Source organism: Flagellimonas sp. 2504JD1-5 (assembly GCF_053618295.1).
The window spans coordinates 115,343-346,028 of record NZ_JBSIOU010000002.1 but is presented as its reverse complement, the minus strand read 5'-3'; the positions used below and the strand labels follow the sequence as shown (position 1 = coordinate 346,028).

Sequence of the window (230,686 nt, the reverse complement as noted above, 5' to 3'; positions counted from 1 at the left end):
AAGTGGAAAAAGTACACTGGTTCGTAAAATTTTATATCCCACCATATTAAAGGAAGTGGGTGGTTATGGAGAAAAAGCCGGACAGTTTACAAAGGTTGAAGGCAAATATGCCCATGTAAAACATGTGGAATTCGTCGACCAGAACCCGATTGGTCGCTCTTCCCGTTCCAATCCGGTTACCTATATCAAGGCCTATGACGATATCCGTGCTTTGTTTGCTTCCCAAAAATTAAGCAAGCTTCGGGGTTATCAGGCCAAACATTTTTCCTTTAACGTGGATGGTGGACGTTGTGAAAAATGTAAAGGCGAAGGTGAAATTACGGTGGAAATGCAGTTTATGGCCGATGTACATTTGGAATGTGATGTCTGTGGCGGAAAACGCTTTAAAAAAGAAATCCTCGAGGTCCAGTTCGAAGGAAAAAGCATTGATGATATTCTCAATTTGACCATTGATGAAGCTATTGTCCATTTCAAAACCCATGAACAAACCAAAATTGTAACCAAACTACAACCTTTGCAAGATGTTGGTCTGGGTTACGTAACCTTGGGGCAGTCCTCCTCTACCCTTTCCGGAGGTGAGGCACAACGGATTAAACTGGCCTCCTTTTTAGTAAAGGGAAATACCAAAGAAAAAGCCTTGTTCATCTTTGATGAACCTACGACCGGACTCCATTTCCATGACATCAAAAAACTGTTGAAATCCTTTGATGAACTGATTGCCAAAGGACACTCTGTAATCGTGATAGAGCACAACATTGAACTCATCAAATGTGCCGATTACATCATCGACCTAGGCCCGGAAGGCGGTGAAAATGGCGGATATTTGGTTGCCGAAGGCACTCCGGAAGAGTTGGTTCAAAATAAAGAATCACATACTGCGGTCTATTTACGGCCAAAAATATAATCTCTCACAAAACTCAACCAGCAAAAACCCATCTGCTGCGTTCAGTATGATTAGGACGGAGTAAATAATTAGTCTGCCCTAACCCTTTACCCTTCCCATTGTCCGAAACTTTAGTGCAGGACAACCCCTTTCACCCGTAACCTTTAACCATCAACCCTTCCCATTGTCCGAAACTTTAGTGCAGGACAACCCATCAACCCAAAACCCCTATCCGTCAAATCCAAGGGGGTACCGGTAAATTTCTTGGTCGCCGAACAAGGGCATCTTCTTATTTTTCTTGATTAGATCAGTTAATGCTTTGCAAAAGCATATGGTGTTCATCAAAACAACGAGTTAATGATATAAAACTATGCTCCTCCCATTTCTTACCACCGCACAACGAAAAAGGAACGTTATAGGGCTTTTGTTCGTGATTCTTTTTTTGGTCTCAACAAGTTTTAGTTCCCTTTCCGCTTTTGATTCCATAACAGCCATCTTCCATGAGAAAACTTCCTTGGATACCGATGACTCCAAAAACAATACATCCGATGTGGCAGCCTATGCTCCTGTAATTGGTTTGGTGAAACAAGGGGTTCGCAATGCGTGCAAAAACATTACCTACAGCTATTTTGTATACAATTTAAGCACCAACAAAGAGGTACTAAATAACATTACCCTTACCGATGACGACATGAGCCTTGTAATCACTTACTTTGATGGTGATGAAAACAATGATGGTTTATTAGACCCTCTAGAAGAATGGGAGTTCAGAGCTACATATGATATTACGCTAACCGATAAGGATAATGGTTTTGTTTCATCAGGAGCAACCGTTAGGGCTGGTTTTCTTGGTTTAATAGAAGATAGGTCCGATGATGACACGCCCGGCCCCGCCGAAGACGATGTCACGGTTGTAGATCTTTCTTTTTGTCAACCTCGTATAGGTTTGGTTAAAACAGGGGTCGTTAGCAACGATTGCACAAGCATTAATTACACTTATCAAATCACCAACCAAACCCAAAGCGGTACACGTTTGGAAGATATTATTTTAAATGACTTACCACACGGTATATTTGATTTAAACTTAAATCTTCCAAATTTGGGAGATACTATGGAACCCCCAAATAATGGTTTCATAGAAGTCGGTGAAACATGGATCTATACCGTAAGTTATGCTATCACTGCAAACGATCGTATTTCTGGTTCCGTAAACGCAAGTCAAGCAACGGTAAGTGCCAGTCCGGAAGGTGGAGGTCCAAAAGTAAATGACCGTTCCGATGACAATAGCCCTTTTGAAGACGATTTGACCACCACTCCTTTAACAGATTGTCTGCTGGGCATTGGTCTTGTTCAAACGGCAAGCCAACTGGACGCATGTGAAACCATTGAATATACTTTTACCGTTACCAATTTAAACGCGAATCTAGAACCGCTGCAAAATATCGAGATAACCACCTCCAACTTAGGCACCTTTAGCGGACCACCTGATGATGGAGATACTGGCTCATTGAATGTCTTAGAACATAATGAATCTTGGGAATTTGTTAGAACATACAACATCGCTCCCACCGAAAGAGTTAGCGGTATTGTCAATGCCCAGTCCTCTGTAACAGGTAATGTACAGGGATTATTTGTAGAGGTAAACGATGATTCCCATGATCAATTTGATACCCAAGATGGGCCTACAATAACCAATCTAAATCCCACCTGTCAACCTAGCATAACTATCCTACAACAGGGGGTTTTAAGAGGAGGAGACCCTTCATGCACCGTTATAGATTATACCTACACGGTGGCCAACACGAGTTATGATTCTTTTACAGAAGTTGAAGTGGTTGACAATACATTGGGGCCAATAACCGGTCTTGATTCTGGCGATGCCAACAGTTCCGGCACTCTAGATCCCGGTGAGACCTGGGTATATTCTGAATCCTATGACATTAGTATCGCCGATAAAATGGCAGGGGTATTTGTAACCCAGTCAACGGTAACTGCAAGGGTATTGGGAACCGGAGATACGGAGGTTACTGATCTCTCCCACCCCACCGACCCAGATTTAGATGACCAAACCGTAGTGGACCTAACCACTTGCGAACCTAAAATAGCCTTGATCAAGCAAGGTGTAGTAGACAACACCTGCAGCCAAATTACCTATACCTATTATGTAACCAACGAAAGCGGAGGTGCGGAAACTTTACAAAATATTCAAATCATTGATGACGTGTTGGGCCCAATTGCCGGGCCGCCCTCCGGTGATGGAAGTCTAATGGGTGAATTGGAAGAAGGAGAGATCTGGGTATATACCGCTACCTATAATATTGTACAGGATGATATCGATGCCGGATTTGTTGAAAACAGCGCAATGGTAAGCGCAGAAATCGTGGGCGGGGGCGGAACTACCATAAATGATGATTCTGATGATAACAGTGTGTCTGAAGATGAACCTACCCGAGTAGATTTAATAGCATGTCAGGCCGATATTGCGATTACAAGAACCGCATTACTTGTCGATACCGATATGGACAACTGTCCCGATGCCATTGACATCACCATAGCGATTACCAATACCGGGTTGGTGGAATTGGATCAGGTTGATGTAATCGACGAGCAATTGGGTAATCCAGTGGCAGGACCCTTTATTGAAAGTGCCACTACCGACAATGTAATGCAACTCAATGAGGTTTGGACTTTCTCTGCCACTTATGATCTTTCACAGAACGACATCGACAATTCCCCACTCAACCCAATAGCAAGCGTAACCGCACAAGCAGTCGGAAGCAGTTTTCAAGTAACCGACAGCGACCAGAACAACATTGATACCTCTGGGGCATGTGCTGAGAGTTCCGCTATAGGCTTGGTCAAAGAGTTTACCAATTTTCTTGATAACGACGGAGACGGCTGCAACGATGCCATAGAATATACCCTACGGGTATTAAACACAGGTGGTATGCCCTTGAACAATCTAACGGTCAACGACCCCCAGTTGGGCAACGATGTCGCTGGCCCCAATTCAAAGAGTATTGACGGTGATGAAATTCTCGATTCCGGTGAAGAGTGGATCTATATTGGTATCTACGATATTGACCAAACGGACGTGACCAACGGTACTGTGGATGGCCAGGCCGATGTTTTGGCATTTATTGTGGGACCCAATATCCCCATTGCCGACCTTTCACACCCCAGTGATGCGGATGCCGATGGAATTACATCGGTCAACGTCACTGGAACTTGTTTTGATACCGTTGCTATTGGTATCACCAAAATCGACTCCGGTTTTATAGATAGCGACTCGAACCTTTGTGACGACCAAATACGATATACCATAACCGTGGAAAACCTAGGTCAAATGAATCTTAACGTCACTGCACTTAATGATGCCCAACTGGGCAATATCATTGCAGGGCCTTTTACTGAAAGTATGAATGCGGATGGCGTTTTGGAGGTCGGTGAAACATGGACACATATTGGAATCTATAACATTACCGGCCCCGACATAACCAACGGCACTGTTTCCGGACAGGTCAATGTCACTGCCCAACCCGTAGGAACCAATGTGGATATTATGGCCAGTGATGGGATCGATGTTGACATTTCCGGAGTAGCCTGCGCCGATAGCCCCACCATTGCGGTGACCAGGGATGTCCAACTGATGGATACCGATATGGATGGCTGTATGGACCGAATTGATTTTACTTTGGTAGTTTCCAATCCTGGAGGGCTAGATCTGAACACTGTTGTTCTTACCGATGACCAATTATTGGGAAATGTGGGTGCACCAGCAAATGATACTGGCGATGACGGGATTCTTACCCAAGGTACTGGTGAAGAATGGACGTATACCGCTTCCTATGACATTACCCAGGCAGACATAAACGGAGGGGATATTTTTAGCAGAGCTACCGTAACAGCAGAAACTGTAGGGAGTAATATTCCTGTACAAGATTTCTCCCATCCCACAGACCCTACTTTAGATCAGGATAATCAAATTTTATTTTCAGGTACTTGTGATGATACCGTAGGTATTTCCATCATTAGGAATGCTGTACTGGAAGATAGCGATGCCGACAATTGTGATGACCGTATCACAATCACCATTGACGTAACCAATGAGGGAATCGCTCCCTTGGAAAATGTCATGGTCAATGATGATCTATTGGTCAATCCGCCCGCACTTTTTTCAGATGGAAATGGGGACAGCGTTTTGGACAGCGGTGAAACATGGACATTTACCGCGACCTACGACCTTACACAAGCCGATATTGATGGGAGTAACCTCATTAGTGGTGCCGATGTAACCGCGCAACATTTGGGCGGCACCTTTCAGGTTTCCGATGATTCGCACCCTACCTCTACCGTTTTGGATGGAGATAACAATACTGACGTTTCAGGAGCATGTGCCGATACCCCGGCCATCACCTTGACCAGGACTGCTCCCCTATTAGATACCGATGCCGATGGTTGTGACGATGCCATCGACATCACCGTGACCATCACCAATACCGGACAGGTAGATTTGGAAAACATCATAGTGAACGATGAACAGCTAGGCAATGCCCTTGCACCGACAAACAACGGAAATGGGGACATCATCCTCGATATCGGCGAATCGTGGACCTATAGTGCTACGCACGACATTGTGCAGAGCGATATCGACAATTCGCCATTGAATCCGATAGCAGATGTGACCGCTGATGTGTTGGGAAGCACCTTTCAGGTCTCTGACAGTGACCAGAACAACATCGATACCTCTGGGGCTTGTGCCGATGCACCCGCAATAACTTTGACAAGGACAGCTCCCCTATCCGACACCGATGCCGATGGTTGTGACGATGCCATCGACATCGCCGTGACCATTACCAATACCGGGCAGGTGGATTTGGAAAACATCGTGGTGAACGATGAGCAATTGGGCAATGCCCTTGCACCGACAAACAAAGGAAATGTGGGCGATATTCTTGAGGTGGGCGAATCGTGGACCTATAGTGCTACGCACGATATTGTACAGAGCGATATCGACAATTCGCCATTGAATCCGATAGCGGATGTGACCGCTGATGTGTTGGGAAGCACCTTTCAGGTCTCTGACAGTGACCAGAACAACATCGATACCTCTGGGGCTTGTGCCGATGCACCCGCAATAACTTTGACAAGGACAGCTCCCCTATCCGACACCAATGCCGATGGTTGTGACGATGCCATCGACATCACCGTGACCATCACCAACACCGGGCAGGTGGATTTGGAAAACATCGTGGTGAACGATGAGCAACTGGGCAATGCCCTTGCACCGACAAACAAAGGAAATGTGGGCGATATTCTTGACGTGGGCGAATCGTGGATCTACAGTGCTACGCACGACATTGTACAGAGCGATATCGACAACTCGCCATTGAATCCGATAGCGGATGTGACCGCGGATGTGCTGGGAAGCAATTTTCAGGTGTCCGACAGCGATCAGAACAATATTGATACCTCCGGGACTTGTGCAGAAATGGTCGATATTTCAATAACCAGAGATGCCCTTGAGGTAGATACCGACAATGATAATTGTATCAACCGCATCGACTTTACTATTACCATTGTCAATCAAGGTAGTACAGATTTGGACACCGTGACCTTGGATGATACGCAACTCGGTAATGGATTAGCTCCTACCGACAATGGAAATGGTGATGCTATATTGGCTTCTGGTGAGCAGTGGGTGTATGCTTACTCATATGATATTACACAAAACGATATAGACAATTCCCCACTGGCAGGGCAGGCCAATGTAACGGCAAGGCATATTGGAAGCACCTTCGAAGTTTCCGACAGCGCATCGAACAGCATCGATGTTTCCAATGCCTGTGCCAGTTTTCAAGGAAGTATCACCTTATTACAAATGGCATCCCTTTCTGATACAGATAATGATCTGTGCGATGATACCCTCACCTACACTTACACCATCAACAATCCAGTGGGAAATGTTGATTATGAAAATGTACTACTTACCGACGACCGCTTTGGCGTTATCGGCGGGCCTGCTTCTGGAGATTTGAACAACAATGGAATTTTAGAAGCCGGGGAAACATGGGTGTATACCTCTCTGCCCTACGCAATTTTACAAAGTGATGTTGACAACTCTCCTTTGAATAATTTTTCCACCGTTACCGCAGTAGAGTTCGGAACTGCTGTTGCCGTTTCTGATTTATCCCATCCCGATGATCCAAATGCGGACGGTCCTACTTCCACAGATCTATCACAAGCATGTGCAACCACGGCCACTCCAGCCATCGGATTGCTAAAACAGTTTTCAGCCTTCTTGGATACTACTGGTGATGGTTGCTTCGATACCATAGAATACAATTACAGCCTCCAAAACTTCGGAGATGAAGACGTAACCAATATTAGCATCACGGATGGTATGTTTGGTGCGACCCAACTTGTTCTTGCCTCCGGGGATGAAGGAACTCCAAACGTACTGGAGATTGGGGAAACTTGGGTTTTTGAATCTTTTCGGTACACTTTGACACCAGAAGACATCAATCAAGGAGAAGTTACTACGCAAGCCTCTGTTTCCGGGCTATCGGTTCCTTCCAATATAGCGGTTTCCGATATTTCGGACGACAACTCCTATATGGAAAATGACATTACAAGAAATTCAGTCGCAAATTTGTGCCCTGAAGTTTCGGCTAGTATTGGTTTGAAAAAAACAGCCAGCACGTTTGATTCGGACAATGACCAATGTGACGATTCTATCTTGTATTTCTTTACGGTTGAAAACCTAGGCAATGTTCCTCTGGAAAACATTCTATTGGAAGACCTCTTTTTGGGCCTTAGCCTGTCCGAACCTAACAACCGCTCCATCAACAATGACAACATTCTTGATATCGGTGAACAATGGAACTACAATTTGACCTACCCCATAACACAAGAAGATGTCGACCGAACATTTGTAGAAAATCAGGCCATGGTTACGGCTTATCAAATAAACCAGCCAGATGCCTTTGTCACAGATCTTTCGCACGAAACACAGTACGACGCTGATGCCCCCACCAATATCTCGGTAAGTGAAGCATGCATGAACACCTCGGCCGGTATTGGTCTGATAAAACGAGGCATTTTAGTAGATACCAATAATGATAGTTGCGCGGAAAGCATTCAATATACGTTTATCGTTGCCAATCTTGGAAATCTACCCTTGGAAGGCATTGTATTGAGGGATGATCTTTTGGAAGATTCCATAGAGGGTCCCCTCTCTGGTGATGAAAATGAAAATGGTCTACTGGATGCAAATGAAGCATGGGAGTTCTCGGCACTTTATTCCATTACAACAGATGACATCAGCGCGGAGCAGGTTGAAAACTTGGCGACCGTTTCGGCCAATGTGGCGGGACAAACCAATACCATTGTCAACGATATTTCGGATAATGATAGCTATCTTGAAGACAATCCAACAATAGTTTCGGTTTCCGAGGCCTGTAACGGTGGTACAACCATAGATCCCGATTTTAAAATTTTCACGGGAATCACCCCAGATGGTGATGGCATCAACGACTTTTTCCGAATTCAAGGTATAGAAAACTACCCAAGTAACACACTAAAAATTTATAACAGATGGGGAGTGTTGGTCTATGATGTAGAACAATACGGCGCTGGTGAAAATCTTTTTGGTGGGACTTCCTTCGGAAGAACCACCATTGCCAAGAACAAGGAATTACCGAGTGGAACATACTTCTACATTCTCTCATTCCTAGAGGAAAATCCAGGCGAAGAGAACTATACCGGCTATTTATACATCAACAGGGATTAAATGTTCCAACTCAATGATCTACCATTTATACATCTCAGTTTAGAGAAAAATATATGCGACTAAAGAAAATTTCAACTTCCATATTGTTTGTCATTATAAGTCTCTGTGCCATTGGACAACAGGATTCCCAATACACGCAATACATGTACAACACCCAAGTTGTCAATCCAGCCTACGTTGGCTCTCGGGAAACATTGAGTTTTGGTCTGCTGGGACGAACCCAGTGGGTGGGTTTTGAAGGATCTCCCCAAACTTTTACGTTTACGGCAAATGCTCCTGTGGGATTATACAACAGCATGGGATTGGGGCTCTCCATAGTCCATGATCAAATCGGTCCTGCTGTGGAATCCAATGTGACCATAGATTATTCGTATACCATAGATGTCTCTCGCTCTGGTAGACTTGCCTTCGGATTAAAAGGTGGAATTGACCTCTTGGATATCGATTTTAACAAGTTGAGTTTCTCCGACCCCAATGACCCAAACTTTCAAAATAATGTAGATCAAAAATTACAACCCCAGGTGGGTGCTGGTCTATATTTTAATACCGACAGATTTTATGCTGGAATGTCCGTGCCCAACTTTTTGAACACCAAACATTTTGATGAAAACACACTTGAAAATTCCAATGTTACCAGTGTTGCCGTGGAACGATTGCATTATTTTTTGATTCTGGGCCATGTTTTTGACTTGAAGAGAAACGTTAAGCTTAAACCCGCCGCATTGGTCAAAACCGTAAGTGGCTCACCGCTGCAATTGGATGTGTCCGCCAATTTTATGTTCAATGACAAATTTGTTTTGGGCACCTCCTACAGATGGGATGCATCTATCAGCGCTATGACGGGGTTTCAAATTTCAAGGTCACTCTTTGCCGGTATTGCTTATGATTATCAATCCACCAATATTGAAGCGTATAGTGATGGGTCGTATGAAGTTTTTCTACGGTTCGATGTGTTTCACAAAGCGGACAAAATTCTAATCCCAAGATTTTTTTAAATGCAACACTCAAGCATAAATATTGGAAAATCAGCTACCATGGTTTTCGTTTTCGTCATTCTAATGGGTTTTTCGTTATGCGGGCAAAAAGCAAAATTGAAAAGGGCAAACGAAGAATTTGACCAGTATGCTTTTATCGACGCAAGAAAAATTTATTTGAAGGTTGCTGAATCAGGATATGAATCTTTACAGCTTTACCAAAAACTTGGAGATACATATTATTATAATAGCGAATACCAAGAGGCAATTAAATGGTATTCACAGCTGATTGAAAAATATTCCAATGACCTAGATCCCGATTACTATTACCGGACCGCTCAATCGTATAAAAGTATTGGCGAATACCACTTGTCAAAAAAAATGATGGGCGAATTCGCCTCACGGTCCGCAACTTCAGGTTTAGCAAAAAACTTTATGCGGGATTATCCCAGTTTGGACAGCTTGGTGGATTTTTCAATCCAAGAAATTTGAAGTGAAAAATGTCACCAACAGTATGCCAAATTCTGATTTTGGACCATCTTTTTATGGAAACAAAATTGTGTATGCATCTTCATCCAGAAACCCCAAAGGCGGAAAAATCCATGATTGGAATGGCCTCCCCTATCTGGATTTGTATGAGGCTGAAATAAACGAAGCATGGGAACTTTCCAAGGCCATTCCCTTAAAAGGAGATATCAATTCGCCTTATCATGAATCATCGGCTATGTTCACCAAAGATGGGAAAACCATGTATTTTACCCGGAACAACTACATTGATGGAAAGAAAAAACGAAACAAAGAAAAATTGGTGACCCTCAAAATCTACAAAGCCCAAAAAAATGAAGATGGGTCTTGGGGAAATGTCGTGGAGCTTCCTTTTAACAATGACTCCTATTCCGTGGCACATCCTGCATTGAGTCCCGATGGAACCCGACTCTATTTCTCATCGGATATGAAAGGTACTTATGGGGAATCGGATATTTGGTATGTTTCGGTTGATAGCTTGCATACCACCTACGGCTCTCCAGTAAATTTGGGACCAGAAATTAATACAGAGGCCAGGGAAACATTCCCCTTTATTAGCCAAAACAACACACTTTACTTTTCAAGTGACGGTCATTTGGGGTTGGGAGGATTGGACATTTTTGCTATCTCATTGACAGAAGAAGGCGAGTTCGCAAGTGTTACCAACCTCAAACAACCAATAAATACCAATAAGGATGATTTCGGATTCATATTAAATGAAGAAAGACAGATGGGGTACCTCTCCTCAAATAGGGATGGGAATGAAGGCAGTTCTTCAGATGACATATACCGAATTTGGGAAAAATGCGGAGTTATCAATATTGAAGGTGTGGTTTTGGATGCGAAAACTGGGAAGCCTGTCAATGAATCCATAGTAACCTTGCTTGATGAAAACAATGTCGAAGTTTCCCAAACAACTTCGGGTGATGATGGTACTTACGTGTTTAAAAATCAGGTGGATTGCGGTAAACAATATGCAATAAGAGGGGAGAATAATCTAAGAGAGTATACCCCTACTGAGCAAAATCTTGTCACCCCTCGAGGCTCACACACACTAGAAATAAATTTAGAATTGACGCCCCCTGATTGCGCCGTAGATGATTTGGGATGTAGATTAAACCTAGAGCCCATTTATTTCGACTATGGAAAATACAGCATAAGAAAGGATGCCGAGGTAGAGTTGGCCAAGATTTTACAAGCCCTGAAAGAATATCCACAACTAAAAATCCATATTGAATCCCATACTGATTCTAGGTCAAGCAGTCGCTTCAATTGGCGTCTCTCATCAAGAAGGGCCCAATCTACCTTGGAATGGTTGGTCAAACAAGGAATAAATCGTAATAGACTTTCCGCAAGAGGTTATGGTGAATCAAAATTACTTAACCATTGTAGCAATGAGGTGAAATGCTCTGAAGAAGAACATCAACGCAATCGCAGGTCAGTCTTTATTATTCAAAAGTAGGTTTTAATAGATTCATTTACAGCAACTTAAGGTTTTTATTGTTTTTTTGGCACGCTGTTTGGTATTTACTTTTCGGAATGTAAATAGTTGCATTCAGAATTTAAAATCGGATAGTATGAAAAAGTTAGTACTCATTATAGCAGCGGTCTTGCTGGGAGTTCCAAGCACTACAGCCGCAACCATGGAAGATAAGACGTTTATATCAAGTGCTTATCGATACGGAAACTCCTTCATTTTTGTAGAAGGTGGGGTAACTTTTTCAGTTTACCCTGATGGAGAGTTCGATTTTTACATCGATAATCAGGTAAATGTTGGAGTTGGTGCCCGAATAGGTAATGTCGGTATTACCTTCAATTCAGGATATAACTATAACCCTTTTGTGCAGTACGATGATTATGGTGCTGTGATCCAGGTAGAGAACATTCCCATTTATTACGACTATTACGGACGCGTATCCCAAGTTGGAGGTGTAGATGTATGGTACAGAAATGGCAGAGTACGTAGAGTTGGTGGGTTAAATGTTTATTATAACGGAGGTGTGTTTAGCCACTGTACAGGATTTATCAATATTTATAACAGGCATTATGTGTACAGACCGTTCCATAGATATTTTGCAAGGCCTGCGGTCAACTTTTGTAACGTGTACTACAGACCTTATAGAAGGTACTACTCACCTGTACGCTATACCTACCACAGACCCTATAGATATAACCATAGACGAGCTTATGCCTCTATTGGAAATACCTATAGAAATGACAGAAGCTATAGAAGGGATAAAATCTATAGAAACGATAAAAGAGTTACAAGACGTGGCAATGGTGTAAGAAGAGATGGTGGAGATTATGGTAGAAGTAACCGAAGAATTGGATCTAATGACTATGATTACAGAAAAGGAAATGCGGTAAGTCGTTCCAATAATCGAGTAAAAAGAAGTTCGGATGCTGGTAGAACTGTAAAACAAAGTGATTATAGAAGAGGAAACACAGTTTCTAGAAGTAGCAATAATAGCAGAACAACAGCTCAAAGACAAGGTGCGGACCGTACGGTTAAACAAGGTACTTATAGAAGAGGAAATACTGTTTCAAAAAATAATAAGAGTAGAACTGTAACTCAAAGACAAGTAACTAGAAAGCCACAAAGCAGAACAGTTACCAAAAGAGAAGTTACAACTACTCCTAGAAGCAGAACTGTTACTAGAAGTACTACGAATACATACCGAAAGCCACAGGGCAGAAAAAGTACAAGCAGGTCGGTAACAAGCAAAAGTAGTGTTCCAAGAAAAACGGTTTCCAGAAGTAGCGGAACCACGGTAAAAAGAAGTTCTGGAAACACAAATTATAGAAGAAGTAGCACCAATGGTACGCGATCAAAAAGTACCCGAAGAGTGCAATAAAGATAGTTTTTAGGTTGGTTAGTTGTTTACCCCGTAGTTGGATTTATCCGCTGCGGGGTTCTTTTTTTCGTTATACCTACTCCTTTTAAAGTATGAATTGAAAACTATTCCTCCCTCCTCTTCAACCATTTAGACAACACCCCGGTTACATCCTCAGAAATGTCAAAGCGAAATAGAATACCCAAATACATCGCTGTTATCATGGCCGATTTCAAAACAATATTGATCAATGGATGAAACGGAAATTGAAGCATATAAAAAAGAGCCAACAACAACAGTAAAGTTGCCAGTACTTTAAATGTTGCACGGGAGAACGGAAAGAAACCAAACTTCAATTTCACAAATACCAATTTGGAAAGGTTAAACAACAAAATGGAAATAAAACTGGCCAAGGCAGCACCCTCAATTCCATACACGGGAATCAACCAAAGGTTGAGCAAAATGGTGATTGTTGCAAAACATGCGCCCAGAACCAATATCCATTTATAAAATTGCGAGTAGTACAATATTGCATTTACGTTGCCCAAAAGTGAATCCAAGACTTTGGCCATTCCTATCAACGCAATAATAACTAGACCACCACGATATTCCTCGGGCAGCATTAAATAGAGGTCTCCAATATTTAAGATGATGAGGACGAAAAGAATTCCAGACGCAATAAAAGCAGTGAGCGATGTTTTTTTATAAAGATTTTCCAACTCAAACAAGTTGCCTTCATTCAGATAATTGGCCGTCATAGGGTAGGTAATCTGGTTCATGGCCCTAGCAGGAACTATGATACTCGTAGCTATATAACCAGCCACCCCATAGTAAGCAACATTTTCCAAGGTCTTAAATTGGTTGATCATGAATTTGTCTATCTCCAACAAAATAAGCGCTACAGATCCCCCTACTACCATTAACAATCCATATCCAACTATCGTCTTTGCTTCTTTAGGGAATTTAAAATCGAAGGCAGGTTTATATAAACTAAAGGCATACAGATTCATTAACAATGTCCGTAAAAGGTATATGCCCACAATTCCTTTCAAAAAGAAATCCAACGAAATAAGGTCAACATACAATAACACCAGCAACACCGAAACGCATATTCTTCCAAAAACCTCTTTCAGAAAATTACCGTAAACGGATTTTAAATGCACCTTGCTCCATGCGTAGAATACTTCAAAATATGCCATGGCGAATCCAACTAGGAACAGGTACCATAAATAGTCCTTGACCAATGCATTTTTTACGGACAAAAAGTTTCCAATCGGTTCATGGGCCAACCATACAATCACAACCAGGGGCAATATCACAAGCAAAGGGGAAAGCAGGATAAGCGTTAAAAAGCCATTTTTAGATGCATCGGTTTGACCACTATAATATTTAACCAACCCGTTATGCGCTCCTGATGCCATAATGGGCATCAAAATGGCTCCGGTGGCCAAAATAAAGGTCACAAGTCCGTAGTACTTGGAATCAAGGATATTGGTATAAAGGAAAAGAGTATTAATGGCGCCAAAACCAAACCCGATAAAGGTGACAACCGTATTTTTAAAGGATTGTTTTAAGACGATTCCCATGTGATAAAATTGGCCAGTTGTTTGGTTAGTTCTTTACGGTGGTATTGCTCTATCCCAACAGTGTCGCTTTTTAGATTTCCTTTTTGATAGGCCGCAAACCAATTTAAAAGTAAGCTTTTTAGTTCTTCTTTGGTTGTTCGTGCACAGAATGCACCGGCTTTTGCATCTTCTACCATCTGTCCGGCCTCCCATCCTTGGGGGCCAATAGCCAAAATCGGTCTCTTTGCACAAAAATATTCAAACATTTTACCAGGAATGATCCCTTTGGTTTCCTGGGAATCAATCTCCAGCAATAAAAGGATCTGTGATTTTTTTTGTAATTCCAAAACCTGGTCATGCGAAATATACCCCAAATGATGAACGTGGTTTTCCAGTCCATTTTGCTTTAAAGAATGTATTGTCTCCCTACCGGTGACTCCAGCCAGCTTAATTCTTAATTTATCAGCAAAGGTCTCATTCTCATTCACCAATTCCCCTAAAGCTTCCCATAAATTATCGGGATTTCTTCCCGTTAGCAACGAGCCAATATGTGCTATGGTGAAGTCTGCATCCAATGCAACCGAGTCCGGAGTTCCTTCATAACCATTGGTAATTGTTTTAATGGGTTTCGAGGTAATGCCCTCAAACTCTCTTTTGGTCGTATTGCTGGTCACTACAATTTTATCGGTCAAGTTCAAGACCTCTTTTTCAAGTGCTTTATGCTTTTTTTGGGAGGTTTTCGTCAAACGAAGTTTTTTATGATACCCAATTGAGGTCCAGGGATCTCGAAAATCGGCTACCCACTGAACTTTGTTTCTTTCCTTTAATCCAAGCCCAATAAGATGTATACTGTGCGGAGGTCCTGTGGTAATTATAGTGGTAATGTTTTCTTTGGAAATAATGTCGGAAAGGAAGTTGATAGAAGGCTTCACCCAAAACTTGCGCGCATCTGGAATAAAAAGATTACCTCGGACCCACAGCAACAGTTTCTCCAACAACGAAGAATTTTTTTCTTCGATGATTCCGGAGCTTATGGTTTTGGTTTTCTTCTTTGAGAGCATTCCTGCCCAGGAATAGGGCTCATTTATAGGGTACTTTAAAATTTTTATCCCTTCCGGCACTTCTTCAACAAGGTTTTTATCGATTATGGGGTAAGTTGGATTTTCTGGAACATAGACAATGGGTTCAATTCCAAAATCAGGAAGGTATTTTACAAATTTTAGCCATCGTTGTACCCCTGGTCCACCTGCTGGTGGCCAATAATATGTTATGACCAAAATTTTGTGCATTATTCGCTTTTGGATTTTTTAGGTAGAAAAGCAAATACCAATCCTCCCAGAATAATCAACCCGAGTAAAATATTGCTTCCTAAACTAATTTGGCTTCCTAATGTAACCACCTCAGGCTCAAACTTGAACTCTATTTCGTGTTTTCCGGCAGGAACCTTCATCCCCCTCAAAGCGTAGTTCACTTTATAATGTGGACTTGCTTTTCCATCAATATAAGCCTGCCAATCGTGCGGATAGTGCATTTCGGAAAACACAGCAAATCCAGTGTTGGCATTGCTGGATTGATATTTCAAGTAATTGGGTCTGTAATCAACCAAATCTATAACGGATAAAGAATCCAATTCATAGCTCAATTTAGTAACTGTTGGGTTTGCCTTAGTGTTGACCACCACCTCCAATTTTGAATCAAACTCCTCCTTTAAAGCTTGAATCTCTGCATTGGCCGAGCTAACCGGGATAACTTCTTCTATAAACCATGCATTTCCGTTGGCATTGTCATTTACTGCAGGAAAGCTGTTTCCATCCTCATCTTGTTGAATAATGTACTTTGCATTCAACATGTTCAGGACCTCTAAATTATTCTGATAGAGATGATGTTCAAATAAATCTTGTAATTGGCGAGGTTTAGCCGCGTGATAGCCTCCAATGGATTTATGAAAATAGGATGTTCTAGCACCGTTAAGTCCTTCTTGTGGGTCAAACACCCTGAAATTAGAATTGTCTTGTTGAATCAAATTATCCAACTGACTTGCCTGAAATGGGGTGTTTACGTTTCGTTGACGAACAAAATCATCCTTGTTCACATAGCGGAGGTTCACTCCCACCAAATCAAATAAAATTAGAACACCCAACGCAAGGGCCACAACATTCTTTCCTATTTTATCTTTGATAAAAAACCAAAGTGCCGTAGCCGCCAATGCCACATAAATCAAAGAACGAATGGTATCGCTAATATAAACAGCCTCACGATCACGTTGGATCATGGTCATCAATTCATCCCCGAAATAACCTCTATATGTTTCGTCTCGTAATCCTTGAAAATCAAAAAATCCTTTGAGCAAAAAGATAAAAACTCCCAATCCGAGGGTGATAAAGAAACTTAGTTTTAGGGCTTGAAGTTTTTGCCCTTGATTCAATTTCGACCTAAAAAGTTCCCTCACGCCCAAAATTCCCAAAACTGGAAGACAAAGTTCCAACACTACTTGTATGGATGAGACCGCACGGAATTTGTTATAGAGTGGAAAATAATCGATCATAAAATTGGTAAGGGCTGGAAAGTTCTTGCCCCATGATAACAACAAGGACAGAACAACACCAGCGAACAACCACCATTTCTTTTTCCCATTTACAGTGAAAAGTCCAAGGAAAAACAAAAAAATAATTATAGCACCTACATAGGCCGGCGCTGCAACAATGGGTTGATCTCCCCAATACAATGGCAAACCAGTTGAAAGCTCCAACGCTCTGGACGGGGATAGTCCCTGTCCAGTAAGATATTCATAAACTTTCGATTTTTTTCCAAGGTCTTCGTTACCTGAGCCTCCAAACAGTCTTGGTGAAAACAAATCAAGAGATTCGGCAATACCATAACTATATTGGGTGATGTAATCATAATCCAATCCACTAGTAGCCACCTTAGGTGTTCCATCGGGATTTATGGTCAATTCCGATTTTCCCCTTGTGCTCCAATCCGCATATTGTTTGGTGGCCAAAAGTCCGGTTGCGTTGGTCGCTATGGAAAGTGCAACGGCCAAAATTAAAATCCCGACCGAGGCTAAAAAGTGTTTCAATTCTTTATCCTTTATGGCATAAATGAGGCGAACCAACCCTAAAATCAGAACCAACAGCATAAAGTAGTAGGTCATCTGATAGTGATTGGCGCTTATTTCGAGCGCCATTGCCAAGGCGGTAAGAATAAATCCAAGCAGGTATTTTTTTCGAAACACCAGAACAATTCCACCCAACACCATGGGAATATAACCCAGCGCATGAGCCTTGGCATTATGCCCCACCCCAAGAATTATGATAAGATAAGTTGAAAAGCCAAAGGCCAACGACCCTAAAATAGCTAAACGGTATTCGACCTTAAGGCATAACATTAAAATATAGAATCCTATAAAGTAGAGAAAAAGGTAATCCGCTGGTCTGGGTAAAAAACGAATCAACCGGTCCAATTTTTTAATATAATCATGCGGATAATTTGCTCCCAATTGGTATGTGGGCATTCCACCGAAAGCACTGTTGGTCCAATAAGACTCTTCTCCTGTAAGTTCTTTGTAGTCGTTACGCTCTTTGGCCATTCCTTTATATTGGGCTATATCGGATTGGAATATGGCCTTGCCCTGAAGCACAGGATAAAAATATAGCAGTGATGCCACTATAAAGAAAGCTATTACACAAATACTGGTAATAATGGCTTTTGGGGAAAGATTCATGGATAGATTTTGAATAGACAAATATTAGTCAATTTCTTCAAAATCTATATATTCTCCAACTTTTTTTGAGGGATTGGATTTTTTAAAAGGTTTTTTGGAAATTGTTGTCTCCTCTTCTTTGCGGGCATTCTGGCCAAAGTCTTGATAATTACCGAATTCCTGTCCAAATCGCTGTTGGGTTTTCTTTACAGCATAATTGAACAGTTTGGGCATCAACCATTTTGCGAGCAATTTAAGCGCGTAGTATACTAATATTGCTACTAATATCGTTTGTAGTAAAACCATATAACAATAACTATTGAATCAAAATTACATTGTTAGTCCTTCAAATCAATTGAAAGTATCATAAAATAGTATTAAAATCGGTTATATGGATTTCTCCCTTTTAAAAAAGACCCCCTTATTTCTTTGTGCAATTCCGTTTTTTATCAATGCTCAATACACGGATGTGATAAATTCCAATAGGCCTGGAAGAGCTGTAAGTGCCTACGCTGTTGGCAAAAATGTGGTCCAGGCTGAGATGGGTTTGGTTTATGAGCAAAGAGATAATGCAAATTTAGGAACTGATTCTAATATTTTGGGAACTGATGTTTCGCTGCGCTACGGATTACTTTTTGAATCATTGGAAATCAATTGGGAGGGGTCTTTTATCTCGCAAAATGTAACTTTTACCAATACGGGCACTGATGAAAGACGGACTGATTTTTCAAGAAATAGATTAGGGCTTAAGTTTTTGGTTTTCGACCCATTCAAGAATCCAGAGAACAATAAACCCAATTTGTATAGCTGGAGAGCCAATAATGTTTTCCAATGGAAAAATCTAATTCCGGCGGTATCCCTTTATGGCGGGGCCACTTTTACGCTTGGGGACAATCCTTTTTATGTTGGTGATCCCGTTGTCTCCTATCGGGGTGCCATTGCCACCCAGAGTCGTTTATCGCCAAGATTTGTACTTATTTCCAATTTTGCCTACGATAGAATCGGAACTGATTTCCCAGAACTGAGCTATGCTGTTTCCCTCACGCATGCCTTTAGAAATCCCAAATGGAGTGTTTTTGTTGAAAATCAGGGTATAACCAGTGATCGTTACAAAGATATTTTGTTGCGAACCGGTGTGGCCTATTTGGTCAATGAGAACTTTCAGGCAGATTTACATATGGGTTCTGGTTTTCAGAATTCCCCATCCCGCATTTTTGCGGTTCTAGGTTTTTCTTACCGACTGGACTTTCATAAGGATACTTTGGTCCCAATAGACGAACAAAAAGCTGGTCAAAATGGTAAAATCCGTAAAAAGGATATGAAAAAGAAACGTAGAAAGAAAACCAAAAAGAAAAAAGATAAACTAGATTTTTAAGTTTTGTCAGTATCATTTTTCTTCTGCTGATAATATTCCTATTATTGACCTTGCAAAATTTAATGTATGGTCAACCTAAAACAGGTAACTTCTAAAGCTGATATTAAGAAATTTGTAAAATTCCCCTTCAAACTTTACAAAGGTTCGCCCTATTGGGTCCCCCCAATCATCAAAGATGAGATGGAATCTTTTGACCCTGCTAAAAACCCAGTTTTCAAAAATGCCGAAGCTACTTTCTTTTTAGCCTATAAGGACGGTGACCTTGTTGGAAGGATTGCAGCAATCATCAATTGGCTGGAAGTAAATGAACAGAAAATCAAAAAAATGCGTTTTGGGTGGTTTGATTTTATAGATGATTTCGAAGTTTCCAAAGCACTTCTGGACAAGGTCTCTGAAATTGGTCAAACCAATCAATTGGAATATATGGAGGGCCCTGTTGGCTTTTCAAATTTGGACAAAGTAGGTGTGCTTACCGAGGGTTTTGACCATATCGGAAATATGATTACATGGTATAACCATCCTTACTATCAATCCCATTATAAAGAACATGGTTTCATAAAGGAAAAGGAATATTTGGAGAACAAATTTTTGTTTGCCAATGCCGACCCCAAAATATTTTACAAGGCCAATATTCTAATCAAAAAAAGATATGGGCTTAAAGAGTTGAACTTCACAAGCAGCAAAGAAATCATGCCCTGGGTGGACAAAATGTTTGACTTGTTCAATGATTCATACGCAGCGCTAGCATCTTTTGTAAAAATTACAGACGTCCAAAAAGAATATTTTAAAAAGAAGTATATCAGTTTTATAAATCCGGAATACATCAAATTTGTTGTTGACCAAGAGGATCAATTGGTGGCTTTTGCCATAGTTATGCCATCATTCTCCCAAGCACTGCAAAAGGCCAATGGGAAATTATTTCCAAGTGGTATCTTCCATTTGCTCAAAGCCAAGAAACATAGTAAGGACGTTATTTTTTACTTAATAGGTATACATCCAGAATATCAAAATAAGGGAGTTACAGCCGTTATTTTCAATGAATATTACAAGACTTTTCAAGAAAAAGGAATCATAAATTGCATCCGTACCCCAGAGCTGGAGGAAAATGTTGCAATACGACAAATTTGGAAACATTTTGATCCTGTTACGCACAAAAGACGGCGAACCTATCGTAGGAATCTTTAATTTCTATGTTCAATATTAAATATCTGCTATTCTCCCATAGCAGCGGCTACAGCAGCGGATAATCTTTTATAGGTGCCATTTTGCAAACGTTCTCTGATTGCAGAGAAGGCAACCAAAGTTTCTTCAATATCCTGCAGTGTGTGGGTTGCCGTAGGAATCATTCTTAGTAAAATCAATCCTTTAGGTATAACAGGATAAACCACTATAGAGCAGAATATTCCATAATTTTCACGAAGGTCTTTAACCAGCGCCATAGCTTCTGGTATACTTCCGTTCAAATATACAGGTGTAACACAGCTTGAGGTGGTCCCGATATCAAAACCGCGTTCTTTTAGACCATTTTGAAGTGCATTTACATTCTCCCAAAGTTTCGCTTTGAGTTCGGGCATGGTACGCAACATGTCTAAACGCTTCAATGCTCCTTTTACATAGACCATGGGTAAGGATTTGGCAAACATCTGAGACCGTAGATTGTACTTTAAGTACTCGATAATCTCTTGGTCGGCGGCAACAAAAGCCCCGATTCCCGCCATCGATTTGGCAAATGTGGCCAAGTACACATCAATATCATCTTGTATTCCTTGCTCCTCACCTGCCCCGGCTCCAGTTTTTCCAAGTGTTCCAAAGCCATGTGCGTCGTCAACAAGTAGTCTAAATTTAAATTTCTTTTTAAGCTCAACGATTTCTTTAAGGATGCCCTGTTCACCCCTCATTCCGAAAACTCCCTCTGATATCACCAATATTCCCCCACCTGTTTCTGTGGCCATTTTGGTAGCCCGTTCCAAGTTTTTCTCGAGGCTTTCTACGTTATTATGTTTGAAAGTGAAACGTTTACCCATATGCAAACGAACTCCATCAATAATACATGCATGACAGTCTACATCATAAACAATAATATCATCTTTTGATACCAAGGCATCAATCACTGACATAAATCCCTGGTAGCCAAAATTCAGCAAATAAGAGGCTTCTTTATTCACAAAAGCAGCAAGTTCCTGCTCTAATTGCTCATGGTAATCAGTATGACCGCTCATCATACGAGCTCCCATTGGAAAAGCTGCTCCATGCTCATATGCCGCATCCCCATCAACCTTTTTTATTTCTGGTAAATTGGCGAGTCCCAGGTAATCATTGATACTCCATGTAATGACCTCTTTTCCTTGAAACTTCATTCTATTGGAGATTGGACCTTCTAATTTTGGGAACACAAAATAACCTTCCGCTTGCGATGCCCATTTTCCCAACGGCCCCTTATTCTCAATGATTCTATCAAATAAATCTCTCATCTACCTTAAAATTGATTGAACTGCAAAAATATATATTTTTACCAAGCTCACATAACTAATGTTTCCATATAAAAAAACGACAATGAAAATCATTGTCGTTCCAATATATATAATAAGCTAGTAGTTTACTTGATGTATTCTATTTTTTCAGGTGTTTCGGCATTCTGAATATCGAAAAACCCTTGGTTTTCCATCCATTCGTTGCTATACACCTTACTCATATACCTAGACCCATGGTCTGGAAAAATAACCACAACATTACTGTCTTCCGAAAATTCTCCTTCTGTATTTAATTGATACAAGGCCTGCATCGCGGCACCACTGGTGTATCCAACAAAAATACCTTCGGTATGGGCTATTTTTCGGGCCATATGGGCACTTTCACCATCGGTAACCTTTACATAACGGTCAATACTGTTAAAATCGGTGGCATCGGGAATCAAATTTTTCCCTAATCCCTCAATTCGGTAAGGATATACCTCATTATGGTCAAATTCGCCTGTTTCATGATATTTTTTGAGTACGGACCCGTAGGCATCCACTCCCAAAACCTTAACATCTGGGTTTTGTTCTTTTAAATATCGTGCAATACCAGAAATAGTTCCACCAGTACCACTACAAGCCACCAAATGCGTAATGGCTCCATTGGTCTGTTCCCAAATCTCAGGGCCAGTTGTATGGTAGTGTGCCTCTATGTTGAGTTCGTTAAAATATTGGTTGATGTAAACGGAGTCCTTGGTTTCCTTATGAAGACGTTTGGCTACTTCATAATATGACCTTGGATCATCCGCACTTACGTGCGCCGGACACACATACACTTTTGCTCCCATGGAACGAAGCATGTCTATTTTATCTGGAGATGATTTTGAACTAACCGCCAAAATACATTTATATCCTTTTACAATACTCACCATGGCCAAGCTGAAACCAGTATTACCGGACGTAGTTTCTATAATTGTACTTCCTGGCTTGAGCAATCCTTTACGCTCAGCTTCTTCTATAATGTAAACTGCAATCCTATCTTTTGAGGAATGACCAGGGTTAAAAGACTCAACCTTGGCATAAAAGTTTCCTGTAAGGGGCTTGGCAATTTTGTTAAGCTCAACTAGGGGGGTATTTCCAATTAAATCAAGAATATTGCTATGCGCATTTATCTGTTTTCTCATAACTGGGTTTAGGTAAGGACATATCTGAAATTTCTTTCCGATTTATCAGGCACAAAAATAGTATTTTTTATTTTAAGGGGTTTTTCCTTCCAAATCAAGGATAAAAGCGTATTCTTTGGCAGTTTCCCTCAAAGATTCGAACCTACCCGATGCTCCACCGTGCCCTGCATCCATATTGGTATCCAAAAACAATAAATTCTCATCGGTTTTGTATTCACGTAGCTTTGCAACCCATTTTGCCGGTTCCCAATACTGTACTTGAGAATCATGTAGACCTGTAGAAACATACATATTTGGATATGCTTTTGACGCTACATTGTCATATGGTGAATAAGATTTCATGTACTCGTAATATTCTTTTTTATTCGGATCTCCCCATTCATCGTATTCCCCAGTGGTAAGTGGAATGGATGAATCCAGCATCGTGGTTACTACATCTACAAATGGAACTGCAGCGATAACACCTTTATACAGCTCTGGGGCCATATTTACCACTGCCCCCATCAATAGTCCTCCAGCCGAACCCCCGCTGGCATATAAATGCTCGGAGCTTGTATACTTTTTCGCTATCAAATATTTGGAACAATCAACAAAGTCGGTAAACGTGTTCTTTTTATTTAGAAGTTTTCCGTCCTCGTACCAAGGTCTTCCTAAATACTCACCTCCTCGGATATGCGCTATGGCATAGATAAATCCCCTGTCCAACAAACTCAATCTGATAGATGAAAAATAAGGGTCTATGGTACTTCCGTATGAACCATAGGCATATTGAAGCAGTGGATCGGTGCCGTCGAATCTCACATCTTTATGGTAGACCAAGGAAATGGGTATTTTAACACCATCTCTGGCAGTGGCCCATAATCGCTCAGTGCGATAATTGGATTTGTTGAATTTACCACCCAAAACCTCTTGTTCTTTGAGTACTTTTTTGGTTTTCCTTTCCATATTGAAATCGATAACCGCATACGGTGCACCCATTTCATTATAATAATAGCGCAACTCTTTGGTGTCAAAATCGAGGTTAACCGAGGCCCCTGCCACATAAGTTTCACTTTCAAAGGGCAAATAATAGCTTTCCGAGTTGTCCCATCGGACAATCTTGAGCTTATTCAATCCATTTTCCCGTTCCGAAAGCACATAATAGTCCTTAAAAATATCTACGTCTTCTAAAAGCACGTTTTCGCGATGCGGAATAAACTCTTCCCAAAAGGCAGCATCAGTTTTTTCATCCGTGGTCCTCATCAGCTTAAAATTGGTAGCTTCGTCTTTATTGGTTAACACAAAAAAGTTGCCATTATAATGGGAAATGGAATATTCAACACCCCTCTTCCTTGGAGAAAATATCTTAAAATCACCGTTGGGGTCATCAGCATCTAAAATTTGATATTCAGACGTAAGCGTACTTACAGAACCAATTACCAAATATTTCTTGGATTTGGTTTTATAGACAAAAGTATTAAAGGTGGAATCTTTTTCATGAAATACCAGCTTGTCCTCAGTTTCTGAAGTTCCTAAGGTATGTCTATAAATCTTATCCGAACGAAGAGTAACCGGGTCCTTTTTTGCGTAGAACAATGTTCTGCCATCATTACCCCAAACGGAACTTCCGGTGGTGTTTTCAACTTTGTCATCATAAATCTCACCTGTTTCCAGATTTTTTATTTGAATGGTGTACTGCCTTCTGGAAACGGTATCGGTAGCAAATGAAGCCAAGGTATTGTCTGGACTAATGGAAATACCCCTTAAATTAAAGAATTCATGGTCTTTGGCCATTTCATTACAATCGAACATCAGTTCATCCACCGAATCCATATTGTTGGCGCGGCGTAAATAGATGGGGTATTCCTGGTCCGTCTGATATTTGGTGATGTACCAATAGCCATTGTATTTGTAGGGAACAGATGTATCATCTTCTTTTATTCGAGATTTCATCTCTTGAAACAGTGAATCCTGAAACTTTTTGGTATGCGAGGTCATCTCCTCATAGTAGACGTTCTCTGCGTTCAAATAATCCAAAACTTCTTGGTCCTCCCTGTTGTTCATCCAATAGTAGTCATCAACTCTTCGATCTCCATGTTTCTCAAGTTTGGTCGGTTTCTTTTTTGCAATAGGAGGTATATTACTCATCGTCTTTTCTTTACTCTTTTGACAGGAACCTGCAAAAATAAGACATACCGTAAAAAAACTACTTTTAAAAACAAGGTGTTTCATCGATTTTGATTTATGCCAAATTATTACTTTTGAACTCAATATTGCTTTAAATTCAAGATTATGTTCGGAGATTTCATGGGAATGATGGGTAAACTCAAGGAAACCCAGGAAAAAGTGAAGGCGACCAAAGAACGGTTAAATACGGTTCTTATTGATGAGAATTCTTCTGATGGCAAGATAAAGGTGACCATTACTGCAAATAGGGAAATCAAATCCATTGTTATAGATGATACCTTGTTGCAAAATAAGGAGGAACTGGAAGATTATCTGGTTTTGACCCTGAACAAAGCTATTGATAAGGCAACAAATGTTAATGAGACCGAACTGTCAGCCGTTGCAAAGGAAGGTATGCCCAATATCCCTGGAATGGATTCTTTGTTTAAATAAAGTGCTTTGTTTATACCTGAACCGTTCTCAAATCCAAAATTTGGGAACATAGTTCTTTTGCTCTTGTAATAGGCCACTCCTTACCATGCAGGTTACTTTCAATGACCGCGCTTTCCAGTACAAGATATATTTGTTGAACCAGTTGTTTAAGGTCTTTTTCATTGACAGGTAAAAAATTTTCCTGTATCAGTTGTTCTACAAAGGCTATCAATCCGTTTTTTTGGGCTAAGATCTCCTCACGTACCAAGGTTTCATCTTTTGGGATTTCTGAGAATGCTTTTATATTCCAACACCCGTTAAAATCCTCCATTTGAAAAAAAAGTTCCATATACTGGAACAGTGCCATAATTTTCGCCTTGCCCTTTGGAGCTTGATTTACATAAACATTGACCGCCTTTATAAACTCCTCATTTCTATATCTTAAATGTGCGACACAAATGTGCTGTTTAGATTCAAAATAATTATCGAATGTGGCCCTGGATACGTTGGCTTTTTCAATTATTTGGTCAATAGTGGTGCCCATATATCCATTATTATAAAAAAGATTGGAAGCACAATCGATTAGGGAGTTGAGTTCTGGGGAATTTTTCATTGATATTTAGCTATCTTTCAAATCTTCATCTAGATAAATATAAAAATATGCTAGGAATTTATCTAGTGTTGGTAGACCGCTGTTTTGCCCCTTGTATTGTAAAATGTTTGTTTTTTCTATTAAAACAACATTAAAAAGTATCGTCTTATACGATTTTCAAATAGCCATTTCGCCAAGAATATCAAGCATTTTGGAGTGCATTGCATCGGTATAGTCCAAATGCGTGACCATACGAAGTTTTCCTTGTCCCATACCTATAATGGAAATATTACTTTTTTTAAGTTTTGACAGAAAATTCTCAGAAGAAATCTTAGATTCATCCAACTCAAAAATGATAATGTTGGTTTCAATGGGTTCTACTTTTTGAATACATTCCATTCCCTTTAAAGCTACTCCAATTTCTTTTGCTTTCTGATGGTCATCCGCTAATCGATCAATATGATTGTCCATAGCATAGATTCCGGCAGCTGCCAAAAACCCGGATTGTCGCATACCTCCCCCCAGGACTTTGCGTACACGAAGCGCTGCATCAATCAACTTTTTATTTCCCACTAAAACTGAGCCCACCGGGCAACCTAATCCCTTGCTCAAACACACACTAATGGAATCAAAGAGGTTTCCGTAATCTTTTGGGTTTTCCTGTTTCGCAACCAAGGCATTCCAGATTCTTGCTCCATCCAAATGGTAGTTTAATCCGTTTGAATCACAAATAGTTCTTATTTTTTTAAGCTCGTCAAAATCCCAACAAGCACCACCTCCTTTATTGGTGGTGTTCTCTATACATACTAAAGAGGTTAAAGGGCTATGGTAAAAATCTGGCGGATTTATAGATTGTGCCACTTGCTCCGAGGTCATCATCCCTCTATGTCCATCTACCAGTTTGCAAGACACGCCGCTGTTGAAACTTACTCCTCCGCCTTCATAATTGTAAACATGGGCATATTTATCGCAAATGAGTTGTTCTCCAGGGTTGGTATGTAATTTAATGGCAGTTTGGTTGGCCATGGTGCCGCTTGGAAAAAACAAGGCCGCTTCCATCCCGAAGTAGTTGGCCACTTTTTCTTCTAAAGCGTTAACGCTGGGGTCATTTTTAAAAACATCGTCTCCTACTTTTGCAGTCATAATTGCCTCGAGCATTCCTGGTGTAGGTTTTGTAACGGTGTCGCTGATCAGGTTTATTTCCATTTTGCCGGTCGGATACTTGGATAGTTAGATTATTGTGTTAGTTCGATACAACTTCTCCGTTAATGAAAACAATCCATTCCTATTGGTGATCCATCCGGAATTTTTGGAGCTGGAATCACTTTAAAACTGTCAGGAGCTTTGGTAAAGGCATCTATTCTTCTTACCATTTCAACAGCAATCGGATTTCGACCATTGCTCAACAATGAAACTTTAAGTGCCCGAAGTGATTCATGGGCAACTGCATTAACCTGTGGATGTACCTGTTTGTGTGCGGCTAAATTCATAATATGATACAGTACCCTGAAGTTTATGGTATGTTGCACTTGGTTCAAATACGAATCTTTATGGTTCTCTTCAATGGTGTTTTCTATTAGTTTTTCCATTAGTTGAGCTAAATCTATTTGATCTTTATCTAAACTCTTTTGCTGAATAAGTCTAGATGCGCGCTCTGGATGCAATAACAAACCCAATGTCATATCTGCCGCTGTTTCCGCAGCGGACAAAGCATCGAAAGCAACTCCACTTCTACCATTAAACGATTCTCGAGACTTGCCATAACCAATTGCCCGGGGAGGGAATAGTTCCAATTTTTCCTTTGGAACGGCAATTTCCGATGCATCCAAAGTCTTTAAAATTATTTTCAAAGCGTTTTCCTGGCTTGCCTGGCTTATGGGATATACCGTTCGCTGACCATCTCCTTTTACGGAATAATTGTAGTCTAGGCCACCAATAAGTTTTGAAACTGCTTCGGTCTGATACCTATGGAAGAAGTAGAGTGGTGCAAACACATCTTCCAAAACGGAATTGGGTTCTCCTGTTCGGATATTGTCCATAGAAAAATTGTCAATAGCTGCCTTTCTAACCTTCAATACATTTTCCAATTCTTGCGAAGCATTTCTTCCATTATCCCATAGGTGAGCTAAGGCATGTGCGCCTCCCCTTGGTCTGGCATCTTGATCAGATATATATCTAAGACCATCATTCTGGGCTTTTTTCAAAATGGCATTCAATTCATCTTTTTCATTGGTGTTATTAGGAAAATCTGAATAGGAATAGGCCACGGTTACCTTATCCCACGCCCCAATATTGGTATCGTAAGCATTGCTAAAATCGATATTCTCTCCATTCAATGTGAATTGTGGATGCGGATAATCCATTACCGAAGCCCTTCCATTTGTGCTTGCCGCAAAATTATGTGCAAAACCTAAGGTATGTCCAATTTCATGTGCGGACAATTGACGAATTCGGGCCAAAGCCATTTCCAACATCGGTTGGTAATTATCGTCGCGTTCGGCAAATGGTTTGTTCATTAACGCTTGGGCAATTAAAAAATCCTGGCGAATGCGAAGACTACCCAAACTAACATGACCTTTTATGATCTCTCCAGTCCTCGGGTCCTTTACACTCATCCCATAACTCCAACCTCTGGTTGAACGGTGAACCCATTGAATAACATTATACCTAACGTCCATCGGATCGGCATTGTCAGGCAATATTTTCAATTGAAAGGCATCTTTGTAGCCAATTGCTTCAAAAGCTTGGTTCCACCATCTCCCACCATCCAGCAAAGCGGAACGTACAGGTTCTGGGGTGCCATTATCCAAATAATAAATAATCGGTTCAACCGCCTCGCTGACATCTGCATTTGGGTTTTTCTTCTTTAGGCGATGTCGTGTTATATAGCGTTTTAGAATCGGTTCTTGCACTGGGGTTGAATAATCATAATACGAGAATAGATTAGAGCCAGAACGGGGGTCGAATGTTCTTTTCTCATAATTATCATCAGGCAATTCAATAAGGGAATGGTGCTGTGCCACGGTCACCAATGCGGGGTTCGGTGCAACGGAACGAATCCAATCCCCTTCTGGGTTACCTTTAAAGGTTAGCGTCACATCAAACTCAACATTTTTTGGAAATGCCTTGGTGCGTTCAAATGCCAATGCACTTTTGGACACATCCAAGCTATAAGATCCTTGTTTGGTTCTTTTCAACCTATTGGAGACACCATGGGCATCACGCATTAAGAAATCAGTGATATCGATTAAATAATTCCCTTTGGATTCTTCTTCAATTTTAAACCCATGAAGCACCGATTTTGCAAAGGCTTGTTCTACAGATTTTCGCTCCAGCTCGTTTTGTGTTATTGCCCTGAACTTTAAATTTGGTTGCACCAACAATAACTTATTTCCAGCTTTTCTAAACAAAACTACTTGTTCGTTACCCAGCTGGCCTCTATCCAATCCAATATCATTGCTCCCTATTCCACTACTAAGGGAATACACATACAAAAATTCTTTCTCCAGCTCGTCAACCTCCAAAAAGACTTTATCAGTGACATCATCGTAATAGAAATTAAAATACCCATTGAATTTTTGGTAATTCTTGGTTTTTTCAAAATTTTGAGCATTTACAAAACCAATTGTCAATGCAATCGTAAGAATAGAAACAAAGTAATTTTTCATATCAAAAAGAGTTCTTGCTAAAATTATATAAATTTCGTTGCCCGACTATACCGAAACACTATTTTTGCCTGAAATAATTTATATGGTTACCACAGATCAACATAAAGATCTTATAGAACGCCTTGGTGCGTTAAGGAGGTATCTTTGACATTGATGCCAAACTTATTGAAATAGAGAACGAAGAGGAGAAAACTGCTGCTCTCGGTTTTTGGGATGACCCCCAAAAGGCCCAGGTTCAAATGCAAGTTTTAAAATCCAAGAAAAAGTGGGTGGAAGATTTCAATGCCGCCGAATCACTTGTTGGTGACCTGGAGGTTTTGTTGGAGTTTCTGCAAGCAGGTGAAGTTCCTGAAACAGAAGTGGATTCCCATTTTGAGAATTCCAAATTGGCCATAGAAAACTTGGAGTTTAAAAACATGCTTTCGGAAGAGGGTGATGAATTAACCGCCGTACTTCAAATAACGGCAGGTGCCGGAGGTACCGAAAGTTGTGATTGGGCTTCGATGTTGATGCGCATGTATTTAATGTGGAGTGAGAAGAATGGTTATAAAGTCAAAGAACTTAACTATCAAGAAGGCGATGTTGCGGGAATAAAGACGGTAACACTCCAAATTGAAGGAGAGTTCGCTTTTGGGTGGTTAAAAGGTGAAAATGGGGTACACAGATTGGTGCGTATTTCTCCATTTGACAGTAATGCGAAACGACACACTTCGTTTGCCTCGGTATATGTGTATCCACTAGTTGATGATACTATTGAAATCGACGTAAATCCCGCAGACATTGAAATTACAACAGCACGTTCCAGTGGAGCTGGAGGGCAAAACGTGAATAAGGTAGAGACCAAAGTGCAGCTTGTGCACAAGCCTACGGGGATCCAAATTTCCTGTTCTGATTCAAGATCCCAGCATGATAACAGGGCAACAGCAATGAAAATGCTCAAATCACAGCTGTATGAAATTGAGCTTCGTAAAAAGCAGGAGGCGAGAGCAGAGATTGAGTCTTCCAAAATGAAAATTGAGTGGGGATCTCAAATTAGAAACTACGTAATGCATCCGTATAAACTAGTGAAAGATGTTCGTACAGCGGAAGAAACCGGGAATGTTGATGCCGTCATGGATGGAGAGATCAATTCCTTTTTAAAAGCCTTTTTAATGATGACGGGGCAAAAGGATGAATAAGGTAAATGGTTAAAACCAATGAATTTCATTGATAATTGTACGTTGAAAATTGATAATTGAAATGATTAAAATTTATCACAATCCCAGATGTAGAAAATCTAGAGAGGGACTAGAATATTTGGAAAAAACTGGAGAAAATTTTGAAGTGGTACGATATTTGGAAAACGTCCCTACGAAAGAAGAGCTTCAGGAAATAATAGCCTATTTGGGGATCAGTCCTGTAGAATTGGTTAGAAAGAATGAAGCTGTTTGGAAAGAATATTATAAGGGAAAAACACTATCTGACAACGAAATTGTTGAAGCTATGGTTGAAAACCCAAAATTGATAGAGCGGCCCATTATTATTAAAGGTCAAAAAGCAGTAATAGGCAGGCCAGCGGAGAACATAGATGCATTATTGTAGCAAATAGTCGTTGTTTTTAAAAGATTTTAGACATCTTTGCTAGAGGTAACAAGCTATTTGATAGCCTATTATGTCAGTTTTGAGCGCTTCGAATTGAAACACTATGAAAAATAAACATACACTCATCTTATTTGTCCTATTGGGAATATTTTTTACAGATTCGCTGATAGCACAGTATGGCTATGGAAACCGATATGGCAACAGATATGGGCGACGGGCCAGCACAATCCCACAATCGCAAAGCCCGCCAAAGGAAGAAAAAGCCCTAACTGCAGAAGAAATTGTTGATGAGCAAATGCCTTCCATTACGGAAGCATTGGAATTGAATCCTTTTGAAGAAGCTATTGTGCGCACCACTTTGGTAAATTCGGTTCAGCAACGAATTGAGTTGAGTATCTTGAAATTAGAGCCCAACAAGATGAAAGAGGAGCTTGAGAAAATTAGGGATATACAAGATGAGGAATTAAAGGCAGGTCTGCCGGAGGATAAATACTTGGCTTTTGTAGAACTTCAAGAAAATCAGTTTAAAGCCAGAAAAAAGAAAAAGAAGAAGAAAAAGAAGAAATCAAAGGAATAAAAAAAGAGGCTTTTAGCCTCTTTTTTATTTATGCGTTTCGCTTGGCGCGTTTTGCCTCACGTCTTTCTTTATACATTTCCATCAAGTTGCCGAACAACCAATAGGGAACTACAAAAGTCAACAAGAAAATCATCAGCCAGAAACCGATGGTCAAGATGGTCAAAAAAGCTAAAAAGCCTAAGTATTGGTCAAAATCGAACATTGTTTTTTCCTTTTGTTTAGCAAAGATACCTTCATTTCTATAAAAAAAACAAATCTCCATTAAAAAAATGTTCAATTGTAATTATGTTTTATGCATATCATTCTCTGAACCCCTAAATTTGCATATCCAAAAATGTGAACAATGAGCTTTAGAATAGAAAAAGACACCATGGGCGAGGTAAAAGTACCTGCCGATAAATACTGGGGAGCACAAACAGAAAGGTCACGAAACAATTTTAAAATAGGTGCTCCAGCCTCCATGCCCCTGGATGTGGTTTATGGCTTCGCTTATCTAAAGAAAGCTGCTGCTTATGCTAATCATGAGTTAGGTGTACTTACACAAGACAAAAGGGATTTAATAGGACAGGTCTGTGATGAAATTCTTGCAAAACAACATGACACCCAATTTCCTTTGGTGATATGGCAAACAGGTTCCGGAACCCAGAGTAACATGAATGTCAACGAAGTTGTTGCCAACAGAGCTCATGAAATAGCAGGCAAGAAAATTGGCGAAGGTGAGAAAACCATCCAACCCAACGATGATGTCAATAAAAGTCAGTCTTCCAATGATACCTTTCCGACCGGAATGCATATTGCCGCTTACAAGAAAATAGTGGAAGTTACCATTCCTGGAGTAGAGCAATTGAGAAACACGCTCGATAAAAAATCACAGGAATTCAGAGATGTGGTCAAAATTGGACGGACCCATTTAATGGATGCCACTCCCCTGACCCTTGGGCAAGAATTTTCCGGATATGTTTCGCAACTAGACCATGGTTTGAAAGCGCTAAAAAACACTTTGGAACATTTAGGTGAATTGGCTTTAGGTGGAACAGCCGTGGGAACAGGGTTGAACACCCCGAAGGGATACGACGTTTTAGTGGCAAAATATATTGCTGAGTTTACTGGTCTTCCATTTGTCACGGCTAAGAACAAATTTGAAGCCTTAGCTGCCCACGATGCCATCGTTGAAAGTCATGGTGCTTTGAAACAATTGGCAGTTTCCTTAAATAAAATTGCAAATGATATACGAATGATGGCCTCGGGCCCACGTTCCGGCATTGGTGAAATCATTATCCCAGCCAATGAACCAGGGAGTTCCATTATGCCAGGGAAAGTGAATCCGACACAATGTGAAGCCATAACAATGGTGTGCGCCCAAGTAATTGGGAACGATGTTGCCGTAAGTGTTGGAGGAACACAGGGACATTATGAACTGAATGTATTTAAACCAATGATGGCAGCCAATATTCTTCAATCCGCCGAATTGATTGGAGATGCCTGTGTTAGCTTTGATGTGAATTGCGCAGTTGGCATTGAACCCAACCACGAAGTAATTAAAACACTTCTGAACAATTCTTTAATGTTAGTTACGGCATTGAATACCAAAATTGGTTATTACAAAGCTGCGGAAATTGCCAATACTGCACATAAAAATGGAACTACACTAAGAGAAGAGGCTATTAATCTTGGTTATGTAACTGCCGAAGAATATGATGAATGGGTCAAACCCGAGGACATGGTGGGTAGTTTAAAGTAAAATTTAAGGGATTATCGCATAAAAAAAAGCCCGGTGCAAATGCAACCGGGCTTTTTGTATATATGGATAGTGTATGCTATTTCAAAGTGAACTTTGAAGTTCCCAATAATTTTAGACCGTTGTCATAAACATTGACCATGTAGTTTCCTTTTTGGAAATCTGACGCTGGTTTGTTGATGTAATCACAAACATCCAAAGTACTGTTCTCATAGTAGAAATTAGTTCCTTTGCTGTAGGTAATGGAAGCTCCTTCTTCTGTAGATTTTGAAAAGCTATCTCCCAATACATTTCCTTGGGGATCTAAAACCTCAATAAAGAATTCTCTATCACCAGCTTCTGCAATTACATTGTCAGCAACAGTAAAACAAACTTTGAATTTGTCAGTGGCTCTAGCTCTTGAAGTAGAAACCAATTTACCACTGCTACGCTCTCTAACAGCATCAACTGTAAAAGTAGAAAGGCTAAGTGCAGAACCTCTTTCAACAGCATCGGCCAATTGTGTGTTCTGAACAACCAATGAATCGTTAAATACAGTTTGTGCTTCCAGCTCAGCAAATGTACTATCTCTTTCCATTGCCAACAAAGTGTTGGAAGTAGTCAAAGAATCAACTTGCTTCAATAATTTTTCTCTTTCAGCCTTAAGAACACTTACTTGTCTTCTATATCTTGACAAAGAAGCGATATCAGCTTTCATTCCCTGTACAGAATCAATGTACTTTGCAATATTATCTCTAGCAGCTACCAACTCTTCGTTAGTTGCATTGCTCTCCAAAATGGCCTTGTCATACTCAGACTTAAGGTTGTTCAAATCTTCAACAACCAACTCTTTTTCCTGAGTAAGTGCCGTAGTGGTCTTTTTCTTATCCTGGTAAAGGCTTACCGTATAAATTATAGTTCCCAAAAGAACCACCCCAAGCAAGCCAGCTATTACCTTTAATCCGTTGTTACTTTTTGTTTCAGTCATAACTTTTTAATTAATTGATCCTTAGTTTAAAGTGTTTAATCAATCGCGTTTGGTTTATATACGCTCAGGTTTTTAATTTGGATTTTTGAATTTTAAAATTTGTTAAAAAAAATACTCATTATCCATTTAAACACTTAATTTTAAAAGGAATAGGTAAATAGTAGCAGATGAAAGAAAAAGCTGTATCCTTAGTATTATGCACCCTTTTTACATTATATATTGGGAAGGTCAATGGTCAATCCGAGTCCTCAGATACAATTAAGATAATTCCGATAGAACATGCTACCGCTGTTTTGGAATGGAACGATATTACCATTTATATTGACCCGGTGGGTGGAAAAAAAGCATTTGAAAATCAAAGATTGCCAGATTTGATATTGATTACCGATGTACATGGAGATCATTTCAGTTTGGAGACTTTACAGGAACTGGACACAAAAAAAGCCAAGATCATGGTCCCTCAGACAGTCGCTGATAAAATTCCTGATGAGTTTACCCCACAAATTGATGTATTGCATAATGGAGACACCAAAGAGCGTCATGGTATTCTTGTCGAAGCCATTCCTATGTATAATTTAAGGTCAGAAGCTTTGAAATTTCACACCAAAGGTCGAGGCAATGGTTATATCCTTAATATGGGTGGGAAACGTCTCTATTTTTCAGGTGATACAGAAGATATTCCAGAAATGAGGGCCTTACAAAATATTGATAAAGCTTTTATCTGTATGAATCTGCCGTACACCATGACAGTTGACAGTGCGGCAGATGCGGTGTTGGAATTTAAGCCAAAGGAGGTATATCCATATCATTATAGAGGACGTCCCCTGGTGGGCGATGTAAAAAGGTTTAAAACCCTTGTAAAAAGTGGAAATCCCAAAATAAAAGTGGTTCAATTGGATTGGTATCCCCAAGATGATTTTTAACAAAATAAAATATTACACTGTTATTTTCGTTAACATAGTGCTTAACCAAAATAATACCGAATCATGGCTTCTAAAACCTATGTCCTGTTTGCTTTAGCATTCATTTTAGCCATCAACCTCTCTTTTTCAAATCAATGTGACAACTATTATGCGAAGGTTACTTATGGCCTAAGCCATTCAAAAAAGGCACTGAGTGCCACCAATTTTGAACATCAAATGTATTATGCCGATAGGGCCAAAATAGCCTTGGAGCAATCCAAATCCTTTATGGCCGAATGTGGCTGTGCCAAGACGGAAGACAAGACGCTTGATATCTTGGAAACCCTGGATAAGGCCATTGAGCCTGTAGATTGGGATGCTGGGAGATTCTTTTCCAAAAAAGCAATGAAACAAATCAATGAGTTGATCACCATTTTGGATGAGTGTACCTTAGGTATGTCCACAACCGTTATTGAGGACAGCGATGAAAGCACTATTGAAAATGAGGCTTATGTGGATGATGAAGATATCAAAGAAGTTTCCATGGAAATGGAAATGATCAAAGTTTTTGACAAACATGCCAAAGACAGATTGAAATCTACCGAGAAAGCCATAGAGCACTTGATTCAGTTTTCAAAATCGTTCAATGCTGGTTCTGATGGAAAAGAGGACGACCCTAACAGTCTGGTTGCCCATCAAAAAGCTTATTTGCTAGAAGCCAAACAATTATTGGAAGAAGGATTAAAAGCCCTTGAAAAAGAAAATTAAACGCTTTATCTGATTAATTTCTTGTATTTGATACGCTTGGGCATTATATCGGTTCCCAGGCGTTTCTTTTTGTTCTCTTCGTAATCCGAGAATGAACCCTCAAAGAAATAAACCTGCGAATCTCCTTCAAACGCGAGGATATGGGTACATATTCTATCCAAAAACCATCGGTCGTGAGAAATTATAACCGCACAGCCTGCAAAATTCTCTAAACCCTCCTCCAAGGCGCGCAGCGTATTTACATCCAAATCATTTGTTGGCTCATCCAGAAGTAAAACATTGCCCTCCTCCTTCAGGGTCATGGCTAGATGAAGTCGATTTCTTTCACCCCCTGACAACATGTTAACTTTTTTGTTCTGTTCGCTTCCAGAAAAATTGAATCTACTTAAATAGGCTCTTGAATTTACTTGCTTTCCTCCCATCATAACCAACTCCTGCCCATCGCTGAAATTTTCCCAAATGGTCTTATTGGGGTCAATATTGGAATGGCTCTGGTCCACATAAGCAAGTTTTGCTGTATCACCCACTGTAAATTCGCCTTTATCTGGACTCTCCTCACCCATAATCATTCTAAAAATGGTGGTCTTACCCGCTCCATTTGGACCAATTATACCAACAATTCCTGCTTGTGGTAGATTAAAATTCAAGTCTTCATAGAGCAATTTATCGCCATAAGCTTTGCTTACACCTTTGGCTTCAATCACATTGGTCCCCAATCGTGGTCCGTTGGGAATATAGATTTCCAGTTTTTCCTCTAATTGCTTTTGATCTTGACTAAGGAGTTTATCATAGTTCTTCAAACGCGCTTTCTGTTTTGTCTGCCTCCCTTTGGCTCCTTGTCTTACCCAATCGAGCTCACGCTCCAATGTTTTTTGGCGTTTAGAGGCCTGTTTGCTTTCTTGCGCCAATCGTTTGGATTTTTGATCCAACCAACCAGAATAGTTCCCTTTCCAAGGAATACCTTCGCCCCTATCCAGTTCCAGAATCCAGCCCGCGACATTATCCAAGAAGTAACGGTCGTGAGTAACTGCAATAACAGTTCCTTTATATTGTGCCAAATGGTGTTCCAACCAATGTACAGATTCCGCATCCAAATGGTTGGTAGGTTCATCCAAAAGAAGCACATCCGGTTCTTGAAGTAATAAACGACATAGGGCTACCCGTCTTCGTTCTCCTCCGGAAAGCAACCTAATTTTTTTATCTGATTCTGGTGTGCGAAGCGCATCCATGGCAATTTCAAGCTTCGTATCCAGTTCCCAAGCATTCGAAGCATCAATTTTATCTTGAAGTTCCGCTTGTTTGTCCATCAACTTTTGCATCTTGTCTGCATCTTCATAAACCTCTGGCAAACCGAACATGTCATTTATCTTGTTGTATTCATCCAAAATGGCAACAGTTTCTGCAACGCCTTCCTTTACAACCTCGAGCACGGTCTTTTCTTCATCCAATTGAGGTTCCTGTTCCAGATAACCCACTGTATATCCTGGCGAAAAAACTACATCGCCCTGGTAGTTCTTGTCCACCCCGGCAATAATTTTTAATAAGGTAGATTTACCGGAGCCATTAAGACCCAATATTCCAATTTTCGCTCCGTAGAAAAAACTAAGGTAGATGTTTTTTAAAACTGGGGTGTTGGCGGTTTTAAACGTCTTGGTGACCCCAGACATTGAAAAGATGACTTTCTTATCGTCTGACATTTGGTTGTATTAAATTATGTAACTAGAAGATTAAACGCGGCCCTTTAGTGCATTGAAAACCCATGCGATGGCAAAAAATCCGATTCCAACGGCCGCAAATCCATATCCGGCCACTTCATCATATTTAAAGGCTCCCAGGGCGATCATTCCCAATCCCACAAAAATCATTATCCACGTAGCCCATGCGAGCACTGTATTTTTATTCATTCCCATATGTTGTTGGTTTGGTAGGAACCAAATATCGTAAAAAAAAGAAATAATCCTAGACGTAGGCTGTTCTTTATCTTTCGAAAGGAAAGCGAATACCTGTTTTTTTCCTGATTCTATCCATGAGGTCAACCAAATCTATGCTGTTTTGATGTGTCCATAAACTGCTCTCCAACCTATTGTTATTCAAACACTCATGCACTTCTACAATTTCATGAACGAAGCCAATTCCTTTTCTTGGCAGTTCAATTTTTTGTGATTCTTTTTGCCCAATCAATGTATATCCATCCGCCTCGTGCCAACGTGGTGGAATAATCACCTCTGCTTGACTCCCTGAAATTTTCGCCTCCATTTTTGAATCACTGGTCAAACCACTATAAAGCACAGCCTGGGCATTCGGATATTGAAATATCATGGAAGTCTGTATTTCTGTCCCATTGGGGTGAAAATTTGATGATGCCTGAATTTCTTCCGGCATTCCTAAAATTAAATACGCTAAGAAAATGGGATAAATTCCAATATCAAGCAAAGAACCCGAAGCCAAATCCAGATTTAATACTCTAGAGTCTTCATCCCGGTCCATTCCATAGAAGGCAAAATCCGCATACACATAGGAAACATCCCCAATTTCCCCAGAGTCCACAATATTCTTTATTTTTTTTATGGATGGATTGAAACGAGACCAAAGGCCTTCCATCATAAAAACCTTATTTTTCCTTGCTCCATTTATAATTTCCTCAACCTCTGATTTGTTGATCCCCAATGGTTTTTCGCAGAGCACATGCTTTCCATGTTCCATGGCCTGAATAGCCAAATCCTTATGAAAATTATGCGGTGTGGCTATATAAACAATATCTACCGTATCTGAAGCGAACAAGGCTTTATAACTATCAAATACATTGGGAATTTCAAACTCAGTGGCGAAGCTTTTGGCTCTTTCCAATTTTCGCGAAGCAACTGCCGACACAGAGGCGTCATCTACCAATTTTAAATCTGAAGTAAATTTTTTAGCAATGTTTCCGGGTCCTATGATACCCCATCTGATTTTACTTTTCATATTGGATCAAAAGTAATGATTATAACTCCTTATCTTAGCAACAAGATGAAATCGCATTACGAATTATGGATATTGACTTCAACAAAAATGAAGACCAGAATAAGTTAAAGTTAGCTGAACTCCGCAAAAAATTGACCCAGGTTAAATTAGGAGGTGGCAAAAAGCGCATTGAAAAACATCATGCCAAAGGAAAAATGACGGCGCGCGAGCGTATCGATTATCTTTTGGATTCCGATACCAACAGTATTGAAATTGGAGCATTTGCAGGAGAAGGTATGTATGCTGAACACGGAGGATGCCCTTCAGCGGGAGTTGTGGTTAAAATTGGATATGTGCAAGGCAAACAATGTGTGGTGGTCGCTAACGATGCCACGGTCAAGGCAGGTGCATGGTTTCCGATTACTGGAAAGAAAAACCTGAGAGCCCAGGAGATTTCAATCGAAAATAAACTCCCAATAATATATTTGGTAGATAGTGCCGGAGTCTATTTACCTATGCAAGACGAGATTTTTCCTGATAAAGAACATTTTGGCCGAATTTTTAGAAATAATGCTGTAATGAGCAGTATGGGTATCACCCAAATCTCTGCAGTTATGGGGAGTTGTGTTGCAGGTGGAGCATATTTGCCCATTATGAGCGATGAAGCCATGATTGTTGACAAAACTGGAAGTATATTTTTGGCTGGAAGTTACTTGGTGAAAGCTGCAATAGGCGAAAGCATTGACAATGAAACCTTGGGAGGCGCCACCACTCATACCGAAATAAGTGGAGTAACTGATTATAAAGCCAAGAATGATAAAGATGCTTTAGATAAAATTAAACGGATCGTAGACAAAATAGGAGATTTTGAAAAAACGGGGTTCAATCGAATTGAATCAAAGCCACCTGTTGAAAACCCTGAAGACATCTATGGAATTTTACCTGCCTCACGCGGGGATCAATATGATATGCTGGAAATCATCAAACGCATAGTTGACCATTCTGAGTTTGATCAATATAAAGAAGGATATGGAAAAACCATTCTTACTGGGTACGCACGAATCGATGGATGGGCCGTAGGTATCGTTGCCAATCAGCGGAAGGTGGTAAAGACAAAAAAAGGCGAAATGCAATTTGGGGGTGTCATCTACTCGGATTCTGCTGACAAAGCAACCCGTTTTATAGCCAATTGTAACCAAAAGAAAATTCCCTTGGTTTTTCTACAAGATGTAACCGGGTTTATGGTAGGGAGTAAAAGTGAACATGGAGGCATCATAAAAGATGGTGCTAAAATGGTAAATGCAGTGAGCAATTCTGTGGTTCCAAAATTCACCATAGTTATTGGTAACAGCTATGGAGCCGGAAATTATGCCATGTGTGGCAAAGCATATGATCCAAGGTTAATCGTCGCATGGCCTAGTGCAGAACTAGCGGTAATGAGTGGAAATTCTGCGGCTAAAGTGTTGTTGCAAATTGAAAAAGCTTCTTTGGAGAAAAATGGCGAAACACTAGATGCGCAAAAGGAAAAGGAATTGTTCGATAAAATAAAACAACGCTACGATAACCAAATATCACCTTATTATGCAGCCGCCCGTCTTTGGACAGATGCCATTATAAATCCCCTGGAAACCAGAAAATGGGTGTCTATGGGCATAGAGGCGGCCAATCATTCTCCTATTGAAAAGCAATTCAATATGGGAGTGCTTCAAGTATAGCTATTGCACAGTAAATTTAGCCAACTGTTGTTCATCTCCGGGTTCTTGGAGGCGAACAAGAAATTCCTCACTCTTTTGGTTAGGTTTACCAAAATTATATTCCACGGTGCATTTTAGAAAAGTTGGTGTTTTACTTCCAGAAGTCCTGTTTCCTAAATATGTCACATTTAAAATCCAATCCCCAATGGTCTCGGATCCAACAATCTCAAATTGTTCATTGCTAAAACCATGCTGCAATTCATTCAAGATTCGTGCACGATCACCAGTTTCAGTATGTTCCCAGTTAAAAAACCGTTTCTGTGGATTTACCATCTGTACAACAAATTCCGCATCGGTATTGTTCCAATCCAAAAATAAGCGGGCGTTATAAGTAAGGTTGTTGGTATACTTCTGCTCAACCTTGCTTAAATCGAGTTGGTTTTTCCTTTTATTGACCAGATTCCGGATTTCTGTCCCAACAACTTTTTCAATTCCTTCAAAATTCAAACCTAAATTCGCAGAACCATTTACAATATTGTTTAACATGTTCAGCGCTTCTTGGTAATTTCCAGACCTCTTATTGGCCATGGCCACATCCAAATACGATTGGATCTTATTGGGAAACATTTCTAACATACGGTCAGCTGCGGATAAGGCCAATTCGTAATTTCCATACTCGGAAGCTTTCAAGTACATCCCTCGAAGCTCATTATAGCTGGGAAGTTCTTTTTCAAGAATGTTGGTCAATATACGATTGGCCAAATCAGCATTGGAACTATAAAAGAAAGCGTATACATCTAAAAAGTATTCTGGAGTGTCTGGATATTTGCCGTGTTGTTCCAAATAAATAGTATAGGCCTCCTGTACATTCTTTCCCTTTTTCAGCTCTTTGAGGTATGGGGTGACCAGCGTTTTATTGCTCACCTTAATTTTTTCGTCGTAAATGTTGTTTGTTAAACGTGCCAGGTCTTTTCTTTCTCCTTTAGGGCCTGCAACCTGCGCTGTCTTCGTTGTAATTAACAGTACTCCGTTAGCACCCATACTTCCGAACCTATTGGTGGCTGCCAAACCCTTAAGCACCGTGATTTCTGCAATGTTTTGCGGATCAATAAAACTTGTATCCGCAATGTAACCCGTTGCAGAATTTGACCTTTCCGTAGGAATACCATTAATAACAATTAAACCATAATTATTTCCAAGAATGGAATTGCTTGGACGCATGGTAATCTGGCTTAAATCATCGTTTTGACCCAACTTTACTCCTGAAAACTTACCCTGTATGGCATTATTACCTGTGGTTGCAATATCTGGTATATCTTCATCTGTTATTGATTGGACAGCGTAACCAAGCTTTTCCTTGCTTTCTTTGCCGAAAGCTGTGGTTGCCTGGGTAGTCTCAACTTTTGCTTCGTCGGTTACAACAACTTCGTCCAGTTGAATACCACTATCTTTAAAGGAAAAGTCAACCGATAAATTATCACCTAGTACGTGTTCTTTTATATTCTTCCCATAAGATATCACCAAGGTATCCCCAACAGTTCCCTTAATTTTAAAAGCACCTAGCTCATCTGATTTTGACAAATCATCCTGGTTTCCTTTAACATATACTTCTGCATTTGGCAGACCCGTTGTTCCTTTATAAACATTTCCAGAATAGACCTGGGTTGTGGATTTCCCACTGAAACTTTTGTTCTCTGAAAGGTTTACCAGATTACCATTATTTACAATTGCCAATAAATTGAGACTGGCCCTGTCAAAATCTTTCTTTCCATTAATAACATATAAGTCCCCATCAAAATTGGGGGTGGTCGCGCCCAAAGTTTGTTTTCCATCAGTAAATAGTAAGATGTCTCCTCCCCTAACATAATCCTCCAACGGGCCATAGAAGGTGCCTCCATCATGATTTACGGTTTGCAATTTTTCCTTTATGCTCCGCCAATCGCCCTTGCTCACCTTAAACTCATCTTTAGACATTACATGATTGCTAAATGTCAGCAAAGTCACATTTGCTTCTTGTGTATCTTTAAAGTACGCATCCAAAAAATAGAATTCTTTATCCAAACTTCTGTTATCCATGGATTGGGAAACGTCCCAGCATATATTAACTTTTTTTTCTGCTTGTTGCCCCCAAATTGAAGTCAAGGCCATAGTGAAAATGATTATAATGCTGTTTTTTACGGTTAGAATTCGTTTGCTCATCATAACTACTTTTAAGTTTGGTATAGGCGGTATTAAATATAATGATTCAGTCAGAAAGATTCGAACTTCCATCGGTAATCCTAAGCAGGGATAAATTCGCATTTTTGGTGGCCAGTCTGAATACCTTTACCTCCTTTTTTTGATTTTCAGTGCCAAAACCATGATAAACGGTGGTTTTTAAGTAGGTGGGGGTGGCACTTTTATTCCCCAAGTACTTCACATTTACACTCCAATTTCCATTAATGGGACCATAGACCAGGTATTCTTCGCAAGAGAAACCTTTTTCTTTTTCTTCCTGTATTCTTTCTGCATTTTTTTGAAGGGTATGACTGGTGGTATAAAATTGATTGGATGGACTTACAAATTGCAATTCAAATTCGGTTTCGCTATTATTCCATTCAAATACCATTCGAAGTCCTTTAAAGTCTTGTTCATCAGTTTGCAAAATATATTTATTTTCCAAAGCCGACCGGTTTTGTTCCAAAAGATTCCTGAAGTTCTTGTGGATAATAGGGTCGAAAGTATCCGAGGGCAAAAAGAAAGCTTTATCCTTTAGGTAATTATAACGTGTGTACAGCGTAGCTGCATTTTCCACCTCGCCCAAATTATGATAGGCGTTGGCCAAATCCATATAAGATTGCATATAATGCGGTCTCAGAATAAAAACTTTTTTATAGAGTTCCATCGCTTTATCAAATTCCCCTTCTTCTTCCAACATATAGGCCAATGCTTTTAAAATTGTGGGATCTGTTCCAAATTTTTCCGCTACAGTTTTAGTTACATTTTCAACAAGTTGTTTGTTATCAAAGTTATCTTTAAAAAAGCCGCGAGCATCTAAATAGAAATAAGCGGATTGGGGACGTGATACTTCTTCCTCAAAATAAATTGATCGTGCTTCCTGTTCAGTTTTCGCTGCGTACAATTTTTCCAAGTACTTCGGAATTGGTATTTGAGACCAATTGGCCAAGCTATTCTTGTCGAAAAAGTTATTTCTAAGTTTTACATGATCATAGGGTTTGTTTGTGCCAGGTTCCCTCCTATTTGGATTACCCCACTTCGTGTTGATGATGATAACGCCACCTACACCAAGACTGCCATATCTATTTGATGCTCCCAAAGATTCCAGAACGGCAATGCGCTCAATATTTTGAACCTGAATAAATATAGGTGCTTCAGTGTAAATTACCCCATCAACATCGAATGTGGCGGGTACCGGATTTAACATAGATCGCAATGTTCTTGGTAAAAAGACCGTGGGAATGGTTAAATCAGTAGGTACCCTGCCAATTCTGTTCAATGATCCTCCTCCAGGTCTAAAAGTGGTTGGTCTAAATATTTGAATGCCGGGCAACCATGATTGAAGCGCATCGATAAAATCTTGTCCTGCATAACTCAACTGTTCTCCATCTATAACACGCATCGAAAATCCTGACCTTTCTTTATCTAAAATGCCAAAAGCAGTTTTCACCAGGTTTTTGTTGGTATGATAGTCCTCCAGAAGGGTTTTTCGGGTTCTTTTTTTGCGGTTTATTACTACGACCTCGTCCAAGTTTTCAATATCATCATACATGGTAATATTCAAAAACGAAGTGACATCTTCTATAATGATCTCAATGGACTGCTTTCCCAAATGACTGTAGACAAGGGTCTGGCCTTCTTCCGCATAAATTTCGTAGGCTCCATTTTCTCCCGATTTGACTCCTTTTTCAGTGTCCTTTATCTTGACACTGACATTTTCGATAGGATTTAAACCATCAGTAATAAAACCACTGATTCTTTTGGTAGAAACTTGTGAAAATATTGCGGTAAAGCCAGACAAAAACAGGAAGGGCAAAACTTTTCTAACCATGACAATGACTTTTTAGATTGCCCCCTTAAATTAAAAAATTTAATTGTAAAAAAAGTAAAACCCGATAGTAAGTATCAGATGTTCAGTGCCCTAATTGTTTTTTCACTCTGGGAATAAGCATGAGTTCGGTTTGCCGCCCATTCACATATCTGAATCCATCCTCCCCATAAAAACCAGCTTCTTCCAACATCACACGGATGTCCCTTTTCCATTCTGAAATATGCACCGTTGTGTTGAGCTCAATGGCATACACCGTATTGGGGTTTAAGGGATAGTTCTCACCGTCGTCTTTCATAACTCCACCTTGTGAATCCCACATACCAATGGTGGTGCCAGCAGAATGGCCATAGCTTCCCAACGGATGGGTATAAATTGCTGGTCGGAGTCCATCTTCCTTCGCTTCTTGTAATGCGTTAGCCAGAATCTCATTTCCTGTTCGGCCTTTAATCATATTGGCGGTTAAGAAGTCTTGAACTCGATTTCCGTCTTTTAATGCATTGACCAAAAATAGAGGTGCATTGTCCTCGTTAGGTTTTAATACATAAGCCAATTCTTGGCAATCGGTATTCAACCGTAAATAGGTAATCCCGAAATCACAGTGCAATAGGTCCCCGGGTTGAATGACCAAATCATCGGGTCTGCCTGAAAAGGAATACAAATGACCTACCAACTCTTCACTGGTGCGTTGCACATCGACCGTAGGGTGAAACCAGGTTTCCAATCCCAAATCGGTTACTTTTTGGCGCATCCACCACTCCACTTCTGTTGTGGTAGTAATTCCGGGAGTGATCACCTTTTCAGAAAAAGCTTCAGCAATGATGTCATGCGTGATGTCGACAAGTTGATTATAAATAACCATCTCACGTGCGATTCTTGTTTCAATCCAACGGACCGCGAGCTGTTCAGCGGAGACCACCTTGGATTGATATTTTTTAGGCAGATTGGCCATAAATTCATCGAAATCTGTTTTGTCCAACCCATCGGCAATGTTGTGGTCTTTTGAAAAATTCAATCCAATCTTTTCTGGGTTTCGTTCTGAAATAAGTTGCATTAGCCTCTTCCATTGATTGGGTTCTTTTTCCTTATCCCAAGCCGATTGAATGCTTTTGCCTACATTATATCTGGCCACGGCTAATTTATCGATAGTTCCTGTGGACTTGTTTCTATAAAAAAGAAGGATAGTTCTCCGACGTGCATTCAACCAAGTGGCCGGCAACATGGTTTTGAGTACGGGGTCCTCATTGTACTCTCTGGATATCAAAATCCACATATCAATGCCTGTCTGATCCATCAGATTGGGCAACAACGTATTGAAGCGTTCTTCCAAAATCTCGTCCACTACCCTAGCCCGTTCTTCTTCAGGTAAGATTTGTTGGGAAAATATTGTTGTAGAGGTGATTGCGAAAAGTAGAAATAGTATAGTTCTGATCATGAAAACGGTTTATCCGCTTAAATTACAAAACTTACTTTAGTTGCAATAAGGTTTTTTCTCTTTGGATTTTTCCGCTTTGGGTTTCCTCAAAAGCTTTTAAAATAAAGACTTCCTTCGGAACTTCATATTTATCCAAATTTTTAAGTTTCTTGATTTGACTCAACAGTGCTTCCGGTACTATGTCGGTGGATTCCACAAGTAAGACCAATTTCTGTCCTAATTTTCCATCCGGAATACCGGCAACAAAGAAACGGGAATGGATAATTGAGGAAAGCTTTTTCTCAATTCGTTCTGGATACAGTTTAATTCCACCAGAATTGATAATAGAATCATATCTGCCCAACCATTCGAAAGCAGTTTTACTGGTCAAATTAATAACATCATTGGTGACCACCTCAGTTTCGGAAAGGTAGGGTGCATTGATAACCAGACAATCGCGTGAATCTTGCGAGAAGAAAATGTTGGGAAGTGCAGTGAAATTGGATTGCTGGATTGTTGGATTGTTGGAATTCGGAATTTGCCTAACCGCCACATGGGTGCAGGTCTCCGTCATTCCATAGGTTTCAAAAACAGCATTCGGAGCAGCTTTCAAAACCTCATTTAATGCCAATGAAATTGGTGCTCCCCCAATTATTAATGTGTTAATTTGCGATAATTGTTTTATGGAGTTTTCTACTTGCAGTGGAACCATTGCAGTAAAATCGAAATTGTTCGGAATACTACCTAAAGGAGTTGACGTGGGTTGTACTGATTTTAATTCCAAACCCAATACCATGGCACGAACCAACATCATCTTTCCAGCAATACCGGTACAGGGCAGACAGAGTAAGGCACTGTGGCCCGAAGCTAACTCAAAATATTCGCCAGTAGCCCTGGCCGAGCTGATCATATGCTCTTTTTTGAGCATAATCTTTTTTGGGTTTCCTGTAGATCCAGAGGTAAAGACTTCCAAAGTAGCCTTATCCGAAGACCAGTCGAGCAAGAATTCACCGATAGGAATTTCATAATCCTCCCCTTCTTTAATAAGATCATACCCGATTTCTTGGAGTTCATCAAACATATAATGGACTCCGTTGAGCTTAAAATCAGGATGTGTTTTATACCAAATTGGGTTCACTGTTATTTAGAGCTGTAAATTCATTCTTGGTAAGAACTTTTCCATACAATTTTTGATTCCAGTTTTTCCATCCGTACTTTTTAGCGAAAACTAAGAGTAGAATTGGGAAAACCACAAATACGGGTATCAATGCATCCCATCCCAGTGCTGGTTCGGAAATATCCTTATAAATGGAATGGGTTTGAAATGCGGTCCAATCCGCTGTAACCAAAAGCGCAGTGATAAGATTGTTTGCAGCATGAAATCCGAGCGCTAATTCAAGGCCTTCATCCATTAATGTCATGATACCAAGGAAAAATCCGGTGCCAATGTAGTAGATCATAATGCCCATACCCAATTTCTCAACTTCTGGGTTTGCAATATGCATCAATCCAAAAAGAACCGAAGTTACCACCAAGGGTACCCAACGGTTTTTAGCAATTATACCCAGTCCCTGCATCATATGTCCCCGAAACAAATACTCTTCGAAGCTCGTCTGTAGCGGTATCAGAACGATAGCAATAATCGCCAGTGGAATAAACTTTGACCAGTTTAAATTAAAAACATAATCATCAGGCGAAAAGTAAATATCTATTCCTGTCAATAAAACCGTTAATCCTCCCCAAAGTGAAAACGCATAAACTACCCTTTTCCAATCTATTTTCTTTCTGGAAGTGGTCAAGGAAGTGATGGATTGTTGGTGCACAAGATAGGTCCACCCCAAAACAACAAAAAGTCCTACGACCAGTGGTATCAGAAGTATAATTAAAACAATATTTGACCCTAGCTGATCTATCATTTGTTGCATGGCGTCCTCAACGCTGACAGGAGATGTGACAGTGGCAATGTAATTTAAAGCCATGAAACCAATAAAACCCAACGGGATAATAAAATACTTCCAAAGTCCAATATTACCCTTATACCCTTGTTCTATATACATAAATCTTTTATTAGATTAGTTTTCCATCTTTTGGTGCTCCTATAATACAACTTTCCATCTGCAACTTCTAATGGGCTCTCAAAATTGTTGGTATACAGAGCTCCTGTTCCCAAACCTTGTGGTATGGATGTTTTCATCGTGTATGTCCATTGGGCAATGGCATTGAGTCCAATATTGCTTTCCAATGCGCTTGTGGCCCACCATCCAATTTGTAGACCCTCCGTTAAATTTATCCATTCCTCCGAACCTTTAAACCCTCCAACCAAACTTGGTTTTAGTATAATATATTGCGGTTTTATGGTTTGTAGCATTTGTTCTTTTTCCGTTACATTAAAAATGCCGATCAATTCTTCATCCAGTGCTATCGGTAATGGTGTATCCTCGCAAAGTTGGGCCATTTGTTCCCAATTGCCTGGTTTTATGGGCTGTTCTATGGAATGAATCTTAAACTCGGCCAGTCGGTTTAATTTGTCAATGGCTTCTTCTGGAGAAAAGGCTCCATTAGCATCGACCCTGAGTTCAATTTTATTTGGAGAAAAGTTTTCGCGGATGGATTTTAAAATAGCCAATTCCTTTTCAAAATTGATCGCACCAATCTTCATTTTAATGCATTGAAATCCCTGTTGCAGTTTTTTTTCCAGTTGGGAAAGCATAAACGCTTCATCTCCCATCCATATCAACCCATTAATGGGAATTGGGGCTTCTTTGTTCGTAAATTCTGAAGGGAAAAGATGAAATGGATTCTCCGATTGAAGGGACAGCAAGGCCTGTTCCAATCCAAATTGAATGGAAGGGTACTGCGTCAATTGATTCTGTAGTTCTGCTTTTTCCAAATGGATATTGGCGCAGACCCACTTAAGTTTTTTTTCATAGTCGGGAACATCATCAACACTAAGGCCCCGTAGAATTCCACATTCCCCAATACCCCATTTTCCATTATTGTTGAGAATGAGAAACCATGTTTCCTTTTGGGTCATTATCCCGCGGGACGTTCCACTGGGAATCTTAAAATTTAGGATATACTTTGTATAGGTAGCTTCCATTCGGCAGCTCCAAATTTAACCATATTTTAATTGGATTTTGGAATTTGAATACTGGCAAGCATAAGCTCCTCCTCCTTTTAGAGGGGTGTCCGAAGGGACGGAGGGGGTGGTTGGTCAATCCCTTCCGTCTTATGGCAAGCCACAATCCACCCCCCTTGACCAAGGGAAGGAACAAAGAACAAACAATACAAAAAATTCGTGAAGATTTGTGCAATTCGTGTCAAACCAAACCTAAAAAAGCTCCTCGCCATGTCATCCTGAGCACGTCGAAAGGAGGGGGTAGTTGCCAATCCCTTCCGTCTTGTGGCAAGCCACAATCCACCTTCCCTTAGCCAAGGGAAGGAACAAGTAACTAGTACTATCAATTAAAATTAAACCAGAACCGGACCCCTTCTTCGGCCTTATCAATGTTAAGTTTGGACTGTAATTGGTTCACCAAGCGGTTCATAAGACGAATACCCATAGAAGAATGAGTGCGTTCTTCGGTATCTTCTGGGAGTCCTACCCCATTATCGGTATATTCAAAGTAACCCTGTTCCCCATTTTTTCGTAGATGGATGTAGATTTTTCCGTTTTCGTCATTCTCAGGAAATGCATATTTGAAGGAATTGGAAACAAGCTCGTTTAATATAAGTCCAAATGGAATGGCACGGTCTATGTCCAATTCAGTTCCTTCAGCATCAATAGTTATGCTGATGTTATGTCCACCTTTTTTGTAAACGGATTGTACACTATTGATCAAACTTTCGATATAACCCTGCATTTCAATTACGGATAGATCGTCGTTCTGATATAACTTCTGATGGATGAGTGCCATGGCCTTTACCCTACTCTTGCCTTCTTCCAAAGCCTCGATTGCCGATTTACTTCGGGTGTTCTTGGTCTGCAAACTCAGTAAGCTGGAGACCATTTGAAGGTTGTTCTTTACCCTGTGGTGGATTTCCTTCAGCAGGGAATCTTTTTCCACCAAAGCATTTTCAATAATGTGCTTTTGTTCGGCAATCAAACGCTGGTTTTTTATACTTTTCAAATAAGCGTAGACCAGTCCAGCAAAACCAAGTAAGGTAAAAATCAGTGATATAAAAACAAGATTGATACGTTCATCCTTGGCCTTCATTTCTTCTCGTGCCTGCTCGTTAATTCGGCGCTGTTCCTCAATCAACGACCTAGAATTTTCCATGTCCTCATTGGCTACTACGGTTACCAATTGTTGCTTGATAATGGATGATTGTTTTTGTTCTAAAGAATCTTTGATCCTTTCGTTGCGTTTATAATAGGTGGCCGCATTTCTATAGTTTTCAATCTTGTCGTAATAATCCGCCAGCAGACTATTTCTTTTAATACTCTGCGGTACGGTGATATTGTCAAATTCTATATCCAAGCTTTTTTTGGCAGCCAAATATTTTTCCAACTGCAAATTGGCATCCGCCAAATTTAAAGTGTTCTCTATCACATCAGTCCTATAATACATATCTGATGATGTGGACAAGACTTCAATACTATTTTCCAACAAGGGTATTGCTTCATCAAACTGGCCCAATTGCACATGGCATTTACCTATATTGCCTTGGATTTCTGCTTTCAAAAAATCACTTTCAAAAAGTTGTTCCTCAGTTTTTTGGGTTGAAATATCGTTGATGAAAACATCGAGATATCCATTAGCTTTTTTAAACTCGCTAATGGCAGTCGGAGCGGAATTGTCCAATCGTAAATAATTACCCACTTTATTGTGATATTTGGCCAACTTAAAGTTTTCATTATCGGCAATGGTAGGCCTAACTTCCATAATGTATTGGTTCCTTGCTTCCCTGTGCAGACCTAAATTGCTGTAAATGTCATAAAAGGCCACATTGTCTGTAAAGTCAAGCTCTCTTTTTTCTTTTCGAACCTCTATTTGTTTATCGTACAGTTGAAGGTTGGCATAATTATCGTCCAAAACCTCGAGTACAATTCTCCTTGAATCCAAGTCCAACGAATCCTTAAGGGCATACAACTCTTTTGCCAGAGCAGTACTTTTATCATATTCCCCCAAATCATTGTACACCTGTGTCTGCATTACCATATACAGTCGCGCAGCAATAGTGTCATTTGTTTTATGTGCGTTTGATAGGTAAACCTTTATGGTATCCAGCCAATCGTAGGCCGAGTTGACATTATATCTGTCCACAGCACTGAAAAAAGTATCAAACCTATCTGAAGAACCATTGGCCTCTTGAAATTCGGTCAATGTGCTTACTTCATCATCTTTCACGGTTTGGGCAGAAGCGCCTAAAAGAAAAACGAAAAAGAATATCGGGGCTATTTTTTTTAAATAATATACCATCTAATTACCAAAGGTATCTTCGACAAGGCTTGAAACGCTTGTCGTGATTTTATTGTTTCATTTTTAAAAATGAACCTATTTTCGGTTTGAATGCCCCAGTGCCAAACACCAAATACCTGGCAAGTTTTTAAGTGACCATTCTACTATTAGAACGTAGGTTTGGTAACAAAATTAAATGCTTGTCAAATGACTTGTTGACTATTGTTGTGAAAGTGTCAATTTCTGTTGTGAAAACGTCTGGAGTGTATGCAAAAAGCACTTTATCGATGTTTTGTGCATTTCATGGAACAGTTAAAAGAGCCCTATGGTTTTGTAAATCAAAAAAGGCCCTATTCTTTCGAACAAGACCCTTTTACGAGAACACTATATGAAAATGAAAAAATTACTTTTCTGAACTAATAACACTGCTAAAGTATGGGCATATCCCAAAAGCTGAAAACTATTGTTGTGAATACCCCCAATTTTGTGGTCATTGGATTAAATAGAATTGTAACATAAAAAAAGTGCCCTAAAATTGGGCACTCTTTTAAATATAATGAGATGTATCTCTTTAACTGTTCATGGACGAAATGATGAACTCCTTAAAATCCTTGGAAATAGGAATAAGATTATTGTTGATCATAATATCCTTTGAATTTATGGCATCTATATGATCCACATTCACAATGTAGGACTTATGTGCCCTATAGAATTTGTTTCTAGGTAGCTTCTCCAAATAATCTTTTAATGGAGAACGTACCAAAAACTTTTTGTCCACCGTATTCACCTCCAGGTATACATTATCCGCTTTAATAAATTGGATATCCCCAAATTGGATTCGGTAATACAAGTGCTGTTTCTTTACGAAGATGGAATCTTTTAAAACAGAATTTGAGGTAAAGGCGTCTCCTTCATCTCCTGCAATTTCTTTGGTCTTCTCTTTTCTTGCATAATTGAAATTGGAAAGTGCGATTTCAATTGAGGTATATAGATCTTGTTGCTCAAAAGGTTTTACCAAATAACCATCTGGCTTCACCGTCTTTGCATTTTCAACTGTAGCTCTGTCCGAGTTGGAGGTGACGAAAATAAATGGAATGTTATACACCTCCCTTATATGCTTTCCAAGATCTATTCCTGTTTTGTCCGAGGCAAGGATAATATCGATCAGTACCAGATCAACATGGTTATTCTTTAGTACATCAACAGCTTGTTCATATACAATTACATTGTCAACAATCTCATACCCAATCTCCTCAAGCATCGATTGCATATCATCTGCAATAATAACATTATCCTCTACGATTAGAATTTTAATAGGGTGTTCCAAGTCGATTAATGTTTAGTGGGTTAATATCAAAATTACAAAAAAAACTTTACTGCCAATAAGAACAGTACCGATAGTAGAAAGGTGCTCAAGGCCAATTTTTTGAGTTCTCCGTCTAATTTGCCCGGTTCTTTGTTTGACATTACTCTTTTTAAGTGGATGAAAATAGGAAGGAAGGCGAGCAAGTAAAATGCATGTTGTATTTGAATCTCCCTGATCCAGGAGAAGCTCAGAAAACAGATAAAAGCACATACAATTAGAAGAAAATGATAACGCTTTCCGTTTTCAAATCCCATTTTTACCACAAGGGTGTGCTTACCATGTTTTTGGTCGGAAACCACATCCCTTAAATTATTCAGATTTAGGACTCCCACGCATAAAAAACCAATGGCCACAGCCGGTAAAAAGGCATTCCATGACAGTGATTTGGTAAACAGGTACATGCTACCCAGCACTCCCAGTAAACCAAAAAACAGGAAAACAAAAACATCTCCCAATCCTCTATATCCGTATGGATTGGATCCCATGGTATATCTGATAGCCGCCCAAATACTAAATACTCCTAAAACGGTAAATAGGGCAATGAGCTTTAGATTTTCTAGCCCAAAGGATCTATAAATCAACCAAAGAGCGAGAAGTAGACTTATGATGATAGAAATAATTATTCCTTTTTTTAAGCTTGATCTGGAAAGTAGTCCACTTTGCAAAGCGCGAGCGGGGCCAATTCTATCTTCGTTGTCCGTTCCTTTTACGCCATCACCATAGTCGTTGGCAAAATTGGATGTTATTTGAAAGGCAATGGTTGTCAACAAGGCCAAAACAAGGATGGTCGAATCAAACGAGCCTTCCATTATTGCCAAACCGGCACCTACAATTATTCCAGATAATGATAAAGGTAATGTACGAAGTCTTGCGGCTTGTACCCAAGCCTTAATGTTGGCCAAAATTAATAGGGGTCTTCAATTTTCACTCTCTTACCATCCTGATAGGAGGCCACAAAAGCATCCCTAAAGCCCATATTTACCAATTGCTTTCTAAACAATTGTGCTTCATCCAAGGTCTCAAAATTTCCAAGGGAATAGGCATAAAAAGGATTGGTCTTTACAAAAAGGGTGTTGGTCAACGCCTCGGATGCTAGGGTAACGTTATTATCAACAAAGGATTTTACTTGTACTGAATAGATAGTTTCCTTGTCCAAAAATGCCTTTGCCAAATAGAATTCCCGTACCAAGCTAAGCTCTTCGTTCTGGGATTTGAGATTGTCAATTCTTGTTTTAATGGCATCCAAGCTATCAATGGAAACCAATAGATTATTTTGATTTTCAAAGGAGTTCTTGCTACTCAACCCTGCCGTAAAAGAGGTTATTGCCAAGGTTCCGACGACAAATAGAATCGTCAAGCCTAAAAATACATTTCGTTGAAGCCTAATTTTCTTAAGATCCTTGTTCTTATATTTTATCTGATCTAAAAGTCGTTCGTTTATGATTTGGGCCTTGTCAATATCCTTATGCAGGTCCAATAAATCACTTTCTTCTATAAAGGGCATATTAGGCTTGTTTTAATTTCTTACAACATGCTAATGATATAGCTGTCAGGGAGTTAATCCGCTTGCTACAAATGTAAAATTTTTACGGAAAGAAAAAAATTAAACGCCATCAAATAATCGATGAAAATGCAGGTTTTTCTTGACCTCCGAAACGCTACACCAACCGAATTCCATCTGGGTCGATAGTGATTTTTCGTTCTTTATAGAGAATTCCTATGGCTTTTTTGAACGATTTCTTGCTCAAATGCAGTTCCGTCTTTATCTCATCGGGCGATGATTTATCGTGAAGTGGCAGATAACCCCCACTTTGTTTTAGTTTCTCAAAAATCATCTGTGCCGTGGGTTCCAACATTTTAGCACCAATGGGCTGCAAGGCAATATCAATTTTGTTGTCTTCTCGAACGTTTTTGATATATCCGCTCAGCCTCTCCCCGATAGCCATCGGTTTAAAAACGTCAGTTTCAAATACCAATCCTTTGTTCTTGTTCTCGATAATTACTTCCCACCCCAACGGGGTTCTTCGACAAACCAGTATATCCACTTCTTGATTTACCTCATACTTAACGTCATTATTGGACAAAAACCTATCAACTCTTCCGGAACCTGTCAATCGAAAGCTCTCTTCATCCAAATAACAGTATACCACATACTTCTGTCCTTCTTCCATTCTTCCATTCTGCTCCCTAAACGGCACTAGCAAATGCTTCTCCAATCCCCAATCAACAAAAGCTCCAAAATTACTGACCTCAACAACTTTTAAAAATGCAAAATTGTTCCGTACCACAAATGGTTTAAGGGTTGTTGCAATGGGGCGTTCATCATTATCCAAATAACAAAATACCTTTATACGATCGTCGATTTGAAAATCGTCGGGAACATATTTATTGGGCAAAAGAACTTCGGTTCCTTCATCATCCCCCAAAAAAAGTCCAACACTTGTACTGCGAAGTATCTTTAAGGTATTGTAGTTTCCCAATGCTATCATGGCGCAAAGGTAGATGGAAATTATGGGTATAAAAAAAGCTACCCTAAGGTAGCTTAAAGCATTTGCAATTAAATCTTAATTATACACGGCTTCTTTGCCATAATGTTTGGTCAACATATAATAAATAACAGCTCTGTATTTGTTTTTATCGGACCTGCCATATTTGTCAATTACACTATTTATGGCATCCATTAATCCAGGAGTGTCGGGCAACCCCAATTTTCCAATCAAAAAGTTGTTTTTAACGGTATCCAATTCCTTTTCGCTGGAACCGGAAACCCTTGAGGAATCCAGATTATAAATTGATGGGCCAAGACCTATTGTAACTTTGGTCAATAAATCCATGTTCGGATTTTCACCAAATTTATCCTGGATGTCAGCGACATATTTTTCAATCAATTCGTCTCTTTTGCTCATGTTGGTTATTGTTCTTTTTGGTTAAAATTTAGCTAGCTCCTAAGATATAAAATCAAAGTAGTCAAGCAAAATCTTGTCGTTTTTCAAATGTGGAGTGAACACCTCTAAAATTTGTGGTTGGTTCGATTTTTCATAAAATGATTTCAATCCCATGGCTAGGTCAATTTCATTATCGGCCTTCATATATTGAAATCCATACATTTTGGCCAAGTTTTTGGCAGTAAGCCCATGGTTGGTCTCAAAGAAGGTAGAAAACTCCTTTGACTCCTCCTTTCCCGGGAGTATTCTAAAAATTCCGCCACCGGAATTATTGATTAGGATGATACGAAAATCGGGACGGATGTGGTCATTCCAAAGTCCGTTGCTATCATAGAAAAAACTCAGGTCACCCGTAATCAAAAGGGTCGGTTTGGGATAAAACAAGGAAGCCCCAACAGCCGTGGACGTGCTACCATCTATACCGCTTGTGCCTCGGTTACAGAACACTTGTAAAGACGGGTGCATCGGAAACAATTGGGTATAACGAACTGTGGAACTATTGGCCAATTGTACCTGATACCCTTCGGGTATGTTTTGCTGGATGATGTCAAACGCTTTAAAGTCAGAAAATGAAATCTTACCCAGATATTCTTGACGTTTCTGTTCATACCGTTCCTTTGCCATGTTCCAATGGCGGCGATATCCGCTATCCGCTGCGGTAGAACCTAGAACATTTTTGAAAAAGGTGTTAGGGTTCAATTGGATATGACTTGACAAGCAAAAAAAAGTATCATAGGCCTTTTTTTGGTCCACATGCCAATGGTGCTTGGGCTTATATTTTCTTAAAAATGCCTTTATCTTTTTGGAAACTACCAAACCACCGAAGGTAATCAATACCTCTGGTTGGAGGTCTTCAAACAATTTTTCTTTGTTTTCGGATTTTTCAATAGGGGCTATAATACTATCTATACTTGGAAAAAAGCTTGGATGGTGCAGGTTGGATGTTGTTTCGGTGAATACAAGTACATTTTCATCTTCCGCAAGCTGCTCCAAGATATCATCATCAATAGCATTCGGATAGTTTACCCCAACCAATACCATTTTTCGTTGACTCTTCATCCAAACGGTTTTGATTTCATCCAGATCAGCTTCCTTTTCCGTAGAATCATTTGCACAGGGTTCGGAAATTTGGACCTGACAATCTTCAGTCACACCATACAAAGGCTCTTCAAAAGGGATGTTAATGTGGACAGGTGCATTATCGCAAATTGCAACATGCAAGGCCTTATCAATTTCAGCAGCATTTTGTTTCTGAATATCATCTTGAGATTCAACCAAATAATCTGGCGCGAATTCTGAAATTACGGCGGTCGAATGTGAAACATCCAGTTTCAGATTGGCATTGTAAATGATATGTTTTGCAAAAACATTCTCTTGTCGAATGGTCTGGCCATCCCCTACATCTATTTTATAGCTTGGCCTGTCCGCAGAAACAACCACCAACGGAATATCGCTATAAAATGCCTCTGCAACTGCCGGATAATAATTTAAAAGTGCACTGCCGGAAGTGCAAACCACAGCTACGGGTTGGCGAAGCTGCTGGGCCATACCCAATGCAAAAAAGGCGGCGCTTCTTTCATCAACTATGCTGAAACAATTAAAAAATGGATTTTTGGTAAAACTTAAAGTCAACGGAGCATTTCTTGAGCCCGGTGAAATCACAATATTTTGTATTCCCCTTGATTTAAAATAAAGAACCAATGTTTGTGCGGAGGGAATATTGGAGTACGTCATGAAATACAAAAATACGTTCCAAAACTATATTTGCCCAAAATCAAGTGAAGGAAGTTAGAGAATATTGAGCATGGTCTTGCTTTTGTTCTGGGTCTCAACCCATTCCCGCTCCGGGTCAGATGCCGAGGTAATTCCCCCTCCTACAAAAATCAACGCTTTTTGTTCATGCAATGCCATACACCTTAAATTCACAAATAGTGATATTTCGTTTTGATTCCAAAGATTCAATTCTCCCAAAAAGCCGGTATAAAAGCTACGTTTATAGTTTTCATGGTTTGAAATGAACTTTTTGGCCACTTCAACAGGAATGCCACATACAGCTGGGGTGGGATGCAATGCCTGAACAATTTCCTTAAGATTGGTTTTTGGACCGATTGCTCCTGTAATTTCCGATTTTAGGTGCCATAGGTTGCCCGCTTTTATGGATTCTGCTGGTCCAATATGCAAAGCATCCAACTTATTCGCAAGTCGCTTTTGGATATAATCTGAAACCATTTGCTGTTCTACAATTTCTTTGGAACCCCAATCGGGCAGCTTGGATTCATTAATCGGCAATGTAGCCGCCAATGACATGGTACGAAGTTCCCTTTCTTTAATATGAACCAAGGTCTCTGGGGTAGCTCCACACCACATTCCTATCTTAGGGTGATAGAACAAATAACAAAAAGCATTCCTGTAGGTATTCAAAAGGCGTGTAAAGATTTCTTCTGGATTACTCGAACAATCCGCCTCCATGGTTCTGGATAGGACCACCTTTTTCAAACCTCCATTTTTTATGGCTTTGATTCCAGCTTCAACCAGTTTTAGATGAATTTCTTTTCCTTCATCCAACAATTCAATTTCAGAATCAGGGCTTGTCGCCATAGATATAATTTTCGAAACATAGACCTCATCAGGTCGAATCAACACAGTGTTTTCAGCCGTATCAAAAGGAGCAAATACAAACCCTCTCTCGGAGAAATCCTTGATGACGTTTAATCGATTATCAGATTGAAAAATTCCAACCACCTGCTCCTCTTTGGGTTTTCTGTAGACGGCAAACGGAAATTTTTGATCAATACCCCAACTAACTGCCTTTATTAAATCAGGAAATGGTTTATTCTTTGGCAAGTGCAATGGTCGTGAGTTTACAATTGGAAATCAGTTTATCTTCTTCGTTGGTGATTCTTATTTCCCAAAGCTGGGTGGTACGTCCCTTATGCAGAATGGTAGCCTTGGCATAAACATATCCTTCTTTGATTCCCTTTACATGGTTTGCGGCTATTTCAATACCTCGGACATAATATTTCTTCGTATCTAGAAAAACGTGTGCAGCTGCACTCCCCACACTTTCCGCCAAGGCCACGGTGGCACCGCCGTGCAAAACACCATCGGGTTGATGAACTTTAGGGGTCACCGGCATACGTGCAACCAAAAAATCATCTCCGGCATCGATATAGGTAATATCCAAAGTTTCCATCAAGGTTCCCTTGGAAATTGCATTGCATATGGATAGAATTTTCTCTTTATCCTGACTCATCTTTCTATTTTTCGTAAAATTACACAAAGCTATTGCATTATTTCATTCTGTCTGAAAGACAAACCAAATTCTATGGAAAAGACCGTCTCCTATACCGCTACAAATACCTATATAACCTCAAATAGTTTAAATGAAAACACGAAGAATGTTTGGATAGTATTTCATGGAATTGGCTACTTGAGCCGATATTTCGTGAGGTATTTTGAAGTACTTGACCCTGAAGAGAATTATATTATTGCACCACAGGCCCCCTCAAAATATTACTTGAAAAATGAATATAAGTACGTAGGAGCAAGTTGGCTTACCAAGGAAAATACAGTCACAGAGACCGAAAATGTGTTGAACTATATGGATGCTGTTTGGGAGGCGGAGGAAGTCCCTTCAAACTGTAATCTGATCATTTTTGGATTCTCCCAAGGAGTTTCTATCGCTCTGCGGTGGATGGTCACTCGAAAAATTAAATGCAGCCAATTGGTTTTGTATGCAGGTAGCATTCCCAACGAACTACAAAAGGAACAGCTTAATTTTATTGATTGGAAAACTACTAAAGTCAAGGTGATTTATGGGAAATCTGATGAGTTCCTAAAGGGAAAAACATTGGCCAAAGAGGAAAAGAAGTTAAAGGTATTATTTGGCAATAATGTGAACGTTATGACATTTGAAGGTGGACATGAACTAAAGCCAGAAGTCATTCAAAATATGCTTTGATTTTATGAAAACAAGTAAAAGACACATAATGCATGTAACCTTAGTCGTCCGAGACTACGAAGAAGCTATTGCGTTCTATACTGAAAAACTGGGTTTTACCCTTACCGCAGATATTGTCCAGGGAGACAAGAGATGGGTGTTGGTTACCCCAAGCGAATCTGGTTGCAATATTTTATTGGCCAAGGCCAAAAATGATAAAGAGAAACAGGTCATAGGAGATCAAACTGGAGGCCGAGTATTTCTTTTTTTGCATACCAATGATTTCTGGAAGGATTACAATTCCATGAAAGCCAAAGGAATTGTCTTTAAAGAACTGCCGAGAGAAGAAGAATATGGAACTGTTGTGGTTTTTGAAGATTTGTATGGTAACTTATGGGACCTAATCCAAATGAAATGACTTATTTGTCCGGGCCCTCCTCCACTTCTTCTGACGGATAATAGGTGATTCTTCGAGTAACATAACTGTTATCGGGGGTGATAATCTGCTTTATCCAATTTTTTTCTTCGTTGTTGTCAAACTGGAAAATGTATTCTTTCGCAGATTCCGCATTCGCGGTTTTGGTCACCACTTTTTCTAGCATTCCATCTGCATCATAATGGAACAATTTTTTTTGGGAGGAAACAAATTCCTTTTTGGTTCTATCATAATTGAATGTTTCCTTGGAAATACGCTTTCCTGCATTGTCAAAAATTTCTTCATAGGCAACATTGGGTTCCTCATCAATATATTCCTTGGTCAACACCGCCTTTTGTATTCCTTCTGCAGTATTTCTTTCTGAAGTCCGTACGGACTTTTCCATTATTTCGTTCACCACATGATTCACCGTGCTTTCATTTTTATAGGATAGGTATTCCAAAACGGTCTCGTCTACACCATCCGCATTGGAAGTGGTAATTTTAGATAATCTGTTCTTTTCATCGAACACATACTCCTGTAATTCCAGAAATTCCTTATCGTACGAGATTATTTTTTCGGATATCTTTTTATTTGCAACAGTATCTATCAAATAAAAGTTGGCCATTGATGTAGCTGCGTCCAAAACATTGTTTTTGTAGCTCTCCATTCTTTTTTCCAGCAATTCTTCTCCCTCATATGTATAATATGTTATGTCTTGGTCGGTATCATTGTACTGGGTTATGGTCTTGGTCAACAGTCCCTCTTCGTTGAACTCAAAAAGTTCCCTTCCGTAATCGGTGACCACCAAACAGGATTTTACCTTACCGCGAAGGTCAAAATCATGTACCCTAAAAATTTGTATTTCTTGGGAAAATACGTTTAGACCAAATAGTAGCAAGAAAATATAGGTGTAGTTTTTTAGCATAGGATAAAGTTACTCTTAAATGAAACAATTGCGAAAACATTCCATCTTCAAACTACATAAAATGTGCCAATCTAAAATTTACGTTCAGGCATAAATGGTTTAATATCCATGGACAACTTTTGGTCTGAGATCAATTCTGTGACCAATTTTCCTGTAGCTGGCCCCAAACTCCATCCCATCATGGCGTGACCAGTGGCAATAATTAGATTTTGATATTGTTTTGCCCTTCCAATGTACGGAAGTCCATCTGGAGTAACGGGTCGCAAGCCACATTGCGCATTGTTTTTATCCTCCTCCGGAATCTTCAATCCCTTATAAAAGTTTTCTGCTCCAGCAGCAATGGCATTTACCCGCTCTTTTCGAATGGTATGGTTGATTCCTGAAAATTCCATGGTGCCCGCAAAACGGGTAAACCCATGCATGGGCGTTACCGCCATTTTTGCTTCCATCAATATAGCGGGCATGGAGATACTGGTCGGCGTTTCAACATTGATCCGATATCCTTTTCCGGCTTGCAAAGGAAGGTCAACTTTTAGCTTTTTAGAAAGTTTAGAGGTCCACGACCCCGCGGCAAAAACCACCTCATCGGCCATATAACTTCCTTGACTTGTCTTTACTTCGGAAATAGTGTCTCCTTTTGACATTATATCAACCACCTCCTCATTTTTATGAATGGATACTCCCACTTTGGAAAGGTAGCGGATCATATGTTCCATAAACTGTGTGGGGGTTGTATGTCGGTCACATTCATAATGAAAAGCGCCCATGGCATTGAGTTCAATATTGGGCTCTACTCTTCGTAGCCCCTCGATATCAAGATGTTCAACTTCCAAATCGAGTTCTGCAGCTTTTTTAGCCACAAATTGCTCATGGTCTCTTTCTTTTTCTGTTTGGTATACCATCAATAACCCTTTCTTTTCCAAATGGAAATCTCCCAGTTCGCCGGAATCCTTCATTCCATGATAAAGTTCGCGACTCAACAAATTAACGTCCCGAATCACCGGCATTGCTTTTTCGACTTTGGCTTTCGTAGATGATTTTTTAAAGTACCAAGACCATTTTATGAAGTCCATATTTAATCTAGGTTTCATATAAAATGGGCTTGAGGAATCGAACATGTACTTGATTCCTTTGGAAATCATCCCTGGGGACGCAAGGGAAATAATATGGCTGGGAGTAATATAACCTGCATTGACATAGGAGGCTCCTCCGTTCATTGCCGATTTATCCAATACCGTTACTTGGTGACCTTCTTTTTGGAGAAAATAAGCTGTTGAGAGACCTATTATTCCGCCCCCAACCACAACAACATTTTTACTTGCGTTCATGTCATATCACTTGGAATCCATGTGCGTATGGGTCATCCTCGGTATCAATTGTAATGGTATTTCTACCATAGATCTTGGCCCATCCTTGCACACTTGGAACAATTGCCTTTTCACCATTCAATGAAGTTTCTTGTTCCACTTTACCAACAAATTTAGAACCTATATAACTTTCATGCACATATTCTTCATTTAATTTTAACTCCTCTTTTGCATGCAATTGGGCCATACGGGCGGAAGTGCCGGTACCACATGGGGAACGGTCTATCGCCTTATCTCCATAAAATACTGCATTTCTACCCGAGGAACCTTTATGAAGAGGATCTCCGGTCCAGAGGATGTGTGAAACGTGATTGATGTTCGGATTTTCCGGATGGATAAAAAGTGTTGGGTATTTTGCATTGATTTTCTCCCTGATTTCCCTAGAATATCCAATCAGTTCACTGGCGGTAAAATCTTGAATGCCCGAAAAATTCAATTGTGGATCCACAATGGCGTAAAAATTCCCGCCGAAGGCTACATCAAATACCAACTCCCCCAAAACTGAGGAATCAACTGTCAACCCTTCAGCCGCCAGGTAACTTTTTACGTTTGTGAGTTTAACCCATTCTACCTTTTTATTTGATTGGTGATATTCAATTTCGACCAGACCAGCCGGAGCTTCCATTCTTATCTTTCCGGGTATTTTGGGCTTGATCAGTCCCTCTTCCAACGCCATGGTCATCGTACCTATGGTTCCATGTCCACACATAGGTAGGCATCCGCTGGTTTCAATGAATAGCACGGCAACATCATTTTCAGGATCATGTGGGGGGTACAGTATGCTTCCGCTCATCATGTCATGGCCTCTGGGTTCGAACATTAGCCCTGTCCGAATCCAATCATATTCTTTTAAAAAATGCTGCCTTTTTTCCTCCATGGTGTTCCCTTTTAATTCGGGACCACCTTCCACTACAAGTCGTACCGGATTTCCACAGGTATGGGCATCAATGCACTTAAATGTATGTACACTCATTTATAAGACAGGGATTTCTGGTCTTGTTTTCACTCCTTCTTCAATTATTGACAATACGCGCTCACGTTCTTCTCCTATTAATGGTAATCTCGGGGCTCTTACATTTTCCGTTCCGATTCCTGTAGCCACTTCGGCCAGTTTTATGTTTTGAACCAATTGCGGGTTTATGTCCAACTCCAACAAAGGCATAAACCAACGATAAATTTCAGTGGCCTCTGCTATTTTTCCAGCTTTTACCAATTTATAAATGGCAACAGTTTCTCTTGGAAACGCGCAAACCAATCCTGCTACCCAACCGTCAGCCCCCATTAACAGACTTTCCATGGCCAAGGTGTCCACCCCACCTAAAATCTTAAGTCGGTCACCAAAGGTATTTCTTATCCTGGTTACATTGGTAATATCCCTTGTGGATTCTTTTACAGCTTGGATGTTATCATACTTCAATAATTGCTCGAACATTTCCAAGGTAACTTCAATCTTATAATCAACAGGGTTGTTATATACCATAATGGGTAGGGATGTACTTTTTGCCACCGCTTCAAAATAAGCCATAGTTTCATAATCGGTTGACTTATATCGCATTGGTGGAAGCATCATAAGTCCACTTGCGCCAAATTTCTCTGCATTTTCCGCCGCTTTGATTGCTCCTCTGGTAGATTGCTCCGCAACATTCATGACAACGGGTACTTTTCCATCAACCAATTTCACGGTATGTTCAATCAAAATCCTTTTTTCATCTTCATCCAGCGTACTGGCTTCCCCAAGCGTACCTCCTAAAATAATACCACTTACGCCAGCATCCAATTGGGCATTGATATTAGTGGCAAACATTTCCAAATCCAATGAATCCTCATCGGTGAACTTTGTGGTAACGGCAGGCATTACACCTTTCCATTCAAATGACATCATAGTTAAAATATTTTGGTCCAAAAATAGCGCAACAATTTTGGCGCTGATTCTTTTAAATTATCAAGATATGATACTATTTTACCCTAAACATGTATTACTATGTAAAATTTTAGATAATTTTGAACCATATGAAGGTATATGCGTTTAAAATACCCAAAAAACCGGGGGAAAACATCACCGTTCAGTATGATAAGGGGCATGCCTTTTATGACAAACTCCACCAGCATGAAGAAATTCAATTAAGCCTTATAGTTTCCGGACAAGGGAAACTAATAGTGGGTGGCAATGTACGCTCTTATACGGATGGAGATTTTTTTGTAATTGGAAGTGGCCTCCCACATTTGTTCAAAAGCACGGTGAACGGTAGCGACTCATTCATGATCTCCATATTTTTCACAAAAAATTCCTTTGGTAACACTTTTTTTGAACAGCGGGAGATGACCGGATTAAAGAATTTTTTTAAACATTCCGAATCTGGGTTCAAGTTGAGGCGGCGCGAAGCGTCCATTCCAAAAACAATGGAATCCTTTGAAACTTTGGATGATTTTTCAAGGTTCATGGTTTTTCTGCAATTGCTAAAAAAACTCAGTGACCTTCCCAAAGTGAAACTTTCCAACTTTACATCCCCAAAAGAGATGTCTGATGACCACGGCGAAAGATTACGTTCGGTTTTCGATTTTGTAATGCAACATTTCAATCAAAAAATTGCCTTGGAAGAAGTCTCGGAACTGGTGCACATGACACCCAACGCCTTCTGCCGATTTTTTAAACAGCGAACCAACAAAACCTTCGTTAAATTCTTAATAGAAGTGAGGGTAGAACACGCATCGCAGTTGTTGGTTCAAAACAAGGACCTTTCCATCTTAGAAGTCGCAAATCGCTCAGGGTTCCACTCCATTTCCAACTTCAACAGAAAGTTCAAGGAAATTAAAGGCAAAAACCCTTCAAGATTCATACAATCATTGAGTTAAATCATTACAATTAAAACATTGGATAACATTTGTTTCATTATTTTTGGCGAATTATCCAATAAAGAAATACAAATGAAAAAATTACTGTTGCTGGTCGCAGGTTTGGTCTTCTCATGCAATTCCGCCCAAAAAACTGTTGACAAACCATCTGAATTGCCCAGTATTCCTGTTAGTCCGGTCACCTATGCCGAAACAATAACCCAAGATGAGTTAAAGGAACATCTATACATTTATGCATCAGATGAGTTTGAAGGCAGGGAAACAGGCAAGCCTGGACAGAAAAAGGCCATTGCCTACCTAAAATCAAATTATGAGGCATTGAGCGTTCCAGCAGCAAAGTCAGATGGTGATTATTTTCAGAAAGTTCCGTTGGAGGTGGCCAAAGTTCCTGAAGGGAATATCTCCATCAATAACAATTCTTTTGAACTTGGTCAGGATGTACTCACTTTCTCCGCAGCAAACGGAAAATTTGACCAAGTGGTTTTTGTCGGTTATGGCATTGAGGAAGATCACTATTCAGATTACAAAGGGCTGAACGTAATGGGAAAGCTGGTTTTAGTAAAAGCTGGTGAACCGGTCAATGAAGATGGCACCTATGTAATTTCCGGAACGGATAAAAAATCTATTTGGAGCAATATGTCAGAGGCCATTGGCAAAAAAACAGAATTGGCAAAAAATAAAGGAGCCCAAGGTGTTTTATACTATGATGAGCAAAACTTTGCGCGTTTTAAAGGATACTTTGAGTTTATGAAAAACAACAGAAGTGGAAAAATGTCGCTCAAAGAAGATGATAACAGTGGTTTTTTGATCTTGTTGAACGGAACTTCCGCAACCGCATTAAAAGCAGATATTGATAAGGATAGTGCTCCGAAAACTATTACTTCGGAAATTTCTTTGAACGTAAAAAGCACCAATGAACAGATTGATTCTGAAAACGTGGTCGCTTTAATAAAAGGTACTGAAAAGCCCGATGAGTATGTGGTGATTTCTTCCCACTTGGATCATATAGGAGTTTCTGCCAATGGAGAAATAAACAATGGTGCAGATGATGATGGTTCAGGTAGTGTTGCACTTCTTGAAATTGCCGAAGCCTTTAAATCTGCGGTCAATGACGGGAATGGCCCCAAACGTTCCATAGTTCTTTTACATGTTACCGGGGAAGAAAAAGGACTATTGGGTTCGAGGTACTATACTGATCATGATCCCATTTTACCCTTATCGCAAACCGTGGCCAATTTGAATATTGATATGATCGGTAGAATTGACCCAAAAAGGGATGGAGACCGCAACTATATCTATCTTATAGGTTCGGACAAGTTGAGTACCGACCTTCATAATTTATCTGAGGAGGTGAATACAAAATACACCAACATTGAGCTGGATTATAAATACAATGATGAAAATGACCCCAATCGCTTTTATTATAGAAGTGATCATTACAATTTTGCAAAAAACAACATTCCGATCATCTTCTATTTTAATGGAACCCATGCTGATTACCACCGCCCAGGGGATACTCCCGATAAAATAAATTATGATTTGTTGGAAAACAGAACACGCCTTGTATTTTATACGGCTTGGGAAGTGGCCAACCGGGAAACCAAGGTTGTTGTGGACAAGGCAGCTAAGTAAATAAACACAGATATCACTTATTAAAAAGCCTTTCAGTTGAAAGGCTTTTTTTTAGGTGGAATATTATGCTTCCTTATTAACAACTTAAATATGCTGAAAACTGGGCACAAAAAAAGCCCTTCCTTTCGGAGGGCCCTGTTTTTGGGTGGAAGACCGGGTTCGAACCGGCGACCTCTGGAACCACAATCCAGCGCTCTAACCAGCTGAGCTACAACCACCATTTAAGCGGAGGCAAAAATACCTTTTTTTCTTAATTCAATCAAAAGAATTTGGTTTTTACCTCAAATAAAAAATCAAAATTGGGGTTGCACTATACTTCTTCATTCAAAAGAATGACAAAAACGGTTGTTCTCAATTGCCTACCCTAATACTTCAACGATCATGTTTTCCATTGTTATTAAGGAGTTTAGCAACACAAATGCCTTATTTAACACCTAAAACACACAATTTTAGAGTGTTCACAACAATTAATTTCCTAACAGCCCTTTGGGCTTTATTTTTACTATTCAGATAGCATGCCCTATGTCCTTGACCAAGTTTACTCCAAAACTATGCCATTTTAGTGCAAAATCCCTTTTGCTCAGTTGTGCAGTAATTTGTGTTTTTTCCATTCAAGCCCAGCAAAGCAAGAAAGATAGTTTGGTATTTAAGCTAAAACATCTGGAAACCACGAAAAGGTTCAACCCAAAAGATACCACGCATATTAAATTATTGGTAAACCTTGCTTTTTCATATCGATACATAAACAATGATAGTTCATATACAATTTCCAAGAGGGCACTTGAGCTTAGTGAAGCGATAGACTTTGCATACGGGAAGATAATAGCTCTTGAGGCATTGGGCAACTATTATTCTGATCAGGGAAACGGCAAACAATCCATGGCCTATTTTAAAAAAGCCCTTCATCTTGCTCGAGAGATTGGAAACCAACAGTCTGAACTGAACATCATAAATGGGCTGGCCCATGTTTATAGTTATGACGGAAATTATGCCGAGGCGCTTAATTTATACCTAAAGGGCATTGACATTGCCAAACAATCGGACAACAAAGACATGTTATCCATTCTCAACGAAAATATTGCGTCTTTATATGCCGATCAAAAAGATTTTAAAAATGCACTTGTTTTTTATGATACTGTTCAGGCAGTGAACAAGGAGTTGGGCGACGAGGTTATCCATGCAGAAACCCAAAGTAATATGGCCTCATTGTATAAAGATGCCAAAAACTTTGATCATGCCATGTTCAATATCAACAAGAGTATTTCAACCTTTGAGAAACATAAAATTTATGATTGGCTAGCCTATGCCTACGAAGTAAAGGGCAGTATATACCTAGAGCAGAAAAAATACCAATGGGCACTATACTGGTATGATCAGAGTAATATGTTGCACAAAGAACAGCTTCAAGCTGATCGCGAAAAAATTCAATTGATGAATGGTATGGCCAAGGTTTATCTCGGACTTGGCCGAGATAGTCTTTCCATGGTATATGCCAATGAAGGGCTTCGCCTTTCCAAAAAGATAAGCTCTATTCAAGGGCAGATAGATTGTTCTGAAACCTTGTACAAACTTCATAAAAATAGAGAAGACAATATTGCAGCACTTGAATATTTGGAGTCGTTCAAAAAACTGTCAGATTCTCTTTTTAAGGACAAAAACAAACAAAGTCTTGCTTTGCTAGAAACCAAAATGGAATATCAGCAAGAGAAAAAAGCACTTATAGCTGCAAATGACATCGCCTTGGCGAAACAACGAAACTATATTTATTTTGCAGTAATTATTTTGTTGATTTTAAGTGTTATCATTTTTGTAGTACGGCGCAACGAAAAAGCACTTAAGCGATTAAATAAAATATTGAAGGAGAAATCGATCATCGTTAGAGAACGGGAAGCCGAACTTAACGAAATAAACAGAACCAAAACCAAGCTCTTTTCCATTATCGGACATGATCTAAGAGGTCCAATCGGAGCTTTGCAAGGTATCTTAAAACTATTCACGGATGGCGAGATTGGCAAGGACGAGTTTTTGTCCTTTATTCCAAAGCTGAAATCAGATGTGGAGAATATCTCATTTGCTCTAAACAATTTATTGAGTTGGGGTCAAACCCAGCTAAATGGGGTAGCTACAAAGCCAAAACGCATCTCCTTGGATAAAATAGTAAGTGCCAATGTTCAGCTATTATCGGAAGTAGCTGCCAGCAAAACCATTAAAATCATGAATCAGATGCCCGAAAATCCACAGATTTGGGCTGATCAACATCACATTGATATTGTTGTAAGAAACTTATTAAGCAATGCCATTAAATTTACTCCAGACAATGGCCTGATTACTATTGAAGCAGAGGAAAAAAGAAATATGTGGCAGGTTATGATTCGTGATACAGGTATTGGCATGAATAAGGAGATTCAGAAAAAAATCTTTGAAGACACCACCAACATAACCACGTATGGCACCAATAATGAAAGGGGAACTGGATTGGGCCTTTCACTTTGTAAAGAAATGATCATCAAAAACAAAGGTAAAATATGGGTGGAAAGTGTGTTGCGTAAAGGAACTACATTCTTTTTCACTGTGCCAAAAGCGGAAAAAAAATATCAAAAAGCCAGTTAAATTAAGTCTTCAAGATTATCCACGGCAACAAATCGTTCCGCGGTAAATCCTTCCGCATGCTCAACACCGGTCAACCTGCCTAAGTCTCGAGCTCTATAAATTACACTATCAATAAAATTTTTGCTGCTTATTGGAGTTTCGGGTTCATCGCTCTTTGGATCATAAAATTGTGAACTATACGCTAAGATGGCTTCCGTTTTTTTATCAATGAATCCCGACACATCAACTACAAAATCGGGTTCCAAATTTTTCCATTGGATAAAATGATACACTACCTTGGGGCGCCAGGCCTCTTGCCAATTATCGTCTCCATCCATCTTGGTGTCAATTTTAATCAAGCCGCTTAAAAAGCAGGCATCACTTACTAATTTGCTTCCTTTGGGATGATCAATATGCCTATCGTCAATGGCATTGCATAGCACTATTTCAGGTCTATATTTTCTTATGATTTTGATAATTTCGAGTTGGTGTTCCTTATCATTCACAAAAAAACCATCTGCGAATTCCATATTTTCCCGAACGGCCACACCAAGTACTTCAGCGGCTTTTGTAGCTTCTTTGTCCCTAATTTCAGCGGTTCCCCTTGTTCCCAATTCGCCACGGGTCAAGTCAATAATCCCAACTTTTTTACCTCTGGAAACTTCTTTGGCAATTGTGCCTCCGGCACCAAGTTCGGCATCATCAGGATGCGCACCAAAAACTAAAATGTCTAACTTCATATTTATGCGGGTACTGTCATCGATTTAACTTGGGCGATGGCCTGTTCAATATCTGCAACAAGATCTTCCATTTCCTCGATTCCGAGTGAAAATCGAATCAATGAATTTTTAATTCCTTGTTTCTCCCGGTCTTCGGGACTCATTAGAGCATGGGATGTTTTGGTCGGAGAAAGTACCGTACTTTCGATTCCTGCCAAACTCATTGATGGTTTAATTAACCTCAATGCATTGAAAAATTGCGAAACATCAATGTCATTTTTTAATTCAAAAGACAACATTCCGCCAAAACCATGCATTTGCGATTTTGCCAATTCATGGTCTGGATGCATTTCGAGACCAGGATAATATACTTGCGCTACATCCTTATTGGATGATAGGTATTTTGCCATTTCCATAGCATTTGCATTTTGGGCTTTTACCCGTAACGCCATGGTTTTTATACTTCGCTCTAAAAGCCACACCGTATAATCACTTAAACTACCGCCATAACAGATTGCAGTGGAGAAAATTTTATCCATAAGCTCATGAGATGCGGCTATTGTTCCTGCGCAGATATCAGAATGTCCTCCCATATACTTTGTTGCGCTATGGCAAATTATGTCGATTCCAAAATCTGCTGGATTTTGGTTGATGGGGCTTGCAAATGTGTTATCGATAATAGATAATATTCCATTCCCTTTAGCCAACTCTGCTATTCCCTTTAGATCTGTGATGGTCAACAAAGGGTTCGAGGGGGTTTCAATGTAAATCACTTTGGTGTTGTTCCGAATTTCATTCTCGAAATCTTTTACTTGCCATCCATTGGTAAAAGAATAGGAAATTCCGAATTTTTCGAATTGGGATACTGCAAAATTATACGTCCCTCCATACAATGTTTGTTGAAGTACGATATGATCTCCTGCTTTAAGAAAGGTCATTAAAGCTGTGCTTATGGCAGCCATTCCACTTCCGAAAATAAGAGCAGCCTCAGAATGCTCCAAGGCTGCAATTTTTTTACACAATGCTTCCTGATTCGGAGTATTGAAGTATCTCGGATAACGTTTTACATCTACATCCTCAAATGCGTATGAGGTACTCATATATAATGGAGACACTGCTCCTTTGAACTTTGTGTCTTCCACTCCACCCAGATGGGTGCATATGGTATTCATTCCTTTTTTGGTGTTGCTCATTATGGCAAATTTTTAAGTTAAAGATACGGAAACCGACTATACTTGAACTCGCTTCCAGTTTCCTTTTTTAAACCAAATAATTGCAATAATCGCCAGTAATACCTCTGCAGTGGTAATGGCGATAAAAACCCCCATGGCACCTAAATCCAAAATCAAGGCCGAAACATAGGCCACCGGTAATTGAAACAACCAAAATGAGATAAAATTGATCTTCGTGGGCGTTTTTGTGTCCCCGGCTCCATTAAAGGCCTGTGAAACTACCATACCATATGCATAGAAGACATAGCCAGCGGCTATGATCTGAAGACATAGCGCTCCATTTTCAACCACGCTTGGCGTATTGTTGAACCACGAAACAATTTCCTTAGCAAAAAATAGATAGACCAGGGAAACCAATCCCATAAAATAGGCATTATACTTTCCGGTTTTCCATACCGAAATCTCTGCTCTATCTGGTTTTTGCGCACCCAGATTTTGACCCACCAAAGTAGCAGCTGCATTGCTCATTCCCCACGAAGGCATCAAAGTAAACATCATTACCCTAATGGCGATTGTATATCCGGCCAGTACCTCACTACCAAATTCTGACATGATTCTCATCAAGAAAACCCAACTGGAAGTCCCGATTAAAAACTGGGCTATTCCGCCTAATGAAACTTTAATTAGGTTGACCATCACCTTGACATTCATTACGAGGTCTTTGGCGGCCAATTTGATTTTGCTCCAACCGAAGAACAAGATTCCTAATTGAAACAAAACAGCTGTACCCCGCCCAATGTTGGTTGCAATTGCCGCACCCATTACGCCATATTCTGGCACTGGACCCCATCCAAAAATGAAAATTGGGTCAAGAATAATATTAAGGCCATTGGAAAGTACCAAAGTCCACATGGCTATTGAGGCATCACCTGCACCTCTGAAAATGGCATTGATGAGAAACAGAAGCATTATAGTAATGTTACCTCCTATCAACAATTTGGTGTAACCATAACCTTCTTCAATAAGATCAGGTTCCCCACCCATTAAGGCTAGTATGTCTTTGGCAAATAGTATCCCAACTATCCCCAAAACTATGGAAATAACAATTCCAAGGCCTATGGCCTGCACCGCGGCAATTCTAGCTCCTTGAACGTCCTTTTCTCCAATTCTGCGTGCAACCACAGCAGTAGCGGCCATGCTCAGACCAATAGCTAAAGCATAGATAAGGGTAATCACGGATTCGGTCAAGCCAATTGTGGCCACAGCATTCACGCTCACTTTGGATACGTAGGCAATGTCCACCAGTGCAAAAATGGATTCCATCAGCATTTCCAAGATCATGGGAATGGAAAGCATAAATATTGCTTTGCGAATGCTACCAGAGGTAAATTCGGTTTCTTTTCCGGTAACTGCTATCCAGAAATAATTGATGATTTTTTTAAAAGAATATGTATTTGATTTTGTCATTATAAAAGAATTATGTGTGAGAAAAGAGTAAAAATGTCACGGCACCGAAAAAGGAATTTTCGGTTAAATTGTAGGCTTAACGCCTTGGGTGACATCTATTGCGTACATAATTCTATAACTTCATAATGAAGCAAATATGGGATTTTTTTGAAGTTGAAACAAATTAATCAACAATTTAACATCCTAGGTAATGTTTTAAAGACCTCTCGACTGCGCTCGAGGTGACACTATTTAGAATAGTTTACCCGGTATCGCCATAGACTTATTCCTCCCAAAACAAATACTCCCAACACTGCATACCAGACAAAAGATGGAGTAATTACTTGGTCACCACTAGCATAACTGTGTAAGCCGACCAAATAAAAATTGACACCAAAATAGGTCATCATAATGCTGGAAAAAGCTATTACACTGGCGAAACTAAAGGTCCATTTACCACGTAATCCTGGAACCAAACGCATGTGCAATACAAAAGCATAGACCATAATGGAAATCAATGCCCAGGTCTCTTTAGGGTCCCAGCCCCAATATCTTCCCCAACTTTCGTTGGCCCATTGTCCGCCTAAGAAATTACCTATGGTAAGCATCACCAAACCTGCCGTCAATGCCAACTCATTAATGATCGCCAATTCCTTCAGGTTGAGTTCCATACGTGCTTTGTTCTTTTCAGTAGTCAAAATAATAAGCAGTAAAGACACTACACCAAGAATCATTCCCACAGTCAAAGGTCCATAGCTTCCAACTATCACCGCCACATGGATCATCAACCAATAACTGTCCAAAACAGGAACTAGATTGGCTATTGCTGGATCTACCCAGCTCTGATGAGCCACAGCTAAAAGCAAACAAGCCCCAAAGGCACCACAGGCAACGGCAAATTCACTTTTCTTTACAAATGCCAAACTGATTCCGACAGTTGCCCAAGCCACATACAAAATACTTTCATAAGCATCACTCCAGGGCGCATGTCCAGAAATATACCAACGCATGATCAGACCAACCGTATGCCATATGAAGAACAAGATTGCTGTTCCTTTCAACAGGTAAACAGCAGCATCCAATAGCTTCCTTTCTTTGAAAATTTGAAGTATCAGGATAAAAAACAATAATCCTCCTGCCAGAGCATAGTATTTATACAAACGGTTGAAGATATCGAGCTTATTGTATAAAATTTCTGCTTGTATTTTTTTATCATCTGGTAAAACCTCAAGCCCATGATTCTTTTGGTTCTGCTTGAAAGCCTCCAATAGTTTATCCGGTTGGGAATAATCGTTAGAGGCAATCGATGTTTTCAGAGTGCCCAAATAATAGGGCATTGCATTTTTAATGAAATTGGAATACAACGAATCTGCCACCTGGTATTGGCCGGAACGATATTCTATTGCCGAAATCCATTTGTTGTTTTCATCGTTCAGCAATGGAAATATTTTTATGATCTGTCCGCTAAGGGCAATATCCAATAGACTCAATCTTTCAAAAACCTTTTTAAAATCTTTCTCAAAATTGGATGGATTGGTCGTGGAAGTCGCTTTTTCGATATAGGATTTCATCTTAAAATTTCCTTTTGAATCGAAAAAATCGGTGGCCTTTACATACTTGGTTCCTTTAGGAACATCAATAATCTTGCGAATACTATCGTTTTCCCTTTTTGCCAGTTTAATAAACTCCGTGTTATACCATACGCCGGGGTTCATCATCATGGATAAAAACACCTGATTGGCAGTTAATCCATTATACGTGTTTTTCCCGCTTAGTTTACGTAAAACTTCGGATGCGAAGGTGTGAATGGGTTTCATTCTACCCCCTTCATCCTGAATCACAAGCGCCCCGAATTTTTGGGCATGTTCTTCAGCAACGATACTTGACATTATGATGGAGTCTACTTGTTGTTGGGTGGGTAAATTTGCGTGTTCATGGGCATTGGTTTCATCTTGCTGAGCGGTAATCAATGAAGTGGCTGCAAAAAATGCGATTACCCCTAAGGCTGCCTTTTTCTTCTTCACTTTTTCCAAGGCCTGTTGTAGATCCCTAAACCGTGTCTTCCCAAAAAACATAATTCCCATTAAACCAATATAAAGCAAGAAATACCCAATGTAGGTTACCCATGTTCCCCAAAAATCGTGGTTTACGGATAAGACCGTTCCTTTTTCATCCGGATGAAAACTAGATTGAAAAAAACGATATCCTTGATGATCCAAAACATGGTTCATATAAATATCGTAGTCAAATGGGCGCTTATCATCCACAGTAATTTTGCTCATAAATGAGGCATAGCCAGTTTCTGTGCCTGGGTATTTCTCGGCAATAAAATCGTTCAATCGAATGCCAAAGGGAAGTTCATATACTTTGGAACCGTAACTTAATGAAAAGTCCAAACCACCAACTTTAATCTTGTCGGAGAAATTGGAAGTTCCCTTCCCTCCTAGTAATTTTTGCTCAATGGTTTCTCCATTCGATGAAATTGAAACGACCAATGCATCCTGGGTAGCCTCGTTAATTTCGTTTTCAGGAACTTTTACAACACCATACCTTCCTTTAATTACAGGTTCGGGAACAACAAATTGCATTCCTGCCATGGTATACAGCGATCTTAATTGTAGCGGTTGAAGGCTATCGTTTACCACAGAACCCTGAAATTGGTCCGCCATTCGCATAAAAGCTCCTTCAAATGGCGATTTGATTTTGTAACCCTCCGCATTTGAGTAAATATTGATGGCACCAGGGGTTTCCTTGTTCAATGCAAACAAAACATTGTGGATACTTGCCACTTTTCCATTTTCCAAATAATGTTCGTGGCGTTGACCGTCTCCTGCTTCAACAATTTTGAGATATTCCTGTCCATTTTCATCTGGAATCAACCCTTCCTCAGCTCCATCAATAAAATCAACATAGGAAATTGTAAAAGGTTGACTATTGAAATCAGAAGTCCAGGGTAGGCTCGAGCGCTTTCCCTCGGAAGTGAAAATCATATCATCCTCTAAAATCTTACGTTTGGTTTCGCCATTAATGTCCCCGTCAACAAAAACGGTAAGATAGGTCTTATCAGAATAAAAACGATTTTCCACATTACCTTCACGAATAGGCATAATTCCCTCATAACTAATGTACCTGGTAATAAATGCGCCCACTATTATTAATATCCAAGAAAGGTGAAGTGTTAGAACGGGCCATTTTTTCCATCTTAAAAGCTGATATCGAAAAATATTTCCTGTAAAGTTTATTGCAAAAAAAACCATGATAACCTCGAACCATGTGGCATTGTAGATATAGATTCTGGCTGTTTCCGTACTGTACCAACTTTCCACAAAGGTCCCAAACGCCATTGCAGTAGCGAAAATCAAAAAAAGAACGGCCATCAACCGAGTTGAAAACAAGATTTTGGAAAGTTTTTCCAGCATAACAGGAAGTCTAATTAAAAGGCCACAAAGGTAGCTACTAAATGCTTAAAATCCTCACAAACCCACAACGCATTTATACTGACCTCTAAAGGGAAAGGGCTTTCATTCTAAGTATTTGATAATATTTGCGGAATACAAAATTGCCCCTAATAAGAGTTCCGTACCTGTTGTCTAAACACTCCTAAAAAGGGACAATTGGAAGACACTATAGCTTTCTATTTCATAGCTGTTATACTTTTAAAGTTATAGTGCACTGAGATATGCCTTCAAATCATTTTTTTGTCTACTGTTCAAATGGAGATTAAAGTGATTATTATAGTGATCGATGACCTCATCCAAGTCTTCAAATCTACCATCGTGATAGAACCCGCCCTTAGATTTAGCAAAGAGACCTCGAAGTGGAGGCGTTCTATATTTTCCTGTTGGCGATCTATCTGCTTCAAAGGCGTCAATGCCTATTTCCTCTGGGGAATGTAATTCATCATCGCTATAGACGGGTGCTGGGTGGCAACCGACACATTTTGCCTTATGCTGAAATATTTTTTTACCTCGGATAGCTGCTTTTACATTGAAGCTGTCATCACTGGGCTCTGGTGCCAAAAGTGACAATTGGTATTCCCGTAGTGCCTCTAACTTGGGGCCAACCAGGTCTTCTTCCACCATTACATCGAAGGCCCCTCTTTTAACAGCTATTGGAAACTTAACTGGGTCGTTCAAGCGTGAGTCTGTGAAATTACCTTGACCGCCCATTTCCAAAACGGCCACAAACCTGTTCCAATACGTAATATCTCCCCATCCAGTATAGGTTGCCTTTTCAAGACCTTGAAGTCCGTGGGCCGGAGGAATCAAATTGGCAGCGATTGTACCATCTGGTTTGGTAGCTTTGCCATCGATAAGCAGAGCCGCTGGAAAGCGACCAGGGCCCCAACCATTCAACACTGTATTTAAAGTGGCCACGTCGACTTCAAGTAGGTCCGCCAATGGACCATTATCTGTAATTCCAATAATGGCTCCCACATTAAGGTCGCGATTGGGCCATCCATCCAATCTTTTTCCAATACCTGAGGTAAAAGAATCATCCACGGTGGAATGGCATAGTGCGCAAGATATTCCCATGGATATCAAATCGCCTGAATCATTGAAGTTTCCCTTCACTCCCACTACAGCATTAAGACTCAACAAAGCAGCTGTGGTAGCCGGGTCGTCCAAATCCACATCTCCTGCGGCAATAGCATCCAATACACTTTGTGGTAAAGCATCCACATCTACCTTGAGTCCGACAGCAAGAGCAGTATTTGGGCTAACCCCAGGGCCAAATCCACCGTTGTTTTCTCCCAAAACAGCCTTGTCTAGCTTAAGTACCCCACTCCAAAAAGCTTCATCACCAAAGGTGTCGAACCTAAAAATTTCTTGCCCTTCAGCTACCAAAGTTGGATTCAAGTCCAGTTCAATCGGTGGTGGAATGATCAACTCTCGAATGTCCGGGCCATCATCGCCTTTAAAACATCGCGCAAATAATGTCAAAACTGCCAAAAGTAGCAGTGGGCCAAGTATTTTTTTCCTTTTCATAACAGATAGATTTTTTAGGTTCTGAACAATAGATGGTTTTGATACCATTACATTGAATCATGAGCAAACAAGCAGTGGTTGCATGCTAAGTGCCCTACTTCTATCTTTTGATTGGAAACAAGAAAAAAGGTTACAAAATTTGAAAGCTTTTTACCAGAATTGGAAAACAAAAATTTATGACAGTACTACAGCCATTACCTTATCGGTAATATTGTCGCATCTGCTAAAACCAAATCCAAATACATCTTCCTTGTTGGTAGTAAGTTCGTAAAGCTTTTCCTTTAAAGTATTTTTGGCCCTATGTAATCGAACTTTTACATTGGATTTGGTAATATTCAAACAATCAGAAATATCATTAATTGACATTTCTTCAATTTCCTTCAAGATATAGACCGTCTTATATTTTGTATCCAAAGCATCGATAGCATTTTCCAATAACTGTTTTGCTTCGTTTCTTATGATACGTTTTTCGGGGTTCAATTGATTCTGGTCCGGTATTTCCAAAATTGTATTTTGTTTAGCTTCTGAAGGTCGTTGATAAAGATGAACGACCCTGTCCTTTTCTTTTAATCGTGCCAGCACTTCATTTATGCCAATCCGAATCAACCATGTTCCGTATGCTGAAGAATGTTTAAACTGATATAATTTTTCGAAAGCTTTCAAATAAGTATTCTGCATAATATCCTCCACCTCGGATTCATCTTTGATATAACTTCTGACCACCCTGAAGAGTTTCTGGTTGTTTCTCCGCAAAAGTATTTCATACAATTCCCGTTCTCCGGCAAGAATGCGTTTAATAATCTCGGATTCTTGCAGTTTATGATATTTAAAATTGCTTATCTGAATAGGTTCCATGGCTGCTGCTTTGCCTTTAGATGTGTTTTTAACCAAATAGTTACAAAATTTTGTAACCTTTTTGTTCCGCTTTTATCTAAAATTAAAACTTAAAATTATGGAGTCAAATATTACACAGGTAAAATCCGTGTTAAGGTATACCTATGGTTTAGTTCCCATTGTTGCAGGACTGGACAAGTTTACAAATTTACTAACGGATTGGGGGCAATATATTTCCTCTGGGTTTACGGATATACTTCCAATGGAAACTGGGGCTTTTATGATGATTGTAGGTATCATCGAAATCGTTGCGGGAATTCTTGTTTTGCTCAAACCGAAGATTGGTGCCTTAGTAGTTATGTCTTGGCTCATTGCAATAGCAATGGTGCTGATTTTTAGTGGTAAGTACATTGATATTGCAGTTAGGGATTTGGTAATGGCCATAGGTGCTTTTTCCTTGGCAAAATTGTACACCGCCGAATCATCTTGACATGTAAGCAACTGGACTACTTCTTCCAATCCTTCCTAATTATAGGTGACCAAATACTTTGGGAAGTAGGTCCTTAGAAAATATACACAAACTTAATCCGCCACCTAAAATTAGGTGGCTTTTCTTTTATTCATTTGTTTCGTGTTGGTTATTTTTGATTTATGTACTCCGTTATCCTTCTTGGAACAGGTAATTTAGCGCAACACTTGTTTGATGCTTTTACCTCAGCACCAAATGTAAATATTGAACAGGTTTATGGGAGAAATCCTGAAAAACTAAAACGATTTCATCCACAAGTTGCAACCTGTTCAAATCCTACAGAAATCAAAGAGGCAGATGTATACATTATCGCTGTTAAGGACGATGCCATTTCGGAAATTGCTGAGCATCTTACTTCAAAAAAAGGAATCGTAGTCCATACTTCCGGGGCCAAGGGGATGGATTGCATAACTTCGGATAATAGAGGGGTTTTTTATCCGCTTCAAACTTTTACAAAAGGTAAAGCGTTGGAGTTTAAGAATATACCTATATGTTTAGAAATTGAACAAAAATCTTCTTACGAACTTTTGAAGTCCCTTGCTGATCAGATTTCAAACAATGTCCGCGCAATTAATTCAGAACAACGGGAAAAGCTTCATCTGGCTGCTGTTTTTGTAAATAATTTCACCAACCATCTTTATCAAATTGGAGATGATATTTGCAAAAATAACGGCGTCCCATTTGAGCTTTTGCATCCATTGATACAGGAAACGGCAGAAAAAATCCGAGATATTTCACCCTTCGATGCGCAAACAGGTCCAGCAAGGAGAGGAGACACCAATAGCATAAAAAATCATCTGAGTTTACTGAATAACCAAAAACATGTCGAACTTTACACTTTGATCAGTGAGGCGATAAAAAAAACCTATGAAAAAAAACTATAAAGAGCTCCTAAGTGCAATAACCACTTTTGTTTTTGATGTTGACGGTGTTTTTACCGATGGTTCAGTATTAATAACCACCGATGGGGAAATGCTTCGCAAAATGAATGTCAAAGATGGCTACGCGGTCAAAACCGCCATACAAAAAGGCTATAATGTCTGGGTAATCTCCGGCGGAACCAACGCTGGGGTCAAAGAGCGTTTAAAAGGTCTTGGAGTTACCGACATTTATTTAGGTGCTCACCATAAGGAAGAACCTTTGGATGAATATCTGGATATCTACAATATAGATCCGCAGCATGTTCTTTATATGGGTGATGACCTTCCGGATATACCTCCTATGAAACGAGTGGCCCTCGCTACATCCCCTCAGAATGCAGTGGCAGAGGTCAAAGCAATTTCCGACTATGTTTCCCATAAAAATGGCGGCGAAGGTTGTGTTCGTGATATTATTGAACAGGTACTGAAAGTTCGTGGGGATTGGAATGATAATTTCAGTGCAAAAAATGACTGAGCATAATCCACTTAAGGAAAAATTAAAAGATTATAAACTTATTCTTGGCTCCGGTTCCCCCAGAAGAAAACAATTTCTGGAAGATTTAGGGCTGGAATTTGAAGTTAGACCGAAATCTGTTGACGAAGTTTACCCAGACAATTTGAAAGGTGAACAAATTTCAAGGTATTTGGCGGAGTTGAAGGCCACACCATTTAAGCAAGAACTTGAAGAAAACGAAATTGTACTTACCTCTGATACGGTTGTCTGGTTTAAAAATGAATCTCTGGCCAAGGCTTCCAATGCAGAGGAAGCATATCAAATGCTTCGTACACTATCGGGAGATTGGCACGAAGTGATAACCTCTGTTTGCTTTACTACCTCAACTTCCCAAATTACAGTTAGCGCAACAACCATGGTAAAATTTATGGATTTTAGTGATGAAGAAATCCACCATTACATTAACACCAGTCAACCTTTTGATAAAGCCGGGGCCTATGGTATTCAAGAATGGATTGGAATGGTTGGCATTTCGGAAATAAAAGGGTCCTATACCAATGTCGTCGGACTCCCCACCCATTTAGTTTACAAAACGTTAATGAATATGGTTTCCTAAACCTGTATGCGTAACTTTACTGAAACTCTTTAGCCATGAAAAAGGTTTTCCGTATTGAATTAATCGCAATAGGTATACTGTTGATAGTTACGTCTGTGGCGTCCTGTATTGATAAAAATAAGGCTTCCAACAAGGAAATGGCCATGAATGAGGAGCCTATAATCACAAAGGCCATCAAACCGAAGAAACAACTGTCTGAAGAATTCAAAAAGTATTGGTACGGTGGTAAGGCAGAAATCACTTCGTACAAATTAGAGCAGGCAAGATATGGGCAACTTCGTGATGGACATTCCGTTTTAATTTATGTCACAGAACCTTTTTTACCAGAAAAGCAAGTAAAGGCAGATCGGGATAATCCTGAAAATGTTAATGTTTTAAAGTTAAATTCAACGAAGAAATATTTAACCGGTATTTATCCCTATTCCGTGATGGGAAGTACTTTTTACCCTGTTTACGACAATCAACATGCATTAAAGACCAGTTTATCTGTCCAAGAATGGTGTGGACATGTGTATTCCCAGATCAACAACAGAGAAAATTTTGAGTTCACTTCACATTCGTATTTTGAAAGTGAGGCAGACCAAAGTATCTCCCTTCAAAAAGACCTCCTGGAAAATGAGATTTGGACTAAAATCAGAATCAACCCTGCGGATTTACCTACTGGGAATATCAAAATGATTCCTTCTTTAGAGTATTTGCGTTTACGTCACGAAGAAATCAAAGCCCAAAACGCCATCGGAAGTCTATCCTCTCAAGATGGTATGAGCAGCTATACGATCACCTATCCTGAGCTTGAAAGAAGCTTGACCATTAATTTTACTTCTGATTTTCCATACGCTATAGAAAGTTGGACTGAAGAATTTAAAAGTGGTTTTGGCCCAAAAGCAAAACTTTTAACCACGCGTGGCACAAAGTTAAAATCCATAAAGACTGCCTATTGGGGTCAAAATGGGAATGATGATGTGGTGTTGCGAGACAGTCTGGGACTCAATTAGCATTGACCTGACATAAACACACCCTGTTAAAGATGTTCTAAATAGCATCGGGTCTGGTTTGAATCTTTCTATATTTGGTGCAACCGCTAAAAACAAACGTATGCGAAACTTTTGGGTCAGTATTCTGACTTTAACTGCCGTCGTTTCAAACTCCTTTGCCCAAAGGCCAAACAAACCTTCTTCCACCGAAATTCATCACAATCTTCAAAAATTAAACTTTTTGGGTACTGCACTCTACATTGCTGCGCATCCAGATGATGAAAACACCAGGCTTATTTCGTATTTGTCCAATCACGACAAAGCAAGAACAGCTTATTTATCAATTACTCGAGGGGATGGTGGACAAAATCTTATTGGTTCGGAACTAAGGGAACTTTTGGGTGTCCTTCGGACACAAGAACTCTTGGCAGCCCGAAGGGTTGATGGCGGGGAACAGTGGTTTACCCGAGCCAACGATTTTGGTTACTCCAAACACCCCAATGAAACGCTTCGAATTTGGGACAAAGAAAAAGTATTGGGCGATGTTGTCTGGGCCATCCGAAACCTAAAACCCGATGTTATCATCAATCGATTTAATCATAGAACCCCAGGTTCTACCCATGGCCATCACACTTCGTCAGCTATGTTGAGCATGGAGGCTTTCGATTTGGCCAACAATTCCAATGCATACCCCCAACAACTGCAACTTACTGATACTTGGCAGCCCCGAAGAGTATTTTTCAATACCTCATGGTGGTTTTATGGAAGCCAAGAGAACTTTGAGAAAGCCGACAAATCCAATATGATCAAATTGGATGTTGGTGTCTATTACCCAGAATTGGGCGTTTCCAACAACGAGATAGCATCAATGGCAAGCAGTCAACACCTATGCCAAGGCTTTGGCCGTGTAACTACAAGAGGTTCTCAAGACGAATATGTGGAACTTTTGAAAGGAGACCTTCCTTCGGGAACCAATTTATTTGATGGCATCGACACTTCATGGTCTCGCATTAAAGGTGGCAAAGCAATTGGTGATATTTTATATCAAATTGAACAAGATTTTGATTTCACCAATCCATCGACCCATATACCAGAACTGGTTAAAGCATATGAACTTCTTCAAAATGTTGAAGATGAACATTGGAAAGCCTTAAAATCGAAGGAGCTCGAGGCAATTATATTGGATTGCGCCGGTCTTTATTTAGAGGCCAATGCGGAAGCTTCCTCTACAACTCCAGGCGGGGATGTAAAAATAAATATTGAAGCCTTGAACAGAAGTGCCCAATCCATCACTTTAAAAGAAATAAAGGTAATAGGAGTTGATGCCAAATTAAGCCCAAACCAAGTGTTGGCGAATAATGCCAAAGAAAATATTGAGCTTGAATTTACGGTACCTCAATCCACTTCAAATTCGGGTCCATATTGGTTAAGCGAAGCGGGAAGTCTTGGTATGTATACTGTGGATGATCAACAAATGATCGGCAAAGCGGAAACACCGAGCGCATTTATTGCAGAATTCCTCTTAAGTTTCAATGGAGTCGATATTGCATTCGAAAAGCCCATCATTCGTCGATATTCAAAACCCGATAAAGGTGAACTTTACGAACCTTTTGTTGTCCTGCCAGAGGCAACATCCTCAATTGATGAAAAAGTTTTGATTTTTTCCGATTCAGAAACCAAAGATGTTTTAGTAAGTATAAAGGCCGGAAAAAACGATGTTTCGGGAGAGGTATCCTTAAAACATCCTGCTGGATGGCATATTTCACCAGCAAGCGTTCCCTTTTCCATCGCACAAAAGGGACAAGAACAATCTATAACCTTTAAGGTTACCCCTCCTATCGAGGACAGTGAAGGTAAAATTGCTCCGTTAATCCATATCGATGGAAAGACACATGATAAAGAACTTATCGAAATTGCTTACGATCACATTCCCAAACAATCCATTTTACTTCCCTCGGAAGCAAAGGTGGTCCGGATGAATATTCAAAAATCAGGAGAGCATATTGGCTATATTATGGGAGCCGGCGACAAAGTTCCTGAAAGCCTAAAACAAATAGGATATCAAGTACATGCCATAGATCCCAATGCTATTCAAGCAGGTTCTTTGGATAAATATGATGCAATTGTTGTTGGTATTAGAGCCTATAATGTAGTGGATGCCTTGAAATTCAAGCAGCCACACCTTTTTGATTATGTGGAAAAAGGTGGCAATCTTGTAGTTCAATACAATACCGCAGGACGGTGGAGCAAACAATTTGATAATATTGCCCCATACGACCTTACTTTGTCTCGAGATCGTGTGACCGATGAGACCGCGAAAGTGAGTATTGTTGCCAATGATCATTCGCTTGTGAACTTCCCCAATACCATTAAAGAATCCGATTTTGATGGATGGGTCCAAGAAAGGGGGCTTTATTTTCCCAAAGATTGGAGTCCAGAATTTACGCCCATACTTTCAATGGGGGATGAAGGCGAAGCCCAAACCGAAGGTAGTTTGCTAGTAGCGCCTCATGGCGATGGCTACTATATATATACAGGTTTGAGTTTTTTCAGGGAATTACCGGCTGGAGTTTCGGGAGCATACAAACTTTTTGCAAACATGCTTTCCATTGGAAAGAGTGAGGTAAAATCAGAAAGTAATGTCAAAGGATAATATGGAAAATAAGATGATCTGGAAGAAGGAATACACCATTGTACTTCTTTTGAACATGCTATATATCTTCGTTTTTTACTTCATAATGACACAAAATAACTAATAGCTTAATGGGCGCATTAGATTGGATAGTTCTTGGCAGCACGCTGCTTTTTATTGTAGGCTTTGGGGTATGGAAAACCCGCGGAAGTAAAAATGTTACCGATTATGTAATGGGCGGTAATGATGCCAAGTGGTGGACCATTGGTCTATCCGTGATGGCTACCCAAGCCAGTGCCATCACATTTTTATCCACACCAGGACAAGCTTTTCATGATGGAATGGGCTTTGTACAATTCTATTTTGGGTTGCCCTTGGCAATGATTGTAATTTGCTTGGTTTTTATTCCTATTTATAGAAAACTTAAGGTTTTTACCGCTTATGAAATGTTGGAAGGTCGTTTCGATTTAAAAACCCGAAGCTTGACAGCAATTTTGTTCTTGATTCAACGTGGGTTGGCCGCAGGCATCACCATTTTTGCCCCTTCTATTATCCTTTCTGCAGTTTTGGGGTGGGATTTGCGTACCCTAAATATCATCATTGGGATTTTGGTTATAATTTACACGGTTTCTGGAGGTACAAAGGCGGTAAGTGTAACCCAAAAACAGCAAATGTTCATCATTATGGTGGGTATGTTCTTTGCCTTCTTTTTCATTTTGGGGTCGTTGCCAACCGGAGTTTCCTTCGGTGAAGCCCTAAAAATAGCTGGCGCAAATAACAAGCTTCAAATTTTAGATTTCAGCTTAGATACCAACAACAGGTATACTTTTTGGAGTGGTATCACCGGTGGATTCTTTTTGGCCCTAGCCTATTTTGGGACGGACCAAAGCCAGGTACAGCGTTATTTATCTGGTAAATCGGTTCGGGAAAGCCAATTGGGTTTGATTTTCAATGGAATATTTAAGATTCCGATGCAATTCTTTATTCTCTTGGTGGGGACCATGGTCTTTGTGTTTTATCAATACAACCCCTCCCCGCTCAACTTTAATCCGGCTGCAACTGAGGCTGTAATGCAATCGGAATATGTAGATGACTACAAATTGTTGGAACAAGGGCATTTGGAATTGGAGCAAGAAAAGAAGATAGCACAAAGCTCGTTTTCCAATGCTCTGGCATTAAAAGAATACAATGCCATTCAACAAGCCAAACAGGACATCCTCAAAATCAACGAGAAGGAAAAAGCAAACAGGGACACTGCCAAAACTTTAATTTCCCAAGCTGATACCAATGTGGAAACCAATGACAAGGATTATGTGTTTATCCACTTTATCCTTACCAATTTACCTACGGGACTCATCGGCTTGCTTTTAGCCGTTATTCTTTCCGCAGCGATGTCTTCCACTGCCTCGGAGCTAAACGCATTGGGTACCATTACCGCCCTAGATCTGTACAAACGAAACCAGAAAACGGAAAAGGATGAAAAACACTATGTCTTGGCCACTAAAGGGTTTACTTTACTTTGGGGTATTATCGCCATTATTATTGCTTGCGTAGCTAACCTTTTTGACAATCTGATTCAACTGGTGAACATTATCGGTTCCATTTTCTACGGTAATGTACTAGGTATATTTTTGTTGGCCTTTTTCTTCAAATTTGTAAAAGGAAACGCCGTATTTATAGCCGCTCTGGTAACTCAAGTAATTGTAATAATCGGCTGGTATATGGATTGGATGTCTTATTTATGGTTGAATGCTTTTGGGTGCTTATTGGTCATTTTCCTAGCAATGCTAATCGAAAGTTTTGATAGTTTCCTTCGGAAACCCCCTTTAAAGGCATAAAAAAACCCGTGACTAGCACGGGTTTAGAATAATTTATTTGGTTGCACTTATAGCGCCCCCCATTCTTTTAAGGAATCTTGATTCAACTTAACGTAGTCAGCGTTTCCTGCTTCTTCAGCAACCTTAAGAGATTGTTTTGCAGCTTCAATAGCTCCTTTTTTGTCACCTAGTTTCGCCAAAATAAGAGATTGTCTGCGCATTACCCAAAATGCATCTGGTCTCATTTCAACAGCTTTGGCAATCCACTCTTTGGCCTTGTTCAAGTCTTTTCCTTCTTCATAGTAATAAGAAGCTGAGGCATAATAATCGCCAGCACTAGGTCCGGCCATAACCGTTTCAATACTTTTTTGAGCCTTGGCCAATGTAGGCACTTCGAACTTGACACCAACATAAGATTTATCCCAAAGCATGCCAAGAGTAGCTCCATTATTGTGAAGATCATCTATGGTCATGGTAAAAGTTTCAACTGACATGGGCATGGTATAAACCTGAGCCGTTGTTTTGGCAGCTACTTTACTATCGTCCCAATTCTGTGGTGTTCCCCAATTGTTGGTGTCTGCATAAAAAATCACTTCCCAAGAAGACTCTCCAGGTTTTGTGAAAACTGCATATGAACCTGCTTTAACTTCCTGTCCATCTATGGTCACATCATCGCCAAAGGTTATTGTGCTGTTCTTGTTGGCACCTGTTCTCCACAGTTTGTCATAAGGAACCAAATTGCCAAAAATTGTTCTTCCTCTCATAGAAGGTCTTGAATACTCAACCTTTACTTCAGTAAGTCCTACTGTTTGTTTTAGTTTGGAAGAAGGGCTGGGTTGAGGCGTTTCCAACTGTGCTTCAACAGATACCGCAAGCATAGCAGCAAACGCAAATAATGCTAGTTTTTTCATTTGTAAGAATTTTAGATTTGTTAGTGAAACAAAGCTAAATATAAAGGCACGGTACGCTTGTTAATAAACCCTTAAAAGAAGAATCATTTATAATAACATCGGCATGCCTCAAAGAAACTTTTCTGTGCAAAAAGGAGGTAGATTTAGTTTTGTTTAATATATTTCAAATATAATTAAACAAAATAATGTATTTTTAGAGGAAAAAGCTATGCGTTTTTATCAACTTCAAGCTTCACAAACCCTCCCTATATCGAAACAAAAAGCATGGGACTTTTTAAAAGATCCAAAAAATTTAAAAGAAATCACCCCAGATCATATGGGTTTTCACATCCTTTCCAATGTTGATAGACCCATGTATCCAGGTCAAATCATTCAATATAAGGTTAATCCATTTCCCGGGTATAGCACAAAATGGGTCACAGAAATAACTCATATGCAAGAAGGTAGCTTCTTTGTAGACGAGCAACGTTTTGGGCCCTATTCCTTGTGGCATCATAAACATTTTATTGAAGAAATAGAAGAAGGTGTTCGAATGGAGGATATTATTGATTATAAATTACCCTTCGGGTACCTTGGTCGAATAGCACACCCTATTTTGGTAAAAAAGCAATTGACAAGAATATTCCAATACCGGGAACAAAAACTGGCTACTCTTTTCGGAAAGGTCGAAGGATTAGAGAGCTCCTTTGAAATCAAATCAATATGAAGCAACCCGTATCCATATTTTGGTTTCGGCGAGATCTTAGGTTAAACGACAATACTGGTTTATATCATGCGCTACAATCTGGGTATCCCGTGCTTCCTATATTTATTTTTGATACTGAAATTCTGGATAAACTTCCAAAAAATGATTCACGGGTATCCTTTTTTCATGGTCAACTTCAAAAAATCAGCAAAGAACTAAAATCGAGGTTTAAAAGTGGGATTGCCATGCATCTTGGCAACCCCATTTCGGTTTTCATCCAGTTACAACATCAATATGAAGTCAAAGCAGTGTATACCAATCTCGATTATGAACCTTATGCCTTTAAACGAGATAGGGAGATTAAGAACCTCTTGGCCAAAGACAATATTAACTTTCATTCCTTTAAAGATCAGGTGATTTTCGAAACAAATGAGATTATAAAAGATGATGGCAACCCCTATGTGGTGTATACACCTTATAAAAAAAGATGGAAGGAGCAATTTGACCCTAAATTACATCTTCCACATTTCGATACGTATTCCCATTTTGTAAAGCTTTATAAATCCACCGAAATCCCAAACCTAGAACTTAGCGATCTTGGATTTGAACCCTCCCCTATTTTAGTACCTGAATTCAACCTAAATTCTGATTTAATTGAAAACTATGAGGATACACGAAATTTTCCTGCGAATGAATTGGGCACATCCCGATTGGGACCTCATCTTCGATTTGGAACGGTCTCCATTCGGAAAGTTGTAAAGAAAGCCATTGCTGAAAAAAATGAAGTATTTTGGAATGAACTCATCTGGAGGGAATTTTTTATGCAGATTCTCCGGCATTTTCCACATACCATTAGCAAATCCTTTAAACCAAAATATGATCGTATAGTTTGGAGGAACAACGAAAAGGAATTTGAAGCATGGAAAACTGGGAAAACAGGCTATCCGTTAGTTGATGCTGGAATGCGCGAACTTAACGCTACAGGATATATGCACAATCGTGTTCGTATGGTGGTTGCCAGTTTTCTATGTAAACATCTTCTGATCGACTGGCGCTGGGGCGAAGCCTATTTTGCAGAAAAGCTATTGGATTTTGATTTGGCCAGCAACATTGGTAATTGGCAATGGGCAGCTGGTAGCGGTGTTGATGCAGCTCCCTATTTCCGGATTTTTAATCCCACCACCCAAATCGATAAATTCGATGCCCAAAAAGCATATGTCCTGAAGTGGGTGCCTGAACTTCAAGAACTTACGTATCCTCTACCCATGGTAGACCATAAAATGGCCCGTGAACGCTGTCTAAAAGTGTATAAAGAAGCCGTAGGTTGATGCTTTTTCAGTATTTTTAATACCCGGTTTTATTTTTGGGGAAATATGATGGAAAGATGCCGTGTAAACCTAAAAGTACTTACCTCTACAATTCGGACTAATTCAAATTATATAAAATGAAGCGATTCACCACCCTAGTACTGCTATGTCTGGTTTCAATAAACCTGACAGCGCAAAAACTAAGTTCAAACAAAAAAGCGATTATTGCTTCCGTAGAATCCCACAAGGAGAACCTTATTCAAATAAGTGATTCTATTTGGGCATTGGCGGAAACAGCGTTCAATGAGTCAAAATCCGCTGAAGTCTTGGCCGATTATGCCGAAAAAAATGGTTTAAAGGTAACCCGCGGAGTAGCCAATATTCCCACCGCATTTACCGCAACCTATGGGTCAGGAAAGCCCGTAATAAGTATTTTGGGAGAATTTGATGCCTTACCTGGTCTCTCTCAAAAAACAGAACCTACCAAAAATCCAAGAATAAATGGAGCACCAGGACATGGTTGCGGACATAATATGTTCGGAGCCGCCAGTTTGGGTGCGGCTATTGCCATTAAAGAGCAGATTGAAGCTGGAAAATTAAAAGGAACCGTCAAATTCTTAGGAACACCGGCAGAAGAGAAATACTTCGCAAAAGTATGGATGGTAGAAGCTGGCCTTTGGGATGATGTTGATGTAAATGTAAGCTGGCACCCTAGCTCTAAAATCGAAGCAGACGTTCAAAGCGGGCTATCCCTGATTGATTTTATTGTGGAGTTTTATGGACAAGCTGCGCATGCCTCCGCCGACCCATGGAACGGACGCAGTGCTTCCGATGCATTGGAACTCTACACAACCGGTATGAACTATTATCGAGAGCACATTAAGCCCACTTCACGAATCCATTATCACATACAAGATGGCGGACAAGTAGTTAACGTTGTTCCGGATTATTCCAAAATCTGGGTTAGGGTACGCGATCCTAAAAGAAAGGTAATGCTGCCTACCTACGAGCGGGTGAAAAAAATGGCTGAAGGTGCTGCAATTATGGCCAATGTAGATTACAAAATTTCTTTGGTATCAGGAATATATGAAGTGCTCGTAAATAGAGCAGGTGGCGAAATCATGCAAAAGAATTTGGAGCTTTTGGGCCCTATCACCTATACGGAAGAAGAAACCGCTTTTGGAAAAGCCATACAGAAAGCTACCGGGAAACCAGAAATCGGTATGGACAGCAAAATTGAACCTTTGCGAGAAACAGAAAAAAACCCTGGCGGGGGTTCTACCGATGTTGGTGATGTCAGTTGGACCGTTCCAAATATCAATCTTAGTGTTACCGTGGCACCCAAAGACACCCCATGGCATTCATGGGCCGTAGTGGCTTGCGGTGGAATGAGTATTGGACACAAAGGAATGGTCTATGCCTCCAAGGCTATGGCCATGACCATGGCAGACCTTTTTGAAAACCCTAAACTGGTTACAAAGGTGAAAGAAGAATTCAAACAAAGAAAAGGAAGTGAAAAATATGAGGCCATGATAGATGGTCCACCTCCAATAGGAAACAACTAAAACAAAGGTTTCAATCTAAATAAACGGACAATACCAAATCTTTAAAGAACACTTGTAATGATAAAAAAAGGAATATTGCTTTTGGCTTTGGGGGTATGTATCCAAAGTCAAGGACAAGGGGACTTGTCCGTTTTTGAAAATTTAATTGGGAAAACCTGGTTTGCCGAAGGGGAATGGGGAAACAACACAAAATTTAAGCAAGAAATAGAGTTTAAATACGATTTGGGAGGAGTTTTGGTCATTTCAAATGCAAAAGGCTTTACCAACGAAGAACAAACAAATTACGGTCCACGAAATCATGGCATTCGAAAATTTGATAAAGAAAGCAATAGTATCAAATTTTGGGAATATGATGTTTTTGGAGGGGTTACCGAAGGTACCGTCAAAGCCAATGGAAGAGATATCATATACACATATGCTTATGGTGAATCTGTGGTGACCGATTATTGGGAGTATGTTGATGAAAACACTTATGGCTTTACCGTTGGCAACTATGCAAACGGTCAGTGGCAACAAGTTTATCTTAAAACACAGTTCAAGGCCAAAAATATTTCAAAATCCGATTTTGTTTTTGACCATCACTCATTGGTAGTGACCAACTTGATGAAAACCGGAGACTTTTACAAAGAGGTTTTTGGGTTTGAAGAAATACCCCATCCTGAGAATAAACCAGGTTTCCGTTGGTTCAATATGTATGGAAATTCACAATTGCACCTGATTAAAAAAGATTTTGCTGCTTTTGAAAAAAACAAAAGCATGCATTTGTGTTTGGCGGTGTCAGATTTGGAAAGCTTTGTTGAACGTTTGGTTTCCAAAAATATCGAATTTTATGATTGGCCAGGTAACAAAAATGCCGTGACCGACCGTGCCGACGGTGTAAAACAGATTTATATTCAAGATCCAGAAGGTTACTGGATTGAAATCAATACCGCAAAACATTAATTATGCTTGATCCTGTACTTCAAACATTCCCATTAGGCTTTCCCTGGCAGACCCAAGATCCTTTTCTATTCTGTGTGTACCATTTAGATCATTATCCCAAAGGAAATGACGAAATGGGTCCTGACCGAACATTATTAATGGGAAGAAATATTGGTAACGACTTTACCATAAAAGATGGATGGCGGATGTACCATGGGCAGACCATTCCGGGTTTCCCATACCATCCACACCGTGGTTTTGAAACGATAACCATTGTAAACAAAGGGTATTGTGATCATTCAGACTCTCTAGGAGCCGCTGGCCGTTTTGGTAATGGTGACGTACAGTGGATGACAGCTGGGAGAGGAGTGCAACATTCTGAAATGTTTCCCTTACTTAATAAAGAAAAAGACAATCCCTTGGAGTTGTTCCAAATTTGGCTGAATCTTCCCAAAGCCGATAAGTTTGTGGAACCACATTTTAAAATGCTCTGGCATGAAGATATTCCAATAATTGATGAAGGAAATGCCCAAATCAAAGTAATCGCCGGGAACTACAAAGGTACCAATGCGAATGATCCAGCACCCAATTCTTGGGCTGCGAAAACGGAAAACGAAGTGGCAATCTGGAACATTCACGTGGATGCTGATTCAGAGTACGTGGTGCCAAGTTCAAATACCTTGGTCACGCGAACACTCTATTTCTATGAAGGGGCCGAAATATTAATTGGGGAGCGGAAAATCAGTCCAAATTTCGGTATTGCCTTAGATCCGTCTAAAGATTTCACCATTAAAATAGGAAATAAAAAAGCCCATTTCCTATTGTTACAAGGTAAACCTATTGATGAGCCTGTTGCAAAATACGGCCCATTTGTAATGAATACTGAAGAAGAAATACAGCAGGCAATGGAAGAGTACCGATTGACACAATTTGGTGGTTGGCCATGGCCTTATCCTGATAACGTGCATGACAAAGAAAAAGGGCGTTTTGCATTATATCCAGATGGAAATTTGATTGAGAAAGGTTGATTTAGAATGAATCTATCAAAAACCCTAGGGTATCCCGAAAATACCAAACTTCTTATCATCCATGCCGACGATGCCGGATTATCCCATTCTGAAAATAGGGCAACCTTTCAATCGCTCATACATGGTGTTGTAAATTCATATAGCATCATGGTGCCTTGTCCGTGGTTTTATGAGGCAGCCTTGTTTGCCAAAAACAATCCCAAATATGACAATGGCATCCATTTGACACTCACTTGCGAGTGGGAAAATTATAAATTTGGCCCTGTTTTGCCAGTTTCTGAAGTTCCCAGTTTGGTAGACGAGAATGGCCATTTCTTTAAAAATAGGGATGGCGTCAGAAACAATGCACAACCAGAGGATGTCAAAAAGGAACTCACCGCACAGATAGAAAAAGCGCTGAACTTTGGTTTGAAACCTACGCATCTGGATTCGCATATGTACAGTGTTGGCGCAAAGCCTGAATTTCTGGAAATATATAAGGCATTGGGTGAAAAATACGGATTGCCGGTGTTATTGAATAAACAGCTGATACATATGGCCGGCTCAAATCCAGATACAGTTTTAGGAAAAGCATATCCGTTTGTTGACAAAGTTCACATTGGCACGTTCGAATATTATGAAAAAGGTGGGCTTCAAGATTATTATCACCATGTTTTTGACGAGCTGGTTGAGGGTCTAAACGTTATTTTGATCCACCCAGCATTTGATGATTCAGAAATGCAGGGCGTGACCATAAACCATCCGAATTTTGGTTCGGAATGGCGCCAAATTGACTTGGATACTTTTACTAGCAAAGAAATCAAATCCAAGTTGGAAAATTCAGGGGCGAAATTGATTACCTGGAAAGAAATCCAAGCGGTTATGTCCAATTTTTAACAATTTCTTCTTTTATAAATTGGTTCACTTCCCATTGATCCGCCAGAACCTTTTTTGTTGTGGGATGCAATAATGCATACGGCTCCGGACCGTATTCCGGTGTTATTGTAATAAAGTCGCGCCCTTGTTGTTTGGCATTCAAAATCATCCGCTTCCACCATTTTTTAAAGGTAACCAGTTCATTCGAATAGGTGTCACTTCGTGGGTCAATGACCTGTGGGCTCTGTCCGGACCCTACTCTTGCATGCACATGATAGGTGTGTTTGATTCCCAAATCAACAGCATCTTGCTGGTTTTCAAGTAAACTTTCGGCCACAGAGCACCAATGCGAAAAATCTGATGTCAGTTTTAACTTTGGAAATCTTTCCAAAAACCTCTGGCAAATATGGGCGGCAAATGAAAATCTAGATCGGTGGGTTTCATGGGTAATGGTTATCCCAGTTTCCTTTTCAATTGCAAAAGCAAGTTCAATCAATCCAGCATTTTGTTCAAAAGAGAAAAAATCCATCCCCGTGTGGCTATTGATCAACAAAGGTTCTCCTTCGGCCAAATTGTAGAGATGTCTTTTGTATTGTTCTTTATGCTTTTCAAAATCAGTGGTCTTGGTCTCCCAATGCTGCCCAACAAAATCCAATTCAAACTCCTTCAACAATGAAATGATTTCTTGTTTCTCTTTACCAAGAGGTAAATCGATTTCAACGCCAGCATAACCATTTTCCTTTACCTTTTTCAAGAATTCCGGCCAAGGAATGTGGGCACTCCCCCATCTTGGATAAATAAACTTTAGTTCCATATTATTTGTTCCTGACTTTACGTTCTCCTGTATGGTCCACACCTTGTGCGCGCTCCAGTTCGATCATTTTTTTTGGTCGGAAATTAAGTATTAAAGCGCGTCTTTGCGAATTTGTGGTGTTTCCTTTGCTGAAATGTAACGTAAAACCGTCATGAAAGGTGCATCCTCCAGCTTTTAAAGGAATGCATTGCGCATCTTTTGTATCTGTCTCGCAATGCAATGCTCCTCCATCTGAATACTGTTTATGTGGTTTAATGGTTTCATCCTCTTTTGGAATAAACCACATACAACCATTATCCTCATGAACATTGTCCAAGGCAATCCAGCAACTGGCCGACCTCTTATCAGGCATTTTAATCCAATAGGCCGCATCTTGATGCCATGGAGTTGGCGTATTTGTATATGGGGCCTTGTTTATAAGCATATCAAAATCAAGTTCCATGTCATTGCCCAACATGTCCTTCACATGATCCAAGGCCAAAGTATATGTTATGTTGGATGATAATTTTGGCTCGATCAAGCTAGGTCTCATAATTTGGGTGATCTTTTCCACTTTTAGGTCAACATCTCCTTTTCCGCCCAAATCACTTCGTAAACCTTCGGTTCGTTCGGTATCCTTTAGCAATTCATCATACAAGGTTTTAAGGTTTTCTACCTCAATATTGGGTATGAGACGATCCAGTTTTGTAAACCCTTTTTGTAAAAAGTCTTTTTTCATGTTTGAATTCATTAATTAATTCCAATCCAAAATAAGTAGTTAAAAATCAAAAAGTCTTTTAAATTCGTACACCATACTTTTTTATACGTTTTGTATGCGAAAACAAACAAATAAGAGAAAAGTCATTCAACTTGACCGTCTTGGGTTCAGTAGATGTCTTGATTTTGGATATTATCGCTATATCACCGTGGAACCTATTCTTGATGACCACCAGCATAAGGATGTTATGGAAATTTGCTTTTGTTTAAAGGGTCGACAGTACTATCAAATTGGGGAAAACCTCATAAAACTGACAGGAAATCATATCCTTATTGTCCCTCCCAATGTAAATCATGGCTCAGGAGTGTATCCCGAGGACATCGGAGAACTGTATTGGTTACAACTTTCTTTAGATTCCTCCAAAGGTCCTTTGTTCCATCTTCCCACTGAACAATCGGACTTTCTGTTCCAAAAACTGCTTAAAAATGGGGGTACTTTGATTAAAGGTGCCTTTGGAGTCAAACAGCTTTTGGAAAAATTAATGCTACTGCTTGAAAATCCAAATGATGCGTTCAACAGGCTTCAAATTGGGCAATCCATCATTCAACTTTTGATTGAAATTTCCTCACTTTCGGATACTTCACAACCCGTGGAAGATTCGGAAAGAATATCACTTCTTAAAAATTATATTGAAAAGAATCTCCACAGAACAATTTATGTTGATGAGTTGGCAGACTTGGTCAATTTCTCCGTTCCTTATTTAAAATCGTGGTTTAAGCAGAATTTTGGCGTTCCTCCGAGAGCTTATGTGAATAGGTTAAAAATAGAAAAGGCCAAAGTGCTACTAATCGAGGTAAGATCAATTACCACAGTCGCTTACGAACTGGGATTTGGTTCATCGCAATATTTTGCCACCACATTTAAGAAGTATACGGGAATGTCGCCCCGAAAATTTAGGGCATCCTCGAACTAAAACAAAAATCTTTAGACCCGAACAATTTTGGCACCAATGGCTCTCAACCTCTCATCTATATTTTCATAGCCCCTATCAATCTGTTCAATATTATTGATTGTTGATGTTCCTTTTGCGGAAAGAGCTGCAATCAATAAAGAGACTCCAGCACGAATATCCGGCGAAACCATAGTGGTTGCCTTGAGCGTAGATTTAAAATCATGGCCTATGACCGTTGCCCTGTGCGGGTCACAAAGTATAATCTTGGCTCCCATATCAAGCAATTTATCCACGAAGAAGAGTCTACTTTCAAACATTTTTTGGTGAATGACCACTTCCCCTCTGGCTTGAATAGCGACTACAAGCAAAATACTCAGTAAATCAGGTGTCAACCCCGGCCAAGGCGCATCGGCAATGGTCAATATGGAGCCATCGATATAGTTTTGCACCTCATACCCATTTTCATGCTTGGGAATGTAAATATCATCACCTTTTCGTTCAAGTTTTATGCCCAGTTTTTGAAAAGCATTGGGGATTTGTCCCAAATCGTCCCAACTCACATTTTTAATGGTAAGTTCACTTTTGGTCATTGCCGCCAATCCTATCCAACTGCCAATTTCTATCATATCGGGCAACATCGTATGCTCCGTTCCACCCAAGGAGTCTACCCCTTCGATGGTCAATAGGTTTGAACCAATTCCGGAAATCTTGGCACCCATTCTGTTCAGCATTTTGCACAACTGTTGCAGATAGGGTTCACAAGCTGCATTATAAATTGTGGTGGTACCTTCAGCAAGTACCGCTGCCATTACAATATTGGCCGTTCCGGTAACGGAGGCCTCATCCAATAGCATATAGGTTCCTTTGAGTTTTTTAGCTTCAACACCATAAAAATACTCTTCGCGATTGTAACGAAACTTCGCTCCCAATTTAATAAAACCTTCAAAGTGGGTATCCAAACGTCTTCTTCCGATCTTATCTCCACCTGGCTTTGGAATATATCCTTTACCAAATCTGGCCAACAACGGGCCAACCAACATAATTGACCCTCGAAGTCCACGACCATCTTGTTTAAATTGGTCGGATTGAAGGTAATCCAGATTAATGTCATCAGCTTTAAAGGTGTAACACCCTTTTCCTTTTTTCTGGATTTTGACTCCCAAGTCCTCTAGCAGTGCTATCAACTTATTGACATCAATGATGTCTGGGATGTTATTTATTGTGATTTTTTCGGCTGAAAGCAATACGGCGCAAAGAATCTGAAGCGCTTCATTCTTTGCTCCTTGAGGAGTAATTTCACCGTGCAACTGGTGGCCACCCTCTATTCGAAATGTTCCCATGAATTTCTTCGGAAATTAATATCTTTTTTTACCCTTGTAGTTTCGCTGCCCTTTCTTATTATTACTTCCATTTCTATTGGATTTAGCCAAACGGTTCTTAAGAAATTGTCCACTATCGGTTAAGTTCTCACCCTTTGGTGCCAAATCGATCTGACCATCGCTCAGTTCCTTTAAATGGGCAAAAATTGCGGTGTCCTCAACTGTATCTTTGTTCCAGTTCAAGTAACACTTTTTCATGTGGTTTGCAATGGCATATTCCAATCCTGATCGCATATCACCCTCTTCCCATTTTATGGCCACATCAATCATTCGTTTGATGTTGTTCCCATAAAATCTGTATTTGGGATGGTTTTGCGGATATTCCAACGGTTCTGGCCTCTGCTGCAACACTTCTTTTGAGGTAATTGGAAATGGTGAATCTACATCCAATTTAAAATCGGACATAATAAACAACTGATCCCATAATTTATGCTGAAAATCAGGCACATCCCTTAAATGTGGTTGCAAATTTCCCATTACACTTATGATGGACTTGGCCACTTTATTTCGTTCTTCCCGATCCGCTATTGAAACGGCATGGTCAACCATTTTTTGAAAATGTCGGCCATATTCAGGAATGTGGAGCTTGGGACGCTCCGTATTGTATTCTAAGTTCTCTACTAAATTCAAACTAAAGTTTTTATGAAATTAAATTATCGGGAAGTCTATCCGATAACGCTTGCAAATTAAGAAAATTATGGCAATCGGCCTTGCTATAAGGAAATTACTCCTTCAACGGTAGATACTTCCTTGTATTTAGCTATTACCTCATCAGGGTCTTTTAAGTTTACGGTAATGGAAATACTGGTGTAAGTGCCCTTTTTTGACTTTTTTGATTCAATGACGGCACCTGTATTGTCAAAAATATTATTTATCTGTGCGATACGTTCTTCATCGGTAGGAACAATGAACTTATATAAATAATTGGAAGGCCATGAGGTATTCTCCAAAAGTTGCTCTTTTAGTCTCGCGTAAAATTCATCAGATTTTCCCTTCTCCATATCGCTATTTTGTACAAATATATGGGTTAGTCAACAATTTTTTTTCCTTCACCCTATTTCATTACTTTGTACGGCAAAATATTTTTATTTGAATAGTACCAAAGTTGTAATCACGGGAGCTCCGGGAACTGGAAAAACATCCATTGTGAATGGATTGGAAAATAGAGGTATTCATTGTTTTCATGAAATCATCAGGGATATGACTTCCCAAGCAAAAAAAGATGGGAATCCTGAAAACATGGTTTCCAATCCATTGGTTTTTGTTGATGATGCACTGCAGTTTAACAAGGACTTACTGTATGGCAGGGCCGATCATTTTAAAAAATCGTTGAAATCAGATACTGCCTTGCATATTTTCGATCGTGGCATTCCGGATGTGTTGGCCTATATGGACTTTTTTGACCAAACCTACGACTTGGAGTTCACCTCAGTTTGCGAAGCACATCGATATGACGCCATTTTTATTGCTCCTCCTTGGAAGGAAATCTATACTTCTGACAACGAACGGTTGGAGACTTTTGACGAAGCACAGAAAATTCATGATGCTTTGATGCACACCTACACCGAATTTGGATACGACCCCATAATCATTCCTAAAAAACCTGTCCAAGATAGGGTGTCATTTGTTTTGGAAACACTTAACAAGCCATAGTGCAGCAAAAAATCAAAAGTATTTTACAAGAGTTTTGGGGTTATCCTGATTTTAGGGGCTCCCAGAAACGGATAATCAACACCATTCTTGAAGGCAACGATGTATTGGCATTGATGCCCACTGGCGGTGGTAAATCGTTATGCTATCAAGTTCCTGCTTTGGCTAACGAGGGTATCTGCATTGTAGTTTCCCCTTTGGTGGCCCTTATTCAAGATCAGGTACGTCAATTAAAATCCCGCGGAATCAAGGCGGTTTCACTAGTGGGGGGGATTTCTTTTGTAGAACTGGGCAATTTGCTCGACAACTGTGTTTACGGCAACTATAAATTTCTTTACTTATCTCCAGAGCGACTTCAACAAACCATAGTGCAGGAGCGCATACGTGAAATGAACGTGAATCTTGTAGCCATTGATGAAGCCCATTGTATTTCGCAATGGGGAAATGATTTTAGACCAGCTTATTTGGAGTGCTCGGTATTGAAAGATCTAACTCCAAATACACCAATGATCGCCCTCACTGCTACAGCAACGGAAAAAGTGATTCGAGACATTCTTGAAAACCTTGGCCTGGAACAAGCGCAGGTTTTTAAAGATTCTTTTCTAAGATCAAATATTACTTTTAAGGTAAAACGCACCGAAGACAAATTGTACCATTTAAAAAAGGTTGTCAAAGACGTTTCTGGCAGTACTATTGTTTACGTGAGGTCTCGCAGAATGACCGTTTCCCTGTCGGAATTTTTAAATAAAAATGGGTTTAAGGCTTCTTATTTCCATGGGGGTATTTCAAAAACGGATAAAGAGAAACGCTTGAATTCTTGGTTATCCGAAAAGACATCCATTATGGTGGCCACTAACGCTTTTGGAATGGGAGTGGATAAACCAAATGTGCGGTTGGTGGTGCACTACCAGATTCCTGATAGCTTGGAAAGCTATTTTCAAGAAGCCGGAAGAGCCGGCCGTGATGGTGAACCTTCGCAAGCATTATTGCTCACATCAGGAGAGGATAAAGAACGCGCAAAACAACAATTTTTGGCTCATTTGCCCGATATAGATTTTGTAAAGAAGTTATACCTGCAACTAAACAATTTTTTCCAAATCCCTTATGGTGAATTGGTACAAGAAACCCAAGAATTTCAACTCAATGCGTTTTGTAATCGATATGAGCTACGTCCGAACATGGTTTACCACGCTTTGCGAATCCTTGATCAGAATTCGGTAATAGCGCTTTCCGAAAACTACAATGAAAAGACAACCTTGAGGTTCGTGGCCAACAAAAATGAGATTTTTGGTTACTTGGAAAAACAGAGTGAATCTGCTCCCATTATCCAAACCATTTTGCGTACCTATGGCGGAATTACAGAATTCGACACCAAAATCAACCTGCTCTTGCTTTCAAAAAAAACCGGGGTGCCCGAAAAGCATATCAAAACTTTATTGCAGCAATTGCAGGGTGATGGTATTGTGGAATATAAAAGTAGTTCAAGCGATATTGAACTGATTTTTTTGGTGCCCCGGGAAGATGATAGAACCATAAACCCGTTTGCCAAGCGCATCAAGGAATTGAATTCCGTAAAAAAAGATAATATGGAGGCCATGTTGGGATATGTTGATAATACCACTAAATGCCGTAATGCTTATTTGCTAAATTATTTTGGTGAAAATGCAAAGGATAATTGCGGGGCATGCGATATTTGCATGGAAATAAAACCTGCAACCGCTGAATCCAAAAATATACTTTTACACCTTATTAAAGATAAACCAAGAACGTCAAGACAATTAGTTGGGGCCTCTAAGTTGGAGGAAATTGTAGTTTTGGAAATTTTGCAGGAATTGTTGGAAGACGAATTGATACAATTGAACCAGAAGAATGAATACACCATCAAATAAAAGTGATTTGCGCATTGTTTTTATGGGTACCCCAGATTTTGCAGTGGAAAGCCTTAAAAGTATTTTGGATGCTGGTTTCCATGTTGTTGGCGTCATCACTGCTCCTGACAGACCTGCGGGAAGAGGAAGGAAGATTCAAAAGTCGGCAGTAAAACAATTTGCGGAAGAAAAGGGATTGACAATTCTACAGCCAACAAATTTAAAAGACGAAGGTTTTTTAACCGAATTACGAAAGCTAAAAGCAAATTTAAACGTGGTTGTTGCATTCAGGATGCTTCCCAAATCGGTTTGGCAGATGCCCGAGCATGGCACATTCAATCTTCATGCTTCCTTGCTTCCCCAATATAGAGGCGCGGCACCCATAAACTGGGCCATAATAAATGGAGAAACGGAAACCGGGGTGACTACTTTCTTTATTGACGACAAAATAGATACCGGAAATATCATTCTTCAACAAAAAGAGGCTATCCAACCAGAGGATACCGCAGGCAGCTTGCATGACCGATTGATGCACACCGGTGCACAATTAGTGGTTAAAACCTGTCGCCAAATTGAGGCGGGAGAAGTTTCAACCATGGTACAAGTTGCATCTGAAGATTTAAAACCAGCATATAAAATCCATAAAGAGACCTGCAAAATTGATTGGAACGCTTCTTTGGTACAAATCCATAATCATATCAGGGGATTGAGTCCGTATCCCGCCGCCTGGACTTATCTTGTAAGTGATGGAATTGAGCAAAGTATTAAAATTTATAGATCCAAAATGGAAAACGCGGAGCATTATTATCCTATTGGAAAGTTGTTTTGGAATAAAAAAGAAATGAAAGTAGCGGTTAAAGGTGGTTATCTTCAACTTTTAGAGGTGCAATTACCAGGGAAAAGGAAAATGGATATCAAGCAGATTTTGAACGGGTTAAATCTGGACAAATCGGCTCATCTTCGCTGAACCCCTACCATTACTAGGCTGACAAATGGCCCTATTTTTTTTCAACTTTATCAACAAACGTTTCAAGTTATCAACAAAAAGCCGGATTTCCCTTGGTTTTACTTGCGTTGCACGCAAATCCGTATAAATTTGTTCAGCATTAAAATTATTTTAACAACAATTAATTTAATTCCATTATGAACAAAACAGAATTAATCGATGCTATGGCAGCTGATGCAGGCATCACAAAAGCAGCGGCTAAAAAAGCATTGGAATCTTTCTTGGGAAATGTAGAGGGATCTCTTAAAAAAGGAAACAGAGTTTCTTTGGTAGGTTTTGGTTCTTGGTCCGTATCTAGAAGAAATGCTAGAGAAGGTAGAAATCCTCAAACTGGTCAAACCATCAAGATTGCAGCTAAGAACGTAGTAAAGTTCAAAGCAGGTGCTGAATTGAGTGGTTCGGTAAACTAATCAATAGTTTTTACTATATATAGAAGCACTTCCTAACGGGAGTGCTTTTTTATTTGAGGGCTGTCGGTCGTTTTGTAAATAACATATATTATATTACATTTAGTAATAAGAATCATGGGAATGGTAAGCAATAAACCAACAAAAGGAAAATTATTGGTCGCGGAACCAACACTTTCTGGTGATGTTTCGTTTAGCCGATCTGTGGTCTTGATTGCCGAGCACAACCATGAAGGTTCCGTAGGGTTTATTCTGAACAAACCTTTGGAATATACCATCAATGATCTTATTGCCGAGATTACCATTCCTTTCAAGGTGTTTAACGGAGGCCCTGTTGAACAGGACAATCTATATTTCATCCATAAAGTACCCCATCTCATTGATGATAGTATTGAAATTTCGGATGGTATTTTTTGGGGCGGTAATTTTGAGAAAACCGTTGAGCTCATCAACAACAAAACCATTACCGAACAGGATATCCGATTTTTCTTGGGATATTCAGGCTGGGATTCGAGCCAGTTGGATCAAGAGCTTTCATCCAAATCATGGGTGGTGGTTCAAAATGAGTATGAAAGTAGTCTCTTGGAAAAATCGTCCATTGCCTTTTGGAAAGAAAAAATGGTGGAATTAGGCGGCGATTACCTATTGTGGTCCAATGCTCCAGAAAATCCCTCGTTGAATTAGGTCTCGACTACCCTCGACCTGACAATTTTCGTTTCTTTGATCAAAGTCAATGTCACAAAAGTCTAGCCCACTCTGGCTTTTGCATTCAATTTTCCGATAAGACTTTTGCTGAAATTGTTTTCATAGTTCTTCTTTCGATATTTTGTTATGGGAACAATTCCGGAGACGCTGTTGGTAATAAAAAGTTCATCGGCCTTCTGTAATTCAAAAGGTGAAATGGATTGTTCCAGTATGGTAATGCCTTCCATGGAAGACAATATTTCAATAAGTTTTCCTCTAATTATCCCTTTCAAACAGCCATCGGACAAGGGCGGAGTTTTAACCGTCTCCCCATTTACCAAAAATATATTTCCGTTGATGGCCTCCACCACATTCTTATCATTATTGATCAATAAGCAATTGTCGTAACCATTTTCATCGGCATAAACACTTGCGACAACATTGAGCATCTTGTTTGTGGTCTTTAAATTTGACAACATGTCCTTGTTCACATAATAATCCTTAAACAATTCCGCTTCGTAGTCTTGCTCAGGAACCAGATAAAATGGAGATTCGAGGGGATTAACTTCGATTATATAGGATATTTCGTTGGTTACCGGATTATACAATCCACCATCATTCCTGAAAACGGTCAATCTAACCCGGGCTGGCATGTTGGCCAAATTATTTTGGTTTACGGTTTTGATGATCTCCGTTTCTAAAAACTCCAAGGTGAAATCCATGGGAATCTCCATGCGCAAAATGCGCATGGAGGCCATTAACCTGAAGTAATGATCCTCCCAAAAAAAGATGGTGCCATGTATGCACCGAAATGATTCGAAAAGTGCGTCCCCATATTTCAATCCCCTATTGGTGTGGGTAAGGATGGCTTCCTTGTTGGAACAAATATTCCCGTTGAAATTGACCATAAAAAAGTCCCGATTAAAATCGGGACCAAATATACGTTTTAGTTAAGAATGCTACTATTTTGAGCCTAATACTTGTTTTAAATCGGCTACTTGGTTTTCCCACAGCATTTTTGCCTCGTCCAACTCATCTTCATCGGCAAAATCAGTTATGAAAAGTGATACATCTTTGGTGATTTCATCTACAATAATCCGCATCTCAAAATAAGTATCATCATCATTTTCTTCCCATGCGAACTTCACAAATTCATCACTCTTACGTTTTAACATGGTGGCGTTCTCCTCTGCTCCATCCCAAATGAAAATGAAAGTCTCACTGCGTGAATTCACATTGTCAGCGTACCATTCCGATAGGCCAGAAGGTGTGGATATATATTGATAAAGCAACTGTGGAGAAGCTTGAATAACAAATTCTATTTCAAATTTAATCTTATCGCTCATTCTTATGATTGGTTTTTCCTTTCGACATTTTTATTATTCGGGAAGATATAAAAATAAATATCAAATAATAAATTAATATGAATTTTGATTCGGCAAAAATTAAACTTTATATTTGCACCCGCAAAAACAAACCACGGCGAGGTAGCTCAGGTGGTTAGAGCGCAGGATTCATAACCCTGAGGTCGGGAGTTCAAGTCTCCCTCTCGCTACAAAAAAGCCCCCTTTTAAAAGGGGGCTTTTTTTATAGGGCTTCTTCCATAATTTTCTCCACAACTTCTGGGTTCAACAAAGTTGATATGTCACCCAGATTCCCTGTATCCTTTGACGCAATTTTTCTAAGGATACGTCGCATGATTTTACCGCTTCGGGTTTTGGGCAATCCTGGAACAAATTGAATCTTATCCAACTTGGCGATTGGTCCAATATGGTCGGTTATCATTTGATTGATTTCCTTTTTCAAATTGTCGCGATCTCGAGACTCTCCTGTTTCCTTTAGTATCACATATCCATAAAGGGCATTTCCTTTAATGTCGTGTGGGAAACCAACAATGGCCGATTCTGCCACCGCTGGATGTTCGTTAATGGCATCTTCAATGGGTGCCGTACCTAAATTGTGACCGGAAACAATGATTACATCATCTACCCTACCGGTGATTCGATAGTATCCAACTTCATCTCTTAATGCACCATCTCCTGTAAAATATTTTCCTTCGTAAGCTGAAAAATAGGTGTCTTTATATCTTTTATGGTCTCCCCAAATGGTTCTGGCCATAGAAGGCCATGGGAATTTGATACAGAGTCGACCATCTACTTGGTTACCATGAATTTCTTTGCCATTCTCATCCATTAGCGCAGGTTGTACCCCAGGCATGGGCAAGGTGGCATAGGTGGGCTTGGTAGGTGTTGAAAACGGAACCGGGGAAATCAAAATCCCTCCTGTTTCGGTTTGCCACCACGTATCTACAATAGGACATTTCTTTTCACCTACGTGGTCATTATACCAATGCCATGCTTCTTCATTTATGGGCTCTCCAACGGTTCCTAAAACCTTTAGGCTCGAAAGGTCATGTTTGGTCACAAAATCAAGATTTTCCTTAGCTAAGGCTCGAATGGCCGTTGGAGCTGTATAAAATTGTGTCACCTTATGCTTTTCAACAATCTCCCAGAAACGTCCAAAATCCGGATAAGAAGGCACTCCCTCAAACATCACCGTTGAAGCCCCGTTTGCCAATGGCCCATAAACAATGTATGAATGTCCGGTAATCCAACCAATATCAGCGGTACACCAGTACACATCATCTTCACGGTATTGGAAAACATTTTTAAAAGTAAAGGCTGTATACACCATATATCCTGCAGTGCTGTGCATCATGCCTTTGGGTTTTCCAGTGGAGCCGGAAGTATATAGAATAAACAAGGGGTCCTCAGCGTCCATAATTTCTGGCTGACAATCGGCATATGCCTTGTCCAACAACGGTTGTAGCCAATGATCCCTTCCATTTTCCATATGAATATCCGCATTGGTCCGTTTGGCTACCAAAACAGTTTCAACACCTGGGCAATGTTGCATGGCATCATCAACTATACCCTTTAAATCGATAGTTTTTCCACCCCTGTATGAACCATCAGAAGTCAACACCATTTTGGCTTCACAATCATTGACTCGGGTAGCCAAGGCTGTGGATGAAAATCCAGCAAAAACAACGGAATGAACAGCACCTATTCTAGCACAGGCCAGTACGGAAACCGCCAATTCTGGAATCATGGGCAAATAGATAACCACCCTATCTCCTTTTTTAATTCCATTATCCTTTAGAACATTGGCAAATTTACATACACGTTGATGGAGTTGTTTATAAGTGATATGCTCTGCTTCTTCGTCTGGACTATTGGGTTCAAAAAGAATGGCGGTCTTGTCACCACGAATGTGCAAATGCCTGTCGATACAGTTTTCAGTGATATTGAGTTTAGCCCCATCAAACCATTTCACCTCTGGTTTTGAAAAATCCCATTCCAAAACATTATCCCATCGCTTGCGCCAAACAAAATGCTCCTCTGCGATTTCTTCCCAAAATGCCTCTGGATTTCTAACTGATTTTCGGTATACCTGAAAATACTCTTCCAGGTGCTTGATGTGATAATTGCTCATGGTATTGGTTGAAATTTTACGAAGAACTAAAAATAGCAAAAAAGTGATACTGCCCGAACCCTCTTCAAGCCAAACTCAACAAAATTGTGTATCCCATATTTTAATCCATGAAATTCTAATGAATAACCAATCAAAATGTAAAATTATTTAGAATCTTATTTTGGGGTGGTGTTCAACATGGCCTACCTTAGCATCGGTATTGGATTCAAGTCCATTTTTTCATCTTTACCCAATAAATACAAATGTGTTTGATATTTAGATTAAAACTGAGCAAGCTCATTTATACCATGTTTCTCTTATCCATTTTTGGAACTGCTCAAGAAAAAGTCAAAAAAGTAAAAATAGATGGTGATTTTAGGTTTCGTATTGAACAGGATTGGGACTCCAGAAAATCGGATGAAACATACAGGGAAGACCGCTCCCGTTTACGGTATAGACTCAGAGCAGGAGCAACCTATCAACACAACGAATGGGCAAGTATAGGTGCCAGAATCCGTACCGGAGACCCAAAAAAACAACAGGACCCCCAACTGACCTTGGGAGATGGTTTTAACGAATTCGGAACCCTGCCAATCGCCCTTGAAAAGGCCTATTTCAAAGCCGAAAAAAACGGATTTACAGCATGGTTCGGTAAAAACACATTTCCTTATGAAAAAAAGAATGAACTCTTTTGGAGTGACAATGTTTATCCTGAAGGAATCTTTCTAAAGAAAAGCGTTTTAATTGCATCCGGTGCTATTGACGAAGTTTCTTTTAGCGGAGGACACTTTATCATCAATACCCGCGGGTCATCGTTTGACCAAGACAGTTATTTTCAAGGGTTTCAAGTTATAACAAACCTATGGAATAGAAGATGGCAACTATACCCAAGCATTTATTTCTTCAAAAATATCCAAGACATTCCGGATGGAGCTGCTACTTTCCTTTTTGATTATTCCATAATGCATTTGGGTACTTCACTCAAACCCTTTGAATCATATCCTGTAACTATTGAATTGGATTATTATCAAAATCTTGAAAATTATGACAGTAACACTTCCATCCCAACAAATTTCCAAGATGAAAAAACAGCCTGGTCTATGGCCGTTGGCTATGGAACTCTAAAAGATAAAAGCGATTGGGTAGCCAAAATCACGTATACCCATTTGGAAAAGTATGCTGCTGTTGATTTTCTAGCTCAAAACGATTGGGCCCGATGGGATTACTCGGCTTTTGATTCACCGGATGGGAGATTGACCAATTTGCAGGGTTTGGAATTTGTTCTGGGCCATATGATCGGTAAGAACATGAGCTTAAAAATGAAATATTACTGGGTGGAACAATTGGTGCCTACGGGAACAACCCTTGAAAATGGTCAACGTATTCGATTGGATTTTGACATCAAAATATGATTTTCTTTACGAGGTCAGCCTAACATTAATGGTCTATGGCATCTCCTGCCCCACTTGGAATTCGGATATTCTCCACAATTTCTTGTACATGTTCAGGAGGAGGAGCATAAAATCGTGATACCACCAATGAAATCGCAAAATTCACCAACATTCCAACAGTTCCGAAGCCCTCGGGTGAAATACCAAACCACCAATCATTGGAAGTACTGGTTTCAGGGTCTCCAATCCATCCCAATTTGAACCTTGCAATATAATAGGTTGTAATAGCCAATCCTGCAATCATTCCTGTAATAGCTCCTTCCCTATTCATTCGTTTGCTAAAGATTCCCATTACAATGGCCGGGAAAAACGAAGATGCGGCAAGGCCAAAGGCCAAAGCCACTACTGAAGCTACAAAGCCGGGTGGGTGGATTCCAAAGTACCCCGCAACGGTAACCGCCAAAACGGCCGCAAGACGGGCAATCAACAGTTCTTTTTTGTCTGAAATATCTGGAGCGAATTGTTTTTTAATCAAATCATGAGAAATTGAAGTTGAGATTACCAAAAGTAATCCGGCGGCTGTGGATAGGGCCGCTGCCAATCCACCTGCGGCCACCAAAGCGATAATCCAATTGGGCAATCCTGCGATTTCGGGGTTTGCAAGGACCGTAATGTCCCTATCTACATACAATTCATTGGCAGAAACACTTGCGTTTGATATTTTTCGCTCTCCATAATCGCCTTTTCCTTCAATAAAAAGTGGTTTTTTTCCATCAACTGCGGAACCTGGCAAATATTGGATCTTACCATCTCCGTTTTTATCAGTCCAAGCTATAAGTCCAGTATCTTCCCATTTTGTAAACCAAGGCGGAATTTCTTTGTAGGGTGTATTCTCAACAGTTTCCATCAAATTTGTCCGGGCAAAAACCGCAATGGCCGGTGCAGTGGTATAGAGAATGGCAATGAACAATAAGGCATATCCTGCCGACTTACGAGCATCCCTTACCTTCGGTACGGTAAAGAAACGGATAATCACATGAGGCAATCCGGCTGTACCCAACATCAATGCGGCTGTAATGAAAAAGACATCGATTGTTGATTTGGTGCCATCAGTATAGGCCGTAAACCCTAAATCCGTCATCAAACCATCCAATTTATCCAATAAATAGATTCCATCTTCACCGGCTGAGCCAAACCCTAATTGTGGAATTGGATTTCCCGTAGCCATAATCGAAATAAATATAGCAGGAACCATAAAGGCGAAAATCAGTACGCAATATTGAGCCACCTGAGTATAGGTTATTCCTTTCATCCCTCCTAAAAAAGCATAGAACAATACTACGGCCATTCCAATATAAACGCCTGTATTTACTTCAACATCCAAAAAGCGTGAAAAAACCACACCAACGCCACGCATTTGTCCCGCCACATAAGTAAAGGACACAAACAGCGCGGCAATTACGGCTACCGTACGGGCTACATTACTATAATAACGGTCACCAATAAAATCGGGAACCGTAAATTTTCCGAATTTTCTTAAATATGGTGCTAACAAAAGGGCCAAAAGCACATAACCGCCCGTCCAGCCCATAAGGTAAACCGAACCATCGTAACCAGAAAAAGCAATGATTCCTGCCATTCCTAAAAAGGATGCAGCGGACATCCAATCCGCCGCAGTGGCCAACCCGTTGGCCAAAGGGGAAACCCCGCCTCCTGCCACATAAAATTCCTTTGTTGAACTGGCCCTTGACCAAATGGCAATTCCAATATATAACGCAAAAGTAATCCCGACGATGATAAACGTCCAAGTTTGAATTCCCATATCTTATTCGTTTACCCCGTATTTTTTATCCAACTTGTTCATCAAGCGGACGTATATGAAGATGAGCAGCACAAAAACATATATTGAGCCTTGTTGCGCAAACCAAAAGCCCAATTTGAAACCTCCTAAGCGTATTGTGTTGAGCTCATCAACTAGAAGAATTCCAAAGCCATACGAGACTAAAAACCAGATTATGAGAAGGATAGTGAGATATTTAAGATTCTCCCGCCAATATTTTTTGCGTTGCGCAGCGTCCACTTGAAGGTTGGTTTATTCTTGAAATATATGAAAAACACCCCTAAAGTCCCCTTGAGAGGACAATTTTTAACTGATTGAACCCAAATAGTTAGAAACGTTTTGACCTATACGTTCATGGATATTGGAGACATCGGCCTTCTGGAAAGTTTCACCGGTGATACTTTCATAAAGCTCAATATAGCGGTCAGAAACCGATTTGATGTATTCATCACTCATCTCAGGGAGGGTTTGTCCTTCAAGACCTTGAAAACCATTCGAAATGAGCCATTGCCGAACAAATTCCTTGGACAACTGTTTTTGGGCCTCGCCTTTTGCTTGACGTTCTTCATATCCCTCCGCATAAAAATATCGCGAAGAGTCCGGGGTATGGATTTCATCTATCAACACAATTTCCCCATCCTTGGTTTTTCCAAACTCGTATTTGGTATCAACAAGAATCAAACCTCTTTTGGCAGCCAATTCTGTCCCCCTTTGGAAAAGCGCTTTTGTATATTTTTCCAAAACGGCATAATCTTCAACTGAAACAATTCCCCGTCTCAGGATTTCCGCTTTGGAGATATCCTCATCATGATCTCCTTGCTCGGCTTTGGTGGCGGGAGTGATGATGGGTTCTGGAAATTTGTCGTTTTCTTCCATTCCTTCAGGCATAGGTTCTCCGCACAAAATGCGCTTTCCTGCTTTATACTCCCGAGCGGCATGACCTGACATATAGCCTCTGATGACCATTTCAACCTTAAAAGGATCACATGCTTTGCCCACGGCAACATTGGCATCTGGCGTGGCCATTAACCAATTGGGAACAATATCTTCCGTAGCCTTCATCATTTTGGTGGCAATCTGGTTGAGAATTTGTCCCTTGTACGGAATTCCTTTTGGCATTACCACATCAAAAGCCGACAAACGATCTGTGGCAACCATGACCAGAATATCATTTTCCAACGTATAGACCTCCCTCACTTTTCCTTTGTAAACCGATTCTTGTCCAGAGAAATGGAAATTGGTATCCATCAATGTATTTGGCATGCTAAGCTAGTTTTGGTGCTCAATATTTTTGTAGGCGTCAATGACTTTTTTGACCAGTTTATGGCGAATCACATCTTTATCATCCAAATAGATAATGCTAATGCCTTGAACATTTTTCAAAATCAAAAGTGCTTCCTTGAGCCCAGATATCACTCTACGTGGTAAGTCTATTTGTCCTGGATCACCAGTAAGCAAAAACTTGGCATTCTTGCCCATTCGAGTCAAGAACATCTTCATTTGCGCATGGGTAGTATTTTGTGCTTCGTCTAAAATAACAAAGGCGTTATCCAATGTCCTACCACGCATGAAGGCCATGGGCGCAATTTGAATGGTCCCATCCTCAATGTACTTCTCCAACCTTTCAGGGGCAATCATATCACGAAGTGCATCATACAGAGGTTGCATGTAGGGATCTAGTTTTTCCTTTAAATCCCCTGGAAGAAATCCTAAATTTTCTCCAGCCTCCACAGCCGGCCGGGTCAAAATAATGCGTCGGACCTGTTTTTCTTTTAAAGCTTTTACCGCCAACGCCACTCCGGTATAGGTTTTTCCAGTTCCTGCAGGGCCAATGGCAAAGACCATATCGTCTTTTTTGCAGGCATCCACCAACTTGCGTTGATTTACGGTCTGGGCCTTGATCAATCTACCACTAACGCCATGTACCAACACTTCTTCGCTGCTTTTGGAAGAGCTAAAATCCTCCTGCCCGTTACTGGTGAGCACACGTTCTATGGAATTTTCATCCAATTTATTGTATTTGGCAAAGTGCGCGGTGAGCATATCAAAGCGCCGGTCGAACTCCTCTAGCAACGCTTCATCACCGTATACCTTAATTTTGCTTCCCCTGGCCACTATTTTGAGTTTTGGGAAATACTTTTTAAGTAGCTCAATATTCTCATTCTGCTGCCCAAAGAAATCCTGTGGGCTTATCTCCGTCAGTTCAATAATCAGCTCGTTCAATAAATGGGGTATTTAAAGGTTATTTTTTGAAGAAATTTTATTCTTTCTTTTTACTTAATTTTACCCCACAAACTTAACCAAAAAACGATTTGAACGGGGAAAAACATATCAACAGTATTGCATGGCTATAATAACCTTAACTACCGATTTTGGCCATAAAGACCATTTTGTTGGTGCAATAAAGGGAACCATTCTAAATAACTTACCTAATGTTAACATTGTTGATATTTCACACCAGATAAACCCTTTCAACATTCAAGAGTGTGCTTATATCCTTAAAAATGCCTATCGTTCATTCCCTTCGGGAACCGTCCACATCGTAGGTGTTGATTCGGAGCAATCCCCCGAAAATCAGCATATAGCCGTTCAAGTTGACGGGCATTATTTTATCAGTGCCAATAACGGGGTTATTTCGTTGATTACTTCTGAAGTAAAGCCGGAAAAAGTAGTAGAAATACGTATTCCGGATTTCAGTCCAAGTTCTTTTCCTGTTATGAACGTTTTTGTGCAAGTAGCCTGTCATATTGCTCGTGGCGGAACTTTGGAGGTCATTGGAAAGCCCTTTGATAATCTAAAAGAACTTCGTGAGTTTGAACCACGAATTTCTAACAATGGAAAAACTATTATTGGCAATGTGGTTTACGTTGACAATTATGGGAATGTGATTACCAACATTCAGAAAAGTTTGTTTGAGGCCTACCGTAATGGTCGTGATTTTGAGGTAATTGCCCGAACCAATAAAATCACATCGATCCATAACAGTTACAACGGGATTGTTAATTTTAATTTGGAGAAAGGGCAACGTAAAGGGCCCGGAGATGCTTTGGCATTGTTCAATTCCGCAGGTTATATTGAACTTGCCATCTATAAAAGTGACCTGAACACCGTGGGTGGGGCCTCTACCCTTCTTGGTTTAAATTACAGGGATACCGTGACCATAAATTTCTTATAAATGTTGATACGCATTGTTAAACTCACTTTTAAACCCGAAAATATTCCTAGTTTTGAGCAAATCTTTGAAACAACAAAATCGGGAATTACGGATTTTCAGGGATGCAATAAAGTAGAGTTATACCAGGACCTTAAAAATCCATGTATCTTTTTCACCTATAGCTTTTGGGACAAAGAGTCGGATTTGGAAAATTATAGAGCATCGGATTTTTTTAAGGAAGTTTGGAGCAAAACCAAACAACTTTTTGCCGAAAAACCGGAAGCTTGGAGTTTAAAACAACGTTCAATGAGCAATAAAACAATGTTCAATTAGTAATGCAAACATCAACTATATCCATCACCCTTAATAAATAATTGATCATTGATAACTGTTAATTGACAACTGAAATGTTTGCCATTTTTAAACGAGAAGTACGGTCATTTTTCACATCTCCCATAGGTTATTTGATTGTTGGGCTATTTCTTCTGCTCAATGGTCTGTTTTTGTGGGTCTTTAAGGGTGAATACAACATTTTTGATTATGGTTTTGCCGATTTGGGCAATCTATTTCTATTGGCGCCATGGATTTTTATCTTTTTGGTTCCTGCAATTACCATGAAAAGCTTTTCCGAGGAACGAAAAGTGGGTACGTTGGAATTACTACTCATTAAACCTATCTCCATCTGGAAACTGGTTTTAGGTAAATTTTGGGGCGCTTTTTTTCTCTGCATCATTGCAGTTGTACCTACTATCATTTATGTATACGCCATCTCGAGCTTAGGTGTTGTGGAAGGAAATTTTGACTCTGGGGTGGTGCTCGGTTCTTATTTCGGGCTTTTCTTTTTGATTGCGGCCTATACGTCAATGGGGGTTTTCGCATCTACCCTATCTGATAACCAAATTGTCTCCTTTATTATTGGTATTCTGATTTGCTTTTTAATTTTTAATGGTTTTGAAGCGGTTTCATCCTTGTTTTCCAATGGAGAAATTCAGCAATTGATTCAAGGTATGGGGGCTAAAGCGCATTTCAACAGTATCGCCAGAGGCATCATCGACACGCGAGACCTTGTGTTCTTTATTTCTATCTCGATTTTCTTTTTATATCTGACCTTTCAACGCTTAAAACAACTGGCATACTAATGGGGAAGTTTGTTATTTCGGCTGTAAAAGTTTTGGCGATAGTGGTTGTTCTGAATGTAATTGCCGGTTTTTTCTATGGAAGATTTGACTTAACGGAGGACCAAAGGTTCACTTTATCCCAACCTTCGGTTGAGGCAGCACAAAAATTTGATTCACCTGTAATTGTTGATGTATTATTGGATGGAAACATTCCTCCTGAGTTTGCAAAATTGAAAGTGGAAACCCTTCAATTATTAGAATCGTTTACAGCTCAAAACAAGCATATTCAATACAATTTGGTCAATCCGCTGGAGGATGAAACCCGAAGCCAGCAAACCATCTCCGATTTACAACAGATCGGTCTAAAACCCGCCAATGTTACGATCGAGGAAAATGGAAAAGTCTCGCAAGAACTGGTTTTTCCCTGGGCTATGGTCAACTATAAAAATAAAACCGTTAAAGTATCCTTGCTAAAAAACAAATTGGGTTCATCCATGGAGGACCGTATCAACAATTCTGTGCAACAATTGGAATATGCATTTGCCGATGCATTTACCAAATTGAGCATTACGGATAAAAAGCGCGTGGCCGTCATCAAGGGCAATGGTGAACTGGATGATATTTATATCGCCGATTATTTGACCACTATCCGCGAATATTATAACATTGGTGCCATTACTTTGGATTCGGTGGCCGGAAATCCACAAAGAACACTAGATCAACTTAAAGGATTTGACCTTGCCATTATTGCAAAACCAACCGAAGTCTTTTCGGATGAGGAAAAGTTTGTGCTGGATCAATTTGTGGTCAATGGTGGAAGATCTATTTGGCTAATGGACCAGGTAGCCATGGAAATGGATAGCATCTTTAGCAACGGTGGAAGTGCATTGGCCATACCTCGGGATTTGAACTTAGGGGATTTCTTTTTCAATTATGGAATTCGAATTAACCCGGTACTGATAAATGACCTTTATTTCACCCAAATCGTGCTGGCTTCCGGTGAAGGAAATGATTCTCAGTACAATCCCGTCCCTTGGTATTATCACCCTATGGTTTTCTCAAGAAATAACCATCCGATAAATACTAATATTGAAGCGGTTCGCTATCAATTTACCAGTCCAATGGATATTTTGGAAAACGATTATAAGAAAACGGCGCTTTTACAGAGTTCTCCACTGTCAAAAACGGAGGGGACCCCAAGGCAAATTGGTTTGGATATATTGAATACTCCTCCTGATAGAGAATCGTACACAGATGGCAACCACCCTTTGGCAGTTTTAATCGAAGGGGAATTCAGTTCTATGTTCAAAAACAGAATTAAGCCGCTGAAACTTCAAAATACAACGGAACAAGGTCCTGAAAATAAGATGATCATTGTTTCAGATGGTGATCTTATAAAAAATCAATTGAGCAACGGAGGGCCTTTGGAATTGGGATATGATAAATGGACCAATAGTTCCTACGGAAACAAAGAATTTTTGGTGAATTGCATTAATTACCTGCTTGATGATACTGGACTTATAAACATTAGAAACAAAAGGGTTTCCATTCCGCTGCTTGATGTGGAGAAAATTGCTGCACAAAAAAGCAAATGGCAATTCATAAACATTGGGGTTCCAGTAGTATTGACCTTGTTGGCAGGTATTTTATTCGGATACTATCGCAAGCGAAAATATGCTGCGTAGATGTTAATAAGTTTGTTTCTTTACTAAGGGGTTTTAAAATATATTTGTTTTTATCGATTTATCTGCCCTGTTAGAACGTTTAGGGCATCAATATTAAAAGAATTTCTTTAATGAAGTTTATCGTATCCAGTACATATTTGTTAAAACAACTGCAAGTTTTAGGTGGTGTCATCAATAATAGCAATACACTACCTATCCTTGATAATTTCCTATTTGATTTAAAACAGAACAAGTTGACCGTGTCCGCTTCCGATTTAGAAACCACAATGAGTTCTGTTTTGGAGGTTGATTCGGATGCTGAAGGGACCATTGCTGTTCCAGCCAGATTGTTATTGGATACCTTAAAAACGTTTCCCGAACAACCGCTGACCTTTGTGGTTGAAGATAACAATACAGTTGAAATAAGCTCAAATCACGGTAAATATGCTTTGGCCTATGCGGATGGAGCTGAATTTCCAAAAGCTGTTGAAGTATCAAATCCGAGCTCCACTATCCTTCTGGGCGATGTTTTGGCAACCGCCATCAACAAAACAATTTTTGCAGCTGGCAACGATGATTTGAGACCTGTGATGAGCGGTGTCTTTTTTCAGTTTTCCACAGAGAATTTGACTTTTGTCGCCACAGATGCGCACAAGTTGGTAAAATACCAACGTAATGATGTTTCAGCATCTCAAGTTGCGGAATTTATAATGCCGAAAAAACCGTTGAACTTGCTCAAGGGAATTTTATCCGGTTCCGAGTCAGAAGTTACCATCGAGTACAATGATAGCAATGCCAAGTTCATTTTTGAAAATTCAGAATTGATTTGCAGACTGATTGATGGGAAATATCCCAATTATGAAGCTGTAATTCCGAAGGAAAACCCGAATAAGTTGTCCATTTCACGAAACCAATTCTTGAGTTCAGTTCGAAGAGTGTCCATTTTCTCTAACAAAACCACCCATCAAATCCGATTAAAAATTGCAGGTGCTGAACTGAATATATCCGCTGAGGATGTAGACTACAGTAATAAGGCTGAGGAAAGACTTTCTTGCTCTTACCAAGGCGATGATATGCAGATTGGATTCAATTCCAGATTTTTGGTTGAAATGCTTAATAATTTAACCTCAGACGATGTTTCCTTGGAAATGAGTTTACCCAACCGTGCCGGCATCTTGACCCCAATTGATGGATTGGACGAAGGTGAATTGGTCACCATGCTGGTTATGCCGGTTATGCTGAATGGTTAACTAATTACAGGTAAGCTACTTCCTACATATTAGTTAAAGATTGTGGTCAAGCGCAAAACATGCAAGAATTGACATGCGTTTTGGCGATTTTCTATACGTTTTACCGTCATTTTTTAAAAGCACACACCCATATCATTAGTTTTACGGCAATTCCCCAGGTAAACATTAACTAAATTATCGAAAAACATGAAAAAATTACTTTTGGCCGTTTTGGCCGTTTCAATTATCGGCTTGTACTCTTGTGAGTCGGAGCCTGTTACAGAAAATACCTTAGAAAGTATAGAAGGTAAGACTAGTACTGTACAGTTTGATTTTTCCCAAGATTGTGTAATGACTGAGTCGACACTTTTTGCCGGACAAAACGTCGAAGTGGGTAAGGTAAGTGTTTCAGTGTCAGGTGGGAACCACATCATTACATATGAAATAACAAATGATGATTGGTGTATAACAGAAACCCATTTATCTGTAGTAAATACGCCTCAAGATTTTCCATTGAACAATGGAGGCAATCCCAAGATTGGAAACTTCGAATATCAAGGAAATCACGATTGTGAAAAAACTGTTACCTATGAAGTTCCCATTGAAAAAGGATCCCATATAGCAGCTCATGCCGTGGTTGAGTGTTCAACTAACTCTGTAGAAAATATAATAGCCAGCCTTCCCGAAACAGTCGATTTTTGTACAACTGCGTTCCGCCCCAATAATGGAGATGACGGTTATTTTGCAGTTACCATTGAAGAAGGGTTGCTTGCTGGAGAGTATGGGGCATGGTGTGTTGACGTGGATCAAAGATTGGTCTTAGAATGTATTGAAGGAGCATCTGTGCACTCATCTATAGGTGATTTACCTGAAGGTGCTTTTGAAATGCCTGAAAACTTTAGTGCAGTAAACTGGTTATTAAACCAAAATATCATTGGACAACCTAGCGGTGATGAATCTCCATACACAGGAGATGACCTTCAAATGGCTATATGGTTATTAGTAGATGATTTAACAGATTTAGAAGAATTGGCCTCACGTGGCAGTCTTTCCAATTGGGACGCAAATCGCGTTAATGAATTAGTTGCTATTGCCTTGGAAAATAATGATTTCACCCCAGAATGCGGAGATTACATTGGTGTTATCATGATTCCTGAAGGAAAGCAACCTTTAATTATTCCATACCCATTGGAATGTACTGATTGTGAAGAAACTGCATGGGCAGATGGATGTAGTTTCCCTGGTGGAAGTTGGGCCACGTATTTTTCATTAGGTAAATAATAATTAGCAAATATCATTAACATTTCAATAATTGGAAAGGGTGAGAAAATCTCACCCTTTTTTTACTTTTGAAAATGACAAAAATTAGGCCTAAGAGATATAATTTCTATTTTGAATTTTTTGAAAAAGGTTCATTGCCTTTTTTCTATTCTCGCTCATCAGAATTCAAAAACATCAATAGAATTCCAGATTTAGATTCTTTAAACCAAAAATTTACATCTAATCTGTTTATAGTTAATTGTATCCCTCCATATTTAAAACATCTAACTGATCGTAAAAAGGAGTTCGGATGCTATTCAAAATCATATCGTCCAGGGTTTTTAATGGACTTGGTTGGTTTTAATAATACAGCTCAATACTTAAAAAAACAGCTAAAACCAAAGCCTTACAAGAATTTAAGGCAAGATATAAATCGTTTATGTCGTGATTACAATATTTCTTTCAAGATTTATTATGGAGAAATTGAAAGGGAATACTTCCAAATTCTCATTGATAAACTAGAATATTTTATCAGACGAAGATTTAATCAAAAAAACAAATACCATTCGGCTCTATCGAGATGGGCTTACTATAGTGAATCTCTTTATCAAATGATCTTGTCCAAAAAAGCATCATTTTTTGTTCTTTATGACGGAAAGAAGCCTATTGGGATTTCAGTAAATTATCATTATGATAACATATTGGATGCAGCCATATCCTCATATGACATTGATTACCACAAATATAGTATTGGAAAGCACTTATTTGTCAAACAAATTGAATGGTGCTTTAAAAATGATTATGCTCTGATTGATTTAAGATGGGGAGATTTTAGATACAAACGACATTTTGCCAATAAAGTAGTAAAATATAAAACTCACGTAATCTTTAACAAAAAAAGTCTATTAAAAAGAGTTATGTCCTTTGCAATCAGCCATGTTCTTTACTTCAATTATTTGGTCAAAGAAAAAAAGCTCAAAAATTAGCACAAAGGCAATGTTTAATATATTTTCTACATACATAAGGCTTTGAAAGTTATTTATCTCTTGCTGTATAGTTATTAAAAAAACAATAAAATGATACCCTTAAGAAAAAATCCATTCACCTCCGAGGATTTCATTTCCATTTGGGTCAAACATTTCAATAAATCCAGTGAGCCCATAACATTTGAGTTCATCCAGGGAGTTTCCTTTATGCGTTCAGGTATCCTGCCTATATATGTTAATACGGGAAAGCACTTAACATCTGGACAACATTATATCATAAATGAGAAAGATAAAGTCCGTTTTTCCAACAAGGTATTATACGTTCACGATGTCCCAGAATATTTTAAAGTATCCGATAAAAAAACTAATCTGCTAAGGTTATATAAAATCAAAAGATATCATGGTTATTTACTAAACTTAAAGCAATATGCTGATTTTGATGATTTTGTTTCAAAAAAGATGAGTGCTAAAATGCGGTATAATATGAGAAAGGCAAAACAAAGTTTAAACCATTGCCTTGATAATATTCAATTTCGAGTTTTTTTTGGTGAACATGTTCGCAAAGAAGAATATGATAGACTTGTTGATGCTTTTTTTAAATTATTGGAAAAAAGAGCGGCAAGGAAGAAAAAGACAATTGCTTACCTAAATAGTTCCATTTCAAATTTTATCAAACAGGTATTTTACCCATTAGTCAAAAAAAGAAAAGCCGTGATTTTTGCTATATATCACGACGGTAATCCCATAGCAATAAACTTAAATTATCTTTCAGAAAGTATTTTGTTTGGGGCCTTTTCAGTTTTTGATGATGACTATTCAAAGTTTGGCATTGGTCATTTAAACTTAATTGAGCATATAAAATGGTGTTTTAAGAATAAAATTTCAAAGTTTGATTTTTCAAAAGGACAATATTCTTATAAGGAAAAGTTTTGCGATTCAATGTATTTCTTTGAAGATCATATATTATATAACCCGAGATCTTTAAAAAGTTCATTTATTGCTTTTTTTCTTGCCAAATTAACACTTGTCAAAAAAAAGATGAAGGATTATGGCATTCTTAAATTAATAGTTGCTTTCAAGGTTAAAGCTCTTGGCCAAGAGAAACAAATAGAAATGTATGAACCAAGTTATAGATTTACCAAAGTCCATCTCAATCAGGTTTCTAAAAAAACCATCGCTGTCAATCCAGATAATGAACCCTATAATTTTCTCAAAAAACCCATTTTTGATTGGCTTTATAAAAATTCCGAAAACTATAAAAATGTAAAAGTTCTTTCTACTGCAGAAAAGAACAACATCTATTTTCTAAAAGTTAAGACGAAAATTGTAAAAATCGACGTTCTTTAAAACAAACTACCCTTGAGATTTAAAATAAAAAATAGTCCTTTTGCCTCAAAAGAGTTTGAATCTATATGGCTAAAACACTTCTCAAATAGTGTTCCGGCTATAGCGGGTAAAAAAATTGCTGGGACAAAGTTCATTAAACATAGTAAACTTCCACTATATTTTAATTTGGGTAAAAGCCATACTAATGGTATTTTCTATAAAACATCATTCACAAAAAATGATAATAGTGGAAAAACCTTCTTTATTCAGGACATTCCTGGGTATTTTGAAATATCGAATAAGAATATAGGACGCCATACGGTTAAGAGAACAAGTCAATACAAAGGTTATTTAGCAGATTTCTCCAATATTGATTCTTTCGAAACTTACTTGAATAAAAATTTCAATTCAAAAAATAGGTGGCAGATTAAGAAATCTATTAAAAAGATAAATACTTGCTTTCAAATACGTTATGAAACACTATATGGCAATCAAATAGACCCTAATCATTTTGAGTTTATCTTTAAAAAATTTAAGGAACTCCTTGAAAAAAGATTCTCAGAAAAAAAAATAGAACTACACTGGTTACAAAAAAAAGCTTGGGCATACCTTAAGGAGTTGTTTTTGGAAATGATTCGGGCCAAGAAGGCTGTGATCTTTGTTTTGTATGCCAATGATAAACCGGTTGCCATAAATGCAAATTTTGTTTCTGAAAAAGTGGTTTTCTCCTTTTTGCCAGCATTTGACACAGATTTTGCAAAGTTCAATCTTGGAGCCTCATTAATCAGCAAAACATTTGAATGGTGTTTAAGCAACCATATCAAGGTTTATGACTTTTCAAAAGGTGACTATGAGTATAAAAGAAGGTGGTCCAATTATGTTTATAATTTTGAACACCATATTCTATACGATAACAAATCCTACAAATCCCGATTTATTGCCTTGTTGTTGAGTTCTTACTATAACCTAAAACAGCACTTAAGAGATAAAAAGTTCGACAGCATATTTCACAAAGTAGTATTTTACCTGAAATACTTAAAGCTTAAAAAAAAGATGAAACCTGTTTATAAAATCGATGAAATCAAAAATTTGGATAATTATATTGGAGCTAAAGCAATTGATATCACAGAAGAAAAATACATGTATTTAAAAAAACCAGTTTATAATTTCTTATATACACATTCTTTGCAACTGGATAATATTTCTGTTCATGCCTCCATTCATCATCAAAATAAATTTTTAATAAAAAATGATACTTCTTCAAGGGAAATTACCTTTGCCCGTAATTTTCTAAGGTTTTAATCATAAATTATAATTGTTGAGTTAAGTGTTTTTCCATGGTAATACTAAACAATCAAAGAAGATACTTCAAGTAAACTCATTATTGCTCTTCTGCACCATGGAAATAAGAATATGGTTGTAAAATCAAAAGCCTTTGCCTCGAAAATATTATTTATAAAACTGATATTAGGTGGTTTGAAGTTAATATATAACTAATCCATACATGGAAAAAATGAATTAATTTGTAAAGAAGAACCTATTGCAAATCTTAAATTATATTTAGGCTAAAGGAGTTATTCATCACTATTATTGATTTCATGCTTAGACAAGATAATATCATCGCATTGGCAACCCCTTCAGGTATTGGAGCCATCGCTATAATTCGTGTTTCGGGACCAGATTCCATTAATATTGCGGACTCGCATTTTAAGTCAGTTATCAATAAAAGTTTGGTTGACCAAAAAAGTCATACCATTCACCTTGGACATATTATGGATGAAGAAAAGGTGTTGGATAAAGTTTTGCTTTCCATTTTCAAAGCTCCCAATTCATATACAGGTGAGAACATAGTAGAAATATCCTGTCATGGTTCTCCATATATTCAACAACAGATAATTCAGCTTTTTTTGAGGAATAGGTGCAGAATGGCTTCTGCAGGTGAATTTACTCTAAGGGCATTTCTCAATGGAAAAATGGATTTGAGTCAGGCCGAAGCTGTGGCAGATTTAATTGCCAGTGATAGCGAAGCTTCCCATGAAGTTGCCATGCAGCAGATGCGCGGAGGATTCAGCAATGAAATAAAACAACTCCGTGAAGAACTTCTGAATTTTGCGTCCTTAATTGAATTGGAACTTGATTTTTCTGAAGAAGATGTGGAATTTGCCAACAGAGAACAATTCAATAAACTGCTGAATAAAATAAGTGAGGTTCTAAAGAAGCTTATTGATTCCTTTGCCTTAGGTAATGTCATTAAAAATGGTATTCCAATTGCCATCGTTGGAGAACCCAATGTTGGCAAATCAACTCTCTTAAACACGCTACTCAATGAAGAAAGGGCAATTGTCAGTGATATACCCGGAACCACTAGGGATACGGTTGAAGATCAAATCAGTATCAATGGCATAAATTTTAGATTCATCGATACAGCAGGTATTCGTGAGACTACCGACAAAGTTGAAAAAATAGGGATTGAGCGTACTTTTGACGAAGTTGGGAAGGCAAGATTGATCATTTACCTATTCGATGGGATCAATGGTAATATTTCCCAGTTTGAAAGTATTCAAAAAAAATATCCCACCAAGGAACTCTTGCCCATTTGCAACAAAATGGATATTCTTGATAAGAATGAAATGGCTTCTATTCTGAAAAAAATTCCAAACACCATTTTTCTTTCTGCCAAATTGGGAAGTGGTGTCAAAAACCTGGAGCATAAGTTACTTTCCTTAGTAGGTTCGGGAAAATTGCGAAGCGGTGAGACCATCGTCACAAATAGCAGACACTATGACTCGTTATTGAAAGCTTTAGAAGAAATTCAAAAAGTAAAGGAAGGTATGGAAAATGGTCTATCTAGCGATTTAATGTCCATAGATATTCGACAAGCTCTTTATCATCTGGGAGAAATTACGGGTAGCGTGACAACTGATGATTTATTAGGTAACATCTTTTCAAATTTTTGCATCGGGAAATAACTAAGCTCTTAAAAAGGCATATGGCGTATATTTGCATTCCAAATTTTATGCATGTTCAGCTTTTTTCATAAAAAAATCTTTTTGGTAGATTATCTTCACGGACTTGTAGATATGCACAATCATATTCTGCCAGGAGTTGATGACGGTGCAGAAACTGTGGAGGAATCGCTAGAACTTATTCGAAATTTTAAGAATATGGGGATAACCAACTTCGTGTTCACCCCGCATATAATGCACAATTACTACCCAAATACTCCAGAGACCATCCAAAAATCTTACGATACCTTGAACAACGCTTTGGAAAACAATAATATGGCTGGCATTACTACTGATTTTTCCGCTGAACACATGATTGATGATAATTTTGAAACAATACTTGAGAATAGTGAGGTAATGCCACTTAAAAAGGACTATATGCTTGTTGAAATGTCCTATTTACAGCCATCAATTAATTTTGACAAAGCTATTATTGAAATTTCCAAGCAACAATATTATCCTATTCTAGCCCATCCAGAAAGGTATGTTTATTTTCATAACCGAAACCACATCTATCAAACCCTCAAGTCGCAAGGAATGCTATTTCAATTAAACTTGTTGTCCCTTACCTCCGAAGTTTACGGAGTTGGTGTTCAAAAACAGACACAAAAATTATTGGAAGAAGGAATGATTGATTATATAGCATCAGATATACATAATATTCATCAAATTAAGATGTTAAAGGAGATTAAAATATCCAATGCCATTTTGAATCGGTTACTCCCAATTATCGAAAATACAATACGCACGTTTTACTAACTAAGCAAAACGCCACCATTTTTTCACAGTTTGTCCATAGCCATAGCCGTATTTACCCCCATAACCAAGGTTTGAGGACTTTACATTGTTGACCACAAATGAAAGCCCCTTTAGTTTTCCTTCGTTTATTAGCTTTAAAGGGTATTCCAATACTTTCTTGTCAGTTTCATCAGCTTTGACCACATACAAGATTTGATTGGCGTATCTGCTAATTAGCAATGTATCTGTGACCACCATTAAGGGTGCTGTATCTACAACAATATAATCATATTGCTCAGATAACGATTGAAATAACTCTCCAACACGATTACTCATCAATAATTCAGCTGGATTAGGTGGTATCTTACCCGAATAGATTACATCAATTGAATTTTTATGGACCAATGTTGGATTTATGATTTTATCAATATCCAACATCAAATTGCTCAAATATTCCGTCAAACCAACTTTTACTTCCCTTTTTGGTTTTGAAAAGGAAGCTCGATTATCCCTGTCTGAAAAGAAGGTATATAGTTTTGGATTCCGAATATCCGCACCTATTAAAAGGACTTTTTTTCCAGTACTGGCAAAAATCATTGCTAAATTTGACGAAACAAGGGTCTTACCCTCTCCTGGAACACTTGAGGTAACAAATACAAAATTACCTTTGCCACTTTTCTTTTTGGTTCTAAATATATAATCAAGATTAGTTCTTAGAATTCTAAGGGATTCCGCTAATACGGACCTATCCTCGTTCCTTATCAGTTTTTCTTCTTTTTTACCAATTTTTGGAATCTCTGCCAATACAGGAGTATCACCAACTATTTTCTCCAAATCTAACTTATTATGGATTTTATTGTCCAAAATATCCTTCGCATATATTACGGAAAAAGGCATCAACAGGCCAAGAATAATGGAAGCTAAAAGCACAATGGGCTTCTTAGGAGAGACTGGGGCCCTGCTCAAAAGATAAGCTCTATCAATAACTTTTGATTTAGGTGATGCCGATGCGAATGTAATCTGAGACTCCTCACGTTTCTGCAATAAATAAAGATAAAGTGACTCAGTTGTTTGTTGTTGGCGAGTAATCTCGCGAAGTGCACGCTCATTTCTAGGAGCAGAATAGATTCGAGAATTAATCTTGGACAATTGATTGCTTAAACTATTAACTTGAAGAGATAAGTTATTTGTAACAGTGTTTAAACTTGACTGCATACTTCGTTTTAAACCATCCAACTGTTGGTCGAGATTAACAATAATTGGGTTCTTTTCGTTAGAGCTTTCAAGAAGTCTTCTTCTCTCCAGGGCTAGTTCATTATATCGTGCAGTTGTACTGGCAATAGTCTGATCGGCCAACCCTACATTGGTTGGAACCAATTCATATCCATCTTGACTATCCACAAGGTCTTTCATAGAGGAAGCTATATCCAACTGAACGCTCACATTCTGCAACTCTTGCTGGTTAGTTGCTCCAATATTCAAATTTACATTTGTTTGAGTGGCAATATCAGCAATTCCTTTACCGGACTTGAAGTCCTCTGCACTCTGATCTACCGTGGACAAATTTCCGTATATATTCGTTATTCTATCTTCTATAAAATTAGAGGTGCGGTCGGCAATTGCTTTTTTGTCATCAACTGCATTCTGATTGTATTTATCTATTAAAGTGTTAATGATATCCTTTCCTCTTTTCTTAACAGCATCATTTAGAGTTATTGATATTATATTGCCAAATTCACTTGTAACCGTAATCAATATCTTCTTTTGATAATATCCCGCCATAGTGGCCAACGGACTGACTTTAACCTCATAATCCTTTCCACTATATGAACTCACATCCAACCGGCCACTTGGAGTAATAATTAAATCACCCAAAGATGAGGGTATCGGTTTTCCAAAAGAATACTCAATAAATGGACCATTCTCCAAATTGGCAAACTTAAATTTGGTGTCTGAAATTAATCGGATATAAAATTCATCTTTCTTTTTTTGAACAATGGAGTCAGGTCCCAGAAAGTTAATATTAAATGGAGGATTGTCATATAGCTCTGTATTTTTGATGTTACCAACAGCTACTATTTTTTTGTTTAATCCAAGTTCTTGGACCACTTCGATAAGGTTGGTTCTAGAGTTTAAGGATTCTATCTCATCTTGAACATTATTCCTGATTCCGCCCAAAACACCTAAATCCGTAAATGCGCCAAGTTCTGAGGTAGAATTCTGGTCTTCCAATATTTTAACCTTGGCACCTATGGCGTACTCAGGCACTGTATACCGTACATATAAAAGGGCTAAGGTTATGGCAATAATAACTGAAGCTACAAACCATTTCCAATTCTTTACATATGGTTTGATCAGGTTGCCTAGGTCGATGTTATTATTGGGGCTTATTTGTCTTTCGGTTTGCACGTTAAAAACTAATTTAATTTCGGGTAATCAATAAAATACTTGATGTAATTAGCAACGAGACAATGGAAACATAAATTGGAGCTCTTGCATCAAGGGAAGTTTCTTTGATACCTGATTTATTAGGTTCTACATAGACCACGTCATTTTGAGTCAAATAATACACAGGCGACTTTATAATATCTTTGGAGGTCAAATCAATCCGAGTATACACTTTGGTGCCATTAAAATCACGAATAACCAATACATTGTTTCGAACACCTCGTAATGTCAAATCACCCGCAAGGCCCAAAGCCTCCAAAATAGTTATTTGTTCTCCATTCACAGGATACGTACCAGGTCTTAGAACTTGTCCCAAAATAGTCACTGTAAAATTGCGTAGCCTTATATTTATAATGGGGTCTTTCAGGTAAACTGATAATCGATCTCTTAAAAGGGCACGTAACTCGTCCGGGGAAAGGCCTTCAATTTTCAGTTTTCCAATCACTGGAAAATCGATTTCCCCTGCCTGATCCACTAAATAATCTACTTGTTCAGCTCCAAAACCTCCTTCAGAAGCACCCCTAAATAGATTAAAAGGAACACTTGCCTCTGGATTCAATGAAGATATATGAATGGACACCAAATCATCAACTTTAAACCTTGAAACAAACGTATTGGTATTGACCAAAGTTTCAAAATTTCCGGTATCTTGAAAATAGACCACATCTTTTCTAGAAGCACAAGATGAAAGCACAACCAAAGTACATACAAGTGTTGCACTAACGAATAGGATCGAATTATTTTTTTTCATGAAAAAAGGAGTGTTAACTGTTTAATTTAATGTGCCGTGGGGTTGCTTTTCTGTAATTTTACCTTTGTCTTCAAAAGTAGTGTTTTCTTTCTTATCTAATTTGCAAAATTCAGAGTTGTTAGATACAAACTCAGGAACAATATTCTTCATTAGCTTTACAGTATTTTCGCCAAAGAACATATTGGCTATACAAAGCTCTTCAATCAAAGATTTCAGTTTTCCGTATTCCAATTCCCGAGTCTTACTAATCTTAATTTTCTTATGATGCGTTGGAAGCGTATTTTCTCCATTTGCCAACAGCTCTTCATATAATTTTTCTCCTGGCCTTAATCCTGTAATGGTAATATCTATATCCTCTGGATATCTCAAACCAGAAAGCTTAATCATGTTTTTGGCTAAATCGAAAATCCTTACAGATTCACCCATGTCAAAAATAAAAATCTCACCACCAACTCCCATAGAACCAGCTTCCAAAACTAATTGGGAAGCTTCAGGAATAGTCATGAAATAACGTGTAATTTCTTTATGGGTAAGTGTAAGCGGCCCACCTTTTTCAATCTGTTTCCTAAATAATGGAATAACCGAACCATTTGAACCGAGCACATTTCCAAATCTCGTTATAATAAATTTGGTATCACTCTGTTGCTGCAAACAGCTCACATAAATTTCAGCTATTCGTTTACTGGCACCCATAATATTTGTAGGATTTACTGCTTTATCGGTTGAAACCAATACAAATTTATCCACCTCATGTTCCGCTGCTAGATCAGCAATATTTTTTGTGCCCGCAATATTAATTTTTATTGCCTCGTATGAATTTTGCTCCATTAATGGGACATGTTTATAAGCCGCTGCATGGAATACCATATTTGGCTTATACTCCTCAAATAGATTATTCATTCTTTTTTTATCCCTCACATCTCCAACGATGGGAATAAAATTGTAAAATCCCTTTTGCTTTAACTCTTGCTGCAAATCGTATAGCCCCGATTCCGCTTGGTCAATGATAATTAAAGACTTATACTTGAAATTGCATATTTGTCTAACCAATTCACTGCCTATTGAGCCGGCTCCGCCCGTTACCAAAACAGTTTTGTTGTATAGTTCTTTTTCTATATTCAAATTATCAAGGTCAATAGGAGCACGATTTAATAAATCCTCAACTTGAATGTTTTTAATCTGCGAAACTTTTAATTCCCCATTTATCCAATCTTCAACAGGAGGAATAATTTTAACTACCACAGGGAAATCCATCAATCCTTCCACCAATTCCTTTAGCCTCGAGCTCGATATGGTTTGAATACAAAGAATGATTTCAGAAACGTCTCTCTGGACAATGAAGGCTTCGGTTAGTACATCGGGAGAATACACCCTAACGCCATTAATGACCTTACCAATTTTCTTTTTGTCATTATCAACAAATCCAACAACCTTAACATTGTTCCTAGACAGGTTTATTATAGCATTATATGTTAGTATACCTGATTCACCGGCACCATAAATAACAATATTCTTTGAGGATCTAGGACGATTTTCATTTAATATCTTGAGGTAAAATACCTTAAAAACATATCTAGAGGCAACCATCCCTAAGAAACCAATAAGACTACTGATGATAATTATGGACAATGGAATTGTAAAACCTCTTTCAGCTCCATAGACTCGATAAGCCAAAACAATAAAAATGGTAAAAATACTTGTAAGGCAAATGGCATTAAAAATATTGTAAACATCCTTTATACCCGTATGTCTGATTACGCCCTTGTATGAGCCGGTAATCAAAAATGAAAAAAGAGCTACGAGTGCAACAAGTGGCACTTGTATCAATAAGTTTTCTACCTCGAAGTCAAAAGTGAGATTAAATCTTACAAAATACGATAGCACAAAAGCAATACATACAATAACTAAATCAATAGCCAAAACTAACCACTTAGAGGCATATCTTTCTATAGTATTGGTTAGGTAGCTTTGTATCATTGAATAGCTTTTTTTAAGGTTTGGGTAGTACGCTCTAAATCTATAGTGCTTAAGTTGGACCCACTTGGCAAACAAAGTCCTCTATAGAACAATGATTCCGAGGTTCCATCGACAAACGCAGTGTTTTTTTCAAATACGGGTTGTACATGCATTGGTTTCCATAATGGCCGTGATTCTATGTTTTCATCCAACAAAGCAATCCTAACCTTTTCTCTCACGGTATAGCTATCAAACAAAACACAACTCAACCATCTATTTGAAAACATACCTTGTGGCTCTGGAAGAAAAGACAAGCCAGCTATTCCATTAAGCTCTTCCCGATAATACCTATAGTTCCTTCTCCTTGCTTCTACTCTTTCGTCAAGAACCTCCATTTGCCCTCTCCCAATACCTGCCAGTACGTTGCTCATCCGATAATTATGCCCTATCTCAGAATGTTGATAATGTGGCGCATTATCTCTCGCTTGGGTTGCCAAAAAAACAGCTTTTTCCTTTTTGTTTATGTCCCTTGAAACCAGAGCCCCCCCACCAGAGGTTGTAATAATTTTATTGCCGTTAAAGGAAAGTACGGCGATATCACCAAAAGTACCGCATTGTTGACCGGACCAAGTGCTTCCAAAAGCCTCGGCACTATCTTCCAATATTGGTATATCGTATTTTTCACCTATTGCATGAATCTCACCAACCTTATAGGGCATTCCATATAAATGGACCGCAATTATGGCCTTGGGTTTACGACCCTCTTCCAAACGATGGAGTATTGCCATCTCCAAAAGCTCAGGCGACATATTCCAAGTTTCTAATTCACTGTCAATGAAAATTGGTTGCGCACCCAGATAGGTAATTGGGTTAGCGGAGGCCGAGAAAGTAAAACTTTGACAGAGCACCTCATCTCCTGGGCCAACATTCAACAACTTCAGTCCAAGATGAATGGCTGCTGTGCCAGAACTCAAAGCTGCTGCATGTACGCCGTTTCCTAAATAGTTCTCAATTGCCTTCTCAAATCCGGAAACATTAGGACCAAGAGGTGCTATCCAATTGGTTCTAAAAGCTTCTTCCACGAATCTTTTTTCGTTGCTTCCCATATGCGGGGAGGAAAGCCATATCTTAGTTAGTGTTTCCACGAGGTTAAATTTCAGTAAGATTCAATTACAATACACAGCCAAATTAGCTATAGTTTTTTGCTCCAAGTCAAAAATTTGGCATAATTCGATTAATACCAAAGAAACATCGGTCAAAGGGCTTTTCCAACTCAAACTAATAGAGCTGAAGCCCTTTATTCGACTGCATAACATCTTGTCTCCTAAAAAAATCATTCACCGATAATATTTTTCTAAATGCCAAGTTATTTGCTAATCTTTGCATGCTCAATGAACAAAATCATTTCATGAAAAAAATCACTGAAATTTGCTGCGTTGGAGCAGGATATGTAGGGGGACCTACCATGGCGGTTATTGCAAATCAATGCCCTGAAATTAACGTTACCGTAGTCGATATCAATCAAAAGCGTATTGATGCCTGGAACGATGAAAACCTTGATAACCTTCCTATATATGAACCTGGACTTAATGAGATAGTCGCAGAGAATAGAAATAAAAACCTTTTCTTTTCAACGGAAGTTGACAAGGCCATTGACAAGGCTCAAATGATTTTTATTTCTGTCAATACACCTACAAAAACCTATGGCAAAGGAAAAGGTCAAGCTGCAGATTTAAAATTTATTGAGTTATGTGCAAGAAATATTGCCGAGGTAGCCACAGACGACAAAATAGTTGTCGAAAAATCTACTTTGCCCGTTAGGACCGCTCAAGCCATAAAAAGCATATTGGAAAATACCAGTAAAGGAGTGCGTTTTGAGATCCTTTCCAATCCTGAATTTTTGGCCGAAGGTACGGCAATTGACGATTTGCTCAATGCTGATAGGGTTTTAATAGGTGGTGATGATACTCCAACAGGTCAAGCTGCCAAAGATGCCTTGAGTCGTGTTTATGAAAATTGGATTCCCAAGGAGAAAATACTACAGACCAATGTTTGGTCTTCCGAATTGTCAAAATTGGTAGCCAACGCATTCTTAGCCCAACGGGTTTCATCAATCAACTCTATTTCAGCGCTTTGTGAAAAGACCGATGCCCATGTTCAAGAAGTATCAAAAGCTATCGGTTTTGATAGCAGAATTGGCCCAAAATTCTTGCAGGCGTCTGTTGGTTTTGGAGGTTCATGCTTTCAAAAAGATATCCTCAATCTTGTATACATTGCTCGCAGTTATGGATTGTCGGAAGTAGCCGATTATTGGGAACAGGTAATCATTATGAATAATTATCAAAAGCGCCGTTTTGCGGAGAATATAGTAACAACACTTTACAACACCGTTTCTGGAAAAAAAATAGTTATGTACGGTTGGGCTTTTAAAAAGGATACCAATGATACCCGGGAATCCGCAGCCATTTACGTTGCTGATGCACTATTGGATGAGAAAGCGGAGATTGTAGTGTATGACCCAAAAGTATCAGAAGAACAGATATATGCAGATCTTGAATATCTAGGAAGTAGAGATCCAAACTTAAACAGGGAACTCCTGAAGGTTGTCGATGATCCCATTAAAGCTACAGAAAAAGCACATGCCGTGGCCATAATGACGGAATGGGACGAGTTTAAAACGTTGGACTGGGAAAAAGTCTTTGAAAATATGCTAAAACCTGCTTTCCTTTTTGACGGCCGACTCCTATTGGAAACCCAAAAAATGGAGGGCATCGGGTTCAAATATTACAAAATAGGAGAATCATGAAAATATTGGTGACTGGAGCAGCTGGTTTTATTGGCTTCCATGTCTGCAAAAGCCTCTTGGGGAAAAAACATGAAGTGGTAGGCCTTGATAATATAAATGACTATTACGACACCAAGCTGAAATTTGACAGACTTAAAGAACTTGGTGTCCTTGTAGAAGAGGCAAAAAATCAAAATTCACTTGCAAAAAGTACAATATATTCCAATTTCAGTTTTGTAAGAATGGCGCTGGAAGATCGTAAAAATCTTCCAGAATTATTCAAGAATAAATCGTTTGATATTGTTTGTAACTTGGCAGCACAGGCAGGCGTGCGCTATAGTCTAGAAAATCCTGAGGCGTATGTTGACAGCAATTTGGTGGGGTTCTTAAATATATTGGAAGCTTGTCGCCACAACAACATTAAGCATTTGTTATATGCCAGCAGCTCAAGTGTGTACGGAGCCAATGAAAAAGTACCCTTTGAAACAAAAGATCGCGTGGATAACCCTGTAAGTCTCTACGCTGCCACCAAGAAAAGTAATGAGCTAATGGCGCATACCTACAGTCATCTGTTTAACCTACCAACTACGGGTCTCCGTTTTTTTACGGTATACGGCCCATGGGGAAGACCGGACATGGCCATGTTTCTGTTTACCGATGCCATTTTAAATGATAGACCAATCAAAGTTTTTAACAAAGGGCAACTTGAACGTGACTTCACCTATATTGATGATATCGTCAAAGGGGTTACCAAAATCATTGAAACGGATACGACGGATCAAAAAACAAGCATACCCTACAAGATTTACAACATTGGAAACAATCAATCGGTCAAACTCATGGATTTTATTCAAGCCATAGAAGAATGCCTGGGGATTAAGGCAAAAAAGGATATGCTACCCATGCAACCAGGTGACGTTATTAGAACCTGGGCAGATGTGAATGACCTTATTGCGGACTATGACTATAGGCCAAATACTCCTATTAAGGAAGGTATAGCGCATTTCATAGATTGGTATAAAAGCTACTATTAAACACAGCCATTGTGGATTTGGGTTACAAACTTAAAATTGGACTAGAACTATCATTCTCACCTCTATTTGACCGTAGCGAACCGAACAAAATAACCACAAATCCTTTTATGGGATGGAAAAAACTAAGGAAATAATTGGCGCAAATATGTAACGGAAATCATTAAATTTCTTTTATACAATTAACTTCATCTTATTTAATGCGCCATCCAGCGAATTTACATAACTTAAAAATCATAAAATTGCATCTTTGCAACTTACTCTACATAAACAAAAATGGATATTTCATCATTAAATTTTAACCCTAAATATAAGGTTTTGGTTACGGGAGGAGCTGGCTTTATAGGTTCTAACCTTTGCGAATCCTTACTTAACAACGGCAATACTGTAATTTGTTTGGACAATTTTTCCACTGGAAAAAAAGAAAACATAAGTGAATTTTTTTTGAATGAAAAGTTTACATTCATCGAAGGAGATATTCGTAAGTTGGAAGATTGCCAATTAGCCTGCAAAAATGTAGATTACGTATTACATCAAGCTGCTTTGGGTTCCGTTCCAAGGTCGATAAAGGATCCTATTACCAGTAACAATGTTAATGTTTCAGGTTTTCTCAATATGTTGGTTGCTGTCCGCGATGCCAAGGTAAAACGTTTTGTCTATGCAGCAAGTTCATCCACCTATGGTGATTCTGCGACTATGCCCAAGATAGAAGAAGTAATTGGCAAACCTCTTTCACCTTATGCCATCACAAAATATGTCAATGAATTGTATGCTGAAATCTTTGCCAAAACATACGATATTGAAACCATAGGACTGCGCTACTTTAATGTCTTTGGTAGAAAACAAGATCCAAATGGAGCTTATGCAGCGGTTATTCCAAAATTTGTAATACAATTAATGAAACATCAATCCCCTACAATCAATGGGGATGGGTCGTATTCACGCGATTTCACCTACATCGATAATGTAATAGAAATGAATATAAGAGCCCTACTTGCTAATGATAAAGATGCGGTAAACACAATATATAATGTAGCTTATGGGGAAAGAACAACCTTAAACGAATTGGTAAATTTATTAAAAAAATATCTGGGCGATTACGACAGTGGTATTGAAACTATTGAAGTAAACTATGGTCCTAACCGTCAAGGTGATGTACCTCATTCCTTAGCTTCTGTTGAAAAGGCAAAAACACTCTTAGGCTATTCACCAAGATACGATATCACGAAAGGTCTTAAAGAGGCAGTGGATTGGTATTGGAAAAACTTAAAAGTAAAACAACTATAAAACCTCTATAAGATTACAGCATTTTGATGGTTACAACCAATAAAATGTCGTACTCCATAATTCTGGGAATTGAATACTTCCTATTTGGCAAGAAAGTTAAACAACAAAATTATGAATGATATAAAAATCGCCATTATCGGCTTGGGCTATGTAGGTTTACCACTTGCAAGGTTATTCGCAGTCAAATACCCTGTGATAGGATTTGACATTGATGCAGGTCGGGTATCTGAACTTCAATCAGGAAAAGATAGAACACTTGAGGTAGAGGATAATGTTTTGCAAGCGGTAATACAAGAAAGCCCACATATTAAAACGGGATTATTTTGTACTGATAATCTAGGAAATATAAAGGATTGCAACGTCTATATCGTTACGGTTCCTACGCCGGTGGATAGCACCAACAGACCCATTTTAACACCTTTGTATAAATCCAGTGAAACTGTGGGTAAAGTATTAAAAAAAGGCGACATTGTCATATATGAATCTACTGTTTATCCTGGGGTTACCGAAGAGGAATGTGTGCCAGTTCTTGAAAAAATCAGCGGCTTAAAGTTCAACGAAGATTTTTTTGTGGGATATTCTCCTGAACGAATCAACCCGGGAGATAAGGAACATACTGTAGAAAAAATATTAAAGGTTACTTCGGGATCTACTCCTGAAATAGGTCAGCAAGTGAACGATTTATATGCTTCCGTAATTACAGCGGGAACCCATTTAGCCCCATCCATCAAAGTAGCGGAGGCAGCCAAAGTGATTGAAAATTCCCAACGGGATATCAATATTGCCTTTGTCAATGAACTGGCCAAAATTTTTAATTTAATGGGAATTGACACCCACGCCGTTCTGGAAGCTGCTGGTACCAAATGGAATTTTCTTCCCTTTAAACCAGGACTGGTAGGGGGTCATTGCATAGGTGTGGACCCTTATTATTTGGCGCAAAAGGCACAAGAATTTGGGTACCATCCCGAAATAATTCTCACAGGAAGACGCATGAACGATGGTATGGGTAAATATGTAGCTTCGGAAGTGGTTAAATTAATGGTGCAAAATGATATTAAGGTCAAGGGATCCAAAATACTGGTATTAGGGATTACCTTTAAGGAAAACTGCCCCGATGTCCGTAATACTAAGGCCGTAGACGTCATTACCAATCTAAAAAGTTATGGTACAGAGGTTACCATATTTGACCCATGGGCCTCTCCATCCGAAGTAAAACATGAATATGGTATGGACACTACCAAAACGGAGCCAAGTGATAAATATGATGCTATTGTATTGACTGTTGCCCATAAGGAATTCCTTAAAATGGGTCTTAGGAAAATGCTTAATGCCAATGGTGTACTCTATGACGTAAAAGGCATCTTAAATGAACCTGTGGATGCTAGATTATGACAAATGGTAATCAAGGAATAAATAACAACAGACTTGTTAAGAGGGGTAGGTGACAACAAAAAGTGGTAGATGCCAAATTGGAACTGGCTTATTATACCAAACCCATTATTAAAGCTTATACAACAATTAACAGACTTTCAATACGTACAAACCTTACTATTTTTACTACACCAAAAAGGGGTAGTATCTTGATCCTTTTAAAAATGAACAAATAAAATCCCAACGAATCCGCTGGGATTTTTATAGTTTTTATACTCAAATATTACTTACTTATCTACCCGGGTCAACATTTTCATATGTTCCGTTTGGCCCCACCCAAATCGCATAGTTGTCGTAATATACATCTCCACCAGTTGGTAAATTTGCAGGGCCGCCCCAATAAGTGCCAATTGTCGGTGAGAGTCCATTACGAATCTCTCCTCCTCGCTTTTCATATCTGTAAAGCGTAGTTCCTACATGATCAATTATCTTTTCACCGTTAACCCATATTTCGATAAACCCATCACTTCTAGGGTCATAACCAAAATCATCTAACAAACTAGAAGTATCTGGCCCTGTGTAATTCGCGCCAAAACCGCCTTTAAAATGAATAACAACATCATTCCATCCTCTATAATTGTAATCAGCAAATACTTGTTGCGTGTTTGTCCCTGCACCGTTCCAATAGCCTAAGTTATCTCTTGTCTGATCTACAAAATTTACATTTGTAGCAACACTGAAATATATTTTATCTGAATCTTCAGCTTGTCTTAAAGCTATAGCGTTTACAGTACTACTACCTCCTGGCGCAAGGTTTCTTGCTTGCATCATAATTCTATTATCGTTCATACGATTTTGAACGTAGAAGGAAAATCCGTACCAAAATTCGCCAAATGGTAGGGCTACGTCTTTTACCATCTCATTACGAGTATCGTTATTATTGTAATTACCTAGCCAAACCGCTTCACCGGTGCCGTCACGGCCAGATGTTAAAGGCGAATCAGAATGTCTAGTGTCTCTGGGAGTACCATGGTCAATTTCCCATTGATTCAGCTCATCTTCTGGAACTCCACTTGTTCCCCATTGGTCATACCCATAGGTTGAAAATTCAAAGTCTGTAAAAAAGGTAATCTGTGCGGGTTTTCCCGGAACATTGGGGTTAGATGTGTCACCGATAATTTCCATTGTGAAATTGTCAATCTCAAATTGGTCGTTCTCTCCACTGCCTTTAAACCATATATAATTGTCAGATTCCCCAAAATTACCGTCAAATTCTGTTGTATAGGTTTCAAATTCACTTGTTAGCACTTGCTCAAAAACCCGACTAAACTTTTGCGCCACCACAAATGGATTAGACCCAGCTGTTTGTCTAGCTGAAAAGGTAATTCTAAATCTTCGTGTTTGATAGTACTGACTATTCAATAGGTTCCTGAATTCTGCAGAAGAAATGTCATTGCCAACCATTGATAGAACACCATTGTTTATTGTGCTACCATTGAGCAGAACCCAATTATCTTGAGTGTCAAATGTGCTGTTTATTAGCACATTATCACCAGCTTTGTTAGATGTCCCACTTCCCCCTTCTCCATCAGGTCCAACACCATCGGAATTTTCTATAGGGTCTGTTTCAGGGTCTGAGAGGACATATTCGTTAAATAAATCTGAATCTTTACTGCAAGAAATTAGTGATACAACGCTACATATAAGAAACAACAATGCCGTAGGATTTTGGATATACAATTTCATGGGGCTAAGTAAATTAAGTTTAGATGAACAATTTGGATTATAAAAATATTGTGTTTTCAATAATTATCGGCAAATGGCATCAGTTTTTCGATGAAATACCCATTTGAAACCGTATTCACTTACGCAACCAAGCATGTTTTTGGATTTCATCGTTTTTTTTATTCGATGAAATACATTTTATTTTAACAAACAGATAGCATTCGTAGAGAGAATTAACTAAAAGTATTAGTAAATAAAAAACTCTCTTCCTTAGAAAATCTGTGATGGTAAGTATCTCAGCAGCCAAAAGATTTTGACACCTATAAAATCAGATGTTTAGTATTTTAAACCTTTATTGATTAACTGTTCATAATCCTTAAATCGAATACCTTTTCTAAATTATTCAATCTTTAGACTACATCTTTATCTTTTTAAACGGAATATTAAGTTGTTTACTCATTTAAAATAAAGACCATTAATCTTCTTTGCACCTAAGATTAATCTAAATGAAATAATTAGCTAATGAAACCCACGCCGATTTAATATGTAATTGAACTATTCTGTTTTGAATACAACAAATACGGTTATATTTTAGTCCTTAAAAATCTTTAAACAAATAAGTTTACAATTTTATTGATTTAAAAAGTTCACCCAACCTAAAAAGAACACAAACTTTTACTTTTTAAACTAATTCTTAATCAATGCTTTTTAATTCAATAGATTTTGCAATTTTTTTACCTATAGTATTCTCACTTTATTGGTTGATTGCAAATAAAAATTTAAAACTCCAAAATGTACTTATCGTAGCAGCAAGCTACTTATTTTACGGTTGGTGGGATTGGCGATTTTTGTCACTAATTTTATTTAGTACCATTGTTGACTTCACTATTGGGCAAAAACTAAGAAAAGAAGAAAATCAGCTTAAAAGAAAAGCTTTATTATGGATAAGTATTTTGGTCAACCTTGGATTTTTAGGTTTCTTCAAATACTACAATTTCTTTCTTGAGAATTTTACAGCTGTATTTTCATTTTTTGGGAAAGAAATAAATGCAAATTCATTGAATATTATTCTCCCTGTTGGTATCAGTTTCTATACATTTCAAACATTAAGTTATACTATTGACGTCTTCAAAAAGAAACTTGAACCAACTAAGGACTTTATTGCCTTTTCTGCTTTTGTTAGTTTCTTCCCACAACTAGTTGCAGGGCCAATTGAAAGGGCTACAAATTTACTACCCCAATTCTATAAAAAACGAATTTTTGACTATTCGAAAGCAGTTGATGGTATGCGTCAAATACTTTGGGGGTTGTTCAAAAAAATGGTTATTGCTGACAATTGTGCTGAATTTGCCAACCAGATTTTCAATAATTCAGCAGACATGAATGGCAGCACTCTTGTTTTAGGAGCACTATTCTTCACTTTCCAAATTTATGGTGACTTCTCTGGCTATTCAGATATAGCTATAGGTACTTCTCGATTATTTGGCTTTAATTTAATGCAAAATTTTGCTTTTCCATATTTCTCAAGAGACATCGCTGAATTTTGGAGGCGATGGCATATTTCGCTTTCGACTTGGTTTAGAGACTATCTATATATTCCATTAGGTGGTAGTCGTGGCAGTACTCGAATGAAAGTAAGAAATACTTTTATAATTTTCCTTGTTAGCGGGTTTTGGCATGGAGCTAACTGGACTTTTATTGTTTGGGGGGCATTAAACGCTATTTATTTTTTACCGCTATTACTTTCCAACAAGAATAGAGCCAACTTAGATATTGTGGCAAAAGGCAATTTTTTTCCAAATTTTAAGGACTTTTCACTAATGCTTATAACATTTAGTTTAACCGTTTTTGCCTGGATATTTTTCAGAGCAAATACTATTGAACATGCTTTAAGTTATATTTCAGGCATTTTTTCGCCAAATTTTTTTGAAGCACCAATTATCAATAATAACTTTAATTTTACACTAGTCATTTTACTTATACTTGGGTTTATTTTTATTGAATGGATAGGACGAGAATGGAAACATCCCATGGAGAAACTTGGCTTTAATTGGCCACCTTTCATTAGATGGTCATTTTATTCTATTCTTTTTACGCTAACCTTATTATGTAGTGGTTCTGAACAAGATTTTATTTATTTCCAATTTTAAATGTATGCGCAAATTTATCTTTAAAATTAGCCTATTTTTATTTTCATTTCTATTGATAAACATATTATACTTAGTTATCATCCAAAATCTAGATTGGAATTTTTATAAGAGGGTTGAGTCTCTAAATTTAAATAAACCAACCTATGAAAATATTATACTTGGAAATAGTCTTGCCATGGATGGTATCGACTGTAGATTGTTTTCTAATAATCCTGATAATACGTATAACCTAGCAATAGGAGGGGCTAGTTTAAACACCAATTACATTCAACTTTTGGAGTATCTAGAAATAGCTCAAACAAGTCCTAAACGTGTAGTACTTGGTATTGGCTCATACAGAGAGAATTCTTTTAAAAAAAATAAGATTCATCCTATGGTAGAGTTTACAAAACCAGGGTACAACTATAAATTAACTGATTTACCCGTATTAAAATTTAAATGGATCTTCAAAGAGTTAATAAAAAAAATCATAAGTGCAGATCATAGGAATGCCGAACTAGTACAGGGGCAATTGCGTATTTCCCGGACAGTACCCGACAAAACCCAAAATAAAGTGATAATAGGTAATGTACCATTTGCAAAATATCAGAATTCAAATCTCATTAAACAGATAGCCCAGCTTTGTAATCAAAATAAAATTGAATTTATATTGGTTGAAATGCCAGGCTTTAGAAAAACTAGAAATAATAACTCTATTGGCCCATATGAGATGGATTACCAACTGGATAAAAAAGTAAAGCTATATAATTTTAATGGTTCGGATATTGACACCGTTCTTAATCCAAATGAAGATTGGTTAGGAGGTTCGCATTTAAACAAACAAGGAGCAATAAAGTTTACAAAGTTCATTAAAAATTACATCATTCCATAAATTATGGAGTAATTAATAACAGGGCTTCATTTAATTAGGGAATTCCAAACAAAATTTAGGAATTACCTTTAAAGACAATTGTCCAGATGTTAGAAATGCTAAAGTTATTGACTTAGTTAACGCATTAAACAACCACAGTACCAATATAATTATATACAACCCTTGGACTAATGCAAATGAAGTAGTTCATGAATTTAACGTAGAAATTATTAATGACGTTTTTAAAGAAAAAATTGACACAACTGTTTTTGGAGTTAGCCATGATAAATTTACTAACCTAGATTTTGAAAGCCTCAAAAAAGAAAATGCAATTTCTTACGACTAGAAAAGATTGGTAGATATAGATTTAGTGGATTAAAAAAATGATAAAACAAAAAAATAGCCCTCTAATTAGTGTAATAGTTCCTGTTTATAACGTTCAAGACTATTTAAAAAATTGCATTGAAAGTATTCTTTGTCAATCTTATACCAATATAGAACTTATATTGATCAATGACGGTTCTCAAGACAATAGCCCACAAATTTGCGATGAATTCAAAAAGAACGATAGCAGGGTAATTGTGGTGCATAAGATGAATGGAGGTCAGAGTAGTGCTCGAAATGTTGGGCTTAAAACCGCTACTGGTGATTTTATATGTTTTGTTGATAGCGATGATTGGATTAATTCGAGCAATTTTTTTGAAATAATAGTCAGTATTTTTTTAAGAAATAAAGTGGACATTGTAGAATATGATTTTTCTTCATTTGACAATAAAACAGCTGTTCCTTCAGATTTAACAAAAGTAAAAACCACAAAAAAACTGTATAAAGAGAATAGGGAAGAAACTTTAAGTAGAATTATAAAAAACGGACGCTTTGCAGTTTGGCCAAGAATTTATAAAAAAACTATTCTTTCCAACATTACTTTCAATGAAAATAAGGTAGCAGAGGATGTTTATTACAGTTTAAGTATCTTTCAGAATAACGTTGATACCATTTATATTAAACAGCCATTTTACAATTATAGACCAAACTTCAATGGTGTGTCAAGAGGAATTTATACGAAAAACCATTTTGAATCCATAAAAGCTAGCGAATATTTGGTTAAAAAAATTGAAGAGAAAGAAGGTGCAGAGTTGAAAATTATTGCTTACGAGCATTTCCTTAAAAAACTCTTAACGCATTACTCAAGGATTAATTACAATAAAACTATAGATTCTGATTATGTATTAAGAAGGGAAATCAAAAACTTAATCTCACGATACTATCCTAAAATAAATAATAAAAAACTATTGCTAAGAGTAGCAAAATTGACTCCAGTAAAAATATTTGAAAAAATAGCAACTCTTAATTTGTTTTATAATAAACTAAAAAAGAATAAAACTTTCTTAAATCAAAATACATAAGAAGAATAAAAAGGAATTTCTGTAAGTACCACTAAATCGTAGCTGATTTAGGGGTACTTACATTCGATATCAAGCTGGAAAGCGTTCAACTATTTAGTTTTCTTAGTGATAGCAATCAAAAAACTCATAAAAAAGAAAACCGAAAAAGTTTAAATAGGTTCATATATTAATATCCACCGCAGTAAAATTTAATTCCGATTTATTTTTAACGGCCACTATATTTTTTGGAAAAATATAAAAAGAATCATTATTTAAAATTTCAACTATAGAGTCTGCCAAATCTTTTGGATCAACTTCACCATCACCAATTCTGTAATTAGATGACTGACCTACATCATTTAGAAAATCAGTACATTTTCTATGATATTCAACTAGAAAGAAAGGAATATTTGCAAAACATGCAAATATTGACGCGTGAAGTCTTGTTGAAATCATTACACTACAATCTTTAATCAATCTCCAAGTGGAAAAAGTTTCTTTATTATATGGAATTATCTCATAATTTGTAACCTGGGATTTCATAATTACTTCTTCTGTAATTTTCTTATCACCTATTTGACTATTCCCATTAAAAATGAAAAATCTTATTTTAAAATTTGATTTTTTTGACAAACTAGAAAGCAACTCAATCATGAATTTATTTCTATGCTTTTCTTTAACGATATTTCCATTAATATAGGACTCATAATTACATATGCTTACACCAATAATTTTATCTGAGCTAGGTTGCTGTAATTTTAAATCAGAATTATAAACTTTTGGTAACAAAGCAGCTAAATCAAAGGATTCAATTAATTCAATATCAACATTAGAAGAATTTAGGTAATTAAAAGAGTTTTTATCCCTAGTCGCAATAAAATCCATATTGTTAATTAGGTTTAATACCTCTCTTTCATCTTTGATAGATTTAAAGGGTCCTATTGAAACCCCTATTGCCCCTATCCTCAAGTTCCTATTCGCAGTTTTAAGATCTGTGATTCTATTCTTTATTCCAGATGTACCTACTTTTTCGAAAGTAGAACCCCCAGCAAAAATTATATTCTTTGATTTTTCTAGGAGCACTCTCATTTGCATTCCATAAGTTTTACGAAAACTAAAAGGGAATCCTCTTGAGGGTACTAAGGTATTAGGCAAATTTTTTTCTGTTGATAAAAACCTATAATTATCCGTCTGAAAATATTTTTTGGATGCCCAGCTGCAAACCTCTACAAAAGAATCATCTCCGGTATTATTTTGACCATAATAACCACTGAATAAAATATCAGATCTAAACACTCTCATAATTCCTTTTTTGTAATTAATCCTATTAAATCAAAAATAACACTTCTATTGAAAATATAGCTTATACCTAGATATACTGAAAAGTATATGAATGATATTGTTATAATAGTATAAGTTTTATTCAAATCTTGGAAAAAAGGGAATAAGTTAATCCAATAAATCGCTAGAAATGAAAAAACACCAAGTAAAAGTGGTTTAAAAAAATCAGCTAATTGTTCTTGCAACTTATAATCAATTAATTTCCCAGAATAAAACCCATTGATAAAAGTTAGCATTATTGCGGTAATTGAAAAGGACCAAATTAAAACCAAAATACCGAATTGAAATGCGATTATAAAGACTATTAATCCAATCACTTTTTTAATGACCTCGAGCTTTAGAAAAAGGTCACTCCTACTTTTTACCTTTAAAATATTTAAATTAAACGAACTAATAGGCCTAAAAATAGATGCTAAACTTAGGATTTGAAAATACAGAACTGAAGGAATCCACTTTTCTCCAAAAACAAGTATTATTAATGGTTCGGCGATTAATATTAAACAAGACATCATTGGGATTGTAGTAAACAAAACTAGCTTCATAGTTCTTTTGTAAGCATTTTTTAAAGCTTTATCATTCGTAATCGAGGAAAAAACAGGAAAGGTGACATTTGAGATTACAGATGATAATTGTTTAACTGGAAAAAGCCTCAAATTATCAGCTTGAGAATAATAGCCAACAGTTGCTGGTGAAAAATATTTACCAATGGCTATGTTATACAAATTATTATAAACTGTATCTATTAAGCCAGAAAGAGTCATTTTATAACCAAAATTAAAATGAAAATGAAAAAGTTTTCTGTTGAATAATAAAGATGGCCTCCATTTAATCAGTATCCAGCCTAAAAGAACGACAACCATTGCCTGTGTTAGATTCATCCATACTAAACTCCAAACCCCAAAACCTTCTAATGCTAGGTAAATTCCAATGGCTCCTGATATAACATTAGATGGAAAACGCACTTTCATTTGTGTTTTAAAATCTAGCTCTTTTGTAAGTTTAGCCATATGAACAACAACAAAAGATTTTATAACTACTGATAGAGCCAAAACTCTTAAAACCGTAGTTAAAAGTTCTTTTTCATAAAATTTTGCAACAAAAGGTGCGATAAAAAAAATAATGGCGTAAACTAACGTGCTGACAGTAATATTTGAAAAAAAAACAGTAGAATAGTCCTTATGTGATGGTTCTTTAAGTCTTATCAAAGAAGTAGTCATTCCACCGTCTACAAGAAATTCACCTATTGCAATGAATACCAATATCATTGCAATTATTCCAAAATCGCTAGGAAGTAAAAGTCTAGCAAGGATTATTTTTGTAATAAAATTTATTAATTCCCCACTAAAACGTTGAATAAAAGACCAAAAAAGCCCATGAAGTGTCTTTCTTTTTAAACTGCTCATGCAAAAGAATCGTTACCTACCGAATTATCTACCTTTAATTCCAAAAAATTAAGTATTCTTTGAGCTCGTTTACTAATGTCAAAATCTTTAGAGTAATCCAATGCGCTCTTTGACATATTAGCCATTTTTATTTCATCATTTAAAATAGTATTTATACCCTGTTTAATTTGGTTGACATCCAACGGGTCCACCAAAATTGAAAAACTCGAATCACATTGAAATTTAATTTCGGGTATATCAGATGAAACAATTGGCAAACCACAGGCCATAGCTTCTACAATAGCATTGCAAGACCCCTCATGCAATGTCGGTAATACAAAAAGGTCTGCCGCTGATAATAGTTCGGGAACTACCTCTCTAGTTACTTTTTTATTAAAAACAACAGCCTTTCCTTCAACTTCTTGTGGACCTCCGCCAACAAAAATAGCTCCTAATTCTTGATTACCCTCAACTGCCCTTAAAACTCTAAGCGGCCCCTTATTTTCCAGAAAACGACCAACAAATATAACTAGTTTCTTATCCAGAGGGAGACCATACTTTATCCTCATTTCCTCTTTTTTTCTTGGATAAAATAACTCTAAATCCACGGCATTGGGTTCAACAATAATTTTTCTTTTGTCTGCTCCGTGTTCAACAAGCCTTTCCTTTATTTGAGGAGATACCGCGATAAATCCTGAAATATTATCTAGATACTTTTTATATGTATAAGCGCTGTAATAATTTCTTCGCACATTTAGATTGTCATATTCTCCAATGGCAGCGAATATAGGTTTCTTAAATTTTCCTAAAGCTCTATGAGCCACTATGGCGTTAGAAAGGAAATGAGAGTAGATAACATCAAATATCAAATTATGCGATTTAACAACTTTTTTTACCGCTTTTACTGCTGACTTTTGGCCTAACAAATAGGTGTTGAATCCTAATATATTGCGGTTAGAAAAAGAAAATGATATTGGACGATAAACCGTACAGTTCTCTTCGCCATAGGATTCAACCTTTTTGGCTCCATTGGATAAAAAACCTTTTGGGGATATTACACTTACCTCATGTCCCAACTTACAAAACTGTTGTATCAAATTATAGACAAAGGTACCCCTTGCTGGATTTTCTAAAGATGGATAATTATCAGATACTACCAGTATTTTCATTGCGCTATTTTTTCTTGTTTAACCTTTGATATTATATGGACGGTAGAACCAATTAACACGGCAAAAAAGAACCAGAATAAAATTTTTCCTATACTTCCTCCCTGCTTAGACATATTAAAGATGACAATGACGAATATTACAAGATTTAAAGAATCTCCAGACTTTTTAAAATAGAGCAGTAGTAATTTGATTAGCCGTACTAGAAAAATCATAAATAAAATTATTCCAGGAAGACCACAAGCAATGAAGATATAGAGAAAAATGTTATGAGGATTCAAATTGATCCCTGAATAAGCAAACATTCTGGGCCTGACTCCTTCAAACCCAGAACCAATGATAATATTATCCTGAATTATGTTAAATGCAGCATCCCATAATACATTTCTTCCTGTGTCACCCTTTTCCACTGTTTCTAACATGCGTTCTGCCATCATAGGGTTTGTTTCCAACATATAAGTTATCAGCATACTAGAGGCAAAAAGTGCAAAAATAAGCAATGCCCATTTCTGGAGAACTCCCGTCTTTCTAAAATAGAGTAGCACGGCAAGACCCAAAAACATAGATATCAAAGCTCCACGAGAACCAGACGTAGCTACTATGCTAACGAAGGGAATACAAATGGCCGTTATTATTATGAATCTTTTTATTGAAAACTTATTTAATAACTGAGAAATTGCAATTAAGAAAGCTATGGAAGCCTTTGCTCCCATAATATTAGGATTCTCTCCAAACAACAATAATCTACCATTATGATGGGTGACGCCATTGCCAAATGAAATCAATAAAAAAACCAATAGCATACTAGCTATATAGGTGTTTAAAACTATAGGTGAAAGTCTTGGCTTACAATTTAGATGAGCAGCAATAAAAGTTACTAACACTATTAAAAGAAGTGTTCTATAATTGTAAGCATATTTTATGTCAGTTACATATTCTGAATTTATAGCTGAACAAATAAACCCAACTACAATTAATAATAACAGAGGAATTATAAATCTCTTTAAGGGTGCAAAGTGAAAATTCCTGCCAATCAAGGGTACCCAGCTGGCCAAATAGAATATAGTTGTGATATAGGTGACCGAAACTGTGCCGACTAATTGAAAAGGATCCCATTTCTCAAAAGTTACGGAAAATACCAGTAAAATTAAACAGAAATCATTGATAATATTTAAAGTCCTTATCATAATTTATTTCTGAGCATTTAGCATCAGGGAACAAATTAAATTAAAAATTAAGTGGAAAACTGAATTAATAGATTAAAAACAAGTTTTATCGAATAAAATTTAATTCAACCATTCAAGTTTGAAACTACATGCGAGTAATTTGTCCAGAAAATGATTTTAAGAAATCAACATTAAACTTCAATACACCTAAATTTTTACAGTTTAAACGATTATAAATCATCTTTTACCCTATCCCTTTAAATAAAATATAATTTTACAATGTTACTTAGTCTGAATATTATTATCATCAATTTTTATGATAAGAAACTCAAAAAAACCTTAATCTTCCAAATAACTATTCTAAAACATGAACCATTTGAATAAACCTACCAAAAAAGTCGCAATAATATATCCATATTTTGCCCATTATAGGTTACCCGTAATTCGAGAATTGCTAAAATCGCCTAACTTCAATTACACTCTCGTTTCAGATCCTATTTCCAGTAACGATATTAAAAAAATAAACCCTGATTTGGCAAATAAAGATGTATTAGATGGAGGTCTCAAATGGAAATTTGTAAAAAACAGATGGGTATATAAAGAAGCCATACTTTGGCAATCTGGATTATTGAGACTTTTACGAAAAGAAAAGTTTGATAGCGTTATTTTCTTGGCCAATGCATACTACATTTCTACATGGGTAGCAACTTTTTATCTTAGACTTACAGGTAAAAAGGTATATATGTGGACTCATGGTGTGATAACCAAAAAAAAAGATTGGAAATGGACGCTTAGGAAAACTTTTTATGGCCTGAGTGATGGAGTTCTTTTATATGGTCATAAAGCCAAGGCAGTAATGACCAAAAATGGATTTCCAGAAAAAAAGTTACATGTCATATACAACTCAACAGGAACCATTGACAACTTGGTCAGTAAAAATGAAATAAGTTTTGATAAACGAACACAATTTAAACGGCAACTATTTAAATATCCTGATTTACCCATCATCATATTTGTTGGCCGCCTTAAATATGTCAAAAAACTGGACCAAATCCTTCATGCTACTCATCTTCTCGTTGAAGAAAATTTTAAAATCAATGTGCTATTTGTGGGAGATGGAGAAGCGCGAAAAGATCTGGAAAACCTAACTCAAAGCCTAAACCTTAACGATTATTGCCATTTTTATGGAGCTTGTTTTAAGGAAGAAGAACTTGAAAACCTGTTCGGTATAAGTAGTCTCTGCGTGTCTCCAGGAGAAGTGGGCTTAACCGCAATGTCGGCATTAGGGAATGGAATCCCTGTACTTTCGCATGATGATTTCAATTTTCAAATGCCGGAATATGAAGCTATCATTCCAGGCGTTAATGGTTTTCTTTTCAAAAGAAATTCCATTTCCGATTTGGCTTTAAAAACCAAACAATGGATTGAGGAACATAGAGATACATCAGAAGAATTAATGAAAGATAATTGCAAAAAAATAATTCGAGAAAAATATAATGCCGAATACCAAGCAAAATTGATAAATGCCGTACTTCTCTCTAAGAATTGAATTGATCTTATTTTTTCATCCACCTTTTAGAGAAATGGGTACCATTATAACGTAGCCTTCCCTAAAAATAGGACAGTATAAAATTCAGAAATATTTATTTTAAATAGATTCTCTCGAAGATATTATTGTAATTACACTAATAAGTCTAAACAATCGTTTGGATATTCAAACGCATCTATTCATCTAGATTTTTGAAGTTATTATCTGATTTATAAAATTATTAATTATTTCCGAATTAAGTTTGCCCCTAATTGTGTCAAACCAAACAACAAACCTTCTAAAGTTATTTTCTATACTTTGAAAATTCTTACACTCCTAAATATTGTTCAAAATATGGGTATGCGATATACCCTATACCGTTTATTTTATGAAGTCCGAAGAAAAATGGGACTTTTAAAATTAAGATTCCCTTCTCAACCTAGACCAATTAATTGTTCTTTAACATTGGAAGAATGGAGAAAGAATGCCCCAAAGTTTTTCTTTGAATCAAAAGAATCATTGAAAATCACCAAGAATAAGTATTCCAAACTTCAGGAAACATATGATGATATTCAAAACAGCATCTATACTTTTTTCAGTAAAACAAAACTATCATTAGGAAAAGATTTCGATTGGATTACAAATCCAGAGACAGGATATCAATATGATTTGAAACACTGGTCTAAAATAGTAGACCTATCAAAAGAAGCTGGAGATATAAAGTTTGTATGGGAGAAAGCGAGATTTTCTTTCTTGTACGATATTATTCGTTATGATTATCATTTTGACAAAGACTGTTCCGAAATAGTGTTCAACGAGATTGAATCCTTTTTGGTTCATAACCCAATAAACTTGGGGCCCAACTACAGGTGTAGTCAGGAAATAAGTTTAAGGATTCTCAATTGGACATTTGCACTCTACTATTATAGAAATTCAGCTGCATTAACTGAGAAAAGGTTTAATTCTATTATGAATGCCATCTATTGGCAATTACATCATGTCTACAATAACATTAATTTCTCCAGAATTGCAGTAAGAAATAACCATGCCCTGACTGAAACACTTACACTATATTTAAGTGGTTTGTTGTTTCCATTTTTACCGGATACTAAAAAATGGTCGAAAAAAGGTAAAATTTGGTTCGAGGAAGAGATTGCCTATCAGATTTATGAAGATGGAACTTTTCTGCAGTTTTCCATGAACTATCACCGAGTTGCCATTCAATTACTTACTTGGGGAATAAAACTTGCAGAAATTCATGAAGACCCGTTCAATTCCATTGTATATAAAAGGGCTGAAAAATCATTATACTTTTTAAGACAATGTCAAGACGAGCAAAGTGGAAAACTTCCTAATTACGGGGCCAATGATGGTGCACTTTTTTTCAAGCTGACCAATGATGATTACCGTGTATATACATCACAATTGAATGATTTAAGTGCTGTACTCTTTAATGAAGTTTCAAAACAAGATGAAAGTCAACAATGGTATGGAGTAAATAATTCAAAAATAATTACCAAAGAGAACAACAAATTGGCCGCCTTTCCTTTGGGTGGTAATTTTGTAATTAATGATGGTTCAACCAAGACCTTTGTTAAATGTGCACAATACAAAGACAGACCGGGAGATGCGGACAATTTACATGTGGATATCTGGCTGGATGGTGCAAACTATATTTGGGATACGGGATCCTATAAATACAATACTACGGAAGAATGTGGTGATTTTTTCGTAGGATGTAAAGCACATAATACAGTGTCCTTGGATGGTAAGGAGCAAATGCTAAAAGGAAGTAGGTTTATTTGGAACTATTGGACCAAAAAAGCAAAAGCGAGTCTCTCAGAAACCACTAAGTCATATGTTTTTAACGGTCAATTTCAAGGTTTTCCCGAACTTGGAAATAAAATCGTTCATAAAAGGTCAATAAGTAAGAAGAAGGGGCAGAATCAATGGAATATTGTAGATTCAATTCAAAATGCTGATAATTTATCAGCTCAACTTTATTGGCATTTCAATCCGAGAACTTATGGACAAATTGATATTATCTGCAAAGACCGTGATGGAAATCTTCTCGATCCAATAATCGAAGAAAAATGGTGTTCTAACTATTATGGTGAAAAAGAACCTTCAATTAGGCATATCTATATTTCAGAAACTGGTTTTGAAACAATCATTGAAATTAATTCAAAATGAAAATATTATTAGTACATCAATATTTTGTTGGGAAAAATCAGGGTGGCGGTATCCGATTTAATGAAATGACCAAAATTTGGGCAGAGAAAGGGCATGAAGTATCAGTAATCGCCGGAATGCTACATACAGCGATGGAATTGGATTCTAGATATAAAGGAAAATACTTTTATTTGGAAAAGGATTTTGAAAAAAATATCGATGTTTATAGATGCCATGTATCAGATCAATATGATGTAAGTTTTTTGGGAAGGCTGTGGGCCTATTTCTCTTTCGTTTTTTCAAGCATTTGGGCAGGTTTATTTTTGGTGAAAGGCAAATATGATGCACTTGTTGTCACTTCCCCCCCCCTTTTTGTAGGAATTACTGCTTATATATTATCGAAGTTAAAAAGAATACCGCTAATTTTTGAAGTACGGGATTTATGGCCGGAATCAGCTATTGATACAGGTGTAATAAGTAATTCAACTCTGATAAAGTTATCATATAAATTTGAAGCTTTCATATATCGGAATTCAAAACTCATCAATGTTCTCACCCCTGCCTTTAAAGAAGCTCTCATAAAGAAGGGTGTCCCAAAGGAGAAAATCATTTATATTCCCAATGCCGCAGATTTCGGCTTGGCAGAAAAAGTTGCGGAAAATTTTGTTTCTGACACATTCAGAAAGGAAGAAGGAATTGATGATAATTTCGTAATTACCTACATAGGTGCACATGGCATTGCCAACCATTTAATCCAACTAATTGATGTAGCAGAAAAGCTTACCGACACCAATGTTCTCATACAACTTATCGGAGATGGCCCCACAAAAAAAATGTTGATTGAGGAAGTTAAAAAACGAAACTTAAGCAATGTTCGATTTGTTGGTTTTGTAGACAAAGAAACAGCCTTCAAATATATACTCGCTTCTGATTTAGGCACTGCGGTATTAAAGAAGGTTGATACTTTCAAAACAATTTATTCAAACAAAACATTTGATTATATGTCTTGCAAAAAACCTATTCTTTTAGCAATTGATGGTGTTTCCAGAAAGCTAATAGAGGAGGCTCAATGTGGTGTTTTTGCTGAACCGGAAAATGCAGATGATATAGCAGAAAAAATACGGGGTTACTTAAGAGGAGACCACAATATGATCGAACAAGGTTCAAACGGGTATAATCATGCGAAAGAACATTTTGACAGAAATAAATTGGCACTCAAATATTTGAATGAAATTGAAAAAGTAGCTCGTAAATAATGTATATAGCGTTTAAAAAGAACTCATAAAAATAAACTCTTTGTAATAGAAATCTTTTATCCATGAAAAGAAAGAATCTTATAATTTTTGGAACACGACCAGAAGCCATTAAAATGGCTCCTTTAGTAAAAGAGTTTAAGAAATCCAGTGCTTTTGAAACTAAGGTTTGTGTAACAGCACAACACCGCGAAATGCTAGACCAAGTACTCGATTTTTTTGAAATTACACCAGATTACGATTTAGATTTAATGAAACCTGGGCAAAATCTTTACGGACTAACCGCGGCTATTATAACTGAGTTACAACCTGTATTAGAATCATTTAAGCCAGATTTTGTATACGTACATGGCGACACAACTACCACAATGGCTGCAGGTATCGCTGGCTTCTATTCAGGGGCAAAAGTTTGCCATGTAGAAGCCGGGTTGCGTACTTTTAACAAATATGCTCCTTTTCCTGAAGAAATTAATAGATCAATTACAGGCCGAATTGCAGACTACCACTTTGCCCCAACTACAACTTCTCAAGAAAATTTATTGAGGGAAAACATTGATAAAGCATCTATTTTGATTACTGGAAATACTGTTATTGACGCACTTTTAGAAAGTTCCTCGAAAGTACAAAATATAGAGGATAGCGAAATAGAGGAGTTAAAGCAAACCTTAGATTTTGATCAAAAAATTGTGTTGGTCACTGGCCACAGAAGAGAAAATCACGGACAAGGATTTATAAACATTTGTAATGCGCTAAAAGAGATTGTTGCTAATAACCCTGAAGTACAAATCGTATATCCTGTGCACTTAAACCCAAAAGTGCTAAAACCCGTACATGAAATTTTGGGAGATCTTTTTAATGTAAAACTAATTAAGCCATTAGCCTACCCGGCCTTTGTTTGGTTAATGAACAAGGCAGAACTTATTATTACCGATAGTGGTGGCGTACAAGAAGAAGCACCCAGTTTAGGTAAGCCAGTACTGGTAATGAGGGATACTACAGAGCGACCTGAGGCAGTAGATGCAGGTACCGTTGTTTTAGTAGGAACAGACACTCAAAAAATAGTTAGTGAGGCCAATAGCCTGCTAACAGACATAGATAGATATCAGTCCATGAGTAAATTACATAACCCTTATGGTGATGGGCAGGCATGCCAAAGAATAGTCGAATTCATAGAAAAACTCTAAATACAATTATGCAAAAACCGGAAGTTAATATTATAGGACTTGGTTATATTGGTTTGCCAACAGCAGCCTTAATAGCAAAAAACGGCACCTATGTACATGGGGTGGATATTAATCAGGATGTTGTTGATACCATCAATAATGGGAAAATTCATATCGTTGAGCCCGATTTAGATGAAGCGGTCTTGCAGGCCGTTTCAAACGGGTTTTTAAAAGCAAGTACTGAAGCTGTAAAGGCGAACACTTATCTAATAGTGGTACCAACGCCTTTTAAAAATAATCATGAACCCGATATTTCCTTTGTAGAATCAGCTACCAACAATATCATTCCCTTATTGAAGAAAGGAGACACCTATATTATCGAATCAACTTCCCCTGTTGGCACTACAGAAAAAATGATGAGCTTAATATATGAAAAAAGACCTGAATTAAGAGGAGAGATTTATATAGCATATTGTCCTGAACGCGTACTTCCCGGCAATGTCATGTATGAGCTTGTTAATAATGATCGTGTCATTGGAGGAGTAGATGAAAAAAGCACTAAAAAAGCAGTCGAGTTTTATCGAAATTATGTTACCGGAGAATTACATGAAACTAATGCGCGAACTGCAGAAATGTGTAAATTGGTGGAAAACTCATCCCGTGATGTACAAATTGCCTTTGCAAATGAACTATCCTTAATTTGTGACAAGGCTGATATTGATGTTTGGGAATTGATTAGTCTAGCAAATAAACACCCAAGAGTAAATATCCTACAGCCTGGATGTGGCGTCGGAGGACATTGTATTGCTGTAGACCCATACTTTATAGTTGCTGAGTATCCAATGGAATCTAGAATAATAGGAAAAGCAAGAGAAGTTAATAACTATAAGTCTTTCTGGTGTGCAGAAAAAATTATTTCAACCAAGCTGGAATTTGAATTACGTCATGGAAGAAAACCAAAAGTTGCTCTTTTAGGATTGGCATTTAAACCAAATATTGATGATTTGAGGGAATCACCAGCTAAATATATTGTTCAACGTGTCTTACAAGATTCTAATAATGAGGATTATTACATAGTTGAACCCAATATTGATAATCACAATGTATTTAAACTAACCGACGTTTCAGTTGCTGTCAAAGAAGCAGATATAATTGCAGTTTTGGTTGCTCACAAGGAATTTCAGAAACTAAATGAACTCAATAATAAAGTTATTTTAGATTTTAGTGGAGCGTTGAAAAAATTATGAGTTTGTCTGAATTGTTTTAATAATTCTGTGTTGAGGTAATAACAAAAAATAGAACAGCTATGTGGTTGTGTTGTCTTCCCAAAAATGGGGTAAGGCAATAATACAGTCAAAATTATGTATAGATTATATTTAAAAAGGTTGTTGGACTTCTGCTTCTCCCTTCTGGGATTAATACTTTTATCAATTCCTATTTTAATATTGATTATAGTAATGACAATAGCAAATGGAGGAAAACCTTTCTTTGTTCAAAAGAGACCCGGTAAAAAAGGCCGGGTTTTTAAACTTATAAAATTCAAAACCATGCGTGATTTTGAGGGAGGAAACTCAGATGATTTACATAGTCCAAAAAGAGTTACTAAAATTGGCGGGTTCATTAGAAAGTACTCCCTGGATGAGGTTTTACAACTAATCAATGTTCTTAAGGGCGATATGAGCATTGTAGGACCAAGACCATTGTTAGTGGAATACTTACCTCTTTATAATCAAACTCAGAAAAGAAGACATGATGTTAAGCCAGGTATTACGGGTTGGGCTCAGGTAAATGGAAGAAATACCATAAGTTGGGAAACGAAATTCGATTATGATTTGTGGTATGTGAACAATATAAGTTTTAAAACTGATTTAATAATCATATTTAAAACAATTCAAAAAGTAATCAAAAAGGAAGATATCTCTGCAAGCGAAGAAATTACAATGAAACCCTTCAGAGGGAGTCCATCCACCTAAAACTTTAATTATATTTCTTCAGTGTAACGGTAAACAGGAAAAAAGTTAACGCTCTTTTGCCCAACACCTTTCGCAATTATAAGTTCCTCATAAAGAGCCTCATCCACAATATATTTCCAAACTTTGAACTTTTTGAAGTCTTTGGAAAATGAAGCTTTGAATTGAAATAAGGAATCATGCTCGCTTCCTAGTCCTCCTCCCAAATTAAAATATTTGTATCCTTCGTTGGTCCCACTAATCCTGGTCTCATCCAAAAGTAATCGTATTGGGGTAAGGTGAAGATAGTCGTTTCTCGTTCCAGAAATGTGATACTGAACTATATTATTGGTTTTAAACATCATAGCCGCTGAAATAATTTCATTGGTTTCTTTCATTATAGCATAAAGAATATCTGTTTCAAAACTTTGGCTCCTGGCCATTTGCGAAAAATAGTTTTTGTCAAAGTAATAGGATTTCTTTGCATTTACCCGATCCATATTCTCATAATATAAATCGATGAAAGTTTCAATATCATCTGCGTTGTTAGTTATTTTGACATCGCAAAGTCGACGTGTTTTGTTAAGATAGCGCTTGGTGGTCTTGGAAAATGACTGTCGTTGAATATCCGACTCCTTGGTAAGGTCTATGTTAACCACATCACCTAATTCATCAATTTGACCAATGCTCTTTAGCAACTCTTCTTGTCCAGAAATAAACGGATTTAACCTTGAAAAAACACTGACCACCTTTCTTTCCCTAAAATATGAATTAAGACTATTATAGAAAGAATTGTATTGTTCAGTTTTAAAATCTCCTTTCCAAATTGGGCCCGGGTACCCGTATACCGATGTGAAATCAAAATATTCCGTATCGGGAATTGAACGTAATATCAATGGCAGTGCGATAACCACACCTTCATGCTCGTATTTTAGTAAAACAGGCTTCTCCCCTTTATTGATTCCAATATTATGATACTCAAATGTATGGTAACAGTCATACTGTCCAATTTCTAGAAGAACATTATCCCATTGGTTCTTTTCTGTTATTTCAAAAATCATAGCATTTATTTTTGAATGTTCCCCATTTCGTTTATTACAGGCTTCCTTTTTTTGGATTGTAGCAAAGGAACTTCATCTACATACACGACCTCCACCTGAGCATCATGGCCTAAATACGACTTACTTTCCTCTACCAGCTCCCTCTCCTTAAAAAATGTTTCATTCCATGGATTAAGTCTGTACAGATATTGCTTAGGGCCTGTTTGAGCAAACTGAAACTGCTTTAACTCTTCATATTTCTCAGTGATGGTATAGATTAAATATGGAGAAATAATATTCCCAGATGTATCCCAAATAATATCTATTACCCTACCATCTATTCTATTAAATGTTGGGGGCTGGTTATCACCCATTTCAGTAGATAACCTAGCTAAATCGCCCGTATCATAACGTATTAAAGGCATGCAGTAATTGAATAAATCTGTCACAACAATTCTTCCCATAGCACCAGGTTCAGCAGGCCTGTCCTCATTCAAATGTAATATCTCAAAATGATAACTAGCGAGGTTTAAATTATAGTGATAGCTATTTGGGGGGCCTTGTTGGGCCATCACCCCGCATTCCATATTTCCATAACGTGCATAAACTGGAATTCCAAAATATTTTTCCATTTTATCCTTCGTTCCCTTACTTAACGCGTCACCATCGGTAACTATTGATTTAACTTTATGAGAGAACGGTTCAATTTTTCTAGCTTCCAAATAATTTACTAAAACTTCACACATTGAGGCAAAACATACCACACACTTTTCTGAACTACCAGTTTTAAATTCTTCCAATAAATTCTCAATATCATTATCTGTATAGTTCAGAATTCCATACGCTTTGAAATTTTGTCTAAAGAAACGAAGAAGAGCCTTTGAATCATTTTTGTGCAATGCACGTAACAAATATAATCTGTCTCCCAATTCATACCCTCCCTTTTCCGCAAAATACAAGTTATCCGCCTGGTGTCTTTTCCTTTTGTTTTTATTATGGAACAGTTTAAACGGAGTGCCCGTGGATCCATTGGTCGACACCTGAATATTCCTTTTTTCCAAATACAGGTTGGAACGAAAGTTATCATAATCCTCCAAAACAGTATTCTTGTTAATAATTGGAAAATCACTTAGGTTTATACCATCAACATTGGTCATATAAAAAGGGACTGTTGTTTTCGCATGACTCAACAATGACTCCAAACTAGAGCGTCTTAGCTCTTTGGATTTATCAGATTCGTAATTCTCAATTACATCTTTAATTTCCAAATAATGCTTTCGAATTGGAGAACCACTAAGAAAATCATTAAACCAGAAAAGATTCTTGCGAATAAGTTTAAAAAGGGGCATATGATTTAAATACTCTTGTTTTTATTATAATAACTTCCAAACTGGATTATTTGGTCAAATTTGGCGAAGCCAAGATTTTCTCTATATTGGTTAAACTTTTCCACGTCATTTTTTCCTTTCAACCACTCAATATATATCCCAGGGATGTTAACCCCAGCATTATGGGAAAACGGATATCCGCCACCAAATCTAGGGTTCATCTCGATAAAAAACACCTTTTCATCTTGAACAAAAAAGTCACAGTCCATATTTCCGATATGGCCAATGGAATTACCAATGTTTCGTGCCATCTCAGAAAATTTTTCGTTTATTACCGAAATCGCTCTATCTGTTTCTCCATATCTCATTCCTAATTTTTTTCTTACAAAGGATGAATGGTATTTTCCATTAAAATCATTGAGAATATCAATACCATACTCCTGCCCATTTATCATCTCCTGAATTATTATGCTATTCTCAACATCGAATGGAGTATGAGGTTTATGATTAGAGCCTTTTTCCAAACTAATCTTTAAATACGCTATTATCAAACCCAATTCTCTCTCATTTTCAACTCTATTTATTCCCACTGATGCACTTCCCCATCTAGGTTTCACAATTAATGGAAATGTTATTTCCAAGTTATTGATAGCATTTATCGAATCTTCAAAAGTCAAAAAGGTTTTTGGTGTGTCAAGTCCTAGTTCTTTAAAGAAATGATAACTTTTCCACTTGTCAAAGCAGGTTTCTACCACTTTTTCGTTTGAAACCAATACCTTGGTTCCCGTCTCTTCTAGACATGTTTTGTTCCGAGCCAGAATGGGCAATTCCATATCATTCAATGAAATGACCGCATCAACCTTTTCTTTCTCAATTATATTTCTTAAACTGTTCAAATAATTTTCATTATTTATACTAGGCACCTGATAAACTACATCAGCTTCTGCAAGCGCAGAAGCGGAAAGAGTCATATCTATCGCAATAACCTTCCCATTATCTCCTAAAGAGTCTTTAAAATAATTTATCAAGTAGTTTCTTCGACCTGCACATGTAATCAATATATTCAAATTGGTTGGCTTTAAATGTTATTCTATGAATCTATATTTAGGAAAAAAGTTAGTGTCCGATTTTTTTTGTCTGTCACTGAGCAATTCATCGTATATATCTGGAATTGCAACATAACTCCAAATGTTCAAATCTTTATAGTGGTCCGTAAAAGAGGATTTAAACCGCATAAGGCTTCCATCCCTTCCTCCACTCCCCCCCCCAAGGTTCAAATATTTTAATCCATCATTCTTATTCATGAGTCTACATTCATCAAATAAAATCCTTACTGGGCTTTTCTTTAAATGGTCCTCACCGGTACATGCCAGTTCAACATGAGCAATTGCCCCTGTTCTAGCATAAAAAACACCTCCCATGATATCGTTTGTCTCACTATCCCGAGCCAAAAGTATTTTAGAATCTATTAAGGAAGATTTCAATAATGTTCTAAAATATGTTTGGTCAAAATAGAATATTTGTTTTGCGTTTAGTTTATCCATGCTTTGATGGTATAAACGCATAAATTCGCATATCTGATCTTCCTCGCTTGCTATCTCAATAGTACACGTATTGCGTAATTGCCGAATTTTTTGTCTTGTGTTTCGGTTATATTTACTTTTTTGAATGGTATCATCTTCAGTTTGATCAAAATAAATTATCTCCCCAACTTTTTTTAAAGAACCCAAAGAGTCAACAATTTCATGCTGCCCTTTGATAAATGGATTCAATTTTGAAAAAACAGAAACAATGTTTTCTTGCTGCAACCATTCAACAAACTCTTTTTTAAACAAGCTGTTTTCAAAATCTGATGAAAGACCCGTAGAAACAGGTCCCAAATAGCCATGCACCGATGTAAGGTCGAAGTAAAAATCGTCAATCCTCCTTTTAACAAATGGAATACCTATTTTAACATTTTGTTCATCTTCATAGGTTAACAAAATAGGAGTACCCACATTTTCTTTTTCACTGATTATTTTATGATAATCATATGAATGGTAAAAGTCAAAACTATCCATTTGCTTTAACCATCCATTCCAAGCAAGACCATTATCAACAACTCTAATCATTTGGCGAAGTAATTAAATTGCCCCCCGGTATACCAAAAAAGTATTTTTCCGGTAAGGGATTCCCGTTTAACTACCTCTTCCATTCCATAAAATGCTTTTCCAGTATAGGTGGTATCTAGAAAAACGTTGTGTTTTGGCATAGAATCTACCTCAAGTTGCTTTATTTTTTCATTGTACTTCCCGTATCCTCCACACAAAAAATCCTCCTCAACGTCGACCACATTTTCCTGTTTTCGAATTCCGTACATATCGCATAATTCACTATAGAACTGTTGGACAATAGATTCAGCTCTTTGTTTTCTACGCGCCACTGAAATTCCAAAAACTTTTGTTTTAAGTCCATATTTGGAAATCCCTGCTAAAATTCCTGCATGTGTTGAACCAGTACCCGAAGCAACGAAAATGTAATCCGGAAAGTAATCCTTAGCTATGATTTCACCAATGACATCAATATAACTTTTTGCGGCTTCCAAGATATGACCTCCGCCATAAATATAGTACGGCTTTTTTTTATCTAAAACATAGCTGTCCATAGCTTCATCCATGTTTAAAGATATGTCCTCTGGGGCACAAAAAACTAAATTCACATTCGTATTTCTTATAATTTTGGAATTACCTGATTGAACAAAAAAATCCTTCTTATTGCCATGCAGCACCAAAGTGCATTCCAGTCCGTACTTTTTTGCATATAATGCTACAGCCCTGCAATGATTTGATTGAATATTTCCAGTGGTAACCAGCGCATTGTATTGTTCTTCTTTAATTAGATGGTGTAGGGCCATCATTTTTCTAGCCTTATTTCCTCCTCCAAGCAGCGGGAACAGGTCATCCCTAAAAATTGACAACGAACTGGACAGGGGTTCAATCATTTTTATTCTCCTTTATTTGTTCATTTTGCCTTAACCTATGTTCATCAAAAGTAACCATATTGGTATCGTCCAATATCACTTCTGAGGACTTGAATACTTTTACAACTGTTTTCATTAAAATTTTCATATCGAAACCAAATGATAAATTATCAACATACTGAGCATCGAACTCCAATTTCTCATCCCAGTCCACTGCATTTCTTCCAGACACTTGGGCTAGGCCTGTAATTCCAGGTCTCACTGAATGCCTTATCGATTCTCTTTCTGTGTAATAAGGCAAATAATGTACTCTAAGAGGTCTCGGCCCTATTAAACTCATATCACCTTTAATTACATTCAACAACTGAGGGATTTCATCCAATGAAGTCTTTCTTATAAAATTTCCTGTTCGGGTTAAACGTTCCTCATCCGGTAGCAAATTTCCATTTTCGTCTTTCTTGTCGTTCATACTTTTTAGCTTAATAAGACGGAATACTTTCTCATTTAGCCCTGGTCTTTGTTGCGTAAAAAAAGGATTGCCTCTATTTATAGCACATAAGATTATACATAGAGGAACAAACAAAGGTAATAAGGTAAAAAATCCAATTGCTGCGACCAATAGGTCCAGAATTCTTTTAAAGACATTTTTGTACATAATTGCCATTCTTAGTTGTCGGGAACAGATTCGTTTTTTGTTTTGCCGTATTTTTGCACATAGTTGGCTATTTCCTCCGCAATTAACATTCTCCCATAATCGTTCCAATGCTGGTCGAACACCAAGGTTGTTTTTTTTGGTCCACCCGCATGGTCAAAAGCTTCAGCGAAATCGATTATCCCAAAACCCAAATCTTGCAAATGGTGTATAAAAGACTTAGGCGTTACCCTGCTATCCATTAAAATTGCAGACTTTTTAACATCTATATGATATTTTTCAATTAGCAAGTCAAAATTACTTTCGCGAAGTTGAAGCGAATCCTTCCTGTGTAATTCTTGGACATTGGTTGATATGATTTTCCTGTTTCCCTTTGCATGGTTATTGGTAATTCCCCTTAATGAAGAAACCGCCTTCTTAATTGGATCCATTAAACCAATATTTATAGAATATTCCAAAAGTTCGCATTTGCTTCTTAAGGTTAGAAAAAAGGGCTCACGACGTATTAGCTTATATTCACTTCTATCTAAATCTTCATTGTATCTTAAATAAAATACATAGTGGTCTATCTTCGAAAAATGACCTTGGTTTTTATAAATCAGATATAATTGGTCTGCAAAATCGTTCGAAGCATGACCATATTCATAAACTTCAATTCCATCGATTTTGTTTTCAATCTTTTTTCCAATGGAATTTGTATAATCTTGATGGAACCCTTCTATAAATGAATCACCAATCAAGGCAATCTCTATTTTATCATGGGAAGGTTCAAACTCCCTATATGAGTTGAATCCAGATTTGTTAATGCTATAGGCTGATTTGTTCTGTACTCTGTTTCCATAAACCGCATACGCTGTTTGGCCTGGAATCCATTTATTAATTCCGTCAGAATCCACAAATCTGGTTGGTCTATCATCATACAAATGGAAAATCCGTACCAGAACCTCCAAAATCACGAAGATCAAAAGCCCATATAATCCAATTTTTAAAAGAAACCTAGTCATATCAAAACTGAAAATAGATAAATGAACGGTCAATGCCGCTGTCAAAAAACAACAATAAGGTAAAAACGACTAGCGTATAAGCGCAAAACCGTACAAGCTTGGATTTAAATGGAAACGGATTCCTTTCATCCCTACGTATTCCATATTCAAATACAACAAAAATCAGCAGAAGTATGAAATAATCAATCATTCGATAGCCGAGGGGATGTGAATACGATTCGAATGATAGTTCAAGAAAGATAGCTTTCACATAATCCAAGGCCAAGGATAGGGATTCCGCCCTAAAGAAAACCCAGGTTATGCTAACGGCGAGAAACGTTGCGATTACTTGCGTGATTTCTTTGAGCGTAGGTAAATTTCCTGTTTGTCCTATTGTTGTGTTCACATAATTGCGATTGTTCTTCGTCAAGAAAACTGGAACAAAAAGTAATGCATGTAATCCTCCCCAAGCGATGAATGTCCAATTGGCTCCATGCCAAAAACCGCTCACCAAAAAAATCACAAAGACATTTCTTATGGCAAGTGATCGTTTTGTTCTTGATCCTCCCAACGGAATATAAAGGTAATCTCTAAACCATGTGGAAAGTGATATATGCCACCTTCTCCAGAATTCTGCTATATTCCTAGAAAAATAAGGGAATTTAAAATTGGACATCAACTCAATACCAAAGAGTTTTGCCGTACCAATGGCTATGTCTGAATAGCCTGAAAAATCTCCATAAATCTGAAAACCAAAAAACACTGCCCCAAGTAGCAGTGTTGATGATGGGTAACTAGCTGCATTACTAAAAATATCATCCACCATTGGAGCCAAGGCATCCGCTATTGCCACTTTTTTGAATAAGCCCCAAAGGATTAACTTAACTCCCTGGGTGGCTTGATTCTGTGTAAACTTCCTCTTATCCAATATCTGAGGAAGCAAATTTGAAGCCCTTTCTATAGGTCCCGCTACCAATTGAGGAAAGAAACTTACAAAGGTTGCAAAAGACACAAAGTCTTTAGTTGGTGTCATTTTGCCTTTGAAAATGTCCAAAGAATAGGACATCGTTTGAAAGGTATAGAAGGAAATACCCACAGGAAGTATAATGTTCAGTGTCCAAACATGGGTCATTGAAACCCCAAAAAAGGAAAAAGTTTCTATAAATGAATCAATAAAAAAGTTGAAGTACTTAAAGAAACCAAGTAGGCCAATATTAAAAATAATACTGATCCATAATAAACCTTTCTTCTTTTTTGCAGATTTGATCTTATAAATATACTGTCCCACAAAAAAATCGACCACAGTGGACAAAAAGATAAGCGAAAGAAAGCGCCAGTCCCACCACCCATAAAAAACATAACTGGCCAGAAGTAGCCAAAGATTTTGAAACCTAAGACTATTTTTAAATATTGTCCAATAAGCCAGGAAGACTATTGGCAGAAAAACAAAAAAATCGAACGAATTAAATAACATGTGGTGTTATTTCTTCTCCAAAACAAAATTGCCTATGACCAAGGCATCCAATCCCGTTGAATAAAAACAACGTATCGCATCTTTCGGGGATTCTACAACAGGTTCTCCCTGTATATTAAAACTGGTGTTCAAAACTACAGGTACTCCGGTCTTTTTTCCCAATGAACTTATTACTTCGTAATATCTTGGATGTAATTTATCGTTTACGGTTTGAAGTCGTGCACTGCCGTCCACATGGGTCACCGCAGGAATAACATTTTGCTTTTCTTCCAAAACACCGCATACTTTCAACATAAACGGAGCTTCGACCTCTCCTTCCAAATCAAAAAATTCTGTTTTGGCTTCAACAATGGCCGATGGGGCAAATGGCCTGTACGCTTCGCGAAACTTTACTTCAGCGTTGATTTTATCCTTCATATCTGGAAAAGCGGGATTGGCAAGTATACTTCTGCTCCCTAATGCCCTAGGACCTACTTCCATAGGCCCCTGGAACCATCCAATAATCTTACCCTTTTCCAACAAGTCGGAAGCTATATTACAAATATCCTCTTCGTATCTGTATGGCAGCTTAGCGCCATCCAAAACCTTTTTGATCTCCTCATTGCCATATTCCGTACCCAAATACGGGTTGTCATGCACATACGTTCTATCCTTTTTAAGGATTCCGTTGTATAGATAGTAAGCAGCTCCCAAGGCCGTTCCATTATCTCCTGCCGCTGGCATTACGTATATATCCTTAAATGGGCTTTCACGAACAATACGACCATTCATTACACTATTGAGGGACACACCGCCTGCGATGACCAAATAATCTGTTTTGGTTTTCTGGTGCAGAATATGGCATATCTCCAACACTTTGTCTTCCAATACCCTTTGGAAAGCGGCAGCGATATCTTGATGTCTATCTTTAAAAGGTTCATTTGGTTTTCTCGGTTCTCCAAAAACCTCAACAAACTTTTTTGAATACCGTTTGTTGGCCAAGTGTTGAAAATTGAAATAACTCAGATCCAATTTAAATCGACCTTCTTTATCCACCGAGATAATTTTCTCTACCCGCTTTTTATACGTATCAGCATTTCCCATAGGGGCCAATCCCATGGTTTTCCCTTCGTCATAATTGGGTTTGAACCCACAAAATTGTGTCACTGTTTCGTAGAAAGACCCTAAAGAATGTGGAAAGAAATTTTCACTGATTTTTGTGATGTTATTGTCCTTTCCGTGCCCGACCCATGTCGTTGCCCACTCTCCTGCTCCATCAATTCCCAACAAAGCAGCTTCTTTATAAGGTGATATGAAAAAAGAACCCGCTACGTGTGTCAAATGATGTTCTATAAAATGAACTTTTGGCCCATTTTTTCTACTTCCCCAATGTTCCCTGTACCAGGCCCAAAAATTACGTTGCATCAAATATGTATGGCCTAAGTGATATGCCACAAAACGCATCAGGTTACCGGATTTGAACATTCCGGCAAGATTAAAAAGAAGAAACCAGAATTTTTTACTCCAATTATGGTTTGGTTTAATGGAGACAGCTATATGGTCCACATCTGTATAATCCAATCCAGCTATTTTCAAGCACCTTGCCGAAGAAAGTACGGGAAATTCCCTGGTATGTTTTTGTCTATTTAGTCGCTCTTCTTCAATTGCGGTTATTAGCTTTCCATCTTTTACTACACATGCGGATGAATCATGGAAATAATAATTAAGCCCTAATATGACCATTTATCTTTTGGTTTTGGTTGATTTTAATTTCTCGGGGATTTTGGTTAAAATTTAATAATTCTGAATTCCGACCTTCTGTTTTCTCCGTGCTTCTTTTCTGGGCATTGAACACCATCTCCACATTCATTGGTCAATCTAGTTTCACCAAAGGCATCATGCTTGATTCTTTCCTCGGAAATCCCTTGGGAAAGAATGTACTTTACCGTTCTCTCAGCTCTCTTCTCGGACAACCATTGGTTATACGTATGGGTTCCTCTTGAATCGGTATGGGCGCCTACTTCGATGACCAAACTTGGCGTGTTTTTCATTATGTCCACAAGTTTGTCCAATATGGTTTTATCATTGGTGGTAAGATAGGACGAATTTAACTTAAAATAAACGTTGGACAGTTGATCAATTGCACTTTTTATTTGTACCAACCTTGCATCTTCCGCTTCTTTCTTGGCTTTTTCTGCAGCCAAACGGGCTGCTTCTTTTTCTCGCTGCAGTCTTTCTGCCAATAATCGTGCTTCTTCATCGGCTTTTTGTTTAGACGCTATCGAATCTTGAACACGTTGTTGTTCTTCCTCCAATTCTTTCAACAAAGCCAACTTCTCCTCCCCTTTTCTGGAAAATCCTTTTTTGACATTAAATCGATATGCTACCCCAACGGCATGCTGAATATGGTTGGTTGCATTCTCAGCATCCATGGCCCATTTTCCTGTTGAACTAAAATCCAATCCCCAATGTTCCGAAAACCAAGTTCTGAAACCTACCAAAGCGTTATAAGTTCCTCTACCTTGATTATTTGCGTCAGTGTAACCAGCACCGATTCCAACATAAGGGTCAAAAAAGCCCATTTCTCCAAGAATCTTATTTAAATCGTAGTTAATTCTAAAATCAATGGCGAAATAATCTACATCTTCCGGATTAACTGCATTATCGACAATCTTTCCTTCATCATATTTGTTATAACTGGCAACAGCCTCTAATCCCAACCCATTTTCAAAATAACGACCTATACTGGCGCGAGAAGGATATGGAACTGTGTGCCATCCATCGCTAAGGTCGAATAGCTTTCCAAATTCATCTCCAGAATCATCCACAAAATTTGTTCCCAGGGTTACCATCCAATAACTATATACAATACTATCTTTTTTGGTGAGCTGGACATCTTGACCAGCCATTTGGAGGGAACTAAATACAACAAGTGCCACAATAAGAGGTTTCACACTTTTCATTTTGAATAAGATTTGAGGTTCTTTTCACAACAAAGCTAAATCAACCCTAACGTAATTTTTTGCTTTGTACTTTGAAGTGCTCTTATTTTCGACAAGAGGTTAGATGCGAGTATTTAAACTTGTTTAAAAGTCTGATTTTTGAATAGTCACATTTTTAGTAGTAATCGGTAATTTATAGATGTAAAATGGAAAAGAAACCAAGGAATTTTCCTTATCCCTATTGTCTTTAGAATCTGATACATCAACAGTTATAACAATTTCATTTTCTTTTTCTGATTTTGCCAATTTTGGGGCAATTTCACCTTTTTGTTCTCCCAAACACATCACTACCAGAACATTTTGGGAAAAATCGACCGTAGGAATCGGTAGTCCAGGTTTTCGGGTTTTATTGATTCTGGAATAGAATTTCGCCAATGACTTGGCATCTGAAATAACAGCGGCTTCGTAATTTTCGATTCCGCTATGAGCATCACTGGCAACCAAGTCAAGACCAGATGTGTCCATTGTGTCCATTTTGGTCTCTTTTTGTGCTTTGCATGATACCAGACAAACAAAACATATGTACAGTAAATGTCTCATTGATCAAAACGTGTTCTTAAATCTAGATTTATAAGCCTTCTCATAAACTTCCTCGTACAAGGGAAGAATGTTCAATATATCAAAATTGGATGCCACTTGATAGGCATTCTCCTTGAATTGCTCCAAGACTTCATCATCACCCAAAATATGCATGGCCTTTTCCGCCATTTCAGCCACGTCGCCAACGTCCGCCAAATAACCTGTTATACCATTCTTGTTGACCTCAGGAATACCTCCTGTATTGCTAGAAATAACCGGAGTTCTATTAATCATAGCTTCCAAGGCGGCCAAACCAAAGCTTTCTGATTTTGAAGGCAATAAAAATAGGTCTGAAAAACAAAGAATACGGTCAATTTCGTTGCTATTGCCCAAGAAAACCACCTTGTCCTTAATATCCAATTCATCACAAAGTTGTTCGGCAAATTCTTTTTCAGGCCCCTCGCCCACCATGACCAATTTCGCGGGAATTTTCTCCTGAACTTGGTAAAATATATGGATGACGTCTGGAATGTTCTTTACTTTTCTAAAATTACTGATATGAGTGATGATTTTTTCGTCATCCTTTGCCATCAATGATCGTTGGCAATCGGTATAGTCTTGCTTGTATTTTGAGGAATCGATAAAATTGGGAATCACCTCAATATCCTGTTCAATTTCAAAAATATCCAGGGTTCTTTGTTTCAAAGCTTCTGAGACCGACGTGACAATATCCGATTTATTGATGCTAAAATTCACCGCCGGTTTGTAAAACGGGTGTTTTCCTACCAAAGTAATATCCGTACCATGCAATGTGGTGATCATCGGGATGAATATCCCATATTCCTGCAACATCTTTTTCGCCATATAGCCCGCATATGCATGGGGAATGGCATAATGCACGTGCAATACTTCGATTCCGTACATCTTTATCGTATCGACCAATTTGCTGGACAAGGCCAACTCATAGGGCTGATAGTGAAAAAGGGGATATTCGGGCACATGCACTTCGTGAAAATGAATATTATTGCTCAAAAGCCCCAGTCGTACGGGCTGTTTGTAGGTGACAAAATGCACTTCGTGCCCTCTTTCGGCTAGGGCTATGCCTAATTCCGTGGCTACAACGCCACTACCTCCAAATGTGGGGTAACAAACTATAGCTATCTTCATAAGAACAAATCTAAGGCAATATTTTATTCCTAATTTATAATGGAATCATAAATCGCCTGCTGAATTCGGGTTCGAAGACCTGATTTGATGAGCAGAGTATTACTAGAAGACGGATAGGTTCTATTGGATAGAAACACATATACCAGTTCTTCGTCGGGGTCGGCCCAGGTGTACGTTCCAGTGAAACCACTGTGACCAAAGCTTTTTCGAGAAACACAACCACAGGTTGGCCCGCTATCTTTTAATTGGGGTTTGTCAAAACCAACGCCCCGGCGTACGTCCTTATGGCAAAAATAGCAGGTGTTGAATTTTTTAATTGTACGGTCCGTTAAAAAGCGTTTTCCACCATAAACTCCTCCTTGCAGGTACATTTGCATTATTTTGGCCACATCCATAGCGTTGCTGAACAAACCTGCATGCCCTCCTACTCCGCCTTGCATGGCCGCTCCCATATCGTGGACATAACCCTGTACTGTTTGATATCTGTAATAGTTGTCTTCCTCGGACGGTATAATGGTTTCCTTTGGAAATTTTTCCAACGGATTGAATGCCGTATGGTGCAATCCCATTGGGTTGATTAAAAATTCCTCAATCAATTGGTCCAAAGATTGCTTATAGGTATCCTCAATATATTTTTTGAAGACATAGTAGGCAACATCACTATAACGATATCTGTTCGATTTTAAACTTTGTCTTCCAATCCTATTATAAATTGAATCTTTGTAGGAATCGGTTAGATACAAATTTTCGGCTACTTTATATGAGTAACCTTCGGTTGGGGCATTCCTATAAAACTGATTGGAAGGTTTCCGGTTTTTGGTCAAGGTATCAATATAAAAGGCAATCCAGGCTGGTAGCCGACCGTAGTGGGAAAGTGCTTTTAGTACGGTTACATCTTTGAGTTCGGTTGAATCATATTGAGGAATCATGTCCTTGAACGTATCGTTCAGCGCAATTTTACCTTCTTCTTCCATTTTCATTATCAAGGGCAAAGTCGATAAAATCTTGGTCAACGAAGCCAAGTCGTAGATATGCTCTCCTTTTATTTTTTCTTCAGAATTGTATGTAGGTTTACCAAAATTCTTATTGTAAATCACCTTCCCATTTTTGGCAATCAACACCTGTGCACCCGGAAACATTAAAGAATCCAAACCAGCGTTGACCAAAGTATCTACCATTGCCAATCGCGAAGAACTCAACCCAACCCGTTCTGGAATGCTATAGCCCAAACGTTGCAGCGGCTTAAGTTCAATACCGGTATTGACTGGAAATTCCGGATGGGCCGAAACAGGCAATCTCCCTTTGGATCCAATGGCGCCAAAAATCATCTCGGCAGCAGCTTCTTGTGCCAATTCACTGTTTTGATAGGCCATAATGAGCCCATCTATGGTTCTAAAGTCCAATACATCCAAAAGCGCATAGGGTTTTGCAAATACGCTTAAAATGGTGTTGCTGGTTCTCAGGTTGGCGACTTCATGTAGCCAGAAAAGTTCATTTTTAGAGAATTTATAGCCTTTCCATGGGCTTTTGTTGCTTTTGTGAAACCCAATGATCACCAAATTGAAATTGGCCAAGGCCTTTTTGTAGCCTGCTGCATCCATCGCCTTTATATGGGTGACATCGGCATATTTGGTAAGCGTTTTATAAAATGTAGCGCCTGAATCATCGCCAAATTGCACATAGGCTATTTTTTTGTTTTCCAAATTTTTAACCGGAAGCAATGAAAAGTTGTTTTTTGCTACTGTGATGGCATGTTCTATGGCCTTTTCGTAAATAACGTCATTCTCAACACCGTTCAAATCTTCATGCAGTTTATCCAATTGGATTGGTTTATAACCAGCCAAACCAGCTTTGTATTTGGCCATCAAGATTTTCTTTACGGAATGTTCAAGACGTCCTTCGGAAATTATTCCAGAATGGTATGCCTCAATAAGTTTTTCTTTGGCTTTCAACACATTTTCGGGCATTAAAAGCATATCGTTCCCTGCTTTAAAGGCTTCCAGTTCCACTTCTCCTTCAGGGACAAATTCAGAAACGGCCTTCATATTTAGGGCATCGGTAAAAATTAAACCTTCAAATCCCATTTCCTCTTTTAAAACCCCTGAAACAATTTGTTCTGAAAGTGTTGACGGCAAGCCTTCCTGTATTTCCAAATTGGGGACATCCAAATGGGCCACCATTACCGAGCCCAATCCACTGTCAATTAGTTTTTGAAACGGATAGAGTTCAATAGAATCCAGTTGTTTTCGACTTGAATGAATAACAGGCAAGGCCTTATGGGAGTCTGTGGCCGTATCACCATGACCAGGAAAATGTTTTCCGCAGGACAAAATCCCTGCTTGTTCCATGCCTTTTATAAAGGCAATGCCCTTTTGTGCCACATTAATGGGGTCTTCGCCAAAGGAACGGTTTCCTATAATGGGATTTTTCGGATTATTGTTCACATCGATATCCGGTGCAAAATTGATGTGCACCCCCAACCGTTTTGCATGCTTACCAATTTGAAATCCTACTTCCTGAATAATGGAACTATCCTGAATCGCACCCAGTGTCATGTTCCAAGGAAATGCATAAGTAGAATCCAGTCGCATGGCAAGCCCCCATTCCGCATCTAGGGCTATCATTAAGGGTGTTTTGGAGGCCGCTTGAAATTCGTTGGTCAATTCTGCCTGCCTTACAGGTCCACCGGGCAAGAAAACAACTCCACCTATATGTTGATTTTTAATAAGTTCCTTGATTCTATCAGCAGCGGATTTCTTTTGGTTCGAAGCTATGCTTACCATAAACAACTGTCCCACCCGCTCGTCGAGTGACATGCCATCATATTTGGCTTCCACCCAATTAGACTGTGCCAGGGAATCCTTAGCAATCAACGGGTTTCTTTGCCCGTGGACGCTATATAGAACCAGTAAGAAAATGGGAAAGTAAAGGTTTATCCGCATAAATATCTTGTCTAGGACATGAACTTACAACGCTTAAAAATATTGCATTTCATCGAACAATGCACAATTATTAAGACAAATTAAGGGTTTTCATGGACCAAACCAATCTGTCCAGGGCCGAAGGACCAATTATTTGGATTGAATTTTTGGAGTATTTAGAACCAGGATTGCTCCCCAACTGGAATGTTTTACATCACGTTGAGATTGTGAACATTGTATGTCCTAAATTTTAGGTTTCCAATCGATATGAGCCATATAAGCCGACGGTTGATTTTCAAACCTTCCTCTTTCTTTAAGACGGTCAACCAGCCAATGAAACCATTCAAAGTACGTTGGATGTCTTCCTTGCTCTCTTGATTCTTCAATAAAATTGCCCAACACATCCCAAAGAAGTATGGCCACGCCTCCAACTAAATCTTCAATGGCGTCAATCGGCACCACGTCTTTGTAAACCAGCAGACCTATGGTTTCAAATTTCATTCCCACTCTAATGATGGCAGCTTCATATTTGTCCCCAAGTGCAAAAATTTCCTCTCTAGAAAGATTGGGCTCCATATCTGCCAGCAATCGGTACGCCTCAGTAAATTCGCTATCCTCAAATGATCTTGCACATTCCATAACAGCCAAATCCCTTCGCTGTTGTCGATCTAGCTTCAGCTGTTTTATACCCAAAACAATCCCGTACAACACTGCAAAAATCCCAATGACCTGAAAAATGGCAAGTATATCATTTAGATTCATACTTAAAACTATAATAAATCAACCCTAAAATGCTGAATCAGTTATCTCTGAATAAACTTCTAAGCCCGGCCCTTACCTTGGACCTAAGATTTCAAAATTGCCACAAGGCTATATTTAATGACATGTAAGTTCGCGAATTTTGCTCAAAAAAGAACAATCCACCATTTTTATATGGGGTATCCAAGCTTTTTTAAGTTCCTATATGAAGAAAAGCTTGATAATTGGGGATCCTATTCAAAAAGAATCAGGGTTATCAAACAAACCGTGAATGCCAACTGTCACTTGCAGGTACTTCCCAATGTTCCAAATACTCCAGCTTATTGGCTACCAGATTATTAAAAACAATGGTGTTTTTTGAAATGGCCTTGTTCTTAGCCATCTTTTTAAAATCCTTCAACGATTTATAGGCCACATATTCCCCTTGCTTAAAGGATACGTTCATTCTATCCATGAGTTCCACACCATACTGCTGTTCCAACTGTTGGATAAAATGGACAGAGGCATCTATGGAACAGCCTGAGGCGCTTGCATTGGTCTGGTCCAATCCAATCACTATAAATCTATTGTATTTGATTTCAAAACCAGCGCTCAAATCGCTCCCATGCGCCGTCCATTGTTCCAAAAATTGGGATATTGCCTCTCTGATCTCTTCGAGTTCTTCATTTGAAAAACTTCGATTACATTGATAAATCCAAATTCTTGTGGTGTCCGGAAGGGACTCAAAATCAACTAGCATCTTAAATAGAATTTGCAATAAGTTCGGCCACATCCAAAACAGTGACATTTTTCTCTTTTTCGTGCGCCTTAATTCCGTCTGTCATCATGGTGTTGCAGTATGGACAACCGGTTGCAATTATGCTGGCGTTGGTCTCGAAAGCATCTTTGGTACGAAGTACATTGATATCCATATCTCCTTTTTCCGGTTCCTTGAACATTTGTGCACCACCCGCACCGCAGCACAATGCAGTTTTTTTATGTCTTTTCATCTCAACAATGTCCGCATTGGTTTTCTTCAATACGTCCCGAGGGGCATCAAAGACCGAGTTGGCCCTTCCTAAATAGCAAGGGTCATGAAAGGTGATTCGTTTTGCTTTATAGAATTCTCCTTTCAGTGACAGGCGTCCATTGTCCAATAATTCTTTGATGTATTGGGTATGGTGCACCACGTCATAATTTCCGCCTAGACCAGGGTATTCATTTTTGAGTGTGTTAAAGGAATGTGGGTCGCAAGTAACAATACGCCTGATCTCATATCCGTTGAGCACCTCAATATTCATCATTGCCTGCATCTGGAACAAAAACTCATTTCCTGCGCGTTTTGCCACATCACCGGTACAGCTTTCTTCAGGACCCAGCACTGCGAATTCCACATTGGCCTGATTCAATATTTTCACAAAGGCCCTCGAAATCTTTTTGGCCCTATCATCATAACTTCCAGCAGAACCTACCCAAAACAAAATTTCGGGCTGCGTGCCTTGGGCCATAAATTCTTCCATGGTTTTCACCTTAAGTTCTTCACTCATAGCAAGATTTTTATTCGTTAACCCAGTTTAAACGGTCCATTTGGTTGTAGGGCCATGGGGCTCCGTTGTTTTCTATATTGGACATCATATTGTTCAATTCCGTTGGTGCGGCGGACTCTTCCATCACCAAGTAACGTCGCATTTCCACGATTATGGATAAAGGATCAATACTTACCGGACATGCTTGCACACACGCATTGCATGTTGTGCACGCCCAAAGTTCCTCTTTGGATATATAATCGTTCAAAAGCTGCTTCCCATCTGGAACGAACTCTCCATTATTGGCATCGATATTCTTGCCCACTTCCTCCAACCGGTCACGGGTATCCATCATTATTTTTCGGGGCGATAGTTTCTTTCCTGTTTGGTTTGCCGGACATTCCGAAGTACATCGACCACATTCTGTGCAGGTGTAGGCATTTAACAGTTGTACCCAATTCAGGTCCATTACGTCGGAGGCTCCAAATTTTTCAGGTTCGGGAGCATCTTCAGCAGGAGCGGCATATGGGTCGGCCGAAGGGTCCATCATTAATTTTACCTCATTGGTCACTGCTTCGAGGTTATTGAACTGCCCCTGGGGCTTTACCTTTCCATAATAGGTGTTTGGGAAAGCCAAAAGGATATGAAGGTGTTTGGAGTAGTATAGGTAATTGAGAAAGGCCAAAATTCCCAAAATATGCAGCCACCAAGCCGTTCTTTCCACCAAAATGAGGGACGAAACGGACATTCCATCAAAAATGGGCAATAATAACTGACTTATGGGAAACGCTCCTGCTTTGGTATAATGCGGTGCGTTTAACTGTTGTAATTGAAAATCTGCCGCGTTCATGGTCAAAAACAACAGCATCAATACAAATTCTATATATAGAATCATGTTACCGTCCTTCTCAGGCCAGCCCTTCATTTCGGGTTTGACAAAACGTTGCAACTTGATGATATTTCGTCTAATCCAAAAGACAACTACCGCAATAATTACCAAAAGCGCCAGTATTTCAAAGGAACCTATCAAAAAATCATATAATGTGCCCAACGGGGCAAATATGCGGTGTGTTCCCAGTACACCATCGATAATAATTTCCAGCACTTCTATATTGATAATGATAAACCCAACATAAACAAGAATATGCATGAGCCCTGCTATCGGTCGAACAACCATTTTGGTCTGCCCCAAAGCTATACGGGCCATATTTTTCCAACGTAGCGGTTTGTTGTCGCTAACATCCACATCTTTTCCAAGTTTGATGTTTCTAGACAATTTTTTGATGTTTTTGGTAAAAAAACCTATACCTACAATAAGGGCAATGACAAAAAGAATATTGGGCAGGTATTCCATAAATTAATCTTGGGTTTGTTCTGCTGGATCGTTTTCTGGAAGCTCGTAATCTTTTTGTTTTTTTCCAAAGACCGAAACATTCACATATCGTTTTGGGTTAAGTCTGAAATCTTGTAGCAAAAGATCCAACTGTTTAGAGGCCTCTGTCAAATTTTCATAAAGTTTTTCATCATTGGCCAACTTGCCCAATGATCCTTCACCTTGTTCAATTTTACCCAATACATTGTTTAACCGGGTTACTGTTTTCTGGAAGTCGGCCACAGTTGTTGCCAAACCAGAATTTGCCAAAGAGTCTGAAAGTTGGGAAAAATTTGAGGTAATTTTATCCACGTTCTTTAAAGAACGGTCCAATTGTCCTTTGTTCGATTCCAATAAGGTATTTAATTTATCGGCACTTGACCTGAAAGAGCCAATCAATGCATTTAATCCCGCAATACTTTGTCGAAGTTCCACCCGGGTACGATCATCCAACACATCATTTACATTGATCAATAGTGAATCTGCATGTGATACAGCGCCTTCAACTTTCAACTGCAATGGGGTCAACTTTTCCTGGACCAATGCCGTGATACCCGGTTTTGTGCTGGATTGTAATGTATCGCCCGACTTGACCATGGGTGCACTGTCAAAAACAGGAATGATCTGTACACCTTTGCCCCCTATAATCCCTGTATCATAAATTTCAGCCCTACTATTTATGGAGAAATTGTACTTGTCATCAATAGAAAGTGTCACAACCGATTGAAACTTATCATTCTTGATCTTAATTCCTGTGACATTGCCTACCACTACTCCGTTGATGGTCACCTGCGTTCCGGATTGAATACCCCCAACATGGTCATAGACCGCGTGCAATGTTTTATGATTTTCAAACAAAGAAGATGATTTCAGGTAACTCAGGCCAAAAATAAATGCCAGGATTCCAGTAAGTACAATAATCCCAGTCTTAACTTCCCTTGATAGTTTCAAAAGATTCTGTTTTCTGTTCCTAACAAAATTAGGAATATTTTTAACAAAGAAGCTATGTAATTTATTCCTATTTCAGAACCTGTTTCAACGACACCCGCGTTCCATTTTTATAGGCCACAATATAAGATGTAGTGTATCCTTTGGCATCCGCCCTTGATTTCAATCGTTTGGCATCACTATAAGTGCTGGCATTGCCATACATATATCGATACAGGTTCTTATAGGGTTCTTTCGACAACATGTCCAAACCTCTAAAATTTGAACCTGTAAGAGCAATGTTCTTCGCACTTGCCATTAGTTGCACTTTAAAAACCACATCACTTTTTGCAGTAGGATTAGCAGATTCAACCTGTTTTGTGTTGGACGTTACTTTTGTGTTTACCGCATCAACCGGCTTGACTTCTTTCTCTGGTTTGCTTTGCTCTTCTTTTGTTGTGGTATGCAATGCACCCGAAGAATCTTCAATTACAACGGGAGTATTATTTGTCTCAAACCCTAGGGCAATATCCTCTTTATAGGAAATAATGGCATTTGCAATCGCCTTGCCCATTTCACTCTGTCCTTTTTTGGAATTTAAATAAGTGCCTTCATTTTTATTGGTCAAAAAACCGGCTTCCACCAACACGCTGGGCATAAAAGTTTGATGTAAAACGATAAAACCGGCCTGCTTCACCTTTCTGTCCTTTCTTCTTAATTGCTTGGTAAAATTGTCCTGCAACTTCTTCCCCAACAAAATGCTCTGTTCCAAAAATTCTTCCTGCATGATGGTGAGCCCTATGACCGACTCCGGGGAATTAATGTCATATTCGGCATATTTCTGTTCGTAATTATCCTCTAAATAGATTACGGAGTTTTCCTTTTTGGCGACCTCAAAGTTTTGTTGATTGGCATGTAGTCCCAAGACAAAGGTGCCAGCCCCGTGCGCATCCGAACCATGGGAATCACAATGAACGGACACAAAAAGGTCCGCTTTGGACTGGTTTGCGATTTCACCTCTTCGAAATAAATTAACAAAGGTGTCGTCCTTTCGGGTGTACACCACTTTGATGTTTGGATTTTTCTCCAATTCGGCACCAGCCCTCAATACAATGGCAAGTGCAATATTCTTTTCAAGATACCCATTTCCAAGGTTGCCGGGGTCATGACCTCCATGGCCGGCATCCAATACCACCACAAACTTATCTTTGGGAGGTATTACGGTATCATTTTTGGTAAACGAAGTCAGGGGTAGGACCGCGATTAGAAGAATTAAAAAACCTAACTGACTTTTTTTCATAAGAACTGCGTAATTATGGTATTCCTTTAAGGTTAAAAATATTGTAATCCCCAATAATCGGAACAAAAAATATATGTAAGTTTGATCCCAAAAACTGAGCCAAACTACCACAAAAATAGGATTTATCGCGTTGCAAGCAAACAAACATCTTTTAGTATTCCTATTTATTTTCCTTGGCGGTATGGCAAAACTTGCGGCCCAAGAGGATCTAATCAAGCCTTTGCCTATTAAAGTGGTCGAAGATACCATTACCGCTCCATTACTGCCTTCTAACATCCTAAACGACTCCATTGCGCGTGATTCCGTTCAAGCAGATACCGTACAGGGAAAACAACCTCTACTGCTGGATAAGATCCAGTACAAGGCCAAGGATTATGTCAAGCTTAGTCAAAAGGACAATAAAATATATTTATATAACGAGGCCGAAATTTATTATCAGGATACTGAGTTAAAAGCTGGTGTGATCGTTATGGATTACATTAAAAATGAGGTGTATGCCGGAAGATTGAAAGATTCCACCGGAGTATACTCCCAATTGCCCTTTTTTAAACAGGGTGACAATGAGGTTCGGCCAGATTCCATCCGATTTAATTTTGATACCCAAAAAGCCCTTATTTGGAATTCAAGAACAGAACAACAGGCTGGACTGGGTCAGTTTGGAGGTGCCGATGCTATGAAGGTGTATGCCGAAATCACCAAAAAAGAGAACGATTCGGTCTATTTTTTAAGTGAAGGAAAGCTAACTACTTCAAAGGACACCATTGATCCAGATTATTATATTAGGGTTAGAAAGGCCAAATTTGTTCCCAAAAAGAAAATTATTGCCGGATTCAGTAATATTTATATTGTTGATGTGCCCACACCCATTGCATTGCCCTTTGCCTATTTTCCGTTGTCACAAGGAAGGGTTGCCGGATTGTTGTTCCCTACTTTTGGAAATGATCCCCAAAGGGGATACTTTCTTCAAAATGGTGGATATTATCTCCCTATTAGCGATTATGTGGATTTAAGCCTCACAGGTGACTTCTATACCAATGGTAGTTATGGGTTCAGGGGACAATCCGTTTATACCAAACGCTACAAATTCAGGGGCAATGTAAATTTCAATTATGAAAATTTGATTCAAAGCCAAAAAGGTTTTGATGATTTTAGTCGTACCAGCAATTACAATATTCGAATACAGCATACCCAAGATCCAAAGTCAAATCCGTATTCCCGTTTTTCGGCATCGGTAAACCTCGGAAGCAGTCAGTTCTTTACCAATTCATTGAATCAGGTAAACCGAAATAATTCACAGACCAATACCTTTGCCTCTTCCATAAGCTACACAAAGACATTTCCGGCCTACCCATCGGTAAATGCGAGTTTAACGCTCACGCATACCCAAAACTCCCGTACCCAGGCCATAAGTATGTCCCTTCCAACACTGCAAGCCAGTATGGAGCGTATTTTTCCGTTTGCCAAAAGGGATGGGATAAAAAAAGGAATCTTTCAAAACATCAATTTTCAATATGATGTAAACGCCCAAAACAGCATCACCACCACCGAAGAGGACTTTTTTACAAGTAAGATGTTCGAAGATGCCAAAATTGGTGCTAGGCATCGTATTCCATTAAGCACAAACTTCAAGGTGGCCAAGTATATGAGTGTGTCCTTAAATGGTAGTTACGAGGACGTTTGGACCTTGGAAACGGTACGCAGAAGGTTTGATGAAGATACGCAAGCAGTGGTAACAGACACCATTCCAGGTTTTGACCGTTTCAATCGATATAATCTTGGGGCAAGTATAGGAACCACCCTATATGGGACCTTAAATTTTGGAGAGGATAAAAAAATTCAGGCAATACGACATGTTATGCGACCATCGATAAGCTATTCCTACGCACCTTCTTTTGAACAGTTTTATGATTCTTATGTTGATGGTAATGGAAATGATGTTCAGTATACGCCTTTTGAAACCAGTATTTACGGTCGACCATCACTGGGGAAGAGTAACTCCCTGAGCTTTTCGTTACAAAATACGCTTGAGGCAAAAGTCCGGGATAAGGATTCAACAGCAACCGAACCCAAAAAGGTGAGCATTTTAAGCAATCTCTCCCTAAATGCCAGCTATAATTTTGAAGCTGATTCCTTAAAACTAAGCCCGATAAACCTTAGCGGTGCTACGGAGATCATTAAAAATGTTCCAATCAATTTTGCCGCTAGTTTTGACCCTTATGCCATTGACAACAATGGCCGACGTATAAATACTTTTAACGTTAACAACGGAGGTGGTCTGGTCCGACTCACATCGGCCCGTTTAAACACAGGTTTTTCCTTGAACAGTGAAATGTTTCAGAAAGGCGGGCAGAAAAAAGACCAGGATTCCGATTCCCAAGATCCAAATTATGGAGATAATCCCTTCGAGTTAAAAGGTTCTCGGGACGATGATGATTTCTTCAGTAGGGGAAGCAGAAACAACGATGATGAGGAAGTAGAAAATGAGCTGTATACCAACAAAACACCTTGGGATATGCGGCTTACTTATGTGGCTTCATACAATAACAATAACCGACAACGGGAAATCACCAACCATTCCCTGATGTTTTCGGGCAATATTGATCTCACCCCTAAATGGTCAGTTGGTTTTAACTCTGGATATGATTTTAAGAATAAGGGCTTTACCGATACCCGCTTTGCATTTAAAAGGGATTTGGACAGTTTCAGGCTTAGTTTTGACTGGACCCCATTTGGCCGATTTGAGCGGTGGTACTTTTTTATAGGAATAAAAAGTTCACTTCTTAGCGACCTTAAATGGGAAAATCGTAGTCAACCGTTTAGAAGATAGTTTATTTAATCCGTACCTTTTCTATTATGAAAAAAATAATAAATACACCAAAAGCTCCGGCCCCCATTGGACCTTATAACCAAGCAGTGCTTATCAAGGATACGCTTTATATCTCGGGGCAGATTCCCATTAACCCGTCGACGGGTTCGTTGGTCGAAGGGGATATTAAAAAAGAAACCCGGCAGTCCATGGAAAATTTGAAAGCAATCCTAGAAGAAGCAGGGATGACTTTCGAAAATGTGGTGAAAACCTCTATTTTCATTAAGGATATGCACCAATTTTCTCAGATCAATGAAGTTTACGGCAGCTATTTTAATGCCGACACAGCTCCGGCAAGAGAAACAGTTGAAGTAGCAAATCTCCCCAAGTTTGTCAACGTGGAAATTTCCATGATCGCTATTAAATAGTTTTCTTGTGGAATTCGACCAAGCCCTCGATGGGTCGTTGGCGAATAACACCCAGAATAAGGTCGTTGCGTTCCAGTACCGTTGCCAGTTCTTCCCTTAGGAAATAGGCAATGCTGCCAACAAAACTAATGGGGACCTTAGTGGCCAATTCAAACTGCATAATATAGTTGTTCACAAACTGTTGCAAACCTTTGTCTATTACCCCTTTGCAGTAAGGGTGTTCTTTGTGTTCAATAATAAACCGTGCAAAGGTGGCCAAATAGGTATTCGGGTTGGGCTGTTTATACAGGTTTTCCTTGATTACATCGGCGTCAAGGTTGTACTCCTTGGCGAACTTTATTCCTAAATCTTGTGGCATTTTGTGAAAATAGTAATCGCGAAGCAATTTTCTTCCAAAGAAATTACCACTTCCATCATCCATCAAAATATAGCCCAATGAGGTAACTTTTTGAAAAAGCTGATGACCATCATAATAGCTGCAATTGGACCCAGTTCCAAGAATACAAACAATTCCTTGGTGACCAATTTGTGTGGTGGAATAAATAGCGGCAAAGGTATCCTCCCTCACCTCAGCCTTGGCATTCGGAAAAAAATCTTTAAAGATTGCCTTTAAAAACTTTTTCATGCGATCAGTACCACATCCGGCACCATAAAAGTATAGCTGATTTACCTCATCCTTATTCTTGGAAAGCTCAAAATTGTTTGCTAAACGATCTTCGATAACTTCCCTTGTAAGTACCTCTGGACTTAATCCCAGGGTTTGGGTAAGAAATAATTGATCTCCATTATCATTAAGTGCAATCCAGTCAGATTTGGTCGCCCCACTGTCCACAATCAATATCATAAATCAAGTTTTAGGTTGGAGCCTGGAGAGGAACAACACCCTCTCCATGGCTTCATTTGTAAGATAATAAATTATAGGCTTGCTACGTGCTGTGCCAAGTCGACCAATTTGTTTGAATAACCAGTTTCATTATCGTACCAAGAGACTACCTTGAAAAATTTGGAATTCAATTCCATTCCCGCTCCTGCATCAATAATACTGGTTCGAGGGTCGGAAACGAAATCCTGGGAAACCACGGCCTCATCCGTGTAACCCAAAATACCTTTCAAATCCCCTTCGGAAGCATCTTTGAACGCTTTCTTGATTTCTTCATACGAAGTGTCCTTCTCCAATCTCACGGTCAAATCCACAACAGAAACATCGGCCGTAGGTACCCTAAAGGCCATTCCTGTAAGTTTACCCTCAAGTTCTGGAATAACCTTTGTCACTGCCTTTGCTGCACCTGTTGAGGCTGGAATGATATTCATAAGGGCACTTCGTCCTCCTCTATAATCTTTTCTAGATGGCCCGTCAACAGTCATTTGAGTAGCTGTTGTAGCATGGACGGTGGTCATAAGACCTTCTTCAATTCCAAACTTATCATTCAGTACTTTTGCCATTGGCGCAAGGCAATTGGTTGTACATGATGCATTGGATACAATGGTATCAGATGCTTTTACTTCATTATGGTTAACCCCCATTACAAACATCGGAGCATCTTTTGAAGGTGCAGAAATAACCACTTTTTTAGCTCCCCCGTCTATATGGTACTGAGCGGTTTCCAAAGTGGTGAAGATTCCTGTACATTCTGCAACGATATCAGCTCCAACCTCATCCCATTTCAAATTTTTGGGGTCACGTTCGGCGGTGATACGAACTGTTTTACCGTTCACCACTAAATTACCATCCTTGATTTCCACAGTTCCTTTAAACCTTCCGTGGACCGAGTCATACTCCAAAAGGTACGCAAGGTGCTCCACGTCCAACAAATCATTGATTGCGACAACATCTACATCATCCCTTTCAAAGGTGGATCTAAACACCAATCTTCCTATTCTACCGAATCCGTTAATTCCTATTTTTAAATTTGACATTTTACTGTATTTGGTTTCTATTATGTAGTCATTATATCTGAAACTCGAATGAGTTCTTCGTCAACTTCTGTATGAGCCTTAATGGCTTCTGCAATTGGGGTAAGAATGAGATTGTTATCTCTAATTCCCACCATATAGTTTGATTTACCTTCCAAAAGACTTTCTACAGCCTTCACTCCCATTCTACTGGCCAAAACCCTATCAAAACAAGTTGGGTTTCCGCCTCTTTGCATATGGCCAAGAACGGATACTCTTACATCATAAATTGGTAAATGCTCTTCGACATATTCTTTAAGTTCAAAAACATTCTTTCCAATTTTATCGCCTTCGGCAACGATTACAATACTTGAAGACTTTCCAGACTTTTTACTACGCTTAAGTGAATCTAGCAGTCTTTCCAACCCTAAGTTTTGCTCTGGAATCAATATTTCCTCCGCACCTGCTCCTACTCCTGCATTTAACGCAATATGCCCTACATCACGACCCATTACTTCCACAAAGAAAAGTCGATTGTGTGAGCTTGCAGTATCCCGTATTTTATCGATAACCTCCACCACTGTGTTGATTGCTGTATCGAAACCAATGGTATAGGTAGATCCTAAAATATCATTATCAATGGTTCCAGGTATACCCATTATTGGAAAGTTATATTCCTCATTGAACAACAAGGCTCCTGTAAAACTTCCATTTCCACCGATAACCACAAAAGCATCTATTCCTTCCTTCACCAATTGGTCATGGGCTTTTTTTCGTCCTTCGGCAGTTCTGAACTCTTCGCAACGGGCAGATTTGAGAATTGTTCCACCTTTATTTATAATGTTGTTTACGCTACGCGCATCCATGGGCTTAAAGTCCCCTTCAATCATTCCTTGATACCCTCTATAGATACCTACACACTCAATATTCAGATAGGCACATGTACGTACAACGGAGCGTATTCCTGCGTTCATTCCTGGAGAATCTCCTCCTGATGTGAACACTGCTATTTTCTTGATTTCTGTCGCCATTCAAAATTTTAAGAGCCCAAAACTAGGAAACTTTATTTAATTTACGAATGACTTATTAACTAATTTATTTTCAAGGGGTTTCGCAAACGTTTTCGTAAAAAACATGTGCAAAAATTATCAAAATCGTAATTTAGAAAAGGCTATTTTTTGATAGTGTTTTTCTTGGGGACAAATCGTATGAGGCTATCTTTTCCCATAATTTCAGTAGACTGTTCAATTTTTGGTGAAATCGGTTCTTTTTTTCGTTTTTTGAATACCCGCTGCATCAATTCTTTAAAGCTGTTAAAATCAACTTGGTATGAAAGACCAACACCCTGGGTATACCCTTGCCTTTCAGCCAAAAATTGTTGGACTTGATTTTCACGGTTAAATATTTTAGCGCTTAAGGTACCTTCTTCGTTCAACAAGACCTGAACTTCTACGTCACCGGCCACCACGGTCTCCGATACTCCACCAACTGGAACTCCTACTCTACCATTTACCAAAACCCTGTCCGAAATTTGTGTGGAAACGGTTACTCCAATCCTATCTTCGGTTAAAATATCCGCATTTGGATCATTGTACCCTTGCTCATAGGAAACACCCAAATTGAATTTATCATTATCTCCAGCTAAAATTTGATTGAGCAGTCCTGACGCTGTTTGAATAAGGTTACCCGTAACGGCCTGTTGGTTAATTCCAGTCTGTTCGTTCACAAAAGTACCCTGGGCCAACAAGAAAAAGGCATTTCGTTCTTTTATGGTTGGATCCTGAAGTCGATACTCAATCTCTGATTGAATCACCGAGTTTGCTCCTGGGAAATCAATATCAAAATTAATGGTCGGACTTTCCAGCTCGCCTTCTAAATGAACCACCACTTCGGTAGGAATTCTACTTTGATAACCTGGATTATCCAAAAGAGGTGCTGGATTGGCATTGAGAGCATAAACCGCTTCTAAATTCAACTGCGCAGCCAATGGGTCTCTTTCCCAAAGAATTGTACCTCCGGGTCGTACTTGGAACTTTTTATCGATAACCCCTCCGTATCTAAAGTTGTACTCGCCTGTAACGGCAACAAACTCGCCATACATATTGAATTTGCCATTAGTATTAATCTCTATCAACAGAATTCCTTCCCCTGTTCCCTTTAAGGAGCTGCCGGTATTTTGGTCCACAACAATTTCCACTTCCGCTTCTGGGGTTACTGCTAAGTCAAAAGCCATTTCCAATCCTTGATAGTCCTGTAGGGTCCGTTCTTCGTTAAAAGATTGTGAGGTTCCTTTTTCTACGAAATTAATAAAGGAATAGTCCCCTACACTGGTAACGTCACTCAAAGGTATTTTTAAGGATGTACCCCGAGCGGTTGTTGCATCTACTGAAATGTTCAGCGCATCTGTTGGGCCATAAATACTTCCTGTTCCATTTATGAATCCTTTTCCATAATACAATGCTTCTTCCTCGAACTCCGTATTCAGAATCATAAAACGGTTATCCTTGGTGTCCACATCCAGATCCAGCGACCAATCGTCAAACCCGGTATGATTGATTGTGCCATCCAAAGTTGCGGTTGTCCCCTCCACAACATCGGAAAGATCAACTTCCTCAAAATAAAAGGTCTGGTCAAAAAGGCGAACCCGGGAGTAAGGGGCAAAATTGTAGTCAACATTTAGGTAGGGAATACCGATACCCGCTTCGTTTAAACTGAGTGTTCCGTTAATGGATGGGTTGGTCACAGGACCTGTAATCTTTGCAAATCCGCCCAACTTGCCCCGAATGTTGGATATGACATCTTCACCCAATGGACTAAACGGTTCCAAATCAAAATCGGTAAAGTTTACCGCCAGATCCAGTTCCCGTTTATTATTGATATTGGTCACTTTACCATTGACGCTCATTTTTTCAAGGCCATTTTGGTTCAACCAAGTACTCACGCCAAATTGTGATAGGTCGTTGTTTCCAAAAATTCCAATTTCCAAATCTCCCAAACGCCTATTGTTTACGCTAAAATCTGAAATGTTCAAGCTTGAGGTAGGCAGGTATTTTCCGTCCTTCTGCAAAATGTTGAGAAAACCATCCACGGAGCCATCCAGTTTTAAACTATCCACCACGGGTGTAATTTTGTTCAAGGACACAATCTTAAATTGGAGGTCCAAATCTTTATAGGTCGAGTCCGCCAATTCTCCACGTAAACGAATCTGTTCCCTATTTTCATTGTCCATGACCACATCTTCAATACGGATACTGTCCAAGGTCCTATTGATAATCACCTTGTTCTTATTATTGGCATCCTTGTTCAACACCCACGTATTGCCCTTGAAGTTGATATCGGATTTTTTAAGTCCGATTACAGATTTGTTCTCTCTGTTAAAGGTGTGGTAGAAGTTTAGATTGTACCTGTCATCGTATCCTCTACCCCCTTTGAACTCTGTTCTAAAGAACAGGGTATCTTTCAAAGTGGTATTGATGAGGTTAAAATCCTTTACATCGTAATAGATGGTAGACATATCTTCTACCGATACAAAAGTGTTGAAGAGTGGGTTCTTGTTGTCAATTTTGAGTTCGATATTGTCAAACGCGTTGCCATATGCCTTTATCCCGGGAGATTTAAAAGTGAGTTTAAAATCGCCTTCGTCAGAAACAATATCCCCTCGAATAAAAGTGTTGGGGCCAAAAATCACCTCCGGAAAGAACACATCCACAATTTTGTTGTAAATCTTGAAATTAAAGCTCAATTTTTGCCCCTCTGAAATTTCATAGGGTTTGTAATTGGTATAAATACTTCCGACCGAATTTTGGACAAGCCTCCCCAATTCGTTGATTTTAAATTTCCCTTTTGCATATCCCGTGATGATATCCGGAGAGTTAATCTCGATTGTTCTTGTGGTATCCTGGTCAAATGATGAAGAAACCGCAAAATCCTCAAAATAATAGGTTTGATTTTTATTCTGGTATGTGGTATTTGAAAATCGCACCTGACCGATAATGTTATCTAAAGTACTTCCTTCAATATCCATGTTCAAATTCCCCTTAAAAATAGAAACACTGTCGTTGATGAAATTAAGTTCTTTTAAATTTGCATGGTCTACAGAGGCAATAAAGTTGAATTTGTTCTCATCCGCCCCAAAATCTGCCAATCCTTTAAAATCGAATTTGAAATTTTCATCCCTGCTTACCAACGATCCATCAAAGAGCTGATCTTTCAATATTCCGGAAACCCTAAGGTTATTGTACATATAATCATTGTACTCCAGTTTGTACACTTCCCCTATGACCTCGGTGTTCAGATATTCCGAAATAAAACCTTTTCCTTCCACATTTACATCCAATGTTGCCAGGCCCAACTGGTCATCTTCGACAAAACTTCCCAAATTAAAATCGATGAGCGAGATAAAACCAATATAAGAGGCATCATCAATGGTGTGTATATTGGTCATTTGCAGATCGGTGTAGCTACTTCCGATATCCGTATTTAAATTGATCTGGACATCCAACGAAGTTTCAGTGACCTCCGCATCACCACGAATGGTAAACTGCCCAAGTTTTTGAAAAGAAGATGGAATATTTTTACCTAAAATATTGGGAAGTATGGACCTTAATTGATAATAGCTGGACGTAAGGTTCTTCATATTGGCACGCATAATGAACGGGGCTTCCTTACTGAGCATATTGTCAAACTCAAAATCTCCTCGGATTCCAGTATTCTCGGATTGAATAAATAGGTTTGTCACTTTAAGTTGATTCAACACCCCGTTGAAACTACCAGAAAGAGATACTTGTTTGTCCTTTCCAAATTCGTTGTAAAAACTGTTTATTTCATTCAAGGCTATGGTCGATTCATCAAAATCCGCTTCAATCTGAACGCGATCCACAAATTCGGCCAAATCCTCCCGGTTGTAGTTAAAGGTCATATCGCCCTTCAATTCCGATTCTTTCGTTTTGATTCTTAGTGCATCAAAACGCATTTGTTGTTTGGTGTATTTAAAATTGGTGGAAAGCTTTTCCAATGCCAGGCCCCTTTTGCTCATTAAGGAAAGGTCTTGGATGTTTAAGGAAACGTCCGGGCCCAAAATCTGGAAATCGGTCGCCAGCACCTCCATGTTGGTAAAATTCAAGGTCTCGACGGTTTCCAAGTTTTCATCAGAAAGTCGAAATCTACCTTCAGAAATCAAAATTTCATCCGAAGACATAAAAAATGGCGGTGTCCCCGGTGCCCGGGGTTTTCCATCGTCCAATTTGTCCACAAACACATCAAGATTGGTATCGCGTTCTCCTTCGTATGTTTTTAAATTGAAGAACAGCCCCTCTACATCTATATCGCCAAATTCCATTTTTCCATTTACCATATTTCGAATATTTAAAATGGAAGTGGAAAGTTTTCGGATATACACCAAGGTATCTTTTTTATAATCCTCAACGTAAATGCCCTTGATTCCAGTGTTCAAATTGAAAAGGGACAATCCCAAACGGTCTATATTGATATTGGTGCCAAACTCTTCGTTAAGGGATTCCGTTGCATATTTGGCCATCTTCGTTTGCACAATGGGCAAGGAAAGTATGAGTGAGCCCAAGACCATGATCAGCAGTACAGCCAATAGGATACGAAGTAGTATTTTCCGAAGTTTTCTGATAGGGCTTTATGTTTTACCTTTGCTCGACCAATTTTTGTTCCAAAATCAGTGGCATCCAAAAAAATTTACATTCTCGCAATTGAATCTTCTTGTGACGATACCTCTGCAGCCGTTCTTTGCAATACAAAAGTATTGAGTAATGTGGTGGCCACGCAAGAAATTCACAAGCAATATGGAGGTGTTGTCCCAGAATTGGCTTCTAGGGCGCATCAACAAAATATTGTTCCAGTGGTACATCAAGCCTTGGCCAAAGCAAATATCGACAAAAAACAACTATCGGCCATAGCTTTTACCCGAGGTCCAGGGCTTATGGGTTCGCTCCTTGTCGGCACTTCGTTTGCCAAATCCTTGGCCTTAGGTCTGAATGTTCCTTTGATTGAGGTAAACCATATGGAAGCTCATATTTTGGCCCATTTTATTGAGGATGAGGATATGAAGGCTCCTGAGTTTCCCTTTTTGGGCTTGACCATTAGTGGTGGACACACCCAGATTGTTAGGGTGAACCAATACTTCGACATGGAAGTTCTGGGTGAAACTTTGGATGATGCGGTGGGTGAAGCTTTCGATAAAAGCGCCAAACTTATGGGACTGCCTTATCCGGGTGGCCCATTGGTAGATAAATATGCCAAAGAGGGAAATCCGAAAGCATTTCCTTTTCCCAAGCCAAAGGTTGACGGTCTCAACTTTAGTTTTAGCGGGTTAAAAACAAGCATTTTATATTTCCTTCAACGGGAAACCAAAAAGAATCCCGATTTCGTTTCGGAGAACATCAAGGATATTTGTGCTTCAGTGCAGCATACCATCTTGGAGATTTTGATGGACAAGCTAAAACTTGCAGTCAACCAGACCGGGATAAAGCAGATTGCCATTGGTGGCGGGGTTGCAGCCAACTCCGGAATTAGAGCCAGACTTAAAGAAGCCGAAGAAATCATGGGCTGGACCACCTATGTCCCAAAGTTTTCATACTGTACCGATAATGCCGGAATGATTGGAATTGTTGGATATCTGAAATTCTTGGAAGGAAAATTTACTGATCAAAACGTTGCTGCAAAGGCTCGCTACACTATTGGGAGTTAATATTATTTCATTGAATTTAATTTTCTAACTTTCAACTTCTAACTTCCAATTTCAAGAATGGCATACAACGAAGAATTGGCAAAAAGAATTCGGCACGCAATTACTCTTTTTCCCGAGGATTTTACCGAAAAGAAGATGTTTGGCGGAGTTGCCTTTTTATACCAGGGAAAAATGACGGTCGGACCTGTTAAGAATGAATTGATGGTTCGTGTAATTGAATCGAAAATGGAGAATGTCCTAAACCAAGAATTTGTTCGACCTATGGACTTTACCGGCAAACCAATGAAAGAATTCATTTTTGTTTCCCCTGAAGGTTTTGACACAGAAGAGCAGCTGCAAAACTGGATAGAACTAGGCCTTGAACATGCAAAAAGTAAATTGAAATAAATGCAACTCTTTTACAACCCCTCACTCGATAATAGCTTTAAACAGTTTTTCTTTACTCCAGAGGAAAGTAAGCATATTGCAAAGGTCCTCCGAAAAAAAGAAGGGGATGTTCTGCATATTACCAACGGAAGAGGATACCTATTTGAAGCTGAAATTTTAGTGGCAGATCCAAAAAAATGCAAGGCCCAAATTATTTCCGAGGATAAAAGCATTCCAAAACGTTACAGTTTGCATTTGGTGGTTGCTCCAACCAAAATGAACGACCGTTATGAATGGTTTTTGGAAAAGGCGACTGAGATCGGTGTTGATGAGATTACTCCCATAATTTGTGAACGTTCAGAACGAAAAACCATTAAAATGGAACGTATGGAGCGGGTGCTCCAATCTGCAATGAAGCAATCCCTGCAAACCTTTTTGCCAAAATTAAACCCACCGATTACCTACAAGCAATACTTAGAACAAGACATTAAAGGCTTAAAGTTTATTGCGCATTGCGATGAAGGTGAAAAAATGGAGCTGAAAAGACGGGTTGCCGCAGATAAAGATATTACCATATTAATTGGACCTGAAGGAGATTTCAGTGCCGCCGAAATCACGTTGGCGCAAGAAAAGGGTTTTGTGCCAGTTTCGCTGGGCAACACCCGCTTGCGAACAGAAACCGCTGCCATAGTGGCCTGTTCCACAGTTTCCATTATCAACAATTAAAGCTTTATGGGGGCTTTTGTGGCAGCGGTTACATCAAGATTATTGGCCTCGACAAGTAACATCAAGGTTAAATCTTCGCCCTTTGATACTATACTTGGTATGGAGATAGAGGACTTTGCTCTTGATGACTGTAAAGGGATATATTTTTCAGCAACAACTATATTGCTATTCTTCAATGTTCTGTTCCTATTTTCACCTCGTTTTACCAAAGTCGTGCGCTCATCCAAGACCAAAACGGCCCTAAGTTGTTTTCCTTCCAAACTTCCCTCCACATAAAAATCAAATGAAATTCCGAAGTCTGAAACAATGAGATTTTTGAAGACAACACCATTTTTCGATTTGTCAGATTTGTATTCGGTAATTTTTGAGGTCAGTTTTGAACTGTTTGAGCCAACAAAATGTTCCCTTCCATTGACCACCAATTGAGGGGTATAATTACTTCTGTACTGAAACTTTCTATTGTAGTCTCTTTGCTTTTTGGTGTATGTTGATTTACTAAAAGGATCTTCCCAGCCAATATAATTCCAGTAATCAACGTGGTACGATAAAGCAAAAACATCCTTCGGATGTTGTTTTTTAACCCTTTCTAGTAATGCATCGGCCGGAGGACAACTAGAGCAGCCTTGGGATGTAAAAAGTTCCAATACAACCACTGGCGGATAAGTTCCATTCTCCACTTTCTTTTCCTCGACTGCCCTATCCTCAGCTCTTGCCGTATAAAGTGCAATCAATGACATCCCGAAAAATGCAAACGAAGGAATTAAGATTTTTTTTAACATGAATACCTTACTTTTGATTACCTAGTTATTCGTACCTACATGAGACAACTTACCCTTTTAAGCTGTTTTTTAACTTTTTTTGTGATTGCACAGTGTCATGCACAGCAAATAGCCATTTTAAAATATGGTGGTGGCGGAGATTGGTATTCCAATCCTACCGCTCTTCCCAATCTGATTGTATTTTGCAATAACAATATCGGAACCAAAATCAACGATAAACCTGAAACGGTCGAAGTTGGGAGTATTTCCATTTTTCAATACCCCTATCTACATATGACCGGTCATGGAAATGTTTTCTTTTCTGATGAAGAGGCAGAAAATTTAAGAACCTACCTTCTTTCTGGAGGTTTTTTGCACATTGATGATAATTATGGAATGGAACCCTATCTGAGAAGGGAGTTGGAAAAAGTCTTTCCCGAAAAACAGCTGGAAGAACTGGGAGCGGATCATCCAATTTTCGACCAGCACTTTTCTTTTCCAGAAGGTTTGCCGAAAATCCATGAGCATGATGGTAAAAGGCCTCAAGCACTCGGAATTTTCGAAAATGGGAGATTATCGTTATTGTTTACTTTTGAAAGCGATCTCGGAGACGGTTGGGAGGACCCCTCTGTTCATAACGATCCAGAGGATATCCGCTTGAAAGCATTACAAATGGGCGCCAATATTTTGGAATACGCCTTTAAAAGCTAGTCTATGAATTCAAAAATAATTGCCAACGGCATCCTGAGAGCTGTAGCTATCATTACTGGAATTGTTCTCTTGGGGTATTTTCTATTCAAAATACAATCGGTTTTGGCTTATTTGGCCATTGCCGCCGTAATTGCACTTCTGGGAAGACCCATTGTACTTTTCCTGCGAAGAAAATTGAAGTTTCCCAACACCCTAGCCGTTATCGTTACCATGGTTTTTATGCTTGGTATTTTTATGGGTATCCTATCCCTATTTATTCCTCTCATTTCCGAACAAAGCAAAAATCTTTCGTTACTGGATATTGATGCCCTTAAAGCTGATGTGAATACCCTTTATCTTCAAATTTTGGAATATTTCGGTGCTTCAACTGATAGGGTAAATGACCTGATACACGATACCGAACTTGAAAAAAATGTTTTGGAAGGATTGGATTTGGGGTTCATACCCAACTTCCTCAACTCTTTTGTAAACACCTTGAGCAGTTTTAGTATTGGTCTTTTTTCTGTTCTATTTATCTCCTTTTTCTTTTTAAAGGATAGCAAGCTTTTTCAAAATGGCATGTTGATTTTCGTTCCGGACAATAAGGAAAGTAACCTTGTAAAATCGGTAGACAAAATCAACGGATTGCTTTCCCGATACTTTGCAGGTATCTTACTTCAACTTTTTATTCTATTTGTAATCTATACCGTCACTCTGTTGCTTGTCGGAGTGGAAAATGCCATCGTTATAGCCTTCCTTTGTGCGCTTTTCAATGTTATTCCATACATCGGTCCCATCATTGGTGGCGCCATTATGATTACATTAACCATGACCAGTTTTTTGGGTGCTGATTTTAGTACTATAATTTTACCCAAAGCACTTTATGTTTTAATTGGGTTAATTGGAGGACAGCTTGTTGACAATTTTGTTTCACAGCCCATAATATTTTCAAAAAGTGTGAAATCCCACCCTTTGGAAATCTTCCTGGTCATCATCATTGCCGGGCTTGTTTTTGGGGTTGTAGGCATGGTGGTGGCGGTACCTGCTTATACAGCTATAAAGGTCATTTTAAAGGAGTTTTTAGCTGAAAATTCCTTTGTGAAAAAATTAACCAAAAATTTATAGTATCAGTTTGAATAAATTGATATTAAATACTGGTGTACAACATTTTATAGAAAAAAATTGGAATACTGACATCGTGTCAGTTTTGCTGCAAAAACCCCTATTTGACGGTGTATCCCAAAAAGAACTTGCCGAACAGCTTGAAGCCAGGAAAAAGTGTAAGGACAAGTTGACCAAATGGTTCAATTCAGAACGGATTTATTATCCCAATAAACTCAATATTGAACAGACAAGTTCGGAACGAACCGCTGCCTATAAAGCGAAACTGTTAAGCGGGGAAACACTCTTGGATGTAACAGGTGGATTTGGTGTGGACAGTTATTTTTTTGCAGAAAAAATCGGGCAGGTTTTTCATTGTGAAATCAATAAGGATTTGAGTGTAATTGCAAGTCATAATTTTAAGGTTTTAGGTCAGAAAAATATAAGTTGTCTTCCAAAAAATGGAATTGACTTTTTAAAAAACTCCAACCAAGAATTTGATTGGATTTATCTTGACCCTTCCCGAAGGGATGATGTTAAAGGAAAGGTCTTTTTATTAAAGGATTGTATTCCAAATCTGCAAGAACACCTTCCTGCAATTTTCGGCAAAACCAAAAATGTACTTGTGAAAACTTCTCCTCTCCTAGATATTTCACAAGGATTAAATGAACTTAAATACGTAAAAGAAATCCACAGTGTTGCAGTCCAAAACGAAGTGAAAGAATTACTCTTTGTCATGGAGTATGGATTTGAAGGGGACATCAATATTAAGACGGTAAATTTGCTAAAGGGTAATGAGGAGGCATTTGATTTTGTGCTGCAAGAAGAACAAAAAACAATTGTTGGCTTTTCCACTCCAGAAAAATATTTATATGAACCAAATGCTGCAATACTTAAATCAGGTGGATTTAAATCGGTGGCCACAATGTTTGGACTAAAAAAATTGCATCAACACTCCCATTTGTACACTTCAAAGGATTTGATTGATTTTCCCGGAAGAAGATTTGAAGTCACCAAAACACTCCCCTATTCTAAAAGAACATTGAAGGAAATCGGAATCACTAAAGCAAATATTACTACCCGAAATTTTCCGAGCTCAGTTGCTGAACTTCGTAAAAAGCACAAAATAAAGGATGGAGGAGACCACTACCTCTTCTTTACAACCGATATAAACAATAAGCTTGCGGTATTGGTGTGCACAAAAATCTAATCAGGGCACTCCCATTTAAAATTGGCAACCTTATCATTGGAGGCTGCAGACAAGTTGTAATGCCACCATTCGGTTCTTATGGACCAAAAACCAAATGCCTCCATAGTTTCCTTGAGCAGTTTTCTATTTTGCAGAATAATTTCCGGAAGGTCAAGGTTGTCATGGTAAGCTCGTTTTCCAAAAAAGTCGAAATCCGTGCCCATGTCCAGTTCATTTCCTTCCAAATCCACTAGCGTAATATCAACAGCACCACCTTTGTTATGGATGGAGCCTTTCACAGGATCTGCCACATATTGTGGATTGGGAACAATCTCCCACATTTTGTACTGCACCGAATTGGGCCTATAACAATCAAAAAACTTGATTTTAACTCCCTTTTCCATAAAAGCTTTATTGGCCTCAATCAGTGCCTTAGCCGTTTTTACACGTGTGTAACATTCTGCGCAATCGTACACCTTGGCCTTTAAAAAATTATTTTCCGTAGCGTAGCGCATATCATATGCAAAGTCATTACTGAAATCTGCCAATCGAACAAAAGTAGTATCCGCAAGTCCGTTAAATGATTTCAATGGACTTTCTTCAACGGTAATATCAGCTAGAGAGTCTTTGAGTTCTAACTCCTTGTTTTCTAGTTTATTTTCAAGGCTGGATGCGGGCCTATGTTCCTTTTGTTTACATGAACCAAGGACAACCAAAAAAATACATAGTAAAAGTTTTCTTATCATTCTCTTTTTTGTTGATTGAACCAGGTATATAGTGAATCGTTGGTATATGCCCTGCTCCATGAATTGTGTCCTACACCTTTATATCTTGTGTACTTTACATCATAATTCATTTGTTTCAATTTGGCCACCATTTTATCGGATTCTTCCACAGAAATTACTTTATCCTCGTCACCATGAAACACCCAGATGGGCATTTTTTTATCTATCCAATGGGCATATGGCAAAGGTGCCATCCCACAGACTACCGCCAAAGCTGCAAATTTATTTGGGTATTGTGTAGCAAGTTCCCAAGCTGCACTTCCTCCCCTGCTCAAGCCGGTAAGGTAAATTCTCTTATTGTCAACACGGTTGGTTATTACAACTGAATCCAACAACTGCATCACCGCTTCGGTGTTCCACCATTTTTTTTTATGTGGATTTTGGGGTGCCAGTACCAAAAAAGGAAATTGTTTCCCTTCAACCAAAAGTTTTGGAGGACCGTTTTCTTTGATTTCTTCCAAGTTGCCTCCAGATTCACCTCCTCCGTGTAAAAACAGCATAAGGCCAAATTCTTGGTCAATATCTGAATCATATCCTTCGGGATAGTATAGGTAATACTTCAGATTTTCTGTATTTACCGTTTTAATCTCATCTTCGATGAGTCTTGATTGGGCAGCGCAGCCTTCCAATAAAAAAAAGGACAAAAGTAAAATTGGGGCACTCGTTATTTTTGGGAATCGCATGCTCTAAGTTACAAAAGTTTATCGGCGACTTCGCTCCATGAGTTAGCCCGTTCAAATCCATTGGTGTTCATGTTATGGGGGGATGTAAACAGGATAGGACGGCCATCGAAATTTTCTAGATTATAAGCTCTATCATCTATTAAAATGTCACCCTTTAAGATGTATTTATGACCACAAAGAATACGTCTTTCCCATGGGATAAATGGAAAGAACTCGTCGAGCCAATCTGATTTTTCTTTCAGTGAATTCGGAAATTGCATTGCAGCAGAAGCTATGTACACTTCATATTTTTTATCCAGTTCTGCCATGACATCCTGACTTCCTTCGATAAGCTTCAAATTTCGGAAAAAGCCGATTTCCCAAGCGTGGTTCATCATTTGTTTGCTATGTTCTTCTGGAACACTTTCCCAAGCTTCTTTTCCATTGCAATCGGCCAGATCAAGGGTTACTCCATATTTCTTTTTGTATAAATCTAAATGTGCTCCATACGTATCGGCAAGCACCTCATCCATATCAACAAATAGTGTCATTGAAAAAAATTAAGTCTCGAAGGAATAAAAAAATGCAAGAACTACAAACCGGAAAAAGAAATATAATTGAAAATTAACTTTTGGACTTGAAAATTTAGATTCTCAAATTTTCCTGGTAGACTCACGTTCAATTAGAGTGGTTTTTACCAACTTGGTGGTATAGGGCATTTCCCCCTCATACTCTATACGATCAATAAGAATATTCGCCGCAAGTTCGCCAATGTACTTTCCATGTTGACTCACCATGCTCAATGCGGGCGATACATACTTGGATAATCTTCCATTGGTAAATCCAACTATTGATATCTCACCGGGAACATCAATTCCTTTTAATTTTAAAATATTCAAGGTATCCACTGCGGTCATTTCATCCAAAGCAATGATGGCGTCTATTTTGCAGGTATCCAGTAAAAGGGTTATCAAAAGTTGTAGGTCATCACTCTTGCCAACCTTGACCACATTACTCTCTTTGTATCCCAATTTGTTTTCTTCCAAGGCCTTTTTATAACCTTCTACCCGTAATTTTCCAACACTTGAGTTAAATATTGATGTGACAATGGCGATGTTTCCACACCCAGTTTGTAATAAGTGCTTAGTGGTGTTATAACCAGCTTCAAAATCATCCACAACGATTTTATCACAATTAATCTGCTCACTTACCCTATCAAACAAAACCATTGGAATGTGGTTTTCAATTATATTCTGAAGATGGTCCGTATCATTTTTGGCCTGGGTCTCTTCGGAAAGTGAAAGAATCAGTCCGTCCACAATTCCCGACCCCAATAATTCAACGGTTTGAAGCTCCTTTTTATAGGATTCATCAGAAATACAGCTTATTATGTTGTACCCTCGGGCATTGGCCGATTGCTCAATTCCATAAAAAACCTGAGTGAAAAAATAATTCAAAATATTGGGTACTATGACCCCTATTGCCTTGGTGGAGTTGGTTAGTAAATTAAGGGCAATACGATTGGGCTTATAGTGATGTTCTTTGGCAAATTCTTGTATTTTGGATTTTACCTCTTGACTTATCTCGGGACTATCCTTCAGCGATTTTGATACCGTTGATACGGAAACTCCAAAATGGGAGGCAATATCTTTTAAGGTCAGTTTTTTCATTGTCCAGAGTGTATCAGGCCGAAAGAATACTTCAACCTGTAAAGTAAGATAGTATAAATATGACCACCGCAACAAGTACTCCTGAAAGTACAATGTCTATAGTTGAAATGCTCTCTTGATTCAGTTGTTTGTCCTCTTTGGATAAGGTTCCAAATGTAAGCCCTTTTATCAATGTATAGTCAGGCGGATTGGTTGCCAAACTAACGCCAATACAAAGCACCACAGAAAATAGGAACATAAAAATTGCCATATGGGCAAAATTGATGGTAGCAAAAGACAATAGCAGTCCGGAAAGGTCCGATTGATAGATCTCAGCCAAAATTCGCAATGCAGCCACTACCAGTCCAGCAAAGAGTGTTACAATAGCAGCTTTTGAATTTACCCGTTCCCATATAATTCCCAACAAAAAGACGGCAGTTATCGGTGGGGCAATGTACGATTGGACGCTTTGAAGGTATTGGTAAAGCACTCCTCCTCCTATCTTTTCCATAATTGGAATCCAAATAATTCCAAAAATCACTACAATGGATGTTGCGATCTTGCCCACCCTTAGGAGTTTGGTTTCAGCTGTTAGGGGCTTGAGTTTTTTGTAGATATCAATTGTAAAAATTGTAGAACACGAATTAAAAACCGAAGCCAAGGAGCTCATTAATGCCGCCATTAATCCGCCAGCAACCAAACCCTTTAGCCCAACCGGAAGCAAAGTTTTTACGAGCACAGGGAATACCTCATCACTTTTTTCATAGGTCAACACTCCTTGTTGCGCAAGCGCGAAGGCAATGATTCCAGGAATAAGAAAAATGAAAATGGGGAGTAATTTGAGATACGCACCAAAAATAGCTCCTCTTCTGCCAATCTTAATGTTATTGGCCGCCAAAGTACGTTGCACAATATATTGGTCGGTGCACCAATACCATACCCCTACTATTGTCCCTCCAATTAGCATTCCGGTCCATGGAAAGTCCGGGTCCGAAATAGGTCGCCACATATTAAAATGTTCACTTCCCGCTATTGTTCGAAGTTCTTGCCAACCTCCTACTTCTTGCAATCCCAAATAGGTTATGATCAATGATCCGGCAATTAGAATGACTGTTTGCAAGGTCTCTGTATAAATTACGGCTTTCATTCCACCAATGACCGTATAAGCCCCAGTAAAAACAACAATACCAATCGCTCCGTACCAAAAGGGAATTCCCAAAAGCTCAGAAACCACAATACCTCCGGCATAAATGGTCACCGACACTTTTGTAATTACGTAACCAACCAAGGAAAATACGGAAAGGAACCACCTGGAACGGCTATCAAATCGTTTTTCCAAGAATTCGGGCATGGTAAAAGCTTTGCTTCTGAAATAAAATGGCAAAAACAGCCATCCCAACAACAATACAATCCAGGCATGCAATTCATAATGAGCCATGGGCATTCCAGACTCTGCCCCTGTACCTGCCAAACCCACAACATGTTCAGAACCGATATTGGATGCGAAAATGGATGCGCCGATTACAAACCATCCGACATTTCGACCGGCCAAAAAGTAATCCTCTGTGTTTTTATTCTTTTGGAGAACTACCCAAACAGCAACTCCAATAAGGGCCAAAAGATATGCAGCCAAGACCCACCAATCGGCCGTTTCCAATATTGATTCCATACAAATTCTTTAGAGGTACTGATTTAAAATATTCTCGAACAATTCCTGTTTTCCACTTATTTGCTTTGGTTCACCTTGTTCACTTGCATAATCGTACAAATCGGTGAGTGCTAATTTTCCTGCCTCAAAATCAGCTCCTTTTCCAGAATTAAAGGAAGCATATCTTTTCTTCAGAAGGGATTCATATGGAGATTGCTGAATTACTGCATCAGCAATTAGCAAGGCACGGGCAAAAGTATCGGCACCACCGATATGGGCCAAAAAGATATCTTCCAAATCGGTTGAATTTCTTCTAGTTTTGGCATCAAAATTTACGCCTCCACCCTGAAGACCTCCAGATTTTAGGAAAACCAACATGGCCTCTGAAACTTCAAGGGCATTGTTCGGAAACTGATCTGTATCCCAGCCATTTTGATAATCCCCCCTGTTTGCATCAATGCTTCCCAGCATCCCTGCATTGGCCGCTACCTGCAATTCGTGTTGAAAGGTATGTTGGGCCAATGTAGCATGGTTGACCTCTATGTTTAATTTGAAATCGTTCTCCAATCCATATTCGCGAATTGAATTAATGGATGTGGCCGCATCAAAATCGTATTGGTGCTTTGTGGGTTCCATAGGTTTGGGCTCTATAAAGAAGGTTCCTTCAAAGCCTTGGTTTCTTGCATAATCTTTGGCCATATTCAAAAAACGACCTATATGATCTTGCTCGCGTTTCATATCGGTATTCAACAAAGACATATAGCCTTCGCGACCACCCCAGAAAACATAGTTTTCACCTCCCAATGCAATGGTCGCATCCAAAGCTATCTTCACTTGGGCTCCGGCTCTGGCTACAACATTGAAATCAGGATTGGAAGCAGCTCCGTTCATATATCTGGGATGTGAAAAACAATTGGATGTACCCCACAGCAGTTTTACCCCCGAAGCCTTTTGTTTATCCTGCAGGTATTCCACAATTTTCTGAATCCTTTTTTCCGAATCGGATAGGGTGTCGGCTTCGTCCACCAAATCAAAATCATGGAAACAATAATAATCAAAGCCCATTTTTGTGATAAACTCAAAGGCTGCATCAGCTTTGTCTTTAGCAGCTTTTATCGGATCAGATGATTCGGCCCAGGGAAAGTTTTTGGTTCCTGGTCCAAAAGGATCACCACCCGTGCCACATAAAGTATGCCAATAGGCCATGGCAAACTTAAAATGGTCCTGCATGGTCTTTCCGGCCACAACTTGTTCCGGATTGTAATATTTGAATGACAATGGGTTATCCGAATCCCATCCTTCGTATTTGATTTCCCCAATTCCTTTAAAAAATTCCTTGTCTCCTATTAATGCCATCCTGAAATGTTATTTGTTCATAATTAGTTCGAGTTCTTTTTTCCAGATATCGTATGCTTTTTTATATGGTGTATTGTCCTCATCCGGTATAATGGTCATGACGTAATCATTCTGTATAAATTTGGAAAATCCATGGTAACCATCCAAAGTTATTGTACAAGCTCTGGCAGCGCCAATCGCACCTGTTGTATCGTATATTTCAATTTCTTGTCGCGTTAAAGAAGCAATGGTGTTGGCAAAAATTGTAGACCGGAATAAATTGTCATTACCAGCGCGAATTACCTTTGAATCAACACCATCTGATTTCATAATTTGCATTCCGTAAACAAAAGCAAAAGCAATCCCTTCTAGAGCAGCTCTGCACACATGTGCTTTAGAATGGCGGTTTAAATCCAGATTAACCATTCTTGTTCCAATATCCTTATTTAAGAGCATGCGTTCAGATCCATTCCCAAAAGGAATGACACAAAGTCCGTCTGCCCCAATTTCAACCTGATTGGCCAACTTGTTCATTTCATCATATGACGAAACGGCCAAGTTATTAAGCAACCAACCGTATTGTATTCCTGCGCCATTAATGCAAAGCAATTTTCCAATGCTTTTTGTTTTACCCTTGATGTAATTTACATGGGCAAAATTGTTTACCCGGGAGCTTTCTTTTACAGATAGATTGTCCGTTACCGCATACACTACCCCAGAAGTCCCCCCAGTTGCGGCTACTTCCCCAGGGTTAAATACATTTAAGGACAAAGCATTGTTTGGTTGATCTCCCGCCCTGTATAAAATTGGAGTTCCTTCGCATAGTCCGCTTTCCTGGCTTCCGGCTTTTGAAACCACCCCTTGATTCCCAAAAGTTTTTACAATGTCTGGAATAAGCTCTTTTGAAAAACCATGATAGGACAGGATGTCCTCGGAAATCTGATCTTTCTTAAAATCCCAAAAAATTCCTTCGGACAATCCTGAAATTGTAGTGTTCGGAATTTCAGATAATCTGTAGGCTATATAGTCACCGGGTAGCATAAATTTATACACACTGCCAAAAGTCTTGGGTTCATTATCCTTGACCCAACGTAATTTGGAAGCTGTAAAATTGGCCGGTGAGTTTAATAAATGTTTATCACAGTGCTCTTTTCCGATTTCCTCATGTGCTCTATTGCCCATTTCCACGGCCCGGCTATCGCACCAAATGACAGATTTTCGAAGGGAATTACCACTGTTGTCCACCAGTACCAGACCGTGCATTTGATAGGCAATTCCGATTCCCTTGATATCGTTCTCTGAAATGTTGTGGGTCTGCTTTATTTTTTTGATTCCAGCACATACATGTTTCCACCAATCTTCAGGTTCTTGCTCTGCCCATCCTTTTTTTGGTGCGTGTATGATCATTTCTTTGTCAGGCTCTTGAACAACACCAACGGGCTTACCGCTCCCACTTTCAACAAGCGCCACTTTTACGGATGAACTTCCAAGGTCTATACCTAAAAAATACATTGATTGTTACTTTGATGGATTCAATCAAATGTATAAAATGTTGGTACTCAAATGGATTTGGTAAACAAAATCATAATGTCCTACCTGAGCCCAAAAATATCAAACCTCAATTAAATTACTTCTAAAATGTTTATTGTCAATTAGTTACATTCATATTTTGATTTTCGAAAATTTTCGAAAAGGTTTTCGTGAATTTTTCGTCCTTAATCAACTTGCTATTGGAATCTGTGAAGAAAATTTGGATATTTCGATTCTAAATTGGCTTTAATCTATAAATGGCTCCTCCATCAACACCAATATATAAAAGACCGTCCGGGCCTTGTCTTACCACCCGTATTCGTTTTCCGAAATCTTCCAAGATACGCTCTTCATGTACGACTTTTCCATCTTTCAAAACCAGTCGATTGAGGTGTGTCAAAGCCATTGCTCCTATAAAAAGATTCCCGTTCCAATTATTATATCGGTCTCCGGAATAAAACTCCATACCACTTGGTGCAATTGATGGTGTATAAAAATGTTTGGGTTGCTCCATCCCATCTTTATGAGTAATCCCCTCACCAATGGGAGTGTCATCATAATCAATTCCATGGCATATGACAGGCCAGCCATAGTTGATGCCCTGATTTATAAGGTTAAGCTCATCACCGCCCTTGGGGCCATGTTCGTGCAGCCACAATTCCTTGGTTTGGGGATGTAAGGTCAATCCTTGAGGATTCCGATGACCGTAACTCCAAATTTCGGGCTTGGCATTTCTTACGCCAACAAAAGGGTTATCCTGAGGTATTCTACCATCATCAAAAATGCGCATAACCTTGCCCAAATGGTTGTCAAGTGTCTGTGCAGAATCCATTAGATCGTAACGGTCTCCCATGGTAAAAAACAGGTAGCCATCTTTCAATACCATTCTAGAACCATAGTGACTTGGAGATTGGTAAAAAGGAAAAACCGTAAAAATTCTCTGAACATTGGCAATGGAATCACCGATAATCTTAAAGCGATCAATAGCCATACTGCTACTAATGGAATCTCCTATTGAATGGGAAAAATAGAGCCATCCATTGTTTTTATAGTCAGGGTGGGGAAGAATATCCAGCGCTCCCCCGTCTCCTGCCATTGAGAACGACCTGGGTACCCTATGGAATTTGCTTTTCTTTCCTGAATCAACATCTATCTGGAACAACTCACCCGCAAAGCGGTTGGTAACCAGCATCTTTCCGTTGGGAAGAAAGGTCATTCCAAAAGGAATGTGAACGCTGTCTGCTATCATCTCCAACTCAAAATTCAATTCTTCTGATTGATAAATCTGCACCTCTCTATGTTCCCTACAACATGTGAAAATCAGAACTGCGAAAATAGATAGATGAAACAAAAGACATTTTTTATAGCTCATAATCCAGAAAATTAATTTTCTGAAAATTTCCTGTTCTCTTTGAGAATGAGCTATTTCTTACCAATAAAACTATGATGGATTTATAAATCACTTTTATAAAAGTTCCGAATCTTTACCTTATTCGTATACAAATACTACAATTTTTACGTTGTAGGTAAAAACCTACATTAAAAAGACATTATTATGACGTAAAATTAATCTGGATTTCTACTGCCACATTGGATTACGAGACACTTATGAAAAAACAGCACCAATAAATACGTATTCCATGCACAATGCAGTTTCCTCTGAAAAAAAATTAAATCGATCGGTTGGTTTAATAGTGGTTTCATCCCTATCGGCCTTCATACTTTTATCTATTTTGATTTTATGGTTGAGCCAAGACGGATTTACCACCTCTACTTGGCTAGGGGCATGCACGCTTTTCACTTCCATCATCGTCACTGGAGCCTATGCATATAGAAATATTAAAAAAATGCTTTATGATGGCAAGCTTCTTCTTCAAAATGATGCAAAAAACAAAGCAATTCTAAAAAATGCGGCAGATGGGATTGTGACCTTAAGCCAAGATTGGTGTATTTTAACCTATAACAGGGCCGCCGAAGGTTTATTTCAATATACGTTCGAAGAAATAAAAGGTAAAAACATCGGTTCACTATTAACTCCTCTATCTGATGCACCCAAGGAAGGGCTAGAACATTTTCAACTTACCAATAAGAATCAAAAAGTTACCGGCCAGAAAAAGGACGGGACCCAGTTTCCTCTTCATTTATCAATAACCGAAGTCCACGTACATGGCACCAAAATACTGACAGGGGTATTCCGTGATCTAACTGAAGAAGCCGCACGACAAGAAGAAATTGAAAAACAGAATTGGATAAAAACTGCAGTTTCGCAAGTATACGACTCCACCAAAGGTGTGCAAGATATAATTGCTTTGACCACCATATTAAGCGGGGTCATCAGTAAATTGTTAAAGGCATCGGTCGGTACTTTTTATCTAAATCAACATTTATTCGATGATGCGTCTGAGGAATTGAAATTGTATGGTAGCTATGCATTCAAAAATACCGCCGGATTACCCAACAACCTCAAATTGGGAGAAGGGTTAGTAGGTCAGTGCGCTCTGGAAGGCAAGCAAATTTCAATTGAGAACATACCTGACGATTATTTGGACATAAATTCGAGTTCAGGGAAGACCAAACCTAAGGAAATTATTATCGTTCCCATTAAGCACAATAGGGAACTCATAGGAGTAATGGAATTTGGAATGCTTGAAGGCCTGAGTGAGGCACAACAAGAATTCATTCAAGATATTTCCTCTTCGATTGGAATTATCATCAAAGGTGCTGCCGAACGAACCAAAACTGAAGAGCTATCTATTGAAATCAACAACCAGATTTCGGCTATCAATCGCTCTAATGCCGCCATTGAATTTGACTTGGAGGGAAATATTCTTACCGCCAACAATCTCTTTCTAGAACTCATGGGTTATCCTTTGGAGGAAATCAAAGGAAAACATCACAGAATATTTGTGGAGCGTGATTACGCTAAATCCGTTAACTACAAAAACTTTTGGAAAGAACTCAAAGATGGAGCGTTTAAACAGGGAGAGTTCGAGCGAAGGGATAAAGAAAGTAACCCTGTTTGGATTCAAGGATCTTACAATCCCATACTCGATGTTGATGGCAAGCCATACAAAATCTTAAAAGTTGCAGTTGATATCACCCAACAGAAGTTACAACAAATCAAAACTGAGGAGCTTTCCATTGAGGTCAACAATCAGATTTCGGCTATCAATCGCTCCAATGCGGCAATAGAGTTTGATCTGAAAGGAAATATACGTACTGCCAATAAACTTTTTCTTGATCTCATGGGTTATTCCCTTGAAGAGATCCAAGGAAAACACCATCGAATTTTTGTGGAGGATACTTACGCCAAATCAACAAAATACAAAGGTTTTTGGAAGGAACTCAAAGAGGGCGTTTTTAAACAGGGAGAGTTTGAGCGAAGGGGAAAAGAGGGCAACCCGGTATGGATACAGGGATCGTACAATCCCATTCTCAATACTGAAGGTCAGCCCTACAAGATTCTTAAAATTGCAGTGGATATTACCGAGCAAAAAAGGATTCAATTCGAAGTCCAAAAACAAAAGGAGATCGTGGAAGCCCAGGAAGAAGAATTGAGAGTATCCAACGAAGAATTGTCCAAACAGGCCAACCTGCTGCAGGCATCGGAAGAAGAACTGCGCCAGCAACAGGGAGAACTTGAAAAAGCCAATGTGCTGCTGGAAGAACGGGCACAATTGTTAGAAGAGCAGCACTTGAGCGTGGTGGAAAAAAACAGCGCCTTAGAACAAGCTCAAGATGCCTTAGTGATCAAAACACAAGAACTTGAGAAGAGTGGAAGGTACAAGTCTGAATTTTTGGCCAATATGTCACACGAGCTTAGGACCCCTCTCAATAGTGTAATCATCCTTTCCAAGTTATTACAGGACAACAAAACGAGTAATTTGACCGAAAAGCAAGTAGAATTTGCCCAAATCATCAACAAATCAGGCGAAGATCTACTTAGTTTAATCAACGAAGTCTTAGATCTGGCCAAAGTTGAGTCAGGAAAAATAGATTTGGAAATCGAGTCTTATGATCTGCCTACCTATGCCGAAGAATGTAAGAAGACATTTGTAGCGATTGCCGAAGATAAAAACGTAAATTTTGTGTTGGATTTTGATGATTCACTTCCAGAAACATTCAACACCGATACACAAAGGTTAAATCAAGTTGTAAAAAACTTGCTTAGCAATGCCTTTAAGTTTACAGACCCCAACGGAACGGTTACCCTTGCATTTAAAAACAGTAAAACCCTTCCAAAGTTTTCAAATCCTGAACTACTGAAACACGAAAATGTTCTTAATATTTCTGTAACCGACACTGGTATAGGTATAGCACCGGAAAAATTGGATTCCATATTTGAGGCTTTTGTACAAGAAGATGGAACCACACAACGAAAATATGGTGGAACTGGGCTTGGATTGAGTATTACCAAAGAATTGATAAAATTACTTGGAGGGGAAATATTTGTGAAAAGTCAAGTGGGCAAGGGCTCAACTTTCTCCTTGTTCCTACCTTTTGACAGCTCTGAAGCTATTCATGAACCAAATACAGGAAGCATTCATACGGCAAAGGAACAAGCGCCACAAGAAAACCCTGACCTTAAAAATGAAATTGATAGCTCATCCAAGGAACCAGAGATAAACCAAAAACCAAGAAGCAAAAAACTTGATGCCGTAGTTGCAGACGACCGTGATTATTTGGAAAAAGACGATACCATCTTATTGATAGTGGAGGATGATCTTCAATTTGCAAAGGTTCTTTTGGACCAGGCACGTGAAAATGGTTTTAAGGTATTGGTCACCGATCAAGGAGACAAAGCACTTCAACATGTAGAAAATTATCAGCCAAATGCCATAATCCTGGATATGCAACTCCCCGTAATGGACGGATGGACGGTTCTTAAAAAGTTAAAAGCGAGCGAAAAACATGCCCATATCCCTGTCCATATCATGTCCGGAATAGATAAAACCAAACTGGGACTGGAACTGGGAGCTGTTGAATATTTGGTAAAACCCATTGCCCTCGAAACTCTAGAGCAAACCTTTTCCCATATCTCCAAGACCATAAAAGGTCCAGATATGAAAAAAGTATTGATCATTGAGGATGACGAATCAAACAACAGGGCGTTGCAAGAGATGGTCAAAAGCAAACATTTGGAAGCCGTCGCGGCCAAAACCGCCAAAGATGCCCGAAAGTTATTTAGCAGCGAACACCCCGATTTAGTGGTTCTTGACCTAGGGTTACCCGATATTGATGGCATTGAGCTCTTAGGGGAATTGAAAACCCAAAAAAAAGAAGTGCCAGTTATTGTTTTCACCGGTAGGGAGTTAACCAAAAAGGAGCTGAAGCAGATAGAACGTCATAAAGACACCTCTGTCGTATTAAAAACCAATAAATCCTATGACCGCCTTTCCGAAGAAACCGAGCTCTTCTTAAATATGTTGAATTCCACCCAGACTGACTATCCTGTTTTACCTCCCAAGGAATTCAACTCGGAAGACATTATCAAGGACAAACGGATATTGATCGTGGATGATGATATGCGAAATATTTATGCCTTGGAAACCGTCCTTGAAGCAGAACAAGTCAAGGTAACCGTGGCCACCAATGGAGCCGAAGCCGTGGAAGAGGTTAAAAAAGGGGAATTTGATGCAGTACTAATGGATATTATGATGCCGGTAATGGACGGATACGAAGCCACAAAAAAAATCAGGAAAATGGGACATAAAAATCTTCCCATCATAGCATTGACAGCCAAAGCAATGAAAGGTGACCGTGAAAAATGTTTGGAAGCAGGGGTCAGTGATTACATGTCAAAACCATTGGACGTTGAAAAATTGTTGTCACTTTTAAAAGTTTGGCTATATAACTAATGGAAACATTATTTGAAATATCAGAAAATCAGTTGGATGACTTTGTTCAGATATCCTACAAACTCTATGGCCTAGATTTTTCTGGATATGCAAAGGAATCATTGCGAAGACGGGTGTTACGACTAATGCAGCAAAAAGACTGCGATTCGTTTGCCGCATTCAAATATTTTTTGGCAAACCAAAGCTTAAGCGATGACGACCTTTTGAACGAAATCACCGTCAATACCACTGAAATGTTTCGGGATCATGAGGTGTTCAAGTTTTTAAAGGATGATGTGTTCGGGGTTTTGGAAACCTATCCAAGAATCAACATCTGGCATGCGGGCTGTTCCACGGGTGAGGAACCAGTAAGTCTTGCCATCCTGCTAAAAGAACATGATCTGCTGGATAGGTCCATACAATATTGCACCGATATCAATTCTGAAGTCTTGGTCAAGGCAAAAAAGGGTATCTATGATCTAAAAGAAATGAAGGCATATTCTACCAACTATATAAAATCTGGTGGAGAAAAATCACTGTCCGACTATTATGTCGCCCAATATGGAAAAGTAAAAATGAAAAGGGAATTGGGCAAGAACATGGTGTTCACAAAACACAACCTGGTGAACGGCACCTCATTCAATCAGATGCATATGATCATGTGCCGAAATGTCTTTATCTATCTCACCACAGAACAACAAAACAGAATTCTACGTCTGTTCGTGGACAGTCTGGTTCCAAGGGGATATTTGGTTTTGGGAGCAAAGGAAAGTGCAGTTTTCTCACCTGTTTTAAATGAATTGGAAATAATTAATGGCAAGTCTAAAATCTATAGAAAAAAGAAATGACCAAGAGTTATTTAAAGTGGTTCTCTTTTGTGGTTCTTCTGGAGCCATTGAGGTGCTTGAGCTTTTTTTATCAGCATTTAAAAAAGAAATAGATGTTGCCATAGTGGTAGTACTACATCGAAAAGTGGGTTCTCCAGATCATCTGGCCAGCTATTTGGATAAAAAAATGAACATTAAAGTGAATACCGTGGAGCATGGGATAAAACTAGAAAGAGGAACTGTGTACATGGCACCTGCCGGGTACCATTGCCTTCTTGAAAAAAACATGACCTTAAGTTTGGATTTAAGCGAAAAAATAATGTTTTCCAGGCCTTCGGCAGATGTTTCCTTGGAATCTTTTTCATACAACCTGAAAGACCGTTTAATAGTCATAATTGTTAGCGGAGCAAATGCAGATGGTGCAAATGGTGTAAAATGGGTAAGAAAGCGAGATGGAAAGGTCATTGTACAAAATCCCTTGGAAGCCTTTGCAAAATCCATGCCCTGTGCAGCCATAGAGGCAATTGAAAAAGTGGATCAAATTGTACCAGCAAATCAGATATACAACTCAGCCACCAAATATTTTTAGGATGGACAAAGCTAAAATTCTTATTGTGGATGATCTGATAGAGAATTTATATTCTTTGGAGCAGATCATAGAAAAGGAAGACAGGGAAATCATTTCGGCCTCAAGCGGCAACGAGGCCTTAAAATTGGCTAGAGCACATAATTTTGCTCTAATTATTACCGATGTTCAAATGCCCGAAATGAACGGGTTTGAGTTTGTAGAGATCTTTCGGAGCAAACAGGAAAATCAGCATGTACCTGTGATATTTGCCACGGCCATAAATAAAGAGAAAAAGTATGTCATAAAAGGATATTCGGAAGGTGCGGTTGATTATTTGTATAAGCCATTGGATCCAGATATTGTTTCTGCCAAGGTGGACATCTTTGTCACCCTTTATAATCAAAAAAGAGTTTTGGAAATCCAAAATCAAGAATTGGATGCCTTAAACAAATTAAAAAACAAGTTTCTGGGAATGGCGGCCCACGATATAAGAAATCCTCTGGCCATCATTGAGTTCTATTCCAAATCTTTACTTACAGAATTAAAACCGGTATTGCAAGATTCTGCCAAAATACAGGAATTAGAAAACATTGTGGTCTCTACCAAGTTTGCCCAAAATTTGGTCAATGATTTCCTGGACATTAGTAAAATGGAAGCTGGCAATATAGAATTAGCTGAAGAAATGATTGATGTTCAATCATTTTTGGAGACCAGTATCAGATTCAATCAGGTATTCGCAAGTAAAAAACAAATTAATCTGGAAGGAAAAATCAAAGTAGGAAACTTGAGTTCCGCTTTTGACAAGAATAAAATGAACCAGGTACTCAATAATCTGATCACCAATGCCATTAAATTCTCCCATGAAGGTACCAGGGTGTGTTTGAAGGCCGAACAAAAAGGGGATAATCTGGTGATTTCGCTACAAGATGAAGGGCAAGGAATTCCTGAAAGGGAAATTGATCTCCTGTTCAATCCTTTTTCCAAAACCTCGGTAAAATCAACAGCAGGAGAGAAAAGTACCGGACTTGGACTTATGATCGTAAAAAAAATCTTGGACGCCCATAAGGCTGATATATCGGTTACAAGTAAAGTTGGGGTTGGATCATGCTTTACGGTGGAGCTTCCCATCAAAGTACTGGATTCATCCAACACGGCCCCTCGAAAAGTTACTTATCTGGAAAGTTTAATTACCGACGAAAAGTTGAATATTGTCGTGGTAGATGATGACATTTTAATGCGAACGCTTTCTGAGGTGGTCTTTAACAAAATTGGAGGGAATATAACAATGCTCGAAGACGGGGCTGACCTTATTGAACAAGTTGATGCCTTAAACCCCGATTTAGTTTTTACGGATATCAATATGCCAGGAATCAACGGCTACGATATGGCAAAAAAAATAAGAGATATGGGATTGGATATTCCCATTTTTGGACTTACCGGACTAATAAATGACGAAGTGCGCATGCTTTCCAAAAAATCAGGAATGGATGGGGTGTACGAAAAGCCACCAGTGGAAAATATGCTAAAGCATTTGATTTCACAGATTTATGATGAGCGTATGGCCTAAGCAACAGCATAAAAAAGAAAACCTCCACAATTTTGGAGGTTTTGGCAATCTTGTGATCGCGATAGGATTCGAACCTATGACCGTCTGCTTAGAAGGAATACGATTGTATATACAAACAATAATAACAAATATTTTATTTTATTGATTTTCAACAATTTAATAATATATATCGTTAAATATATTTATTTAAAATCAATATAATATGTGCAAATTATGTGCAAATTGTTTTGTAGATTTATAATATGCAAACTAGCTTATCACTTAGTCTCGATAAGAGAAGAACGCGAAAAGATGGGAGTTACCCCATCATCTTGAGACTTGGGCACTTCCAAAGGACCACTTCAATTGCCACTGGATATTCCGTTAGAGAAGAATTTTGGGACAGAAAGAAAAAAGAAGTCAAACGCTCTTTCAAAGGTGTTTCATCTGTAGCCAACCTAAATAAGTCATTGCTCAAAGAATTGGCCAAAGCCAAAGAGGTTATTGTTAGACTGGACGATAAAGGGGAACTTGATCATCTTTCTCTTAAACAGGTCAAAGATCGGATTACAGGTGCAACTAATTACAGCTCGTTTTTTGATTATACCTCCATGAAAATTATAGAGCTTAAATCGGTAAACAGATATGGAACTGCACGTTCTTACAAAGGGGTGTTACAAGTACTAAAAAAATACACAAACGGGAATGAACTTCGATTTCACGAAATAAATTATCAATTTTTAAAAGGATTTGAGCAATACCATCTTTCCAAAGGAAATGGACTGAATAGCCTTTCAACATATTTCAGGGCGCTAAGAGCCATTTACAACAAAGCAATAAAAGAAGGACACGCCGATAAGGACCCACATCCTTTCACAAATTATTCAATAAAAAGTGTCCCTACGGAAAAAAGGGCAATTGATATCGTCTACATTAAGAAAATTCTAGAGCTAAAGTTACCAGAAAATTCTACCCTCTTCCATTATAGGAACTATTTTATTTCCTCCTATATGCTTTATGGTATGTCGTTCGTGGACCTAGCACATCTTAAGCTGGAAAATCTTAAGGATGGAAGGATCATGTTCAGAAGAAAAAAGACATCCAAGTTATATGATATCAAGATAAAGGAACAACTCATTAAGGTTCTAGATTTCTATCTCCCGAAAAAGAAAAAATCAGATTATGTATTTCCAATTATAAAAAGAGAAGACCCTGAACTTATAGAAAGAGATATAAATTGGGAACGAAAAAGGTATAATAAAGGTCTCAAAGAAATTGCAAGGTTGTGCGGAATTCAACAAAGACTCACCAGTTACGTCCCTCGACATAGTTTTGCCACTCAAGCCATGATACAGGAAGTCCCTCTTCAGGCTATTTCTGCAATGTTGGGGCACAGTAAGCTTAATACAACCCAAATTTATCTTAAATCGCTTCCCAATAATATACTTGATTCTTATAATGAAAGGCTGGATATTTCTTAAAAGAAAGTCTAAAGTCCCATTTCTTACCCTTAAACTTTGCGCTAGGATCCTGTTTCGATTTTATAGTGTTCAGAAAGATAAGCGTTGAGTAAAATCGAAATAGGGCGCACCTACCATACCTCTAATATCCTTTTCCATATCAAATAGCATCCTTCAAACCGTCCCAAACAATGTCAAATTTGACTGGACAAAAACAGTCTACCAAACGGATACAAACTGACCCAACAGATATTTTTTACTGTAAAGATTTCCAGTGTTTACTGGGCCTACCGAGGTTTTTACAGTAAAAACTTTTTTTGGTAAAATTTTATCTTCACATAATTGATTGAAAATCAATTAACTAAAAAACGTAACATCGCGTTAGCGTGTTACCCTCTTGCTTTACATTCCCCGTCCTGCTGGCAGGACCAAAAATGTAAACACTAGGTGCCTTTTGAATCAGCTATATTGAACTAAAACATTCTAAATTTAATTAATTCCAAAATCTAAAGAAAATCAGGTCGTTAGAAATAAAATATCACTCTGTTTAACCTTAATTGAACTCTAAATGCCATTCGAAACTGAATGTGAGTGTCAAACGCCCTAGGTTAAAGCAAATTCGGGTTAAGTTTTACACAGATATAATTTGTTTTCCATATTAGTGAAAAATTAGCTTAAAACTTGCATTGGGCGTAATTCCCAAAGATTCCTGAAACACTTGTTCGGGCTCATTCTGGGGGTTCAACCTAAAAAAAGTGTTTATCGGGTTTTCTCGATTGAGCAGGTTCCATACCGATACCCCTGTTTGTAAGCCGATGTTTTTTCCAACTTGAGTCTTATAGATGGCAGAGAAATCCAGGCGCAAATAATCGTCAAGTTCACTGGAGTTGGCCTCCCCATAATTGATGTCCCCGTCCACAATTGCATCGCCCATGAGTGTTGGGGTAAAAGGCTTTCCGGTCCTCCAATTGGCTCCGAGCGCAAAACTAAATTCTGATGTTGAAAAAGTGAGGCCCGAGGACAGCGAGTGGGTAATGTCAAAATTATTCCTGAATTGGATTTCAGGTAATTCCTGAAAACTATAGGTACTGTTCAGATATCCGTAGCTCAGCCATAGATTCCATTGTTGCAGTTGTTTTCTCATAAGGAAATCGATTCCGTAGGCATCATAATTTCCTGAGGTTTTGACAAACTCGTAGCTGTCCAAAAAACCTTGGCTCTTAGCGGTAATGCCATTTACTTTTTTGTAATAGACAGCAGCATCCAGAAGCCAACCACGATGGTTGTACCGTAAGCCCAAGGAAGCCTGTTGACTTCTCAATATCGGAATACTATCGTTATCCGTGAGTTGCCACCTCCTTCTTTCAACGCCTAAAAAGTCGTTCTGGAAATTTATGATCTGTGAGGTGTTTTGATGTTTGAACTCTCCCAACACCTCCACTTGAAAATGCTTTCCTATTGCTTTATTGACACTAAGCCTTGGCTCGACAAGCACCCTGTCAAACTTGGCGATATAACTGGTTCGTAAACCGGGTTTTACGTAAAGGCCGCTACCGTCGCGATAGGATGTTTGCGCAAAAAGGACATGTTCACGAAGGACTTCGGAATCACGCCTTAAAAAACGGGGGATATCCGTATCGTTTGTATTGACTATTTCGGACTCCGTAAATTGATATCCCGTTTCCAACAGGATATTGTTGATATTAAATATTCCCTTCAAACTTGCACCGGTTTCCGAAACCACATTCTCCTGTAAAAAACGTTGCCCTTGCAACACATTGGCGTTGATTGACCTTAATTTATAATCTGTGTTGTACACATGAATTTCGGTAGAGAACTTTGTGTTCCATTCGCGTTCATAACCTAGGCCGGCCCCGATGCTGTTCTGGGACAAACTACTTTCTCTTGTTTGCATGATCTCATTTAGGTTTGCCGTTTCATCAAAAGCCAAATTGTTATCTATTAAAATAAAATTCAACCGAATCCTGTCAGTTTCAGTAGGTTGATATAACCATCTGAAAGAGGTGTCGTAAAAAGAAAATCTTTGATCGGAATTAATGATGCTCGGTTCGTTTTCTGCTATTTCTGTCTCCTGGATAATTCGTTCAAAGAAGACATCAAAAGTAGGGGTTCTTGCTACATCATCTATGGATCTTCTGGCAGCAATCTGTATAGAGGACTTGCTGCCTAACGGGATATCGGCAAAAAGGTCAGCGTTGATCAAGTTCACTCCAAAGCTTCCTTTAAATTTGTTTTGTAGGTTTTTATCCGTCCTTAAGAGCAAAGTCCCAGAAACCCCATCAGTATAAGCCGCATCCGTTCCGTTGGGAACCACTATGACTTTTTGGGTAATCTGAGGATTGAAACTTGATATCAGTCCAAAAAAATGTCCCGACTGATACATCTTGATACCATCCCATAAGATAAGGTTTTGGTCATGCGAGCCACCCCGAATATTGATATTGGAAACAGTTTCATCGATACTTTGAACTCCGGGGAGAGCTTGTACTGTTTGCAGTACATCGGTTTCTATCAACCCGGGCAAAGTTGCAAATCTGGAAAAATCAATGGTGGTGGTCCCATCCGCTTTCTTGTCGATTCCCCTGATAAGGTAGCCCTGTAGTACAATTGGAGCTATAGTCTGCTCCTCCTCGTACATTCTTATTGTCGAGCAGCGTTCCAACGAAAAGAACCTGGCCGCCCTTTTTATGGTCTTATATCCCAAAAATCGAATTTCGACCGGCTCATCCTGGTCAGTGACCTCTATTTCAAAGTAACCTTTATCATCACTTATCGTATTTCCAGTCCCAGATTGAACAGTCGCCCCGATCATAGGTTGTTGTGATGACACATCCTCTATGTATCCACATAAAACTTGGACCTTTGTAATGGTGATGACCCTGGTACCCACCTTGGAAAATTTTAATTTTGTCTGGTTTTCCAAGCGCCTTATTTCCTGATTCAGCGTACTGGTGTCCTTGGAGGGCAACACATAGAGGTCATTTAGCAGGTCACTTTGGTAATTGAACTGTATTTGATGTTTTTTTGAAAGTACGTCAAGAACTTGCTTTAACGGAACCCTTTCCTGGTTATCCTGTGCAGATCCGAAGGCCCCGACCAAACAATGGATCAAGATGAGTATAAATAAATGTTTATTTTTTGGCATTCCTTATAATGACCGTATTAGTGTCGCTAAATTCATAGGTCAATTTAAGGGTTTGGGTAATTGCTTGTAGGGCATTCTCAAGATTATCATGTTCAAAAGCTCCGGTGAACCTAGTGGCTACATCGATTTGGTCAAGGACCACCTGAACTTGGTATTCCTCTTCCAGAACCTTGATGACTTGGACTATGGTCGCTTCCTCAAATACACTTAAATCTTGCAGCCATTTGGGTTGGGAAAGCGCAACATTGACAACTTGGGGAGTGTTGTTAAAAAAGTGATATCCCTTGCCTGCTGGTAGTTGGGTCGTATCGTTATTATGTGCCACCTGCACCAAACCCTCATAACAAACGACACTAAAAATACTATCCCTTGCGATGACGTTGAATTCGGTACCCAATACGCTTATCTTTCCGAAAGGGGTATGTACTTCGAATTTCTTCCCCTTGGTTACGTCAAAATAAGCCTCACCTTTTAATTGCAAACTCCTTTCTTCGTCCCATTTGACATCATTAAAACTAAGTTGTGAAAGGCTATTGAGTGTCACCTTGGAGTTGTCTGGCAAGTTGATGACCTCCGTTTGGGCCATTTGGGTGGTAAACATATGTTGATCGTCTCCCTTTAAAACAAAATAAAGACCAATTCCTAAAACAAATATTGCAGCTGCCCTATAAGCGAATCTGGTCCAATTGGTATTGGAATCTTTTCTTTGATCGAGCTTTTCTTCCAATTCTTCAAAGGCCACCACCTTAGAACGGTTCTGTCCCCTAAAACGATTGGCTTCTTCAATAATTTCTTTTAACAGTCCACTATCTTCGATTTCATCAAAGATGTGCTCCTCCTCTTTGGTAAGGTCATTATTCAGCCACTTTTTTATGATGTAATCTTTATCCATTCATCTGTCCTTTATACTAAAACAACCTTGAATCGCATTATCCCAAACTATATTTTAATTTCATGAAGTACAATCATTTGATATTGTTGATCTATCCTTTATTATAAGTTAAAATCTTTAAGTTGCTTCCTTAAAATGGCAAAGGCAGCATAAATACGATGTTCCGCAACCTTTTTGGTAACCCCGGTCAATTCAGCAATCTCTTTATGTGTTTTTCCTTCAACCTTGCTAAGTACAAATGCTTCACGTTCTTCAGGCTTTAGTTTTGACAGGACGCTTTCGTACTGTTCAAGAAACTGTTCTTTCCGCATTAAAAATTCGGGGGATTCATTTGTATAATCCTTCGGTGACACCTTTCTATAATTTAGTTTGACTTTTTGATGCTTTACCTCATTGAGCATTAAATTATTGGCCACGGTGTATAGATATGATTTGGCCGCTTCAGGCACTACCTTGGAACAGTTTTCCCACATCTTAATAAAAGCATCTTGCACCTTATCGGCAGAATTAAATAAATCACCATACTTAAAATACAATAGGTCACTTAGGCTTTGGGCATATTTTTCGTATAAACTAGAAAACAGCGATTTCTCGCATACATTTTTAAATAATTTCTTTGACAAAGGGTGGACTGTTTTACGGTCTTAAATTTATCAAAAAAAAGTCATTTTTTTTCTGGGACATTTTTGCTTAGGGTTGTTTTAAATATAAAGGAAACCAAACAATGCACTAATTGAAGCAGATAGATCTCAAAACATTATTGACTTACAACAAAAAAATGACTATGAAAATTTCCAAACCATTTTTCCTTTTATGTCTTAGCCTGATAGGTGTCCTTTCTTGCCGTACTGAGGACGATCTATCCATAGGCACACCGGTGGAAGAAACAATCGAGGCAAATTCCAATCTGGCCGATTTGATTAGCAGAACTTCACAAAATGACGGTTCAATAGATAATATTATTGACAAAGCCAATTGTTTGAGTGTTCAACTCCCTGTCACCGTAACTGTCAATGGAACACAGATTACTGTTGATGACAAAGATGGTTATGAAGAGATTGAAGATGTTTTTGATCTCTTTGATGATGATATTGATATCATTGAAATTTCCTATCCAATAACCTTGATTTTAACGGATTTCACGACGCTCACCATTAATTCTGATGCTGAATTGATTGCCATAGCGGATAATTGTCCAGGTGAAAACGAGGATGACGATGATATAGAGTGTATCGATTTTCAATACCCGATTACCACTTTTATCCTAGACGAGAACAACGAATTGGTGAATACCATTGTCATCGACAATGACGAGGAGATGCATAGGTTCATAGATGATTTGGATGAATATACTGCGGTAACAATCAATTTTCCGTTATCCGTCATTCTTGCAGATGGTTCTACCCAAACAATTGGTAGTGTTCAAGAATTGGAAAATGTTATTGAAAATGCTGATGATACCTGTGATGAGGACGATGACAATGATTTTAATGATGATGACTGCGATAGCTGCACCACAAACCAACTTTCTGATGCTTTGACAGCCTGTTCAGATTGGAATGTGGACAAATTGGAACGCAACGACCAGGATTTAGAGGACCAATACACTGCATATGACTTCAACTTTATGGCTGATGGCACCTTGAATGCCGTATCCAATACCGATTCGTTTGCAGGTACATGGGAGGCCAGTGGATCAGCAAACAATATTTCGGTGATCATAAATATTCCAAACTTGCCGGATTTCAATGCTACTTGGAACTTGCACGAAATACAACAAGGCGATGTTGATTTTAGATTGGGGGATGACCGTTTGAGGTTCAAAAGCGATTGTGTTTCCAATGGCGGTGGCAACGGAGGTGTTGACGATACTGCCCTTGTCCAAGCATTGACCAATGGGGATTGGTATGTGACCAACTATTTTGATGATGTGGACGAAACTGCGCTTTTTGATGGAATGGTCTTCAATTTTGCGGCCGATGGGTCGGCAACTGCCGATGATTCAGGAGCAATCACCAACGGAACTTGGTCCACGGGTTCTGGTGACGAGACGGAGCTTGAACTCAACCTGAACTTTGGTATGAATGTTCCGTTTGATGAGCTGTTGGAGGATTGGGATGTTTTGGAAGCGACGGATGACATTATCCGATTAAAGGATATTAGTGGTGGGGATGGCACTACCGACTTTCTCACCTTTGAGCGAAATGCATCAAGCAATGGAAATGGTGGTGTGGATTTGAGCACGGTAATTGTGGATGGCACATGGACCGTCTCATCCTATCTTGATGATGGTGTTGACGAAACCAACAACTTTAGCGACTATACTTTCAATTTTGTTGCCGATGGCTCAGTGACCGCCGATAATGGCAGTGCCACAAATGGTATTTGGGCCACAGAAAATGGTGACAACAAATTTGTACTGGACTTTGGTGCCGTAACGCCTTTGGATGAGTTCAATGATGATTGGGACGTGATTTCCGTTTCCGATACCCAATTGGAGCTACGTGATGTGAGCGGAGGCAGTGGTGCAACAGATACCTTGATCTTTACAAAACAATAAACCCAGAATAAGAATACTATGAAAAAGTACATTTTAAACCTCGGAATTTTAATGCTCGCTTTGTGGGCAACCTCCTGTACCACTGATGGCGAAAACGATGAAGCTGCCAATTTGGCGCAATTGCACGCCGATGTAGAGGAAATCACCAACGCGGCAACTTCTGACACTTGGACCATAACCAACTTTGTTGATTCTGGAAAAAATGAGACTGCAAACTTTGATGGATATGGTTTTAGCTTTAATGAGGATGGAAGTTTGGTGGCCGAAAACGGCAACACAACAGTGAGCGGTACCTGGTCCGTAACCATCGATGATGATTCCAGCGACGATTCCAATGATGATAGCTCCAACAATATTGAGGACGACTGCAATGGCTGTACGGTGGAACAACTTACCGAAGTTTTGACAGGATGCTCCGATTGGTCGGTTGAAAAACTTGAAAAAGGAAACAACAATGATCTTGAAGATGGCTTTGTAGGCTATGAATTCAATTTTTCGACAGATGGTATGGTAACTGTCACCTCTGGTTCTGATAGCTACTCCGGTACCTGGGAAGCCTCGGGCAGTGGAAACAACATTCAGGTGGTGTTGAGTATCGCCGACCTGGCCGACATTCCCGACACATGGACCTTGCATGAAATTGAATTGTACAATGGAGAATCCAACGTCGATTTAAGAATCAACGGGGAAGATCGTTTGCGTTTTAGAAATGGTTGTACCCTTGGTAATTTCAACGGAGGCGAGACCACAGGCGAAATAGACTTTGATATTTTCTTCGCCTTTCCGGCCAATTTTGCCGAGCTTTCCGAAGATTGGAACATTGTTTCCTTTTCCGCAAATAAAATTGAATTGATCCATGAAAGCGGAGGCGATGGAGGAACAGATCTATTGACTTTTGAAAAATAAGCGCCCCGATTCTTATTATCAAATCCAACCATATTAAATGGAGTAAGGGTTCCCCCTGCTATGGAAAAGAAGGTTGGTTGCCGTCCTAGGATATTTCTTGGGGCGGTTTTTTTATCTTTAAGGTTAAACGCGACCAAGCATGGAAAGTCCATCCAAATTTCAGCACCTCTTTGAAAAAATAGCCGAGGTGGGTACAATTCAACATATAGCCAAAGGAACCGAAATTTTAAGGGAAGGACAATTTGTAAAGGTGGTGCCCTTTGTACAAAAAGGACTCATAAAGGTATTTACCCGCTATGAGGACAGAGAATTGCTGCTTTATTATATTCAGCCCAACCAAAGTTGCATCATGTCCTTTTCGGCCAGCACCAATAACGAACCCAGCCAAGTATATGCCGTAACCGAAGAGGATACTGAGACAATCCTAGTGCCCGTGGACAAACTGGATGCTTTCGCCAAAGAAAACCCCAAGGTCAACAACTTTTTCTTTCAACAATATAAAGGTCGATATGCAGAACTGTTGGATACCATCCAGCACGTTTTGTTCGACAAGATGGACAAACGGGTATATAACCATTTGAGGGACAAAGTATTGCTCAAAAATGAAAATCCACTGCAAATATCCCACCAACAGCTCGCAAACGAAGTGGGGACCGTGAGGGAAGTAGTGAGCCGTGTGTTGAAAAAATTGGAGGGCGAAGGGCTGGTGGAACAAATCGGCAACAAAATACAGGTACTCAAGTTGTGACCAAAGTCACTGCATAGCTCCATATCCTTGACTAGCTTTGATAAAAGGAAATATGGGCAAGAAACTGATAAAACTTTTGTTGGTCTGCATTATTTGCATATCGGCCATTTCAGGAATCGTTTTGCTCGTTAAGTATTTGTCTAACTAAATCTTCATGAAATGAAAAAAAATATGGGGTCCGCGGACCGAATCATTCGTTTTGTTGTAGCAGCGATTATTGCAATACTTTATTTTACAGGAACCCTAAGTGGCACTTTGGGGATAATATTATTGGTGTTGGCAGGAATATTTGTTCTAACCAGCTTTATTAGCTTCTGTCCACTTTATGCCCCTTTTGGCATAAGCACTTGTGCTACAAAGCAAAAATGACCATTAACATTCCTTGGATTCTAAGAGGGCGGTAAATTGCCCTCTTTTTTATCTGCCAAGCCCAGAAAATATTCCTTGGGACTTTGTCGATTTCAGTTGTTTTATATATGAAACAAAAGTTAAAAACGTTTTAAATCTTACATATTAACCAAATTCAATTGTTATGAAGCATTTCATTTTATTATTTATTGTATCGGCCTTGTTTATGGTCAGTTGTTCCAGTGATGATGCCGATGATAGTCGCATCCGCCTTAAGGTAGCCGCCACGAATGTGGGAGGAACCAGTGCAAAATCAGTCTCTTTTACAGGAAAGAACAACGAAAACGTAGTTTTCACGGATTTCCGTATTTCAATCAGGGATGTGGTGTTCAAAAACGATGATGACCCCAACAGCAGCTTGGACACTGACGAAATTCAGTTTAGGGGACCTTACCAAATCGACCTCTTGAACGGTAGTGATGCCATCTCCCAGACCATTGGTGACGTGATCGTGCCTGACGGGACCTATAAGGAACTTCGTTTTAAATTCCATAAAGATGAAGACCTGCCAGTTACCGATAACCTTTATGACAGGTCAATTTATATTGAAGGTACCATCAATGATGTTCCCTTTATTTTCTGGCATGATACCAGCGAAAATCTTGATGTAGGCAGAAGCACCGGTGTTCAAGTGTCCGGAGGTGTTATCAATTTTACCGTTGAGTTCAACATGGCTCAGTTTTTAAGTTCCCTAAAACAGATTGATCTGGGTCTTGCTGTGGACGGGAACGAAAACGGCACTATCGAAATATTCCCTAACGATCAAGACGGGAATCAGGAAATAGCAAAGGATTTGAAAGACAACATCAAGGAAACAGCTGATTTGATAGATCAATAGTAGTAGTCCAGCATCCCATGAAGTCAAGCCATCTGTATTTTATAGGATGGCTTTTTTCATTTAGCCAGGTCAAAAGCACTAAAATCAGTGGTTTCTCCAATTCGAAAAACCCTTTATCGTACTATTTATAGGGTCATACCAAAATAAAGTTAGTCTCTCGTTGTATTTTCTAGAATAATGGAAACCTAAATATCAATGTCTTTTATATTAAAATGGCAGTACGTAAACATTTCAACCATATATGTGCAAATTATGTGCAAACAAAAAAGTCTCAGAAGTAATAAAACCTCTGAGACCCTATGTTTATTGGTGATCGCGATAGGATTCGAACCTATGACCGTCTGCTTAGAAGGCAGATGCTCTATCCAGCTGAGCTACGCGACCATTACATAAAAGGCCGAATCTTTGCGATTCGGCCTTGTCGGGGTGGCAGGATTCGAACCTGCGACCTCCTGCTCCCAAAGCAGGCGCGATAACCGGGCTACGCTACACCCCGAAAAACAGTCTTAAAGACTGAAAACTTCAATACAGAAATAACAAACTCCAACAAAAACTACCTCAGTAGCCCGCTCGGGTGGAGTTTAAACCGAGCGAAGTCGAGGTACTAAACCCCGAATGATTATCTATTTAATCTTTAAGAAAAATTGCGGAGAGAATGGGACTCGAACCCATGCGACACTTACGCGTCGACAGATTAGCAATCTGCTCCGTTACCACTCCGGCACCTCTCCTAACATTTTATTATGAACGTACATCTTGAAAATGCGGATGCAAATGTACCTTTTCATCCGAAAGAACGCAACTATTTTTTCGTTTTTTTACTGAAATCTGTTCGCTTATACCAATAGATGATTTCAAAGTTTTGAGTATGAGCAAAAATGCCAAAATGAAAGTTAATTTTTCAGAATAACATCTGTAGCACTGATGGTCCCATCTCTTGAAACGGTTGTGGCCTTTATTCTAAAGTTCTCAAATAAATAATCTTCCTCCAATTTCACCATCACCTCACCGTTGTTGTTGGTTTGCAATTTCGGGTTCCAATATACCACATCACTTTCTCTTTTATATTTTTTCCTGTTTTCTTGTGTTTTATAGTCATCAAAACCAATATTGGGTTCATATCCTTGAAAAATCAGTTGGCCTTCTTTTCTAGGAACAAAATTGGAACCACTTCCGCTTCTGGTATAAATTAAGATAACCCCTCCAGTAGCCCTACTTCCAAAAATTGCTGCTTCCGGCCCAAAAACAAGTTCTACTTTTTCTATGTCAAGAGCAGAAATCAATCCTATTGGAGAATTGAAACTGGAAAAGCCTTTGCCCCATGGCATTCCATCAACTATCCAAAGTGGTGGACCTATGGGTTGGAAGGATGTGAAGGCCCTGGAATGCTGCACTCTTACATCCGAGCCAGTACCTGTTACCAGCATTCCCGGAATCTTTCTAACCAATTCAACCAAGTCTATTGGATGTTTTGGATTCTGAAAAACTGTTGCTGTAGGCTCCACACCATATAAGGTATTGTTCTTTTCAGATTCCGCTCGTTTTTGATTTACCTGAACCTCATCCAATTCAATTAAATTTGTGGTATCCACAGGTTGCCATCCCGTAGCTTCAAAAAACCTCTTTTTTTCTTGTTTCTGTTGAAACTTGGTCAACTCTTTTGAATACCCCTGTCTTTCCCCAATTGTGGGTATTATTTTGACCAGTCTGGATTTTGTGTCCTTGCCTTTAGTTCTGAAAACCATTTCGGTTTTACCGTAAAATTGAAGATTCTCTATTCTTAGTTGGCCACTTGCGTTGGTCTCCAATTCCTCAATCCATGGAGCTCCTTCCGAGCTGGCCAATATTTGGATTGTTGTATTCTTGAGCAAGTTGTTGTCCAGATCATAAGCATACCCATATAACTCAAGTCCTTTCTGCATGGGGAATTGAATTATTGATGGTATAGTCTCTTCTGTTGCTTCCTCAGCTATTGTACTTTCCGAAAGAATCAAATTAATATCCTTAACATAACGCTGGTTTCTTTTTTCTTGGAACGATTCATTACCGGAAGAAACAAGTATGTCATCCTTTTCATAGTCTTCCCCAATGCCTTCCATCCAATTCAGAATGCCTACTGCCAATTCTGCTCGAACCGGTTTGTTTTCATCATCCCTTACCTGTATATGGAGCACTTTGTTTTTTGATTCTTCATTAATCTGGTCAACCGTAATGTGCAATTGCCTCCCTTCAATCCATATGGCTCTTGTTGCAACTTGCTGGTCAGTTTCATCGTACAATCCCAAAATCAATTTTCCTGATGGGATATCCTTTTTTTGTATTGTGATATTGATTATCGGGTTTTGTTTAAAATCCAGCGTTTGTTCAAAATAAACAATACCATTTTGTAAGCCTTTCAACTTTATGGTTTTGCCCAAATAAGCAGCAGAAGCAATTACCTCAACTTTGGCCAATTTTGGGTCAAGGTTGTTTACATGCAGAAGCAAACCCTCATCAGTGGGTTTGGGTATTGCGTGTTGTTGGCCGTTATTAAGGTGGGCAAAATATGTTTTTCCTTTCTCAGGTTGCAAAATTGTACTTGCGATATTCTCATTAAACATTTTGATTTCTGACACAACCTGTCCTGCTTGGTCCGAAATATAGCCTATATGACCCGACTCATTTTTTTCAAAAATTCCCTTGAAAAAAAGATGGTTTTTAAGGCCACTTACAAGGTTCCCTCCTTCAGAATGGATCACCACACCTTTTTCATTGAGAAAAACTGCTCCATTGTTTACCCCTCCAATATTGATTTGCTCCTTTGCATACATATGTTCTCCGTAATTCTGCATCCATCGGGTGTAGGCTTTTACATAGTACATTCCCTTTTTTGCATTTTTGGGAAGCTTAAGTTTTCCAACTGACATACCATCCGAGATTTCATGAAACTGTCTCTTAAACAATTCATTTGTATTATTTACAAGGTCAACTATTAGCACTTTGCTAGCATTGCTTCGGACTTTATTTTTGCCGATTCTAACATAGCTTTTGAAAAATAATGTTTGCTTTTCTTCAGGTTGTGTATCGGATAAATGTAAAAGCACCTCTTCCTGCCAATTCACCAAAGAATCCCTTACTATATTTTCTTGATAAAATGCTTTGGAAGAAAATGTTTTCCATTTATTCGGATAATGGTTATCCCCTTGTGAAAACAACAAATTGGAACAAAGGAATAAGAGTGGAAGGATGGTTGCCGATTTCATTTTGCAGTATTTTGTGTAATAAATATACCACAAAAATTATTCCGTAATTCACTAATTTCCAACACTATTCCGGATACTCTACACGAAGATGGTAGATATTGGTCAACTTTTGTTTCAACACTTTCTTGACCTTTTCAATTTCCTTGAGGGTGATGTTTGCGTTTAAAAATTGGTTGGCCTGCATTTGTCCTTTCACAATTTTCTCCACAAATTCGTCAATAATAGTGTAGGTGGGGTTCTTAAGGCTTTTTGAAGCAGCCTCAACTGCATCGGCCATCATTAAAATTGCCGTTTCCTTTGAAAATGGAATGGGGCCGGGATATCGGAAATTCTCCTCGTTAGCCTCTCCTTCAAGTTCTTGCTGGCGTTTAAAAAAATAGAAAACCAAGGTAGTGCCATGATGTGTTCTTAAGAAATCGATAATACGATCAGGTAAGTTATTTTTTCGAGCGATTTCAATTCCTTTGATCACATGGTCAATAATAATCTTCGCACTTTCTCTTGGAGGCAAATCGTCATGTGGATTCACACTTGTAATCTGGTTTTCGGTAAAGAAAGTTGGATTATCCATTTTGCCAATATCATGATACAAGGCCCCAACCCTTACCAACATGGCATTGGCATTAATTTCATTAGCTGCCGCCTCAGCTAAATTTGCTACCTGCAGTGAATGATGGAACGTACCAGGTGCTTTGTCCGATAATTCTTTTAAAAGTTTAGAATTGGTATCGGACAACTCCAATAAGGATACATCCGAAATCAACCCAAAAATTTTCTCATAAATATAAATCAGCGGTTGGGCAAAAAGGGTCAAAAGTCCATTAAGGACGAAAACCCCGAATAAAATCCATTCGATATTATCCAAATTGCCCTCGTGTATGGCATGAAAGGCAAAATAACCAACAATATAAATCAGGGTAATTTGCCCGACGGATATAAACAGGTTGGCACGTTTATAAAGTTCTGATGCGGTTAAAATGGTCACAATTCCCGCAATAATCTGCAAAAAGATGTACTCAAAACTATTGGGCACCACAAATCCCAATAACAAAACCGTCAAAACATGCACAAACAGACCCAATCTGGCATCGAAGAAGTTTTTTAAAACAAGTGGAAGGATGCACAAGGGAACCACATATACATAGTTTTCGTTGTTTTTGACCATTAGGGTTGTGGCCAAAACCATTAATACAATGTTTACAAAAATAAAGGTGACCTTGTTGTTATTCTGAAAGATTTTCTTTCGATACCGTTTTAAAAAAAGCAGCAACATGATCAATACAAGCGCTACCAAAATGGTATAGCCAAGAATAATAAAGTAGTAGTTGTTCCCTCGCCATAACTCCGATTCAAATTCGTCTTTAAGAGAGTTTAGTATTTTAAAATTTTCGGCTTCAACAACTTCTCCCTTGGCAATGATTAAACTACCTTCCGACACTTCCCCCCGGGTAATGGAAATTTTACCAAGCTCATCTGCCAACACTTTTTCGGTCAGGGCCTTGTCATAAATTAAATTAGATTCCAACACTCTGGGCATTACATTTCCAAGAATGGAGGAAACTGGGTCATTCTTATTCCCAAGAATTCTAGCAACTAAGCTTTTGGCATTCTCCAAATTGGAATAACTATTTACTCCCAGGAGCTTTGCTTCATTGTTTTTTATCACCAAAACAGAACTTGCAGTGGGCAATTCCTTGAACACACCAAGCGCATAAATACTGTCAACAATATTGATACCTGTATTTAATAGTACCTCGCTTTGTGTATTGGAAAAACTATTGGCAGTGGAAAAACCGCCCAGCTCTTGTGCCAATGTTTCCTTCACCCTTAAAGGAACTGACTCATCAAATGAATAATAGTCAACCTTGTTTTCACGCAGTGATTGCTGTTCATTGACAACCTCCTCTTCTGTTTTTTTTATGGAAAAATCAATGGGAGCGTACAGGTTTTCGTATTGCCAAGGTTTCCCTTTTTGAAATTCATATTTAAACTTGCCTCCTTTCGGAAAGAAAAATACAATTAACGCGACTGTAACTACATAGAGAAAATACTTGTAGGCCAGTGATTGATGCTTATAAACATTATCCAAAGTTTTTCCCATGCTGTACGCTAATGTTTCAAAAATAGAAAATATAAATAAGAAGTATGGCAGGTGGTAAACCCATAAGCATTGCATTTAATTTTAGTATTTTCGCAACTGTAAAAATGCATAGATGAATAAAGTTGTTATCGTTTCCGCCGTAAGGACTCCAATAGGTAGTTTTATGGGTGCTTTGTCCAGCATTCCAGCTCCAAAATTAGGAGCTGTGGCCATTAAAGGGGCCCTAGATAAGATTGGATTAAAACCTGAACAGGTCGAAGAAGTTTTAATGGGAAATGTGGTGCAGGCCGGAACCGGTCAGGCACCCGCCAGACAAGCCGCAATTTTTGCCGGAATTCCAGATTCAGTTCCATGTACCACGGTCAACAAGGTATGTGCTTCCGGCATGAAATCGATAATGCAAGCCGCCCAATCCATTGCGCTAGGAGAGAATTCGATAGTTGTTGCGGGTGGAATGGAAAACATGAGCCTTATTCCGCACTACGTGCATATGAGGACTGGACATAAGTTTGGTCCATCAACATTAATTGATGGTATGCAAAAAGATGGCCTGGTCGATGTTTATGATCAGAATGCGATGGGGGTTTGTGCAGATGCCTGTGCCGTTGAGCATGATTTTAGTCGCGAAGACCAAGATGCATTTGCAATCCAATCTTACGAAAGGTCCGCTGCTGCCTGGAAAGCTGGTAAATTTGCTGACGAAGTGGTCCCTGTGGAAGTTCCACAACGAAGAGGAGAGCCGATAATAGTAAGTGAAGATGAGGAATATAAGAACGTAAAAATGGAAAAGATTCCAGCTTTACGCGCTGCTTTTACAAAAGAAGGTACGGTAACTGCCGCCAATGCATCCACGATCAACGATGGTGCCGCAGCAGTTGTTTTGATGAGCGAGGAAAAGGCCAAGGAATTGAATCTTACTCCTTTAGCAACTATAAAAGGCTATGCAGATGCTGCCCATGAACCAAAATGGTTCACTACCGCACCTGCCAAGGCACTGCCCAAAGCGTTGGATAGGGCCGGTGTTACCCTTGACGATATTGATTTCTTCGAGTTTAACGAGGCTTTTGCTGTTGTTGGCCTTGCCAATATGAAACTTTTAGGGCTTAACGATTCTAATGTCAATGTTAATGGAGGTGCTGTTTCGTTGGGGCATCCGCTTGGCTGTTCCGGGGCTCGAATTACCATTACCCTACTTAATGTGCTTCAGCAGAATGATGGAAAATTAGGAGCCGCAGCTATTTGCAATGGAGGTGGTGGCGCTTCAGCAATTGTACTTGAACGAAATTAATCCGCCAGAGGATTTCAGATGCAATACGGAGTTTGCCATTTAAGCATTGTTCCCATTCGTACATCTCCGGATGATACTACTGAAATGGTATCCCAATTGCTTTACGGAGATCATTTTAAAGTATTGGAAAAAAGAAAACTGTGGAGTCGAATCAGAGTGGTTCATGATCATTGTGAAGGCTGGGTGGCAAACAATCAGATTTCATTCATCGAGGAGGATGATTTTCAAAATTTAAATTCACGGAAAGTAAAAATCGCTTCGGATGTTGTTGCCCATATTTGTACGGATGATCATATGTTGCTTCCGATTGTATTGGGTTCGATGGTTTCTTCGGCTTCATTGATGAATCATACTTTTGAAGGAAATGCCATTGAAGGACAATTGCCTAAGGAACATCTGGCAGAAACAGCCTTAATGTACCTAAAGGCACCCTATCAAAAAGGGGGTAAAACACCTTTTGGAATAGATTGCTCAGGATTTACCCAAATGGTTTATAAAATAAATGGATACGCCCTAAAACGAGATGCTGAAGTACAATCCAAACAGGGTGAAGCTCTAAGTTTTATTGAAGAAAGTGAGCCTGGAGATCTAGCTTTTTTTGATAATACTGAGGGTATTATTGACCATGTGGGCATTATTTTAAAGGACAACTACATCATTCATGTCAACGGCCATGTTCGTATTGATCGACTGGACCATACCGGTATCTTTAACACGGAAGAAAAATTATACACCCATAAGCTTAGGGTCATTAAAAAAGTAGTATGAAAAAAGCCCCATAAAATGGGGCTTTTCTTTTTAAGGAGCATCAATTGCTTATTCTCCCAAAAGCTTTTTAATCCGCATAAAATTATCGGTATCTCCTAAAGCTCCATAAATATTTTTTAGCTGGGAAAGTACACCTTGGTTATCAGGGTTGGTTTTTAAAGCATCTTCCAAAACCTTAGCCCCTTCAAGGAACAAATCATCCTTTTGCTTTTTTAATTCATCATATCTAGCGATATCGGCCCTAGAACTTCCCAAGGTGTTCATTTCATCTATAAGGCCATTTCCTTCATTTACGTAAGTAGTGGAAAGGTTTAATAACGCATTGATATAACCTGGGTCGACAGCTAAAGTTTTTCGATACGCTTCCCTAGCGTCTTCTAAATTACCTTGCTCCATATTGATTACTCCAATGTTGTAGAGTAAATCGGCATTGTCCGGTTCCATTGCCGAAGCTTCCGACATCAATACCTTAAATTTATCTTTATCTCCCATCGCATAGTGCAGATTGGCTTCGCCCAAAACAAGGTTTACATCATTGGGGTCTACAGTTCTGGCATCAGCGTAAGCGGCTAAAGCTTTGTCATTATCCCCTAGTTGTTGATAAATCAGAGCGATATTTTTAACTATTTCAGCAGTCTTGGAAGGACTGGTCTCCTCTTTTGGATCCTTATGGGTTCCAGCCTTCACATATAAGTCTCTGGTATTTTTATCCATAGTATCCACCTCTCCGGTTTCTACATTTACAGCAGTGTAGGTAACATCACTTCCGTCGTACCCTATATCTTTAAGTTCGTTGTAATAAGTCAACGCTTTTTCATAGTTCTGTCCGTTTACCGCACTGCTAGCTGCATAGTAGAGATACAAAGTATCTTTCGGGCTTAATTGGTATCCCAAGTACAGTTTATCAGCTGCTTCATCAAACTTTTTATTGTTATTGTCCTCGACAGCAGCATTGATCAAGTCGGATGTCATTTGTGCCAAGCTCTGAGTGGCAACGGTGGTATACTTTGCTTTTCCACTGGTTTCTTCAACAGCAATTACCTTCTTGAATGCATCAATGGCCGGTTGAAAAGCGGTTGCATCTCCTTTTTTGGCCAAATCTGCATAAACATTACCTTTTATGGCATAATACTGTGCCTGGGTCTTGGCATCTGCAGCATCGATTAATGAGGCTGCGCTATCAACAGAAGCTTTCGCGCTAGCGGCATCTCCTCCTTTAAGTGCTTTTTCTGCTGCCTTGATTTCAGCTTTTTGGGAAAATCCTATAGTTGAAATCCCTATTGCTAATAGCATTAAAACTT

General features: G+C 38.8%; 187 protein-coding genes and 5 tRNA genes (2 of these 192 cut by a window edge). 88 read left to right on the top strand and 104 right to left on the bottom strand.

Features of this window, described 5'->3' with window-relative positions:
* From uvrA to ACULLG_RS10930, 6 genes are all read left to right on the top strand, one after another.
* Window positions 1–904 carry the 3' portion of an excinuclease ABC subunit UvrA gene (gene uvrA / locus ACULLG_RS10955; RefSeq protein ID WP_452126830.1) on the top strand. Its footprint begins 1,874 nt before the window's first position, so 904 of the gene's 2,778 nt are visible here — the last part of the coding sequence; its start codon lies beyond the left edge, outside the window; it ends in the stop codon at window positions 902–904.
* Between the two features lie 349 nt (window positions 905–1,253).
* A complete protein-coding gene (locus tag ACULLG_RS10950; RefSeq protein ID WP_452126829.1) occupies window positions 1,254–8,675 on the top strand; it encodes a DUF7507 domain-containing protein in 7,422 nt (2,473 codons plus the stop codon).
* 53 nt (window positions 8,676–8,728) lie between these two features.
* On the top strand, window positions 8,729–9,670 hold the full coding sequence (locus ACULLG_RS10945; RefSeq protein ID WP_452126828.1) for a PorP/SprF family type IX secretion system membrane protein: 942 nt from the start codon (window positions 8,729–8,731) through the stop codon (window positions 9,668–9,670).
* Between the two features lie 96 nt (window positions 9,671–9,766).
* Window positions 9,767–10,141, top strand: a complete 375-nt coding sequence (locus ACULLG_RS10940) for a tetratricopeptide repeat protein (protein ID WP_452126827.1) — start codon at window positions 9,767–9,769, stop codon at window positions 10,139–10,141.
* Between the two features lies 1 nt (window position 10,142).
* A complete protein-coding gene (locus ACULLG_RS10935) occupies window positions 10,143–11,636 on the top strand; it encodes an OmpA family protein (RefSeq protein ID WP_452126826.1) in 1,494 nt (497 codons plus the stop codon).
* Window positions 11,637–11,751: 115 nt separating this feature from the next.
* Window positions 11,752–13,029, top strand: coding sequence for a hypothetical protein (locus ACULLG_RS10930; protein ID WP_452126825.1), 1,278 nt, complete (start codon window positions 11,752–11,754; stop codon window positions 13,027–13,029).
* Window positions 13,030–13,133: 104 nt separating this feature from the next.
* On the opposite strand, the gene ACULLG_RS10925 is transcribed toward ACULLG_RS10930, so the two are convergent.
* From ACULLG_RS10925 to ACULLG_RS10910, 4 genes are read right to left on the bottom strand one after another with little or no spacing between them, the layout of a single operon-like run.
* A complete protein-coding gene (locus ACULLG_RS10925; protein ID WP_452126824.1) occupies window positions 13,134–14,594 on the bottom strand; it encodes a lipopolysaccharide biosynthesis protein in 1,461 nt (486 codons plus the stop codon).
* On the bottom strand, window positions 14,579–15,862 hold the full coding sequence (locus ACULLG_RS10920; protein ID WP_452126823.1) for a glycosyltransferase family 4 protein: 1,284 nt from the start codon (window positions 15,860–15,862) through the stop codon (window positions 14,579–14,581). The genes ACULLG_RS10925 and ACULLG_RS10920 overlap by 16 nt, the downstream gene beginning before the upstream one ends.
* Entirely contained in the window at window positions 15,862–18,297 is a 2,436-nt protein-coding gene (locus tag ACULLG_RS10915) for a YfhO family protein (RefSeq protein ID WP_452126822.1), read from the bottom strand. Before ACULLG_RS10915 ends, ACULLG_RS10920 begins: the two co-directional genes overlap by 1 nt.
* Window positions 18,298–18,321: 24 nt before the next feature.
* Window positions 18,322–18,582 carry a DUF4834 family protein gene (locus tag ACULLG_RS10910; RefSeq protein ID WP_452126821.1) on the bottom strand — a complete coding sequence of 87 codons (261 nt, stop codon included), beginning with the start codon at window positions 18,580–18,582 and terminating at the stop codon, window positions 18,322–18,324.
* An 85-nt stretch (window positions 18,583–18,667) separates the two neighbouring features.
* On the opposite strand from ACULLG_RS10910, the gene ACULLG_RS10905 reads away from it, so the two are divergent.
* Both ACULLG_RS10905 and ACULLG_RS10900 read left to right on the top strand, forming a co-directional pair.
* A complete protein-coding gene (locus tag ACULLG_RS10905) occupies window positions 18,668–19,651 on the top strand; it encodes a transporter (RefSeq protein WP_452126820.1) in 984 nt (327 codons plus the stop codon).
* A gap of 66 nt (window positions 19,652–19,717) precedes the next feature.
* The gene (locus ACULLG_RS10900; RefSeq protein WP_452126819.1) at window positions 19,718–20,836 is read left to right on the top strand and encodes a GTP cyclohydrolase; all 1,119 of its coding nucleotides are present in this window, start codon (window positions 19,718–19,720) and stop codon (window positions 20,834–20,836) included.
* Between the two features lie 26 nt (window positions 20,837–20,862).
* Here ACULLG_RS10900 and ACULLG_RS10895 read toward each other — a convergent pair whose 3' ends face one another.
* The 3 genes from ACULLG_RS10895 to ACULLG_RS10885 form a co-directional block, all read right to left on the bottom strand.
* Window positions 20,863–22,122, bottom strand: a complete 1,260-nt coding sequence (locus ACULLG_RS10895) for an aminotransferase class I/II-fold pyridoxal phosphate-dependent enzyme (RefSeq protein WP_452126818.1) — start codon at window positions 22,120–22,122, stop codon at window positions 20,863–20,865.
* 125 nt (window positions 22,123–22,247) lie between these two features.
* The gene (locus tag ACULLG_RS10890; RefSeq protein WP_452126817.1) at window positions 22,248–23,288 is read right to left on the bottom strand and encodes a PLP-dependent cysteine synthase family protein; all 1,041 of its coding nucleotides are present in this window, start codon (window positions 23,286–23,288) and stop codon (window positions 22,248–22,250) included.
* Window positions 23,289–23,360: 72 nt separating this feature from the next.
* On the bottom strand, window positions 23,361–25,499 hold the full coding sequence (locus ACULLG_RS10885; RefSeq protein WP_452126816.1) for a S9 family peptidase: 2,139 nt from the start codon (window positions 25,497–25,499) through the stop codon (window positions 23,361–23,363).
* A 60-nt stretch (window positions 25,500–25,559) separates the two neighbouring features.
* Here ACULLG_RS10885 and ACULLG_RS10880 point away from each other — a divergent pair, with 60 nt between their 5' ends.
* The gene (locus ACULLG_RS10880) at window positions 25,560–25,886 is read left to right on the top strand and encodes a YbaB/EbfC family nucleoid-associated protein (RefSeq protein ID WP_452126815.1); all 327 of its coding nucleotides are present in this window, start codon (window positions 25,560–25,562) and stop codon (window positions 25,884–25,886) included.
* A gap of 10 nt (window positions 25,887–25,896) precedes the next feature.
* Here ACULLG_RS10880 and ACULLG_RS10875 read toward each other — a convergent pair whose 3' ends face one another.
* From ACULLG_RS10875 to ACULLG_RS10865, 3 genes are all read right to left on the bottom strand, one after another.
* The gene (locus ACULLG_RS10875) at window positions 25,897–26,478 is read right to left on the bottom strand and encodes a TetR/AcrR family transcriptional regulator (protein ID WP_452126814.1); all 582 of its coding nucleotides are present in this window, start codon (window positions 26,476–26,478) and stop codon (window positions 25,897–25,899) included.
* 156 nt (window positions 26,479–26,634) lie between these two features.
* Window positions 26,635–27,663, bottom strand: a complete 1,029-nt coding sequence (locus ACULLG_RS10870; protein WP_452126813.1) for a threonine aldolase family protein — start codon at window positions 27,661–27,663, stop codon at window positions 26,635–26,637.
* 59 nt (window positions 27,664–27,722) lie between these two features.
* Window positions 27,723–30,125, bottom strand: coding sequence for a zinc-dependent metalloprotease (locus ACULLG_RS10865; RefSeq protein WP_452126812.1), 2,403 nt, complete (start codon window positions 30,123–30,125; stop codon window positions 27,723–27,725).
* 82 nt (window positions 30,126–30,207) lie between these two features.
* Here ACULLG_RS10865 and prfB point away from each other — a divergent pair.
* The 3 genes from prfB (at window position 30,208) to ACULLG_RS10850 (ending at window position 32,283) form a co-directional block, all read left to right on the top strand.
* A protein-coding gene (prfB, locus tag ACULLG_RS10860; RefSeq protein ID WP_452126811.1) for a peptide chain release factor 2 occupies window positions 30,208–31,303 on the top strand; the annotation gives its coding sequence in 2 pieces (ribosomal slippage) (window positions 30,208–30,270 and window positions 30,272–31,303; 1,095 coding nt in all).
* A gap of 61 nt (window positions 31,304–31,364) precedes the next feature.
* A complete protein-coding gene (gene arsC / locus ACULLG_RS10855; protein WP_452126810.1) occupies window positions 31,365–31,706 on the top strand; it encodes an arsenate reductase (glutaredoxin) in 342 nt (113 codons plus the stop codon).
* Window positions 31,707–31,809: 103 nt separating this feature from the next.
* Window positions 31,810–32,283 carry a hypothetical protein gene (locus ACULLG_RS10850; protein ID WP_452126809.1) on the top strand — a complete coding sequence of 158 codons (474 nt, stop codon included), beginning with the start codon at window positions 31,810–31,812 and terminating at the stop codon, window positions 32,281–32,283.
* Between the two features lie 28 nt (window positions 32,284–32,311).
* Here ACULLG_RS10850 and ACULLG_RS10845 read toward each other — a convergent pair whose 3' ends face one another.
* A complete protein-coding gene (locus tag ACULLG_RS10845) occupies window positions 32,312–32,545 on the bottom strand; it encodes a hypothetical protein (RefSeq protein WP_452127989.1) in 234 nt (77 codons plus the stop codon).
* 81 nt (window positions 32,546–32,626) lie between these two features.
* Here ACULLG_RS10845 and fumC point away from each other — a divergent pair, with 81 nt between their 5' ends.
* Window positions 32,627–34,024, top strand: coding sequence for a class II fumarate hydratase (gene fumC, locus ACULLG_RS10840; RefSeq protein WP_452126808.1), 1,398 nt, complete (start codon window positions 32,627–32,629; stop codon window positions 34,022–34,024).
* A 76-nt stretch (window positions 34,025–34,100) separates the two neighbouring features.
* Here fumC and ACULLG_RS10835 read toward each other — a convergent pair whose 3' ends face one another.
* Window positions 34,101–34,988, bottom strand: a complete 888-nt coding sequence (locus tag ACULLG_RS10835) for a hypothetical protein (RefSeq protein WP_452126807.1) — start codon at window positions 34,986–34,988, stop codon at window positions 34,101–34,103.
* A gap of 167 nt (window positions 34,989–35,155) precedes the next feature.
* Here ACULLG_RS10835 and ACULLG_RS10830 point away from each other — a divergent pair, with 167 nt between their 5' ends.
* On the top strand, window positions 35,156–35,911 hold the full coding sequence (locus ACULLG_RS10830) for an MBL fold metallo-hydrolase (RefSeq protein ID WP_452126806.1): 756 nt from the start codon (window positions 35,156–35,158) through the stop codon (window positions 35,909–35,911).
* Window positions 35,912–35,974: 63 nt separating this feature from the next.
* On the top strand, window positions 35,975–36,658 hold the full coding sequence (locus ACULLG_RS10825) for a hypothetical protein (RefSeq protein ID WP_452126805.1): 684 nt from the start codon (window positions 35,975–35,977) through the stop codon (window positions 36,656–36,658).
* A 5-nt stretch (window positions 36,659–36,663) separates the two neighbouring features.
* On the opposite strand, the gene ettA is transcribed toward ACULLG_RS10825, so the two are convergent.
* The 3 genes from ettA to ACULLG_RS10810 all read right to left on the bottom strand — a co-directional run bounded on the left by ettA (window position 36,664) and on the right by ACULLG_RS10810 (window position 39,619).
* The gene (ettA, locus tag ACULLG_RS10820) at window positions 36,664–38,355 is read right to left on the bottom strand and encodes an energy-dependent translational throttle protein EttA (protein ID WP_452126804.1); all 1,692 of its coding nucleotides are present in this window, start codon (window positions 38,353–38,355) and stop codon (window positions 36,664–36,666) included.
* 30 nt (window positions 38,356–38,385) lie between these two features.
* Window positions 38,386–38,562 carry a CAL67264 family membrane protein gene (locus tag ACULLG_RS10815; protein WP_168796318.1) on the bottom strand — a complete coding sequence of 59 codons (177 nt, stop codon included), beginning with the start codon at window positions 38,560–38,562 and terminating at the stop codon, window positions 38,386–38,388.
* Window positions 38,563–38,635: 73 nt separating this feature from the next.
* Window positions 38,636–39,619 carry a Gfo/Idh/MocA family protein gene (locus tag ACULLG_RS10810; protein WP_452126803.1) on the bottom strand — a complete coding sequence of 328 codons (984 nt, stop codon included), beginning with the start codon at window positions 39,617–39,619 and terminating at the stop codon, window positions 38,636–38,638.
* A 65-nt stretch (window positions 39,620–39,684) separates the two neighbouring features.
* Between ACULLG_RS10810 and ACULLG_RS10805 the strand changes: the two genes are divergently transcribed.
* A complete protein-coding gene (locus ACULLG_RS10805) occupies window positions 39,685–41,313 on the top strand; it encodes an acyl-CoA carboxylase subunit beta (protein ID WP_452126802.1) in 1,629 nt (542 codons plus the stop codon).
* On the opposite strand, the gene ACULLG_RS10800 is transcribed toward ACULLG_RS10805, so the two are convergent.
* From ACULLG_RS10800 to ACULLG_RS10730, 15 genes are all read right to left on the bottom strand, one after another.
* Window positions 41,314–43,494: a TonB-dependent receptor plug domain-containing protein gene (locus ACULLG_RS10800; RefSeq protein ID WP_452126801.1), complete on the bottom strand. Its 2,181-nt coding sequence runs from the start codon at window positions 43,492–43,494 to the stop codon at window positions 41,314–41,316.
* Window positions 43,495–43,537: 43 nt separating this feature from the next.
* Complete coding sequence (locus ACULLG_RS10795) at window positions 43,538–45,340, bottom strand: carboxypeptidase-like regulatory domain-containing protein (RefSeq protein ID WP_452126800.1); 1,803 nt, start codon at window positions 45,338–45,340, stop codon at window positions 43,538–43,540.
* A gap of 82 nt (window positions 45,341–45,422) precedes the next feature.
* Entirely contained in the window at window positions 45,423–46,772 is a 1,350-nt protein-coding gene (locus ACULLG_RS10790; protein WP_452126799.1) for a M24 family metallopeptidase, read from the bottom strand.
* A 31-nt stretch (window positions 46,773–46,803) separates the two neighbouring features.
* On the bottom strand, window positions 46,804–47,889 hold the full coding sequence (locus ACULLG_RS10785; protein ID WP_452126798.1) for an AMP-binding protein: 1,086 nt from the start codon (window positions 47,887–47,889) through the stop codon (window positions 46,804–46,806).
* Window positions 47,870–48,808 carry a CPBP family intramembrane glutamic endopeptidase gene (locus tag ACULLG_RS10780; RefSeq protein WP_452126797.1) on the bottom strand — a complete coding sequence of 313 codons (939 nt, stop codon included), beginning with the start codon at window positions 48,806–48,808 and terminating at the stop codon, window positions 47,870–47,872. Before ACULLG_RS10780 ends, ACULLG_RS10785 begins: the two co-directional genes overlap by 20 nt.
* Window positions 48,799–49,851, bottom strand: coding sequence for an o-succinylbenzoate synthase (menC, locus tag ACULLG_RS10775; protein ID WP_452126796.1), 1,053 nt, complete (start codon window positions 49,849–49,851; stop codon window positions 48,799–48,801). Before menC ends, ACULLG_RS10780 begins: the two co-directional genes overlap by 10 nt.
* A 361-nt stretch (window positions 49,852–50,212) precedes the next feature.
* Window positions 50,213–52,174, bottom strand: a complete 1,962-nt coding sequence (locus ACULLG_RS10770) for a sensor histidine kinase (RefSeq protein WP_452126795.1) — start codon at window positions 52,172–52,174, stop codon at window positions 50,213–50,215.
* Window positions 52,175–52,724: 550 nt separating this feature from the next.
* Window positions 52,725–53,480, bottom strand: a complete 756-nt coding sequence (locus ACULLG_RS10765) for a LytR/AlgR family response regulator transcription factor (protein WP_452126794.1) — start codon at window positions 53,478–53,480, stop codon at window positions 52,725–52,727.
* 32 nt (window positions 53,481–53,512) lie between these two features.
* Entirely contained in the window at window positions 53,513–54,421 is a 909-nt protein-coding gene (gene menA, locus ACULLG_RS10760) for a 1,4-dihydroxy-2-naphthoate octaprenyltransferase (protein WP_452126793.1), read from the bottom strand.
* A 2-nt stretch (window positions 54,422–54,423) separates the two neighbouring features.
* The gene (locus ACULLG_RS10755) at window positions 54,424–55,023 is read right to left on the bottom strand and encodes an SPOR domain-containing protein (RefSeq protein WP_452126792.1); all 600 of its coding nucleotides are present in this window, start codon (window positions 55,021–55,023) and stop codon (window positions 54,424–54,426) included.
* Between the two features lie 154 nt (window positions 55,024–55,177).
* The gene (locus ACULLG_RS10750) at window positions 55,178–56,008 is read right to left on the bottom strand and encodes a CvfB family protein (RefSeq protein WP_452126791.1); all 831 of its coding nucleotides are present in this window, start codon (window positions 56,006–56,008) and stop codon (window positions 55,178–55,180) included.
* 75 nt (window positions 56,009–56,083) lie between these two features.
* A complete protein-coding gene (locus ACULLG_RS10745) occupies window positions 56,084–56,425 on the bottom strand; it encodes a DUF2853 family protein (protein ID WP_452126790.1) in 342 nt (113 codons plus the stop codon).
* Between the two features lie 39 nt (window positions 56,426–56,464).
* Window positions 56,465–58,198 (bottom strand): 2-succinyl-5-enolpyruvyl-6-hydroxy-3-cyclohexene-1-carboxylic-acid synthase, encoded by a 1,734-nt coding sequence (gene menD / locus ACULLG_RS10740; RefSeq protein ID WP_452126789.1) that lies wholly within the window; start codon window positions 58,196–58,198, stop codon window positions 56,465–56,467.
* Window positions 58,199–58,252: 54 nt separating this feature from the next.
* Window positions 58,253–59,308, bottom strand: coding sequence for a chorismate-binding protein (locus tag ACULLG_RS10735; protein ID WP_452126788.1), 1,056 nt, complete (start codon window positions 59,306–59,308; stop codon window positions 58,253–58,255).
* A complete protein-coding gene (locus ACULLG_RS10730; protein ID WP_452126787.1) occupies window positions 59,295–59,717 on the bottom strand; it encodes a PaaI family thioesterase in 423 nt (140 codons plus the stop codon). Before ACULLG_RS10730 ends, ACULLG_RS10735 begins: the two co-directional genes overlap by 14 nt.
* 72 nt (window positions 59,718–59,789) lie before the next feature.
* Between ACULLG_RS10730 and ACULLG_RS10725 the strand changes: the two genes are divergently transcribed.
* Both ACULLG_RS10725 and ACULLG_RS10720 read left to right on the top strand, forming a co-directional pair.
* On the top strand, window positions 59,790–60,425 hold the full coding sequence (locus ACULLG_RS10725) for an alpha/beta hydrolase (RefSeq protein ID WP_452126786.1): 636 nt from the start codon (window positions 59,790–59,792) through the stop codon (window positions 60,423–60,425).
* 4 nt (window positions 60,426–60,429) lie between these two features.
* A complete protein-coding gene (locus ACULLG_RS10720) occupies window positions 60,430–60,822 on the top strand; it encodes a VOC family protein (RefSeq protein ID WP_452126785.1) in 393 nt (130 codons plus the stop codon).
* A gap of 1 nt (window position 60,823) precedes the next feature.
* On the opposite strand, the gene ACULLG_RS10715 is transcribed toward ACULLG_RS10720, so the two are convergent.
* The 4 genes from ACULLG_RS10715 to ACULLG_RS10700 all read right to left on the bottom strand — a co-directional run bounded on the left by ACULLG_RS10715 (window position 60,824) and on the right by ACULLG_RS10700 (window position 64,993).
* Complete coding sequence (locus tag ACULLG_RS10715; RefSeq protein ID WP_452126784.1) at window positions 60,824–61,747, bottom strand: hypothetical protein; 924 nt, start codon at window positions 61,745–61,747, stop codon at window positions 60,824–60,826.
* Between the two features lie 71 nt (window positions 61,748–61,818).
* Complete coding sequence (locus ACULLG_RS10710) at window positions 61,819–63,075, bottom strand: NAD(P)/FAD-dependent oxidoreductase (RefSeq protein WP_452126783.1); 1,257 nt, start codon at window positions 63,073–63,075, stop codon at window positions 61,819–61,821.
* 1 nt (window position 63,076) lies between these two features.
* Complete coding sequence (locus ACULLG_RS10705; RefSeq protein WP_452126782.1) at window positions 63,077–64,087, bottom strand: 4-hydroxyproline epimerase; 1,011 nt, start codon at window positions 64,085–64,087, stop codon at window positions 63,077–63,079.
* Window positions 64,088–64,993: a dihydrodipicolinate synthase family protein gene (locus ACULLG_RS10700; protein WP_452127969.1), complete on the bottom strand. Its 906-nt coding sequence runs from the start codon at window positions 64,991–64,993 to the stop codon at window positions 64,088–64,090.
* Between the two features lie 131 nt (window positions 64,994–65,124).
* Here ACULLG_RS10700 and ACULLG_RS10695 point away from each other — a divergent pair, with 131 nt between their 5' ends.
* Window positions 65,125–65,967, top strand: coding sequence for an AraC family transcriptional regulator (locus tag ACULLG_RS10695; protein ID WP_452126781.1), 843 nt, complete (start codon window positions 65,125–65,127; stop codon window positions 65,965–65,967).
* A gap of 72 nt (window positions 65,968–66,039) precedes the next feature.
* On the top strand, window positions 66,040–67,599 hold the full coding sequence (locus tag ACULLG_RS10690; protein WP_452126780.1) for a M28 family peptidase: 1,560 nt from the start codon (window positions 66,040–66,042) through the stop codon (window positions 67,597–67,599).
* Window positions 67,600–67,742: 143 nt separating this feature from the next.
* Here ACULLG_RS10690 and ACULLG_RS10685 read toward each other — a convergent pair.
* Window positions 67,743–67,818, bottom strand: a tRNA-His gene (locus ACULLG_RS10685).
* A gap of 303 nt (window positions 67,819–68,121) precedes the next feature.
* Between ACULLG_RS10685 and ACULLG_RS10680 the strand changes: the two genes are divergently transcribed.
* On the top strand, window positions 68,122–70,209 hold the full coding sequence (locus ACULLG_RS10680; RefSeq protein ID WP_452126779.1) for a tetratricopeptide repeat-containing sensor histidine kinase: 2,088 nt from the start codon (window positions 68,122–68,124) through the stop codon (window positions 70,207–70,209).
* Here the strand turns inward: ACULLG_RS10680 and bshB1 are convergent.
* The 6 genes from bshB1 to ACULLG_RS10650 form a co-directional block, all read right to left on the bottom strand.
* Window positions 70,206–70,928, bottom strand: a complete 723-nt coding sequence (bshB1, locus tag ACULLG_RS10675; RefSeq protein ID WP_452126778.1) for a bacillithiol biosynthesis deacetylase BshB1 — start codon at window positions 70,926–70,928, stop codon at window positions 70,206–70,208. The two genes, ACULLG_RS10680 and bshB1, sit on opposite strands and share 4 nt — an antisense overlap.
* Window positions 70,929–70,930: 2 nt before the next feature.
* Window positions 70,931–72,100 (bottom strand): trans-sulfuration enzyme family protein, encoded by a 1,170-nt coding sequence (locus tag ACULLG_RS10670; protein ID WP_452126777.1) that lies wholly within the window; start codon window positions 72,098–72,100, stop codon window positions 70,931–70,933.
* Window positions 72,101–72,136: 36 nt separating this feature from the next.
* Window positions 72,137–73,546: an MATE family efflux transporter gene (locus tag ACULLG_RS10665; protein ID WP_452126776.1), complete on the bottom strand. Its 1,410-nt coding sequence runs from the start codon at window positions 73,544–73,546 to the stop codon at window positions 72,137–72,139.
* A 227-nt stretch (window positions 73,547–73,773) separates the two neighbouring features.
* Entirely contained in the window at window positions 73,774–76,944 is a 3,171-nt protein-coding gene (ccsA, locus tag ACULLG_RS10660; protein WP_452126775.1) for a cytochrome c biogenesis protein CcsA, read from the bottom strand.
* Between the two features lie 243 nt (window positions 76,945–77,187).
* On the bottom strand, window positions 77,188–78,513 hold the full coding sequence (locus ACULLG_RS10655; protein ID WP_452126774.1) for a hypothetical protein: 1,326 nt from the start codon (window positions 78,511–78,513) through the stop codon (window positions 77,188–77,190).
* 174 nt (window positions 78,514–78,687) lie between these two features.
* Window positions 78,688–79,368 (bottom strand): RNA polymerase sigma factor, encoded by a 681-nt coding sequence (locus tag ACULLG_RS10650; protein WP_452126773.1) that lies wholly within the window; start codon window positions 79,366–79,368, stop codon window positions 78,688–78,690.
* Window positions 79,369–79,465: 97 nt separating this feature from the next.
* Here ACULLG_RS10650 and ACULLG_RS10645 point away from each other — a divergent pair, with 97 nt between their 5' ends.
* The 7 genes from ACULLG_RS10645 to ACULLG_RS10615 all read left to right on the top strand — a co-directional run bounded on the left by ACULLG_RS10645 (window position 79,466) and on the right by ACULLG_RS10615 (window position 87,310).
* The gene (locus tag ACULLG_RS10645) at window positions 79,466–79,837 is read left to right on the top strand and encodes a DoxX family membrane protein (RefSeq protein WP_452126772.1); all 372 of its coding nucleotides are present in this window, start codon (window positions 79,466–79,468) and stop codon (window positions 79,835–79,837) included.
* A 161-nt stretch (window positions 79,838–79,998) separates the two neighbouring features.
* On the top strand, window positions 79,999–80,760 hold the full coding sequence (locus ACULLG_RS10640) for a Rossmann-like and DUF2520 domain-containing protein (protein WP_452126771.1): 762 nt from the start codon (window positions 79,999–80,001) through the stop codon (window positions 80,758–80,760).
* Window positions 80,744–81,271, top strand: a complete 528-nt coding sequence (locus tag ACULLG_RS10635) for a KdsC family phosphatase (RefSeq protein WP_452126770.1) — start codon at window positions 80,744–80,746, stop codon at window positions 81,269–81,271. Before ACULLG_RS10640 ends, ACULLG_RS10635 begins: the two co-directional genes overlap by 17 nt.
* On the top strand, window positions 81,264–81,866 hold the full coding sequence (locus ACULLG_RS10630; RefSeq protein ID WP_452126769.1) for a Maf family nucleotide pyrophosphatase: 603 nt from the start codon (window positions 81,264–81,266) through the stop codon (window positions 81,864–81,866). Before ACULLG_RS10635 ends, ACULLG_RS10630 begins: the two co-directional genes overlap by 8 nt.
* Window positions 81,867–81,901: 35 nt before the next feature.
* Complete coding sequence (locus ACULLG_RS10625; protein WP_452126767.1) at window positions 81,902–82,861, top strand: septum formation inhibitor Maf; 960 nt, start codon at window positions 81,902–81,904, stop codon at window positions 82,859–82,861.
* Window positions 82,862–82,961: 100 nt separating this feature from the next.
* Entirely contained in the window at window positions 82,962–85,493 is a 2,532-nt protein-coding gene (locus ACULLG_RS10620; protein ID WP_452126766.1) for a PIG-L family deacetylase, read from the top strand.
* 110 nt (window positions 85,494–85,603) lie between these two features.
* Complete coding sequence (locus ACULLG_RS10615; protein WP_452126765.1) at window positions 85,604–87,310, top strand: sodium:solute symporter; 1,707 nt, start codon at window positions 85,604–85,606, stop codon at window positions 87,308–87,310.
* A gap of 47 nt (window positions 87,311–87,357) precedes the next feature.
* On the opposite strand, the gene ACULLG_RS10610 is transcribed toward ACULLG_RS10615, so the two are convergent.
* The gene (locus ACULLG_RS10610; protein ID WP_452126764.1) at window positions 87,358–88,200 is read right to left on the bottom strand and encodes a DUF2911 domain-containing protein; all 843 of its coding nucleotides are present in this window, start codon (window positions 88,198–88,200) and stop codon (window positions 87,358–87,360) included.
* Between the two features lie 208 nt (window positions 88,201–88,408).
* Here ACULLG_RS10610 and ACULLG_RS10605 point away from each other — a divergent pair, with 208 nt between their 5' ends.
* The 6 genes from ACULLG_RS10605 to ACULLG_RS10580 all read left to right on the top strand — a co-directional run bounded on the left by ACULLG_RS10605 (window position 88,409) and on the right by ACULLG_RS10580 (window position 94,582).
* Window positions 88,409–88,906, top strand: a complete 498-nt coding sequence (locus ACULLG_RS10605) for an SRPBCC family protein (RefSeq protein WP_452126763.1) — start codon at window positions 88,409–88,411, stop codon at window positions 88,904–88,906.
* Window positions 88,903–90,213: a cryptochrome/photolyase family protein gene (locus ACULLG_RS10600; protein ID WP_452126762.1), complete on the top strand. Its 1,311-nt coding sequence runs from the start codon at window positions 88,903–88,905 to the stop codon at window positions 90,211–90,213. The genes ACULLG_RS10605 and ACULLG_RS10600 overlap by 4 nt, the downstream gene beginning before the upstream one ends.
* Before the next feature lie 116 nt (window positions 90,214–90,329).
* The gene (locus ACULLG_RS10595; RefSeq protein ID WP_452126761.1) at window positions 90,330–91,757 is read left to right on the top strand and encodes an amidohydrolase; all 1,428 of its coding nucleotides are present in this window, start codon (window positions 90,330–90,332) and stop codon (window positions 91,755–91,757) included.
* A 57-nt stretch (window positions 91,758–91,814) separates the two neighbouring features.
* The gene (locus ACULLG_RS10590; RefSeq protein ID WP_452126760.1) at window positions 91,815–92,699 is read left to right on the top strand and encodes a VOC family protein; all 885 of its coding nucleotides are present in this window, start codon (window positions 91,815–91,817) and stop codon (window positions 92,697–92,699) included.
* Between the two features lie 2 nt (window positions 92,700–92,701).
* Window positions 92,702–93,706, top strand: coding sequence for a pirin family protein (locus tag ACULLG_RS10585; RefSeq protein ID WP_452126759.1), 1,005 nt, complete (start codon window positions 92,702–92,704; stop codon window positions 93,704–93,706).
* 6 nt (window positions 93,707–93,712) lie between these two features.
* Window positions 93,713–94,582: a polysaccharide deacetylase family protein gene (locus ACULLG_RS10580; protein WP_452126758.1), complete on the top strand. Its 870-nt coding sequence runs from the start codon at window positions 93,713–93,715 to the stop codon at window positions 94,580–94,582.
* Here ACULLG_RS10580 and ACULLG_RS10575 read toward each other — a convergent pair.
* Window positions 94,566–95,375, bottom strand: coding sequence for a sugar phosphate isomerase/epimerase family protein (locus tag ACULLG_RS10575; protein ID WP_452126757.1), 810 nt, complete (start codon window positions 95,373–95,375; stop codon window positions 94,566–94,568). The genes ACULLG_RS10580 and ACULLG_RS10575 overlap by 17 nt on opposite strands.
* 1 nt (window position 95,376) lies before the next feature.
* Window positions 95,377–96,093, bottom strand: a complete 717-nt coding sequence (locus ACULLG_RS10570) for a phytanoyl-CoA dioxygenase family protein (RefSeq protein WP_452126756.1) — start codon at window positions 96,091–96,093, stop codon at window positions 95,377–95,379.
* A 94-nt stretch (window positions 96,094–96,187) separates the two neighbouring features.
* Here ACULLG_RS10570 and ACULLG_RS10565 point away from each other — a divergent pair, with 94 nt between their 5' ends.
* On the top strand, window positions 96,188–97,045 hold the full coding sequence (locus tag ACULLG_RS10565; protein ID WP_452126755.1) for a helix-turn-helix domain-containing protein: 858 nt from the start codon (window positions 96,188–96,190) through the stop codon (window positions 97,043–97,045).
* 11 nt (window positions 97,046–97,056) lie between these two features.
* On the opposite strand, the gene murA is transcribed toward ACULLG_RS10565, so the two are convergent.
* From murA to ACULLG_RS10550, 3 genes are all read right to left on the bottom strand, one after another.
* Window positions 97,057–98,364 (bottom strand): UDP-N-acetylglucosamine 1-carboxyvinyltransferase, encoded by a 1,308-nt coding sequence (gene murA / locus ACULLG_RS10560; protein ID WP_452126754.1) that lies wholly within the window; start codon window positions 98,362–98,364, stop codon window positions 97,057–97,059.
* 15 nt (window positions 98,365–98,379) lie between these two features.
* The gene (locus ACULLG_RS10555; RefSeq protein ID WP_452126753.1) at window positions 98,380–99,033 is read right to left on the bottom strand and encodes a DUF4290 domain-containing protein; all 654 of its coding nucleotides are present in this window, start codon (window positions 99,031–99,033) and stop codon (window positions 98,380–98,382) included.
* 83 nt (window positions 99,034–99,116) lie between these two features.
* The gene (locus tag ACULLG_RS10550; protein WP_452126752.1) at window positions 99,117–99,404 is read right to left on the bottom strand and encodes a DUF493 family protein; all 288 of its coding nucleotides are present in this window, start codon (window positions 99,402–99,404) and stop codon (window positions 99,117–99,119) included.
* Window positions 99,405–99,492: 88 nt separating this feature from the next.
* Between ACULLG_RS10550 and ACULLG_RS10545 the strand changes: the two genes are divergently transcribed.
* From ACULLG_RS10545 to ACULLG_RS10525, 5 genes are all read left to right on the top strand, one after another.
* Window positions 99,493–100,056, top strand: coding sequence for an AAA family ATPase (locus ACULLG_RS10545; RefSeq protein WP_452126751.1), 564 nt, complete (start codon window positions 99,493–99,495; stop codon window positions 100,054–100,056).
* Complete coding sequence (locus ACULLG_RS10540; protein ID WP_452126750.1) at window positions 100,056–101,942, top strand: RecQ family ATP-dependent DNA helicase; 1,887 nt, start codon at window positions 100,056–100,058, stop codon at window positions 101,940–101,942. Before ACULLG_RS10545 ends, ACULLG_RS10540 begins: the two co-directional genes overlap by 1 nt.
* On the top strand, window positions 101,923–102,888 hold the full coding sequence (gene fmt, locus ACULLG_RS10535; RefSeq protein ID WP_452126749.1) for a methionyl-tRNA formyltransferase: 966 nt from the start codon (window positions 101,923–101,925) through the stop codon (window positions 102,886–102,888). Before ACULLG_RS10540 ends, fmt begins: the two co-directional genes overlap by 20 nt.
* 176 nt (window positions 102,889–103,064) lie before the next feature.
* Complete coding sequence (locus tag ACULLG_RS10530) at window positions 103,065–103,337, top strand: HU family DNA-binding protein (protein WP_073176939.1); 273 nt, start codon at window positions 103,065–103,067, stop codon at window positions 103,335–103,337.
* A gap of 120 nt (window positions 103,338–103,457) precedes the next feature.
* Window positions 103,458–104,018: a YqgE/AlgH family protein gene (locus ACULLG_RS10525; RefSeq protein WP_452127968.1), complete on the top strand. Its 561-nt coding sequence runs from the start codon at window positions 103,458–103,460 to the stop codon at window positions 104,016–104,018.
* Window positions 104,019–104,080: 62 nt separating this feature from the next.
* Here ACULLG_RS10525 and ACULLG_RS10520 read toward each other — a convergent pair whose 3' ends face one another.
* Together ACULLG_RS10520 and ACULLG_RS10515 are read right to left on the bottom strand one after the other, a co-directional pair.
* The gene (locus ACULLG_RS10520) at window positions 104,081–104,926 is read right to left on the bottom strand and encodes an aminotransferase class IV (protein ID WP_452126748.1); all 846 of its coding nucleotides are present in this window, start codon (window positions 104,924–104,926) and stop codon (window positions 104,081–104,083) included.
* A 54-nt stretch (window positions 104,927–104,980) separates the two neighbouring features.
* Complete coding sequence (locus ACULLG_RS10515; RefSeq protein WP_452126747.1) at window positions 104,981–105,364, bottom strand: START-like domain-containing protein; 384 nt, start codon at window positions 105,362–105,364, stop codon at window positions 104,981–104,983.
* A 135-nt stretch (window positions 105,365–105,499) separates the two neighbouring features.
* On the opposite strand from ACULLG_RS10515, the gene ACULLG_RS10510 reads away from it, so the two are divergent.
* Window positions 105,500–105,573 (top strand) — tRNA-Met (locus ACULLG_RS10510).
* Between the two features lie 32 nt (window positions 105,574–105,605).
* Here the strand turns inward: ACULLG_RS10510 and acs are convergent.
* Window positions 105,606–107,513 (bottom strand): acetate--CoA ligase, encoded by a 1,908-nt coding sequence (gene acs / locus ACULLG_RS10505; protein WP_452126746.1) that lies wholly within the window; start codon window positions 107,511–107,513, stop codon window positions 105,606–105,608.
* Between the two features lie 242 nt (window positions 107,514–107,755).
* Here acs and ACULLG_RS10500 point away from each other — a divergent pair, with 242 nt between their 5' ends.
* Window positions 107,756–108,904: a putative porin gene (locus tag ACULLG_RS10500; protein ID WP_452126745.1), complete on the top strand. Its 1,149-nt coding sequence runs from the start codon at window positions 107,756–107,758 to the stop codon at window positions 108,902–108,904.
* A 25-nt stretch (window positions 108,905–108,929) separates the two neighbouring features.
* Here ACULLG_RS10500 and ACULLG_RS10495 read toward each other — a convergent pair whose 3' ends face one another.
* From ACULLG_RS10495 to ACULLG_RS10480, 4 genes are all read right to left on the bottom strand, one after another.
* The gene (locus tag ACULLG_RS10495) at window positions 108,930–110,705 is read right to left on the bottom strand and encodes a sodium:solute symporter family protein (protein WP_452126744.1); all 1,776 of its coding nucleotides are present in this window, start codon (window positions 110,703–110,705) and stop codon (window positions 108,930–108,932) included.
* Window positions 110,706–110,708: 3 nt separating this feature from the next.
* On the bottom strand, window positions 110,709–110,963 hold the full coding sequence (locus tag ACULLG_RS10490; RefSeq protein WP_452126743.1) for a DUF4212 domain-containing protein: 255 nt from the start codon (window positions 110,961–110,963) through the stop codon (window positions 110,709–110,711).
* A gap of 66 nt (window positions 110,964–111,029) precedes the next feature.
* Window positions 111,030–111,986, bottom strand: a complete 957-nt coding sequence (locus tag ACULLG_RS10485) for a phosphoribosylaminoimidazolesuccinocarboxamide synthase (protein ID WP_452126742.1) — start codon at window positions 111,984–111,986, stop codon at window positions 111,030–111,032.
* 6 nt (window positions 111,987–111,992) lie between these two features.
* Window positions 111,993–112,946 (bottom strand): PhoH family protein, encoded by a 954-nt coding sequence (locus tag ACULLG_RS10480; RefSeq protein ID WP_452126741.1) that lies wholly within the window; start codon window positions 112,944–112,946, stop codon window positions 111,993–111,995.
* A 121-nt stretch (window positions 112,947–113,067) separates the two neighbouring features.
* Here ACULLG_RS10480 and ACULLG_RS10475 point away from each other — a divergent pair, with 121 nt between their 5' ends.
* From ACULLG_RS10475 to ACULLG_RS10425, 11 genes are all read left to right on the top strand, one after another.
* Window positions 113,068–113,898, top strand: a complete 831-nt coding sequence (locus ACULLG_RS10475; protein WP_452126740.1) for an SAM hydrolase/SAM-dependent halogenase family protein — start codon at window positions 113,068–113,070, stop codon at window positions 113,896–113,898.
* Window positions 113,899–114,210: a putative quinol monooxygenase gene (locus tag ACULLG_RS10470; protein ID WP_452126739.1), complete on the top strand. Its 312-nt coding sequence runs from the start codon at window positions 113,899–113,901 to the stop codon at window positions 114,208–114,210.
* Window positions 114,211–114,284: 74 nt separating this feature from the next.
* On the top strand, window positions 114,285–115,016 hold the full coding sequence (gene gldF / locus ACULLG_RS10465) for a gliding motility-associated ABC transporter permease subunit GldF (protein WP_452126738.1): 732 nt from the start codon (window positions 114,285–114,287) through the stop codon (window positions 115,014–115,016).
* Entirely contained in the window at window positions 115,016–116,680 is a 1,665-nt protein-coding gene (gldG, locus tag ACULLG_RS10460) for a gliding motility-associated ABC transporter substrate-binding protein GldG (protein ID WP_452126737.1), read from the top strand. The genes gldF and gldG overlap by 1 nt, the downstream gene beginning before the upstream one ends.
* Before the next feature lie 110 nt (window positions 116,681–116,790).
* The gene (gene dnaN, locus ACULLG_RS10455) at window positions 116,791–117,909 is read left to right on the top strand and encodes a DNA polymerase III subunit beta (RefSeq protein WP_452126736.1); all 1,119 of its coding nucleotides are present in this window, start codon (window positions 116,791–116,793) and stop codon (window positions 117,907–117,909) included.
* Window positions 117,910–118,095: 186 nt separating this feature from the next.
* A complete protein-coding gene (locus tag ACULLG_RS10450; RefSeq protein ID WP_452126735.1) occupies window positions 118,096–119,169 on the top strand; it encodes a hypothetical protein in 1,074 nt (357 codons plus the stop codon).
* Window positions 119,170–119,243: 74 nt separating this feature from the next.
* Window positions 119,244–120,134 carry a GNAT family N-acetyltransferase gene (locus tag ACULLG_RS10445; protein ID WP_452126734.1) on the top strand — a complete coding sequence of 297 codons (891 nt, stop codon included), beginning with the start codon at window positions 119,244–119,246 and terminating at the stop codon, window positions 120,132–120,134.
* A gap of 207 nt (window positions 120,135–120,341) precedes the next feature.
* Window positions 120,342–121,481: a GNAT family N-acetyltransferase gene (locus ACULLG_RS10440; protein ID WP_452126733.1), complete on the top strand. Its 1,140-nt coding sequence runs from the start codon at window positions 120,342–120,344 to the stop codon at window positions 121,479–121,481.
* 12 nt (window positions 121,482–121,493) lie between these two features.
* A complete protein-coding gene (locus ACULLG_RS10435; protein WP_452126732.1) occupies window positions 121,494–122,762 on the top strand; it encodes a GNAT family N-acetyltransferase in 1,269 nt (422 codons plus the stop codon).
* 296 nt (window positions 122,763–123,058) lie between these two features.
* The gene (gene mnmE / locus ACULLG_RS10430) at window positions 123,059–124,429 is read left to right on the top strand and encodes a tRNA uridine-5-carboxymethylaminomethyl(34) synthesis GTPase MnmE (protein ID WP_452126731.1); all 1,371 of its coding nucleotides are present in this window, start codon (window positions 123,059–123,061) and stop codon (window positions 124,427–124,429) included.
* Between the two features lie 51 nt (window positions 124,430–124,480).
* A complete protein-coding gene (locus ACULLG_RS10425) occupies window positions 124,481–125,224 on the top strand; it encodes a tyrosine-protein phosphatase (protein WP_452126730.1) in 744 nt (247 codons plus the stop codon).
* Here ACULLG_RS10425 and ACULLG_RS10420 read toward each other — a convergent pair whose 3' ends face one another.
* Genes ACULLG_RS10420 through ACULLG_RS10405 form a run of 4 tightly spaced genes read right to left on the bottom strand, consistent with a single transcriptional unit; the run spans window position 125,225 to window position 131,464 of the window.
* Window positions 125,225–127,612 carry a GumC family protein gene (locus ACULLG_RS10420; RefSeq protein ID WP_452126729.1) on the bottom strand — a complete coding sequence of 796 codons (2,388 nt, stop codon included), beginning with the start codon at window positions 127,610–127,612 and terminating at the stop codon, window positions 125,225–125,227. It lies immediately after the preceding gene.
* A gap of 13 nt (window positions 127,613–127,625) precedes the next feature.
* Window positions 127,626–128,402: a polysaccharide biosynthesis/export family protein gene (locus ACULLG_RS10415; protein WP_452126728.1), complete on the bottom strand. Its 777-nt coding sequence runs from the start codon at window positions 128,400–128,402 to the stop codon at window positions 127,626–127,628.
* Window positions 128,403–128,423: 21 nt separating this feature from the next.
* Window positions 128,424–130,379, bottom strand: coding sequence for a polysaccharide biosynthesis protein (locus ACULLG_RS10410; protein ID WP_452126727.1), 1,956 nt, complete (start codon window positions 130,377–130,379; stop codon window positions 128,424–128,426).
* A complete protein-coding gene (locus ACULLG_RS10405; protein ID WP_452127967.1) occupies window positions 130,376–131,464 on the bottom strand; it encodes a DegT/DnrJ/EryC1/StrS family aminotransferase in 1,089 nt (362 codons plus the stop codon). Before ACULLG_RS10405 ends, ACULLG_RS10410 begins: the two co-directional genes overlap by 4 nt.
* A 302-nt stretch (window positions 131,465–131,766) precedes the next feature.
* On the opposite strand from ACULLG_RS10405, the gene ACULLG_RS10400 reads away from it, so the two are divergent.
* The 4 genes from ACULLG_RS10400 to ACULLG_RS10385 all read left to right on the top strand — a co-directional run bounded on the left by ACULLG_RS10400 (window position 131,767) and on the right by ACULLG_RS10385 (window position 136,853).
* Entirely contained in the window at window positions 131,767–133,164 is a 1,398-nt protein-coding gene (locus ACULLG_RS10400; protein WP_452126726.1) for a nucleotide sugar dehydrogenase, read from the top strand.
* Entirely contained in the window at window positions 133,161–134,177 is a 1,017-nt protein-coding gene (locus tag ACULLG_RS10395) for an NAD-dependent epimerase (RefSeq protein WP_452126725.1), read from the top strand. The genes ACULLG_RS10400 and ACULLG_RS10395 overlap by 4 nt, the downstream gene beginning before the upstream one ends.
* 273 nt (window positions 134,178–134,450) lie before the next feature.
* On the top strand, window positions 134,451–135,461 hold the full coding sequence (locus ACULLG_RS10390; protein ID WP_452126724.1) for an SDR family oxidoreductase: 1,011 nt from the start codon (window positions 134,451–134,453) through the stop codon (window positions 135,459–135,461).
* Window positions 135,462–135,572: 111 nt separating this feature from the next.
* Complete coding sequence (locus ACULLG_RS10385; RefSeq protein WP_452126723.1) at window positions 135,573–136,853, top strand: nucleotide sugar dehydrogenase; 1,281 nt, start codon at window positions 135,573–135,575, stop codon at window positions 136,851–136,853.
* A 270-nt stretch (window positions 136,854–137,123) separates the two neighbouring features.
* Here ACULLG_RS10385 and ACULLG_RS10380 read toward each other — a convergent pair whose 3' ends face one another.
* The gene (locus tag ACULLG_RS10380) at window positions 137,124–138,578 is read right to left on the bottom strand and encodes a heparin lyase I family protein (protein WP_452126722.1); all 1,455 of its coding nucleotides are present in this window, start codon (window positions 138,576–138,578) and stop codon (window positions 137,124–137,126) included.
* A 680-nt stretch (window positions 138,579–139,258) separates the two neighbouring features.
* On the opposite strand from ACULLG_RS10380, the gene ACULLG_RS10375 reads away from it, so the two are divergent.
* The 4 genes from ACULLG_RS10375 to ACULLG_RS10360 all read left to right on the top strand — a co-directional run bounded on the left by ACULLG_RS10375 (window position 139,259) and on the right by ACULLG_RS10360 (window position 142,963).
* On the top strand, window positions 139,259–140,707 hold the full coding sequence (locus ACULLG_RS10375) for an MBOAT family O-acyltransferase (RefSeq protein WP_452126721.1): 1,449 nt from the start codon (window positions 139,259–139,261) through the stop codon (window positions 140,705–140,707).
* Between the two features lie 4 nt (window positions 140,708–140,711).
* Window positions 140,712–141,578, top strand: a complete 867-nt coding sequence (locus ACULLG_RS10370) for a hypothetical protein (RefSeq protein ID WP_452126720.1) — start codon at window positions 140,712–140,714, stop codon at window positions 141,576–141,578.
* 61 nt (window positions 141,579–141,639) lie between these two features.
* A complete protein-coding gene (locus ACULLG_RS10365) occupies window positions 141,640–141,903 on the top strand; it encodes a UDP binding domain-containing protein (protein ID WP_452127966.1) in 264 nt (87 codons plus the stop codon).
* A gap of 37 nt (window positions 141,904–141,940) precedes the next feature.
* Complete coding sequence (locus ACULLG_RS10360) at window positions 141,941–142,963, top strand: glycosyltransferase family 2 protein (RefSeq protein WP_452126719.1); 1,023 nt, start codon at window positions 141,941–141,943, stop codon at window positions 142,961–142,963.
* A 159-nt stretch (window positions 142,964–143,122) separates the two neighbouring features.
* Here ACULLG_RS10360 and ACULLG_RS10355 read toward each other — a convergent pair whose 3' ends face one another.
* Genes ACULLG_RS10355 through ACULLG_RS10340 form a run of 4 tightly spaced genes read right to left on the bottom strand, consistent with a single transcriptional unit; the run spans window position 143,123 to window position 148,018 of the window.
* Window positions 143,123–144,244 (bottom strand): polysaccharide pyruvyl transferase family protein, encoded by a 1,122-nt coding sequence (locus ACULLG_RS10355; RefSeq protein WP_452126718.1) that lies wholly within the window; start codon window positions 144,242–144,244, stop codon window positions 143,123–143,125.
* The gene (locus ACULLG_RS10350) at window positions 144,241–145,686 is read right to left on the bottom strand and encodes a lipopolysaccharide biosynthesis protein (RefSeq protein ID WP_452126717.1); all 1,446 of its coding nucleotides are present in this window, start codon (window positions 145,684–145,686) and stop codon (window positions 144,241–144,243) included. Before ACULLG_RS10350 ends, ACULLG_RS10355 begins: the two co-directional genes overlap by 4 nt.
* Window positions 145,683–146,834: a glycosyltransferase family 4 protein gene (locus ACULLG_RS10345; RefSeq protein ID WP_452126716.1), complete on the bottom strand. Its 1,152-nt coding sequence runs from the start codon at window positions 146,832–146,834 to the stop codon at window positions 145,683–145,685. Before ACULLG_RS10345 ends, ACULLG_RS10350 begins: the two co-directional genes overlap by 4 nt.
* Entirely contained in the window at window positions 146,831–148,018 is a 1,188-nt protein-coding gene (locus ACULLG_RS10340; RefSeq protein ID WP_452126715.1) for an O-antigen ligase family protein, read from the bottom strand. The genes ACULLG_RS10345 and ACULLG_RS10340 overlap by 4 nt, the downstream gene beginning before the upstream one ends.
* A gap of 346 nt (window positions 148,019–148,364) precedes the next feature.
* On the opposite strand from ACULLG_RS10340, the gene ACULLG_RS10335 reads away from it, so the two are divergent.
* From ACULLG_RS10335 to ACULLG_RS10310, 6 genes are all read left to right on the top strand, one after another.
* On the top strand, window positions 148,365–149,546 hold the full coding sequence (locus ACULLG_RS10335) for a glycosyltransferase (protein ID WP_452126714.1): 1,182 nt from the start codon (window positions 148,365–148,367) through the stop codon (window positions 149,544–149,546).
* Between the two features lie 339 nt (window positions 149,547–149,885).
* The gene (locus ACULLG_RS10330; protein ID WP_452126713.1) at window positions 149,886–151,718 is read left to right on the top strand and encodes a heparinase II/III domain-containing protein; all 1,833 of its coding nucleotides are present in this window, start codon (window positions 149,886–149,888) and stop codon (window positions 151,716–151,718) included.
* Window positions 151,715–152,953, top strand: coding sequence for a glycosyltransferase family 4 protein (locus tag ACULLG_RS10325; RefSeq protein ID WP_452126712.1), 1,239 nt, complete (start codon window positions 151,715–151,717; stop codon window positions 152,951–152,953). The genes ACULLG_RS10330 and ACULLG_RS10325 overlap by 4 nt, the downstream gene beginning before the upstream one ends.
* 62 nt (window positions 152,954–153,015) lie before the next feature.
* Window positions 153,016–154,134, top strand: coding sequence for a non-hydrolyzing UDP-N-acetylglucosamine 2-epimerase (gene wecB, locus ACULLG_RS10320; protein WP_452126711.1), 1,119 nt, complete (start codon window positions 153,016–153,018; stop codon window positions 154,132–154,134).
* An 8-nt stretch (window positions 154,135–154,142) separates the two neighbouring features.
* On the top strand, window positions 154,143–155,360 hold the full coding sequence (wecC, locus tag ACULLG_RS10315; protein WP_452126710.1) for a UDP-N-acetyl-D-mannosamine dehydrogenase: 1,218 nt from the start codon (window positions 154,143–154,145) through the stop codon (window positions 155,358–155,360).
* 114 nt (window positions 155,361–155,474) lie between these two features.
* On the top strand, window positions 155,475–156,086 hold the full coding sequence (locus ACULLG_RS10310) for a sugar transferase (RefSeq protein ID WP_452126709.1): 612 nt from the start codon (window positions 155,475–155,477) through the stop codon (window positions 156,084–156,086).
* A gap of 8 nt (window positions 156,087–156,094) precedes the next feature.
* Here the strand turns inward: ACULLG_RS10310 and ACULLG_RS10305 are convergent, their stop codons facing one another.
* The 13 genes from ACULLG_RS10305 to ACULLG_RS10245 form a co-directional block, all read right to left on the bottom strand.
* On the bottom strand, window positions 156,095–157,123 hold the full coding sequence (locus ACULLG_RS10305) for a GNAT family N-acetyltransferase (protein ID WP_452126708.1): 1,029 nt from the start codon (window positions 157,121–157,123) through the stop codon (window positions 156,095–156,097).
* A gap of 5 nt (window positions 157,124–157,128) precedes the next feature.
* Window positions 157,129–158,451, bottom strand: a complete 1,323-nt coding sequence (locus tag ACULLG_RS10300; protein ID WP_452126707.1) for a hypothetical protein — start codon at window positions 158,449–158,451, stop codon at window positions 157,129–157,131.
* 5 nt (window positions 158,452–158,456) lie between these two features.
* On the bottom strand, window positions 158,457–159,497 hold the full coding sequence (locus ACULLG_RS10295) for an ATP-grasp domain-containing protein (RefSeq protein ID WP_452126706.1): 1,041 nt from the start codon (window positions 159,495–159,497) through the stop codon (window positions 158,457–158,459).
* An 18-nt stretch (window positions 159,498–159,515) separates the two neighbouring features.
* Window positions 159,516–160,541: a GNAT family N-acetyltransferase gene (locus tag ACULLG_RS10290; protein ID WP_452126705.1), complete on the bottom strand. Its 1,026-nt coding sequence runs from the start codon at window positions 160,539–160,541 to the stop codon at window positions 159,516–159,518.
* Entirely contained in the window at window positions 160,538–161,410 is an 873-nt protein-coding gene (locus tag ACULLG_RS10285; RefSeq protein WP_452126704.1) for a 1-aminocyclopropane-1-carboxylate deaminase/D-cysteine desulfhydrase, read from the bottom strand. Before ACULLG_RS10285 ends, ACULLG_RS10290 begins: the two co-directional genes overlap by 4 nt.
* Entirely contained in the window at window positions 161,403–162,044 is a 642-nt protein-coding gene (locus tag ACULLG_RS10280; protein WP_452126703.1) for a sugar transferase, read from the bottom strand. Before ACULLG_RS10280 ends, ACULLG_RS10285 begins: the two co-directional genes overlap by 8 nt.
* Before the next feature lie 11 nt (window positions 162,045–162,055).
* Window positions 162,056–163,045 carry a hypothetical protein gene (locus ACULLG_RS10275; protein ID WP_452126702.1) on the bottom strand — a complete coding sequence of 330 codons (990 nt, stop codon included), beginning with the start codon at window positions 163,043–163,045 and terminating at the stop codon, window positions 162,056–162,058.
* A 1-nt stretch (window position 163,046) separates the two neighbouring features.
* Window positions 163,047–164,312, bottom strand: coding sequence for an MBOAT family O-acyltransferase (locus tag ACULLG_RS10270; RefSeq protein WP_452126701.1), 1,266 nt, complete (start codon window positions 164,310–164,312; stop codon window positions 163,047–163,049).
* Between the two features lie 192 nt (window positions 164,313–164,504).
* Entirely contained in the window at window positions 164,505–166,220 is a 1,716-nt protein-coding gene (locus ACULLG_RS10265) for a carbamoyltransferase family protein (protein WP_452126700.1), read from the bottom strand.
* Between the two features lie 44 nt (window positions 166,221–166,264).
* Window positions 166,265–167,440, bottom strand: a complete 1,176-nt coding sequence (locus ACULLG_RS10260; RefSeq protein ID WP_452126699.1) for an OmpA family protein — start codon at window positions 167,438–167,440, stop codon at window positions 166,265–166,267.
* A gap of 123 nt (window positions 167,441–167,563) precedes the next feature.
* Window positions 167,564–167,953 carry a hypothetical protein gene (locus ACULLG_RS10255; protein WP_452126698.1) on the bottom strand — a complete coding sequence of 130 codons (390 nt, stop codon included), beginning with the start codon at window positions 167,951–167,953 and terminating at the stop codon, window positions 167,564–167,566.
* A gap of 69 nt (window positions 167,954–168,022) precedes the next feature.
* On the bottom strand, window positions 168,023–169,165 hold the full coding sequence (gene bshA, locus ACULLG_RS10250; protein WP_452126697.1) for an N-acetyl-alpha-D-glucosaminyl L-malate synthase BshA: 1,143 nt from the start codon (window positions 169,163–169,165) through the stop codon (window positions 168,023–168,025).
* Window positions 169,166–169,194: 29 nt separating this feature from the next.
* Window positions 169,195–172,107, bottom strand: a complete 2,913-nt coding sequence (locus ACULLG_RS10245) for a glycoside hydrolase family 3 N-terminal domain-containing protein (RefSeq protein WP_452126696.1) — start codon at window positions 172,105–172,107, stop codon at window positions 169,195–169,197.
* A 92-nt stretch (window positions 172,108–172,199) separates the two neighbouring features.
* On the opposite strand from ACULLG_RS10245, the gene ACULLG_RS10240 reads away from it, so the two are divergent.
* Window positions 172,200–172,340: a hypothetical protein gene (locus ACULLG_RS10240; RefSeq protein WP_452126695.1), complete on the top strand. Its 141-nt coding sequence runs from the start codon at window positions 172,200–172,202 to the stop codon at window positions 172,338–172,340.
* Here the strand turns inward: ACULLG_RS10240 and ACULLG_RS10235 are convergent.
* From ACULLG_RS10235 to ACULLG_RS10210, 6 genes are all read right to left on the bottom strand, one after another.
* Complete coding sequence (locus ACULLG_RS10235) at window positions 172,330–172,848, bottom strand: DUF4760 domain-containing protein (protein ID WP_452126694.1); 519 nt, start codon at window positions 172,846–172,848, stop codon at window positions 172,330–172,332. The two genes, ACULLG_RS10240 and ACULLG_RS10235, sit on opposite strands and share 11 nt — an antisense overlap.
* Window positions 172,849–173,101: 253 nt before the next feature.
* Window positions 173,102–173,584 (bottom strand): ABC transporter ATPase, encoded by a 483-nt coding sequence (locus ACULLG_RS10230; RefSeq protein WP_452126693.1) that lies wholly within the window; start codon window positions 173,582–173,584, stop codon window positions 173,102–173,104.
* 1 nt (window position 173,585) lies between these two features.
* Window positions 173,586–174,371, bottom strand: a complete 786-nt coding sequence (locus tag ACULLG_RS10225; protein ID WP_452126692.1) for a (Fe-S)-binding protein — start codon at window positions 174,369–174,371, stop codon at window positions 173,586–173,588.
* A gap of 10 nt (window positions 174,372–174,381) precedes the next feature.
* Window positions 174,382–175,704 (bottom strand): 4Fe-4S dicluster domain-containing protein, encoded by a 1,323-nt coding sequence (locus ACULLG_RS10220; protein WP_452126691.1) that lies wholly within the window; start codon window positions 175,702–175,704, stop codon window positions 174,382–174,384.
* A 3-nt stretch (window positions 175,705–175,707) separates the two neighbouring features.
* Window positions 175,708–176,673, bottom strand: coding sequence for an MlaD family protein (locus ACULLG_RS10215; RefSeq protein ID WP_452126690.1), 966 nt, complete (start codon window positions 176,671–176,673; stop codon window positions 175,708–175,710).
* Between the two features lie 67 nt (window positions 176,674–176,740).
* The gene (locus ACULLG_RS10210; protein ID WP_452126689.1) at window positions 176,741–177,949 is read right to left on the bottom strand and encodes an N-acetylmuramoyl-L-alanine amidase family protein; all 1,209 of its coding nucleotides are present in this window, start codon (window positions 177,947–177,949) and stop codon (window positions 176,741–176,743) included.
* A 181-nt stretch (window positions 177,950–178,130) separates the two neighbouring features.
* Here ACULLG_RS10210 and ACULLG_RS10205 point away from each other — a divergent pair, with 181 nt between their 5' ends.
* Window positions 178,131–180,776, top strand: a complete 2,646-nt coding sequence (locus ACULLG_RS10205) for a putative LPS assembly protein LptD (RefSeq protein WP_452126688.1) — start codon at window positions 178,131–178,133, stop codon at window positions 180,774–180,776.
* Window positions 180,777–180,802: 26 nt separating this feature from the next.
* Window positions 180,803–181,183 carry a RidA family protein gene (locus tag ACULLG_RS10200; protein WP_452126687.1) on the top strand — a complete coding sequence of 127 codons (381 nt, stop codon included), beginning with the start codon at window positions 180,803–180,805 and terminating at the stop codon, window positions 181,181–181,183.
* Here ACULLG_RS10200 and ACULLG_RS10195 read toward each other — a convergent pair.
* The 4 genes from ACULLG_RS10195 to ACULLG_RS10180 all read right to left on the bottom strand — a co-directional run bounded on the left by ACULLG_RS10195 (window position 181,176) and on the right by ACULLG_RS10180 (window position 188,660).
* Window positions 181,176–182,027 (bottom strand): N-acetylglucosamine kinase, encoded by an 852-nt coding sequence (locus tag ACULLG_RS10195; RefSeq protein ID WP_452126686.1) that lies wholly within the window; start codon window positions 182,025–182,027, stop codon window positions 181,176–181,178. The genes ACULLG_RS10200 and ACULLG_RS10195 overlap by 8 nt on opposite strands.
* Before the next feature lie 71 nt (window positions 182,028–182,098).
* On the bottom strand, window positions 182,099–183,100 hold the full coding sequence (gap, locus tag ACULLG_RS10190) for a type I glyceraldehyde-3-phosphate dehydrogenase (RefSeq protein WP_452126685.1): 1,002 nt from the start codon (window positions 183,098–183,100) through the stop codon (window positions 182,099–182,101).
* A gap of 20 nt (window positions 183,101–183,120) precedes the next feature.
* Window positions 183,121–184,107 (bottom strand): 6-phosphofructokinase, encoded by a 987-nt coding sequence (pfkA, locus tag ACULLG_RS10185; protein ID WP_452126684.1) that lies wholly within the window; start codon window positions 184,105–184,107, stop codon window positions 183,121–183,123.
* Between the two features lie 140 nt (window positions 184,108–184,247).
* A complete protein-coding gene (locus ACULLG_RS10180; protein WP_452127965.1) occupies window positions 184,248–188,660 on the bottom strand; it encodes a translocation/assembly module TamB domain-containing protein in 4,413 nt (1,470 codons plus the stop codon).
* A 102-nt stretch (window positions 188,661–188,762) separates the two neighbouring features.
* Here ACULLG_RS10180 and tsaD point away from each other — a divergent pair, with 102 nt between their 5' ends.
* The 3 genes from tsaD to ACULLG_RS10165 are packed head-to-tail and all read left to right on the top strand — an operon-like array spanning window position 188,763 to window position 190,883.
* Window positions 188,763–189,791: a tRNA (adenosine(37)-N6)-threonylcarbamoyltransferase complex transferase subunit TsaD gene (gene tsaD, locus ACULLG_RS10175; protein ID WP_452126683.1), complete on the top strand. Its 1,029-nt coding sequence runs from the start codon at window positions 188,763–188,765 to the stop codon at window positions 189,789–189,791.
* A gap of 57 nt (window positions 189,792–189,848) precedes the next feature.
* Complete coding sequence (locus ACULLG_RS10170; RefSeq protein ID WP_452126682.1) at window positions 189,849–190,178, top strand: TfoX/Sxy family protein; 330 nt, start codon at window positions 189,849–189,851, stop codon at window positions 190,176–190,178.
* The gene (locus ACULLG_RS10165) at window positions 190,179–190,883 is read left to right on the top strand and encodes a 16S rRNA (uracil(1498)-N(3))-methyltransferase (protein ID WP_452126681.1); all 705 of its coding nucleotides are present in this window, start codon (window positions 190,179–190,181) and stop codon (window positions 190,881–190,883) included.
* Here the strand turns inward: ACULLG_RS10165 and ACULLG_RS10160 are convergent.
* Window positions 190,880–191,662, bottom strand: coding sequence for a DUF1223 domain-containing protein (locus ACULLG_RS10160; protein WP_452126680.1), 783 nt, complete (start codon window positions 191,660–191,662; stop codon window positions 190,880–190,882). The two genes, ACULLG_RS10165 and ACULLG_RS10160, sit on opposite strands and share 4 nt — an antisense overlap.
* 39 nt (window positions 191,663–191,701) lie before the next feature.
* On the opposite strand from ACULLG_RS10160, the gene ACULLG_RS10155 reads away from it, so the two are divergent.
* From ACULLG_RS10155 to ACULLG_RS10145, 3 genes are all read left to right on the top strand, one after another.
* Window positions 191,702–192,352: a DUF4159 domain-containing protein gene (locus ACULLG_RS10155; RefSeq protein ID WP_452126679.1), complete on the top strand. Its 651-nt coding sequence runs from the start codon at window positions 191,702–191,704 to the stop codon at window positions 192,350–192,352.
* A gap of 3 nt (window positions 192,353–192,355) precedes the next feature.
* Complete coding sequence (locus tag ACULLG_RS10150) at window positions 192,356–193,456, top strand: AI-2E family transporter (protein ID WP_452126678.1); 1,101 nt, start codon at window positions 192,356–192,358, stop codon at window positions 193,454–193,456.
* 73 nt (window positions 193,457–193,529) lie between these two features.
* Window positions 193,530–194,642 (top strand): THUMP-like domain-containing protein, encoded by a 1,113-nt coding sequence (locus ACULLG_RS10145; protein WP_452126677.1) that lies wholly within the window; start codon window positions 193,530–193,532, stop codon window positions 194,640–194,642.
* Here ACULLG_RS10145 and ACULLG_RS10140 read toward each other — a convergent pair.
* From ACULLG_RS10140 to ACULLG_RS10105, 8 genes are all read right to left on the bottom strand, one after another.
* Entirely contained in the window at window positions 194,639–195,367 is a 729-nt protein-coding gene (locus tag ACULLG_RS10140; RefSeq protein ID WP_452126676.1) for a M15 family metallopeptidase, read from the bottom strand. The two genes, ACULLG_RS10145 and ACULLG_RS10140, sit on opposite strands and share 4 nt — an antisense overlap.
* Complete coding sequence (locus ACULLG_RS10135) at window positions 195,364–196,050, bottom strand: carboxylesterase family protein (protein ID WP_452126675.1); 687 nt, start codon at window positions 196,048–196,050, stop codon at window positions 195,364–195,366. The genes ACULLG_RS10140 and ACULLG_RS10135 overlap by 4 nt, the downstream gene beginning before the upstream one ends.
* A 47-nt stretch (window positions 196,051–196,097) precedes the next feature.
* Window positions 196,098–196,619 carry a 5' nucleotidase, NT5C type gene (locus tag ACULLG_RS10130; RefSeq protein ID WP_452126674.1) on the bottom strand — a complete coding sequence of 174 codons (522 nt, stop codon included), beginning with the start codon at window positions 196,617–196,619 and terminating at the stop codon, window positions 196,098–196,100.
* A 102-nt stretch (window positions 196,620–196,721) separates the two neighbouring features.
* Window positions 196,722–197,738, bottom strand: coding sequence for a LacI family DNA-binding transcriptional regulator (locus ACULLG_RS10125; protein WP_452126673.1), 1,017 nt, complete (start codon window positions 197,736–197,738; stop codon window positions 196,722–196,724).
* Between the two features lie 31 nt (window positions 197,739–197,769).
* Entirely contained in the window at window positions 197,770–199,386 is a 1,617-nt protein-coding gene (locus ACULLG_RS10120) for a sodium:solute symporter (protein ID WP_452126672.1), read from the bottom strand.
* Between the two features lie 9 nt (window positions 199,387–199,395).
* Entirely contained in the window at window positions 199,396–200,721 is a 1,326-nt protein-coding gene (gene xylA / locus ACULLG_RS10115; protein WP_452126671.1) for a xylose isomerase, read from the bottom strand.
* A 9-nt stretch (window positions 200,722–200,730) separates the two neighbouring features.
* Window positions 200,731–202,212 (bottom strand): xylulokinase, encoded by a 1,482-nt coding sequence (locus ACULLG_RS10110; RefSeq protein ID WP_452126670.1) that lies wholly within the window; start codon window positions 202,210–202,212, stop codon window positions 200,731–200,733.
* Window positions 202,213–202,465: 253 nt separating this feature from the next.
* On the bottom strand, window positions 202,466–203,602 hold the full coding sequence (locus ACULLG_RS10105) for a PQQ-dependent sugar dehydrogenase (RefSeq protein ID WP_452126669.1): 1,137 nt from the start codon (window positions 203,600–203,602) through the stop codon (window positions 202,466–202,468).
* Between the two features lie 268 nt (window positions 203,603–203,870).
* On the opposite strand from ACULLG_RS10105, the gene ACULLG_RS10100 reads away from it, so the two are divergent.
* The 5 genes from ACULLG_RS10100 to ACULLG_RS10080 all read left to right on the top strand — a co-directional run bounded on the left by ACULLG_RS10100 (window position 203,871) and on the right by ACULLG_RS10080 (window position 212,489).
* Window positions 203,871–208,088, top strand: a complete 4,218-nt coding sequence (locus ACULLG_RS10100; RefSeq protein WP_452126668.1) for a response regulator — start codon at window positions 203,871–203,873, stop codon at window positions 208,086–208,088.
* Window positions 208,088–208,915: a CheR family methyltransferase gene (locus tag ACULLG_RS10095; protein ID WP_452126667.1), complete on the top strand. Its 828-nt coding sequence runs from the start codon at window positions 208,088–208,090 to the stop codon at window positions 208,913–208,915. Before ACULLG_RS10100 ends, ACULLG_RS10095 begins: the two co-directional genes overlap by 1 nt.
* Window positions 208,881–209,483, top strand: a complete 603-nt coding sequence (locus ACULLG_RS10090; RefSeq protein WP_452126666.1) for a chemotaxis protein CheB — start codon at window positions 208,881–208,883, stop codon at window positions 209,481–209,483. The genes ACULLG_RS10095 and ACULLG_RS10090 overlap by 35 nt, the downstream gene beginning before the upstream one ends.
* A gap of 1 nt (window position 209,484) precedes the next feature.
* Window positions 209,485–211,029: a hybrid sensor histidine kinase/response regulator gene (locus tag ACULLG_RS10085; protein WP_452126665.1), complete on the top strand. Its 1,545-nt coding sequence runs from the start codon at window positions 209,485–209,487 to the stop codon at window positions 211,027–211,029.
* Between the two features lie 242 nt (window positions 211,030–211,271).
* Window positions 211,272–212,489, top strand: coding sequence for a site-specific integrase (locus ACULLG_RS10080; RefSeq protein WP_452126664.1), 1,218 nt, complete (start codon window positions 211,272–211,274; stop codon window positions 212,487–212,489).
* Between the two features lie 637 nt (window positions 212,490–213,126).
* Here ACULLG_RS10080 and ACULLG_RS10075 read toward each other — a convergent pair.
* From ACULLG_RS10075 to ACULLG_RS10065, 3 genes are all read right to left on the bottom strand, one after another.
* Complete coding sequence (locus ACULLG_RS10075) at window positions 213,127–215,634, bottom strand: TonB-dependent receptor (protein ID WP_452126663.1); 2,508 nt, start codon at window positions 215,632–215,634, stop codon at window positions 213,127–213,129.
* The gene (locus ACULLG_RS10070) at window positions 215,621–216,526 is read right to left on the bottom strand and encodes a FecR family protein (RefSeq protein WP_452126662.1); all 906 of its coding nucleotides are present in this window, start codon (window positions 216,524–216,526) and stop codon (window positions 215,621–215,623) included. Before ACULLG_RS10070 ends, ACULLG_RS10075 begins: the two co-directional genes overlap by 14 nt.
* 101 nt (window positions 216,527–216,627) lie before the next feature.
* Entirely contained in the window at window positions 216,628–217,149 is a 522-nt protein-coding gene (locus ACULLG_RS10065; protein ID WP_452126661.1) for an RNA polymerase sigma factor, read from the bottom strand.
* A gap of 161 nt (window positions 217,150–217,310) precedes the next feature.
* Here ACULLG_RS10065 and ACULLG_RS10060 point away from each other — a divergent pair, with 161 nt between their 5' ends.
* The 5 genes from ACULLG_RS10060 to ACULLG_RS10040 all read left to right on the top strand — a co-directional run bounded on the left by ACULLG_RS10060 (window position 217,311) and on the right by ACULLG_RS10040 (window position 221,986).
* Window positions 217,311–219,086: a hypothetical protein gene (locus ACULLG_RS10060; RefSeq protein WP_452126660.1), complete on the top strand. Its 1,776-nt coding sequence runs from the start codon at window positions 217,311–217,313 to the stop codon at window positions 219,084–219,086.
* A gap of 18 nt (window positions 219,087–219,104) precedes the next feature.
* Complete coding sequence (locus tag ACULLG_RS10055) at window positions 219,105–219,992, top strand: hypothetical protein (protein ID WP_452126659.1); 888 nt, start codon at window positions 219,105–219,107, stop codon at window positions 219,990–219,992.
* Window positions 219,993–220,131: 139 nt separating this feature from the next.
* On the top strand, window positions 220,132–220,740 hold the full coding sequence (locus tag ACULLG_RS10050; protein ID WP_452126658.1) for a Crp/Fnr family transcriptional regulator: 609 nt from the start codon (window positions 220,132–220,134) through the stop codon (window positions 220,738–220,740).
* Window positions 220,741–220,899: 159 nt separating this feature from the next.
* The gene (locus ACULLG_RS10045; RefSeq protein WP_452126657.1) at window positions 220,900–221,109 is read left to right on the top strand and encodes a YgaP family membrane protein; all 210 of its coding nucleotides are present in this window, start codon (window positions 220,900–220,902) and stop codon (window positions 221,107–221,109) included.
* 163 nt (window positions 221,110–221,272) lie between these two features.
* Window positions 221,273–221,986 (top strand): DUF4382 domain-containing protein, encoded by a 714-nt coding sequence (locus tag ACULLG_RS10040; protein WP_452126656.1) that lies wholly within the window; start codon window positions 221,273–221,275, stop codon window positions 221,984–221,986.
* A 307-nt stretch (window positions 221,987–222,293) separates the two neighbouring features.
* On the opposite strand, the gene ACULLG_RS10035 is transcribed toward ACULLG_RS10040, so the two are convergent.
* The 5 genes from ACULLG_RS10035 to ACULLG_RS10015 all read right to left on the bottom strand — a co-directional run bounded on the left by ACULLG_RS10035 (window position 222,294) and on the right by ACULLG_RS10015 (window position 227,329).
* Window positions 222,294–222,370: transfer RNA gene (locus ACULLG_RS10035), tRNA-Arg, on the bottom strand.
* 37 nt (window positions 222,371–222,407) lie between these two features.
* Window positions 222,408–222,482, bottom strand: a tRNA-Pro gene (locus ACULLG_RS10030).
* A gap of 151 nt (window positions 222,483–222,633) precedes the next feature.
* A tRNA-Ser gene (locus tag ACULLG_RS10025) sits at window positions 222,634–222,717 on the bottom strand.
* A 162-nt stretch (window positions 222,718–222,879) separates the two neighbouring features.
* Entirely contained in the window at window positions 222,880–225,228 is a 2,349-nt protein-coding gene (locus tag ACULLG_RS10020; protein ID WP_452126655.1) for a TonB-dependent receptor, read from the bottom strand.
* A 64-nt stretch (window positions 225,229–225,292) separates the two neighbouring features.
* Window positions 225,293–227,329: an HD family phosphohydrolase gene (locus ACULLG_RS10015; RefSeq protein ID WP_452126654.1), complete on the bottom strand. Its 2,037-nt coding sequence runs from the start codon at window positions 227,327–227,329 to the stop codon at window positions 225,293–225,295.
* A gap of 112 nt (window positions 227,330–227,441) precedes the next feature.
* Between ACULLG_RS10015 and ACULLG_RS10010 the strand changes: the two genes are divergently transcribed.
* Together ACULLG_RS10010 and ACULLG_RS10005 are read left to right on the top strand one after the other, a co-directional pair.
* Window positions 227,442–228,617, top strand: coding sequence for an acetyl-CoA C-acyltransferase (locus ACULLG_RS10010; protein WP_452126653.1), 1,176 nt, complete (start codon window positions 227,442–227,444; stop codon window positions 228,615–228,617).
* Window positions 228,618–228,635: 18 nt separating this feature from the next.
* A complete protein-coding gene (locus tag ACULLG_RS10005; RefSeq protein ID WP_452126652.1) occupies window positions 228,636–229,385 on the top strand; it encodes a C40 family peptidase in 750 nt (249 codons plus the stop codon).
* 48 nt (window positions 229,386–229,433) lie between these two features.
* Here the strand turns inward: ACULLG_RS10005 and ACULLG_RS10000 are convergent, their stop codons facing one another.
* Window positions 229,434–230,686: the 3' portion of a tetratricopeptide repeat protein gene (locus ACULLG_RS10000; RefSeq protein WP_452126651.1), read on the bottom strand. It continues 10 nt past the right edge of the window; only the last 1,253 of its 1,263 coding nucleotides appear in the window; the start codon falls outside the window, past its right edge; the stop codon is at window positions 229,434–229,436.

Excerpts from the sequence above, each read along its gene's own strand:
- ACULLG_RS10370 (WP_452126720.1), top strand. The coding sequence starts at position 140,712 with ATGCGCAAATTTATCTTTAAAATTAGCCTATTTTTATTTTCATTTCTA.
- ACULLG_RS10800 (WP_452126801.1), bottom strand. The coding sequence starts at position 43,494 with ATGATGAGCAAACGAATTCTAACCGTAAAAAACAGCATTATAATCATT.
- ACULLG_RS10700 (WP_452127969.1), bottom strand. The coding sequence starts at position 64,993 with ATGTCATTTGAATGGAAAGGTGTAATGCCTGCCGTTACCACAAAGTTC.
- ACULLG_RS10810 (WP_452126803.1), bottom strand. The coding sequence starts at position 39,619 with ATGAAAAGTAAAATCAGATGGGGTATCATAGGACCCGGAAACATTGCT.
- ACULLG_RS10770 (WP_452126795.1), bottom strand. The coding sequence starts at position 52,174 with ATGGTATATTATTTAAAAAAAATAGCCCCGATATTCTTTTTCGTTTTT.
- ACULLG_RS10670 (WP_452126777.1), bottom strand. The coding sequence starts at position 72,100 with ATGAGCAACACCAAAAAAGGAATGAATACCATATGCACCCATCTGGGT.
- xylA (WP_452126671.1), bottom strand. The coding sequence starts at position 200,721 with ATGGCATTAATAGGAGACAAGGAATTTTTTAAAGGAATTGGGGAAATC.
- ACULLG_RS10390 (WP_452126724.1), top strand. The coding sequence starts at position 134,451 with ATGGATATTTCATCATTAAATTTTAACCCTAAATATAAGGTTTTGGTT.
- ACULLG_RS10615 (WP_452126765.1), top strand. The coding sequence starts at position 85,604 with ATGGGCGCATTAGATTGGATAGTTCTTGGCAGCACGCTGCTTTTTATT.
- ACULLG_RS10330 (WP_452126713.1), top strand. The coding sequence starts at position 149,886 with ATGCGATATACCCTATACCGTTTATTTTATGAAGTCCGAAGAAAAATG.
- ACULLG_RS10260 (WP_452126699.1), bottom strand. The coding sequence starts at position 167,440 with ATGAAAAGTGTGAAACCTCTTATTGTGGCACTTGTTGTATTTAGTTCC.
- ACULLG_RS10055 (WP_452126659.1), top strand. The coding sequence starts at position 219,105 with ATGAAAAAGTACATTTTAAACCTCGGAATTTTAATGCTCGCTTTGTGG.
- ACULLG_RS10020 (WP_452126655.1), bottom strand. The coding sequence starts at position 225,228 with ATGAAATCGGCAACCATCCTTCCACTCTTATTCCTTTGTTCCAATTTG.
- ACULLG_RS10620 (WP_452126766.1), top strand. The coding sequence starts at position 82,962 with ATGCGAAACTTTTGGGTCAGTATTCTGACTTTAACTGCCGTCGTTTCA.
- ACULLG_RS10495 (WP_452126744.1), bottom strand. The coding sequence starts at position 110,705 with ATGGGAATTCAAACTTGGACGTTTATCATCGTCGGGATTACTTTTGCG.
- ACULLG_RS10865 (WP_452126812.1), bottom strand. The coding sequence starts at position 30,125 with ATGAAAAATTACTTTGTTTCTATTCTTACGATTGCATTGACAATTGGT.
- ACULLG_RS10745 (WP_452126790.1), bottom strand. The coding sequence starts at position 56,425 with ATGAGCAAAAGAGACGAATTGATTGAAAAATATGTCGCTGACATCCAG.
- ACULLG_RS10930 (WP_452126825.1), top strand. The coding sequence starts at position 11,752 with ATGAAAAAGTTAGTACTCATTATAGCAGCGGTCTTGCTGGGAGTTCCA.
- ACULLG_RS10290 (WP_452126705.1), bottom strand. The coding sequence starts at position 160,541 with ATGATTAGAGTTGTTGATAATGGTCTTGCTTGGAATGGATGGTTAAAG.
- ACULLG_RS10095 (WP_452126667.1), top strand. The coding sequence starts at position 208,088 with ATGGAAACATTATTTGAAATATCAGAAAATCAGTTGGATGACTTTGTT.
- ACULLG_RS10085 (WP_452126665.1), top strand. The coding sequence starts at position 209,485 with ATGGACAAAGCTAAAATTCTTATTGTGGATGATCTGATAGAGAATTTA.
- ACULLG_RS10300 (WP_452126707.1), bottom strand. The coding sequence starts at position 158,451 with ATGCCCCTTTTTAAACTTATTCGCAAGAATCTTTTCTGGTTTAATGAT.
- ACULLG_RS10690 (WP_452126780.1), top strand. The coding sequence starts at position 66,040 with ATGAAAAAATTACTGTTGCTGGTCGCAGGTTTGGTCTTCTCATGCAAT.
- ACULLG_RS10195 (WP_452126686.1), bottom strand. The coding sequence starts at position 182,027 with ATGATATTGATTGTGGACAGTGGGGCGACCAAATCTGACTGGATTGCA.
- ACULLG_RS10590 (WP_452126760.1), top strand. The coding sequence starts at position 91,815 with ATGATAAAAAAAGGAATATTGCTTTTGGCTTTGGGGGTATGTATCCAA.
- ACULLG_RS10705 (WP_452126782.1), bottom strand. The coding sequence starts at position 64,087 with ATGAGTGTACATACATTTAAGTGCATTGATGCCCATACCTGTGGAAAT.
- mnmE (WP_452126731.1), top strand. The coding sequence starts at position 123,059 with ATGCTTAGACAAGATAATATCATCGCATTGGCAACCCCTTCAGGTATT.
- ACULLG_RS10070 (WP_452126662.1), bottom strand. The coding sequence starts at position 216,526 with ATGGATAAAGATTACATCATAAAAAAGTGGCTGAATAATGACCTTACC.
- ACULLG_RS10440 (WP_452126733.1), top strand. The coding sequence starts at position 120,342 with ATGCGTTCAGGTATCCTGCCTATATATGTTAATACGGGAAAGCACTTA.
- ACULLG_RS10310 (WP_452126709.1), top strand. The coding sequence starts at position 155,475 with ATGTATAGATTATATTTAAAAAGGTTGTTGGACTTCTGCTTCTCCCTT.
- ACULLG_RS10890 (WP_452126817.1), bottom strand. The coding sequence starts at position 23,288 with ATGAGAAAACAGATAAATGCGCATAGCAATATTCTTGATTTAATTGGA.
- ACULLG_RS10180 (WP_452127965.1), bottom strand. The coding sequence starts at position 188,660 with ATGGTCTTGGGCTCACTCATACTTTCCTTGCCCATTGTGCAAACGAAG.
- ACULLG_RS10725 (WP_452126786.1), top strand. The coding sequence starts at position 59,790 with ATGGAAAAGACCGTCTCCTATACCGCTACAAATACCTATATAACCTCA.
- ACULLG_RS10325 (WP_452126712.1), top strand. The coding sequence starts at position 151,715 with ATGAAAATATTATTAGTACATCAATATTTTGTTGGGAAAAATCAGGGT.
- ACULLG_RS10830 (WP_452126806.1), top strand. The coding sequence starts at position 35,156 with ATGAAAGAAAAAGCTGTATCCTTAGTATTATGCACCCTTTTTACATTA.
- ACULLG_RS10900 (WP_452126819.1), top strand. The coding sequence starts at position 19,718 with ATGGTCAACCTAAAACAGGTAACTTCTAAAGCTGATATTAAGAAATTT.
- ACULLG_RS10110 (WP_452126670.1), bottom strand. The coding sequence starts at position 202,212 with ATGTATTTTTTAGGTATAGACCTTGGAAGTTCATCCGTAAAAGTGGCG.
- ACULLG_RS10255 (WP_452126698.1), bottom strand. The coding sequence starts at position 167,953 with ATGGACACAATGGACACATCTGGTCTTGACTTGGTTGCCAGTGATGCT.
- ACULLG_RS10010 (WP_452126653.1), top strand. The coding sequence starts at position 227,442 with ATGAATAAAGTTGTTATCGTTTCCGCCGTAAGGACTCCAATAGGTAGT.
- ACULLG_RS10815 (WP_168796318.1), bottom strand. The coding sequence starts at position 38,562 with ATGAATAAAAATACAGTGCTCGCATGGGCTACGTGGATAATGATTTTT.
- ACULLG_RS10825 (WP_452126805.1), top strand. The coding sequence starts at position 35,975 with ATGGCTTCTAAAACCTATGTCCTGTTTGCTTTAGCATTCATTTTAGCC.
- dnaN (WP_452126736.1), top strand. The coding sequence starts at position 116,791 with ATGAAGTTTATCGTATCCAGTACATATTTGTTAAAACAACTGCAAGTT.
- gap (WP_452126685.1), bottom strand. The coding sequence starts at position 183,100 with ATGTCAAATTTAAAAATAGGAATTAACGGATTCGGTAGAATAGGAAGA.
- ACULLG_RS10885 (WP_452126816.1), bottom strand. The coding sequence starts at position 25,499 with ATGAAACACCTTGTTTTTAAAAGTAGTTTTTTTACGGTATGTCTTATT.
- ACULLG_RS10750 (WP_452126791.1), bottom strand. The coding sequence starts at position 56,008 with ATGATAGCATTGGGAAACTACAATACCTTAAAGATACTTCGCAGTACA.
- ACULLG_RS10950 (WP_452126829.1), top strand. The coding sequence starts at position 1,254 with ATGCTCCTCCCATTTCTTACCACCGCACAACGAAAAAGGAACGTTATA.
- ACULLG_RS10350 (WP_452126717.1), bottom strand. The coding sequence starts at position 145,686 with ATGAGCAGTTTAAAAAGAAAGACACTTCATGGGCTTTTTTGGTCTTTT.
- ACULLG_RS10150 (WP_452126678.1), top strand. The coding sequence starts at position 192,356 with ATGAATTCAAAAATAATTGCCAACGGCATCCTGAGAGCTGTAGCTATC.
- bshB1 (WP_452126778.1), bottom strand. The coding sequence starts at position 70,928 with ATGAAGTTAGACATTTTAGTTTTTGGTGCGCATCCTGATGATGCCGAA.
- ACULLG_RS10665 (WP_452126776.1), bottom strand. The coding sequence starts at position 73,546 with ATGACAAAATCAAATACATATTCTTTTAAAAAAATCATCAATTATTTC.
- ACULLG_RS10265 (WP_452126700.1), bottom strand. The coding sequence starts at position 166,220 with ATGGTCATATTAGGGCTTAATTATTATTTCCATGATTCATCCGCATGT.
- ACULLG_RS10335 (WP_452126714.1), top strand. The coding sequence starts at position 148,365 with ATGAACCATTTGAATAAACCTACCAAAAAAGTCGCAATAATATATCCA.
- ACULLG_RS10845 (WP_452127989.1), bottom strand. The coding sequence starts at position 32,545 with ATGGAGATTTGTTTTTTTTATAGAAATGAAGGTATCTTTGCTAAACAA.
- ACULLG_RS10200 (WP_452126687.1), top strand. The coding sequence starts at position 180,803 with ATGAAAAAAATAATAAATACACCAAAAGCTCCGGCCCCCATTGGACCT.
- ACULLG_RS10640 (WP_452126771.1), top strand. The coding sequence starts at position 79,999 with ATGTACTCCGTTATCCTTCTTGGAACAGGTAATTTAGCGCAACACTTG.
- ACULLG_RS10170 (WP_452126682.1), top strand. The coding sequence starts at position 189,849 with ATGGCATACAACGAAGAATTGGCAAAAAGAATTCGGCACGCAATTACT.
- ACULLG_RS10805 (WP_452126802.1), top strand. The coding sequence starts at position 39,685 with ATGGATATTGACTTCAACAAAAATGAAGACCAGAATAAGTTAAAGTTA.
- ACULLG_RS10275 (WP_452126702.1), bottom strand. The coding sequence starts at position 163,045 with ATGACTAGGTTTCTTTTAAAAATTGGATTATATGGGCTTTTGATCTTC.
- ACULLG_RS10450 (WP_452126735.1), top strand. The coding sequence starts at position 118,096 with ATGAAAAAATTACTTTTGGCCGTTTTGGCCGTTTCAATTATCGGCTTG.
- ACULLG_RS10605 (WP_452126763.1), top strand. The coding sequence starts at position 88,409 with ATGCGTTTTTATCAACTTCAAGCTTCACAAACCCTCCCTATATCGAAA.
- ACULLG_RS10355 (WP_452126718.1), bottom strand. The coding sequence starts at position 144,244 with ATGAGAGTGTTTAGATCTGATATTTTATTCAGTGGTTATTATGGTCAA.
- ACULLG_RS10120 (WP_452126672.1), bottom strand. The coding sequence starts at position 199,386 with ATGGAATCAATATTGGAAACGGCCGATTGGTGGGTCTTGGCTGCATAT.
- ACULLG_RS10695 (WP_452126781.1), top strand. The coding sequence starts at position 65,125 with ATGAAGGTATATGCGTTTAAAATACCCAAAAAACCGGGGGAAAACATC.
- ACULLG_RS10210 (WP_452126689.1), bottom strand. The coding sequence starts at position 177,949 with ATGAAAAAAAGTCAGTTAGGTTTTTTAATTCTTCTAATCGCGGTCCTA.
- fmt (WP_452126749.1), top strand. The coding sequence starts at position 101,923 with ATGAATACACCATCAAATAAAAGTGATTTGCGCATTGTTTTTATGGGT.
- ACULLG_RS10425 (WP_452126730.1), top strand. The coding sequence starts at position 124,481 with ATGTTCAGCTTTTTTCATAAAAAAATCTTTTTGGTAGATTATCTTCAC.
- ACULLG_RS10410 (WP_452126727.1), bottom strand. The coding sequence starts at position 130,379 with ATGATACAAAGCTACCTAACCAATACTATAGAAAGATATGCCTCTAAG.
- ACULLG_RS10835 (WP_452126807.1), bottom strand. The coding sequence starts at position 34,988 with ATGACTGAAACAAAAAGTAACAACGGATTAAAGGTAATAGCTGGCTTG.
- ACULLG_RS10790 (WP_452126799.1), bottom strand. The coding sequence starts at position 46,772 with ATGATCAGAACTATACTATTTCTACTTTTCGCAATCACCTCTACAACA.
- ACULLG_RS10645 (WP_452126772.1), top strand. The coding sequence starts at position 79,466 with ATGGAGTCAAATATTACACAGGTAAAATCCGTGTTAAGGTATACCTAT.
- ACULLG_RS10850 (WP_452126809.1), top strand. The coding sequence starts at position 31,810 with ATGAAAAATAAACATACACTCATCTTATTTGTCCTATTGGGAATATTT.
- ACULLG_RS10470 (WP_452126739.1), top strand. The coding sequence starts at position 113,899 with ATGTTGATACGCATTGTTAAACTCACTTTTAAACCCGAAAATATTCCT.
- ACULLG_RS10005 (WP_452126652.1), top strand. The coding sequence starts at position 228,636 with ATGCAATACGGAGTTTGCCATTTAAGCATTGTTCCCATTCGTACATCT.
- murA (WP_452126754.1), bottom strand. The coding sequence starts at position 98,364 with ATGGGAACATTTCGAATAGAGGGTGGCCACCAGTTGCACGGTGAAATT.
- ACULLG_RS10100 (WP_452126668.1), top strand. The coding sequence starts at position 203,871 with ATGCACAATGCAGTTTCCTCTGAAAAAAAATTAAATCGATCGGTTGGT.
- ACULLG_RS10045 (WP_452126657.1), top strand. The coding sequence starts at position 220,900 with ATGAAAAAAAATATGGGGTCCGCGGACCGAATCATTCGTTTTGTTGTA.
- ACULLG_RS10650 (WP_452126773.1), bottom strand. The coding sequence starts at position 79,368 with ATGGAACCTATTCAGATAAGCAATTTTAAATATCATAAACTGCAAGAA.
- ACULLG_RS10610 (WP_452126764.1), bottom strand. The coding sequence starts at position 88,200 with ATGAAAAAACTAGCATTATTTGCGTTTGCTGCTATGCTTGCGGTATCT.
- ACULLG_RS10240 (WP_452126695.1), top strand. The coding sequence starts at position 172,200 with ATGGACCAAACCAATCTGTCCAGGGCCGAAGGACCAATTATTTGGATT.
- ACULLG_RS10875 (WP_452126814.1), bottom strand. The coding sequence starts at position 26,478 with ATGAAAAATTCCCCAGAACTCAACTCCCTAATCGATTGTGCTTCCAAT.
- ACULLG_RS10515 (WP_452126747.1), bottom strand. The coding sequence starts at position 105,364 with ATGAGCGATAAGATTAAATTTGAAATAGAATTTGTTATTCAAGCTTCT.
- ACULLG_RS10585 (WP_452126759.1), top strand. The coding sequence starts at position 92,702 with ATGCTTGATCCTGTACTTCAAACATTCCCATTAGGCTTTCCCTGGCAG.
- ACULLG_RS10280 (WP_452126703.1), bottom strand. The coding sequence starts at position 162,044 with ATGTACAAAAATGTCTTTAAAAGAATTCTGGACCTATTGGTCGCAGCA.
- ACULLG_RS10400 (WP_452126726.1), top strand. The coding sequence starts at position 131,767 with ATGAAAAAAATCACTGAAATTTGCTGCGTTGGAGCAGGATATGTAGGG.
- ACULLG_RS10220 (WP_452126691.1), bottom strand. The coding sequence starts at position 175,704 with ATGGAATACCTGCCCAATATTCTTTTTGTCATTGCCCTTATTGTAGGT.
- ACULLG_RS10060 (WP_452126660.1), top strand. The coding sequence starts at position 217,311 with ATGAAAATTTCCAAACCATTTTTCCTTTTATGTCTTAGCCTGATAGGT.
- ACULLG_RS10375 (WP_452126721.1), top strand. The coding sequence starts at position 139,259 with ATGCTTTTTAATTCAATAGATTTTGCAATTTTTTTACCTATAGTATTC.
- ACULLG_RS10520 (WP_452126748.1), bottom strand. The coding sequence starts at position 104,926 with ATGGTCAATTTCAACGGGAATATTTGTTCCAACAAGGAAGCCATCCTT.
- pfkA (WP_452126684.1), bottom strand. The coding sequence starts at position 184,107 with ATGGCGACAGAAATCAAGAAAATAGCAGTGTTCACATCAGGAGGAGAT.
- ACULLG_RS10570 (WP_452126756.1), bottom strand. The coding sequence starts at position 96,093 with ATGAAAAAAGACTTTTTACAAAAAGGGTTTACAAAACTGGATCGTCTC.
- ettA (WP_452126804.1), bottom strand. The coding sequence starts at position 38,355 with ATGTCAGACGATAAGAAAGTCATCTTTTCAATGTCTGGGGTCACCAAG.
- ACULLG_RS10550 (WP_452126752.1), bottom strand. The coding sequence starts at position 99,404 with ATGGAGAAGGGAAAATCTGATGAATTTTACGCGAGACTAAAAGAGCAA.
- ACULLG_RS10530 (WP_073176939.1), top strand. The coding sequence starts at position 103,065 with ATGAACAAAACAGAATTAATCGATGCTATGGCAGCTGATGCAGGCATC.
- gldF (WP_452126738.1), top strand. The coding sequence starts at position 114,285 with ATGTTTGCCATTTTTAAACGAGAAGTACGGTCATTTTTCACATCTCCC.
- ACULLG_RS10595 (WP_452126761.1), top strand. The coding sequence starts at position 90,330 with ATGAAGCGATTCACCACCCTAGTACTGCTATGTCTGGTTTCAATAAAC.
- fumC (WP_452126808.1), top strand. The coding sequence starts at position 32,627 with ATGAGCTTTAGAATAGAAAAAGACACCATGGGCGAGGTAAAAGTACCT.
- ACULLG_RS10380 (WP_452126722.1), bottom strand. The coding sequence starts at position 138,578 with ATGAAATTGTATATCCAAAATCCTACGGCATTGTTGTTTCTTATATGT.
- ACULLG_RS10075 (WP_452126663.1), bottom strand. The coding sequence starts at position 215,634 with ATGCCAAAAAATAAACATTTATTTATACTCATCTTGATCCATTGTTTG.
- arsC (WP_452126810.1), top strand. The coding sequence starts at position 31,365 with ATGATTAAAATTTATCACAATCCCAGATGTAGAAAATCTAGAGAGGGA.
- ACULLG_RS10015 (WP_452126654.1), bottom strand. The coding sequence starts at position 227,329 with ATGGGAAAAACTTTGGATAATGTTTATAAGCATCAATCACTGGCCTAC.
- ACULLG_RS10575 (WP_452126757.1), bottom strand. The coding sequence starts at position 95,375 with ATGGAACTAAAGTTTATTTATCCAAGATGGGGGAGTGCCCACATTCCT.
- ACULLG_RS10565 (WP_452126755.1), top strand. The coding sequence starts at position 96,188 with ATGCGAAAACAAACAAATAAGAGAAAAGTCATTCAACTTGACCGTCTT.
- ACULLG_RS10445 (WP_452126734.1), top strand. The coding sequence starts at position 119,244 with ATGACAAAAATTAGGCCTAAGAGATATAATTTCTATTTTGAATTTTTT.
- ACULLG_RS10715 (WP_452126784.1), bottom strand. The coding sequence starts at position 61,747 with ATGCTAAAAAACTACACCTATATTTTCTTGCTACTATTTGGTCTAAAC.
- ACULLG_RS10600 (WP_452126762.1), top strand. The coding sequence starts at position 88,903 with ATGAAGCAACCCGTATCCATATTTTGGTTTCGGCGAGATCTTAGGTTA.
- ACULLG_RS10720 (WP_452126785.1), top strand. The coding sequence starts at position 60,430 with ATGAAAACAAGTAAAAGACACATAATGCATGTAACCTTAGTCGTCCGA.
- ACULLG_RS10345 (WP_452126716.1), bottom strand. The coding sequence starts at position 146,834 with ATGAAAATACTGGTAGTATCTGATAATTATCCATCTTTAGAAAATCCA.
- ACULLG_RS10475 (WP_452126740.1), top strand. The coding sequence starts at position 113,068 with ATGGCTATAATAACCTTAACTACCGATTTTGGCCATAAAGACCATTTT.
- ACULLG_RS10160 (WP_452126680.1), bottom strand. The coding sequence starts at position 191,662 with ATGTTAAAAAAAATCTTAATTCCTTCGTTTGCATTTTTCGGGATGTCA.
- ACULLG_RS10780 (WP_452126797.1), bottom strand. The coding sequence starts at position 48,808 with ATGTATATAGAACAAGGGTATAAGGGTAATATTGGACTTTGGAAGTAT.
- ACULLG_RS10080 (WP_452126664.1), top strand. The coding sequence starts at position 211,272 with ATGCAAACTAGCTTATCACTTAGTCTCGATAAGAGAAGAACGCGAAAA.
- ACULLG_RS10920 (WP_452126823.1), bottom strand. The coding sequence starts at position 15,862 with ATGCACAAAATTTTGGTCATAACATATTATTGGCCACCAGCAGGTGGA.
- ACULLG_RS10630 (WP_452126769.1), top strand. The coding sequence starts at position 81,264 with ATGACTGAGCATAATCCACTTAAGGAAAAATTAAAAGATTATAAACTT.
- ACULLG_RS10090 (WP_452126666.1), top strand. The coding sequence starts at position 208,881 with ATGGCAAGTCTAAAATCTATAGAAAAAAGAAATGACCAAGAGTTATTT.
- ACULLG_RS10130 (WP_452126674.1), bottom strand. The coding sequence starts at position 196,619 with ATGACACTATTTGTTGATATGGATGAGGTGCTTGCCGATACGTATGGA.
- ACULLG_RS10625 (WP_452126767.1), top strand. The coding sequence starts at position 81,902 with ATGAAAAAGGTTTTCCGTATTGAATTAATCGCAATAGGTATACTGTTG.
- ACULLG_RS10385 (WP_452126723.1), top strand. The coding sequence starts at position 135,573 with ATGAATGATATAAAAATCGCCATTATCGGCTTGGGCTATGTAGGTTTA.
- ACULLG_RS10205 (WP_452126688.1), top strand. The coding sequence starts at position 178,131 with ATGGCAAAACTTGCGGCCCAAGAGGATCTAATCAAGCCTTTGCCTATT.
- ACULLG_RS10165 (WP_452126681.1), top strand. The coding sequence starts at position 190,179 with ATGCAACTCTTTTACAACCCCTCACTCGATAATAGCTTTAAACAGTTT.
- ACULLG_RS10040 (WP_452126656.1), top strand. The coding sequence starts at position 221,273 with ATGAAGCATTTCATTTTATTATTTATTGTATCGGCCTTGTTTATGGTC.
- ACULLG_RS10910 (WP_452126821.1), bottom strand. The coding sequence starts at position 18,582 with ATGGTTTTACTACAAACGATATTAGTAGCAATATTAGTATACTACGCG.
- ACULLG_RS10525 (WP_452127968.1), top strand. The coding sequence starts at position 103,458 with ATGGTAAGCAATAAACCAACAAAAGGAAAATTATTGGTCGCGGAACCA.
- ACULLG_RS10245 (WP_452126696.1), bottom strand. The coding sequence starts at position 172,107 with ATGCGGATAAACCTTTACTTTCCCATTTTCTTACTGGTTCTATATAGC.
- ACULLG_RS10405 (WP_452127967.1), bottom strand. The coding sequence starts at position 131,464 with ATGGGAAGCAACGAAAAAAGATTCGTGGAAGAAGCTTTTAGAACCAAT.
- ACULLG_RS10680 (WP_452126779.1), top strand. The coding sequence starts at position 68,122 with ATGTCCTTGACCAAGTTTACTCCAAAACTATGCCATTTTAGTGCAAAA.
- ACULLG_RS10225 (WP_452126692.1), bottom strand. The coding sequence starts at position 174,371 with ATGAGTGAAGAACTTAAGGTGAAAACCATGGAAGAATTTATGGCCCAA.
- ACULLG_RS10870 (WP_452126813.1), bottom strand. The coding sequence starts at position 27,663 with ATGGAAATAAACCTGATCAGCGACACCGTTACAAAACCTACACCAGGA.
- ACULLG_RS10230 (WP_452126693.1), bottom strand. The coding sequence starts at position 173,584 with ATGCTAGTTGATTTTGAGTCCCTTCCGGACACCACAAGAATTTGGATT.
- ACULLG_RS10795 (WP_452126800.1), bottom strand. The coding sequence starts at position 45,340 with ATGGTTAGAAAAGTTTTGCCCTTCCTGTTTTTGTCTGGCTTTACCGCA.
- ACULLG_RS10635 (WP_452126770.1), top strand. The coding sequence starts at position 80,744 with ATGAAAAAAAACTATAAAGAGCTCCTAAGTGCAATAACCACTTTTGTT.
- ACULLG_RS10105 (WP_452126669.1), bottom strand. The coding sequence starts at position 203,602 with ATGAGCTATAAAAAATGTCTTTTGTTTCATCTATCTATTTTCGCAGTT.
- ACULLG_RS10415 (WP_452126728.1), bottom strand. The coding sequence starts at position 128,402 with ATGAAAAAAAATAATTCGATCCTATTCGTTAGTGCAACACTTGTATGT.
- wecC (WP_452126710.1), top strand. The coding sequence starts at position 154,143 with ATGCAAAAACCGGAAGTTAATATTATAGGACTTGGTTATATTGGTTTG.
- ACULLG_RS10485 (WP_452126742.1), bottom strand. The coding sequence starts at position 111,986 with ATGCCAAATACATTGATGGATACCAATTTCCATTTCTCTGGACAAGAA.
- acs (WP_452126746.1), bottom strand. The coding sequence starts at position 107,513 with ATGAGCAATTATCACATCAAGCACCTGGAAGAGTATTTTCAGGTATAC.
- ACULLG_RS10905 (WP_452126820.1), top strand. The coding sequence starts at position 18,668 with ATGGATTTCTCCCTTTTAAAAAAGACCCCCTTATTTCTTTGTGCAATT.
- ACULLG_RS10235 (WP_452126694.1), bottom strand. The coding sequence starts at position 172,848 with ATGAATCTAAATGATATACTTGCCATTTTTCAGGTCATTGGGATTTTT.
- ACULLG_RS10050 (WP_452126658.1), top strand. The coding sequence starts at position 220,132 with ATGGAAAGTCCATCCAAATTTCAGCACCTCTTTGAAAAAATAGCCGAG.
- ccsA (WP_452126775.1), bottom strand. The coding sequence starts at position 76,944 with ATGCTGGAAAAACTTTCCAAAATCTTGTTTTCAACTCGGTTGATGGCC.
- ACULLG_RS10125 (WP_452126673.1), bottom strand. The coding sequence starts at position 197,738 with ATGAAAAAACTGACCTTAAAAGATATTGCCTCCCATTTTGGAGTTTCC.
- gldG (WP_452126737.1), top strand. The coding sequence starts at position 115,016 with ATGGGGAAGTTTGTTATTTCGGCTGTAAAAGTTTTGGCGATAGTGGTT.
- ACULLG_RS10915 (WP_452126822.1), bottom strand. The coding sequence starts at position 18,297 with ATGAATCTTTCCCCAAAAGCCATTATTACCAGTATTTGTGTAATAGCT.
- bshA (WP_452126697.1), bottom strand. The coding sequence starts at position 169,165 with ATGAAGATAGCTATAGTTTGTTACCCCACATTTGGAGGTAGTGGCGTT.
- ACULLG_RS10655 (WP_452126774.1), bottom strand. The coding sequence starts at position 78,513 with ATGAAAAGGAAAAAAATACTTGGCCCACTGCTACTTTTGGCAGTTTTG.
- ACULLG_RS10155 (WP_452126679.1), top strand. The coding sequence starts at position 191,702 with ATGAGACAACTTACCCTTTTAAGCTGTTTTTTAACTTTTTTTGTGATT.
- menC (WP_452126796.1), bottom strand. The coding sequence starts at position 49,851 with ATGGAAGCTACCTATACAAAGTATATCCTAAATTTTAAGATTCCCAGT.
- ACULLG_RS10340 (WP_452126715.1), bottom strand. The coding sequence starts at position 148,018 with ATGATAAGGACTTTAAATATTATCAATGATTTCTGTTTAATTTTACTG.
- ACULLG_RS10880 (WP_452126815.1), top strand. The coding sequence starts at position 25,560 with ATGTTCGGAGATTTCATGGGAATGATGGGTAAACTCAAGGAAACCCAG.
- ACULLG_RS10360 (WP_452126719.1), top strand. The coding sequence starts at position 141,941 with ATGATAAAACAAAAAAATAGCCCTCTAATTAGTGTAATAGTTCCTGTT.
- menD (WP_452126789.1), bottom strand. The coding sequence starts at position 58,198 with ATGACGTACTCCAATATTCCCTCCGCACAAACATTGGTTCTTTATTTT.
- ACULLG_RS10710 (WP_452126783.1), bottom strand. The coding sequence starts at position 63,075 with ATGAACGCAAGTAAAAATGTTGTTGTGGTTGGGGGCGGAATAATAGGT.
- ACULLG_RS10395 (WP_452126725.1), top strand. The coding sequence starts at position 133,161 with ATGAAAATATTGGTGACTGGAGCAGCTGGTTTTATTGGCTTCCATGTC.
- ACULLG_RS10755 (WP_452126792.1), bottom strand. The coding sequence starts at position 55,023 with ATGCCCTTTATAGAAGAAAGTGATTTATTGGACCTGCATAAGGATATT.
- ACULLG_RS10500 (WP_452126745.1), top strand. The coding sequence starts at position 107,756 with ATGTGTTTGATATTTAGATTAAAACTGAGCAAGCTCATTTATACCATG.
- ACULLG_RS10140 (WP_452126676.1), bottom strand. The coding sequence starts at position 195,367 with ATGATAAGAAAACTTTTACTATGTATTTTTTTGGTTGTCCTTGGTTCA.
- ACULLG_RS10925 (WP_452126824.1), bottom strand. The coding sequence starts at position 14,594 with ATGGGAATCGTCTTAAAACAATCCTTTAAAAATACGGTTGTCACCTTT.
- ACULLG_RS10305 (WP_452126708.1), bottom strand. The coding sequence starts at position 157,123 with ATGATTTTTGAAATAACAGAAAAGAACCAATGGGATAATGTTCTTCTA.
- ACULLG_RS10945 (WP_452126828.1), top strand. The coding sequence starts at position 8,729 with ATGCGACTAAAGAAAATTTCAACTTCCATATTGTTTGTCATTATAAGT.
- ACULLG_RS10285 (WP_452126704.1), bottom strand. The coding sequence starts at position 161,410 with ATGATTGAACCCCTGTCCAGTTCGTTGTCAATTTTTAGGGATGACCTG.
- ACULLG_RS10895 (WP_452126818.1), bottom strand. The coding sequence starts at position 22,122 with ATGAGAGATTTATTTGATAGAATCATTGAGAATAAGGGGCCGTTGGGA.
- ACULLG_RS10580 (WP_452126758.1), top strand. The coding sequence starts at position 93,713 with ATGAATCTATCAAAAACCCTAGGGTATCCCGAAAATACCAAACTTCTT.
- wecB (WP_452126711.1), top strand. The coding sequence starts at position 153,016 with ATGAAAAGAAAGAATCTTATAATTTTTGGAACACGACCAGAAGCCATT.
- ACULLG_RS10730 (WP_452126787.1), bottom strand. The coding sequence starts at position 59,717 with ATGAGTCAGGATAAAGAGAAAATTCTATCCATATGCAATGCAATTTCC.